Annotated in this window: 220 protein-coding genes, 1 tRNA gene and 1 riboswitch (1 of these 222 running past the window's edge); of the genes, 107 read left to right on the top strand and 114 right to left on the bottom strand. The window is 66.4% G+C overall.

Features of this window, described 5'->3' with window-relative positions:
* Positions 1 to 232: 232 nt before the first annotated feature.
* A complete protein-coding gene (gene abc-f, locus CBY09_RS13965) occupies positions 233 to 2,143 on the top strand; it encodes a ribosomal protection-like ABC-F family protein (RefSeq protein ID WP_094290237.1) in 1,911 nt (636 codons plus the stop codon).
* Positions 2,144 to 2,224: 81 nt separating this feature from the next.
* Here the strand turns inward: abc-f and CBY09_RS13970 are convergent, their stop codons facing one another.
* The 7 genes from CBY09_RS13970 to CBY09_RS14000 all read right to left on the bottom strand — a co-directional run bounded on the left by CBY09_RS13970 (position 2,225) and on the right by CBY09_RS14000 (position 8,705).
* On the bottom strand, positions 2,225 to 3,319 hold the full coding sequence (locus CBY09_RS13970) for a protein-glutamate methylesterase/protein-glutamine glutaminase (RefSeq protein WP_094290238.1): 1,095 nt from the start codon (positions 3,317 to 3,319) through the stop codon (positions 2,225 to 2,227).
* A gap of 15 nt (positions 3,320 to 3,334) precedes the next feature.
* Positions 3,335 to 4,078, bottom strand: a complete 744-nt coding sequence (cheD, locus tag CBY09_RS13975) for a chemoreceptor glutamine deamidase CheD (RefSeq protein WP_205734145.1) — start codon at positions 4,076 to 4,078, stop codon at positions 3,335 to 3,337.
* A 30-nt stretch (positions 4,079 to 4,108) separates the two neighbouring features.
* On the bottom strand, positions 4,109 to 5,014 hold the full coding sequence (locus CBY09_RS13980) for a CheR family methyltransferase (RefSeq protein WP_094290239.1): 906 nt from the start codon (positions 5,012 to 5,014) through the stop codon (positions 4,109 to 4,111).
* Positions 5,015 to 5,120: 106 nt separating this feature from the next.
* Complete coding sequence (locus tag CBY09_RS13985) at positions 5,121 to 5,609, bottom strand: chemotaxis protein CheW (RefSeq protein WP_063461688.1); 489 nt, start codon at positions 5,607 to 5,609, stop codon at positions 5,121 to 5,123.
* Between the two features lie 58 nt (positions 5,610 to 5,667).
* Positions 5,668 to 7,806 carry a chemotaxis protein CheA gene (locus CBY09_RS13990; protein ID WP_094290240.1) on the bottom strand — a complete coding sequence of 713 codons (2,139 nt, stop codon included), beginning with the start codon at positions 7,804 to 7,806 and terminating at the stop codon, positions 5,668 to 5,670.
* A gap of 40 nt (positions 7,807 to 7,846) precedes the next feature.
* Positions 7,847 to 8,209, bottom strand: a complete 363-nt coding sequence (locus CBY09_RS13995; protein ID WP_015015796.1) for a response regulator — start codon at positions 8,207 to 8,209, stop codon at positions 7,847 to 7,849.
* A gap of 49 nt (positions 8,210 to 8,258) precedes the next feature.
* Entirely contained in the window at positions 8,259 to 8,705 is a 447-nt protein-coding gene (locus tag CBY09_RS14000; RefSeq protein WP_094290241.1) for a hypothetical protein, read from the bottom strand.
* Positions 8,706 to 8,890: 185 nt separating this feature from the next.
* Here CBY09_RS14000 and CBY09_RS14005 point away from each other — a divergent pair, with 185 nt between their 5' ends.
* The gene (locus CBY09_RS14005) at positions 8,891 to 10,000 is read left to right on the top strand and encodes a hybrid sensor histidine kinase/response regulator (RefSeq protein WP_094290242.1); all 1,110 of its coding nucleotides are present in this window, start codon (positions 8,891 to 8,893) and stop codon (positions 9,998 to 10,000) included.
* A complete protein-coding gene (locus CBY09_RS14010; RefSeq protein ID WP_063461670.1) occupies positions 9,997 to 10,626 on the top strand; it encodes a response regulator in 630 nt (209 codons plus the stop codon). The genes CBY09_RS14005 and CBY09_RS14010 overlap by 4 nt, the downstream gene beginning before the upstream one ends.
* Positions 10,627 to 10,653: 27 nt before the next feature.
* Here CBY09_RS14010 and fliR read toward each other — a convergent pair whose 3' ends face one another.
* The 13 genes from fliR to fliF all read right to left on the bottom strand — a co-directional run bounded on the left by fliR (position 10,654) and on the right by fliF (position 21,943).
* Positions 10,654 to 11,424, bottom strand: coding sequence for a flagellar biosynthetic protein FliR (gene fliR / locus CBY09_RS14015; protein ID WP_094290243.1), 771 nt, complete (start codon positions 11,422 to 11,424; stop codon positions 10,654 to 10,656).
* 77 nt (positions 11,425 to 11,501) lie between these two features.
* Positions 11,502 to 11,771: a flagellar biosynthesis protein FliQ gene (gene fliQ / locus CBY09_RS14020; RefSeq protein ID WP_063461668.1), complete on the bottom strand. Its 270-nt coding sequence runs from the start codon at positions 11,769 to 11,771 to the stop codon at positions 11,502 to 11,504.
* A gap of 14 nt (positions 11,772 to 11,785) precedes the next feature.
* The gene (gene fliP / locus CBY09_RS14025) at positions 11,786 to 12,508 is read right to left on the bottom strand and encodes a flagellar type III secretion system pore protein FliP (protein WP_094290244.1); all 723 of its coding nucleotides are present in this window, start codon (positions 12,506 to 12,508) and stop codon (positions 11,786 to 11,788) included.
* A 67-nt stretch (positions 12,509 to 12,575) separates the two neighbouring features.
* Positions 12,576 to 12,944, bottom strand: a complete 369-nt coding sequence (locus CBY09_RS14030) for a FliO/MopB family protein (protein ID WP_094290245.1) — start codon at positions 12,942 to 12,944, stop codon at positions 12,576 to 12,578.
* A 7-nt stretch (positions 12,945 to 12,951) separates the two neighbouring features.
* Complete coding sequence (gene fliN / locus CBY09_RS14035) at positions 12,952 to 13,395, bottom strand: flagellar motor switch protein FliN (RefSeq protein WP_094290246.1); 444 nt, start codon at positions 13,393 to 13,395, stop codon at positions 12,952 to 12,954.
* Positions 13,385 to 14,389, bottom strand: coding sequence for a flagellar motor switch protein FliM (fliM, locus tag CBY09_RS14040; RefSeq protein WP_094290247.1), 1,005 nt, complete (start codon positions 14,387 to 14,389; stop codon positions 13,385 to 13,387). The genes fliN and fliM overlap by 11 nt, the downstream gene beginning before the upstream one ends.
* Positions 14,390 to 14,408: 19 nt before the next feature.
* A complete protein-coding gene (locus tag CBY09_RS14045; protein ID WP_240515733.1) occupies positions 14,409 to 14,990 on the bottom strand; it encodes a flagellar basal body-associated FliL family protein in 582 nt (193 codons plus the stop codon).
* Positions 14,991 to 15,308: 318 nt separating this feature from the next.
* Positions 15,309 to 16,637: a flagellar hook-length control protein FliK gene (locus CBY09_RS24100; RefSeq protein ID WP_240515734.1), complete on the bottom strand. Its 1,329-nt coding sequence runs from the start codon at positions 16,635 to 16,637 to the stop codon at positions 15,309 to 15,311.
* A 2-nt stretch (positions 16,638 to 16,639) separates the two neighbouring features.
* Positions 16,640 to 17,104 (bottom strand): flagellar export protein FliJ, encoded by a 465-nt coding sequence (gene fliJ, locus CBY09_RS14055; protein ID WP_094290249.1) that lies wholly within the window; start codon positions 17,102 to 17,104, stop codon positions 16,640 to 16,642.
* A gap of 19 nt (positions 17,105 to 17,123) precedes the next feature.
* The gene (gene fliI, locus CBY09_RS14060; RefSeq protein WP_094290250.1) at positions 17,124 to 18,518 is read right to left on the bottom strand and encodes a flagellar protein export ATPase FliI; all 1,395 of its coding nucleotides are present in this window, start codon (positions 18,516 to 18,518) and stop codon (positions 17,124 to 17,126) included.
* A complete protein-coding gene (locus tag CBY09_RS14065) occupies positions 18,508 to 19,245 on the bottom strand; it encodes a FliH/SctL family protein (protein WP_094290435.1) in 738 nt (245 codons plus the stop codon). The genes fliI and CBY09_RS14065 overlap by 11 nt, the downstream gene beginning before the upstream one ends.
* Positions 19,229 to 20,224: a flagellar motor switch protein FliG gene (gene fliG / locus CBY09_RS14070; protein WP_094290251.1), complete on the bottom strand. Its 996-nt coding sequence runs from the start codon at positions 20,222 to 20,224 to the stop codon at positions 19,229 to 19,231. The genes CBY09_RS14065 and fliG overlap by 17 nt, the downstream gene beginning before the upstream one ends.
* 24 nt (positions 20,225 to 20,248) lie before the next feature.
* Positions 20,249 to 21,943, bottom strand: a complete 1,695-nt coding sequence (gene fliF / locus CBY09_RS14075) for a flagellar basal-body MS-ring/collar protein FliF (RefSeq protein WP_094290252.1) — start codon at positions 21,941 to 21,943, stop codon at positions 20,249 to 20,251.
* Between the two features lie 175 nt (positions 21,944 to 22,118).
* Between fliF and fliE the strand changes: the two genes are divergently transcribed.
* The gene (fliE, locus tag CBY09_RS14080; RefSeq protein WP_063461659.1) at positions 22,119 to 22,430 is read left to right on the top strand and encodes a flagellar hook-basal body complex protein FliE; all 312 of its coding nucleotides are present in this window, start codon (positions 22,119 to 22,121) and stop codon (positions 22,428 to 22,430) included.
* A 275-nt stretch (positions 22,431 to 22,705) separates the two neighbouring features.
* On the opposite strand, the gene CBY09_RS14085 is transcribed toward fliE, so the two are convergent.
* The 4 genes from CBY09_RS14085 to CBY09_RS14100 form a co-directional block, all read right to left on the bottom strand.
* The gene (locus CBY09_RS14085; RefSeq protein ID WP_063461658.1) at positions 22,706 to 23,005 is read right to left on the bottom strand and encodes a flagellar protein FliT; all 300 of its coding nucleotides are present in this window, start codon (positions 23,003 to 23,005) and stop codon (positions 22,706 to 22,708) included.
* Between the two features lie 3 nt (positions 23,006 to 23,008).
* The gene (gene fliS, locus CBY09_RS14090) at positions 23,009 to 23,467 is read right to left on the bottom strand and encodes a flagellar export chaperone FliS (protein WP_094290253.1); all 459 of its coding nucleotides are present in this window, start codon (positions 23,465 to 23,467) and stop codon (positions 23,009 to 23,011) included.
* A gap of 69 nt (positions 23,468 to 23,536) precedes the next feature.
* Complete coding sequence (fliD, locus tag CBY09_RS14095; protein ID WP_094290254.1) at positions 23,537 to 24,970, bottom strand: flagellar filament capping protein FliD; 1,434 nt, start codon at positions 24,968 to 24,970, stop codon at positions 23,537 to 23,539.
* 201 nt (positions 24,971 to 25,171) lie between these two features.
* Complete coding sequence (locus tag CBY09_RS14100; RefSeq protein ID WP_094290255.1) at positions 25,172 to 26,659, bottom strand: flagellin N-terminal helical domain-containing protein; 1,488 nt, start codon at positions 26,657 to 26,659, stop codon at positions 25,172 to 25,174.
* A 321-nt stretch (positions 26,660 to 26,980) separates the two neighbouring features.
* On the opposite strand from CBY09_RS14100, the gene CBY09_RS14105 reads away from it, so the two are divergent.
* Both CBY09_RS14105 and CBY09_RS14110 read left to right on the top strand, forming a co-directional pair.
* Complete coding sequence (locus tag CBY09_RS14105) at positions 26,981 to 28,465, top strand: flagellin N-terminal helical domain-containing protein (RefSeq protein WP_094290256.1); 1,485 nt, start codon at positions 26,981 to 26,983, stop codon at positions 28,463 to 28,465.
* Between the two features lie 121 nt (positions 28,466 to 28,586).
* Positions 28,587 to 30,806, top strand: a complete 2,220-nt coding sequence (locus tag CBY09_RS14110) for an O-linked N-acetylglucosamine transferase, SPINDLY family protein (RefSeq protein WP_094290257.1) — start codon at positions 28,587 to 28,589, stop codon at positions 30,804 to 30,806.
* 114 nt (positions 30,807 to 30,920) lie between these two features.
* Here CBY09_RS14110 and CBY09_RS14115 read toward each other — a convergent pair whose 3' ends face one another.
* Genes CBY09_RS14115 through rfbF form a run of 7 tightly spaced genes read right to left on the bottom strand, consistent with a single transcriptional unit; the run spans position 30,921 to position 36,666 of the window.
* Positions 30,921 to 31,700 (bottom strand): cephalosporin hydroxylase family protein, encoded by a 780-nt coding sequence (locus CBY09_RS14115; protein WP_094290258.1) that lies wholly within the window; start codon positions 31,698 to 31,700, stop codon positions 30,921 to 30,923.
* A gap of 26 nt (positions 31,701 to 31,726) precedes the next feature.
* Positions 31,727 to 32,542, bottom strand: coding sequence for an NAD-dependent epimerase/dehydratase family protein (locus tag CBY09_RS14120; RefSeq protein ID WP_094290259.1), 816 nt, complete (start codon positions 32,540 to 32,542; stop codon positions 31,727 to 31,729).
* Positions 32,539 to 33,027, bottom strand: a complete 489-nt coding sequence (locus tag CBY09_RS14125) for an acyltransferase (protein ID WP_094290260.1) — start codon at positions 33,025 to 33,027, stop codon at positions 32,539 to 32,541. The genes CBY09_RS14120 and CBY09_RS14125 overlap by 4 nt, the downstream gene beginning before the upstream one ends.
* Positions 33,028 to 34,269 (bottom strand): class I SAM-dependent methyltransferase, encoded by a 1,242-nt coding sequence (locus CBY09_RS14130; protein WP_094290261.1) that lies wholly within the window; start codon positions 34,267 to 34,269, stop codon positions 33,028 to 33,030.
* Entirely contained in the window at positions 34,266 to 34,826 is a 561-nt protein-coding gene (locus tag CBY09_RS14135; RefSeq protein ID WP_094290262.1) for a dTDP-4-dehydrorhamnose 3,5-epimerase family protein, read from the bottom strand. The genes CBY09_RS14130 and CBY09_RS14135 overlap by 4 nt, the downstream gene beginning before the upstream one ends.
* On the bottom strand, positions 34,823 to 35,890 hold the full coding sequence (gene rfbG, locus CBY09_RS14140; protein WP_205734147.1) for a CDP-glucose 4,6-dehydratase: 1,068 nt from the start codon (positions 35,888 to 35,890) through the stop codon (positions 34,823 to 34,825). Before rfbG ends, CBY09_RS14135 begins: the two co-directional genes overlap by 4 nt.
* Before the next feature lie 5 nt (positions 35,891 to 35,895).
* The gene (gene rfbF, locus CBY09_RS14145) at positions 35,896 to 36,666 is read right to left on the bottom strand and encodes a glucose-1-phosphate cytidylyltransferase (RefSeq protein ID WP_094290263.1); all 771 of its coding nucleotides are present in this window, start codon (positions 36,664 to 36,666) and stop codon (positions 35,896 to 35,898) included.
* A 386-nt stretch (positions 36,667 to 37,052) separates the two neighbouring features.
* Here rfbF and motA point away from each other — a divergent pair, with 386 nt between their 5' ends.
* From motA to CBY09_RS14190, 9 genes are all read left to right on the top strand, one after another.
* Positions 37,053 to 37,913: a flagellar motor stator protein MotA gene (gene motA, locus CBY09_RS14150; protein WP_094290264.1), complete on the top strand. Its 861-nt coding sequence runs from the start codon at positions 37,053 to 37,055 to the stop codon at positions 37,911 to 37,913.
* Between the two features lie 30 nt (positions 37,914 to 37,943).
* Positions 37,944 to 38,876, top strand: coding sequence for a flagellar motor protein MotB (gene motB, locus CBY09_RS14155; protein WP_094290437.1), 933 nt, complete (start codon positions 37,944 to 37,946; stop codon positions 38,874 to 38,876).
* Between the two features lie 72 nt (positions 38,877 to 38,948).
* Positions 38,949 to 39,335: a chemotaxis response regulator CheY gene (gene cheY / locus CBY09_RS14160; RefSeq protein ID WP_015015821.1), complete on the top strand. Its 387-nt coding sequence runs from the start codon at positions 38,949 to 38,951 to the stop codon at positions 39,333 to 39,335.
* Between the two features lie 4 nt (positions 39,336 to 39,339).
* Entirely contained in the window at positions 39,340 to 39,957 is a 618-nt protein-coding gene (locus tag CBY09_RS14165) for a protein phosphatase CheZ (RefSeq protein ID WP_094290265.1), read from the top strand.
* A gap of 243 nt (positions 39,958 to 40,200) precedes the next feature.
* Positions 40,201 to 41,355, top strand: coding sequence for an EscU/YscU/HrcU family type III secretion system export apparatus switch protein (locus CBY09_RS14170; protein ID WP_094290266.1), 1,155 nt, complete (start codon positions 40,201 to 40,203; stop codon positions 41,353 to 41,355).
* Entirely contained in the window at positions 41,352 to 43,433 is a 2,082-nt protein-coding gene (gene flhA / locus CBY09_RS14175) for a flagellar biosynthesis protein FlhA (RefSeq protein WP_094290267.1), read from the top strand. The genes CBY09_RS14170 and flhA overlap by 4 nt, the downstream gene beginning before the upstream one ends.
* Entirely contained in the window at positions 43,430 to 44,947 is a 1,518-nt protein-coding gene (flhF, locus tag CBY09_RS14180) for a flagellar biosynthesis GTPase FlhF (protein WP_094290268.1), read from the top strand. The genes flhA and flhF overlap by 4 nt, the downstream gene beginning before the upstream one ends.
* On the top strand, positions 44,940 to 45,737 hold the full coding sequence (locus CBY09_RS14185) for a hypothetical protein (protein WP_094290269.1): 798 nt from the start codon (positions 44,940 to 44,942) through the stop codon (positions 45,735 to 45,737). Before flhF ends, CBY09_RS14185 begins: the two co-directional genes overlap by 8 nt.
* Before the next feature lie 27 nt (positions 45,738 to 45,764).
* On the top strand, positions 45,765 to 46,481 hold the full coding sequence (locus CBY09_RS14190; protein WP_094290270.1) for an RNA polymerase sigma factor FliA: 717 nt from the start codon (positions 45,765 to 45,767) through the stop codon (positions 46,479 to 46,481).
* A gap of 64 nt (positions 46,482 to 46,545) precedes the next feature.
* Here the strand turns inward: CBY09_RS14190 and CBY09_RS14195 are convergent, their stop codons facing one another.
* From CBY09_RS14195 to flgA, 3 genes are all read right to left on the bottom strand, one after another.
* The gene (locus tag CBY09_RS14195; RefSeq protein WP_094290271.1) at positions 46,546 to 46,920 is read right to left on the bottom strand and encodes a hypothetical protein; all 375 of its coding nucleotides are present in this window, start codon (positions 46,918 to 46,920) and stop codon (positions 46,546 to 46,548) included.
* A gap of 41 nt (positions 46,921 to 46,961) precedes the next feature.
* Positions 46,962 to 47,285: a flagellar biosynthesis anti-sigma factor FlgM gene (flgM, locus tag CBY09_RS14200; RefSeq protein WP_063461638.1), complete on the bottom strand. Its 324-nt coding sequence runs from the start codon at positions 47,283 to 47,285 to the stop codon at positions 46,962 to 46,964.
* Positions 47,286 to 47,378: 93 nt separating this feature from the next.
* Positions 47,379 to 48,176 carry a flagellar basal body P-ring formation chaperone FlgA gene (gene flgA, locus CBY09_RS14205; protein WP_094290272.1) on the bottom strand — a complete coding sequence of 266 codons (798 nt, stop codon included), beginning with the start codon at positions 48,174 to 48,176 and terminating at the stop codon, positions 47,379 to 47,381.
* 212 nt (positions 48,177 to 48,388) lie between these two features.
* On the opposite strand from flgA, the gene flgB reads away from it, so the two are divergent.
* The 12 genes from flgB to CBY09_RS14265 all read left to right on the top strand — a co-directional run bounded on the left by flgB (position 48,389) and on the right by CBY09_RS14265 (position 60,634).
* Positions 48,389 to 48,850 (top strand): flagellar basal body rod protein FlgB, encoded by a 462-nt coding sequence (gene flgB / locus CBY09_RS14210; RefSeq protein WP_094290273.1) that lies wholly within the window; start codon positions 48,389 to 48,391, stop codon positions 48,848 to 48,850.
* A gap of 33 nt (positions 48,851 to 48,883) precedes the next feature.
* Positions 48,884 to 49,288, top strand: a complete 405-nt coding sequence (flgC, locus tag CBY09_RS14215) for a flagellar basal body rod protein FlgC (RefSeq protein ID WP_094290274.1) — start codon at positions 48,884 to 48,886, stop codon at positions 49,286 to 49,288.
* A gap of 19 nt (positions 49,289 to 49,307) precedes the next feature.
* Complete coding sequence (locus CBY09_RS14220; protein WP_094290275.1) at positions 49,308 to 49,964, top strand: flagellar hook assembly protein FlgD; 657 nt, start codon at positions 49,308 to 49,310, stop codon at positions 49,962 to 49,964.
* 40 nt (positions 49,965 to 50,004) lie between these two features.
* Positions 50,005 to 51,285, top strand: coding sequence for a flagellar hook protein FlgE (gene flgE, locus CBY09_RS14225; protein ID WP_094290276.1), 1,281 nt, complete (start codon positions 50,005 to 50,007; stop codon positions 51,283 to 51,285).
* A 49-nt stretch (positions 51,286 to 51,334) separates the two neighbouring features.
* Complete coding sequence (gene flgF, locus CBY09_RS14230) at positions 51,335 to 52,075, top strand: flagellar basal-body rod protein FlgF (RefSeq protein WP_094290277.1); 741 nt, start codon at positions 51,335 to 51,337, stop codon at positions 52,073 to 52,075.
* Between the two features lie 37 nt (positions 52,076 to 52,112).
* Entirely contained in the window at positions 52,113 to 52,895 is a 783-nt protein-coding gene (flgG, locus tag CBY09_RS14235; RefSeq protein WP_063461631.1) for a flagellar basal-body rod protein FlgG, read from the top strand.
* Positions 52,896 to 52,915: 20 nt separating this feature from the next.
* Positions 52,916 to 53,593, top strand: a complete 678-nt coding sequence (locus CBY09_RS14240; protein WP_094290438.1) for a flagellar basal body L-ring protein FlgH — start codon at positions 52,916 to 52,918, stop codon at positions 53,591 to 53,593.
* A gap of 367 nt (positions 53,594 to 53,960) precedes the next feature.
* A complete protein-coding gene (locus CBY09_RS14245) occupies positions 53,961 to 55,103 on the top strand; it encodes a flagellar basal body P-ring protein FlgI (protein ID WP_094290278.1) in 1,143 nt (380 codons plus the stop codon).
* A 15-nt stretch (positions 55,104 to 55,118) separates the two neighbouring features.
* Positions 55,119 to 56,045, top strand: coding sequence for a flagellar assembly peptidoglycan hydrolase FlgJ (gene flgJ / locus CBY09_RS14250; protein WP_094290279.1), 927 nt, complete (start codon positions 55,119 to 55,121; stop codon positions 56,043 to 56,045).
* Positions 56,046 to 56,061: 16 nt separating this feature from the next.
* Positions 56,062 to 58,038 (top strand): flagellar hook-associated protein FlgK, encoded by a 1,977-nt coding sequence (gene flgK / locus CBY09_RS14255; RefSeq protein ID WP_094290280.1) that lies wholly within the window; start codon positions 56,062 to 56,064, stop codon positions 58,036 to 58,038.
* Positions 58,039 to 58,065: 27 nt separating this feature from the next.
* Positions 58,066 to 59,319 carry a flagellar hook-associated protein FlgL gene (flgL, locus tag CBY09_RS14260; RefSeq protein ID WP_094290281.1) on the top strand — a complete coding sequence of 418 codons (1,254 nt, stop codon included), beginning with the start codon at positions 58,066 to 58,068 and terminating at the stop codon, positions 59,317 to 59,319.
* Positions 59,320 to 59,389: 70 nt separating this feature from the next.
* On the top strand, positions 59,390 to 60,634 hold the full coding sequence (locus CBY09_RS14265) for an HDOD domain-containing protein (protein WP_094290282.1): 1,245 nt from the start codon (positions 59,390 to 59,392) through the stop codon (positions 60,632 to 60,634).
* A 22-nt stretch (positions 60,635 to 60,656) separates the two neighbouring features.
* On the opposite strand, the gene CBY09_RS14270 is transcribed toward CBY09_RS14265, so the two are convergent.
* Entirely contained in the window at positions 60,657 to 62,138 is a 1,482-nt protein-coding gene (locus CBY09_RS14270; protein WP_094290283.1) for an aminotransferase-like domain-containing protein, read from the bottom strand.
* A 138-nt stretch (positions 62,139 to 62,276) separates the two neighbouring features.
* Here CBY09_RS14270 and CBY09_RS14275 point away from each other — a divergent pair, with 138 nt between their 5' ends.
* The 15 genes from CBY09_RS14275 (at position 62,277) to CBY09_RS23720 (ending at position 74,416) form a co-directional block, all read left to right on the top strand.
* The gene (locus CBY09_RS14275; RefSeq protein ID WP_094290284.1) at positions 62,277 to 62,891 is read left to right on the top strand and encodes a LysE family translocator; all 615 of its coding nucleotides are present in this window, start codon (positions 62,277 to 62,279) and stop codon (positions 62,889 to 62,891) included.
* A complete protein-coding gene (locus tag CBY09_RS14280) occupies positions 62,888 to 63,802 on the top strand; it encodes a DMT family transporter (protein ID WP_094290285.1) in 915 nt (304 codons plus the stop codon). The genes CBY09_RS14275 and CBY09_RS14280 overlap by 4 nt, the downstream gene beginning before the upstream one ends.
* The gene (locus CBY09_RS14285) at positions 63,799 to 64,269 is read left to right on the top strand and encodes a RidA family protein (protein ID WP_094290286.1); all 471 of its coding nucleotides are present in this window, start codon (positions 63,799 to 63,801) and stop codon (positions 64,267 to 64,269) included. Before CBY09_RS14280 ends, CBY09_RS14285 begins: the two co-directional genes overlap by 4 nt.
* A gap of 5 nt (positions 64,270 to 64,274) precedes the next feature.
* Positions 64,275 to 64,604 (top strand): DHCW motif cupin fold protein, encoded by a 330-nt coding sequence (locus tag CBY09_RS14290; RefSeq protein ID WP_094290287.1) that lies wholly within the window; start codon positions 64,275 to 64,277, stop codon positions 64,602 to 64,604.
* A gap of 9 nt (positions 64,605 to 64,613) precedes the next feature.
* The gene (locus tag CBY09_RS14295; protein ID WP_094290288.1) at positions 64,614 to 64,937 is read left to right on the top strand and encodes a cupin domain-containing protein; all 324 of its coding nucleotides are present in this window, start codon (positions 64,614 to 64,616) and stop codon (positions 64,935 to 64,937) included.
* Positions 64,934 to 66,139 carry an aminotransferase-like domain-containing protein gene (locus tag CBY09_RS14300; RefSeq protein WP_094290289.1) on the top strand — a complete coding sequence of 402 codons (1,206 nt, stop codon included), beginning with the start codon at positions 64,934 to 64,936 and terminating at the stop codon, positions 66,137 to 66,139. Before CBY09_RS14295 ends, CBY09_RS14300 begins: the two co-directional genes overlap by 4 nt.
* Before the next feature lie 6 nt (positions 66,140 to 66,145).
* Positions 66,146 to 66,775, top strand: coding sequence for a glutathione S-transferase (locus tag CBY09_RS14305; protein WP_094290290.1), 630 nt, complete (start codon positions 66,146 to 66,148; stop codon positions 66,773 to 66,775).
* 8 nt (positions 66,776 to 66,783) lie between these two features.
* Positions 66,784 to 67,647 (top strand): PhzF family phenazine biosynthesis protein, encoded by an 864-nt coding sequence (locus CBY09_RS14310; protein ID WP_094290439.1) that lies wholly within the window; start codon positions 66,784 to 66,786, stop codon positions 67,645 to 67,647.
* A 170-nt stretch (positions 67,648 to 67,817) separates the two neighbouring features.
* Entirely contained in the window at positions 67,818 to 68,693 is an 876-nt protein-coding gene (locus CBY09_RS14315) for a PhzF family phenazine biosynthesis protein (protein WP_094290291.1), read from the top strand.
* The gene (locus tag CBY09_RS14320) at positions 68,690 to 69,400 is read left to right on the top strand and encodes a VOC family protein (protein WP_165773916.1); all 711 of its coding nucleotides are present in this window, start codon (positions 68,690 to 68,692) and stop codon (positions 69,398 to 69,400) included. Before CBY09_RS14315 ends, CBY09_RS14320 begins: the two co-directional genes overlap by 4 nt.
* Before the next feature lie 5 nt (positions 69,401 to 69,405).
* A complete protein-coding gene (locus tag CBY09_RS14325) occupies positions 69,406 to 70,047 on the top strand; it encodes a LysE family translocator (protein ID WP_094290292.1) in 642 nt (213 codons plus the stop codon).
* On the top strand, positions 70,044 to 71,030 hold the full coding sequence (locus CBY09_RS14330; protein WP_094290293.1) for a threonine dehydratase: 987 nt from the start codon (positions 70,044 to 70,046) through the stop codon (positions 71,028 to 71,030). Before CBY09_RS14325 ends, CBY09_RS14330 begins: the two co-directional genes overlap by 4 nt.
* A 77-nt stretch (positions 71,031 to 71,107) precedes the next feature.
* Positions 71,108 to 72,928: a hypothetical protein gene (locus CBY09_RS14335; RefSeq protein WP_094290294.1), complete on the top strand. Its 1,821-nt coding sequence runs from the start codon at positions 71,108 to 71,110 to the stop codon at positions 72,926 to 72,928.
* A gap of 108 nt (positions 72,929 to 73,036) precedes the next feature.
* The gene (locus CBY09_RS14340) at positions 73,037 to 73,708 is read left to right on the top strand and encodes a histidine phosphatase family protein (RefSeq protein WP_094290295.1); all 672 of its coding nucleotides are present in this window, start codon (positions 73,037 to 73,039) and stop codon (positions 73,706 to 73,708) included.
* 393 nt (positions 73,709 to 74,101) lie between these two features.
* Positions 74,102 to 74,416, top strand: coding sequence for a hypothetical protein (locus CBY09_RS23720; protein ID WP_133066293.1), 315 nt, complete (start codon positions 74,102 to 74,104; stop codon positions 74,414 to 74,416).
* A 61-nt stretch (positions 74,417 to 74,477) separates the two neighbouring features.
* Here CBY09_RS23720 and CBY09_RS14350 read toward each other — a convergent pair whose 3' ends face one another.
* Both CBY09_RS14350 and CBY09_RS14355 read right to left on the bottom strand, forming a co-directional pair.
* Positions 74,478 to 75,341, bottom strand: a complete 864-nt coding sequence (locus CBY09_RS14350; RefSeq protein WP_094290441.1) for a creatininase family protein — start codon at positions 75,339 to 75,341, stop codon at positions 74,478 to 74,480.
* Between the two features lie 42 nt (positions 75,342 to 75,383).
* Positions 75,384 to 75,743 (bottom strand): hypothetical protein, encoded by a 360-nt coding sequence (locus tag CBY09_RS14355; RefSeq protein WP_094290297.1) that lies wholly within the window; start codon positions 75,741 to 75,743, stop codon positions 75,384 to 75,386.
* 109 nt (positions 75,744 to 75,852) lie between these two features.
* Here CBY09_RS14355 and CBY09_RS14360 point away from each other — a divergent pair, with 109 nt between their 5' ends.
* The 6 genes from CBY09_RS14360 to CBY09_RS14385 all read left to right on the top strand — a co-directional run bounded on the left by CBY09_RS14360 (position 75,853) and on the right by CBY09_RS14385 (position 85,606).
* The gene (locus CBY09_RS14360; protein WP_094290298.1) at positions 75,853 to 76,605 is read left to right on the top strand and encodes an alanyl-tRNA editing protein; all 753 of its coding nucleotides are present in this window, start codon (positions 75,853 to 75,855) and stop codon (positions 76,603 to 76,605) included.
* A 174-nt stretch (positions 76,606 to 76,779) separates the two neighbouring features.
* Positions 76,780 to 80,637: a DUF748 domain-containing protein gene (locus CBY09_RS14365; RefSeq protein ID WP_094290442.1), complete on the top strand. Its 3,858-nt coding sequence runs from the start codon at positions 76,780 to 76,782 to the stop codon at positions 80,635 to 80,637.
* Positions 80,638 to 80,752: 115 nt separating this feature from the next.
* Positions 80,753 to 83,005: a protein-disulfide reductase DsbD family protein gene (locus tag CBY09_RS14370; RefSeq protein ID WP_165773917.1), complete on the top strand. Its 2,253-nt coding sequence runs from the start codon at positions 80,753 to 80,755 to the stop codon at positions 83,003 to 83,005.
* A 46-nt stretch (positions 83,006 to 83,051) separates the two neighbouring features.
* Positions 83,052 to 83,666, top strand: coding sequence for a thioredoxin family protein (locus CBY09_RS14375; RefSeq protein ID WP_094290300.1), 615 nt, complete (start codon positions 83,052 to 83,054; stop codon positions 83,664 to 83,666).
* A 40-nt stretch (positions 83,667 to 83,706) separates the two neighbouring features.
* Positions 83,707 to 84,222, top strand: a complete 516-nt coding sequence (locus CBY09_RS14380) for a CoA-binding protein (RefSeq protein ID WP_094290301.1) — start codon at positions 83,707 to 83,709, stop codon at positions 84,220 to 84,222.
* Positions 84,223 to 84,283: 61 nt separating this feature from the next.
* Positions 84,284 to 85,606, top strand: coding sequence for an O-acetylhomoserine aminocarboxypropyltransferase/cysteine synthase family protein (locus tag CBY09_RS14385; protein WP_094290302.1), 1,323 nt, complete (start codon positions 84,284 to 84,286; stop codon positions 85,604 to 85,606).
* A gap of 12 nt (positions 85,607 to 85,618) precedes the next feature.
* On the opposite strand, the gene CBY09_RS14390 is transcribed toward CBY09_RS14385, so the two are convergent.
* On the bottom strand, positions 85,619 to 86,428 hold the full coding sequence (locus tag CBY09_RS14390) for an IclR family transcriptional regulator (RefSeq protein WP_094290443.1): 810 nt from the start codon (positions 86,426 to 86,428) through the stop codon (positions 85,619 to 85,621).
* 142 nt (positions 86,429 to 86,570) lie between these two features.
* Here CBY09_RS14390 and CBY09_RS14395 point away from each other — a divergent pair, with 142 nt between their 5' ends.
* From CBY09_RS14395 to CBY09_RS14410, 4 genes are all read left to right on the top strand, one after another.
* Positions 86,571 to 87,530: an MBL fold metallo-hydrolase gene (locus CBY09_RS14395; protein ID WP_094290303.1), complete on the top strand. Its 960-nt coding sequence runs from the start codon at positions 86,571 to 86,573 to the stop codon at positions 87,528 to 87,530.
* 28 nt (positions 87,531 to 87,558) lie between these two features.
* The gene (locus tag CBY09_RS14400; protein WP_094290304.1) at positions 87,559 to 89,211 is read left to right on the top strand and encodes an FAD-dependent oxidoreductase; all 1,653 of its coding nucleotides are present in this window, start codon (positions 87,559 to 87,561) and stop codon (positions 89,209 to 89,211) included.
* Between the two features lie 26 nt (positions 89,212 to 89,237).
* Entirely contained in the window at positions 89,238 to 89,495 is a 258-nt protein-coding gene (locus tag CBY09_RS14405) for a DUF2783 domain-containing protein (RefSeq protein ID WP_015015947.1), read from the top strand.
* Between the two features lie 93 nt (positions 89,496 to 89,588).
* On the top strand, positions 89,589 to 90,557 hold the full coding sequence (locus CBY09_RS14410; protein WP_094290305.1) for a Bug family tripartite tricarboxylate transporter substrate binding protein: 969 nt from the start codon (positions 89,589 to 89,591) through the stop codon (positions 90,555 to 90,557).
* Positions 90,558 to 90,683: 126 nt separating this feature from the next.
* Here the strand turns inward: CBY09_RS14410 and CBY09_RS14415 are convergent, their stop codons facing one another.
* Genes CBY09_RS14415 through CBY09_RS14420 form a run of 3 tightly spaced genes read right to left on the bottom strand, consistent with a single transcriptional unit; the run spans position 90,684 to position 92,393 of the window.
* Positions 90,684 to 91,226, bottom strand: a complete 543-nt coding sequence (locus CBY09_RS14415; protein ID WP_094290444.1) for a DUF2062 domain-containing protein — start codon at positions 91,224 to 91,226, stop codon at positions 90,684 to 90,686.
* Between the two features lie 8 nt (positions 91,227 to 91,234).
* Positions 91,235 to 91,396, bottom strand: coding sequence for a hypothetical protein (locus CBY09_RS23885; RefSeq protein ID WP_165773919.1), 162 nt, complete (start codon positions 91,394 to 91,396; stop codon positions 91,235 to 91,237).
* A 16-nt stretch (positions 91,397 to 91,412) separates the two neighbouring features.
* On the bottom strand, positions 91,413 to 92,393 hold the full coding sequence (locus tag CBY09_RS14420) for a TerC family protein (protein WP_094290306.1): 981 nt from the start codon (positions 92,391 to 92,393) through the stop codon (positions 91,413 to 91,415).
* A gap of 152 nt (positions 92,394 to 92,545) precedes the next feature.
* Here CBY09_RS14420 and CBY09_RS14425 point away from each other — a divergent pair, with 152 nt between their 5' ends.
* Positions 92,546 to 93,451 carry a LysR family transcriptional regulator gene (locus tag CBY09_RS14425; RefSeq protein ID WP_094290307.1) on the top strand — a complete coding sequence of 302 codons (906 nt, stop codon included), beginning with the start codon at positions 92,546 to 92,548 and terminating at the stop codon, positions 93,449 to 93,451.
* Positions 93,452 to 93,539: 88 nt separating this feature from the next.
* On the opposite strand, the gene CBY09_RS14430 is transcribed toward CBY09_RS14425, so the two are convergent.
* Positions 93,540 to 94,868: a sulfatase family protein gene (locus CBY09_RS14430; protein WP_094290308.1), complete on the bottom strand. Its 1,329-nt coding sequence runs from the start codon at positions 94,866 to 94,868 to the stop codon at positions 93,540 to 93,542.
* Entirely contained in the window at positions 94,865 to 95,818 is a 954-nt protein-coding gene (locus tag CBY09_RS14435) for a Bug family tripartite tricarboxylate transporter substrate binding protein (RefSeq protein WP_094290309.1), read from the bottom strand. The genes CBY09_RS14430 and CBY09_RS14435 overlap by 4 nt, the downstream gene beginning before the upstream one ends.
* Positions 95,819 to 95,936: 118 nt before the next feature.
* Between CBY09_RS14435 and CBY09_RS14440 the strand changes: the two genes are divergently transcribed.
* From CBY09_RS14440 to CBY09_RS14465, 6 genes are all read left to right on the top strand, one after another.
* A complete protein-coding gene (locus CBY09_RS14440; protein ID WP_094290310.1) occupies positions 95,937 to 96,497 on the top strand; it encodes a MarR family winged helix-turn-helix transcriptional regulator in 561 nt (186 codons plus the stop codon).
* A 128-nt stretch (positions 96,498 to 96,625) separates the two neighbouring features.
* On the top strand, positions 96,626 to 98,206 hold the full coding sequence (locus tag CBY09_RS14445) for an MFS transporter (RefSeq protein ID WP_094290445.1): 1,581 nt from the start codon (positions 96,626 to 96,628) through the stop codon (positions 98,204 to 98,206).
* 100 nt (positions 98,207 to 98,306) lie between these two features.
* Positions 98,307 to 99,422 carry a uroporphyrinogen decarboxylase gene (gene hemE / locus CBY09_RS14450; protein ID WP_094290311.1) on the top strand — a complete coding sequence of 372 codons (1,116 nt, stop codon included), beginning with the start codon at positions 98,307 to 98,309 and terminating at the stop codon, positions 99,420 to 99,422.
* Between the two features lie 753 nt (positions 99,423 to 100,175).
* On the top strand, positions 100,176 to 102,299 hold the full coding sequence (gene priA, locus CBY09_RS14455) for a replication restart helicase PriA (RefSeq protein WP_420807454.1): 2,124 nt from the start codon (positions 100,176 to 100,178) through the stop codon (positions 102,297 to 102,299).
* Between the two features lie 367 nt (positions 102,300 to 102,666).
* A complete protein-coding gene (locus CBY09_RS14460) occupies positions 102,667 to 102,876 on the top strand; it encodes a hypothetical protein (protein WP_063462430.1) in 210 nt (69 codons plus the stop codon).
* 118 nt (positions 102,877 to 102,994) lie between these two features.
* Positions 102,995 to 103,330 carry an RNA recognition motif domain-containing protein gene (locus tag CBY09_RS14465; RefSeq protein ID WP_094290313.1) on the top strand — a complete coding sequence of 112 codons (336 nt, stop codon included), beginning with the start codon at positions 102,995 to 102,997 and terminating at the stop codon, positions 103,328 to 103,330.
* Between the two features lie 130 nt (positions 103,331 to 103,460).
* Here CBY09_RS14465 and CBY09_RS14470 read toward each other — a convergent pair whose 3' ends face one another.
* On the bottom strand, positions 103,461 to 104,414 hold the full coding sequence (locus CBY09_RS14470; protein ID WP_094290314.1) for an AEC family transporter: 954 nt from the start codon (positions 104,412 to 104,414) through the stop codon (positions 103,461 to 103,463).
* A gap of 112 nt (positions 104,415 to 104,526) precedes the next feature.
* The gene (locus CBY09_RS14475; protein WP_240515735.1) at positions 104,527 to 105,807 is read right to left on the bottom strand and encodes an ABC transporter substrate-binding protein; all 1,281 of its coding nucleotides are present in this window, start codon (positions 105,805 to 105,807) and stop codon (positions 104,527 to 104,529) included.
* Positions 105,808 to 106,130: 323 nt separating this feature from the next.
* On the opposite strand from CBY09_RS14475, the gene CBY09_RS14480 reads away from it, so the two are divergent.
* From CBY09_RS14480 to CBY09_RS14495, 4 genes are all read left to right on the top strand, one after another.
* Positions 106,131 to 108,206, top strand: coding sequence for an ATP-dependent helicase (locus CBY09_RS14480; protein WP_094290315.1), 2,076 nt, complete (start codon positions 106,131 to 106,133; stop codon positions 108,204 to 108,206).
* Between the two features lie 6 nt (positions 108,207 to 108,212).
* Positions 108,213 to 108,737 carry a hypothetical protein gene (locus tag CBY09_RS14485; protein WP_240515736.1) on the top strand — a complete coding sequence of 175 codons (525 nt, stop codon included), beginning with the start codon at positions 108,213 to 108,215 and terminating at the stop codon, positions 108,735 to 108,737.
* Complete coding sequence (locus CBY09_RS14490) at positions 108,737 to 109,942, top strand: phospholipase A (RefSeq protein ID WP_094290316.1); 1,206 nt, start codon at positions 108,737 to 108,739, stop codon at positions 109,940 to 109,942. The genes CBY09_RS14485 and CBY09_RS14490 overlap by 1 nt, the downstream gene beginning before the upstream one ends.
* Before the next feature lie 368 nt (positions 109,943 to 110,310).
* On the top strand, positions 110,311 to 110,700 hold the full coding sequence (locus CBY09_RS14495; protein ID WP_094290317.1) for a hypothetical protein: 390 nt from the start codon (positions 110,311 to 110,313) through the stop codon (positions 110,698 to 110,700).
* Positions 110,701 to 110,775: 75 nt separating this feature from the next.
* Here CBY09_RS14495 and CBY09_RS14500 read toward each other — a convergent pair whose 3' ends face one another.
* A complete protein-coding gene (locus tag CBY09_RS14500) occupies positions 110,776 to 111,255 on the bottom strand; it encodes a universal stress protein (protein ID WP_094290448.1) in 480 nt (159 codons plus the stop codon).
* Between the two features lie 113 nt (positions 111,256 to 111,368).
* Here CBY09_RS14500 and tgt point away from each other — a divergent pair, with 113 nt between their 5' ends.
* The 4 genes from tgt (at position 111,369) to CBY09_RS14520 (ending at position 116,062) form a co-directional block, all read left to right on the top strand.
* On the top strand, positions 111,369 to 112,541 hold the full coding sequence (gene tgt, locus CBY09_RS14505) for a tRNA guanosine(34) transglycosylase Tgt (RefSeq protein ID WP_094290449.1): 1,173 nt from the start codon (positions 111,369 to 111,371) through the stop codon (positions 112,539 to 112,541).
* 119 nt (positions 112,542 to 112,660) lie between these two features.
* Positions 112,661 to 113,128, top strand: a complete 468-nt coding sequence (locus tag CBY09_RS14510) for a hypothetical protein (protein WP_240515737.1) — start codon at positions 112,661 to 112,663, stop codon at positions 113,126 to 113,128.
* A gap of 131 nt (positions 113,129 to 113,259) precedes the next feature.
* A complete protein-coding gene (locus CBY09_RS14515; RefSeq protein WP_094290318.1) occupies positions 113,260 to 114,402 on the top strand; it encodes a GGDEF domain-containing protein in 1,143 nt (380 codons plus the stop codon).
* 241 nt (positions 114,403 to 114,643) lie between these two features.
* Entirely contained in the window at positions 114,644 to 116,062 is a 1,419-nt protein-coding gene (locus CBY09_RS14520) for a GGDEF domain-containing protein (RefSeq protein WP_094290319.1), read from the top strand.
* Between the two features lie 37 nt (positions 116,063 to 116,099).
* Here CBY09_RS14520 and CBY09_RS14525 read toward each other — a convergent pair whose 3' ends face one another.
* The 5 genes from CBY09_RS14525 to CBY09_RS14545 form a co-directional block, all read right to left on the bottom strand.
* On the bottom strand, positions 116,100 to 117,527 hold the full coding sequence (locus CBY09_RS14525; protein WP_094290451.1) for an FAD-binding oxidoreductase: 1,428 nt from the start codon (positions 117,525 to 117,527) through the stop codon (positions 116,100 to 116,102).
* A gap of 7 nt (positions 117,528 to 117,534) precedes the next feature.
* The gene (locus CBY09_RS14530) at positions 117,535 to 118,590 is read right to left on the bottom strand and encodes a zinc ribbon domain-containing protein (protein ID WP_094290320.1); all 1,056 of its coding nucleotides are present in this window, start codon (positions 118,588 to 118,590) and stop codon (positions 117,535 to 117,537) included.
* Between the two features lie 77 nt (positions 118,591 to 118,667).
* The gene (locus CBY09_RS14535; RefSeq protein WP_420807453.1) at positions 118,668 to 119,522 is read right to left on the bottom strand and encodes a DUF2145 domain-containing protein; all 855 of its coding nucleotides are present in this window, start codon (positions 119,520 to 119,522) and stop codon (positions 118,668 to 118,670) included.
* Positions 119,523 to 119,533: 11 nt separating this feature from the next.
* Complete coding sequence (locus tag CBY09_RS14540) at positions 119,534 to 120,019, bottom strand: hypothetical protein (RefSeq protein ID WP_094290321.1); 486 nt, start codon at positions 120,017 to 120,019, stop codon at positions 119,534 to 119,536.
* A 119-nt stretch (positions 120,020 to 120,138) separates the two neighbouring features.
* Positions 120,139 to 120,627 carry a YiaA/YiaB family inner membrane protein gene (locus CBY09_RS14545; RefSeq protein WP_094290322.1) on the bottom strand — a complete coding sequence of 163 codons (489 nt, stop codon included), beginning with the start codon at positions 120,625 to 120,627 and terminating at the stop codon, positions 120,139 to 120,141.
* A gap of 293 nt (positions 120,628 to 120,920) precedes the next feature.
* Here CBY09_RS14545 and CBY09_RS14550 point away from each other — a divergent pair, with 293 nt between their 5' ends.
* Entirely contained in the window at positions 120,921 to 122,102 is a 1,182-nt protein-coding gene (locus tag CBY09_RS14550; protein WP_094290323.1) for a saccharopine dehydrogenase family protein, read from the top strand.
* A gap of 103 nt (positions 122,103 to 122,205) precedes the next feature.
* Positions 122,206 to 123,108, top strand: a complete 903-nt coding sequence (locus tag CBY09_RS14555; protein ID WP_165773925.1) for an EamA family transporter — start codon at positions 122,206 to 122,208, stop codon at positions 123,106 to 123,108.
* 27 nt (positions 123,109 to 123,135) lie between these two features.
* Here the strand turns inward: CBY09_RS14555 and CBY09_RS14560 are convergent, their stop codons facing one another.
* Entirely contained in the window at positions 123,136 to 123,651 is a 516-nt protein-coding gene (locus CBY09_RS14560; protein WP_094290324.1) for an Lrp/AsnC family transcriptional regulator, read from the bottom strand.
* A 161-nt stretch (positions 123,652 to 123,812) separates the two neighbouring features.
* On the opposite strand from CBY09_RS14560, the gene CBY09_RS14565 reads away from it, so the two are divergent.
* On the top strand, positions 123,813 to 124,829 hold the full coding sequence (locus CBY09_RS14565; protein ID WP_094290454.1) for a 1-aminocyclopropane-1-carboxylate deaminase: 1,017 nt from the start codon (positions 123,813 to 123,815) through the stop codon (positions 124,827 to 124,829).
* A gap of 95 nt (positions 124,830 to 124,924) precedes the next feature.
* Here CBY09_RS14565 and CBY09_RS14570 read toward each other — a convergent pair whose 3' ends face one another.
* Positions 124,925 to 126,865, bottom strand: coding sequence for an MFS transporter (locus CBY09_RS14570; RefSeq protein WP_094290325.1), 1,941 nt, complete (start codon positions 126,863 to 126,865; stop codon positions 124,925 to 124,927).
* 55 nt (positions 126,866 to 126,920) lie between these two features.
* Positions 126,921 to 127,763 carry a hypothetical protein gene (locus CBY09_RS14575; protein ID WP_094290326.1) on the bottom strand — a complete coding sequence of 281 codons (843 nt, stop codon included), beginning with the start codon at positions 127,761 to 127,763 and terminating at the stop codon, positions 126,921 to 126,923.
* 152 nt (positions 127,764 to 127,915) lie between these two features.
* On the opposite strand from CBY09_RS14575, the gene CBY09_RS14580 reads away from it, so the two are divergent.
* From CBY09_RS14580 to CBY09_RS14605, 6 genes are all read left to right on the top strand, one after another.
* Positions 127,916 to 128,647 (top strand): helix-turn-helix domain-containing protein, encoded by a 732-nt coding sequence (locus tag CBY09_RS14580; RefSeq protein ID WP_094290327.1) that lies wholly within the window; start codon positions 127,916 to 127,918, stop codon positions 128,645 to 128,647.
* A 180-nt stretch (positions 128,648 to 128,827) separates the two neighbouring features.
* Positions 128,828 to 129,670, top strand: coding sequence for a TetR/AcrR family transcriptional regulator (locus CBY09_RS14585; RefSeq protein ID WP_094290328.1), 843 nt, complete (start codon positions 128,828 to 128,830; stop codon positions 129,668 to 129,670).
* Positions 129,667 to 130,242, top strand: coding sequence for a DUF2867 domain-containing protein (locus CBY09_RS14590; RefSeq protein WP_094290329.1), 576 nt, complete (start codon positions 129,667 to 129,669; stop codon positions 130,240 to 130,242). Before CBY09_RS14585 ends, CBY09_RS14590 begins: the two co-directional genes overlap by 4 nt.
* On the top strand, positions 130,229 to 131,569 hold the full coding sequence (locus tag CBY09_RS14595; protein ID WP_094290330.1) for an ABC1 kinase family protein: 1,341 nt from the start codon (positions 130,229 to 130,231) through the stop codon (positions 131,567 to 131,569). Before CBY09_RS14590 ends, CBY09_RS14595 begins: the two co-directional genes overlap by 14 nt.
* 43 nt (positions 131,570 to 131,612) lie before the next feature.
* Positions 131,613 to 131,993, top strand: a complete 381-nt coding sequence (locus CBY09_RS14600) for a hypothetical protein (RefSeq protein WP_094290331.1) — start codon at positions 131,613 to 131,615, stop codon at positions 131,991 to 131,993.
* A gap of 159 nt (positions 131,994 to 132,152) precedes the next feature.
* Entirely contained in the window at positions 132,153 to 132,608 is a 456-nt protein-coding gene (locus CBY09_RS14605) for a YXWGXW repeat-containing protein (RefSeq protein WP_094290455.1), read from the top strand.
* Positions 132,609 to 132,662: 54 nt separating this feature from the next.
* On the opposite strand, the gene CBY09_RS14610 is transcribed toward CBY09_RS14605, so the two are convergent.
* Positions 132,663 to 133,448, bottom strand: a complete 786-nt coding sequence (locus CBY09_RS14610; RefSeq protein ID WP_094290332.1) for a 2-keto-4-pentenoate hydratase — start codon at positions 133,446 to 133,448, stop codon at positions 132,663 to 132,665.
* A 223-nt stretch (positions 133,449 to 133,671) separates the two neighbouring features.
* A riboswitch (glycine riboswitch) is annotated at positions 133,672 to 133,783 on the top strand.
* 91 nt (positions 133,784 to 133,874) lie between these two features.
* Here CBY09_RS14610 and CBY09_RS14615 point away from each other — a divergent pair.
* The gene (locus CBY09_RS14615; RefSeq protein ID WP_094290333.1) at positions 133,875 to 135,194 is read left to right on the top strand and encodes a D-amino acid dehydrogenase; all 1,320 of its coding nucleotides are present in this window, start codon (positions 133,875 to 133,877) and stop codon (positions 135,192 to 135,194) included.
* A gap of 56 nt (positions 135,195 to 135,250) precedes the next feature.
* Here the strand turns inward: CBY09_RS14615 and sorU are convergent, their stop codons facing one another.
* Both sorU and sorT read right to left on the bottom strand, forming a co-directional pair.
* Positions 135,251 to 135,559, bottom strand: coding sequence for a SorU family sulfite dehydrogenase c-type cytochrome subunit (gene sorU / locus CBY09_RS14620; protein ID WP_094290334.1), 309 nt, complete (start codon positions 135,557 to 135,559; stop codon positions 135,251 to 135,253).
* 137 nt (positions 135,560 to 135,696) lie between these two features.
* On the bottom strand, positions 135,697 to 136,911 hold the full coding sequence (gene sorT / locus CBY09_RS14625) for a SorT family sulfite dehydrogenase catalytic subunit (RefSeq protein WP_094290335.1): 1,215 nt from the start codon (positions 136,909 to 136,911) through the stop codon (positions 135,697 to 135,699).
* A gap of 241 nt (positions 136,912 to 137,152) precedes the next feature.
* On the opposite strand from sorT, the gene CBY09_RS14630 reads away from it, so the two are divergent.
* Together CBY09_RS14630 and CBY09_RS14635 are read left to right on the top strand one after the other, a co-directional pair.
* Positions 137,153 to 138,340, top strand: a complete 1,188-nt coding sequence (locus tag CBY09_RS14630) for a rhodanese-like domain-containing protein (protein ID WP_094290336.1) — start codon at positions 137,153 to 137,155, stop codon at positions 138,338 to 138,340.
* A 90-nt stretch (positions 138,341 to 138,430) separates the two neighbouring features.
* Positions 138,431 to 139,753, top strand: a complete 1,323-nt coding sequence (locus CBY09_RS14635) for a hemolysin family protein (RefSeq protein ID WP_094290337.1) — start codon at positions 138,431 to 138,433, stop codon at positions 139,751 to 139,753.
* Positions 139,754 to 139,768: 15 nt separating this feature from the next.
* Here CBY09_RS14635 and CBY09_RS14640 read toward each other — a convergent pair whose 3' ends face one another.
* The 6 genes from CBY09_RS14640 to CBY09_RS14665 form a co-directional block, all read right to left on the bottom strand.
* Positions 139,769 to 141,100, bottom strand: a complete 1,332-nt coding sequence (locus CBY09_RS14640) for an FIST signal transduction protein (protein ID WP_094290338.1) — start codon at positions 141,098 to 141,100, stop codon at positions 139,769 to 139,771.
* Positions 141,101 to 141,159: 59 nt separating this feature from the next.
* On the bottom strand, positions 141,160 to 142,032 hold the full coding sequence (locus CBY09_RS14645; RefSeq protein WP_094290339.1) for a PhaM family polyhydroxyalkanoate granule multifunctional regulatory protein: 873 nt from the start codon (positions 142,030 to 142,032) through the stop codon (positions 141,160 to 141,162).
* A 100-nt stretch (positions 142,033 to 142,132) separates the two neighbouring features.
* Positions 142,133 to 142,630, bottom strand: a complete 498-nt coding sequence (locus CBY09_RS14650) for a copper chaperone PCu(A)C (RefSeq protein ID WP_094290340.1) — start codon at positions 142,628 to 142,630, stop codon at positions 142,133 to 142,135.
* A gap of 67 nt (positions 142,631 to 142,697) precedes the next feature.
* On the bottom strand, positions 142,698 to 143,258 hold the full coding sequence (locus CBY09_RS14655) for a YcnI family copper-binding membrane protein (protein ID WP_165773920.1): 561 nt from the start codon (positions 143,256 to 143,258) through the stop codon (positions 142,698 to 142,700).
* A 14-nt stretch (positions 143,259 to 143,272) separates the two neighbouring features.
* A complete protein-coding gene (locus CBY09_RS14660) occupies positions 143,273 to 145,591 on the bottom strand; it encodes a TonB-dependent receptor (RefSeq protein WP_094290342.1) in 2,319 nt (772 codons plus the stop codon).
* Positions 145,592 to 145,671: 80 nt separating this feature from the next.
* Positions 145,672 to 146,040, bottom strand: a complete 369-nt coding sequence (locus CBY09_RS14665; RefSeq protein ID WP_094290343.1) for a DUF2946 family protein — start codon at positions 146,038 to 146,040, stop codon at positions 145,672 to 145,674.
* 123 nt (positions 146,041 to 146,163) lie between these two features.
* On the opposite strand from CBY09_RS14665, the gene CBY09_RS14670 reads away from it, so the two are divergent.
* From CBY09_RS14670 to CBY09_RS14685, 4 genes are all read left to right on the top strand, one after another.
* The gene (locus CBY09_RS14670; RefSeq protein ID WP_094290344.1) at positions 146,164 to 146,811 is read left to right on the top strand and encodes a glutathione S-transferase; all 648 of its coding nucleotides are present in this window, start codon (positions 146,164 to 146,166) and stop codon (positions 146,809 to 146,811) included.
* A gap of 105 nt (positions 146,812 to 146,916) precedes the next feature.
* Positions 146,917 to 147,288, top strand: coding sequence for a TraR/DksA family transcriptional regulator (locus CBY09_RS14675; protein ID WP_094290345.1), 372 nt, complete (start codon positions 146,917 to 146,919; stop codon positions 147,286 to 147,288).
* A gap of 42 nt (positions 147,289 to 147,330) precedes the next feature.
* A complete protein-coding gene (locus tag CBY09_RS14680; RefSeq protein WP_094290346.1) occupies positions 147,331 to 147,744 on the top strand; it encodes a VOC family protein in 414 nt (137 codons plus the stop codon).
* Complete coding sequence (locus CBY09_RS14685) at positions 147,741 to 148,334, top strand: MarC family protein (protein ID WP_094290347.1); 594 nt, start codon at positions 147,741 to 147,743, stop codon at positions 148,332 to 148,334. The genes CBY09_RS14680 and CBY09_RS14685 overlap by 4 nt, the downstream gene beginning before the upstream one ends.
* A gap of 36 nt (positions 148,335 to 148,370) precedes the next feature.
* On the opposite strand, the gene CBY09_RS14690 is transcribed toward CBY09_RS14685, so the two are convergent.
* On the bottom strand, positions 148,371 to 148,919 hold the full coding sequence (locus CBY09_RS14690; protein ID WP_094290348.1) for an Rrf2 family transcriptional regulator: 549 nt from the start codon (positions 148,917 to 148,919) through the stop codon (positions 148,371 to 148,373).
* A 171-nt stretch (positions 148,920 to 149,090) separates the two neighbouring features.
* Here CBY09_RS14690 and nhaR point away from each other — a divergent pair, with 171 nt between their 5' ends.
* Positions 149,091 to 149,987, top strand: coding sequence for a transcriptional activator NhaR (gene nhaR, locus CBY09_RS14695; protein WP_063462386.1), 897 nt, complete (start codon positions 149,091 to 149,093; stop codon positions 149,985 to 149,987).
* A 289-nt stretch (positions 149,988 to 150,276) separates the two neighbouring features.
* Here the strand turns inward: nhaR and CBY09_RS14700 are convergent.
* From CBY09_RS14700 to CBY09_RS14820, 25 genes are all read right to left on the bottom strand, one after another.
* Positions 150,277 to 150,353 (bottom strand) — tRNA-Met (locus CBY09_RS14700).
* 22 nt (positions 150,354 to 150,375) lie between these two features.
* Positions 150,376 to 150,768 (bottom strand): 50S ribosomal protein L17, encoded by a 393-nt coding sequence (rplQ, locus tag CBY09_RS14705; protein WP_063462385.1) that lies wholly within the window; start codon positions 150,766 to 150,768, stop codon positions 150,376 to 150,378.
* A 176-nt stretch (positions 150,769 to 150,944) separates the two neighbouring features.
* Positions 150,945 to 151,937 carry a DNA-directed RNA polymerase subunit alpha gene (locus tag CBY09_RS14710; protein ID WP_005793666.1) on the bottom strand — a complete coding sequence of 331 codons (993 nt, stop codon included), beginning with the start codon at positions 151,935 to 151,937 and terminating at the stop codon, positions 150,945 to 150,947.
* A gap of 113 nt (positions 151,938 to 152,050) precedes the next feature.
* Positions 152,051 to 152,674 (bottom strand): 30S ribosomal protein S4, encoded by a 624-nt coding sequence (gene rpsD / locus CBY09_RS14715; RefSeq protein WP_026435318.1) that lies wholly within the window; start codon positions 152,672 to 152,674, stop codon positions 152,051 to 152,053.
* A gap of 91 nt (positions 152,675 to 152,765) precedes the next feature.
* Positions 152,766 to 153,170 carry a 30S ribosomal protein S11 gene (gene rpsK, locus CBY09_RS14720; RefSeq protein WP_005793662.1) on the bottom strand — a complete coding sequence of 135 codons (405 nt, stop codon included), beginning with the start codon at positions 153,168 to 153,170 and terminating at the stop codon, positions 152,766 to 152,768.
* Between the two features lie 16 nt (positions 153,171 to 153,186).
* Positions 153,187 to 153,552: a 30S ribosomal protein S13 gene (gene rpsM, locus CBY09_RS14725; protein ID WP_008906516.1), complete on the bottom strand. Its 366-nt coding sequence runs from the start codon at positions 153,550 to 153,552 to the stop codon at positions 153,187 to 153,189.
* 23 nt (positions 153,553 to 153,575) lie between these two features.
* On the bottom strand, positions 153,576 to 153,689 hold the full coding sequence (gene rpmJ, locus CBY09_RS14730; RefSeq protein WP_005793651.1) for a 50S ribosomal protein L36: 114 nt from the start codon (positions 153,687 to 153,689) through the stop codon (positions 153,576 to 153,578).
* A 146-nt stretch (positions 153,690 to 153,835) separates the two neighbouring features.
* On the bottom strand, positions 153,836 to 155,155 hold the full coding sequence (gene secY, locus CBY09_RS14735; protein ID WP_094290349.1) for a preprotein translocase subunit SecY: 1,320 nt from the start codon (positions 155,153 to 155,155) through the stop codon (positions 153,836 to 153,838).
* A 24-nt stretch (positions 155,156 to 155,179) separates the two neighbouring features.
* Entirely contained in the window at positions 155,180 to 155,611 is a 432-nt protein-coding gene (gene rplO / locus CBY09_RS14740; RefSeq protein ID WP_056420309.1) for a 50S ribosomal protein L15, read from the bottom strand.
* Positions 155,612 to 155,621: 10 nt separating this feature from the next.
* Positions 155,622 to 155,804, bottom strand: a complete 183-nt coding sequence (gene rpmD, locus CBY09_RS14745; protein WP_063462383.1) for a 50S ribosomal protein L30 — start codon at positions 155,802 to 155,804, stop codon at positions 155,622 to 155,624.
* Between the two features lie 14 nt (positions 155,805 to 155,818).
* Positions 155,819 to 156,337 carry a 30S ribosomal protein S5 gene (gene rpsE, locus CBY09_RS14750; RefSeq protein ID WP_034711783.1) on the bottom strand — a complete coding sequence of 173 codons (519 nt, stop codon included), beginning with the start codon at positions 156,335 to 156,337 and terminating at the stop codon, positions 155,819 to 155,821.
* Between the two features lie 17 nt (positions 156,338 to 156,354).
* Positions 156,355 to 156,720 carry a 50S ribosomal protein L18 gene (gene rplR, locus CBY09_RS14755; RefSeq protein ID WP_005793639.1) on the bottom strand — a complete coding sequence of 122 codons (366 nt, stop codon included), beginning with the start codon at positions 156,718 to 156,720 and terminating at the stop codon, positions 156,355 to 156,357.
* An 11-nt stretch (positions 156,721 to 156,731) separates the two neighbouring features.
* Entirely contained in the window at positions 156,732 to 157,265 is a 534-nt protein-coding gene (rplF, locus tag CBY09_RS14760) for a 50S ribosomal protein L6 (protein WP_063462382.1), read from the bottom strand.
* A gap of 25 nt (positions 157,266 to 157,290) precedes the next feature.
* Positions 157,291 to 157,686 carry a 30S ribosomal protein S8 gene (gene rpsH / locus CBY09_RS14765; RefSeq protein WP_005793636.1) on the bottom strand — a complete coding sequence of 132 codons (396 nt, stop codon included), beginning with the start codon at positions 157,684 to 157,686 and terminating at the stop codon, positions 157,291 to 157,293.
* 20 nt (positions 157,687 to 157,706) lie between these two features.
* A complete protein-coding gene (rpsN, locus tag CBY09_RS14770; protein ID WP_015016017.1) occupies positions 157,707 to 158,012 on the bottom strand; it encodes a 30S ribosomal protein S14 in 306 nt (101 codons plus the stop codon).
* A gap of 8 nt (positions 158,013 to 158,020) precedes the next feature.
* Positions 158,021 to 158,560, bottom strand: a complete 540-nt coding sequence (gene rplE / locus CBY09_RS14775) for a 50S ribosomal protein L5 (protein ID WP_015016018.1) — start codon at positions 158,558 to 158,560, stop codon at positions 158,021 to 158,023.
* Between the two features lie 9 nt (positions 158,561 to 158,569).
* Complete coding sequence (rplX, locus tag CBY09_RS14780) at positions 158,570 to 158,890, bottom strand: 50S ribosomal protein L24 (RefSeq protein ID WP_015016019.1); 321 nt, start codon at positions 158,888 to 158,890, stop codon at positions 158,570 to 158,572.
* 9 nt (positions 158,891 to 158,899) lie between these two features.
* Positions 158,900 to 159,268 carry a 50S ribosomal protein L14 gene (rplN, locus tag CBY09_RS14785; RefSeq protein ID WP_007861702.1) on the bottom strand — a complete coding sequence of 123 codons (369 nt, stop codon included), beginning with the start codon at positions 159,266 to 159,268 and terminating at the stop codon, positions 158,900 to 158,902.
* 195 nt (positions 159,269 to 159,463) lie between these two features.
* Positions 159,464 to 161,056 carry a glycerol-3-phosphate dehydrogenase/oxidase gene (locus tag CBY09_RS14790; protein ID WP_094290350.1) on the bottom strand — a complete coding sequence of 531 codons (1,593 nt, stop codon included), beginning with the start codon at positions 161,054 to 161,056 and terminating at the stop codon, positions 159,464 to 159,466.
* A gap of 183 nt (positions 161,057 to 161,239) precedes the next feature.
* Positions 161,240 to 162,973 carry an ABC transporter substrate-binding protein gene (locus CBY09_RS14795; protein ID WP_094290351.1) on the bottom strand — a complete coding sequence of 578 codons (1,734 nt, stop codon included), beginning with the start codon at positions 162,971 to 162,973 and terminating at the stop codon, positions 161,240 to 161,242.
* A 136-nt stretch (positions 162,974 to 163,109) separates the two neighbouring features.
* On the bottom strand, positions 163,110 to 163,418 hold the full coding sequence (locus CBY09_RS14800) for a DUF2160 domain-containing protein (protein WP_063462377.1): 309 nt from the start codon (positions 163,416 to 163,418) through the stop codon (positions 163,110 to 163,112).
* A 12-nt stretch (positions 163,419 to 163,430) separates the two neighbouring features.
* A complete protein-coding gene (locus tag CBY09_RS14805) occupies positions 163,431 to 164,243 on the bottom strand; it encodes a carbohydrate ABC transporter permease (protein ID WP_055395662.1) in 813 nt (270 codons plus the stop codon).
* Positions 164,236 to 165,132: a carbohydrate ABC transporter permease gene (locus tag CBY09_RS14810; protein ID WP_094290352.1), complete on the bottom strand. Its 897-nt coding sequence runs from the start codon at positions 165,130 to 165,132 to the stop codon at positions 164,236 to 164,238. Before CBY09_RS14810 ends, CBY09_RS14805 begins: the two co-directional genes overlap by 8 nt.
* A 148-nt stretch (positions 165,133 to 165,280) precedes the next feature.
* The gene (locus tag CBY09_RS14815; protein ID WP_094290456.1) at positions 165,281 to 166,357 is read right to left on the bottom strand and encodes an ABC transporter ATP-binding protein; all 1,077 of its coding nucleotides are present in this window, start codon (positions 166,355 to 166,357) and stop codon (positions 165,281 to 165,283) included.
* 1 nt (position 166,358) lies between these two features.
* Positions 166,359 to 167,450, bottom strand: a complete 1,092-nt coding sequence (locus CBY09_RS14820) for an ABC transporter ATP-binding protein (protein WP_094290353.1) — start codon at positions 167,448 to 167,450, stop codon at positions 166,359 to 166,361.
* Positions 167,451 to 167,685: 235 nt separating this feature from the next.
* Between CBY09_RS14820 and CBY09_RS14825 the strand changes: the two genes are divergently transcribed.
* Positions 167,686 to 168,450, top strand: a complete 765-nt coding sequence (locus tag CBY09_RS14825) for a DeoR/GlpR family DNA-binding transcription regulator (protein ID WP_094290457.1) — start codon at positions 167,686 to 167,688, stop codon at positions 168,448 to 168,450.
* A gap of 19 nt (positions 168,451 to 168,469) precedes the next feature.
* On the top strand, positions 168,470 to 169,963 hold the full coding sequence (gene glpK, locus CBY09_RS14830) for a glycerol kinase GlpK (RefSeq protein WP_094290354.1): 1,494 nt from the start codon (positions 168,470 to 168,472) through the stop codon (positions 169,961 to 169,963).
* Between the two features lie 152 nt (positions 169,964 to 170,115).
* Here the strand turns inward: glpK and CBY09_RS14835 are convergent, their stop codons facing one another.
* Positions 170,116 to 170,802, bottom strand: a complete 687-nt coding sequence (locus CBY09_RS14835; protein WP_094290355.1) for a GntR family transcriptional regulator — start codon at positions 170,800 to 170,802, stop codon at positions 170,116 to 170,118.
* A 182-nt stretch (positions 170,803 to 170,984) separates the two neighbouring features.
* Here CBY09_RS14835 and CBY09_RS14840 point away from each other — a divergent pair, with 182 nt between their 5' ends.
* From CBY09_RS14840 to proC, 7 genes are all read left to right on the top strand, one after another.
* Complete coding sequence (locus CBY09_RS14840; protein ID WP_094290356.1) at positions 170,985 to 172,109, top strand: ABC transporter substrate-binding protein; 1,125 nt, start codon at positions 170,985 to 170,987, stop codon at positions 172,107 to 172,109.
* Between the two features lie 217 nt (positions 172,110 to 172,326).
* Positions 172,327 to 173,220 carry a branched-chain amino acid ABC transporter permease gene (locus CBY09_RS14845; protein ID WP_094290357.1) on the top strand — a complete coding sequence of 298 codons (894 nt, stop codon included), beginning with the start codon at positions 172,327 to 172,329 and terminating at the stop codon, positions 173,218 to 173,220.
* Positions 173,213 to 174,100, top strand: coding sequence for a branched-chain amino acid ABC transporter permease (locus CBY09_RS14850; RefSeq protein ID WP_094290358.1), 888 nt, complete (start codon positions 173,213 to 173,215; stop codon positions 174,098 to 174,100). Before CBY09_RS14845 ends, CBY09_RS14850 begins: the two co-directional genes overlap by 8 nt.
* Before the next feature lie 11 nt (positions 174,101 to 174,111).
* Complete coding sequence (locus CBY09_RS14855) at positions 174,112 to 174,894, top strand: ABC transporter ATP-binding protein (protein ID WP_094290458.1); 783 nt, start codon at positions 174,112 to 174,114, stop codon at positions 174,892 to 174,894.
* Positions 174,894 to 175,613 carry an ABC transporter ATP-binding protein gene (locus CBY09_RS14860; RefSeq protein WP_094290359.1) on the top strand — a complete coding sequence of 240 codons (720 nt, stop codon included), beginning with the start codon at positions 174,894 to 174,896 and terminating at the stop codon, positions 175,611 to 175,613. Before CBY09_RS14855 ends, CBY09_RS14860 begins: the two co-directional genes overlap by 1 nt.
* 45 nt (positions 175,614 to 175,658) lie before the next feature.
* Entirely contained in the window at positions 175,659 to 176,840 is a 1,182-nt protein-coding gene (locus CBY09_RS14865; RefSeq protein ID WP_094290360.1) for an ABC transporter substrate-binding protein, read from the top strand.
* A 186-nt stretch (positions 176,841 to 177,026) separates the two neighbouring features.
* On the top strand, positions 177,027 to 177,884 hold the full coding sequence (gene proC, locus CBY09_RS14870; RefSeq protein WP_094290361.1) for a pyrroline-5-carboxylate reductase: 858 nt from the start codon (positions 177,027 to 177,029) through the stop codon (positions 177,882 to 177,884).
* 95 nt (positions 177,885 to 177,979) lie between these two features.
* On the opposite strand, the gene ubiA is transcribed toward proC, so the two are convergent.
* The 5 genes from ubiA to recG form a co-directional block, all read right to left on the bottom strand.
* Positions 177,980 to 178,873, bottom strand: coding sequence for a 4-hydroxybenzoate octaprenyltransferase (ubiA, locus tag CBY09_RS14875; protein ID WP_094290362.1), 894 nt, complete (start codon positions 178,871 to 178,873; stop codon positions 177,980 to 177,982).
* Positions 178,874 to 179,089: 216 nt separating this feature from the next.
* Positions 179,090 to 179,593 (bottom strand): Dps family protein, encoded by a 504-nt coding sequence (locus CBY09_RS14880; protein ID WP_063462452.1) that lies wholly within the window; start codon positions 179,591 to 179,593, stop codon positions 179,090 to 179,092.
* A 118-nt stretch (positions 179,594 to 179,711) separates the two neighbouring features.
* Complete coding sequence (locus tag CBY09_RS14885; RefSeq protein ID WP_094290363.1) at positions 179,712 to 181,457, bottom strand: dipeptidase; 1,746 nt, start codon at positions 181,455 to 181,457, stop codon at positions 179,712 to 179,714.
* 156 nt (positions 181,458 to 181,613) lie between these two features.
* Positions 181,614 to 182,579, bottom strand: a complete 966-nt coding sequence (locus tag CBY09_RS14890) for a LysR substrate-binding domain-containing protein (RefSeq protein WP_094290364.1) — start codon at positions 182,577 to 182,579, stop codon at positions 181,614 to 181,616.
* Between the two features lie 41 nt (positions 182,580 to 182,620).
* Entirely contained in the window at positions 182,621 to 184,777 is a 2,157-nt protein-coding gene (gene recG, locus CBY09_RS14895; RefSeq protein ID WP_094290365.1) for an ATP-dependent DNA helicase RecG, read from the bottom strand.
* Positions 184,778 to 184,877: 100 nt separating this feature from the next.
* Here recG and CBY09_RS14900 point away from each other — a divergent pair, with 100 nt between their 5' ends.
* The 4 genes from CBY09_RS14900 (at position 184,878) to CBY09_RS14915 (ending at position 189,308) form a co-directional block, all read left to right on the top strand.
* Positions 184,878 to 186,155, top strand: coding sequence for a cyclic di-GMP phosphodiesterase (locus CBY09_RS14900; protein ID WP_094290366.1), 1,278 nt, complete (start codon positions 184,878 to 184,880; stop codon positions 186,153 to 186,155).
* Between the two features lie 57 nt (positions 186,156 to 186,212).
* A complete protein-coding gene (locus tag CBY09_RS14905; protein ID WP_094290367.1) occupies positions 186,213 to 187,169 on the top strand; it encodes a 1-phosphofructokinase family hexose kinase in 957 nt (318 codons plus the stop codon).
* Positions 187,170 to 187,260: 91 nt separating this feature from the next.
* Positions 187,261 to 188,406, top strand: coding sequence for a tRNA preQ1(34) S-adenosylmethionine ribosyltransferase-isomerase QueA (gene queA, locus CBY09_RS14910; RefSeq protein WP_094290368.1), 1,146 nt, complete (start codon positions 187,261 to 187,263; stop codon positions 188,404 to 188,406).
* 17 nt (positions 188,407 to 188,423) lie between these two features.
* The gene (locus CBY09_RS14915; protein ID WP_094290369.1) at positions 188,424 to 189,308 is read left to right on the top strand and encodes a DMT family transporter; all 885 of its coding nucleotides are present in this window, start codon (positions 188,424 to 188,426) and stop codon (positions 189,306 to 189,308) included.
* 79 nt (positions 189,309 to 189,387) lie between these two features.
* Here CBY09_RS14915 and CBY09_RS14920 read toward each other — a convergent pair whose 3' ends face one another.
* Together CBY09_RS14920 and CBY09_RS14925 are read right to left on the bottom strand one after the other, a co-directional pair.
* Positions 189,388 to 191,001, bottom strand: a complete 1,614-nt coding sequence (locus CBY09_RS14920; RefSeq protein WP_094290370.1) for a gamma-glutamyltransferase family protein — start codon at positions 190,999 to 191,001, stop codon at positions 189,388 to 189,390.
* Between the two features lie 143 nt (positions 191,002 to 191,144).
* Complete coding sequence (locus tag CBY09_RS14925) at positions 191,145 to 192,128, bottom strand: Bug family tripartite tricarboxylate transporter substrate binding protein (RefSeq protein WP_094290459.1); 984 nt, start codon at positions 192,126 to 192,128, stop codon at positions 191,145 to 191,147.
* Between the two features lie 159 nt (positions 192,129 to 192,287).
* Here CBY09_RS14925 and CBY09_RS14930 point away from each other — a divergent pair, with 159 nt between their 5' ends.
* Complete coding sequence (locus CBY09_RS14930; protein WP_094290371.1) at positions 192,288 to 193,238, top strand: LysR family transcriptional regulator; 951 nt, start codon at positions 192,288 to 192,290, stop codon at positions 193,236 to 193,238.
* Here the strand turns inward: CBY09_RS14930 and CBY09_RS24105 are convergent.
* From CBY09_RS24105 to CBY09_RS24245, 3 genes are all read right to left on the bottom strand, one after another.
* Positions 193,204 to 193,566, bottom strand: a complete 363-nt coding sequence (locus CBY09_RS24105) for a hypothetical protein (protein WP_240515738.1) — start codon at positions 193,564 to 193,566, stop codon at positions 193,204 to 193,206. The genes CBY09_RS14930 and CBY09_RS24105 overlap by 35 nt on opposite strands.
* A 4-nt stretch (positions 193,567 to 193,570) precedes the next feature.
* Positions 193,571 to 194,374, bottom strand: coding sequence for an HD-GYP domain-containing protein (locus CBY09_RS14935; protein WP_240515739.1), 804 nt, complete (start codon positions 194,372 to 194,374; stop codon positions 193,571 to 193,573).
* A 115-nt stretch (positions 194,375 to 194,489) separates the two neighbouring features.
* The gene (locus CBY09_RS24245) at positions 194,490 to 196,187 is read right to left on the bottom strand and encodes a methyl-accepting chemotaxis protein (protein WP_094290372.1); all 1,698 of its coding nucleotides are present in this window, start codon (positions 196,185 to 196,187) and stop codon (positions 194,490 to 194,492) included.
* 355 nt (positions 196,188 to 196,542) lie between these two features.
* Between CBY09_RS24245 and CBY09_RS14945 the strand changes: the two genes are divergently transcribed.
* The gene (locus tag CBY09_RS14945; protein ID WP_094290373.1) at positions 196,543 to 197,517 is read left to right on the top strand and encodes an AraC family transcriptional regulator; all 975 of its coding nucleotides are present in this window, start codon (positions 196,543 to 196,545) and stop codon (positions 197,515 to 197,517) included.
* Positions 197,518 to 197,559: 42 nt separating this feature from the next.
* Here CBY09_RS14945 and CBY09_RS14950 read toward each other — a convergent pair whose 3' ends face one another.
* The 8 genes from CBY09_RS14950 to trpE form a co-directional block, all read right to left on the bottom strand.
* Positions 197,560 to 198,276 carry a uracil-DNA glycosylase gene (locus CBY09_RS14950; RefSeq protein WP_094290374.1) on the bottom strand — a complete coding sequence of 239 codons (717 nt, stop codon included), beginning with the start codon at positions 198,274 to 198,276 and terminating at the stop codon, positions 197,560 to 197,562.
* 69 nt (positions 198,277 to 198,345) lie between these two features.
* A complete protein-coding gene (gene trpC / locus CBY09_RS14955) occupies positions 198,346 to 199,146 on the bottom strand; it encodes an indole-3-glycerol phosphate synthase TrpC (RefSeq protein ID WP_094290375.1) in 801 nt (266 codons plus the stop codon).
* Positions 199,147 to 199,171: 25 nt separating this feature from the next.
* On the bottom strand, positions 199,172 to 200,212 hold the full coding sequence (gene trpD, locus CBY09_RS14960) for an anthranilate phosphoribosyltransferase (RefSeq protein WP_094290376.1): 1,041 nt from the start codon (positions 200,210 to 200,212) through the stop codon (positions 199,172 to 199,174).
* Positions 200,213 to 200,235: 23 nt separating this feature from the next.
* Positions 200,236 to 200,901, bottom strand: coding sequence for a LysE family translocator (locus CBY09_RS14965; RefSeq protein WP_094290377.1), 666 nt, complete (start codon positions 200,899 to 200,901; stop codon positions 200,236 to 200,238).
* 8 nt (positions 200,902 to 200,909) lie between these two features.
* A complete protein-coding gene (locus CBY09_RS14970; protein WP_094290378.1) occupies positions 200,910 to 201,416 on the bottom strand; it encodes a DinB family protein in 507 nt (168 codons plus the stop codon).
* On the bottom strand, positions 201,413 to 202,000 hold the full coding sequence (locus CBY09_RS14975) for an aminodeoxychorismate/anthranilate synthase component II (protein WP_094290379.1): 588 nt from the start codon (positions 201,998 to 202,000) through the stop codon (positions 201,413 to 201,415). The genes CBY09_RS14970 and CBY09_RS14975 overlap by 4 nt, the downstream gene beginning before the upstream one ends.
* The gene (locus tag CBY09_RS14980; RefSeq protein WP_094290380.1) at positions 201,997 to 202,344 is read right to left on the bottom strand and encodes a chorismate mutase; all 348 of its coding nucleotides are present in this window, start codon (positions 202,342 to 202,344) and stop codon (positions 201,997 to 201,999) included. Before CBY09_RS14980 ends, CBY09_RS14975 begins: the two co-directional genes overlap by 4 nt.
* Positions 202,341 to 203,840, bottom strand: a complete 1,500-nt coding sequence (gene trpE, locus CBY09_RS14985) for an anthranilate synthase component I (protein WP_094290381.1) — start codon at positions 203,838 to 203,840, stop codon at positions 202,341 to 202,343. The genes CBY09_RS14980 and trpE overlap by 4 nt, the downstream gene beginning before the upstream one ends.
* Positions 203,841 to 204,205: 365 nt before the next feature.
* Between trpE and CBY09_RS14990 the strand changes: the two genes are divergently transcribed.
* On the top strand, positions 204,206 to 204,793 hold the full coding sequence (locus CBY09_RS14990) for a chalcone isomerase family protein (protein WP_094290382.1): 588 nt from the start codon (positions 204,206 to 204,208) through the stop codon (positions 204,791 to 204,793).
* A gap of 262 nt (positions 204,794 to 205,055) precedes the next feature.
* Positions 205,056 to 206,705, top strand: a complete 1,650-nt coding sequence (locus CBY09_RS14995; protein ID WP_094290460.1) for a methyl-accepting chemotaxis protein — start codon at positions 205,056 to 205,058, stop codon at positions 206,703 to 206,705.
* Between the two features lie 28 nt (positions 206,706 to 206,733).
* Here the strand turns inward: CBY09_RS14995 and gph are convergent, their stop codons facing one another.
* From gph to CBY09_RS15015, 4 genes are read right to left on the bottom strand one after another with little or no spacing between them, the layout of a single operon-like run.
* Positions 206,734 to 207,462 carry a phosphoglycolate phosphatase gene (gene gph, locus CBY09_RS15000; RefSeq protein WP_094290383.1) on the bottom strand — a complete coding sequence of 243 codons (729 nt, stop codon included), beginning with the start codon at positions 207,460 to 207,462 and terminating at the stop codon, positions 206,734 to 206,736.
* A 57-nt stretch (positions 207,463 to 207,519) separates the two neighbouring features.
* On the bottom strand, positions 207,520 to 207,819 hold the full coding sequence (locus CBY09_RS15005; protein WP_094290384.1) for a putative quinol monooxygenase: 300 nt from the start codon (positions 207,817 to 207,819) through the stop codon (positions 207,520 to 207,522).
* Positions 207,820 to 207,870: 51 nt separating this feature from the next.
* Entirely contained in the window at positions 207,871 to 209,391 is a 1,521-nt protein-coding gene (locus CBY09_RS15010) for a hypothetical protein (protein WP_240515740.1), read from the bottom strand.
* 2 nt (positions 209,392 to 209,393) lie between these two features.
* Positions 209,394 to 210,728 (bottom strand): SPFH domain-containing protein, encoded by a 1,335-nt coding sequence (locus tag CBY09_RS15015; protein WP_094290385.1) that lies wholly within the window; start codon positions 210,726 to 210,728, stop codon positions 209,394 to 209,396.
* 230 nt (positions 210,729 to 210,958) lie between these two features.
* On the opposite strand from CBY09_RS15015, the gene CBY09_RS15020 reads away from it, so the two are divergent.
* Together CBY09_RS15020 and CBY09_RS15025 are read left to right on the top strand one after the other, a co-directional pair.
* Entirely contained in the window at positions 210,959 to 211,657 is a 699-nt protein-coding gene (locus tag CBY09_RS15020; RefSeq protein ID WP_094290386.1) for a response regulator transcription factor, read from the top strand.
* A gap of 166 nt (positions 211,658 to 211,823) precedes the next feature.
* Positions 211,824 to 214,010 (top strand): sensor histidine kinase, encoded by a 2,187-nt coding sequence (locus CBY09_RS15025; RefSeq protein WP_094290387.1) that lies wholly within the window; start codon positions 211,824 to 211,826, stop codon positions 214,008 to 214,010.
* 45 nt (positions 214,011 to 214,055) lie between these two features.
* Here the strand turns inward: CBY09_RS15025 and rpe are convergent, their stop codons facing one another.
* Positions 214,056 to 214,739: a ribulose-phosphate 3-epimerase gene (rpe, locus tag CBY09_RS15030; RefSeq protein ID WP_094290388.1), complete on the bottom strand. Its 684-nt coding sequence runs from the start codon at positions 214,737 to 214,739 to the stop codon at positions 214,056 to 214,058.
* 89 nt (positions 214,740 to 214,828) lie between these two features.
* On the opposite strand from rpe, the gene apaG reads away from it, so the two are divergent.
* The 4 genes from apaG (at position 214,829) to CBY09_RS15050 (ending at position 219,874) form a co-directional block, all read left to right on the top strand.
* Entirely contained in the window at positions 214,829 to 215,236 is a 408-nt protein-coding gene (apaG, locus tag CBY09_RS15035; RefSeq protein WP_094290389.1) for a Co2+/Mg2+ efflux protein ApaG, read from the top strand.
* A gap of 82 nt (positions 215,237 to 215,318) precedes the next feature.
* Positions 215,319 to 217,328 carry a site-specific recombinase gene (locus CBY09_RS15040; protein ID WP_094290390.1) on the top strand — a complete coding sequence of 670 codons (2,010 nt, stop codon included), beginning with the start codon at positions 215,319 to 215,321 and terminating at the stop codon, positions 217,326 to 217,328.
* Between the two features lie 172 nt (positions 217,329 to 217,500).
* Positions 217,501 to 218,760, top strand: a complete 1,260-nt coding sequence (locus CBY09_RS15045; protein ID WP_094290391.1) for a cation:proton antiporter — start codon at positions 217,501 to 217,503, stop codon at positions 218,758 to 218,760.
* On the top strand, positions 218,750 to 219,874 hold the full coding sequence (locus tag CBY09_RS15050; protein ID WP_094290392.1) for a YbdK family carboxylate-amine ligase: 1,125 nt from the start codon (positions 218,750 to 218,752) through the stop codon (positions 219,872 to 219,874). Before CBY09_RS15045 ends, CBY09_RS15050 begins: the two co-directional genes overlap by 11 nt.
* Positions 219,875 to 220,163: 289 nt before the next feature.
* Here the strand turns inward: CBY09_RS15050 and CBY09_RS23890 are convergent, their stop codons facing one another.
* A protein-coding gene (locus CBY09_RS23890) for a tautomerase family protein (protein WP_165773921.1) crosses the window boundary here: on the bottom strand, positions 220,164 to 220,508 show its 3' portion. 54 nt of this gene lie beyond the right edge of the window; 345 of the gene's 399 nt are visible here — the last part of the coding sequence; its start codon lies beyond the right edge, outside the window; the stop codon is at positions 220,164 to 220,166.

Genomic DNA, 220,508 nt, shown 5'->3' on the forward strand with positions numbered 1-220,508 from the left:
TTCGGGCAAGTGCTTCAGAAGCGAAGCCCTCGACTATAGCACGGTTTAAAGGGGGCTGGAGTGAGCCCCGCCACTTTTCCCGTCTATGCCATCTGGCGTCATGCCAACGCCCCAGTCGGCCTCAAGCGATCCACGGTCAACAGCCCCCCCCCCCTCTCATTGAGGTCAAGCAGGTGGCGACAAAGGGGGCTGAACGTCCCTCTTTGCACTCGCCACCGATAATCCAGCCCCTATGGCACTTATCACCCTACTGGACGCCCAACTCGCATTTGGGCATGTTGCACTGCTGGACCACGCCGGCTTTTCTTTGGAGACTGCGGAGCGTGTTGGCCTGATTGGCCGCAATGGCGCGGGCAAGTCTTCGCTTCTCAAGATCCTGGGAGGCCTGGCCAAGCCTGACGATGGGGCACTGCAAGTACAGCAAGGGGTGCGAATTGCCTTTGTCGCGCAGGAGCCCACCCTGGACCCCGCAGCCACGATCTTCAAGGCAGCATCCGAAGGTCTGCAACGGGTGATCGGCATCCGCGATCAGTATCTCTCTGGGGCCGAGGGACTGGATCTGGACGCCTTGCAATCCGAGATCGAAGCTTATGACGCGTGGAACTGGGAGCAACGCGTCGAGGAAACACTGCAACGTTTGCACCTGGACCCGGAAGCTGTGGTCGGCACCTTGTCTGGGGGAACCAAGAAGCGGGTCGCCTTGGCCCAGGCACTGGTTGCCCGGCCTGATGTTCTGCTGCTGGATGAGCCCACCAACCACCTGGACCTGGATTCCATCGAATGGCTGGAAGACCTGCTGCTGGATTTTCCGGGCAGCGTTGTCACGATCACCCATGACCGCTCATTTCTGGACCGTGTCGCCACCCGGATCGTTGAACTGGACCGTGGCCAATTGCGTTCGTACCCAGGCAACTTTGCGCAGTACCAGATTCAGAAGGAAGAGCAACTGGCCCAGGAGGCAGTGATCGCCGCCAAGGCCGACAAGCTGTTGGCACAGGAAGAGGTCTGGATACGCAAGGGGGTGGAGGCTCGCCGCACGCGCAGCCAGAGCCGCATCAGCCGGCTGGAACAGCTGCGAGCCCGCCGCGAGGCCCGCCGCGATGTGGTGGGGAGCGTGCGCATGGATGTCGCCACCGGCGGCGCGAACGGCTACCAGGGCAAGATCGTGGCGGAATTGACGGGGGTGAGCAAAGCCTTCGGCGAGAAGACGATTGTTCGCAACTTCACGGGCACCATCCTGCGGGGCGACAAGGTGGGCTTGATTGGCCCCAATGGCGCAGGCAAAACGACCTTGCTCAAGATGATCCTGGGAGAGCTGCCCGCCGACAAGGGCACGATCCGCCAGGGGGCGAACCTGCAGGTCGCCTATTTCGACCAGATGCGCCATGCCGTGAACCTCGATGCCACGCTGGAGGATTTCATCAGCCCCGGCAGCGAGTGGATTGAAATCGGCAACCAGCGCAAGCACGTCAAGAGCTACCTGAGCGACTTTCTTTTCTCACCGGCCCGTGCGCACTCGCCCGTGCGCTCCCTGTCGGGCGGCGAGCGCAACCGGCTGCTGCTGGCTCGTTTGTTCGCACGCCCTGCCAATGTGCTGGTGCTGGACGAGCCAACCAACGACCTGGACATCGACACCCTGGATTTGCTGGAAGAGCTGCTGGAAAACTACGAAGGCACCGTGTTCCTGGTCAGCCACGACCGGACCTTCCTAGATAACGTGGTGACCAGCACCATCGCCTTTGAAGGTGACGGCCTGTGGCGCGAATATGAAGGGGGCGTGCAGGACTGGCTGGAGCAATCCAAGCGCAGCAAGGCCATTCAGGCCTCGGCAGCCGCTGCGGCAACCACGCCCAAAGCATCCGCTGCTGAAAATTCAAGCAAAAATAGCCCTTTGCGCGCACCAGACAAGCCTGAGCAGCTATCAAAAAAGAAGCTTTCTTACAAAGAACAGCGCGAACTGGAACAGCTCCCCGCCCAGATCACCGCCCTGGAGACGGAACAACAGGTGCTGCAAGAGGCGCTGGCCGATGGGAGCCTGTACAGCAAAGACCCAGCGCGCGCCGCCGAGATGGCGACCCGTGCTGCCACCATTGACGACGAACTGATGGCTGCTTTGGAGCGCTGGACAGAACTGTCTGCCTGAAGGTGGCGCGCCCCGACCGGGGGGCCACATGCAAGCCGCTGATGGCTCCCGGTGACAGCCCGCGCCGGGGCTGAACATCCGTCAGATGCGGTGGTGCAGACGGTCTGTTGCGCCGCGCAAGCGCGTGATCAATGCCGGAGCGATCTGGCCGAGGGGCAGAACTTCATCGGCAGCGCCATGGGCAATGGCCTCGCGCGGCATGCCGAACACGATGCAGGTGGCTTCATCCTGTACGTAGTTGTAGCTGCCTGCATCCTTCATCTCGCGCATGGCGGCGGCACCATCGTTGCCCATGCCCGTCAGCATGATGCCGAAGGCATTGCGCCCCACCACCGCAGCGGCAGACTTGAACAGCACCTCGACCGATGGCTTGTGGCGGTTGACCGGGGGGCCGTCATCGACCACCGCCACATAGTTGGCGCCACTGCGTGCCACATGGAACTGGGTGCCACCCGGCGCAATGTAGGCATGGCCCGGCAAGATGCGCTCGCCATTGACGGCTTCTTTCACCGTGATCTGGCACAGCCCATTCAAGCGCGCGGCAAAGCTGGTGGTGAAACCAGGCGGCATGTGCTGGGTGATCACGATGGCGGGCGAGTCGGCCGGCATCTGGACCAGCACTTCCTTGATGGCCTCGGTCCCACCGGTAGAGGCGCCAATGCAGATCAGTTTTTCGGTTGACAGGCGGCCCAACAGGGCAGAGGCAGGTGCAGGCGCATGTGCGCCCCCCCCCCCGGCAGGCGCCGCATCCCGCACCGGAGCACGGCGAACCTGCGCCACCGCCGCCACGCGGATCTTGTCCACGATCTGGGCGGCCAGATCGTTGAGCCCGCTGGCCAGGCCCACACGCGGCTTGGCGACAAAATCGATGGCGCCAAGCTCCAGCGCCTTCATCGTGACTTCAGCCCCACGCTCGGTCAGCGTGGAGATCATCACCACCGGCATGGGGCGCAGCCGCATGAGGCGGCCGAGAAAATCGATGCCATCCATGCGGGGCATCTCGACGTCCAGCGTGATGACATCCGGATTCAGCTCACGGATCATCTCGCGCGCTACCAAAGGGTCATTGGCCGTGCCAATGCACTCCATGTCGCGCTGCCGGTTGATGATCTCGGACAGCAGACTGCGGACCAACGCCGAATCGTCCACCACGATCACCCGGATTTTCCTGCTCATTAACGCGAACCTTCCTCAAAACAGATCAACAGAACCACCGGCAGTGGACTTGACCACCGTAACAGCGTTGCCACGCGCTTCCTGGGCCAAGGCATCGGGATGGGCATGCGCCAGCCGCTTGACCATGGCCTTTCCCGTCACCGGGAAGAAGACCACCTTGCGCGGGTAGATATCGAGCACATCCTCGGAGACGATGGGAATGCGCTCGGTGTGCAGGTAGTTGAGCACAAAATTGGTGTTCCTCTCACCGACATTCATCGTGGTGAAGTTGTGCATCACCTGCGCACCGCCAAAAATCTTGGCCTGCATGGTTTCACGGCGGGCGCCCAGTTTCAGCATCTCGTTGATGAGCAACTCCATGGCGTAGGAGCCATACCGCCCCGACGCGTCGGCCAGGTCGCCATCGGGCAGCATGAAGTGGTTCATGCCCCCCACACGCGCGCGGCTGTCCCACAGGCAGGCCGCAATGCACGAGCCCAGCACGGTCATGATGACCAGGCTCTCGTCCGCCACGAAATACTCCCCGGGCAGCACTTTCACGGCGTTGTGCTGGAAATGGTGGTCCAGGTAGAAGAAGGACGCCTCACCCGGCTTGCGGCTTTGCGCCTTGAGTTCCTGCAAAGAAGACTCGCGCGCAGGCGCCGCACCCGCTGCATAGATATCAGCACTCAGAGGCGCAATACGCGGTGCGCGGCGCCGTTCGGGTGAGCCTGGGGTGGTGGCCATGGAGGAAGAGGTGCCTGCTTGGATGTTGGTCATGGGTGCTTTTTGCAAGACAACATGGACAGGTCAACGGCGCTCGTACACCGTCTTGCCACGCAGGGTAAACAGATCGCGGGATTCACTGAAATTCTCGGCATGGCCGACAAACAACATGCCCCCCGGCTTGAGTACCCGGTGGATACGCTCCAACACCTTCCGCTGCGTGGGCGCATCGAAGTAGATCATCACGTTGCGGCAGAAGACCACATCGAAGGGCTCCTTGAAAGGCCAATCATCGCGGATGAGGTTCACGCTCATGAAGTCAATGACGCGGCGCAGCTCAGGCTTCGCGCGCACCATTCCCGCATTGCCGCCTTTGCCCCGCAAAAAGAATTTTTGCAGGCGCTCAGGGCTCACCCCTTTCAGGCCATCGAGCCGGTAAACACCTTGCGCGGCCGTGGCCAGCACCCGCGAGTCGATGTCGCTGGCCGTGAGCTTGAACGAGGCGTTGGCCCCTAGCGCTTCGAACGCCGTCATCACAATCGAGTACGGCTCTTCGCCTGTGGACGCGGCATTGCACCAGACCTTCCAGTTGGCCGAAGGTTTGGAGCGCAGGTGCGAAGCAAAAATCTCGAAGTGGTGCTGTTCGCGGAAAAAGGCCGTCAGGTTGGTGGTGAGTGCATTGACGAACTCCTGCCACTCTGGCCCGTCGTGGTTTTCGAGCCAGCTGAGGTAGTCGTGAAAACTGGTGTGCCCGGTATCGCGCAGCCGCCGCGACAGTCGGCTGTACACCATCGCGTGTTTGCCGTCATGCAGGCTGATGCCGGCGCGCTGGTAGATCAGCGCCTGGACCCGGGCAAAATCTGCGTTGGTCCAGACAAATTCACGCCCCTGGGCCAAGGGCCCCGAGGGAGCCTCCGCCGCAGCATAGGCCGGATCCACCCGTGGCGGGGCAGACCGGGCTGAAACGGAGGCACTGGTGGTGTGGGCCATATTGATCGTCCGAAGGGAAATCCTGTTCGCTCCAACAGGCCCGCAAGCCCTGCTTGCGGCCTGACATGTGCCTGGGCCACCAATGGTTGTTGACCGTCGTTGCGCCCTATTCGTTGGCAGTAACCAATCCCATATCCACGCTCGACATGAGTTTCTCGATGTCGAGCAGGATCAGCATGCGCTCACCCACCGAGCCCAGCCCCAGGATGCAGCTGTTGTCGATGGCACTTTCGATGTCGGGGGCCGAGCGGATGCTCTCGGGCGTCAGCTCCATCACATCGCTGACAGAGTCCACCACGATCCCGACCACCCGGTTGCGCAGGTTGAGGATGATGACCACCGTAAAGCTGTTGTAGTCGGCCTGCGCGCAGTTGAACTTCAGGCGCATGTCCACAATGGGAACAATCGTCCCGCGCAGGTTGGTCACGCCCTTGATGAACTCGGGCGCATTGGCAATGCGGGTCGGAGGTTCGTAGCCCCGGATCTCCTGCACCTTCAGGATGTCGATGCCGTACTCTTCCTGATCCAGGCGGAATGTCAGATATTCACGTGCACCCGTCGGCGCAGCGTCTGCCGTCTTACCAATCACACTCATGGTGCATTCTCCTTTCATGACAGCGCCCAGCCCCTGACGGACCGGGGCGCTTGAATCCTCAGTGGCGCGCCCGGCGCACCAGACCGCCCGTGTCCAGAATCAGGGCCACCGTGCCGTCGCCCAGGATGGTGGCGCCCGACACATTGGGCACCTTGCGGTAGTTCGACTCCAGGTTCTTGACCACCACTTGGTGCTGCCCGAGCAGTTCATCGACTAGCAGCGCCACACGGCTGCCGTCCGCCTCGACCACCACCATGATGTTGCTGGACTTGTTGAGGTCGAAACGGGGCACCTGGAAAATTTTCTCCAGCGCGATCACGGGCATGTATTCGTCGCGCACCTTTACCAGCTGCGAGCCCTGCGCCACCGTGCTCACGTCGTCGGCATTGACCTGGAACGACTCGACCACGGAAGACAGGGGCAGGATGTACACCTCGTCGCCGACTCCCACCGACATGCCGTCCATGATGGCCAGTGTGAGCGGCAGGCGCACAGACACCTTCATGCCATAGCCTTCGGCCGAGTCGATTTCCACCGACCCGTTGAGTGCCGCGATGTTGCGCTTGACCACGTCCATGCCCACACCGCGCCCGGACACATCCGTGACCTCGTCCGCCGTGGAGAAGCCCGGGGCAAAGATCAGCTGCCACACTTCGGCGTCGCTCATCTGCTCGGACACTTCGATGCCCCGCTCCTGGGCCTTGCTCAGGATCTTTTCGCGCGACAGGCCTCGGCCATCGTCGCGCACCTCGATCACGATCGAGCCGCCTTGGTGAGAGGCCGACAGCGTGATGGTGCCGTGCTCAGACTTGCCTTTGGCCAAACGGTCTGCGGGCATCTCAATGCCATGGTCGCAGCTGTTGCGCACGAGGTGGGTCAAGGGGTCGGTGATCTTCTCGACCAGGCCCTTGTCCAGCTCGGTGGCTTCGCCCAGGGTGACCAGCTCCACCTTCTTGCCCAGCTTGTTGGCCAAGTCCCGCAGCATGCGCGGAAAGCGGCTGAAGACGATGGACATCGGGATCATGCGAATCGACATCACCGACTCTTGCAGGTCCCGGGTGTTGCGGTCGAGATCGGCCAGACCCGCGAGCAGCTGCTGGTAGGCACCAGCATCCAGTCCACGGCTGTTTTGGGCCAGCATGGCCTGCGTGATCACCAACTCGCCCACCAGGTTGATGAGCTGATCGACCTTCTTGACGTCCACCCGGATGGTCGTGGACTCCATCTGCGCTTGCGCAGCGGCCTTGGGCTCCGCTTTGGGAGCGGTCGCCTTGGGGGCCTGGGCAGGGGCTTGTGAGGCGGCCTGCGCGGCCTCGGTAGGAGCCCCTGGTGCCCCGTTGAAGAAGCCATAAGGCGTCTCGCCACCGGATGTATCCACTGCCATCGTGGCTTCGTCGTCCACCGGTTCTGCACCAGGCTCGGCCGCGGCAGCTCCAGCGTCCCGAATGAGCACCTGCTCCTTGGACACGTGGAAGGCAAACAGGTCCAGCAGATCGTCGTTGGTGGAATTGGTCTCCACCCCAAAGAGGCGCGTATTGGGCTCGGTCGCGGTCAGGTCGCGGATGGCACCGAGGCCAGGAATGTCGCGGAACAGCTCCTTGATAGCGTCCGCCTGTTCCGGCCGCTCAAGGGGGCCGATCTGGATTTCGAGCTGCCGCGCTTGTCCGGCCACCGACGGGGCGGCGGCCTTGGGAGCGGGCGCGGGCGCAGCGGCTGCAGGTGGGGGCGGCGGTGGCGGTGGGGCGGCGACAGCAGGCGCATCGCTGGGCACCAGGCCCGCAGCCAGGTCGCTGATGCGGCGAACCAGGGAGGTGGTGGACACCGCCTCGCCCTGGCCACCCGCCTGGTGCCGGGCCAGGAGGCTGCGCGACGCATCGGCGGACTCCAGCAGCACATCCACCATCTGCGGAATCGGCTGCAGCTCATGGCGGCGCAGACGGTCCAGCAACGACTCCATCTGGTGGGTCAGCTCGGCGACGTCAGAGAACCCAAAGGTGGCAGAGCCGCCCTTGATCGAATGCGCGCAGCGGAAGATGCCATTGAGTTCTTCATCATTGGCACTGCTCAGATCCAAGTCCAGGAGCATCTGCTCCATCTGGTCGAGGTTCTCGCCCGCTTCCTCGAAAAATATCTGATAGAACTGGCTCAGGTCGAAGTCAGCGCCTGCACCCGATCCTTCTTGGTAGCTTTCCGCCATGGTGGGCTCCTGTGTACTTGATGGTCTCAGTCAACCCGGCTCAGCGGATCACCTTCTGGATGACTTCGATCAAACGATTGGGATCGAAAGGCTTCACCAGCCAGCCCGTCGCACCGGCGGTGCGCCCGGCCTGCTTCATCTGGTCACTCGACTCCGTCGTCAGGATCAGGATGGGGATGGTCTTGAACTTGGGGTGCTCGCGCAGCTTGCGGGTCAGGCCAATGCCGTCGAGCCGGGGCATGTTCTGGTCTGCCAGCACCAGATCGATGTTGTGCGTCTCGGCTTTTTCAAGGGCGTCTTGCCCATCCACTGCCTCCACGACGTGATAGCCGGCGCCCGTGAGGGTGAACGACACCATTTTCCGCATGGAAGGTGAATCATCTACGGCAAGGATCGATTGCATGTATGGCTCCAACTGACTTGAATATATAGGCTAACCAATGATGTGAAGGTCAAAACAGGTCCACGGAACCTGCATCCATCTCGCTCTGCGTAACAGGGTTCGGCCTGTCGGGCGCCATCTCTGCAAAGGGCGCGGCGTCCTCGCCTTCTTCATGGCCCATGGCTTCCGATGCCAGGCGGAAGGCACACCCCTGCAGCACCTTGGTGGTGTGCCAGATCAGTTGGGAGGCCATATCCTGAAACTGCAACTCGGTCACGGCACTGCGCAGCGCAGCGCGTGCGGCCACCAGTTCGGGAGAATCCGAGACCACCGCGTCCGTCAGCATCGCATTGGCCTCGCCAAAGCGCTCGAGCAGGTTGTCCGTCGCGTGGTTCAACAGCCCCTCCAGGCGGTGCAGGTCGTGCATCACCACCAGCAAGGAGTCCTGCAGTTCCGCCGCCACCATGACGGGAACCTGGACTGCAGGCCCTCCAGGCGTTGTTAGCGTAGATTGCATCGTTTCTCCATCGCAGCACGTAGCAGCAAAGCACGCAAAAACACGGGACTACGATACATGCCTCAAAGACTTCCGGGCTTTGTGCACACCGTAGCATCCGCGCCCATTGGACGCCGACGCCGGAACCACCCCAACGGGACAAACACCCTTGTTTGTTCCAATTTGTATCCTATGATAGCGCTCCTATGGTCACTGCAACACCAGACCAGACCCTTGAAATCCTGCATCTTGAAGATTCACAGGCTGACCATGAACTTGCAGCGAGAACGCTGCGGCGGTCAGGGCTCCAGTGCCAGTTGCACCAGGTAGACACCCTCTCTGAATTCCAGCGCCTCACCGACTCCGGGGCATTCGACATCATCCTGGCAGATTACCGCCTGCCCGGCTTCACGGCACTGGATGCGTGGGCGCATGTGGCGCAAAAGCCTCAGCATCCGCCGTTTGTCCTGCTCTCAGGCGCCATTGGCGAGGCGGCAGCAGTAGACGCCATGCGCCTGGGCGTGGCCGACTACCTGCTCAAGGACGATATCCAGCGCCTGCCCCACGTGATCGCGCGCGCGCTGGAGGTGCACGAAGCCCGGCGCATGCGCGAACACGCCATGGCCGAGCTGGCCAGCTCCGAGCGCAGGCTCGCAGAGCTGGCAGAACACCTGCAAACCTCCATCGAGCAGGAGCGCGCCTCGATCGCGCGCGAGATCCACGACGACATTGGCGGCGCACTGACGGCCGTGCGTTTTGATGTGGCCTGGATCGGCCGCCACAGCACCGACCCGGCCATGCAGGAACATGCCAACTCTGCCGCCGACATGCTGCAGCACGCCATCGGCGCCAGCCAGCGCATCATGATGAACCTGCGCCCCCCCATCCTGGAACAAGGCCTGGTGGCAGCCGTGCAGTGGCTCGCGGCGGGTTTTGAGCGGCGCACGGGGGTCCCCACCCGCGTTCAGAGCAGTAGCGACAGCATCGACACGCCTGCAGACATCCAGCTCGTGGCCTACCGCACCGCCCAGGAAGCCCTGACCAACATCTCCAAACACGCCCAGCCCAGCAAGGTGGACATCGAGCTCTCTGACAAGGAAGGGGTGCTGACCCTCGAAGTGGCAGACAACGGCCGGGGCATTGCGCCGGAGATGCGGGACAAACCCAAGGCCTTCGGCCTCAAGGGCCTGCAGGAAAGGGCGCGCACCGTGGGGGGCTGGCTGGACATCAGCAGTCGGCCGGGCCAGGGCACATCGGTCATCCTGTCCATCCCGCTACCATCGGCCCCACCAACAGCCCCAGGAGATGCGACGTGATTCATGTGGTCCTGTGCGACGACCACGCCGTTTTGCGGCGCGGGATACGCGACACCCTCACCGAAGCGACCGATATCCAGGTCACCGGCGAAGCGGGGGGCTACTCCGAGCTGCGCGAGGTTCTGCGCACCGCCGCCTGCGATGTGCTGCTGCTGGACCTGAACATGCCGGGCCGCAGTGGGCTGGAAGTGCTCACCAGCCTGCGGGAGACCCATTCCGCCATCAAGGTGCTGGTGGTGTCCATGTACCCCGAGGACCAGTATGCGCTGCGCTGCCTCAAAGCGGGTGCGCAGGGCTATGCCAACAAGGCGGGGGACCCGGTCGAGCTGATTGCCGCCGTGCGCACGGTGATGCAGGGCCGCAAATACCTCACCGCAGAAGTGGCGCAGATGCTGGCGGACAGCCTGGCCCAGCCGACCCCTGAAGCCCTGCACACCACGTTGTCGGAGCGGGAGCTGCAGACGCTGATCAAGATCGCCTCCGGGCGGCGGCTGTCGGACATTGCCGAAGAACTGATGCTGAGCCCCAAGACCGTGAGCGTGTACCGATCGCGCGTGCTGGAAAAGCTCAAGCTGTCCAACAACGCCGAACTCACCGTCTACGCCATCCGCAACCAGCTGGTCTGAGCCTGCAGGGGCAGCCGCTGCACCGCCCTACCGCTGCGCGGCAAACAGGTCCACGGCCTGCTGCATCAGTGCCAGCACGGGCTGCTCCAGCATGGGCAGGGTGGCGGCAATGCCCAGCATGCCCACCGTGAGCGTGACGGGGAAGCCCACCGCGTAAATGTTCATCTGCGGCGCCACGCGGGAGATGATGCCCATCGTGAGGTTGACGAACAGCAGCAGCGCAATCATGGGCAAGGCAATCCAGAGTGCGCTGGAGAAAAGCGACGCGCCCAGCTCGTGCAGCCGCATCTGCGCCAGCGACTGCAGGAAGTTGCCGTTGACCGGGAAACGGTCAAAGCTCTTGACCACCGCCATCAGGATCAGCAGGTGGCCGTTGATGACCACAAACAGCAACATGGCCATATGGCCAAAAAAGCGCGCCACGGCGCTGATCTGCGCATTGGACGAGGGGTCGAAAAAAGAGGCAAAGTTCAGCCCCATCTGCAACCCAATGATTTCCCCGGCCAGCTCCACTGCCGCGAACACCAGCCGCACCGAGAACCCGATGGCCAGCCCCACCGCCACCTGCTGCGCCACGGCGCCCAGGGCCTCGCGGCCATTGACGCTGATGACCGGCTGCTCTCCCAGCACCCCCTGGGCACACAGCGCCACCAGGAAGGCCAGCCCGATCTTCACGCGCATGGGGATCACCCGCATCGAGAACACCGGTGCCACCGAGAACAGGGCCAGGACCCGCAGAAAGGGCCACAGGATGGGCGAGAGCCAGGCCATGATCTGCGCTTCGCTGAAAGTGATCATGGCATCAGATTGCTATATAAAACATAGCACATAGCGCTTGATGGAAGCGCGCAGAAGGCCTTTTTTATAAACAAACCCTAGCCAATCATCGACGGAATCGACTCGATGGTTCGGCGGATGAAGTCCACCAGCGTGCTGAGCATCCACGGCCCGGCAATGGCAAACACCACCATCGCAGCGATCAACTTGGGCACAAAGGCCAGCGTGGCTTCGTGGATCTGCGTGACCGCCTGGAAGATGCTCACGATCAGCCCCACCGCCATGACCACCCCGAGCACCGGCATGGAGATCATCAGCAGCAGGGTCAGGGCGTCGCGCCCGATGGTCAATACCACTTGTGGAGTCATCGCATGCTCCTCCCTCAGGTTACAAAGCTGGCGGCCAGGGAGCCGATCAGCAGGTTCCAGCCGTCGGCCAGCACAAACAGCATGAGCTTGAACGGCAAGGCCACCAGCACCGGCGACAGCATCATCATGCCCAGGGACATCAGGATGCTCGACACCACCATGTCGATCACCAGGAAGGGAATGAAGATCATGAAACCGATCTGGAACGCCGACTTCAGCTCGCTGGTCACAAACGCCGGGACCAGCACCCGCATCGGCGCGGTTTCTGCCGTCACATTCGGGTCCAGGCGGGCCAACCGCGAGAACAGCGCAAAGTCGGACTGCCGGGTCTGCTTGAGCATGAAACCGCGCATGGGCGCCTCGGCCTTGTCCAGCGCCTGCTCGAATGTGATGGTGTTGTTGGTGTAGGGCACATACGCCTCCTGGTACACACGGTCCAGGGTGGGGCCCATCACAAAAAAGGTCAGGAACAGCGACAAACCGATGATGACCTGGTTGGGCGGTGCGGACTGCGTTCCCAACGCCTGGCGCAGCAGGGACAACACAATCACGATACGGGTGAAGCCCGTCATCATGAGCAGCACGGCAGGCAAAAAGGACAGCGCCGTGAAGAACAGCAGTGTCTGGATCGGCACCGAGTAGCTGGTGCCCGAGGGGCCGCTGCCCACCACCAGGGGCAGGCTGCCAGCCGCCTGCGCAAAGGCGGGGCCTTGCACGGCCAGCACCGCCAGGCCCATCAAAACAGCCAGCAGCCACCGGTGACCAGCGCTCCGTCCCTTGACTGGGGCGGGCAAGGGCAGTCTGTCAGCCATGGCTTGCCTTTTCCGGCACCCCGGCCACGGCAGCCATCTGCTGCGCAAACGAAGGCCCCTCAACCACCGTGGCCACACCCGCGCTGGCCGGCGATGGCGCGGGTGACACCGGCAGCACATGCAGGCAACTCACCTGCTGGGCCGTCACGCCCAGCACCAGCCAGGTGCGCGCATGCTCGGGGCCGACCTCGACCGTGACCACCCGCTGCTGCGGCCCCACCGCTACCGCGGACACCACGCGTGACGCGCCCCCCGCAGCCGAGGTGCCGCCCGCATGGCGTTGCTGCAGGCGCCGCACCAGCCAGGGCAGCGCCGCCATGGCCCCCACAAAGAGCACCACGATAAGCAAGGTCTGGGTCATGCTCCCACTATCCACGGCTGACCCGGCGCAGGCGTTCGGACGGGGTCACCACGTCGGTGAGACGGATACCAAACTTGTCGTTCACCACCACCACCTCGCCCTGGGCGATGAGGTAGCCATTGACCAGCACGTCCATGGGCTCGCCCGCGAGCGCATCCAGCTCCACCACCGAGCCTTGCGCCAGCTGGAGGATGTACTTGATGGGCACCTTGGTGCGCCCCAGCTCCACCGACAGCTGGACAGGGATGTCCAGCACCATGTTGATGTCGTTGACAGTTCCATCCGCACCTGCAGAGCTGGAAAACGGCCGCACGGGCTCGCCGGACAGCGGGCCGCCCTGCTCTGCATCCGCCGGCTTGTCGTCGGTGCGTTTTTGCTCTTCCAGCGCCTCCGCCCAACCCGCAAACGGGTCGTCCGCGCCTGCGTCCTTGTTGTCTTCTTCAGTTGCCATTTTTCTCTCCCAGCCAGCTCATGTCCGAATTACGCAGGCATTCTTCAATGCGGATGGCGTACTTGGAGTTGTGGGTTCCATACTGGCATTCAAAAATAGGAACCCCTCCGATCGATGCCCGGATGCGGGGCTCTCGGTCCAGCTCGATGAAGTCGCCTGGCTTCATGGCCAGCAACTGCTCCACCGTGGCGTCGGCCTTGGCCAGCTCTGCCACCAGCGTGACTTCTGCAGACTGGATTTCGCGCTTGAGCACGTTCACCCAGCGGCGGTCCACCTCGATGGAATCCCCCTGCGTGGACGAATACAGCACATCGCGGATCGGCTCCAGCGTGGCATACGGCATGCAGACATGGATGGCACCGGAGAGATCTCCGATTTCCAGCTGGAAGGCCGTGGACACCACAATTTCACTGGGCGTGGCGATGTTGGCAAACTGGGGCTGCATTTCCGAGCGCTGGTATTCCAGCTCCAGCGGGTAGATGCCCTGCCAGGCCTTCTTGTATTCGGCACAGATCACATCCACCAGGCGGTTGATGACACGCTGCTCGGTGGGCGAAAAATCGCGCCCTTCGATCCGGGTCTGGAACTTGCCGACCCCGCCATACAGCGTGTCGATGATGCCGAACACCAGCGAAGGCTCGCACACGATGAGCCCGCTGCCACGCAGGGGACGGATCGCCACGATGTTGAAGTTGGTCGGCACTGCCAGCTCGCGCAGAAAAGCGCTGTAGCGCTGCACGGACACCGTGCCGACCGAAATTTCGGGACTGCGCCGGATGAAGTTGAACAGCCCGATGCGGAAGTTGCGCGCAAACCGCTCGTTGACGATTTCCATCGTCGGCATGCGGCCACGGACGATGCGTTCCTGGCTGGAGATGTCGTAGTTGCGTACGGACCCCGCCTCGGCCACTTCCTCGACCGACTTCTGGCTCTCGCCAGTGACCCCTTCGAGAAGGGCATCAACCTCTTCCTGCGAAAGAAATGAATCACTCATGGCTGGTCCTTGCCCCGGTTCACTGAATGATGAAGTTGGAGAAGAGCACGCGCAGCACGGGGTTGCGTTCAGTGCGCTTGCGCGCTGGGCGGTCTTCGGCGTCTCCGTCCTGCTCGGCCTCTGCCACGCGTGCACGCTCACGTTCCGTTGGCACCGAATATCCCAGGGGGCGGGAAACTTCGCGGCGGATGTCGGCGGCCAGCTTCTCCTTGCCTTCGCGCACCAGCAGTTCAGCAGACGTGCGCTGGGACACCAGCATCAGGATGCCACTGCGGATGGTGGGCAGGTACAGCTTGACCTGCTCGGCGGTTTTGGCGTCTTCCAGCTCCAGGGTGATGCCAATCTGGGCAAAGCGGTCGCCGCCGGGGTCGGCCAGGTTGACCACCATGTTTTCCATGGGCAGAAAGGTCGGGGCCACCTTGGGCGCCTCTTTGCGGGCGGCCGGTGCACCGCCGCCTTCCTCCTCGTCCCCGTGCGAACGGGTCAGGAACCAGGCCGCCGCCCCGCCCCCGATCACCAGCACCGCCACAACGACGCCAATGATGATGATGAGCATCTTCTTGCTTTTCGCCGGAGCAGCTGCGGGTGGTGGGGCTGACACGATGGATGTTCCTTGCGGTAGGGAGCAGGCCGCGCCTGCGCTATCAAAGTGCAAGCAAAGCCGGATGGCCCATTATTGGACGGAGGTGTAACCAATAATAGCCAGAATAAAAGCCCAAAACCATGGCATTCACCGCGCTCTCCCCCTTGCCATTGGGATCCTCTGCGCGCATCGAGCGGCAAGGGGGCGCCGCAGATCGGGGTGGGTTGATTGCGCATATCGGCAACAACGCAGGCCCCCCGAGGCCGCAGCCTTCTTGAAAGGGCACACAGCTGATACCCGTCAGTGTCAGCGCCCAGTCCACCGGGCGCTAGCCGGTCACACGAAGATGTCCACGGTGCGGTCGGGCCCGCTGCCGTCCCGCGCCAGCGATGCGGTGCCCACCGGTGCACTGGACAGCACCTGCGCCTGGCGGGCGCCATCGGGGCCACGGGGCTGCCCCGCGTCACCGCCCTGCGCACCTGCGCCATCCCGCGCAGAAGTCCCCACCGACATGCCGGACAGCACCAGGCCCTCGCTGCGCAGCAAATCCCTGAGCTGGGCCATGCTCTGGTCGAGCAGTTCGCGGGTCTGCGCCTGGTCACTGCGGAACGTGACATGCGCCTCATTGCCCGACAAGGACACGGAAACCTCGACGGGCTGGCCATCGCGATTGAGCGTCAACTCCGCGTTCTGCGTTTTCTGGTTCACCCAGTACGCCACCTGGTCGGCCACCTGCTCTTCTGCTCCGGCAGCACCGGGGTCCACAAACACGGCAGGGCTGTCGGTGTTGCCGGGCTCCACAGGGGACAGGCCCGCACTGCCATCGGACCAAGCGCCCCCGCCAGCATGCCCCTCGCCAGAGCGGCCTCCCGCTGAGGGCTCGGCCCCCCGCGCCATCGCAGCCCCCGTGAACAACCCGTCGGCCAGCGCAGCAAAACCGCCCTCAGTCGCAGCGGGCGCACCGACGCCGCGCTCCACCGTGGCGCCACTGGCCATCACTCCTAAGGCCGGACGCTCATTGCCGGCGGCCTGGGTGAGTGCTGCTGCCGCCCCCTGGGCCACCGACAGGCGCTGCGTTGCGTCCCCAGCGGGGCTCGCCGTGGACAGCTCCGCGCCCCCCGCACCTCCTGCCCGCTGGGCCTGGGTGTTCTGCAGGCGCGCGAAGCTGCGGCCGAACCCGGCCACCGTGCTCTGAATGGCCCCGTCTTTGGTGTCCTTGAAATCTGCTGCGGTATCGAGTTTTGCGGTTTCCGCCACCAGCCCCTGGGGCAGCCCTCCGTTGGCCATCGTGCCATTCAGCGCCATGTCACCCAACGCTCCCGTGGCCATGGAGGCTGCGCGCAATGTTCCATCGGCCTGCCGCACCAGTCCGGTGGCATCGCTCTGGGCAGAGGCAAACAAACCCTGCCAGGCCGCCAGGGCCGCAGCATCCGCTTCGCCCTTCACGGCATCCGCCGAGATGTCGGCAGGGCTTGCCTCAGCCCCTGTCAGTTCCAGCGATCCGGTGTCCACAGACACCTCATCCAGCGCAGCCAGCAGAGCCAGAAACCCCCCTGCCGCTGCTGCGTCACTGGCATCCGCCCCTTGCTGCGCAGGCGCTTTGGCCCGTGTGGCGTGGGCCGCATGAGTGCCGCCTTGCGAGGAGGAAATTTTTCCCTGTTCCATGGTCAATACTCCTGGCCCTGGGGCCCTTGGCTCGCGGTGCGGTACTGCAGCGCGGCCCGTTCATCGGTCTGTTTTTGGTCTCTGCGCATTTGCTGCAGCTCCAGGTCGTGGCGCCGCTTGTCCACCACCTTGCGCAGGCTGGTGAGGCGCAATTCGGCCTCCAGCAACGCGCGCTGTGCGTTCTCCACACGCCCCGCCTGATCGCTGACCACCCCCGTCTGGATGCTGGCCGCATGCCCCAGGCGGTTCATGAACTGGTAGTGGTGGTACATCACCTCGGGCTGCATTGCGGTGTCGGCCTTCATCCCCCAGCGCGACTCGGTTTCACGGGCGTAGTCCTCCAGCTGGTCAAGCTGCGCACGCGCCGCTTGCTGTGCGGCCAGCGCGTCCTGCAGCACCTTGCGCGCGGCGTCCCGTTTGCGGGAGGCCACATCCACGGCAACGGTGAGGGAGTTCAGGCTGGACATGATGGGCTACCGGCAGGTATCAACGGTCCAGCACCGAGGCCATGGCGGTCACGCTCTGGTCCATGGAGGCGGCCTCGAACATGTCCTGCTGCAAAAAGCCCGCCATCTGCGGCTGCAGACGGATCGCTTCGTCGAGCGCGGGGTCCGAGCCGCTCATGTACGCGCCCACCTGCACCAGGTCGCGGCTCTTCTGGTAGCGCGAATACACGGCGCGGAAGTTGCGCGCCAGATCAAAATGCCCGCGCGACACCACGTTGTGCATCACCCGCGAGGCCGACTGCTCGATGTCGATGGCCGGGAAATGCCCCGTCTCGGCCAGCGCCCGCGACAACACGATGTGCCCGTCCAAAATGGCGCGTGCCGCGTCGGCAATCGGGTCCTGCTGGTCGTCCCCCTCGGACAACACCGTGTAGAACGCGGTGATGGAGCCCACCCCGTGCAGGCCATTGCCGCTGCGCTCCACCAAGGCGGGCAGCTTGGCAAAACATGAGGGTGGGTAGCCCTTGGTGGCAGGCGGCTCGCCAATGGCCAGGGCGATTTCGCGCTGGGCCATGGCATAGCGCGTGAGCGAATCCATGAGCAGCAGCACATGCTGCCCCTTGTCGCGGAAATGTTCCGCCACGGCCGTGGCATACGCAGCGCCTTGCATGCGCAACAGCGGCGGCGCATCGGCCGGTGCCGCCACCACCACGGAGCGCGCGCGGCCCTCAGCGCCCAGGATGTCTTCCACGAACTCCTTGACCTCGCGGCCCCGTTCGCCGATGAGACCGACCACGATCACGTCGGCCTGGGTGTAGCGGGCCATCATGCCCAGCAGCACACTCTTGCCCACCCCCGAGCCCGCAAACAGCCCCAGGCGCTGGCCGCGCCCCACGGTCAACAGGGCATTGATGGCACGCACGCCCGTGTCGAGCGGCTCGCGGACCGGGTCGCGGTCCATGGCATTGATCTGCCGGCGGCCCATGGGCTCAGCCACCACGTCTTGCACCGGGCCACCATGGTCCAGCGGCAGGCCCTGGGCATCCACCACACGCCCCAGCAGCCCATCGCCCATGGGCAGGCGCAGCACACCGGCGCGCTGCACAGGCCGTGGCGGCTCACCCAGACGGGGGACGGGGATGTAGGGCGCAGCAGGAAACACCCTAGCGCCACTCGACAGGCCATGGATGTCGCCCGCAGGCATCAAGAACGCGCGGTCGGCAGAGAAGCCCACCACCTCGGCCAGCACCGGTTCACGGCCCGGCATCTGCACCATGCACTGCGAGCCCACCGGCACCTTGATGCCCACGGCCTCCAGCACCAGGCCCGTCAGCCGGGTGAGCGTGCCCCGGGTTTCCAGCGGCACTCCTTCGGCCACGCGCTCGCGCGCGTCGTCCATGAAGCGCGTCCAGGCCGAGGGCGCCTCAACGCTCATCGCCTTCTCCTTCGCTCCAGGGCGACTGCAGGCCCAGGGCCGCAATGGCGCGCTGCCAGCGTTTGTCCAGGCTGCCATCCACCACCGTTCCGGCAGACTCCACCAGGCAGCCGCCGGCAGGCACGGCGGCATCCGCCATCCACTGCACGCCGGGTCCATCCAGTTCCTCGCGCAGGGGCTGCGCCATCGCTTCCATGTCGATCGGATTCAGGCGCACCGTGGCGGGCCGCCCCTCGGTCACCAGCATGCCCACGGCCTCGCGCACCACCGGCTGCAAGGCATTGGGGTTGACCGACAGCTCCTGGCGCACCACCTGGCGGGCGATGTCGCACGCCAGCTCCAGCAGTTGCTGGGCCATCTGCTGCTGCATGTCGATCAGGCTTGCGTCCAGCGTCTGAAGCACCGCTTGCAGGCGCTGCGCGGCCTCTTGCCCCTGCTGGGCGATGTAGTCGTCCATGCGGCGCTGCCACTCCAGGGCAGTCTGCGCCTGCCCCTGGGCAAAGCCCTCGGCATAGGCGTCGTCGCAGGCCTGCTGCTGCAGCAGCGCCTGCTGGGCCTGCAGCTCGGCTTCATCGACCTCGACAGGGATCTCTGCCACCGGCTCCGGCGTGGGCTCGACCAGGTCCGAGCCATCCACCGCGCTGAACTTCCACTGCTTGAAGTCGCCCACTTCCTCGCTGGGGATGAAGCGCGAGTACGACCGCTGGTTGTTAGACGAAGGCATCATCACCACCGCCTCCGATCACGATCTGGCCTTCGTCGGACAGGCGCCGGATCGTCTTGAGAATTTCCTTCTGCTGCGCTTCCACTTCGGACAGCCGCATCGGGCCACGGGATTCGAGGTCTTCGCGCAGCGCCTCGGCAGCACGCGAGGACATGTTGGACAGGAATTTCTCCCGCAACTCGGGCACGGCACCCTTGAGCGCCACGATGAGGGTCTCGGACGCCACTTCCTTGAGCACGGACTGGATGGCGGCGTTGTCGAGCTTGAGAACATCCTCGAACACGAACATCTTGTCCATGATCTTCTGGGCCAGGTCCGGGTCGTAGCCCCGGATGGATTCGAGCACCACTGCGTCCATGTTGCCACCCAGCAGGTTGATGATTTCTGCGGCCGCCTTGACACCTCCGAGCGAACTCTTGCGGATCTTGTCGCCACCCGCCAGCACCTTGAAGAGCACCTCGTTGAGGTCCTTGAGCGCCGTGGGCTGAATGCCTTCGAGCGTGGCCACACGCAGCAAGATTTCGCTGCGCTGGCGGTCTGTCAGGTGCATCAGGATGCCCGAGGCCTGGTCGCTGTCCAGATGCACCAGGATCGCCGCGACGATCTGCGGGTGCTCGTTGCGCAACAGTTCGGCCACCGACAGCGGGTCCATCCACTTGAGGCTTTCGATGCCCGAAACATCGCCGCCCTGCAAGATGCGGTCGATCAGCAGACCGGCCTTGTCATCGCCCAGGGCGCGCTTGAGCACGGCACGCACATAGTTGCCCGTGTCGGACACCAAGAGGCTTTGGGCCGCTGCCGCGTTGGAGAACTTGTTGATGACCTCGTCCACCTTCTCGCGCGACACCGAGCGCATGCGCGCGATGGTTTCGCCCAGCTTCTGCACCTCCTTGGGCGAGAAGTGCTTGAAAACTTCGGCCGCCTCCTCTTCGCCGAGGGACATCAGCATGATGGCGGCATCGTGAAGGCCTTGGTCGTCCATGGTGGGTGTCCGTGCAATCGGTGGCTAGGCGGCGGAGTCGCCGTTGAGCCAGGTCTTGAGAATGTTCGCCACGGCCACCGGGTTCTCCTTGGCGAGCACGCGGGCGTCTTCCAGGCGCAGCTGCTCGGGCGTCGCGGGCAACGCTTCGTCCTTCTTGGACGGCGCAGGCAGCGCGGGGCGCTCGGGCGTGTCGGCCTCCAGGGCGTCGAGCTGGCCACCGGGTACCGGTGCGGCGCTGGCCTTGGCCGGGGCAGGAGCCTTGAGGGCGGGCCGCACCAAGCCCAGCAGCACCAGCGCAGCAAACAGCACCGCCCCCACAGGCCACGCAAAGGTCTTGGCCAGGTCGATCACTTCGGGCTGCTTCCACAGCGGAACGTCGGTCGATGGCGCTGCCGTCACCTGGAACGGCGTGTTCATGAGGTTGACCGAGTCACCGCGGTCCTTGTTGAAGCCAATGGTCTCGCGCACCAGGGCCGTCATCTGCTCGATCTGCTCGGGCGTGAGCGCCTTGGTGATGGGCTTGCCCTTGTCTTCGCCAGACTGGTAGTTCACCACCACGGCCGCGCTCAGGCGCTTGACGGCACCGGTGCTGCCCCGCGTCACGCGCACGGTCTTGTCCACTTCGTAGTTGGTGGTGGACTCGCGCTTGTTGGTCTGCTCCTCGGTGCCCTGCTGGCCACCGGCATTGGGCGCAGGGTTGGCGCCATTGATGGGTGCGGTCGATGGTGCAGGCGGCTGGTTGGCCACGGCGCCGGGCACGCCCGTTGCGGTTTTGCTGGAGCTTCCCCGGCTCTCCAGCACCTGCTGGCTGCGCACCGCGCTGGAGTCGGGCGTCTGGTTGGGGCGGAACTGCTCGGACGTGGATTCCGTCTGCGTGAAATCCACTTCGGCCGTGACCTGGGCCTTGACGTTGTCGCGGCCCACCACCGGCTCCAGGATGTCCATGATGCGGCGGGTGTACTGCTGCTCGATCTGCTGCACATACAGCAGCTGCTGGGCGTTCACCTCGGCCCCGGCAGTGCTGTCGGTGGTCTGCGACAGCAGCTTGCCGGTGTCGTCCAGCACGCTCACGGCCGACGGGGCCAGCTCGGGCACGCTGGACGCCACCAGGTGCACGATGCCCGCCAGCTGGGCGCGGTCCAGGATGCGACCGGGATGCAGGCTCACCAGCACCGAGGCCGATGGTTTTTGCTGCTCGCGGAAGAACCCGTTCTGGTTGGGAAGCGCCAGGTGCACGCGCGCACCCTGCACCGACGACAGCGCCTGGATGGAGCGGGTCAGTTCGCCCTCCAGGCCACGCTGGAAGTTCAGGCGCTCCTGGAACTGCGTCATCCCGAACTTGCTGGACTCCATCAATTCAAAACCGGCCACTGAGCCCTTGGGCAGGCCCTGGGTGGCCAGACGCAGGCGCACATCGTGCACGCGGTCCGCCGGGATCAGGATGGCGCCACCGCCTTCGGCATGCTTGTAGGGCACATTCATCTGCGACAGCTGGGCCACGATGGCGCCGCCGTCCTTGTCGTTCAGATTGGCGAACAGCACCCGGTAGTCTGGCTGGCGCCCCATGACGATGGCCGCCACGGCAGCGGCCACCAGCAGCGCCACGCCCACGCCCAGCCGCATGCGCTGCGCCCGGTCGAGGGCAGACAGCCGCTGCAACCAGTTGGGGCTGGCGGGCGGCGGGAGCGGATTGAGAGGGACTTCAGCAACAGCAGACATCTTGCTTTTCCAGTAAAGCAGGTCCGGCAACAGACCTGGCGTGGTGTCGATTATTCGGTCACGCCTCCACCATGTTCGCTGGATAAGCCGCCCGTTTGACCATCATTTCAGGGGGATGGGCGCCTGGGCGGTGGCTAGGATACGCAGCATACCGCCATTCCCTACGGATACAGCCATGGACCTTCGCATCTCAAGCTCTACCGCCCCCCTCACGGGCGCAGGCGTGGCGCGCCGTGCTGCAGCGCCCCAGGAAACCGGTAACGAAGTAGGATTCTCCAGCGCCCTCAAAGGCGCCCTGCAGTCGGTGAGTGCGGCGCAAAACCGTTCGTCCGAACTGCAAAGAGAGGTTCAGCTGGAAAACCCCTCGGTGAGCCTGGAAGAAACCATGGTGGCCATCCAGAAGGCCCAGATCGGCTTTCAGGCCACGCTGCACGTGCGCAACCGCATGGTGCAGGCCTACACCGACATCATGAACATGCAGGTATAGGCAGTGTCACCCCCCTGAGGCGCTGCGCGCTTTCCCCCCCCGCTCTCGCAACGCTGCGCGCTGCGGGCAAGGGGACGCAGCCCTCGCTGCGGGGCGGCCCTTGCTTGGCTGCCCTGGCACTGGTAAGCGCCCGCATCTAGCGCCTGCCCCTGCGCCTGCGCAATACTCCCGATTTGATAGCAAAAAGCGCTTATTGGGCGCGCGGAGAAGCCCATTTTTTCCACAAAAAAGCCGACCTCACAGGGTCGGCTTTGTCTTGAGGCTTGTTGCGCGCCTCAGTGCATCATCTGCGGCTGCCCTTCGAACAGATGTTCGAACTGTGCCAGCCAGGGTTCGGCCAGGCAGCGGATCTGTGCGTCGTTGCGCAGGATGCGCTGCATGATGCGGGTCTTTTCGCGGCGGTGCTCGGGCAGCAACTCGTGTTCCTGCGACTTGAAACGCAACTGCTCGATCAGCACCGCACAGGCGCCTTCGTAGCGCACCACGCCGTCCCAGTCCTTGAGCCGGGCAGCCTCCAGCATCTTGGCGCTGCTGTCTTCAATCGCCTTGTAATAGTCAATCAGCATGTGGGACATGGTTCAGGCCTCCACCAGCACAGGCTGGCCAGTGGCGGCAGGCGCGTCGGCAGAAGCCGCTGCAGCGCCGGATTTCTTGATGTCATTCCAGCCCTGGGCCACGGGCTCGATCAGGCGCATGACTTCCTGCATCATCGCGTCGTCGTTGCGGGCATTGGCCAGGATCAGGCGGCGCATGCAGTAGTCGTAGAGCGCGCCCAGGTTCTCGGCCAGCTCACCGCCGTCCACCTTGTCCAGCGAAGTGCTCAGGCCTTCTTCAAGAATGCGCACCGCCTTGGAGATGGCATTGACCTTGCCCAGCACGTCACCCCGTGCCATGGCGCCACGCGCCGTGGCGATGGAGTTCAGAACGCCTTCATACAACAGGCTGACCAGTTGGTGCTGGTCGATCGTGTGCATGCTGGTCTCTACATTGATGCGCTGGTACGCGTTGGCTGCACGGGGGCTGTAGGCGCTGAACATGCTGACAATCCTTCCGAGGTATTACCTAAGTTATCGGCTCGCGCCAGAAAAACTGAAGCCTCTGTTTATTTAGCCCGTCGATTTGTTCCAGGCCGCCACCTGCTGCGAGATATAGGCGTTCAGGCCGTTCAGGCTGCTCAACTGGGTGTCCAGCGCGTTATAGCGCCGCGTGATGCGTTTTTCAAATGCGTCAACCTTTTCGTTCACGCGGGTTTGGTCCTGGGCATTGCGCTTGAGGCTTAGCTGCAGGGTGTCGTCCTTGGATTTGAAGAAACCATCGTTGGCCAGCAAGTTGGTGGTCAGCGCCTTCAGCTGTACCGCAATGCCGTCGGCCGATCCGCCTCCGGTGTTGCGGAACAGGTTCTTCACGTCGTCGGGGTTTTCCGTCAGGGCCTTGTTCAGCTTGGTGGAGTCCACAGCCAGGTTCCCGCCCAGCTGCTGCGTGATGCCGACATCTGCCAGACGCTGGAAGGCCCCGCCGCCCGTCGAGATCGACTGGATCGCGTTGCGCAGAGAGTTCTGCAGCGCCACAGCGGTCGAATCCCCTTGCAAAAGCCCCGCCGAACCGGTCTTTGCGTCGTATTTCGTCGCCTCTTGCAGCAGCTCGTTGACGGCGTTGTAGGCCTTCACGAACCCGTCGATGTTGGACTTGATGGCCGACTCGTCCTTGCCCACGGTGATATCGATCGGCGCCGTGGTGATTTGCTCCGCCTTGAAAGTCACACCCGAAATCGTGGAAGCAAAGGTGTTGGTGGCAGAAGACACCGCAATACCGTTGACCGTGGCCTTGGCATTGGCTGCCGCCTGCGTGACCGTGGCGCCATTGACCAAACGCGACAGGCCGGTCGCATCGGTGTTGCCTGCGCTCTGGGGATCGGTGTCCCCATCTTCCATCACGCTCAGCCGGAAGCCGAACTCCTCACCGGTGCTCTTGCTGCGCAGCAACAAACGCTCGCCGGAGGCATCCGAGAGGATCGAGGCCGTCACCCCAGCATTGGAGCCATTGATCTTGCTGGCCACGTCCGAGAGCTTGTCGCTTGCGCTGATCGCGATATCCACCGGCTGGCCGCTGCCCGGCGTGAAGGACGAGGGCGCCACACTCCACTTGCCCAGTTCCAGCCGCAGCGTCCCGGAGCCCAGCGCGCCGCCTACAGGCAAGAGCGCCGCCGACGCGGTGGCCTGCGCCTTGGCCAGGCCCTGCACCTCCACACTGAAGGTAGTTGGCAGGGTTCCTCCCACAGCAGTGGCGGAGACAAACTTGGAATCAGAGGAGGTGGTGGTCACACCATTCCAGCCGGTCACGCTGGTCAGCTTGCTGGCGGCGTCCTGTAGCGTGGAGACCAGCGACTTGATCTGCCCAAAGGCAGATATCTTGGTTTTGACCGTCGCGGCCTGCACCGTGAGCTTGTTCAGCGGCTCTTTTTCCAGTTCGACCAACTTGGCAATGATGTTTTTGACATCAAGCCCGTTTGTGCCGACACCTACGGATGAAATCGTGGCCATACCAACCTCCTGAACTGGTTCAACGGAAATTATCGCGCCGAACGGCGATCAAGAACGTCCGTAAACACGCCAGGAAACCCGTCTTATCCAGCGGTCCTGGCACCCGCTGCTCCAAAAAGCCAAAGGGCGGCGACAGAAACCTGCCGCCGCCTGGGCCACTTCAGGGCGCTGCAACACCCTGACTGCCTTGCCCGCTGCTTGTTAACGCAGCAGGGCCAACACACCTTGCGGCAGCTGATTGGCCTGGGCCACCATCGCCGTGCCGGCCTGTTGCAGGATCTGCGAGCGCGACAGGTTGGCCGTTTCTGCGGCGAAGTCGGCGTCCAGGATGCGTGAACGCGAGGAAGACAGGTTTTCCGACGTCACTTGCAGGTTGCTGATCGAGGTTTCAAAGCGCGATTGCAGAGCACCGAGCTTGGCGCGCTCACCGTTGATGAAGGCCAGGGCCGAGTCCACGGTCTTGAGCGCGTTGGTCGCGTTGCTGAACGTGGTCACATCCAGGTTGGCCACCGTTTGCAGGGCCGAGCCACCGTTGTCCAGCTGGTTGCTGGTGGAGGTCAGGGCGAAGGACTTTTCCGAGTCCAGCGTGATGTAGCCGCCCGTGTTGACGAACTCCACCGAGGCAGCGGCAGAACTCAGCGTGGTCGTGGCACCGTTGGCTGCGCCAGCTGCGTCGTAGCCCGTCACGGTCACGTTGGCCGCGTTGGCATTGGCAGTGTCGCCCACCACGATGTTGTTGCCGGTGGCGTTGGTCAGGATGATCTGGCTACCGTCGGAGCTGAGCGAGGCATTGATACCGGTCTTGGCGGACTGGTCATTGATCGCGGACACGGCAGCCGACAGGCGGTCCGTACCCGTGGCAGAGGTCAGCGTGAAGGACACGGTGCGGGCGGCGCCCACGTTGTCGCCTTCCAGCGTCAGCGAGTACGAACCCGCCGCCGCCATGCCGCCCAGACGCACTTCGGTGCGGGCCGTGGCGGTCACGCCAGTGTCGGCCTTCAGTGCGTTGATCTGGTCTGCCGTGGCCTTGGCAGAGGCGCTCACAGCCACCGTCAGGGTGCCGGTGCCCAGGTAGCCAGCGATGGCCACGGAGCCCGTGGTCACACCGTTGGTGCCCGCCGTGGCCTGGGTGGCCGATGCACCGATGCCCGAACCGTTGGAGGCGACGTTCTGGTTGTTGCCATACACGCTGGTGCGCAGGTTGGCCGTGGCCGCCACGATGGTCTGGTTGGCGTTGGCGCCCACCTGGAACTGTTGCGTACCGAACGTGCCGTCCAGCAGCTTGGAGCCGTTGAATTCCGTGGTCTGCGAGATGCGGTCCAGTTCGGACACCAGCTGACCCACTTCCTGTTGCAGGGCCTGGCGGTCGCCAGCGCTGTTGGAGGCGTTGGCCGACTGCACCGCCAGTTCACGCACACGCTGCAGGATGTCGCCGGAAGCCTTCAAGGCGCCTTCTGCGGTTTGCGCCAGGGAGATACCGTCATTGGCATTGCGAACCGCCTGGTTCAGACCCCGGATCTGGCTGGTGAAACGCTCAGAAATGGCCAAGCCAGCAGCATCGTCCTTGGCGCTGTTGATGCGCAGACCCGACGACAGGCGCTGGATGGAGGTGTTCAGCGAAGTCTGGCTCATGCCCAGGTTGCGCTGGGCGGTAAGCGAGCTGATGTTGGTATTGATGGTGGAAGCCATTGCAAATCTCCAGAAAAGAACTGACTGAATATGGCGTTGCCGCCAGCCGGGGCGCCAGCACCACGCTGGCCTCCTGGGTTCCCAGCGCTGCAGGCCATCTGGTGAACGGCGGGCCACTCACGGTCCGTTGAGAGTGTTTTCGGGTGGCCGCCGGAAAACTTGAGGGGCAAACGCACAAGTTGTAGGACTTTTTGGCCGCTTATCCACCTAACACCAAAAAACGGCATCTCCACAATTCATCCATCGTTCCCCCATTGACAGCCGGACGGGTGCGCTTGAACCGGCAAACAGATCCGTCTCGCGACGTTAAGGAGTTTCGCCATGGCAGCAACCATCAACACCAACATCAGCTCGCTGACCGCGCAGCGCAATCTGGGCACCAGCCAGATGTCGCTCAACACCGCCATCCAGCGCCTGTCGTCGGGCCTGCGCATCAACAGCGCCAAGGACGATGCCGCCGGCCTGGCGATCTCCGAGCGCTTCACCAGCCAGATCCGGGGCCTGAACCAAGCTGTTCGCAATGCGAACGACGGGATTTCGCTGGCCCAGGTGGCGGAAGGTGCGATGGGGTCGGCGGGCAACATCCTGCAACGGGTGCGGGAGCTGGCCGTGCAGTCGGCCAACGCCTCCAACAGCGCCGGCGACCGCCAGGCCCTGCAGCAGGAAGTCGGCCAATTGGTGGCAGAACTGGACCGGATTTCACAAACCACCGAGTTCAACGGCCAGAAACTGCTGGACGGCACCTTTGGTACGCAGCAGTTCCAAGTGGGCGCCAACGCCAACCAGACCATTGTGGCCGCCACAGCCAACCTGCGCACCAATGTCTATGGTAACAACCAGAACATTGCGTCCAACGGCTCGGGCATCGGCGCATCGGCCACCCAGGCCACGGCAGGCACCAACGGCGTGACCACCGGCACGGTGGCCATCAGCGGCTACCTGGGCACCGGCACCATGACGGTGGCCGCCAGCGCCACGGCCAAGGCCACAGCCGACCAGATCAACGCCTTGCAGTCCACCACCGGCGTCACGGCCACGGCCCGCACCGAAGTGCGTCTGGGCGGCATGGCCGCGGCGGGTTCGTACTCGCTGACACTGGAAGGCGACAACGTCGCCAGCCCCCGCACCATTTCCTTCACGCTGGTGGCTGGCACCGGTACCGACCGCCTCTCCCCCGCCGTGTCGGCCATCAATGAACAAGCGGCCAAGACGGGCATCAATGCCTCGCTCAACTCCGACGGCACGCAGATCATCCTGACCAACGCCACCGGCAACAACATTGTGATCGGCGACACCGTGAACGCCAATGCGGGTGCGGTCACCGTCACCGGCTACGACGCGGCAGGTGCCAGCAACGGCGCGACCCAGACGCTGGCGGCCGATGCGAACGTGGAATTCATCAACACCGGCGGCTACATCACGCTGGACTCCGAAAAGTCCTTCGCCGTGACCTCGGCCAGCAACCAGCTGGACAACGGAGGCTCCTCGCTGCACACCGTGGCCAACCTGGATGTGACCACCTTCACCAACGCCACCGACGCGCTCAAGACCGTGGACTCGGCCCTGGCCTTCATCAACGGCGAACGTGCCAAGCTGGGCGCCCTGCAATCGCGCTTCGAGACCAGCATCTCCAGCCTGCAGATCACCTCCGAGAACCTGTCCGCATCGCGCTCGCGGATCCAGGACGCAGACTTCGCGGCCGAAACCGCCAACCTGTCGCGCGCCCAGATCCTGCAGCAGGCCGGCACGGCCATGGTGGCCCAGGCCAACCAGATCCCGCAGGGCGTGCTGTCGCTGCTCAAGTAAATCTGCCCGGCCCACCGCTGCGCAGTGGAACAGCAAGACAAAGGGGCCCATCGGGCCCCTTTGCACATGGCACACTGCCACCACACCCTGCCCCTCTTTTTGCTCGTAGATCGGCGCCAACGTGCAATCCAAACACACTGAACAGGACACGCCCCGCCTGCAGGCAGCGCTGGCCGCTGCCGACTGGCCCCTTCTCACCCGCCTGTGCCGCCAGGTGCTGCGCAAGAACGGCCGCCACCTCAGCGCCCACCGGCTGCTGGGCTTCTCCCTGAACAAACAGCGCGAGTTCGATGCAGCGCTCCAGGCCTACCGGCAGGCCTATGTGTACTGGCCGGGCGACGCCGAGCTGCTGGTCAACTACGCCAACGTGCTGATCGAGCAGGCGCGCAACATCGACGCCCTGCCCCTGCTCGAAAAAGTGTGCGAGCTGCGCCCCCAGCAGGCCATTGGCTGGATCAAGCTGGCCGAGTGCTGCTACCTCCTGAGCCTGCACGACAAGGGGTTTGAGGCCAGCCAGAAGGCCGCCGCCCTGGCCGAGACCCTGCACGACCGCGTGGCCGCGCTCATGCAAAGCTCCATCCACCGGCGCGAGCTGGGCCAGGTGCGCGAGGCCGTCAAGGACTGCGAAACCGCCATCGGGCTGCGCCCCAACGACCCGGGCAACTACACCAACAAGCTGCTGTTCATGCTGGCCGACCCCGAGGTGGACGCCGCCCAGCTGTCAGCAGCGGCGCGGCAGTACGGCGCCACCTTCGAGCCCCCGCTGCAGCCCGAGTGGCCGAGTTTTGCCGAGCACCGGGGATCGCCCTGGAAGCGCCTGAAGATCGGTTTCCTCTCGCCCGACTTCCGCGTGCATTCGGTCATGTACTTTGTGGAGGGGCTGCTGGCGCAGCTGGACCGGCGGCAATTCGAGGTGTTTGCGTTCTACCTCTTCCCCCGCGACGACCATGTGACCGAGCGTGTGCAGCGCCACGCCGACCACTTTGTGCCCCTGGCGGGTTTCAGCCCCCAGCACCAGGCCGAGGCCATCCGCGCCGAAGGCATTGACATCCTGATCGACCTGGCAGGCCACACCGGCAACAACGGCCTGCTGGCCCTCGCGCACAAGGCGGCGCCCGTGCAGGTGTCATGGCTGGGGTTCCCGGCCACCACCGGGCTCACGGCCGTGGACTACAAGTTCACCGACGAGATCACCGACCCGCCCGGCGCCGAAGCGCAGTACACCGAACAGCTCTACCGCCTGCCCACGCTGTTTGCCTGCTACCGCCCCATGAGCCGCAACCCGCTGTGGCGCTACCAGCCGCGCTACCAGGTGCGCCCGGCGCCCGCGCTCGCCAACGGTTTCATCACCTTCGGCTCCTGCAACAACCTGGGCAAACTCACCGACGAGGTGCTGGCCCTGTGGGGCCAAGTGCTGGCCGCCGTGCCGGGGTCGCGCCTGCTGATCGAAGGCAAGAACTTCGACCGCCCCGATTTTGCGCAAGCCTACCGAGAGCGCTGCGAGCGCCTGGGCCTGCCCCCGGCACAGCTGGACCTGGTGGCGCAGCGCACCGACAACCAGTACCTCACCTACCACCGCATCGACATTGCGCTGGACCCCTTCCCGCTCACGGGCGGCACCACCACCTTCGACGTGCTGTGGATGGGCCTGCCCATCGTGTCGATGGTGGGCGAAAGCTTCAAGAGCCGCATGGGCGTGGGCCTGCTGGCCTACCTGGGCCGCACCGAATGGCTGGCCGAGACGCCCGAGGACTATGTGCGCATCGCCACCAGCCTGGCGGCCGACGCACAGGCGCTGAACACCCTGCGGCAGGGGCTGCGCGCCGAGGTGGAGGCCTCCGCCCTGATGCGCGAGGACATCTTCAACCACCACTTTGCCGAAGGCCTGCGGGTGATGTGGCTGCAATGGCTGGCCCGCGCCGAACACCCGGACGACCCCGCCGCCCAGGCCCAGGCGATCCAGGACTGGCTGCCCCAGCTGCCCGAGGCCTGGACCCAGCCGCCCGTGCCCGGCGTGGGCCTGAAACCCGGCCAGCGCGTCAGCCTGCACGAGGCCCACCAGCGCCTGCAGGAGCTGGTGGACAAGGCCAAGGCCGCCCCGCCGCCCACACCCGCCACTGACTCAGACACCAGCGCGGGCCCGGCCCTCAAGGACCGCCACTGGATCGCCGTGACCGAACTGGCCGAAACCGTGCTCAGCGCCATGCCCAACGACCCGGTGGCCCTGGCCTGCCTGGCCGAGGTGGAACATGCCCACGGCCACACCGAGTTTGCCGTGACCTACCTGCGGCACGCCACGCAGGCGATGGGCCTGGACATGGGGGCGAGCCCCGCTGCGTGATGCCTTGGTGTGCAGCCATCGGGCTGCACCGCGTCATCTGCTACTAAAAATATAGCAATAAATGCAAGCCTACCGCGCGAAAGGCAGCATTTTTATCCATATTTTCTGTACCCATCACCCCTTGCGGCGCAGAAACCCGTGTGGCGCCACAGTGACCTGCAGGCGCTGCTCCATCTCGGTATCGATCTCGAACTCGGCGTGCCCGGCCAGCCACTGGTGCACTGCCGTCTTGGGGTTGTTGCCCACGTCCCAGGGGCGGTCGGCAAAGAACTTGGGCGGCATGTCTTCCACGAAGGTGTCAAACACCACGCAGTAGCTGCCGGGCGTGACCAGCGGCGCGTAGGCATTGAGTTCGCCCAGCACATGGTCGTGGGTGTGCATGGAATCCAGGCACACCAGCACACGCTGGTAGCCCTGGGCAAAGTCGCGCACCTGCTGCACCACCTCGGGTGCAATGGCCGATCCCTGGATCATCGCAATGCGGCTGGCCATGGGGTGGGCTTCGATGGCGGCGCGGTTGTGGGCGCGGATGTCGATGTCCACCCCCAGCACCTTGCGGCGCGAGGCGCGCGGATCGAGCGTAGTGCCGGCTTCGATCGCGTCGCTCATGTCCAGCAAGGCCAGCAGCGAGGCGCTGAGCACCAGCGAGCCACCGTGGGCGATGCCGGTCTCGATGATCAGGTCCGGGCGCACGCGCCACACCAGCTCCTGCATGGCCACCATGTCCTGCGGGTACTGGATGATGGGCCGGCCCATCCAGTCGAAGTTGTAGACGTACTGCCGCTGCATTGAGGCCTGCAGCCAGTCGCGCGACAGGGTCTGGAAGGCGGTGTCCTGGGCATAGCCCGCGAGGCGGTCGCGGCGTTCCTGGGCGAATTGGTCAACGGGGTTCATGGCAGGTACTCCAACGGGGTCGTCATTCATTCAATAGCAGCCAGCAAGCTGTCGTCCCAGAGGGGGCGGGGCACAACGCCCCACTCGCCCTGCAGGCGCGACACGGCAATCGGGGGAAACGGCTGCAGCGGCCCGCCGGGCAACACCTCTACCGCGCAGCCGGTGCGGGCCTGCAGCCAGTCCAGCCACTGTGCATGGGAGGTCTGGCAGCCACTGGCCAGGTTGTAGACCGTGGCCCGGCCTTGCAGCGCAATGCGCGGCAACCAGTCCAGAATATCGGCCACCTGCACGTAGTCCTTGGCAGACTGCGGATCGGAACGCAGCACCACCCGGCCCTGCCGCGCCTGGTGCAGCAGGTCGGCCACCAGATTGCCCGATGCAGCGTCCAACCCCGGCCCCACCACGTTCGACAGCCGCGCCACACGCACGCCGGTGCGGCCGCTGGCGTGGCACAGGGATTCGCCGGTGAGCTTGGTGAGGTTGTAGAGGTACGAGGGGTCGCCCGGCAGCACGGACAGGGGCGCGTCTTCGTCGGTGCGGGTGGCGCCCATGTAGACCCGGGTGGACGACAGGTACAGCAGCGAGTCGAACTGCGCGCGCCGCAGCACCTCGGCCAGCAGGCCCACATGGGCGTCCACCGTGTCGAACGGGCGCGTGCGGAAGTCGGCGGTGAGCCCCACGCAATGGATCACATGACCCAGCGGGCGGGCGAACACCTCGGCATCGCCGCGCGCAGGCGCCCACACGGTGTGGCCCTGGGCCCGCAGGTGCACCACCAGGCGGCTGCCGATGTAGCCCGAGGCGCCCAGTACCGTAAACGTCGAAGGGGGCAGGCCCGTCACCGGCGCTCCCCCACAGCGGCCAGCGGTTGCCCGGCATACACGGTGTACGCCAGCAACTCGCCGCGCACGATGGAGCCCGCGCCCACCACGCAGCCGCGCCGCAGCACGGCGCCGTCGAGCAGCACGCAGTTGGCACCGATCCACACGTCGTCCTCGATCACGATGCCGCCCTTGCTGGGCAGAAAGCCCTGCTCGCGGATCAGGCGGCTGCGGTCGGCATAGGCATGGTTGACGGGCGCGAAGGTGCAGTTGGCGGCAATCGCCACGTAATTGCCGATGTGGATGCCGTTGCCCGTGTAGAGCACGCAGCCCGCGTTGATGACCACATGTTCGCCCACCACCAGGTCGCCGCTCCCACCCGCAGGCTTGACCTTGACGAAGCTGTCGATCACCGAATGCGCGCCCACCACGATGCGGGAGCCGCGCACCGAGTCTTCGATGTCGGCCAGGTGCGAGAGCTTCGCGGTGGGATGGATCTCGATCACCTAGAACACCTCCAGCCGGGGCACGGCCACCACCATCTGCGCGCCCCAGCTGCGCGTGTAGTCCAGCTGGTCGGCCACCTCGCTGCGCAGGTTCCAGGGCAGGATCAGGATGCGCTGCGGTTTGTGGGCGCGCAGGTGCGCCTCGCTCACCACGGGGATGTGGCTGCCGGGCAGGTACTGGCCCTGCTTGGCCGGGTTCTTGTCCACCACATAGGGCAGCAGGTCGGGCCGCACGCCCGCAAAGTTGAGCAGGGTGTTGCCCTTGGCGGCCGCGCCGTAGGCACCCACGGTGACACCCTCGGCCTGGCATTGCAACAAAAATGTGAGCAGCTCGCGCTTGACCCGTATGGCCTGGGCCTGGAAATCGCTGTAAAAACTGGCGCCCAGCATGCCCGCCGCTGCCTCGGTGGCCAGCAGTCGCTGCACGCGGGCGGCGCCTTCAGCCGTTGCCTGGGGATGGTCCATGGCATCAGTGCGGGCGGCAAACACGCGCAGGCTGCCGCCATGCGTGGGCAGCTCTTGCACGTCAATCACCACGAGGCCATTGGCCGCAAAGATGCGCTGCACCGCCGTGAGAGACAGATAGGAGTAGTGCTCGTGGTAGGCCGTGTCGAACTGGCAGCCCTCCACCATGCGCAGCAGGTGCGGAAACTCGAAAGTGGCCACACCATGGGGCTTGAGCAGCCGGGCAAAGCCGCCCACGAAATCATTGATGTCGGGCACATGGGCCAGCACGTTGTTGGCGGCGATCAGGTCGGCCTGGCGGTCGGCGGCTGCCAGCTCGTCGGCCAGCGCCACGCCAAAGAACCGATCCACCACCTCAATGCCCTTGGCGCGGGCTGCGGCTGCCGTGCTGGCGGTGGGCTCCACGCCGTAGCAAGGAATGCCCGCAGCTTGCACGTACTGCAGCAGGTAACCATCGTTGGACGCGACCTCGACCACGCGGCTGGCGGCAGTCAGGCCCAGGCGTTCACGCATTGCCTCGACATAGGCCTTGGCGTGGGCCAGCCAAGACGATGAGAACGAGCTGAAATACGCGTAGTCGTCGGTGAACAGCGCCTCGCGCCCGGCGTGGTCTTCGGTCTGCACCAGCCAGCAGGTTTCGCAGACCAAGAGGCGCAGCGGGAACCAGGTCTCGGGCGCGCGCAGCGCGGCCTCGCTCAGGTAGGCGTTGGACGGGGGCGCGCTGCCCAGGTCCAGGAACGAGCGTTGCAGCGGGCTGCCGCAGTGTCGGCACTTCACAGGCGCACTCCTTCGAATTCTTCGGTCATCCAGGGCTGGCCTGCGTCGCGGGGCGACATTTGCCCCACCGGCAGCGGCCAAGCAATGGCCAGGCGCTGGTCTGCCGGGTGCAGCCCCGCTTCGGCGGCGGGCGCATAGGCCGCAGAGTGGCAATACAGCAGCTCGGCATGGTCGGTCAGCGCCTGGAAGCCGTGCGCAAAACCGGGGGGGATGAGCAACGCGCTGCCGTTATCGGCCGAGAGGTGCTCGGCGTGCCAGTGCAAAAAGGTGGGCGAGCCCTGGCGCAAGTCCACGGCCACATCCCAGACCTCGCCGCGCAGGCAGCTCACGAGTTTCATCTCGGCGTGTGGCGGCTTTTGGTAGTGCATGCCGCGCACGGTGCCGGTGAGCGCTGTGTAGCTCTGGTTGATCTGGGCGATGGGGCCCGTCCAGCCCGCACCCGCCAGTTCGTCGGCGCAGAACAGGCGCGAAAAAAAGCCGCGCTCGTCCACCAGCGGCTGGCGTTGCACGCGGAACAGCCCCGCCAGTGGCAGCGGCGCCAGGGCGAGGCGGCTCATGGCCGCGCCTCCCAGGCGTCAATGTCGGCCAGGCACAGCGCGCGAGCGTCGGCGCCGCCATGTTGCTGGCGGTACCAGTTCATGGTGCGGGCCACGGCGGTGTTCAGCGACCAGTGCGGGGCCACGCCCAGCACCTGGCGGGCATGGGCGGTTTCGAGCGCGAGCCAGCCGGCTTCGTGCGGGCCTTCGCTCTCGTTTTCATAGCTGATAGCGCTTGCTGGATAGGCAGCGGAGGCCAATTCAATGACATTTTTGACCGTGGCGGCCTCGTGCGGCAGAGGGCCGAAGTTGTAGGCACCGGCCAAGGCGGCCGAATCCCACAGGCGCTGGGCCAGGCGCAAGTAGGCGGCCAGCGGCTCCAGCACATGCTGCCAGGGGCGCGTGGCCTGGGGGCGGCGGATGTGCAGGGTGGCGCCCTTCTCCCAGGCGCGCACGGCGTCGGGCAGCAGGCGGTCTTGCGCCCAGTCGCCGCCGCCAATCACGTTGCCCGCCCGGGCGGTGGCCACGGCCACGCCTTGGGCGGCCAGAAAGGAATCGCGGTAGCTGGCCGTGACCAGCTCGGTGGCGGCCTTGCTGGCGCTGTAGGGGTCGTGCCCGCCCAGCGGGTCGTCTTCGCGGTAGGGGTAGGCCCATTCGCGGTTGCGGTAGACCTTGTCGGTGGTCACCACCAGGGCCACGCGCACTTCGGGCAGGCCGCGCAGCGCATCCAGCACATGGGCCGTGCCCATGATGTTGGTGGCAAAGGTGTCCAGCGGCGCGGCGTAGGCGGGGCGCACCAGCGCCTGCGCAGCCAGGTGCAGTACCACCTCGGGCCGGGCGGCGCGCACGCGCATGGCCAGGGCCTGGGTATTGCGGATGTCGCAGAAATGGCTTTCCATGCCCGGGCCGCCTTGCCCCAGCTGGGCCAGGGTGAACAGGTTGGGCTCGGTGGCGGGCGGCAGCGCCACGCCGGTGACCTGGGCGCCCAGGCGTTGCAGCCACAGGGCCAGCCAGGCGCCCTTGAAGCCGGTGTGGCCGGTGAGCAACACGCGCTTGCCGCGCCAGAAGTCGGGATCAGGGCGCATCGTGCTTACCAGCATTTCCAGGGCGCGCGGCCCGATTGCCACAGGTCTTCGAGCAGGTTTTTCTCGCGCAGTGTGTCCATGGGCTGCCAGAAGCCGGTGTGCTCAAAGGCGCGCAGCTGGTCGCTGCTGGCCAGGCGGGCCATGGGTTCCAGCTCCCAGCTGGTGGCGTCGCTGTCGATGTAGTCAATGACCTCGGGCTGCAGCACAAAAAAACCGCCGTTGATCCACCCGCCATCGCCACGCGGTTTTTCCACAAAACCGTCCACCCGGTCGCCGTCGCGCATCAGGGCGCCATAGCGGCCTGGGGGCAACACGGCCGTTACCGTGGCCTGACGGCCGTGGGCGCGGTGGAAGGCAAACTGCGCGGTCATGTCCAGGTCGGCCACACCGTCGCCATAGGTAAAGCAGAAGGGCTCGCCTTCGGGCAGGTACTCCTGCACACGGCGCAAGCGCCCGCCGGTCATGGTGCTTTCGCCGGTGTCCACCAGCGTCACGCGCCAGGGCTCGGCGTGGCGGTGGTGCACTTCCATGCGGTTGTTGGCCATGTCAAAGGTCACGTCCGACATGTGCAGGAAGTAGTTGGCGAAGTATTCCTTGATGACGTAGCCCTTGTAGCCCAGGCAGATGATGAAGTCGTTGACGCCATGGGCGGCATACATCTTCATGATGTGCCACAGGATGGGCCGCCCCCCGATCTCGATCATGGGCTTGGGACGCAGGTGCGACTCTTCCGAGATGCGGGTGCCCAGGCCCCCCGCGAGCAGTACGGCTTTCATGCCCGCAGCATAGTCCAGCCCCCGTGCCGCCAAAAGGCCCTGTGGCTGCGGAAAAACGGGCCAAATGCAGCGATTGCCCCGACGGCGCGGCGCTGTGCGCGATGCGTGCAGACACCAGATTGCTACACATTAAATAGCAACAAATCCTTTTCCATCAGGCGCATATGGCCGATTTGATGCCGAAATTGATGACATGACACACCCTCCACCCAGCGAGTGCAGCGCCAAAGCCATTCCTCCAAGAAGCCCTGGTTTGGCCGCTCTCTTGTGGCATTTCTCGCTCAGCAATCCGATACATTTGCAGTAACCTTCGGTAAACCCGCGACTGCGGTCCTGGAACAAGCGCTGCCGTTCTTGCTCCGGTTACCGCCCAACACGTCTAAAGCATGTTCGTCATCATCGGTTACGTCGTCTGCCTGGGCTGCATCTTCGGTGTGTACATCATGCACGGCGGGAATATCAGCGTGATCCTCAAGGCCCTGCCCTTCGAGATCGTCACCATTCTGGGTGGCGCGCTGGGCGCCTTTGTGGTGAACAACCAGCCCAAGGTCATCAAGGCCACCCTGGCTGCGTTGCCCATGGCGCTCAAGGGGTCCAAGTACACCAAGGCCCGCTACATGGAGCTGATGGCCATGCTCTACGACATCCTGCAGAAGGCCCGCAAGGAAGGGCTGATGGCGATCGAAAAGGATGTCGAGGCGCCCCACGAGTCCGAGATCTTCAAGAAGTACCCCACGGTGGGCAACGACCACCATGTGATCGAGTTCACCACCGACTACCTGCGCATGATGGTGTCGGGCAACCTCAACTCGCACGAGATCGAAGCGCTGATGGACAGCGAGATCGACACCCACCACCAGGAGGCCCACGCCCCCGTGGCAGCGCTGGCCCGGCTGGCGGGTGCCCTGCCCGCTTTTGGCATTGTGGCCGCGGTGCTGGGCGTGGTGAACACCATGGGCTCGGTGGGCCAGCCGCCCTCGGTGCTGGGCGGCATGATCGGCTCGGCGCTGGTGGGCACGTTCCTCGGGATCTTGCTGGCCTACGGTGTGGTCGAACCCCTGGGCGGTCTGGTCGAGCAAAAGACCGAAGACGCAGCCAAGGAATTGCAGTGCATCAAGTCCACCCTGCTGGCCAGCATGCAGGGCTACAACCCGGCCACCGCCATCGAATTTGGCCGCAAAGTGCTTTTCTCAGACGTCCGCCCCAGCTTCACCGAGCTGGAGGGGCATGTGAAAGGCAAGAAGTAGCGCCGCCAGCGCCCCTTGGCCCGCAACACCATGGCAGAAAAGAAACTCCAGCCCATCATCATCAAGCGCATCAAGAAAGGCGGTCATGCCGTGCACGGTGGCGCCTGGAAGATTGCCTATGCCGACTTCGTGACGGCCATGATGGCGTTCTTCCTGCTGATGTGGCTGCTGGGCTCCACGGCCAAGGGCGAGTTGCAGGGGATTGCGGCGTATTTCGCGTCGCCGCTCAAAGTGGCGATGACCGGCGGCGACGGGGCGGGCAACAGCTCCAGCGTGATCCCGGGCGGCGGCAACGATCTGTCGAAGGTGCACGGGCAAGTGCGGCGTTCTGACGTGGAAGAGGCCAAGCAGCGCCGCATGAGCATCGACGCCCAGCGCGCCGAGCGCGCCAAGCAGGACCTGGACCGCATCAAGGCACTCGAAGCCAAGATCGATGCGCTCATCACCGAAAACCCGCGCCTGAACGAATACAAGTCGCAGATCCGCATCGACATCACGCCCGACGGCCTGCAGATCCAGATCATTGACGACCAGAACCGCCCCATGTTCGACAGTGGCAGCGCGTTGGTAAAACCCTACATGCGCGACATCCTGCGCGAAATCGGCTCCGCGCTCGGTGGCGTGGAAAACCGCATCAGCCTGGCAGGCCACACCGACGCCGTGCCCTATGGCAACAGCGAGCGTGGCTACAGCAACTGGGAGCTGTCGGCCGACCGCGCCAACGCCACGCGGCGCGAGCTGGTCTCGGCCGGCATGCCAGACGCTAAACTGGGCCGCGTGGTGGGCCTGGCGGCCAGCGACCTGCTGGAGCCAAACAACCCGCGCGCACCCGCCAACCGGCGCATCACCATCACGGTGCTGACCCGCGAGGCCGAAGAACGACTCATGGGCAAAGGGATCCCCGAAATCACTTCCACAGAACTGCTGAATGAAAAGCGGGAAAATCCCCCCCCAAGCAGGTAACAGTTACGACTTGTCACCTAACCTGCCACCCATGACAATGCCTACAGTAATTCTCGACCGAAAGGGTCCCAAGTGACCACAGCCCTTCGTTTTCTGATCGTTGACGACTTCTCCACCATGCGACGCATCGTGCGCAACCTGCTCAAGGAAAGCGGGTTCTCCGATGCCGACGAGGCGGAAGATGGCGTGGCAGCCCTCAACAAGCTGCGCAACAGCAAGTTCGACTTCGTGGTGACCGACATCAACATGCCCAACATGAACGGGTTCCAGTTGCTGGCCGAGATCAAGAAGGACGACAAGCTCAAACACCTGCCGGTGCTGATGGTGACCGCCGAGGCCCGCAAGGAAGACATCGTTGCCGCCGCCCAGGGCGGCGCTGCAGGCTACATCGTCAAACCCTTCACCAAGGCAACTCTCGAAGAGAAGGTGACCTTGATTCTGAAGAAGATGGGGTTATGAGACCATGGACGCCACACCGGACAACAGCCAGCCGGCCGACGTACACCACAAGATCGGCCAACTGACCCGCCAGCTGCACGACTCGCTGAACGAACTGGGCTACGCCGACAAGTTGCGGGGATCGATGGGCGAGCTGCCCGACGCCCAGAGCCGCCTGTCCTACATCGCCCGCCTGACCGGCGAAGCGGCCGAGAAGGTGCTGGGCCGTGTGGAACAGGCCAAGGCGCAGCACGACTACATTGCGGCCGAGACGCGCCGGGTGGTCAGTTCGCTGGTGGCCGACCCGGTGGCCGCCGTGGCCAAGGGCGAGATCTTCAACTTCCTGACCGATGTGGAGCGCGTGACCAAGGAGGCCGACGCGCACCTCACCGAGATCATGATGGCGCAGGACTTCCACGACCTCACCGGCCAGGTGATTGCGCGGGTGGTAAACCTCGCGGCCACCATCGAAGAGCAACTGGTGCAGCTGCTCATCCAGACCGCACCACCCAACGCCCATGTACCAGCGGTTGAAGCCAAGCCCGCCCACCTGCAAGGCCCGGTGGTGGACCCCGAGAACACGCCCGACGTGGTCACCGACCAGTCCCAGGTGGACGACCTGCTGGCCAGCCTAGGGTTCTGACCGCCTGCGGGCTTTTGGCCCAGCCTTCACGGTCAAAATGGCTGCTTGCGCGCACCCACCAAGCGCTTTCAGCTATCATTTTTGAGAAAACCCTCCCTGCTTGAGCACCCCGCTGCGGGTGTCCGTGCGCCGCTGAAAACGCTGGTGGCAGCAGGGAAAAGAGGGGGCCGCAGCCCCCTTATCCAGCTTTAGATTTCCGGGTCGCTCACGACAATGGCATGACACCAGCGCCGTCATGCCACCATGGAATCCAGCCAAGAAAAAAGCCTCCCCGCGTCAGAGCGCAAGCTGCAGAAAGCGCGCGAAGACGGCCAAGGGGCACGCTCGCGCGACCTGTCGCACCTGGCCATCCTGGGGGCGGGTGCGGCCTGCATGCTCCTGCTGACACCCCAGCTCATGGACCACCTGCAAAAGGCCATGAGCCAGCAACTGGCCTTTGACTCCGCCACCGTCATGGCGCCGGGCACCATGCTCCAACGCCTGCAGAGCATGGTGGTGGTGGGCGCGGCGGCCAGCGTGGCGTTTGCACTGCTCACCAGTGCTGCCGCACTCCTCAGCGCCATTGGCGCGGGCGGCTGGATCCTCAGCACCAAACCCATCGCCCCCCAGTTCAACCGACTGAACCCCATCTCGGGCCTGGCCAACCTGTTCTCCAAGCAGCAGATGGCCAACGTGGCCAAGATGGTGCTCATGAGCGCGATCCTGACCTGGGTGGCCTGGAGGTTCATCGGCAACAGCATCGAGGCCGTGGCCATGCTGGTGTTGCAACCCTCGCCCCTGGCCCTGCGGCAGGTGGCCGACTGGCTGACCTCGGGCATGAGCCTCCTGCTGCTGGTCGTGTTCCTGGCCGCGCTGGTGGACGTGCCCCTGCAGGCGTTCTTCTTCAAGGACCGCCTGAAGATGTCGCACGAAGAGGTCAAGCAGGAACACAAGGAATCGGATGGCAACCCCCACACCAAGGGCCGCATCCGCCAGAAGCAGCGCGAGATTGCCGACCGCGCCAGCGTGGCCGCCGTGCCCAAGGCCGACTTCGTGGTCATGAACCCCACCCACTATGCGGTGGCGCTCAAGTACGACGACAAGACCATGAGCGCCCCCCAGGTCATCTCGCGCGGCACCGACCTCATCGCCATGAAGATCCGCGACGTGGCCCGGGAGCACAACGTGCCCGTGCTGCAGTCACCCATGCTGGCCCGCGCGCTCTATGCCCACGCCGAGCTGGACCAGGCCATCCCCGCCACGCTCTACACCGCCGTGGCACAGGTGCTGGCCTATGTGTACCGCCTCAAGGCCGCGCTGCGCGGCGAAGGCCGCATGCCCGACAGCCTGGTGGAGCCCTATGTGCCGCCTGAGCTCGATCCGCTGAACCGCACTTCCGTGCAAGGTGCTGCCGTATGAACACCTCCGTAAAGTCTTTGCAGCAATGGGCGGGCTCCAATGCCGGCGCCCTCCAGGGGCTGTCGGCCCCGTTGCTGGTGGTGGCCATCCTGGCGCTCATGGTGCTGCCCATCCCGCCCTGGATGCTGGACGCGTTCTTCACGCTCAACATCGCGGTGGCGCTGATGGTGATGATGGTCGCGGCCTACATGCTGCGCCCGCTGGATTTCGCCGCGTTTCCTTCGGTGCTGCTGCTCACCACGCTGATGCGCCTGTCGCTGAACGTGGCTTCGACCCGTGTGGTGCTGCTGGAGGGCCACACCGGCCCGGGCGCCGCCGGTGCAGTGATCGAGGCCTTCGGCCACTTCCTGATCGGCGGCAACTTTGCCGTGGGCCTGATCGTGTTCGCCATCCTGGTGGTGATCAACTTTGTGGTGATCACCAAGGGCGCCGAGCGCATTGCCGAGGTGTCGGCGCGCTTCACCCTGGACGCCATGCCCGGCAAGCAGATGGCCGTGGACGCCGACCTGAACGCAGGCCTGATCGATGAAAAAGAAGCCAAACGCCGCCGCGCCGAGGTGGCGGAAGAAGCCAACTTCTTCGGCTCAATGGACGGTGCCTCCAAGTTCGTGCGCGGCGATGCCATCGCGGGCATCCTGATCCTGCTGATCAACATCGTGGGTGGCTTTGCCATCGGCATGCTGCAGCACGGCCTGTCGGCGGGCAAGGCGGCCGACAGCTACATCCTGCTGGCCGTGGGCGATGCGCTGGTGGCACAGATTCCCGGCCTGCTGATCTCGGTGGCGGCAGCCATGGTGATCTCGCGCGTGGGCAAGGACCACGACATGGGCCGCCAGATCGTGCAGCAGCTGTTCATGTCGCCCCGCGTGCTGGGCGTCACGGCGGGCATCCTGGTGCTGCTGGGCCTGATCCCCGGCATGCCTCACGTGGTGTTCCTGACCATGGGCGGCCTGCTGGGCTACGGCGCCTGGCTGCTGCACGAACGCCAGAAGGTACCGCCGGAAGTCGAAGCGCCCCCGGCCCCCGTGGGCGACGGCGAAGCCACCTGGGATGACCTGCAGCCCGTGGACCTGCTGGGCCTGGAGCTGGGCTACCGCCTCATCAGCCTGGTGGACAAGAGCCGCCAGGGCGACCTGCTGACCCGCATCAAGGGCGTGCGCCGCAAATTTGCACAGGAGGTGGGCTTCCTGCCCCCCGCCGTGCATGTGCGCGACAACCTCGAACTCAAGCCCAGCGGCTACCGCATCACGCTGCGCGGTGTGGTGGTGGGCGAAGGCGAGGCCTTCCCCGGCATGTTCCTGGCCATCAACCCCGGCGGCATCACCACGCCGCTGATCGGCACACCCACCACCGACCCTGCATTTGGCCTGCCAGCACACTGGATCGACGACCGGCAGAAGGAAGCCGCACAAATGGCGGGTTTTACGGTCGTTGATTCCGAAACCGTGATGGCCACCCATTTGTCACACTTGATGCAAGTGCAGGCCGCCAAGCTCCTCAGTCGCACGGAAACGCAGCAACTGGTGGAACACGTGGCCAAGCTGGCTCCCAAGCTCATCGAAGAAGTGGTCCCGAAAATGGTCTCCATCGCAACGTTCCAGAAGGTCCTCCAGCTGCTGCTGGAAGAGTCTGTGCACATCCGAGATATCCGCACCATCATCGAGACGCTGGCCGAGCATGCCGGTGCGGTCTCCGACCCGGTCGAGCTGGCCCGCCGCGTGCGCATTGCGCTCTCGCCCGCCATCGTTCAGCAGATCTACGGCCCCACGCGCGAACTCAACGTCATTGCCATCGAACCCGGCCTGGAGCGCCTTCTGGTGCAGGCCCTGGGCAACACGGCAGGCCCTGCGCTCGACCCCGGTGTGGCCGACATCCTCACGCAGAAGGCCGCCGAGGTGGCCCTCAAGCAGGAAGAGATGGGCTTGCCCGCCTGTCTGCTGGTTCCCGACCAGATCCGCAACGCCATCTCCCGCCTGGTGCGCCGCGTCGCACCCCGCCTGCAGGTGCTTGCGCACAGTGAAATCCCAGAGACCCACACCATCCGTATTGGGCCGATCCTTAAAGGTGCATCAGCATGAACATCAAACGCTTTACCGCCCCCACCTCCCGGGAGGCTCTGGCCAAGGCGCGCATGGCCTTTGGCGACGGCACACTGATCCTGTCCAACCGCCCGACCGCCAACGGCGTCGAAGTGGTGGCGACGGCCGAAGACACGCTGTCGGCGCTGGACGGCGGTGGTGCAGGCAACACCTCCAGCGCACCGCTGCTGGCACCCAGCGCCCCACGCAGCAGCACGCAGCCCGCCCGCTCCAGCCTGGCGAGCCAGGCGGCGGCAGGCCTGGGCCGCAACCCGGTGGAGGAAGACACCGAACAGCTGGCGATGAGCACGCTGTCCTTCCAGGACTATGTGCGCGAGCGCATGCTGCGCCGCCGCCACGAGGCCCTGCACGGCGCGGCGGAAGCCCCGACGCTGTCGGAGCGCAGCCGCGACCAGGAACCTGAACGGGAGCGCGAACGCATGCCCGCCCCGGCCGTGGCCGTGGCGCGCCACAACCCGCTGCGCACCATCCCCATGGACATCCCGCCCGAGCCCCCGCGCCGTCGGCAGGAAGCGGCCAGCGCCCACCTGATTCAGTCGAACAACCAGCAAAGCCTGATGAACGAGCTGCACTCCATGAAGGAGCTGATCGAGGACCGCTTCAACACGTTGGCCTGGCTGGGCCAGGCGCGCCAGAACCCGATCCAGTCCAACCTGATGCTCAAGATGATCCGCGCGGGCTACTCGCCCTCGCTGGCCCGTGCTGTACTCGAACGCATGCCCGAGGATCTGTCGGCGGGCGAATCGGTGCGCTGGTTGATGGAAGTGCTGGAACGCAACCTCAAGACCGACCAGGCCGAGCCCCCGCTGTACGAACAAGGCGGCATCTTTGCCATGGTGGGCTCCACCGGCGTCGGCAAGACCACCACCACGGCCAAGCTGGCCGCCATGTGCGCGCGCATCCACGGCCCCGGCAGCGTGGGCCTGATCACACTCGACACCTACCGCGTAGGTGCCCATGAACAGCTGCGCACCTACGGCCGCATGCTGGGCATCGTGGCCCACCTGGCGCACGACCGCGCCGCACTGCAGGACCTGCTGGGCCTGCTCAGCGGCAAGAAAATGGTCCTGATCGACACCACCGGCGTGGCCCCCCGCGACCCGCGCAAGCGCGACATGCTGGACGTGCTGGACCTGCCCCACGTGAACCGCCTCTTGGTGCTCAACGCGGGCTGCCATGGCGACACGCTGGACGACGTGCTCACCGCGTTCAAGACCGACGGCTCGCAGCAGGCCATCCTGTCCAAGGTGGACGAGGCCGTGAAGCTCGGCCCCGCGATCGATGCGCTGATCCGCCACCAGATGGTGCTGCGCGGCGTGACCAACGGCCAGCGTGTGCCCGAGGACTGGGAGCGTGCCAATGCGCACCAGCTCATCAGCACGTCGATGCGCGCCCCTGCCAAGTCGGCGTTCGACCCCAAGGCCACCGACCTGAATTTCTTCTTCTCGCACTCCCCCGACACCATCACCGAAGGGGGGCTGGTCGATGCTTGATCTGGGTTTTCACCAAGCCGCTGGCCTGCACAGTTTCACGCCACAGGCCGAGTTGCGCATGCTGGCGGTGGTGAGCCAGGGCAACGCCGGCAGCGGGCTGGAAACACTCTGGCAGATCTGTGCCAGCCTGCAGCGGCTGGGCTACCCCGTGGTGGTGCTGGACGGCACGGCCCAGGAGACAGACAACAGCCCGGGCCTGTTGCACCTGCTGCAGCACGCCTCGTGGAACGACGGTGCGCAGCTGAACTTGGGAGCCACCGCGTCCTCGCTGGCCGTGATCCCAGCCGCCAAGGGCCTGCAGCACCTCAGCCGCAAGGCGGGCGACACCACGCGCTCCCCCATGGAGAACCTGCTGCCCTACTTCAGGACCTACGGCCTGATGGTGATCCACGCGCCCGCTTCCACACTCGGGCCCTTGCTGACCCATACGGCCACAGTGCCCCTGGTGGTCATGGGTGGCGGTTCCGCGGGCGTGATGACCAGCTACAAGAGCCTCAAGCAGATTGCCCTGCACACCGGGCTGCCCTGCATGGTGGCCGCTTTGCTGCACAGCAACACGGCAACCGAGCGCCACAAGGCCCAGTCGCAGTTGATGGCGCTGCAGGCCTGTGCCGAGCGCCATTTGGGGGGGCCGGTGCGGACCACCACCATCGCCACGCAGAACCCGCAGGAGCTTCAACGCCTGGCCTTGCAACTGCTGGAAAATGCGGGCACCATGAACGGATCGCTGAGTGCGCTGCCATCCAGCACCTTGGCAGACATGCCTGCGCATTTTGTCCGGAGCCATTGAGTTGATTTTTCCGGAGAAGTTGATCTGATGTACACCGCCAAAGGCCAGCTCGATCGTGACGCGATGATCCGCCAGCATGTGCCGCTGGTCCGGAGAATTGCGCACCACATGATCGCCAAGCTGCCGCCCAATGTGGAGCTGGACGACTTGATCCAGGTCGGGATGATGGGCCTGGCCGATGCGCTCTCGCGCTATGAAGTGGCCCAGGGTGTGCAGTTCGAGACCTTTGCCACCCAGCGCATCCGGGGCGCCATGCTCGACGAGCTGCGCGAGGGCGACTGGATGAGCCGCAGCTCGCGCAAGAGCCAGAAAGACATCGAGCATGCCGTGCACCGGCTGGAGCAGAAGCTGGGCCGCAGCCCGCTCGAATCAGAAATCGCCAGCGAAATGGGCATGAGCCTGCCCGACTACCAGAACCTGCTGGGGAAGGTGCGGGGCACCCAGCTGGTGTACCTGGAGGACATGACCCACGGCAACGACGACGAGGACGGGTTTCTGGACCGCCATGTTGCCGACGCCGACGCTGATCCGGTCGAACTGCTGCGCGACCAGCGCCTCAAGACCTCACTGGTCAATGCCATCAAGAGCCTGCCCGAACGCGAGCAGCACATCATGGGCATGTACTACGAGCACGACATGAATCTCAAAGAGATCGCGGCCGTGCTGGGCGTGACGGAGTCACGGGTGTGCCAGCTGCACAGCCAATCCATCGCCCGCCTGCGCGCCAAGATGCGCGCGCATTGACCTTGCATTGACCTTGTTTTCCCGCCGCCCTACAAGGCGCGCCGGGCCAAGGTCTCCCCCCAAGTCAGCCTGCAGAACGGTAGATGCGCGCCACGCCCGGCTTGGCCGCGCGCGTCGAGAGCCCGTCGCCGTAGGTCGATGCGGCATTGGAGGGCGGCAGCAGGCCCGCAGCCTGGCGGTCAGTCACGGCCGACAGGCGAGCAAGGTTGTCGCGCTGCACCGCCAGCATGCCGCTGATGGTTTCCACCCGCTTTTGCACCGCAGCAGGCAAAGGCGTCCCGTGCGCCGTGGATTGCTCCAGCGCGCGCGCAAACAGGGCCGCTGCGTCACGCAGGGCCACACTGTGTTGTTCCAGGGATTGGGGATCTGCCGCGAGAAGGGCGGCGGTGACTTTATCGATCAGCTGCTCGACAGCCGAGAGGGATTCTTCCAGCGACATGGCGCATTGTGCGATGGATCGCGCCAGTCTGCAAAGCGGGTTCAACCCCGCGAGCGGGTCAGGATCTCCTGGGCGTTGGACAGCATCTTGTCGGCGATGGCTTCGGCATCGACAGAAAACTCACCCTTTTCGATGGCAGCGCGGACTGCCTTGACCTTGCCGGCATCAAAATCACCAGCCACACGGGAGGCAGGGTTCAGGCTTTGGGCGGCGATCGAGACCGTGACGGGCACACCGGCGGTTGACGCTGCAGCCAGGGCGTCCTTGGTGGCTCCTTCAGCAGCGCTGGCAGGCGTCTTGGCTTGCTTGGCAAGCCCCGTCTGCGGCAATGCGCCCGGGAGTTCCGGTTTTTGACCTATCTTCATCGCTCTCTCCACCACCCCGCATGATGTGGGGCACAGTAGCAATGTTTTCGACCCGTTTGGCCCGGACTTTAGCCATTTATCACCTGGGCGTCATCAAAGAGTGACGTCTACTGTTCCGCTTTCGTTCACTATTCCACTGACGATGCGACCATTGTCCATGCGGATACGCACAGTTTGCCCCACAGCCCCGGCCGACAGCGCCTGCCCTGCCGACGTGACCGCGTAGCCGGGCCCCTGGGCCACCACCTTCACCTGGGCCCCTGCGCGGAACAGCTGCGGGGCCCGCACCATGCTCTGGCGCAATGCCTGGCCCGCCACCAGCTGGCGTGCGGCTACCTGCCCGACCCACAGGTCTGGGTTCGCCATGACAGGAGCGGTCTCGGCGGCCCAGTCCACCTCGGCCTCGGTGGCATCGCTGGCGGTCAGGACAGCGCCGGGCGCCACATTGCCGGTCAGCACCCAGGCCGGGCCAAACGCCTTGACGGTGACTGGCAGGAACACATTCCAGGCGGTGGGCCCCTCAACACAACGCAGCCCGAGGCGGGTACGGCCCCACAGACGGGAGCCCACCGGCAAATAAGGCTCCACGCGCGCGCAAGGCGCCAGCCGCAATCGCGAATCCAGTGAGCCAACACTCACTTCCATGCGCAGGGGGAGTCCGGTGGGGGCGCTGCGCGCCAGGGTGTCGTCCAGCCAGCGCTGCGTCAGCGGCCCCAGGTCCACCGAGGGATCGCCCGCCGCCTGGGCCCGGGCCGTGCCACTGGCGCCCACAGCCAGCGCGCCCAGCACCACCAGGCACAGGGCCTGCCAAGCGGCACCTGCGGGGCGCTGCGCGGGGGAGCGGCCGGACACAACCGGGAGGGAAAACAAGAAACGGGGGGAAGTGGACATGGGACCTCCTGGGCATCGGGTGGCTGGCCCGCAGGGGGCAAGGGCCATTTCACACCAATAACTATAGGCAGGCAGCGCCCGCCCAAAACCCGGAACTGCCCATCCATTTCCACGCTCTTCGCGCTTTAGAAAAAAGCGGCGGTTTCCATAATCAGGCAACGCCAAAAAGCCCCTGGGGCTGGCGACTTTGCAAACAACGGTGTGAGGCAAACATGCTTGACAAGATGACCAACCAGCTGAGTTTTCACAGCAACGCCTTGGTGCTGCGTGCGGAACGTCAGCGCGCCATCGCCAGCAACATTGCCAATGCCGACACCCCCGGCTATGTGGCGCGCGACTTCAAGTTTGGCGATGCGCTGCGGGAAGCCACAGGCATAGGCTCCTCGGGCACGGGTTCGGGTGTCACCCGCCTGGCCACCGGCGGGTCGCATGGCACGGCAGGCACCACCGATCCACGCCACATTCCCTTGCCCACAGTGCCCACCACCGCCAGCATCGACCGGCAGGGCGCCCTGGGCTACACGGTGCAGACGCAGCCCAGCCTGGACAACAACTCGGTGGACCTGGACCGCGAACGCGCGAACTTCGTGGACAACTCCGTGCGGTATGAGGCCACGCTGCGCTTCATCAACGGCGGCGCCAAAACCATGCTCAGCGCCATCCAGGGGCAGTAAGCCAGCAGCGCAGCATAGAAAGCGAGCCACACCATGTCCATGTTCTCCATCTTCAACGTCTCCGGCAGCGCCATCAGCGCGCAGTCGCAGCGGCTCAACGTGGTGGCCAGCAACCTGGCCAACGTCGATGCGGTGGCAGGCCCCGATGGCAAGGCCTACAAAGCCCGCCAGGTGATTTTCCAGACGGCCGAGATGGGGGCAGAAAGCGCTGCCGGCGTGCGCGTGAGCGGGATGAGCGAGAGCAACGTGCCCGGCCGCCGTGTGCACGACCCCGCCCACCCCTCGGCCGACGAGCAGGGCTATGTCACGCATTCGAACGTCAACGCGGTCGAGGAGATGGTCAACATGATCTCGGCCTCACGCTCGTACCAGAACAACGTCGAGGTCATGAACACGGCCAAGTCGCTGCTCCTCAAGACCCTGCAGATGGGCCAATAACTTCAGGACGGACTCCGCCATGATTCTCAACTCCGCCACCAGCGCCCCCACGGTCACGGACGCGACCGGCACAAAAGCCAACGCTGCCACCGACCCCGCTGCCGCGCAAGACCGGTTCCTGAAGCTGCTCGTTGCGCAGCTCAACAACCAGGACCCGATGAACCCGCTGGACAACGCCCAGATGACCTCGCAAATTGCGCAGATCAACACGGTGACCGGCATCCAGCAGCTCAACCAGACCATGCAGAGCATGGCCGAGCAGTTCAACTCGCTGCAGGTCATGCAGGGCACGGCACTCATCGGGCGCAATGTGATGACCGAAGGCTCCAGCCTGGCCGTGGCCGACAAGGCGGGCAAGGGCGGCTTCGAGTTGCCGTCTGCCGCCACCAACGTGAAGATCGAGGTCACGACCGCAGGCGGCCAGGTGGTGGACACCATCGACCTGGGCGCCAAGGCCGCAGGCCGCCACACCTTCGAGTGGGACGCCAGCAAGTACACCGGCACCACCGATGCACTGCAGTTCCGCGTCACAGCCGTCAACGGCTCCACCAAGCTGTCGAGCACGCCGCTGGCCCTGTCCAAGGTCACAGCCGCAGGCGCCGAAGACGGCCAGCTCAAGCTGACGCTGGCCAACGGCAAAACCATCAACTACAGCCAGATCAAGGCCCTGGTCTAAACCGGCCGAACCCTTTCCTCGCCCCCATCAGGAGAACACCATGAGTTTTCAGCAAGGCCTGTCGGGCTTGAACGCCGCCAGCAAGAACCTCGACGTCATCGGGCACAACATTGCCAACTCCAACACCGTGGGGTTCAAGGCCTCGCGGGCCGAGTTTGCGGAGATGGTGGCCTCGGCCATTGGCTCCTCCGGCGGCACCAACGCCGGCATCGGCGTGGAAGTGGCTGCGGTGGCGCAGCAGTTCACCCAGGGCAACCTCACGATCACGGGCAACAGCCTGGACGTGGCCATCAACGGCAACGGCTTCTTCACGCTCACGCTGCCCGATGGCACGCCTGCCTACACCCGCTCCGGCAACTTCAAGCTGGACAAGGAAGGCAACATGATCACCAACGACAACGCCTCGGTGATGGGCTACCCGGTGGACCCCGTCACGGGCCTGCGCACGGGCACCGACCCCATCCCCATGGTGTTCCCGACGGCCGAGCCCATCCCCGCCAAGCAGACCACCACCATCACGGCGGCGTTCAACCTGGATGCGCGCGCCACCGATGCAGCGGGCGACCCCACGGCCACGCCCCCCATCCCGGCCACCCCCCGTGCCACCTATGGCACCTCGATCAATGTGTTCGACAGCCAGGGCGTGGCCAAGCCTGTGAGTCTTTACTTCCAGAAGACCGCCACCGCCAACACCTGGGACGTGTACGACCAGCTGGACGACCCCACGGCCGTGCCGCCCGTGGTGGCCACGCCCATCGGCCAGATCACGTTTGACAACAACGGCGCCATCACCGGCCCGGTGGCCACGCCACCTGCCACCGGCTTTTCGCTGCCACTCACCGTCAACCCCACGCCGCCCAACCCCAACAACCTGCCCACCTACACCGTGGACGTGAACCTGGACAAGGTGACGCAGTTCGGCACCAAATTTGCCGTCTCCAACCTGAGCCAGGACGGCTACACCTCGGGCGAACTCACGGGCATCAACATCGAGAACAACGGGATGATCATGACCCGTTACTCCAATGGCGTGACCCGTGCCGAAGGCCAGCTGGCGCTGTCGAGCTTCCGCAACACGCAAGGCCTGGCCTCGGTGGGCAGCAACAACTGGGTGGCCACGTTCGAATCGGGCCAGCCCGTGGCGGGCACCGCCACCGACGGCAACTTCGGCTCGCTGCGCTCGGGGGCGCTGGAGGACTCCAACGTGGACCTCACCGCCGAGCTGGTCAACATGATGACCGCCCAGCGCGCCTACCAGGCCAACGCCCAGACCATCAAGACGCAAGACCAGGTGATGTCCACCCTGGTGAACCTGCGCTGATGTGCGCCTGAATCTTCACTGACCCCACCCAGGACCCCGGAGAGCCCCCATGGACCGCATCATCTACACCGCGATGACGGGCGCAAACGCTGCTGCCCATCGGCAGGCCGTGCTGTCCAACAACCTGGCCAACGCGTCCACGGGCGGGTTCCGTGCCGAGATGTCCACCTTCCGGTCCGTGCCGCTGCAGGGCGACGGCGCCAAGACCCGCGTGTTCGCGCTGGAAGCCACCTCCGGCTACGTCAACACCCCCGGCCCCGTGCAGCGCACCGGCCGCAACCTCGATGCGATGGCTGCGGGCAACGCCTGGTTTGCCGTGCAGGGCCTGGACGGCACCGAGGCCTACACCCGCGCGGGGAGCTTCGAGGTGTCGGCGGGCGGCCAGCTGCTCACGCCCACCGGCCTGCCGGTGCTGTCCGATGGCGGGGCCCCCATCGATGTGCCCCCCGGGGCCGATGTCTCGCTGGGCTCCGATGGCACCATCACCGCCAAGACTGCAGGCCAGCCTGCGCAGGCAATTGGCCGCCTGAAACTCGCCACCCCCACCGCCGAAGACCCGCTCAAGCGCGGCGACGACGGCCTGTTCCGCACCGCGTCGGGCGACCCCATGCCCAACGACGCCAACGCCCGCATGCTGTCGGGCGCGCTGGAGGGCTCCAACGTGAACCCGGTGGAAAGCATGGTGGGGATGATTGCCGCAGCGCGGCAGTTCGAGCAGCAGATGCGCCTGCTGCAGAACGCCGAGACCAATGACAAGACCGCCAGCCAGTTGCTGAGCATGAACGGCTGAGGCCGCGCCCCACGCTGCCACGCCAAAAGGAAGCACCATGATCAACTCCCTCTGGATCGCCAAGACCGGCATGTCTGCGCAGCAGACCCAGCTCGACGTCATCTCGCACAACCTGGCCAACGTCTCCACCACCGGCTACAAGCGCAACAACGCGGTGTTCGAAGACCTGATCTACCAGAACCTGCGCCAGGTGGGCGCCAACACCACCGAGCAAAACCAGCTGCCCACCGGCCTGCACCTGGGCCTGGGCGTGCGCACCGTGGCCACCAGCCGCAACTTCGTGCAGGGCAGCCTGCAGGAATCCAAGAACAACCTGGACGTGGCCATCAACGGCAATGGCTTCCTGGAAGTGACCATGCCCGACGGCACCATCGGCTACACGCGCGACGGCTCGTTCCAGGTCGATGCCCAGGGCCGCCTGGTCAACTCCAGCGGCCTGCCCGTGGCCAACGGCATCACCGTGCCCGCCAACGCCACCAGCGTGAGCATCAGCGCCGACGGCGTGGTGTCAGCCACCGTGCCGGGAAACACCCAGCCCCAGCCGCTGGGCAACCTGGCCATGTCCTCCTTCATCAACCCGGCGGGCCTGGAGCCCATCGGCCAGAACCTGTTCAAGGAATCGGCCGCCTCGGGCCAGCCCCAGCAGGGCACGCCCGGCACCAACGGCCTGGGCATCCTCAAGCAGGGTTTTCTGGAAGCCTCGAACGTGAACGTGGTGGAAGAGCTGGTCACCATGATCCAGACCCAGCGCGCCTACGAGATGAATTCCAAGGCCATCCAAACCTCGGACCAGATGCTGGCCAAGCTGTCGCAGCTGTGATGGCCAGGAAGGACACCGCCATGAAGCACCTGATCGCATCCACCGCCCTGGCCTTGCTGGCCACGGGCTGCGCCACCCTGTCGCCGCCGCCGCCCGTGGACATCCTGCCCACCACGCCGCCGCCCATTGCGACCACGACGCCGCGCACACCACCGCCGGTCACCGGCAGCCTGTTCCACAACGCCAGCTACCGCCCCGCATTCGAGGACCGCCGCGCGCGCATGGTGGGCGACAACGTGACCATCAATATCGTGGAGAACGTCACGGCCAGCCAGAAGTCTTCGTCCACGGTGGACCGCACCTCCGAAGCCTCGGGCGGCATCACCAGCCTGCCGTTTGTGAAACGCTCGCTGGCCGACCGCACCACCCTCGCGGCGGGCTCGGAAAGCACCTTCTCGGGCAAGGGTGGCACCGAAAGTACCAACACTTTCACCGGCTCGATCACCACCACCGTGGTGGACGTGCTGCCCAACGGCCATCTGGTCGTGACCGGCGAGAAGCAGATCGGCGTGAACCAGAACGTGGACGTGCTGCGCTTCTCGGGCACCGTCGATCCGCGCGTGATGCAGCCCGGCAGCATCGTCAACTCCACCCAGGTCGCCAATGTGCGGGTCGAGTCGCGGGGCCGGGGCGCCCAGAACGAGGCCCAGGCCATGGGCTGGATGAACCGGTTCTTCAACACCATCACGCCGTTCTAGACTCCCCCCTGAGGCGCTGCGCGCCTTCCCCCTTAGGGGGGACGCCGCCAGCGCGGCGGGGCAGCCCTTGCGCGGCGGCCCGCGCCGGGGCCGCGCCAGTTTTGACGGACACCGGGCTCTGGGACGGTTGTGGCTGCAGTAGCAGTCTGAGTCAATTGCTATATTGTTTATAGCAATAAACACTTACCGATAGCGCGGTAACGGCCATTTTTTCTTATATTTTCCGCAGCAGAACAGCCTTGGCGCCTGTCCGGCGCGCTGCAGGCTGCCGGCCGCTTTCCCTCTGCCCCGAAACCCACGCAATAAGCTGGTGAACCGGCTGCTTTTCGGGTTTTAGTTTCTGGCGGGGCCGCCCACAATCGGTGCCATGAAAGCCTTGTCCCACCTCCCCCTGCAGCGCATGGCGCGCGCGCTGTGGCTGCTGCTGGCCCTGGGGGCCGCCTGCCTGGCCGGGCCCGCACAGGCCCTGCGTATCAAGGAAGTGGCGGCCGTGCAGGGTGTGCGCTCCAACCAGCTGACGGGCTATGGTCTGATCGTGGGCCTGGACGGCACGGGCGACCAGACGACGCAGATGCCCTACACCACGCAGGCGATGTCGAACTACCTGCAGCAGATGGGCATCAGCCTGCCGCCGGGCTCGGCGAACCAGCTGCAACTCAAGAACGTGGCGGCGGTGATCGTCACCGCCCAGCTCCCCGCATTTGCCCAGCCCGGGCAACTGATCGATGTGAACGTGTCCTCCATGGGCAACGCCAAGTCGCTCAAGGGCGGCACGCTCATCGTCACCCCGCTGCGCGGCGCCGATGGCGAGATCTATGCGCTGGCCCAGGGCAATGTGGTGGTGGGCGGCGCAGGCGCGTCGTCCGGCGGCAGCAAGGTGCAGATCAACCACCTGAGCGCAGGCCGCGTTCCGCAAGGCGCGCAGGTCGAGCGCGCCGTGCCCACGCCGCTCAACGAAGGCGACACCATCAGCCTGGGCCTGAACGCCTCCGACTTCCAGACCGCGCGGCGCGTGGTGCAGGCCATCAACACCAAGCTGGGCAATGGCGTGGCCACCGCGCTGGACGGCCGCACCGTGCAGGTGCGTGCCCCCACCGACCCCGGTGCCCGCGTGGGCTTTATCGCCGACCTGGAGGAGCTGCAGCTGGACGCCATGACCCCTGCGGCCAAGGTGGTCATCAATGCCCGCACCGGCTCGGTGGTGCTGAACCAGGCCGTCACGCTGGGGCCGTGCGCCATTGCGCACGGCAACCTGTCCATCACCATCAGCAGCACGCCCGTCATCAGCCAGCCCGCGCCGTTCTCGCAAGGGCAGACGGTGGTGGCGCAGCAAAGCGACATCCGCATCAACCAGGAGCCGGGCAACATCATCCAGGTGCCGGCCTCGCCCCAGCTGGCCGACGTGGTCAAGGCGCTCAACGCGCTGGGGGCCACGCCGGGCGACCTGCTGGCCATCCTGCAGGCCATCAAGGCCGCCGGCGCGCTCAACGCCGAGCTGGAAGTGATCTAACCCGGAGGCGCAACCATGGCCCTCACCCTGCCTTCATCCAGCACCACCAGCAGCACCTCGAATGCGCTGGCGGTGGACATCCGCTCGCTAAATGCGCTTAAGTACGACGCGGGCACGGCCAACAACGCGCAGACCACGCGCGAGGTGGCCAAGCAGTTCGAATCGCTGTTCATGCGCGAGCTGATCAAGAGCATGCGTGACGCCACGATGAAATCCGGCCTCATGGAAGGCGAGCAGGCCAACCTGGGCCAGGACCTGCTCGACCAGCAGCTGTCGGTGAACATGGCGGGCCAGCAGGGCGGGCTGTCTGAAGCCATTGCACGCCAGCTCTCGCGCCAGATGGGCGGTGCGGACACCACGTTCTCGGTGCCCTCGACCCTGAGCCTGCAGTCCGCCCTGCCCCGCGCCACGGCACCAGCGGCCAGCGGCAGCGCGCTCCCCGAAGCCACCCAGCAAGCCCCCAAGGGCCGCGACGGCTTTGTGCAGCACCTCTCTGGCACCGCCGAACGGGTGGCGCAGGAAAGCGGCATCCCCGCCAGCTTCATGCTGGGCCAGGCGGGCCACGAAACCGGCTGGGGCAAGAGCGAGATCAAGCACAAGGACGGATCCAACTCGTTCAACCTGTTCGGCATCAAGGCGGGCAAGGGCTGGACGGGCAAGGTGGCCGAGATCACCACCACCGAGTACATCAACGGCAAGGCCCAGAAGGTGACGGCGAAGTTCCGCGCCTACGACTCGTACGAGGATTCGTTCCGCGACTACGCAAAGCTCATCAAGGAAAGCCCGCGCTACGAGCAGGCCGAATCCGTCGCCCAGTCCGGCTCGGCCATGGCCTACGCCTCTGCGCTGCAAAAGGCGGGCTACGCCACCGACCCCGAATACGCCAAGAAGCTCAGTGGCGCCATCAACAGCGTGCTGCGCACCCAGCGTGCGCAGGCATGAGAACGCGAGGTAAGCCATGAGTCTTCTCAACGTCGGCGCCCGCGCCCTGCTGGCCAACCAGGTGGCCCTGCAGACGGCAGGCCACAACATTGCCAATGTCAACACACCCGGCTATTCGCGCCAGACGGTGGTGCTGCAGACCGTGCAGGGCCAGTTCACCGGTGGCGGCTACATCGGCCAGGGTGTGGATGTGCAGACCATTCTGCGCAACCAGAGCGAGCTGCTCACGCGCCAGTCGGCCGCAGCAGGTTCGACCCAGGCCGCAGACATCGTGCGGTCCGAGCGCCTGCGGCAACTGCAGGAGGTCTTCAGCGGCGGCACGGCCGGGCTGGGTGCGGCCATCAACGACATGATGAACGCGTTCTCCGACGTGGTGAGCTCGCCCACCGACATCACGGCACGCACGGTGGTGCTCACCCGGCTGGACGAAACCGCCGCCCGCATGCGCACGGCCGGGGAGCGCCTGAACGAGCTGCAGTACACCGTCACCGAGCAGCTGGAAAGCAGCGTCACGGCCATCAACAGCCTGGCCAAGCAGATGGCGAACATCAACGAGCAGATCGCGCGCGCCAACGGCAATGGCCAGAGCCCCAATGATCTGCTGGACCAGCGCGACCAGATCATCCGCGAGATCAACCAGTATGTGCAGACCACGCAGATCCCGGCCGACGATGGCACGGTGGGCCTGTTCGTGGCAGGCAGCCAGCCGCTGGTGCTGGGTACGACAGCCTCCAGCCTGTCCATCGACGATGCCACCCAGTTCCCTGCCAGCGGCCAGATCAAGCTGTTCTTCAACCGCCCGGGCGCGCCTCCGGTGGAGATGGACGAGAACGTGCTGGGTGGCGGCTCGGTCTCGGGCCTGCTGCGCTTCAACAACAACGACCTGACGGAAGGGCGCAACCTGCTCGGCCGCATGGCCATGGCCATTGGCATGACCATGAACGACCAGCAGAACCTGGGCCTGACGCTCGATGGCGTCCCGGGCAAGGACCTGTTTGCGCTGCCCACCAGCATGCCGGGCTACACCAATGGCGCGGGCGTTGGCACCGTCTCGTTCACGGGTCCCACGCAGTTTGCAGCCTCGGACTACGAGATCCGCTTCACCACCGGCACGGCAGGCCAGGTCGTGCGCCTATCCGATGGCAAGGCCACCCCGTTCACCGATGCCGCCAACCTGGCCACGCTGCAGATCGACGGGCTCAACTTCAACCTGACCACGCCCGGCAACCCGGGCGAGCGCATGCTGTTCAAGCCGTTCAGCACAGCGGCCAACAATATCCAGGCGCTGGTGTATTCGCCGCGCGACCTGGCCGTGGCCAACCCCATCAACGCGGCCATGGGCACCGCCAACGGCGGCACCATGCAGCTGGCGGGGCTCAAGGCCACGGGCCTGCCCAACCCGCCCGGCCTGGTGCTGCCCGCCAATGCCAACCCCGCTGCCCTTCCGCCCATCCTGGGGGGCGTGCAGCTGCAGTTCACCGCCGGCCCACCCACCACCTACGACGTGCTCGACCGGGGCACGGCACCGCCCACGGTGCTGGCCGCCGCGCAGCCCTATACCTCGGGCGCGCCGATTTCCATCAACGGGTGGGAGATCAAGCTGCAGGGCAGCCCCAAGACGGGCGACACCGTGGTCATCGGCAATGCGCTGGACCCGCAGTACGGTGACGCCTTCACCCGCAACGCGGGCAATGCCAGCGCGCTGATGAGCCTGCGCGACGTGAAGATGTTCGACGAGTCCACGCTCTCCGACGGCTATGCCAGCGCAATTGCCCAGGTGGGCACACGCACGCAGAGTGCGCTGTTTGCGGCCGAAATGTCCACCACCATCGCCGCCAACCTGGAGCGCGACCGCACGGCCGTGTCGGGCGTGAACCTGGACGAAGAGGCCGCCCGGCTGATCCAGTACCAGCAGGCCTACCAGGCATCGTCCAAAATGATCCAGATTGCGCAGAATATCTTTGACTCGCTGCTGCAGGGCATGGGCCGCTGACCGCCGTTCAGGAGCTAGGAGTTCGACATGAGCAACAGCATCTACCGCCTTGGCACTGCCAATATGTACGACAACGCCCTGCGCAACCTGGGCGCGCGGCAGACCAACCTGTCCAACCTGCAGGAGAACCTCACCTCGGGCAAACGGGTGGTGCGGGCCAGCGACGACCCCGTGTCGGCCGCGCAGGCCGAGCGGGCGCTCAACCGCCTGGCGCGCATCCAGACCGAGCAGCGCGCGCTGGAGACCCAGCGCAACGCCATCGTCCAGGGCGAATCCTCGCTGGGCGATGCGGTGGACCTGGTCCAGCGATTCCGCGAGCTGGTGGTGAGCGCTGGTGACGCGGCCATGACGCCCAACGACCGCGTCACGGTGGCCAACCAGCTGCAGGGCCTGCGCGAGCAACTGCTGGAGGTGGCCAACCGCAAGGACACCAATGGCATTCCGTTGCTGAGTGCCCTGGGCAGTGCGCTGGCCCCCTTCCTGGGCCCGCTCAGCGGCTCGCCCGACTACAGCTTCCAGGGCCTGCCCGGCCAGACGGCCAGCACCGGCGTGACCGTGCCCGGCGCGCTGGATGGCGATTCGGCCTTCATGTTCGACCCCAACCGCGATGGCGTCTACACCGCCGGTGTGAGCGCCATTCCGGTGGGCCGCCAGCTCACCACCACCGCCATCACCCCGGCCAACCTGGCCCTGGTGACGGGCGACAACTACAGCATCGCCTTCAGCGCCGTGGGCCCGGGCGCCACACCCGGCACCAGCACGGCCACCTACACCATCACCAACACCACCACCGGCGCCGTGTCCGCCCCTGTGGTGGTGCCTGACTACCCCAGCGACAAGCCGGTGACCATCTCCGTCGCGGGCATTCCGGGGCTGACCTTCGACATCAAGGGCAACCCCGCCAACGGCGACACCATCACCCTGCAACCCAGCGCCAGCATGTTCAGCACGCTGGACAGCGCGATCAACGGCATCCGCAATGCCCCCAACAACAACGCAGCCATCCAGGCTGTTGGGCAGGCGCTGGCCAATATCGATATCGGGCTGGAGCGCGTGCACAACATGCGCAGCTATGCCGGTGAGCTGCTCAACCGTGCCGACCGCATCACGGGCGACCAGGAAAAGCGCTCCATCCAGCTCGAAGGCGACCGCTCGCGCGCCGAGGATCTCGATATGATCAAGGGCATTTCGGACTTCCAGAACCAGCAGGTGGGCTACGAGGCAGCACTCAAGTCCTATGCCCAGGTTCAGAAGTTGTCGCTGTTCAATTTCATCAGTTAAAGCGGGTCTTCCCACGCCGCGCAGCCCAGGCGGGGCAGGCCCCAACGACGAGACAACCGCCTGAGAGCACATGGTCCAATCTGTCCTTGGCAGCCTGATTCTGGGCTACCGCCCTTTGTGGAACCGGGCCCGCAAGCTCGCGGGCGTCCAGCTGTATGCGCACAACGAGGCCACAGCGGTGGTCGATGCCGGTCACCTGCTGCGCACCCTGCAGGAGCTGTGGTCTGCCAGCTCCCCGCCCCTGCTGATCTCGGCCCAGACGCGCCAGCTGCTGTGCGACCTGCTCGAACACGCACCACGTGGCGCGCCCTGGATCGAGGTGCGTGGCGACTGGCTTTCGGATTCGGCCATCTATGCACGCGTCAAGGCCGCGCACCAGCGCGGCCTCAAGCTGGTGTGGCGCGGCGATGCCAGCAAGCTCCCAGAGCCCGAGATTGCGCGCTGTTTTGACAACAGCCTGCTGACCCTGCGCCCCGAAGACGCGGTGGCGGCCCTGCAGACAGCGCCCGCGCGCCCCGGCGCCCCGGCCGCGCCTGCGCCCCGGGCCACCAGCCCCGTGCTGGCCGGGCAGATGTACGAAAACGTGGCCAGCCGCGCGCTCATGGAACATTGCCTGGACCAGGGCAACGCCATGGCCCTTGCGGGCTGGCCGTCGGAAGACGTGCTTTACAGCCTGCGCCACCATCCACAGCAGCCCTCGCACGCCGTGATCTTCAAGCTCATGAAGGCCATCGATGCGGAGCAGTCGCTGGAGACCTTCGAAGACATCATGGGCGAAGACCCGCTGCTCGCGTACCGCTTCATGGTGTACACCAACTCGGCCGCCCTGGGCCTGCGCACCGGCATCGACTCGCTGCGCCGGGGACTGGTGATGATGGGCTACAGCTCCATCAAGCGCTGGCTGTCCGACCAGTTGCCGCACGCCAGCACCGACCCCAACATGCTGCCCGTGCGCGCCGCCATGCTGATCCGCGCGCAGCTCACTGCCCACCTGCTGGACGCAGGCATCGAGAACGACTTGCGCCGCGAGATCTACCTGTGTGGCCTGTTCTCGCAGCTCGATGACCTGCTGGGCGAGCCCCTGGGCACCATCCTGCGCCGCCTGCCGCTGTCCGAGCGCATTTACGACGCCACGGTGCTGCGCACCGGCCCTTACACCAGCGGCCTGCAGATGGCCTGTGCGCTGGAAACCGACGACGCCAGCGCGATCCGCCAGCTCTGCGAGACCTATGAGATGGACCTGGAGGAGGTCAACCGTGCGCTGCTGCGGGTGTTGGCCGACCTGGAAGTGGAACGCCCCGCTGCCGGGCGCTGAGCCCCCTAGTCGCCGCGCCTGCTCACCGCTCCTGCTCAGCCCGCACGCGCTCAAAGATGCGCCAGAACGCTGCGTCCTGCGTGGTCGCAAAGTTGATGCGCATGAGCGTGCTGGGCTTGCGCTCGGCATGGAACAAGGCGCCGGGCGCGAGCAGGTAGCCCTCGTCCAGCATGCGCTGCGACAGCGCATCGGTGTCCACCCCCGTCTCCACCCAGCCAAACAGGCCCACGGGCTCGGCCGCGAAGCTGCAGCCCGCAGCCAGCGCCAGCTTGACGCTGCGCGCGCGCGCCGCATCCAGCCGGGTGCGGATGCGCTCGGAATGGCGGCGCAGCTGGCCCTGCTCAATGCACAGGGCCAGGGCCTTTTCGAGCAGCGCGGGGGTGGTGAGCGTGGCCAGCAGCTTGGTGTCCAGCAACTGCTCCACCAGCGTGGGCGGCGCGGCCAGGTAGCCAATGCGCCAGTTGGGCGCGAGGATCTTGGCAAATCCGCTCACGTAGATGGTGCGCTGCAGGCCATCAAGCGCGGTGAGGCGCGTGGCATGCTCGGGCGCGATGTGGCTGTAGGTGTCGTCTTCCACCACATGGAAGTTGTGCTGGTTGGCCAGTTGCAGGATGCGGTGGGCGCTGCCCGGCGTGAGGCAGTAGCCCGTGGGGTTGTGGAACACGCTCACGCTCACATAGAGCTTGGGCTTGTGCACCTCGCAATACCGGGCCATCACCTCCAGATCCGGCCCGTCCGCGCGGCGCGGCACGGGCAGGATGTGCATGCCCAGGGCGGCCAGGCGCGCAAACTCCACGGCCCAGCCGGGCTCTTCCACCATCACCGGGTCGCCCGGGCGTAGCAGGGTGCGGCTCACGATATCGAGCGCATGCGTGGCGCCCACGGTGGTGATGATGTGCTCGGGCGCAGTGTGCACATTGAGCGTGGCCAGCTTCTTGGCCAGCAAGCGGCGCAGGCCTGCGTCGCCCAGGGGTTCGCCGTACTGCAGTGAAAAATCCTGCAGGCTGCGCGAGCTGGTCACCTTGCGCACGGCTGCGGGCATGAACGTGGACTCCAGCCAGTCCGGCGGAAACACGCCCATGCCGGGCTGGGGCTTGTCGCTGACCTTGTGGAACATGCCGCGTATGAGCGCCGTGGCATTGACGGGCGACACCCCTCTGCGCCCAGCGGCCCGCGCGGCGAACCAGTGGGCCGTGCTCCAGTTGGCGGCGGCGCTCTCCAGCCCGGGGTCCACGGGGTGGGCGTCCTCTTCGTCTGCAGCAGCGGCCGAGCGGCCACTTTCGCGCACGAAGAAGCCCCGGTTCTTGCGCGCCTCCACCAGGCCCTGGGCCAGCAGCTGGTCATAGGCCGCCACCACGGTGGACGGGCTCACCCCGTTTTGCTGCGCGCACTGGCGCACCGACGGCAGGCGCGCTCCCGGCGCCAGCAGGCGGTTGCGGATGCGCTCGGAGATCCGGGCCGACAACTGCTCGGTGAGCGACTGGGTAGAAGATTTCATCAGCATGGCAAGGCCCCGGGCGGTGTACTGTCTTCACAACCAATACAGTTTCAACACTGCGCTGACTGACTGTACTGGTGATGTACTGGTTTGCAAGATTACATTGAACCCACACAACCGACAAGAACCCCCCTGCAAATCCCCATGAGCGCTGCCGAACTCACTGCCCTGCTGCTGTTTTGCACCGCCATGAGCTTTTCGCCGGGGCCCAACACCACCTTGTCGACCGCGCTGGCCGCCAACCTGGGCCTCAAGCGCGCGCTGCACTTTTGCCTGGCCGTGCCAGCGGGCTGGACGCTGCTCATGCTGGGCAGCGGCCTGGGCCTGGGCGCCCTCATCACCGGCGTGCCCGCCCTGCGCTGGGCCGTGACCTTGCTGGGCGTGATCTACATGCTCTGGCTGGCTTTCAAGCTCAGCCGCGCCGGGCAGCTGACCGAAGTGGACAGCAACCGCCTGAACGTGACCTTCTGGCAGGGCGTGGGCCTGCAGTTCGTGAACATCAAGGCCTGGATGCTGGCGCTCACGCTCAGCGCAGGCTGGGTGGTGAATGCCGCTGGGCAGCCCGCCGCCAACCCGGGCGAGCGCCTGGCCATCATCTGCGGCGTGATGATGGTGTTTGCCTTCACCAGCAACTTTGTCTATGCGCTGGTGGGCTCGCTGCTGCGCCAGTGGCTGGCTCAAGGCGCACGCCTGCTGTGGTTCAACCGCGCGCTGGCGCTCGTGCTGGTGCTCACTGCGTATTGGATGCTCACCCTATGAACCGCTCACAGGAAAAAGAAGCCCTGCTCTGGGGCCTGGTCGGCGTCACGCTGTTTGCCGCCACCCTGCCCATGACACGGCTGGCGGTGGGCTCCACTGACGCGCCCCAGCTGTCCCCCTGGTTCGTCACCTTCGGGCGCGCCGCCGTGGCGGGCTTGCTGTCCATCGGCTACCTGTGGTGGCAGCGCGCGCAAGGGCGCCTGAACTTGCCCACCCGCGCCGAATGGCCCCTGCTGGGCATCACGGCCTTTGGCGTGATCGTGGGCTTCCCGCTGTTCCTGGCGCTGGCACTGCGCCATGTGCCCAGCACCCACGGCGCCGTGGTCACCGCCCTGCTGCCGCTGTCCACCGCCCTGCTTGGCGCGCTGTGGTACCGGCAGCGGCCCTCGGCAGGCTTCTGGGCCTGCGCCGTGCTGGGCAGCGGGCTGGTGCTGGGGTTCATGGTGTGGCGCGCGGGTGGCCTGTACCTGGGCGCGGCCAACATCTACCTGCTGATCGCCATGACCACGGGCGCCCTGGGCTACATCGGCGGCGCCCGCCTCACGCCCCGCCTGGGGGCTGAGCAGGTCATCTGCTGGGTGCTGGTGTGCAGCCTGCCGCTGACTTTGCCCGTGGCTTGGTGGTTTGCCCCGGCAGAGCCGTCCCGCATTGGCGCGATGAGCTGGGTCGGCTTCCTGTACGTAGCCCTGTTCTCGATGTGGATCGGCTTTTTTGCGTGGTACCGCGCCTTGGCGCTGGGGGCCGTGCGGGTCAGCCAGATCCAGCTCATCCAGCCTTTTTTGAGCCTGCTGTTTGCCGTGCCGCTGCTGGGTGAACACCTGGATGCGGTCACCCTGGTGTTTGCTGTGGCCGTGATTGCCACGGTGTTCGTTGGCAAGCGCATGCCCATTCAACAAGGAGCCCCCGCATGAATGCCACCACCCCGGAGCAGCGACTGCAACAGCTGGGCCTGGTACTGCCCGCCGTGGTTGCCCCGCGCGGCAACTTCGATGCCTATGTGCTGGACGGGAATACCCTGTACATCTCGGGCAAGGGGTCTCCCCTGCGCAACGACATGGCGGTGGTGCCCAAGGTGGGCCGCGAGATCAGCGCCGACGAGGCACGCCAGCATGCGCGCGACGTGGGCCTGCACCTGATTGCCACCATGCAGGCAGCACTGGGCGACCTGTCGCGCGTGCGCCGCGTGGTCAAGGTGCTGGGCATGGTGAACGCGGTGCCCGACTTCATGCAGCACACCGAGGTCATCAACGGCTGCTCCGACCTGTTGGTGGAAGTGTTTGGCGACGCGGGGCGGCATGCGCGCTCGGCCGTCGGCGTCGGCTCCTTGCCGCGCGGCTTCGCGGTCGAGATCGAGGCCGTGGTGTCGATCAAGGACTGAAAACCATGCATTTGCAGAACATCCCCTTTGCCACCACCGACTGGGCCAGCATTCCGCGCGAAGAAAAAACCGCCGAAGCGGGCCAGGCTTTCTGGCGCACCCAGACATTTGGTGACGTGCGCGTGCGCATGGTCGAGTACACGCCCGGTTACGTGTCAGACCACTGGTGCGTCAAAGGCCATGTGCTGCTGTGCCTGAGTGGCGAGCTGCACACCGAGCTGCAGGATGGCCGCCAGTTCACCCTGACGCCCGGCATGAGCTACCAGGTGTCGGACAATGCGGAACCCCATCGATCCACCTCCCCACAGGGTGCCACCCTGTTTGTGGTGGACTGAAGGAACCCCATGCACACCTCTGTGGAACGAGGACTGCGGCAACTGCCCGGCCCGGACGGCGAACGCTTTGCAGCGCTGATGGCGCATGGCAGCATGCGCACCGAGCTGTATGCGCCGCGCGGCCACGACCCGCAGCAGCCCCATGCGCAGGATGAGCTGTATTTCATCCAGTGCGGCCAGGGCGAGTTTGTGCAAGGCGACACACGCCGCCGCTTTCAGGCGGGGGATGCGTTTTTTGTGCCTGCGGGGCAAGTGCACCGCTTTGAGCATTTTTCGGACGATTTTGTAACGTGGGTGGTCTTTTGGGGACCATCCGGAGGAGAACGAGAGTGAAACTGAACGACCTTCCACAGACCAGCACCTGGACCCTGGCACGCCGTGCCGAGCGCATGAACCCCTCGGTCATCCGCGAAATCCTGAAGGTCACGGAGAAGCCCGGCATCATCAGCCTAGCAGGGGGCCTGCCCTCGCCCAAGACTTTCCCGGTGTCGGCCTTTGCCGCCGCTTCGGCCGCCGTGCTGGCCCAGGACGGCCCCGGCGCCCTGCAATACGCCGCCAGCGAAGGCTACGGCCCGCTGCGCCAGGCGATTGCCGACTTCCTGCCCTGGGATGTGAACCCCGACCAGATCCTGATCACCACCGGCTCGCAGCAGGCGCTGGACCTGATTGCCAAGGTGCTCATCGACGAAAACAGCCGCGTGCTGGTCGAAACCCCCACCTACCTGGGCGCGCTGCAGGCCTTCACCCCCATGGAACCCAGCGTGGTGGCCGTGGCCAGTGACGACGAAGGCGTGCTCATCGACGACCTGCGCGCCAAGGTGGGCACGGGCGCCGACAAGGCGCGCTTCCTGTACGTGCTGCCCAACTTCCAGAACCCCACGGGCCGCACCATGAGCGAAGCCCGCCGCGCCGCGCTGGTCAAGGCTGCTGCCGAGCTGAACCTGCCGCTGGTGGAAGACAACCCCTACGGCGACCTGTGGTTTGACAACCCACCGCCCCCACCGCTCACGGCCCGCAACCCCGAAGGCTGCATCTACATGGGCTCGTTCTCCAAGGTGCTGGCCCCCGGCCTGCGCCTGGGCTTTGTGGTGGCCCCCAAGGCCGTGTACCCCAAGCTGCTGCAGGCCAAGCAGGCTGCCGACCTGCACACCCCCGGCTACAACCAGCGCCTGGTGGCTGAGGTGATGAAGGGCAACTTCCTGGACCGCCATGTGCCCACCATTCGCGCGCTGTACAAGCAGCAGTGCGAAGCCATGCTGGCCGCGTTGACCAAGGAAATGGCGGGCCTGGGCGTCGAATGGAACCGCCCCGACGGCGGCATGTTCCTGTGGGTGCGCCTGCCCGAAGGCATGAGTGCCATCGAGCTGCTGCCCCAGGCGGTGGAACGCAACGTGGCCTTTGTGCCCGGCGCGGCGTTCTACGCCGACAACGCCGACCCGCGCACGCTGCGCCTGTCGTTCGTCACCTCCACGGTGGAACAGATCGCCACAGGCATCGCCGCGCTGGCGGATGCAATCCGTAGCCACAAGGCCTGATCCGGCATGCTGAGGCTATGGGGTCGCCTGTCGTCCATCAACGTGCGCAAGGTCGTGTGGGCCGTGCAGGAGCTGGGCCTGCCTTCTGTGCAGCGTACCGACGCGGGCGGCCAGTACGGCATCGTGCGCGAGGCGCGCTTTCTGGGCCTCAACCCCAACGGCCTGGTGCCGCTGATCGAGGACGGGGACACAGGCGTGACGCTGTGGGAGTCCAACGCCATCGTGCGCTACTTGTGCGCCCGGCATTCGCTGGGCAACCTGTACCCCGAAGACCTGCCCACGCGTTTTACCGCCGAGCAGTGGATGGACTGGCAGCAGACCACGCTGAACCCCGCCGGGCGCGATGCGTTCCTGCAGTGGGTCCGCACGCCTGCCATGCAGCGCAATGAGGCGCTCATCGCCGCATCGGTCGCCCTGACCGAGCCGCTGATGGCGATGCTGGACGCGCACCTGGCGCGCCAGCCCTTCATGGCGGGCGAGCGCTTCACCATGGCCGACATCCCGGTGGGCTGCGAAATCCACCGCTGGTGGGGCCTGCCCCAGGCGCGCCCGGCACGGCCGCACCTGGAGCGGTGGTACAACACGGTCAGCACCCGTCCCGGCGCCCGGGGCGTGTTGGACCAGCCCCTTGCGTGAGCCTCACCATGCACCAGCGCCCCTTCAAGCAGATCGACGTTTTCAGCGACCGCCCCGGCTACGGCAACCCTGTGGCCGTGGTGCTGGATGCCGATGGCCTGAGCGACAGCGACATGCGCCGCTTTGCGGCGTGGACCAACCTGTCGGAAACCACCTTTCTGATGCCGCCCACCGACGCCGGGCGCGCTGCCGGAGCCGACTACCGCCTGCGCATCTTCAGCCCCAATGGAGAGCTGCCTTTTGCGGGCCACCCCACCCTGGGCACCTGCCATGCCTGGCTGCAGGCGGGCAATGCCCCCCGCCAAGGTGGCATGGTGATACAGGAATGTGCACTGGGCTTGGTACGCATTGCACATGCCAACGGCACCCTGGCCTTTGCCGCGCCGCCGCTCAAGCGCAGCGCCCCCAGCCCTGCGCTGGTGCCGCTGATCGCGAGCGCCCTGGGCCTGCGCCCGCAGCAGATTCTGGGCGCGCAGCTGCTCGACAACGGCCCCGTGTGGCTGGGCCTGCTGCTCGACAGCGCCGACACCGTGCTGGGCCTGCACCCCGACCACGCACGCCTGAAGGACCTGGGCCAGGACGTGGGCGTGATCCACGTCAGCCCCACGGCCAGCAACACCAGCCAGCCCGGGGCCGTGGTGCGCGCGTTTGCCGCGCCCATGGGCAACCCCGAAGACCCGGTGACGGGCACCCTCAACGCCAGCTTGGCCGAATGGCTGATTGCCGACGGTCTGGCCCCCCGCAGCTACCTGGTGGCCCAGGGCGAATGCCTGGGCCGCGCGGGCCGCGTGCACATCCGCCAGGACGACGACCACCAGCTGTGGGTGGGCGGGCACGCAGTGACCTGCATCGAAGGCACGGTGTTGCTATGAACCTGCGCTGCCCTGCCCCGCGCCCCAGCGGCTGATTTCCCCCTCGGCCTCGCCAGAGCGCCGTGCCGCAACAACCCATTTACCCACCGGTCCATACCCCGGTGAGCCCCCGGCGTGCCCAACCGCCGCCACCTTCGCCACCATTTTTGACCTCAAGGACTCTGACCACCATGCACCAGCGCCCCTTCCAGCAAGTCGATGTTTTCACCGCCACCCCCTACCGGGGCAACCCGCTGGCCGTGGTGCTGGACGGCTCCGGCCTCAGCACCGAAGCCATGCAGGACTTCACCAACTGGACCAACCTGTCCGAAGCCACCTTCCTGCTGCCCCCCACACCCGAAGGCCGCGCCGCCGGGGCCGACTACCGCGTGCGCATCTTCTGCCCCGGGCGCGAGCTGCCCTTTGCAGGCCACCCCACGCTGGGCAGCTGCCACGCCTGGCTGAAGGCCGGCGGCCAGCCCCAGGTGGCGGGCAAGGTCGTGCAGGAATGTGGCGTGGGCCTGGTCACGCTGCGGCAGGACGGCGAGCGCCTGGCCTTTGCCGCGCCGCCCCTGATCAAGAGCGGCCCCCTCGCGGAAGAGGACGTCGTGCTGATCGCCAAGGGCCTGGGGGTGGCACGCAGCGACATCCTGCACCACGCCTGGTGCGACAACGGCCCCAACTGGCGCGGCGTGATGCTGGCGAACAGCGAGCAGGTGCTGGCGCTCCAACCCGACGCCAGCATCCTCGGCCAGCTGGACGTGGGCGTGGTGGGCCCGCGTGGCAAGGTGGGCGTCATCGGCAGCACCGATGCCGACGGCATTGCGTTTGAAGTGCGCGCCTTTTTCCCCGGCAACAACGGCCTGGCCGAAGACCCCGTGACCGGCAGCCTGAACGCCGCGCTGGCCCAGTGGCTCATCGGCGCCGGGCTGGCCCCCAAGCAGTACGTGGCCAGCCAGGGCACCCGCCTGGGCCGCGCGGGGCGCGTGTTTGTGGAGCAGGACGGCGACACCATCTGGGTGGGCGGCAGCAGCGTGACCTGCATGGCGGGCGAGGTGCTGCTGTGACCAGCGCCCCCCACGCGCCCTGCGTGGACCACCTGGTGGTGCTGGCGACCGACCTGGCCAGCGGCGTGGCCTGGTGCGAACGCACGCTGGGCGTGGCCCCCACCGCAGGCGGCGAACACCCGCTGATGGGCACGCACAACCGCATCTTCAACATCTCCGGTCCCGTGCACCCCCGCGCCTACCTGGAGATCATTGCTATCAACTCAATAGCTGCCACCGCAATACCAGCAGGCGCAAGGCGCTGGTTTGACATGGATGATGCCGCCCTGCAGCAGCAAGTGGCGCAGCACGGGCCCCAGCTCATCCACTGGGTGGCCAGCGTGCCCGATGTGGCCGAGCGCTGCGCCGCCCTGGCGGCGCTGGACGTAGAGCGCGGCGCCGTGATCACCGCCAGCCGCCCCACGCCGAACGGCCTGCTGCAGTGGCAGATCACGGTGCGCAGCGACGGCCTGCGCCTGATGGACGGCTGCCTGCCCACCCTCATCCAGTGGGGCCCCGTGCACCCCTGCGACAGCCTGCCCGCCAGCGGCGTGCAGCTGCAGCGGCTCGCGCTGCAGCACCCCCAGGCCGCCACGTTGCTAACGGTCTGCGAGGCCATCGGCGTAGCGGACAAGGTGGCCATTGCGGCGGGCGACGCCCCCAACCTCACCGCACAGCTCATCACCCCCCGCGGCCCTGTCGCCCTGTCGTCACGCACCCCGGAGTAAACACCATGCTGTTTTCACCGCAAGAACTGGCCCTCTTTGCCATCGCCGCTCTGGTGCTGGTGCTCACACCCGGGCCCAACATGGTGTACTGCGTCTCGCGCAGCCTCACCCAGGGACCACGCGCCGGACTGATTTCGCTTTCAGGCGTGGTGTTGGGTTTTGTCGTGCACCTGCTGGCGGCAGCCCTCGGCCTCACCGCATTGCTGGCTGCCGTTCCGCTCGCGTTTGACGCCATCCGCTACGCCGGCGCCGCCTACCTGCTGTGGATGGCCTGGCAAGCCGTCAAGCCCGGGGGCGCCGCGCCGTTTGAAGCGCGCAACCTGCCGCACGACAGCCCGCGCACGCTGTTCCTCATGGGCTTCATGACCAACCTCCTGAATCCCAAGGTGGCCATGTTCTACCTGTCGTTCTTCCCGCAGTTCCTGCACCCCGAGCGCGGCCAGCTGCTGCAACAAAGCCTGACGCTGGGCGCCGTGCAGATCAGCACCAGCGCCGCCGTGAACGCCCTGCTAGTGCTGGGCGCCGCACGTGTGGCGCTGCTCCTCAACCGCAATGCCGCATGGATGCGCGCCCAGCGCTACTTCATGGGCACCGTCCTCGGTCTGCTCGCCCTCAAACTGTTGACTGAAAAGAAAGCCGCCGCATGAACACCCGCCTCGACCCCACCGCCCTGCTGCCCACCCTGGCCGACATCGAAACCGCTGCCGAGGTGGTGTACCGCGACTTCGCCGCCACGCCCCAGTACCGCTGGGGCCTGCTCAGCCAGCGGCTGGGCACCGACTGCTGGCTCAAGCACGAGAACCACACGCCCGTGGGCGCATTCAAGATTCGCGGCGGCCTGACCTACTTCGACCAGCTCGCCCAGCGCGGTGCCCTGCCCATGGAAGTGATCAGCGCCACACGCGGCAACCACGGCCAGAGCATGGGCTGGGCCGCGCGCCGCCACGGCGTGGCCTGCACCATCGTCGTGCCGCGTGGCAACTCGCTGGAGAAGAACGCGGCCATGCGCGCTTTAGGCGTCACGCTCATCGAACACGGCGACGACTTCCAGGAAGCGCGCGAACACGCCATCCAGCTCGCGGCCCAGCGCGGCGCCCACATGGTGCCCAGCTTTCACCCCGACCTGCTGCGCGGCGTGAGCACGTATTGGTGGGAGTTTTTGCGCGCTGTGCCGCAGCTCGACGTGGTGTATGTGCCCATCGGCCAAGGCTCGGGCGCGTGCTCGGCCATTGCGGCCAAACTGGCGCTGCAGCACCCCGTGCGCGTGGTGGGCGTGGTGAGCAGCCATGCCACCACCTACGCCGATTCGCTGGCCGCAGGCCATGTGGTCGAGGCGCCCGTCACCACCCAGCTCGCCGACGGCATGGCCTGCCGCGTGGCCGACGCCGAGGCGCTGGCCGTGATGGCCCCGCACATCGACCACATCGTGCAGGTGAGCGACGCCGAGGTGGCCGACGCCATGCGCGCCCTGTTCACCGACACGCACAACGTGGCCGAAGGCGCGGGCGCTGCGGCCCTGGCGGCAGCGCTGCAGGAGCGCGACGCCCTGCAGGGCCAGAACGTGGGCCTGGCGTTGACGGGTGGCAACGTGGACGCGCCCATGTTTGCAAATACCCTCGCCAAGCACTGACAGTCTGCTGGACAATGCCCCTCGCACAGCCGCCGCCACGGCGGCCGTGACATAACAAATCCGTTGAGGGAGTGTCCATGGCAAGCCAAGCACCGTCCGGCTACCGCTGGGGCCTGCGCGCGGTCATCGCGTTGCAGTGTCTGCTGATTCTCGCGTTCGTCTACCGGGGCGTGTCCGCCCCCGGCCCCTTCGGCCCCCGGCTGCCCGCCGTGCAGGGCGAGACACTGTGGCTCGAAAGCCACGGCTCGTTCCACCAGTTCGATGCGGCGGGCAAGCGGCTGCAGCAGATCCCCCTGGCCGCGCTGAAGCTGTCCGACAGCCCGACCAGCCTGCAGTTCACGCAGGAGCAGGTGGCCTGGGTGCACGATGACAGCCGCGTGCACCGCTGCGACCTGCGGCAACGCCTGTGCCTGCCCGTGGAGCTGGCCGAGCTGGACAGCCGCCGGGGCTACCGCTGGGTGCGGGTGAGTGACGACGAATCGGAAATCGTCGTCTCCGACGCCTCCCACCACCGGGTGCTGGTGTACCGGCGCGATGCGATCACGGACCGCTACGCCCTCGCGCGCACCGAGGCCCAGGGCATGCGCTTTCCCAACCAGACCCTGCAGGTCAAAGACGCGATGTGGGTGGCCAACACCAACCGCCACGAAATCCTGCAGCTGCGCACCGGCCCGGACGGCAAGACGGTGCGGCAGCAGCACCCCATCGCCCACCCCGACCTGCGGCCCGGGCGCACGTTCCCGTTTGCCATGGCGCAGGACCCGCGCGGGCAGCTGTGGGTGCTGGTGGCGGGCACCAGCATGCAGAACGCCGACCTGCTGCTCATGAACCCGCAGCTCCAGCCCGACCGCGTGATTCCTCTCGCCGCCAAACAGGACCCCAACGCCATCACCCTGTTCCAGCAGCACATGCTGCTCACCGACATGAGCAACTTCCTGGTGCGCAGGCTGGACCTGCATGGCCGCGTGCTGGGGCCCTTTGGTGACGCGGCCTTCCAGGCAGAGCTGGCGACGGCGCGCAACCAAGCCACCTGGTCGCGGCGCATGCCCGCGCTGCTGCTGGGCAGCGTTGCCGTGCTGATGCTGGTGGCCCTGTGGCTGGCCTGGAAGGCGGGCGAGCTGCGGCAGCTGCGCGGCGCCGCATGGCGGGCCGAGCCCGAGGACAGCCCGCAGGACGAGACGGCCCCTGCGCCGGTGTTCGCGACCACCACCACTGCCGCCAAGGATGCAGCGGCCGCCGCTTTCGCAGGCGCCACCCTCCCCATCCCGCCCGGCCGGGTGACCATGGTCAAGGCGCTGCCCGGCAGCACCCGCACGCGGCGGCGCCTGCTGCTGGCCACCAGCGCCCTGGCGCTGTTGGTCATGAGCGCCCTGCTGTACTGGATATGGCCCATGTTCTACCAGCACGACTGCGCCCCGGGCGCCGCCTGCCCAGCGTGGCTGCCGTATGGCCTGGCAGTGCTGGCCCTGGTGCCGATGATCCTGCCCATGGTTCTGTGGCGCAGGCTGAAGGCGCTGGAAAACATCCGCATCGGCACCGATGGTCAGCAGGTGCAGGCCCGGGTGGGCAACAGGCGCTACCAGGCCCCTGCGCACCAGGTCACCTGCACGCGCCAGCAGCTGCTGATCGGCCTGGGGGTGGTGCCACTGCGCCTCAACGGCGAAGCCCTGTTTGACGAAGCACTGCTGCGCCGCGACTTCATCCACCGCTTGCCCCAGATGCAAATGCACAACAGCCCCTGGAGCGCCGGGCTGCTGGGCCACTGGTGGAAAAACGGCGGCTGGCAGGGACGCGCCATCGTGATCGGGTTCGGCGCTCTGTTTGCGCTGCTGGCGTGGTTGCTGGTAGGGCTGCTGGTGCTGCGCGGGCTGTTCTTCTGGCTGACAACGCTGGTCTGAGCCAAACACCGCCCCGCTGCTGCAACGCAGCATCACCAACTCTCAAATTGATAGCACCGGTCGCACTAGCGACAAGCGCGCTGCGCCGGGTTGATCACAATCCGGCGCATGGGAACCCTCTACCTCGTGCGCCATGGCCAGGCCTCGTTTGGCGCAGAAAACTACGACCAGCTCAGCCCCGTCGGCCACCAGCAGGCGGTGCGGCTGGGCCAGTTCTGGCGCGAACGCGGCCAGCGCTTTGACGCCGTGATCACCGGCACGCTGCAGCGCCATGTGCAGACGTTGGACGGCATCGTGGAAGGCCTGGGCGCGGCCCCCGAGGCGCTGCGCCTGCCCGGCCTCAACGAGTACGACAGCCACGCGCTGATTGCCGCCATCCACCCCCAGCCGCTGGGCCCCGCCGACACACCCGAGCGCTACCGCGCGCACTTCCGCATCCTGTGCGACGCGCTGGCGCAGTGGATGGCCGGTGTCATCAGCCCCCAGGGCATGCCCAGCTGGAACGATTTTTCCGCCGGTGTGCGCAGCGCGCTCGACCATGTGCGCCACCACCACGCAGGCCAGAACGTGTTGCTGGTGAGCAGCGGCGGCCCCATCTCCACGGCAGTAGGCGAGGTGCTGGGCACCGCGCCCGAGGTGACGATTGCGCTGAACATGCGCATTCGCAACAGCGCGGTGACGGAGTTCTCGATTTCGCCCAAGCGCCTGATGCTGCAGACCTTCAACACGCTGCCGCACCTGAACGAGGTGGAGCATGCGGACTGGGTGACACACGCCTGAAAATTTGAGATTTTTTGGCCGTTACCGCACTATGGACAAGCCTTTATAGCTATATTTTTTTATAGCAAATCAGTCATTCACTGTGCAGCCGCCGCCCGAACGCGCGGCCGCCGATGCCGTGGCGGCGGTGGCATCACACCATCGTGCGCTATGGTGGGTGTTTTAGCCGCTCGCTGCCACCCCATGCGCTTCACCACCCCACCCGTTCTCGCCCTGCTGGCAGTCCTCTGGATGCCCATTCCCGCACTCGCGCAGGACGAGCCTCCGTCCAAGGCTGGGCAGAACCTCCTCTGGAAAGGCATGGACGCAGTGCTGGCAGGGTGCGTCGGCGCCCGCCCCGCCCCGCAGCAGTGCCCGGCCGGGCGCGTTGCCAAGGCATCCAGGCCCCAGACAATGGAGCGCTCCGATGGCAGCGGCAAGATCACCCTGCAGGCGGTGGAGTACCCGGGCCTGTCCATGTCGCTGCGCAACCGGCAGGTGGTGGGGCTGGAGATCACCCAGGCGTCGTGGCCCGTGCCCCACGATTTGCGCGTGGGCACGGCCGCATCCAGGGTGCGCCAGGTGTTGGGCGCCCCCACGATGGAGGGCCCGGGGCCGGACGGGGTCCAGGGGCTGTCGTACTGCGAGAAGGAAAATTGCGTGCAGTTTCTGGTGCACGTCCCTACCGGGACAATCCGCCGGGTCCGGTGGAGCTTCTACTACGACTGACAGCAGCTGACCGCCACTGACAGGACGGTGGCCACCGGCACCGCTGCCAAGCGCGAACGGCTCAGCGCAGCGGATGCTCGTGCAAGGTGCTGAGCGGCAGCGCCTGCAACTCGTGCAGCAGCGCCACCAGTTGCTGCGCTGCGGCCTGCACTACCGCCTGACCTTTCTCTGCCGTGGCGGCGGCGGCATCGCCCACGGCACCAGCCGGGTGGTAGTCCTGCATCTGCCAGCCCAGCTTGGCGGTCTTGCCGTTGCCCAGGATGGCGTAGCGCTCGGCGCGGTCCTGCGAGGCGGAGCGGAAGTTCTGCGCATGCGCCATGTGCACCGTGGCGGGCGCGAGGTGCAGCATCATGGATGTCTCGATCTCGCCCGCGTGGATGCCAAAGCGGTGCTCCTGCGCGCTGAACTGCCCCGCCACCGCGTCGGGCAGCGGCAGGCTGAACCAGCTGGCGCTGTAGACGATAAGGTCGCAGCGCGTGCGCAGCTCGCGCGCCACGATGTCCATCACGCTCACCTGGCCACCGTGGCCGTTGAACAGCAGCAGCTTCTTGACGCCTGCACGGGCCACAGATTCGCCGATCTCGGTCCACAGCGCGATCACCGTGGCGGGCGACAGCGTGAGCGTGCCGGGGAAACGGATGTGCTCCGGGCTCAGACCCACGTTCTGCGGGGGCAGGAACAACACAGGCAAATCGGCGGGCAGCTGCGGCAGCGCGGCGTCGATCACGCCCTGCAGCAGCGTCGCATCCACCGACAACGGCAGGTGCGGGCCATGCTGCTCAACGGCCGCCACGGGCAGCACGGCCACCACCTGTTCGGCCTGGCCCGCGCCTTGCAGCGCGGCAAAGTCGCGGGTGGAGAGGTCGGCCCAGAAGCGCGATGGCAAGGTGGGGCAGGCGGGTGGGGGCGCAATGGCAGCGGTCATGGCGTGATGGTAGTCGCAGCAGGCCGCACCACCCAGGGGCACCTAACGCAGGACTGTATTGACCAGCCAATAAAACACATGCCCGGCGCCCATCAGCGACATCAGTGCGAAAGCCAGATCGCTGGCACGGGTCCCGAGGCCACGGCGGCGCTGCCACACGCGCACCACCAGCGCCACCAACCAGCCCACGGTGGCAAACACGGCCCACAGCATCCACATCAGCCCCACGCCGATGCAGCCGAAGCTCTCGCAATGCAGCGTGAAGCTGTAGTACGACAGTGCCACCAGCAGCGCGCACAGGCCCAGCAGCAACACGTTGAACAGGCGCGATGCCCAGACCGCCGCGCGCGAGATCGGTGCCGGAGATGGCAACAACGAAGATGAAGGCAAAGGCGTATCCATGGCAAGCCGTGGGCAGAGTGGTGCGGGATGGGGCGGCAGGCCCCCTGCAGTCCAGCATAGCGTCCGCCGCTGCCCCACGTGCTGCCGTCCATCCCGCTACCATCACCGCATGACCCACGACCTCTTCCGCCAAGACGCCTACCTGCGCGAATGCAGCGCCCACATCACTGCCACCGCCGATGCCGGCATCGTGCTGGACCAGACCGTGTTCTACCCCCTGGGCGGCGGCCAGGCGGGCGACAGCGGCGTGCTGGTGCTGGCTGACGGCACGCAGATCACCATTGCCGACACCCGCAAGGGCAAGGACGCCGACGGCAACCCCACCAGCGATATCGTGCACATCCCAGCCCCCGGGCAAGAAGACCGCGTGGCGCAGCTCACGCCCGGCACCACCGTCACGGCCTGCATCGACTGGGAGCGCCGCCACCGCATGATGCGCCTGCACACCACCAGCCACCTGCTGTGCCACGTGGTGCCTCAGCTGGTCAACGGCTGCTCCATCACGCCCGACTACGCGCGGCTGGACTTTGCCATGACCGACCCGCTGGACAAGGAGCAACTGACCGCCGCCATCGCCACCCTGGTGGCCGCCGCGCACCCGCTCACCGTGGCCTCGATCAGCGACGAAGAACTGGACGCGAACCCCGCGCTGGTCAAAAGCATGAGCGTGCAGCCCCCGCGCGGCACCGGGCGCATCCGCACCATCCGCATCGGCGGTGACGGCGACGCGCCACTGATCGACCTGCAGCCCTGTGGTGGCACGCATGTGGCCAATACGTCGGAGATTGGCGGTATCGTCGTCACAAAGATCGAGAAAAAAAGCGCCACCACCCGCAGGGTGGTGCTCGGCTTCGCCCCGTGAGCGCAGCGCAAAGCGCCGCACCTCACTGTCAACAATCTTGAACCACCGTCCCCCACCTGTTGCAATGGCTTACCTCGACTGACGCACAACGGGGACAATAGCGGCTCGCGCGCGACCCCTCTGGTTTTTCGCCAGCCCTCCCGGGGCCGCAGCGCCCACCCCTTGCCTGCCGCCATGCCGATCTCCCTGCGCTCCGTCTCTTTCGCCTCCCTGCGCCAGCACCGCTGGTTCCGTCCTGCTGCCCGCGCCCTGGCAGGCTTGATCGGTTTGTGGCTGCTCACCTGGCTCGCTCTCCCGCCGCTGCTCAAGGGCCCGCTGGAGCGCATCGCGTCCGAGCAACTGGGCCGCACCGTGACCGTGGGCGGCATCGACTTCCAGCCCTGGAGCCTGGAATTTGCCCTGCGCGACGTGGCCGTGGCGAGTGCCAACGGCTCCCCCCCGCAGCTCACCATTGGTCGCATCTACGCCGATGGCGAGCTGCAGTCGCTGCTGCGCCTGGCGCCCGTGGTGGACGCCTTCACCATCGACAACCCCGTGCTGCGCATCACCCACCTGGGCGACGGCCGCTACGACGTGGACGACATCATCGCCAAGGTCACCGCGCCCAAGAGTGAACCCGAGCCCGACCAAGGCCCTGCACGCCTGGCGCTGTACAACCTGGCGCTCACGGGCGGCAGCATCGACTTCATCGACAACACCGTCAGCGAGACCCACGAGGTGCGCGCGCTGGCGCTGAAAGTGCCGTTCATCAGCACCCTGCCTTCGCAGCGCGAGGTGAAGGTCGAGCCCCACCTGGCGTTCACGCTCGACGGCAGCCGGTTTGATTCCTCGGCCGAGGGCACACCGTTCGCGCAGACCGGCAAAACCGACGCGCAGATCCGGCTGGATGGCCTGAACCTTGCGCCCTACCTGGGCTACCTGCCCGCCAATTTGCCTGTCAAGGTGTTGGGCGCCACGCTGGATGCAGATGTGAAAGTCGCCTTTGAGCAGCACCCGCGCATGGCCGTGAAGCTGACCGGCACCGTGCAGGCCAGCGGGGTGCACATTGCCGACCGCCAGGGCGCCGACCTGCTGAGCTACGAGCGCCTGAAGATCGATATGGCCGATGTGCGCCCGCTGGAGCAGATCGTGCGCCTGCAGCATGTGGAGCTGACAGCGCCGGTGGTCACGGCAACACGCGATGCGGCAGGCCAGATCAACTTGGCGCAACTGGCGGCGCCTGCGCAGCCTTCAACGCCCGCTAAGGGCAAGACCACCGCACCTGCAGCGCCAGCATCTGCCGACGCGGCATCTTCGCCACTGGCCAGCGCCAGCACAGCCTCCGCCCCTGCGTCCTCCGCCTCCACAGGCAAGGCCAAGGCAACCGCCCCTGCCTGGGCGGTCGAAGTCGCCACCGCCGCCGTGCGCGGCGGCACCCTGCGCTGGGCCGACGCCACCACGCGCCCCGCTGCTGCCCTGCAGGCCACCGAATTTGCACTGGAGGCCGCCGACATCGCCCTGCCCTTTGCCAAAGACAACGCCAAGCCGTTCACCTTCAAGGGCGGGCTCCAACTGCAGGGCAGCACGCTCAGCTTCACCGGCGAAGCCACGGACCAGAAAGCCCAGGTCAACACCACCCTGAACGCCCTGGCCCTGCAACTGGCGGCGCCCTACCTGGCCCAGACGCTGGAGCCCACGGTGACCGGCCAGCTCAGTGGCGATGTGGGCGTGCTGTGGCAAGCCCCCACCGCAGCGGCCGCCCAGGCAGGCGCCACGGGCGTCACCCTCAAGGCAGGCCCCCTGGCGCTGGAGCAGCTCGCCGTCAAGCAGGGCAAGACCACCTTGGCCAGCCTGGGCAAGCTGGAGATTGCAGGTGCCGAAGTGCCCCTGGACGCGCGCAGCGCCACGCTGGAGCGCCTGGCCATCAGCCAGCCGCAACTGGCGGTGGAGCGCGGCGCGGATGGCCGCTGGATGTTTGAACGCTGGCTGAAGGTGCCCCCCGCTGCGCAAGGCGGCACAACGGCAACGGGGGCAACAGCGGATGCAGCCCCCGCCAGCAACGCCGCACCCTGGAAGCTGCGCGTGGCCGATTTCTCGGTGCAGGGCGGCACGGTCTCGCTGGCCGACAACGCCCAGCCGCGCCCCGTGGCGCTGGACGTGACAGCCCTGGGCATCACCGCCCGCAACCTGGCCAGCGACGGCAGCAAGCCCGAGGCCTTGACGCTCACCGCCCGCGCCGCTGCACCGGGCAAGGGCGGCAACAAAGCTACGCCCGGCAAGATCGACTACCAGGGCACGCTGGCCCTGCAACCGCTGGCCGCCCAGGGCCAGCTGGAGGCCACGCGCCTGCCACTGCACGCGCTGGACGGCTACCTGGCAAGCCAGCTGTCGGTGGAGCTGCTGCGCGCCAACGTGGGCTACCGGGGCCAGGTGGCACTGGCGCAGTCCGACAAGGGCGTCAGCCTGCGCCTGGCGGGCGATGCCGTGGTCGAAGACCTGCAGGCCAACAGCACGGCCGCCTTCACGCCCAAGACCGAGGCGCAGGTGGGCGAGGAACTGCTGGCCTGGAAGAGCCTGAACCTGCGCGGCCTGGCCGTGGCCACCGCCCCCGGCACCGCGCCGCGCGTGGAGGTGAAGGAAACCAGCCTGGTGGACTTTTTTGCGCGCGTCACCGTGAACGAGGTGGGCCGCATCAACCTGAGCGACATCGCTAAAACGCCTGAAGAAGCACGCGCCGCCAATGCGGCCAGTGCGTCGGCCAATACCAGCAGCGCCGCCGCCGCTGCATCCCCCCAGGCAGCGGCAAGCGCTGCGCCTGCAGCGCCAGCCGCCACTGCCCCGGCCTCCGCCGCCATCGCCCAGGCCAACCCGCTCGCCCCCGTGGTGCAGTTCGGCCCTGTGAGCCTGGTCAATGGCCGGGTGGCGTTTTCGGACTTTTTCATCAAGCCCAATTACGCAGCCAACCTCTCGGAGCTGACCGGCAAGCTCAGCGCGTTCTCGTCGCAGGCGCCCGGTGGCGATCCCGTGCTGGCCGACCTGGAACTGCGCGGTCGCGCCGAAGGCTCGGCCTCGCTCGAAATCACCGGCAAGCTCAACCCCCTGGCACAGCCCCTGGCGCTCGATATCACCGGCAAGGTGCGCGACCTGGAGCTGCCCCCGCTCACGCCCTATGCCGTCAAGTACGCCGGGCATGGCATCGAACGCGGCAAGCTCAGCGTGGATGTGAACTACAAGGTGCTGCCGAACGGCCAGCTCACCGCCAGCAACCGGCTGGTGCTCAACCAGCTGACCTTTGGCGAGCCTGTGGAGGGCGCCCCCAACAGCCTGCCCGTGAAGCTGGCCGTGGCCCTGCTGGCCGACCGCCAGGGCGTGATCGACCTGGACCTGCCCATCAGCGGCTCGCTCAACGACCCGCAGTTCCGCATCGGCCCGGTGATCTTCAAGATCATCGTCAACCTCATCGGCAAGGCGCTGACCTCACCCTTCAGCCTGCTGGCCAGCGCCTTTGGCGGTGGCGACGAGATGAGCCATGTGCCCTTTGCCCCCGGCAGCGCCACCCTCACGCCCGAGGCGCAGCAGAACCTGGACAAGGTGGCCAAGGCGCTGGCTGATCGCCCCGCGCTCAAGATCACCGTGACCGGAACGGCCAACCTGCAGGAAGAGCGCGAAGGCCTGCAACGCGAGAGCCTGCAGCAGCGGGTGCTGGCCGAAAAACGCCGTGCCAACCCGGCGGACACCAGCCCCGTATCGGCCGCCGAATACCCCGCCCTGCTCAAGGAGGTGTACCGCCGTGCCGACATGCCCAAGCCGCGCAACCTGGTCGGCCTGGCCAAGGAGCTCACCGTGCCCGAGATGGAAGCCCTGCTGCTGGCCAACCAGGCCGCCACCGAGGCCATGGCCGCCGAGCTGGCCACGCAGCGCGGCCAGGCGATCCGCGCCTATCTGGTGGCGCAAAAGCTGCCAGTAGAGCGGTTGTTTGTAGCGGCCCCCAAGGCTGGCAAACAGCCCGAAAAGTGGACCCCGCGTGCGGATTTGAGCCTGGCGACACAATAGGCGGCTGGCTGGCGGAAGGTTCCGGGGAATCCCCCTCCCGCCAGTCCGATCGCCCCGCAGGCAGAGCACAGGGGCGCTGGAACCAAACCCGCCCTGCCCGCTCCCACACTGCACCATGCCTTCACGCCCGCTTTACCGCCTCGCAGTTACTCTGTTTTTGATAGCTGCAAGCGCTTTATGGACGGGCGCAAACGCCCAATTTAGCCCAAAAACCACCGGCCAGGGCACCAGCGTGGTCACCACGCCCTATGTGCGGGCCGAGCTGCTGGCCCATGCGCCCCAGGGCGTGGCGCCCGGCCAGCCGCTGTGGCTGGGCCTGCAGATCACCCACCAGCCCGAGTGGCACACCTACTGGAAAAACCCCGGCGACTCGGGCCTGCCCACCGACCTGGCCTGGACCTTGCCCGCCGGGCTGGACGCGGGCGAAATCGCCTGGCCCCTGCCCAAGAAGATCCCTATCGGCACGCTGGCCAACTACGGCTACGAAGGCACGGTGCTGCTGCCCGTGCCCGTGACGGTGGCCAGTACCTACGCCCCCGGCCCGCTGGCCAAGGACGCGACGATCAAATTGCGCGCCTCCTGGCTGGTATGCCGCAAGGAGTGCATTCCCGAAGAAGGCGAATTCACGCTGCAGTTGCCCATCCAGAGCACCACCGCGCTGAACGGCGCTGCATTCGACGCCGCCGCAAAGGCCCACCCCGGGCCCGTGCTGGCGGGTACCAACGGCATCGTGCCTGACAGCCAGGCGCAGCTCGCCGCCGAGGGCAACACCTTGGACGTCAGCGTGCAGGGCCTGCCCGTGGCGCTGCGTGGCAAGACGCTGGACCTGTTCCCCGAGACCGCCGAGGTCATCGACAACGCGGCCAGCTGGAAGCAGAGCTGGAACGGCAGCGTGTGGACCGCGCAGATTCCCCTGTCCACCCAGCGCAGCGCCAGCCCCAGCCTGATGCCCGTGGTGCTGGCCGAGCAGTCGCCCGCACATGCCAACGGCCCCGACACCCGCACCGGCTACCGCGCCGAGTTGAAGGTGCTGGGCACCTGGCCGCCGGTTGCGTCAATGACGGCGGTATCGCCCGCACTGGAGGCTGCGCTCAAGGCCAATGCGGCGCAAGCAGGCGGCGCGGCAACCTCGGCTGCGGGCTCGGGTGCCTCCGCCCTCACCCTCACCGCCGCGCTGCTGGGCGCCTTGCTCGGCGGGCTCATCCTCAACCTCATGCCCTGCGTGTTCCCGGTGCTGGCGATCAAGGTGGTGGGCTTCACCCAGCATGCGCAAGACCGGCGCGCGCACCGCATCAGCGGCATCGCCTACACGGCGGGGGTGGTGCTGTCGTTCATGCTGCTGGGCGCGCTCATGCTGGGCCTGCGCGCGGCGGGCGAGGCGGTGGGCTGGGGCTTTCAGCTGCAGTCCCCCGCCGTGGTGGCCTCGCTGGCGGCGCTGTTCACGCTGATCGCGCTCAACCTCGCGGGCGTGTTCGAGTTCGGGCATTTCCTGCCGTCCTCGGTCGCCAGCCTGCAGGCGCGCCACCCGGTGGCCGACAGCTTTCTCACCGGCGTGCTGGCCGTGGCCGTGGCATCACCCTGCACCGCGCCGTTCATGGGCGCATCCCTGGGCCTCACGGCCACGCTGCCCGCGCCCCAGGCGCTGGCCGTGTTTGCGGCGCTGGGGCTGGGGCTGGCGCTGCCGTATCTGGTGGCCAGTTTTGTGCCCGCCGTGGCGCGCGCCCTGCCCCGCCCCGGCGCGTGGATGGACACCTTCCGCAAGCTGATGGCCTTCCCCATGCTGGCCACCGTGGTCTGGCTGGTGTGGGTGCTGGGCCAGCAAAGCGGCATCGACGGCGCGGGGGCGCTGCTGATCCTGCTGGTGGGCCTGTCGCTGGTGGTGTGGGCCCTGTCGCTGGCAGGCCGCGCGCGGGTGTGGATGGCCACGGTGTCCATCGCGGCCATGGCCTTGCTGGTCTGGGCCTTTGCGCCGCACATCACCCACATTCCCACCGCGCAGGCCGCCACGCCCTCCACGCAGGCCTCGGCCACTGGCTGGCAACCCTGGGCACCCGGCGCGGCCGAGCAGATCGTGGCCGGGGGCCGCCCCGTGTTTGTGGACTTCACCGCCGCCTGGTGCGTAACCTGCCAGTACAACAAGAAGACCACGCTGGCCGACGCCGACGTGCTGGCCGACCTGCAAGCCAAGAACGTCGCCCTGCTGCGCGCCGACTGGACGCGCCGCGACCCCGCCATCACGGCCGCCCTGGCATCACTGGGCCGCAGCGGCGTGCCCGTGTACGTGTTCTACCGCCCCGGCAAACCGCCGGTGGTGCTGACCGAAGTGCTCAGCGTGGACGAGGTGCGCGCCACCATCGCCCAGCTGTAGCCCGCCCTGCTTTCGACCACCCGCCAACCCTTCAGGAGGCCCCGCCATGAAGCTGCTTCGCCGTACGTTGATCGCCACCGCTGCCCTCGTCGCCCTGAGCGCCCAGGCCGCCGCCACCGTGGGCCAGCCCGCGCCCGACTTCACGCTCAAGGACACATCGGGCAAAACCGTGCGCCTGTCGGACTTCAAGGGCAAGCATGTGGTGCTGGAATGGACCAACCCCGGCTGCCCCTTTGTGCGCAAACACTACGACAGCGGCAACATGCCCGCCACGCAAAAGGACGCCACGAGTAAGGGCGTGGTCTGGCTGTCCATCAACTCCACCGAAAAAGCCAGCAGCGACTACCTGGAGCCCGCCAAGCTCATGGCCTGGAAGCAGGAGCGCAAATCCGCCCCCACCGCCGTGCTGATGGACGAGGAAGGCACCGTGGGCAAGAGCTACGGCGCGCGCACCACACCGCACATGTACATCGTCAACCCACAGGGCATGCTGGTGTACGCAGGCGGCATCGACAGCATCCCCTCGGCCCGCCCGGCCGACATCGAAAAGGCCACCAACTATGTGAAGGTGGGGCTGGCCGAGGCACTGGCGGGCAAGCCGATTTCGGCGGCGACGACGGCGCCGTATGGGTGCAGCATCAAGTACAAATCGCCGGCCTGACCCTCCGCTGTGAACCCGGGGGCATGCGTACACTGTTTGCATGCTCCACACCCCCGACACCATCAGCACTCTGCGCCATCTGCTCACCGCGTGCCGCACCATTGCGGTGGTGGGCCTCTCGCCGCAGTGGCACCGCCCTAGCTACTTTGCCGCCAAGTACATGCAGGCCCATGGCTACCGCATCGTGCCGGTCAACCCGCTGGTGGCACGCGAGGGCGGGCAGATTTTGGGCGAGACGGCCTACGCCAGCGTGACCGAGGCGGCGGCGGCGCTGGCAGCGCAGGGGCTGAAGATCGACATGGTGGACTGCTTTCGCAAGAGCGAGGACATCCCGCCACTGGCCGAGGAGGCCATCGCCATCGGCGCCCAATGCCTGTGGCTGCAACTGGGCGTGTTCAACGAAGCGGCAGGCCAGCGCGCCGAGGCCGCCGGGCTGCAGGTGATCCAGAACCGCTGCGTGAAGATCGAACACGCGCGGCTGTTTGGCGGCCTGGGCTGGATGGGCGTGAACACGCGCGTGATCAGCGCCAAGCGCTTGCGGCAGCTTCCTTACTAGCAAATTGATAGCTGCAACCGCTTACCCATCGAGCGCAAACGGCCTTTTTTATTCATAAACCATGTCTTCCAACCCACCCTCCGGCGCCGACCGCGCCTTTGGCTTTGGCACCCGCGCCATCCACGCCGGTGCCCAGCCCGACCCGGTGACCGGCGCGCGCGCCACGCCCATCCACCAGACGACCAGCTTTGTGTTCGATAACGCAAAGCACGCCAGCAGCCTGTTCAACTTGCAGACCTTTGGCAACGTCTACAGCCGCATCAGCAACCCTACGGTGGCGGTGTTCGAGGAGCGCATCGCGAGCCTCGAAAACGGCCGCGCGGCCCTGGCCTGCGCCAGCGGCATGGCCGCGCAGATGGCGGCGCTGCTGGCCATCCTGAAGACCGGCGACCACATCGTGGCGGCCAGCACGCTCTACGGTGGTACGGTGGGGCAGCTGGGCGTGGGCTTCTCTCGCCTGGGCATTGGGACCACATTCGTGGACCCGGCCGACCCCGCAAACTTTGCGCGCGCCATGCGCCCCAACACCCGCGCCGTGTATGGCGAGACCATCGGCAACCCGCTGGTCAACGTGCTCGACATCGCGGCCGTGGCCGAGGTGGCGCATGCGCATGGCTTGCCGCTCATCATCGACAACACGGTGGCCAGCCCTTATCTGTGCAACCCGCTGGACCTAGGCGCTGACATCGTGGTGCACAGCGCCACCAAGTACATCGGCGGGCATGGCACGACCATGGGCGGCGTGGTGGTGGAGGGCGGCAAGTTTCCGTGGGACAACGGCAAATTCCCCGAGATGGTGGAGCCCAGCCGCGCCTACCACGGCGTGAAGTTCTACGAGACCTTTGGCGACTTCGGCTACACCATGAAGGCGCGCATGGAGGTCAACCGCACCTTCGGCGGCGTGCTCTCGCCCATGAACGCGTGGCAGCTGCTGCAGGGCGCCGAAACCCTGCACCTGCGCATGCGCGAGCACTGCCGCAATGCACTGGCCGTGGCGAAGTTTCTGCAAAGCCACCCGCAGGTGGCGTGGGTCAACTACCCGGGTCTGGCGGATTCGCCGTACTACAACCTGGCACAAAAGCAGTTCCGCGCGGTGGATGGCGCGCCGGGCGCCTCGGGCATCCTCACGTTTGGCGTGAAGGGCGGTGCAGCGGCGGGCGAGAAGTTCATCGACGCCTGCGAATTCTTAAGCCACCTGGCCAACATCGGCGACGCGAAGACGCTGGTGATTCACCCTGCATCGACCACGCACCGCCAGCTGAACGAAGAGGAGCTGGCCCGCGCGGGCGTGAGCGCGGACATGGTGCGGCTGTCGGTGGGGATTGAAGACCTGGACGACATCCTGTGGGACATCGACCAGGCGCTGGGGCGCGCAGCGGGCTGATCGCCCAACCGCCTACACAGGGCCGACCGGCGCCCCCAGGCGCTGCGACAAACTCCGCGCCGCCTCCCGCAGATGCTGCGCCGCCGGGCTGGCGGGCCCGGTCTGCAGCGTGGCGCTGGGGCCGATCACGGCGATGCACAGCACCAGCTGCCCGAACCCGTCGAACACCGGCGTTGCCAGCGCGCTGATCCCGGGCAGCAGCTGGTCAGTCACTTCGCTGATCTGGTGCTGGCGCACAGCCTCCAGCTCGGCCGCAAATGCGGGCTCATCCAGCGCGCCCGCAAACCCTTCGGACGCCAGCGCAGCCGCAGCGCGCTCGCGCGGGCCGAAGGCCGCAAACACCTTGCCCGTGGCCGTGTGCCGCACCGAGGCCGTGGTGCCGTGGCGCATGGCCACGTACACCGGCGTGGGGCCTTCTTCCACACGGATGATGGTGGGGCCGTTGTCGCCCCAGACCGAGGCCGACACGGTGTAGCCAATGCGCTGCGCCAGCGCGGGCAGCTCGGCAATGGCCAGGCGCACCGGGTCCACCTGCTGCAGGCTGATCAGGCCCAGCTGCATGGCCAAGGGGCCCAGGCCGTAATGGCCGCTCACGGCGTCCTGCTCGATGAGGCCCAGCTTGCCAAAGCTCACCAGGTAGGGATGCGCCTTGGCGGCCGTCATGTCTGCCGCGCGGGCCAGGTCCTTGAGCGCCATGCGGCGGCCGGTGCGCGCCAGCACTTTCAGCAGCTGGCCGCCCACCTCCACGCTCTGGATGCCGCGCGGGCCGCGGGGCGTGTCTTCGTCGTCGGCGGGGGGCAGGTCGGGGGTCATGGTGGCCATGTAGCGATTGTCCATGCAGCGCGACACCGCCCAGCCCTTCGGGTTTACACCTAAACAAATGCGTTAGACATTAACGAATTTCTTGCCTAACATCAACACATTCCGTTTAGATAAACGCATTCACCATTAACAAATCACCACCATGAGCACCGTCAAAACCTTTGCCTCCGCCGCCGACCTCGAAGTGAAGAAGGTGAGCTTCGACAAGCTCTCCGACCACGCCTATGCCTACACGGCCGAGGGGGACCCCAACACCGGCATCATCATTGGCGACGACGCGGTGATGGTGATCGACACCCAGGCCACGCCCGTCATGGCGCAGGACGTGATCCGCCGCATCCGCGAAGTGACGGACAAGCCCATCAAGTACGTGCTGCTGAGCCACTACCACGCCGTGCGCGTGCTGGGGGCCAGCGCCTACGGTGCCGAGCACATCATTGCCAGCGAGGACACGCGCGACCTGATCGTGGAGCGTGGCCAGTTCGACAAGGACAGCGAGATCGGGCGCTTTCCGCGCCTGTTCCAGAACGTGGAGAGCGTGCCCGACGGCCTGACCTGGCCGACCATGACCTTCAACCAAAAGATGACCCTGTGGCTGGGCAAGCTGGAAGTGCAGATCCTGCAACTGGGCCGGGGCCACACCAAGGGCGACACGGTGGCCTGGCTGCCGCAGGAAAAGATCCTGTTCAGCGGCGACCTGGTGGAGTTCGACGCCACGCCGTATGCGGGCGACGCGTACTTCCAGGACTGGCCGCAGACCCTGGACAACATCGCTGCGCTGAAGCCCGAGAAGCTGGTGCCCGGCCGGGGCGCCGCGCTGCAGACGCCCGATCAGGTGCAGGCGGGCCTGGCGGGCACACGCGCCTTCATCAGCGACCTGTACGAGAGCGTGAAGGCCAGTGCGGCCAAGGGCGAAGACCTGCGCAAGGTCTACGAAGCCACGTTTGCCAAGCTGCAGCCCAAGTACGGCCACTGGGTCATCTTCAACCACTGCATGCCGTTTGACGTGACCCGTGCGTACGACGAGGCCACGCAATACCCCGACCCACGCATCTGGACCGCCGAGCGCGACATCCAAATGTGGAAGGCTTTGGAAGGCTGAGCCGCCGAGGCTGGAGGAGACAAAAGATATGAACCCCAGAGACATTCCCACCGAAGCATTCCACGCCAGTGGCGCCGAGGTGCAGGCCATCGACTTCGGCTACGTGCGCTCGCCCGACCAGGACCGGGCGACGCTCGCACAACACCCCATCGTGGTCATCGGCGCGGGCCCCGTGGGCCTGTCGCTGGCCATCGACCTGGCCCAGCGCGGCCAGCGCGTGGTGGTGCTGGACAACGACCACAAGCTCTCCATCGGCTCGCGCGCCATCTGTTTCGCCAAGCGCACGCTGGAGATCTGGGACCGCCTGGGCGTGGGCCAGCGCATGGTGGACAAGGGCGTGTCGTGGAACCTGGGCAAGGTGTTCCTCAAAGACGAGCAGTTGTACGAGTTCAATCTGCTGCCCGAAGAGGGCCACGAGCGCCCCGCCTTCATCAACCTGCAGCAGTACTACGCCGAGGCCTACCTGGTGGAGCGTGCGCTGCAGTTGCCAGGCATCGACATCCGCTGGCACAACAAGGTGACGGCGGTGCAAAGCCGCGCGGACGGCGCGCTGCTGAGCATCGACACCCCCGAGGGCGCCTACCAGATCGACGCGCAATGGCTGGTGGCCTGCGACGGCGCACGCTCGCCCACGCGGCAGATGCTGGGGCTGGAGAGCAAGGGGCGCATCTTTCAGGACCGCTTCCTGATCGCAGACGTGAAGCTGGCGGATGAGGCGAACTTCCCCACCGAGCGCTGGTTCTGGTTCGACCCACCCTTTCATCCCAACCAGAGCGTGCTGCTGCACCGCCAGCCCGACAACGTGTGGCGCATCGACTTCCAGCTGGGCTGGGACGCCGACCCTGAAGAAGAGAAAAAGCCCGAGAACATCATCCCGCGCGTGAAGGCGCTGCTGGGTGCGGATGCACAGTTTGAGCTGGACTGGGCCAGCGTCTACACCTTTGCCTGCCTGCGCATGGACCAGTTCGTGCACGACCGCGTCGTCTTTGCGGGCGACAGCGCCCATGGCGTCTCGCCCTTTGGCGCACGGGGCGCCAACAGCGGCGTGCAGGACGCGGAGAACCTGGCCTGGAAGCTCGATTGGGTGCTCCAGGGCCGCGCCAGCCCCGCGCTGGTGAGCACCTATGGCCCCGAGCGTGAATACGCGGCGGACGAGAACCTGTGCAACTCCACCCGCGCCACCGACTTCATCACGCCCAAGAGCGAGGTGAGCCGTCTGTTCCGCGACGCGGCGCTGCATCTGGCGCGCGAACATGCGTTTGCAAGGCGCATCGTCAACAGCGGCCGCCTGTCGGTGCCCGCCACGCTGCACCAGTCGCCGCTGAACACGCCGGATACCGATCACTTCGCAGGCACCCAGGTGCCCGGTGCCGTGCTGCTGGATGCACCGTTGACGAAACAGGGCCAGCCCACCTGGCTGCTGCGCGAGCTGGGGCCGGACTTCACGCTGCTGGTGTTTGGCCCAGCCCCCACCTGGACGCGCGACCTGCCCGGTGTGAAGGTGCTGCAGATCGGCATCGACGTGATCGACCACCAGGCGCTGGCCGCCCAGCGGCTGGATGCGCTGCCGCGCACCGTGTACCTGGTGCGGCCCGACCAGCATGTGTGCGCGCGCTGGCGCACGCCTACCGAAGCAGCGGTGCGCAGCGCCCTGGCGCGTGCAACGGTCGCAGCGGCCTGACCAGGAAGACGACAAGGAACATGCCCATGCTGAACACCCAACCCAACCTGCAGGCCTGCGACGACTTTTATGAAGCGCTGATTGCGGCGCACCAGGGCCTGTCCACGCCCGAGAGCCACGCCATGAACGCACGCCTGGTGCTGCTGCTGGCCAACCACATCGGCGACCAGGCCACGCTGCAGCACGCGCTGCAGCTGGCGCGCGGCAGTGCCGTGCCCACGGCCGACCGGCGTACCACCCCGGCGATCACGCCGGTGGTGCCCACCCACGCGGTGGCGGCCTAGCCCGTCCCTTCTGCAATCACCACGACAGCACCGCGCAGACGGTGCGGGGTCCGACTCGACTTGAACTTTCACAACCACGGAGACAACACCACCATGCAGCGCAAACATTTCCTCACCACCCTTGCGGGCCTGGCACTGGCCACCACACTGCCCCTGGCCCATGCCCAGGACACCAAACCGCTCGAATGGGTGGTGGGCTACGCCGCTGGCGGCGGCTCGGACATCGTGGCGCGCACGATTGCCGAATCGATGTCGGCCACGCTGGGCCGCCCCATCGTCATCAACAACAAGCCCGGCGCGGGCACCAACATCGCCGCCGAGTACAGCGCGCGCAACAAGGACTACGGCAACCTCATTTTCTCGGCCGACTTCGCCACGCTGGCGGCCAACCCGTTTTTGTTCAGCAAGCTGAGCTACAACGCCGAGAAGGACTTCCAGCCCGTGGGCCTGCTGGTGCGCTTTCCCATGTTCCTGGTGGTGTCCAACAATGTGCCCGCCAAGAACTTGAAGGAGTTCATGGCCTGGGCCAAAGGGATGCCCGATGGGGTGAACTGGGCGTCCGCCGGGCCGGGCAGCCCGCACCACCTGGTGGGCGAGCTGTTCCACGAGCAGAGCGGACTCAAGCTCACGCATGTGCCGTATCGCGGCGCAGCACCGGCCATCCAGGATGTGATCGGTGGCCAGGTGCCCGCGATGTGGATCGACAGCGCCACGGTGTACCCGTTCCTCAACACCGGCAAAGTGAAGGCCATTGGCGTGGCCAGCCCGCAGCGCGTGGGCACCATGCCGGAGGTGGCCACGATTTCCGAGCAAGGGCTGCAAGGGTTTGAGGGGTTCGCGTGGCAGGGCATCGTCACCCCCACAGGCACACCGGCCGATGTGGCAGCGAACTTCAGCAAGGCCCTGCAGACCGCGCTGGCCGACACCCGCACCAAGGCCCGGCTGCAGGCCCTGGGGGTGGAGCCCATGCCCGGCACGGCGGCGCAGATGGGCAGCTTTGCGCGCGCCGAGCGCGAGAAATGGGGGCGGGTCATCACCAAGGTGGGCGTCAAGCTGGACTAACCCCCTGAGCGGCTGCGCCGCGTCCCCCCTGAAGGGGGACGCCACCCGTGGCCTGGCAAAGCCAGTTCCACGGTGGCACTGGCGGGCGCTGCGCCTGCACTGCGCGGCCCTGCCGCTGAACGGCACTCAGCGGCTGCGTGCCAGGCGCCGCTTGCGCTGCAGGGCAGGCGCCAGCCACAGCAGTTGCACCGTGGCATAGCCCAGCACCGCCATCACCAGGCCCAGCGTGGGCAGGCCCACCAGCAGCGGTGCGCCCAGGGCCTGCATCCAGGTGCCCAGCGCCTGCACCGAGAAGTCTCCGCCCGGCACCACGCTGCCCCATGCAGGCAGGGTGTGGGTGCCAGGCATGACCAGCGCGCCCAGGTAGAACGCCAGCACATACAGCGGCACGGTGGTGAGCGGGTTGGTATAGAACGTGGCCACCCCACCCGCCACGATGTTGCCGCGCAGCCAGGCGCAGACCAGCAGCGTGCCCGGGATCTGCAGCGGCCCGGGGATCAGCCCGCAGAACATGCCCGCCGCCACCCCGCGCGCCAGTGGCTGGCGCTGAAAGCGGAACAGCGCACGCTGCTCCAGCCAGGGCTGGTAGCGCGCCAACCAGCCGCGCTCCAGGTGGGCGCGCGCCCGGGGTTCCAGCCCGCGCAGCCAGCGGCGCAAAGTGCAGAGCATCTGCATCGTCAGCCCCAGGCCAGCGCAGCGGCGGCACCGGCGCCGCACAGGGCCGACAGCCCCATCAGCAGCCGCACGTCGCGCCGTTCGTTGCCCGCCCGGTGGGCGATGACGGTGGCCGCGACCAGGCCCGCCAGCAGGAAAAGCAAAACAGAGTCGAAGAGTTCCATGGCGGGTGGCCTTGCGTCAGTCTTTGCGTGGCAGGGCCGGGGCGCCGTGGGCGCTTTCGCCCGAGCTGCGCAGCGACAGGAAGATGGAGCCTGCGATCAACGACGCCGTCACCAGCAGCGCATAGCCGATCGGGATCTTCACAAAGTCGATGAGCAGCATCTTGCCGCCGATGAACACCAGCACCAGCGCCAGGCCATAGGCCAGCAGGTGGAAGCGGTTGGCCAGGTCGGCCAGCAGGAAGTACAGCGCACGCAGGCCCAGGATGGCAAAGATGTTGGCCGTGAGCACGATGAACGGGTCGCTGGTGATCGCGAAGATGGCCGGGATGCTGTCCACCGCAAAGATGATGTCGGTGGTGCCGATGAGCACCAGCACCACAAACAGCGGCGTGAAATGCTTGACGCCGTTGATCATGGTCGAGAGCTTTTCGCCATCGAACTGGTCGGTGATGCGGATGCGCTTCTTCAGGAACTTGAGCACCGGGTTGGTGGCGATGTCGGGCTCCTGGCCCGCAGCAAACCACATCTTCACGCCCGTGATGACCAGGAACGCACCGAACACATACAGCAGCCAGTGGAAGGTGGCCAGCAGCCAGGCACCGGCCAGGATCAGCAGCGTGCGCAGCACGATGGCGCCGATGATGCCGATGATGAGCGCACGCTTCTGGTACTGCGGCGGCACCGCGAAGTAGCTGAACAGCATCAGGAAGACGAAGATGTTGTCCACCGACAGGCTCTTCTCGACCAGGTAGCCGGTGATGAACTGCATCGACACCGTGTTGGCCACCTCGCGGCCCTGGCTGCCGTCCAGGTACCACCACAGGATGGCGACGAACACAAAGGCCAGCGAGAACCACAGCAGGCTCCAGCGCAGAGCTTCTTTCATCGTGACCTTGTGTGCGCCCTGGCGCTCCATCACCAAGAGGTCGATGGCAATGGCCACCACCACAAAGACGGCAAAACCCGTCCACATCCACCAGGTGCCTATTGTTTCCATGATCTTTCTCCAAAGGGGAATGCGTGGCCGGGCGCCCCACCCGGCAACAGACCCGCACTGTAGGGATGCAGTGGATTCTTAAAAACCTGTCATATTGGTAGCATTGGTTCGGTTTTTACGAACCAAACCTGTTTCTCCCCCGAAAGGCGCCCATGAGCCAGAGCTTCAACTACCGCCACCTTTTCTACTTCTGGGTGGTGGCCAAGGAGGGCGGCATTGCCCGCGCCGCCGAGCGGCTGGACATGGCCGTGCAGACCATCAGTGCCCAGGTGCGCGAACTGGAGAAGGCCCTGGGCGTGAGCCTGCTGCGCACCGAGGGCCGCAACCTGGTGCTGACCGACGCGGGCGTGGCTGCGCTGCACGAGGCCGACCACATCTTCGCTTTAGGCGAGCTGCTGCCCGTGCGCGTGCGCGAGGCCGCCAGCGGCCAGACGCTGCGCCTGAACCTGGGCATCTCCGACGGCATCGCCAAGCTGGCCGTGCACCGGCTGCTGACTCCCGTGCTGGACGAGCCGCACCTGCGCCTGCTGTGCCACGAGGGCGAGTTTCAGCCCCTCTTGGGCGAGCTGGCGCTGCACAAATTGGACGCCGTGCTGGCCGACCGCGCCGCGCCCCCCAACCCCGCCCTGCGCACCACCAGCCAGTTGCTGGGCAGCAGCGCCATCGCCTGGTACGCGCCACCGCTGTGGGCCGAGGCGGCGGCCAACAACTTCCCGCACAGCCTGGCCGTGGTGCCCGTGCTGCTGCCCACCGACCACGCCGCCATGCGCGCGCGCATCGACCACTGGCTGGAGCGCGAACGCATCCGCCCGCGCATCGCTGGCGAGTTTGAAGACAGCGCGCTGCTGAGCACCTTTGCCGCCACCGGCATGGGCGTGATGCCCGCGCCCGTGTCGCTGGGCGAGCACCTAGCCACCACACACGGCCTGGTGCAGGTGGGCACCACGCCCGACGTGCAGGAGCAGTTTCACCTGATCTACAGCGCCCGCAAGGTGATGCACCCGCTGCTCACGCGGCTGCTGGAGGCAGGGAAAAGTGGAATGCTATTAAATTTATAGCATAAAAGGCATAGCCATCAGGCGGTGAAGGCCAAAAATTGCCACAACACTGGCCCCTGCGGACGAACATGCACAGCGGCCCGGGGACTCACCGGCCCGGCATGTCCTTGACCGAGTAGCCCAGGCTCACGGTCGCATCGTCCGGGATGGCGGGCATGGATGCATTCCACGCCTCCCACGCGGCGCGCATGGCCTGCAGGCGCTCGGGCTCCACGGGCGCACGGTTGGCGCGCTCGCGTTCGTCGTCGGCCAGGTTGAACAGGTAGTCGTTGCCATCCACGCGCAGGTACTTCCAGTCGCCCTGGCGCATGGCGCGCTGGCCCCGGTGGTTCATGCGCCAGAACAGCGGGGGCTCATCCTGCACGCTGACATCGCGCAGCAGCGGCATCAGCGAGCGGCCGTCCAGCGGGTAGTCCGCATGCGCGGCGGCCCCGCCGGCGTCGAGCATGGTGGCCGACCAGTCCATGGTCATGCAGGTCTGCGCACTCACGCCGCCGGGGGCGATCACGGCGGGCCAGTGCGCGATCCAGGGCACGCGGATGCCGCCTTCGGTCAGGTCCATCTTGCCGCCCACCAGGGGCCAGTTGTCCGAGAAGCGCTCGCCGCCGTTATCGCTGGTGAACACGACCAGCGTGTCGCGCGCCAGGCCCTGCTTTTCCAGCAGCGCCATGATGCGGCCGATGCCTTCGTCCATGTGGTGGATCATGCGGCGGTAGGTCTCGATGTTGCCGCCGTGCAGATGGAACAGGTTGCCCTTGACCTCCTGCGCCAGCGCCTCGTCGTCGCGGGTCTCCCACGGCCAGTGGGGCGCGGTGTAGTGCAGGCTCAGAAAGAACGGCGTGCCGTCCTTGGCGCCCTCCGCCATGCGCTGCACATAGTCGAGCGCATGGTCGGTGATGAGGTCGGTGAGGTAGCCGTCCTGCTGCTTTTCTTCTTCGCCCAGGTACAGGTCGTGCGTGCCGTTGGAACTGCAGTGGGTGAAGTAATCCACCCCGCCCGACATGGGGCCGAAGAACTCCTCGTAGCCCGAGCGCAGCGGCCCGAACGCGGGTGGGTAGCCCAGGTGCCACTTGCCCATCAGCGCCGTGCGGTAGCCCGCTGCACGCAGCAGCGAGGGTAGCGTGGGGTGCTCGGGCGGCAGGCCCAGCGTGGTGCTGCCCCGGCTCTTGCTGTTGATGGGCTCCTCTGCTGCGCCACGCAGGCGGTACTGGTAGCGCGCCGTCATCAGCGCAAAACGCGTGGGCGAGCAGACGGGGGAATTGGAGTAGCCCTGCGTGAGCTTGAGGCCGTTGGCCGCCAGCTGATCGAGCACCGGCGACACCGGGCCAAACGCCGCGTCGCGCCCGCCGTAGCAGCCCAGGTCGGCATAGCCAAGGTCGTCGGCAACGATGAAGATGATGTTCGGGCGGGTGGTCATGGTTTGAAGCCCGAGCGCTGCACCACCGGCGCCCATTGCGCGCGGTAGGCCTTGAGCATGGCTTCGGTCTGCGCCATGGTCGCCACCACGGGCTCCATCTTGGCGGTCACAAACTTGCGCTGGGTGTCGGGGTCCTTCATCACTTCATGGATCAGACCCGCCAGGCGCTCGGCCTGCGCCTTGGGCATGCCCATGGGCGCAAAGAACGTGTTCCAACCGGTGGCGGCCAGGTCCAGGCCGCTTTCCTTGAAGGTGGGGATCTTTCCATCCAGCGCGCTGCGCTTGGCACCCGACACCGCCAGGATGCGGATCTTGCCCGCCTCGTGCTGCGGCAGCAGGGTGTCAAACGTGTCAAACGCCACAGGCACCTGGCCGCCCAGCAGGTCGTTGAGCAGCGGCGCGGAGCCCCGGTAGCCCACCACCTCCGCGCGCACCTTGGCGGCGTCGCCCACCATCAGGCCAAAAAAGTGCGGCAGGCTGCCGGTGGCGGGCACGCCGAAGTTGGCCTTGTCGGGGTTGGCGCGCAGCCAGGCCATGAGGTGTGGCAGTTCCTTGACGGGCACGGCGCTGGCCACGGCCACGCCGAACTCGTAGCTGTTGACATGGCTCACGGGGCGGAAGTCGCGCTCAGGGTCATAGCCCGCGTCGGGGAACACCAGGGGTGCCACCAGCATCACGGCGGGGTTGGCCAGCAGCAGCGTGGGCTGGTTGGCAGGCGCGGCTTTGACGGCCTGGGCCGAGAGGCGGCCGCCCGCGCCGGTCTTGTTCTCCACGATCACGGGCGTGCCAAGCTTGCTGCCCAGCTTGTCGGCCACGATGCGGGCCACGCGGTCGGTGGAGCCGCCGGGGGCGTAGCCCACCACGATGCGCAGCGGGGCTTCCTGTGCCTGGGCCAGTGTGGCGCACAGGGCGAGTGTGGCGGTCAGCACAAAAGCAAGGGGTTTGCGCATGGTCGAAATCTCCAGGGGCGATGGCAGGGCCCGCGCAGCCGCGCAGGGGGATGGATGGCCGGACTGTATTGGCCACACAATCAATTGATCTAATCAATTGATGCCCGGAAATACCCTGATGCCCGCGCCTGCTCCGGCCCCCTCACCCCCCACCCCATCCACTCCGCCCGGCCACCGGTTGGCCCACCCGCAGGCGGCCAACGACCTGCTCATGTACCGCCTCAACCGCCTGCTGGCTGTGGCAGGCAGCCTGGTGGTGCGGCTGTGCGAGGGCGGCTACGGCATCACCCGGCGCGAGTGGGGGTTGCTCATGATGCTGGCGCAACACCCCGGCATGCCCCCGGCCGAACTGGCCCAGCGCCTGGGCCTGGACCGCGCCCGCACCTCGCGTGCCATTACCTCGCTGCTGGCCAAGAAGCTCATCACCCGCAATGCCATGCCCGGCGACCGGCGCCAGGCCGTGCTGAGCCTCACGCCCGCAGGCCAGACGGTGCACGACGGCCTGTTCCCGCAGGTCAAGGCGCTCAACCAGGATCTGCTGGCCGGGCTCAGCGCCGAGGCGGTGGCGGGCCTGGACCAGGCCCTGGCCGACATGCAGCAGCGCGCCGAGGCGCTGGTCGCCACCCGCACCGATGTGCCGCGCACCTACCGGCTGCGCGGCGGCCGGCATGTGGATTGAGGGGCATCTCCCACAGGCCGCCCCAAAACGGGGAACCGGCGATATCCTCCAACACGCCCTGCAACACCCCTGCAGGGTTGCCCCCGCGCTTCCCGTCCGACCACGACCCACGCCCTACCGCCCGCCCCATGTCCCAGCACTCGACCTCTTTGTGGAGCCCCCTGCGCCAACCCGCGTTCCGGGGCCTGTGGATTTGTGGCGGCATCTTTTTTGTGGGCAGCGGCATGCAGACCATGGCAGCCGCCTGGCTCATGGTGGAGCTGACGGGCTCGTCCTTTCTGGCCGCGCTGGTGCAGACGGCCGTGTTCATGCCCATGTTCCTGCTCGCATTGCCCGCCGGGGTGCTGGCCGATACCACCGACCGGCGGCGCCTGGTCTCGGGCGCGCTGCTGGCGCAGGCGGGGGCCAGTGCGCTGCTCACGCTGCTGGTGCTCGGCGGCTGGGGCGGGTCGGCCTCGGTGCTGTTTTTGGTGTTTGTGTGCGGCTGCTGCACGGCGGTGCTCACGCCCGCGTGGAATTCCTCGGTCATTGACCCCGTGCCACGTGACGAGTGGCCCCAGGCCATCACCGCCGTGAGCATTGCCTACAACGCAGCGCGTGCCGTGGGCCCCACGCTGGCGGGTCTGGTGTTTGCACAGCTGGGCGCGGGCTGGGTGTTTGCCATCACCGTGACCACTACGCTGGTGATGTGGGACTCCATCCGCCGCTGGCCGCCCAAGGCGCACCCGCCCTCCAAGCTGCCCGCCGAGCGCCTGTGGGGCGGCACCCTGAGCGGGCTGCGCTTTGCCTGGCACTCCCGCATGATCCTGGCGCAACTGGTGCGCGTGATGGCCTTCAGCGCCGCAGGCTCGGCCCTTTGGGCGCTGCTGCCGGTGATTGCGCAGCGCCTGGGCACGGGGGCGCCGGGCTTTGGGCTGCTGATGGGCTGCCTGGGCACGGGGGCCGTGGCCGTGGGCCTGGTGCTGGGGCGGCTGCGCGCGCGTTTTGGCATGGAAGCCATCGTGGGCGCAGGCGGCATCGTGTTTGGCGCGGCCATGCTGGTGGCGGCACTCACCAAGATCACGGCGGTGGTCTATATCGCCATGCTGTTTGCGGGCGCGGCCTGGATGTCGGCCATGTCCACCTTCAACACCGCCACCCAGGCCAGCGCGCCGCAGTGGGTGCGCTCGCGCGCCGTGGCCATGCACATGGTGGCGGCGCTGGGTGCATTTGCGATGGGCTCGGCGTTCTGGGGCGCGGCGTCGGACATCCTGGGCCTCACGCCCACGCTGTGTGTGGCCGCCGCGCTCATGGGCGTGGGCCTGCTGCTGGCGCGCCCCATGCCGCTGCGCATGGGGGCCCTGCACGAGGTGACCCAGGCCACGCCCTGGGATGAACTCTTCATCGAGGCCGAACCCCTGCCCGAAGCAGGCCCCGTGGCCGTGGAGGTGGGCTACCGCATCGCGCCCGGCACCGACGCCGCCTTCCTCGACACCATCAGCCGCATGAAGGCCCCGCGCCGCCGCGACGGCGCCACCTTCTGGCGTGTGTACAAGGACCTGGGCGAGCCCTCGCGCTATGTGGAGCGCTTCATCGTCGAGTCCTGGGCCGACTACCTGCACCAGCGCGCCCGCGCCACCATGGCCGACCAGGCGCTGGAGACGGAAGTGCGGGCGTTTTTGGCACCGGGCGAAGTGGTGCGGATGTCGCACTACATCGCAGAACGTTAAAAGCCCTGAGCCGATCCACCGTGGTTCCGGCTTGATGCGCGTCAATTTCTGCCGCTAGGCCGGCTACCGAAGCCCGCGGTCGGCCTGCGACAATCGCCAGATGACCTTCGCCCCCCTTGCCAACGACACCTTCCTGCGTGCCTGCCGCCGCCAGGCCACCGACTACACGCCCCTGTGGCTCATGCGCCAGGCGGGGCGCTATCTGCCGGAGTACAAGGCCACGCGTGCCCAGGCGGGCAGCTTCATGGGGCTGGCTACCAATGTTCAGTACGCCACCGAAGTGACCCTGCAGCCGCTGGAGCGTTTTCCGCTCGACGCGGCCATCCTGTTCAGCGACATCCTCACCGTGCCCGACGCCATGGGCCTGGGCCTGTCGTTTGCCGAGGGCGAAGGCCCGCGCTTTGCAAAACAAGTGCGTGACGAAGCCGCCGTGGCCGAACTCGCCGTGCCCGACATGGACAAGCTGCGCTACGTGTTCGATGCGGTCACCAGCATCCGCAAGGCGCTCAATGGCCGCGTGCCGCTCATCGGCTTCTCGGGCAGCCCCTGGACCCTGGCCTGCTACATGGTCGAAGGCAAGGGATCGGACGACTACCGCCTGGTCAAGACGCTGATGTACAGCCGCCCCGACCTGATGCACCGCATCCTGGCCGTGAATGCCGACAGCGTGGCCGCGTACCTCAACGCCCAGATCGACGCGGGCGCCCAGGCCGTGATGATCTTTGACAGCTGGGGCGGCGTGCTGGCCGACGGCGCCTTCCAGGAATTCAGCCTGGCCTATACCAAGCGGGTGCTGGCGCAACTGAAGCGCACGGGCGTGGATGGCACGGACGTGCCGCGCATCGTGTTCACCAAGGGCGGCGGCATCTGGCTGCCGGACATGAAGGACCTGGACTGCGAGGTGCTGGGCCTGGACTGGACGGCCAACCTGGGCCAGGCGCGCGCCATCGTCGGCGGCCAGGTCGGCGGCCCCGGCAAGGCGCTGCAGGGCAACATCGACCCCAATGTGCTGTTTGCACCGCCTGCGCAGATTGCACAACAGGTGCGCCATGTGCTCGACAGCTTTGGCACACCCCACACCGATCGCAGCACCACCGGCCCCACGCACATCTTCAACCTGGGCCACGGCATCAGCCAGTTCACCCCACCCGAGCATGTGGCGGCGTTGGTGGAGGCGGTGCACAGCCACTCGCGGGCGCAGCGCCAGCCGCGCTAAAGGCAGGCTGGGGCCTGCGCAGCCGCCGCAGCTGCGTGCCATTCTCTGCAAGCAAAAGGCGAGCAGGCCCCATGCACCAAAACCCCACAGCCCCGCACCCGAAGGGCTGACTTATGCACAAAACTGGAGCAGCACCGCCACCCGATGGCGCACCATGCATGGCACCATGGCGGCACCGGAAAGATTCGCAACAAACGCGTAAGTGATTGATTTCAAAGGATCTGCATCCCCTGCTTTTTTGATGGGCATTCCAGCCAAACCGCCGTCTTTCAAGGACTTGCGTGACAAACGCAGGGGATATCAACAAAGTTATCCACAGAAATTCTGAATTTCTTGCAAATCCCTTGTCAAATCAAGCACTTGCAGGCCAAACCGCAAAAATACCTGAACACGCAGGGCACCGGCTAGCACAAATTTGGGGCTGATCCGGGTCTTGACGCCAAAGTGATGTTCGACTTATGCACACAAATCTTGATGCGGCGCAACATTTCCCCGCCACCTGGCCCTAGCACAGAAAATGCACACAAATTTCTTCAGATGATTGATTCATAAGGATTTTTTCACGCTGCCAGTTTTGTGGGCATTCTGTTCGGCGCCAGTATTCATGCGGGTTGGCGGGGTGTGCAGACAGGATGTCAACAAAGTTATCCACAGAAAGACGGGATTACTCACAGCACACGCCAAATCAAGCACTTAGCCACCAAACCTCTACAGCACCTCCACAAGCCCCCGTAACTGCCATAGCCAGTGCCTATCCACACCGCCATCGTCCACGTTGCATTGCATACCCCGTCGCACAGCGGCGTGGGGGACCTGCTCAGCTACGCCAGCGCGCAGCCCCTGCCGCCGGGCACGCTGGTGCGGGTGCCGCTGGGCAAACGCGAGGTGCTGGGCGTGGTGTGGGATGCCGCCGAGGCCACGGGCGAGTTGCCCGAAGGCGCGGCCATGCGGCCGGTGGCAGGCGTGCTGGAGGGGGTGGCGCCGCTCGCGCTGCCCTGGCGCCGCCTGGTGGCCTTTGCCGCACGCTACTACCAGCGCGCCCTGGGCGAGGTGGCGCTGGCCGCCCTGCCCCCCCAGCTGCGCGACCTGCAGCCCGACCAGCTGGCGCGGCGGCTCAAGCGCCCCGCCAAGGCACTGGACCAGGATGGCAGCGAAAACGCTATTCAAACAATAGCACTCACCGCAGAACAGGAGCGCGCAAGGGCCCGAATTTCCTCTGAATCCGGCCCCTTCCTGCTGTTTGGCAGCACCGGCAGCGGCAAGACCGAGGTCTACCTGCGCTGCGTGCAGGAGGCGCTGGAGGCCGACCCCACCGCGCAGGCGCTGGTGATGGTGCCTGAGATCAACCTCACGCCGCAGCTTGAAGAGCGCTTCACCACCCGCTTCGCGCCGCGCTTTGGCAGCCAGGCCGTGGTCTCGCTGCACAGCGGCATGACCAACCCCCAGCGCCTCAAAAGCTGGCTGGCCGCCCACAGCGGCGCGGCGCGCATCGTGCTGGGCACGCGCATGGCGGTGTTTGCCAGCCTGCCGGGCCTGAAGATCATCGTGGTGGACGAGGAGCACGACCCGAGCTACAAGCAGCAGGAGGGCGCGCGGTATTCGGCGCGCGACCTGGCCATCTGGCGCGGGCGCGAGCAAGGCGCCAAGGTGCTGCTGGGTTCGGCCACGCCCTCGCTGGAGACCTGGCACGCCAGCCGCCCGCCCACGCCCGAAGACCCCGAAGGCGGGCGCTACGTGCGGCTGGCCATGCCCAGCCGCATCGGCGCGGGCGCCCTGGCCCGCGTGCGCCGTGTGGACATGAACCAGCAGCCGCGCCGCGCCATCTTCAGCGCGCCGCTGCTGGCCGCCATCTCCGAGCGCGTGGCGCGCGGCGAGCAGAGCATGGTGCTGCTCAACCGCCGGGGCTATGCCCCCGTGCTGCACTGCGCCGACTGCGGCTGGAAAAGCGACTGCCCGCACTGCAGCGCGCACCAGGTGTTCCACAAGACCGACCGCACCCTGCGCTGCCACCACTGCGGCTACACCGTGCGCGTGCCACGCGCCTGCCCCACCTGCGGCAGCCCCGACATCCACTCCATGGGCCGGGGTACCGAGCAGCTCGAAGAACAGCTCGGCGATTTGTTGTCCGAGGTGCTGCGACCTGACCGCACGCCCGCGCGTATCGCCCGCATCGACGCCGACACCACCAAGGCCAAGGGCGCGCTGGAGGCGCAGCTGGCCCAGGTGCATGCGGGCGAGGTGGATGTGCTCGTGGGCACGCAGATGATTGCCAAGGGCCACGACTTCCGGCGCATCACGCTGGTGGCCGCCGTGCAGCCCGACGGGGCGTTGTTCAGCAGCGACTTCCGCGCGCCCGAGCGGCTGTTTGCGCTGCTCATGCAGGCGGCAGGCCGCGCCGGGCGCGACGCCGCGTACATGGCTGCCCAGGGTACGCAGTGCGAGATGTGGGTGCAGACCTTCCACCCCCAGCACACCGTGTACGAGGCGCTGCGCAAACACGACTACGAGGCTTTCGCCGCCCAGCAGCTCAAGGAGCGCGAAGAGGCCGCCATGCCCCCGTTCGCCTACCAGGCCCTGGTACGCGCCGACGCACGCACGCAGGAGGTGGCCCAGGGCTTCCTCACCGCCGCCACGGCCGCTGCACACGCGGCAGGCCTGCCGGGTCTGGACGCGGTGACCCTGTTCCCCCCCGTGCCGCTGACCATCCAGCGCGTGGCCAACGTGGAGCGCGCCCAGATGCTGATGGAGAGCGGGAGCCGCACCGCCCTGCAGCGTTTTCTGGCCGCCTGGCAGCCCGTGCTGCAGGCCACACGCAGTGCGCCCGAGCACAAGGGGCTGGTGCGCTGGCTGGTGGATGTGGATCCGCTCGTGATTTGAGGCTTTTTGGCGCCCTGCCGCGCATTACACAAGCGCAATCAGCTATCAAATGGAGAGCACTCAGTCCCTGGAGCGAAGGGCTTGCAGAGCCCCGAACACCCAATTTTTAAAACCAAAAATAATATTAATTTGAATTTAAATATAAATTCGAATATGCTTCAGACTGTTGCAGTCATGGGCCTTGCTTCGGCCAGTCACCGCAACGTCTGCCCCGGGTGCATTCCGCCCCTTGCAGGCGCTTCCTTGGCGACCTTCGTCGCCCCGTGGGTCTGTAGAGCTGCAGCCCACCGCGTTCCTTGCTGCTCACGCAGGCCACCGTTGCGGCCCGCGATCCTGATTGATCCAGATTTCACAGCCTGCCATTTCCATGGGCGCCTACGTCGTTTCGCCCACGACACACCCTACCGACTGCGGCCGCTTTCGCGCCTCCTTCTCGGTCCATCGCTCCCAGGGCAACGGCAGTTATTGCCGCGTGTTCCGTTTTGACAAAGCCTTCGCCTCGCGCGAAGCCGCACGGCTTTTTGCCGTCACGCAGGGCTGGCTGCAAACCAGCATGCAGCACCCACCCCAATGCTGATGGCCTGCGGCCTGACGCACCTGCCATCCCCCATGCCTCCGCTGCGGATTTCCCTTCCGCAGCGCAGAACCCCAACGGTGCGCGAATCGTTGCGCGCCATTTTCAGAAAGGCTCTTCCATGAGCAGCAAAATCTATGTGGGCAACCTGCCCTATTCCGTGACCGATGCCAGCCTGAACAGCAACTTTGCCGAGTTCGGCGGCGTGTCGTCTGCCAAGGTCATGATGGACCGTGACACGGGTCGCTCCAAAGGCTTCGGCTTTGTGGAGATGGCCAATGCCGACGTGGCCCAGGCCGCCATCAAGGCGCTGCACGGCATGTCCGTGGACGGCCGCTCGATCGTGGTGAACCTGGCCCGCCCCCGCGAAGAGCGCGGTGACACCGGTGGCTACACCGCCAGCAAGCGCGCAGATGTGGGCTACGGCACGGGTGGCCACGGTGGCGGCCGCTACTGAACCCGGCAGCCCCAACAAAAAAACCGGCTCACCTGAGCCGGTTTTTTTTTCGCCCCAGCGCAAGATATCAGGCTTTTTCAGGCCTCTGCGCGCATGGGGTGGGCGCGAGCAGCTACAAAATCAGTAGCAATCAGGTCAGCAACGCCACCGCTGCCGAAAAGCTCAAGAACGCCAGCGCCGTGCTCACCAGGATGATGCGCGCCACGCGCCCGTTGTTGGCGCCGAACTTCTCGGCCAGCAGCGACACATTGCTGGCACTGGGCAATGCGGCCAGCAGCACCAGCACCGTGAGCGCAAACGGAGTGAGCGGCACACCCACCGCGATGGCAGCCGTGCCCACGGCCCACACCAGCAGCGGGTGCACCAAGAGCTTGGCCAGCGCCACGGGCACGTAATCGCGCGCGGGCACCTGCTCGTGCTGGTTCATCTGTGAACGCGCCAGCACGGCGCCAATGGTGAACAGCGCCACGGGCGATGCCGCGTCGGCCAGCATGGCAATGGTCTTGTCCACCGGGCCAGGCAACTGGAACTGCAGGGCCGAGGCCAGCGCCCCCAGGGCAATCGACCAGGGCATGGGATTGGTCGCCATGCCCTTGAAGGCATTCTTCAGCGCCACCCCCACGCCATGCGTGCCTGCGCCATCCAGGCGCGAGAGCGCAATGCACAGCGAGCTGGTGATGACCATGTCCACCACGATGGTGACGATGGCCGGGCCCGCACTCTGCGCGCCCAGCAGCGCCACCAAGAGCGGCACGCCCATGAAGCCGGTGTTGGGGAAGGCAGCGACGAGTGCGCCAAAAGCCGCGTCGTTCCAGCCGATGTGCGCCTTGCGCGTGAGCGCCACCGTGGCCCCCACCATCACCAGCGCACACAGCACATAGACGCCCGCCACGGCCGGGTCGAGCAGCTGGGCGATGGGTGTGCTCGCGCCGAAGCGGTACAGCATGCAGGGCAGCGCAAAGTACAGCACGAAGGCATTGAGCCCCGGGATGGCCGGTTGCGGCAGCACGCCGCGCCGTGCGGCGAGATAGCCGCAGAGCACGAGCGCGAAGAAGGGGAAGGTGATGAGGAGGACGGAGAGCACGGCACGATTGTCCTGGCTGCGACTGCAGCCAGGGCCTGCGGCGCCCGGCGTGGTCAGCGCAAAGTCAGGTGGGTGGGCTCGCGGGTCGCGAGCGCAGGCACCCGTTTTTTTGTTATTGCTTGCGCTGGATGATCAGGTTGCGCTTGGCATCCTCGGGGTAGGCAAAGGTGATGGCACCGTTCTTGACCATGCCCATGACCAGCATGTTGCGCGTGATCGCGTCCTTGTCCTGCGCGCTGAAGGGCTTGTCGTAGGTGGTGACCACGCCGTAGTAGGTCTTCATCTTGCCCTCCAGCGATTCCTTGATGGCCTTGCCGTTCAGGTTGCCGTCGCGGATGCCGAGGAAGGAGTACATCAGCAGGTAGGTGGCGTCGTAGGCATTGGCCGCCGCCATGGGCACGGCCACCTTGCCCTGGAACTTGCGGGTGTAGCCCGACAGGAAAGACGCACGGCGCTCGTTGCTGGGCTCGGCGATGAAGGTCTGCACCATGAGCGCGCCCTCGGCCGCATCCTTGGCGCCTTCGAGGAAGAACGGGAAGGACAGCGGCCACGGCCCGACCTGCGGCACCTTCCAGCCCAGCGCCTTCTTGCCGTTGGCGATGGTGGCGTTCTCCGGCCCCACGGTGTAGCTGTAGACCACGTTGGCGCCCGCGTTGCGCGCCGCCGTGAGCTCGGCCGTGAGGTCCTTCACCCCCAGGTCAAAACGCGCCACATGCACGGGCTTGAGGTTCTTGGCCGCCAGCGCGGCCACCACGTCGTTGTAGCCGCCTTCGCCATAGCCAGTCTTGTCGGCAAAGATGGCGACCTTGTCCCAACCGCGTTTGACGATGTCGTCCACCAGGAAAGGTGCCTGGATCGCGTCGCGCGCCTGCACGCGGAAGATGTAGCTGTCGGGCGCGGGGTACTTGGCCGTCACGGCCGTGCCCGTGGAGCAAGGCACGATGAGCGGGCTCTTGGCGTCCTGGAACAGGTCGATGGCCTTGAGCGCCACGCCGGTGTTGCAAAAGCCGATGGTGGCGACCACCTTCTCGGCCAGCAGCTCCTGCGAGACCTTGCGGCCCTGGTCGGGATTGGCCGTGTCGTCCTTGACGACCAGCTCCAGCGGGCGGCCCAGGTAGCCGCCCACGGCGTTGATCTCGTCCACCGCCAGCTTGATGCCGTTGAGCATGGGCACGCCAAAGTCGGCCGACGGCCCGGTGAACGGCCCCACCACGCCGATGCGCACGGGCGCGGTGCTGCCGATCTGGGCCTGCGCCGGGGCCAGGGCCCCACCGGCCAGCAGGACTGTGGCCACCACCGCCGCAACCGCCACCGGCCGCCAGGCGCGGGCGGGCGGGCGGCCGGGGCCCGATGGCGCAAACGGAATGGCGGCGGAAAAAGCGAAAGAGATCATGGGCGTGCGACCGGGGGCATGGAGTGGGGGAAACACCGCCCGGGGAGCGGGCGGGGGGTCGCAGCCAGTATCAAATTGCAAAAACAAAGCCCCTAGCGGGGTTTCCCGGAGCGTCGGGGCCCCGTGCCCTGCGGCGCCCCCGGCCCGTCAGCGCCTTGTCAGCCCGGCACAGAGCCCCCGGGCCGGTGGCTGGCAAGGGAATGGGTACGGGCGCGCCGGTATCATTGCGCGCTTCGCCGCCGGGCCCGCCCCTGTGGCCGCCGTCCCGGCCCGCCCCCCGACTCCCCTCTTTCCTTTTTCTGCGTCCCGCGCCCCCTGCCCCCATGTCTGCCGGTCTCAATCTCGCCCAGCTCCAGGCTGTCCACTACACCGACGGGGCCTGCCTGGTGCTGGCGGGCGCGGGCTCGGGCAAGACGCGGGTGATCACCATGAAGATAGCCCACATGATCGAAAAAGGCATGGACCCCAAGCGCATTGCGGCCATCACCTTCACGAACAAGGCGGCGTCGGAAATGCGCGAGCGCGCCGGGCACTTGATCGGCAAGCGCGCCAAGGATGTGCTGATTTGCACTTTCCACGCGCTGGGCGTGCGCATGGTGCGCGAAGACGGCCATGTGCTGGGCCTCAAGCCGCAGTTCAGCATCCTGGATGCCGACGACGTGACGGGCATCCTGAAAGAGGCCTCAGGCGGCACCACCGACATGGCCACCGCGCGCCAGTGGCAGTGGGTGATCAGCAAGTGGAAGAACATGGGCCTGACCTCGGCCGAGGCGCTGGCCCAGGCAGCGGACGACAACGAGCGCATCATCGCCACGCTGATGGCGCGCTATGAAGAGCGCCTGGCGGCCTACCAGAGCGTGGACTTTGACGACCTGATCGGCATGCCGCTGCGCCTGCTGCGCGACTTCCCCGAAGTGCGCGCCAAGTGGCAGGCGGCGCTCTCGCATGTGCTGGTGGACGAATACCAGGACACCAACGCCACGCAGTACGAGCTGCTCAAGCTGCTGGTGGGCCCCAACGGCCACTTCACCGCCGTGGGCGACGATGACCAGTCCATCTACGGCTGGCGCGGTGCGACGCTGGACAACCTCAAGAAGCTGCCGGTCGATTACCCGCACCTCAAGGTCATCAAGCTGGAGCAGAACTACCGCTCCACCAGCGCCATCCTGCGCGCGGCCAACAACGTGATCGGGCCCAACCCCAAGCTCTTCCCCAAGACGCTGTTCAGCGAGCTGGGCGAGGGCGAGCCGGTGCGCGTGATCGACGCCGACAACGAGGAGCACGAGGCCGAGCGCGCCGTGGCCCGCATCCAGAGCCTGCGCGCGGCCAGCAACCCGCCGCCGGACTGGAAGAACTTCGCCATCCTGTACCGCGCCAACCACCAGGCCAAGCCGTTTGAAAAAGCGCTGCGCAAGGCCAACATCCCCTACAAGGTCTCGGGCGGCACGAGCTTTTTCGACCGCGCGGAAATCAAGGACCTGTGCGCATGGTTCCGGCTGTGGATCAACAACGACGACGACCCGGCGTTTCTGCGCGCCATCACCACACCCAAGCGTGGCATCGGCCACACCACGCTGGCGGCGCTGGGCGCATTTGCCACGCAGCACAAGCAGAGCATGTTCGGCGCGCTGTTCAACGGCATGCTGCCCGCCGCTGTCCCGAAGCGCGCGATGGACGGCCTGCACGAGTTCGGCCGCTACATCAACTACCTGGAATACAGCGCGCGCCGCGTGCATGGCGCCGAGGAGTCGCGCACCTTTTTGAACGACTGGCTCAAGGAGATCGGCTACGAGCAGCACCTCTATGACAACGAGGACAGCGAGAAGGTGGCCGCAGCCCGCTGGAGCAACGTGATGGAGTTCTGCGACTGGATGGCCCAGCGCGCGGGCGGGCAGATCGACGACACGGCTGGCGCCGTGGTCGCCAAGGAGACCAAGAGCCTGCTGGAGGTGTCGCAGACCATCGCCCTGCTCTCCACCATCAGCGAGCGCGAGAAGGAGCAGGACATGGTCGTGCTCTCGACCCTGCACGCCAGCAAGGGGCTGGAGTGGCCCCATGTGGTGCTGGTGGGCGTGACCGAGGGCATGCTGCCCTTCAAGCTCGACGACGACGAAGGCCGCCAGCAGAAGGTGAGCGACGACACGCTGCAGCGCCTGCAGGAAGAGCGCCGCCTGATGTACGTGGGCATCACCCGCGCCCAGCGTACCCTGGCCGTGAGCTGGACCAAGAAGCGCAAGAAGGGCCGTGAGATGGTGTCTGCCCAGCCCAGCCGCTTCATTGCCGAAATGGGCCTGGACAAGACCACCGCGCGCGAAGACCCGCGCGAAAAACTCAAGGCCCTGCGCGCCGAGTTTGCCGCCAAGAAGGCGCTGGCCGCTGGCGCGCCCCCTGCTGCCTGAGAAGGTATGAACGAACCCGCCATGCCCCGCACACGCCCCTCCCTCAAACCGCAGCTTGCCCTGCCAATAGCTATTATTTTGATAGCTATCAGCGCTTATCCAGCGCGCGCAGATGGCAAAAAAGACTCAAAGACCAGCACCGCCTGCCCGGCCGCCGCCGACATGGACCACCAGCACCTGCAAGGCCGCTGGCTGGCCGAGCTGCGGGCCCCGGCCGCAGAGGGCGCCACCCCGCCACCACCCACCACCGCCGTGCTGCAGCTGGGCCCCCATCCCGAGCTGGCACAGAGTGTGCGGGGCACCACGCAGCGCGGCAGCACCACGGCCCAGGTCAGCGGCGACGTGGACGATGGCGACCTGACTCTGGAAGAATCGATCAACGGCACGAACATCAGCGCCACCTGGACAGGCCGGGTGGTGGATGGAAGTTGCGGCAAGGAAATACGCGGAACATGGAACAACGCCCACCCCACGCCCCCGGCTCCCGCAGCCATTCCGTTTGTGATGCGCCGGCAGGCGGGGTGGCAGTGATGTCCACCATCCACACGCCCAGCCGGGCAGCCACCGCCTTGGGCCCCCTGCACCACACGGCAGCCCTGGTGCTTTCGGCCTTGGCCGCCCTGGCCCCTGCGGGCGCCGTGTGGGCGCAGGCTGCGCCCGCCCCGGGTGCCGACAGCGCCTGGCGCCGCTGCACCGCGCTGCCCGGCGACAACCAGGCGCGCCTGGCCTGTTTTGACCAGTGGGCCGCCGAGCAGACCTGGAAAGCGCCCGGCGCCTCGGCAGCCGACGCCGCCGCCACCACAACCGCCGTGCCCACCCCCGTGGACACCACGCTGCCCGCCACCCGCATCATCGAAGTGGCGCGCACCGAAGGCTGCCGCGACCCGCAGTACAGCGACCTCTCGCGCTTCTGGGAGCTGGAGTCGGGCAGCGACTGCGGCACCTTCAGCTTCCGGGGTTACCGCCCGATCACGGTGTCGGTGGTGGCATCCAGCAATGTGAACCGCCAGCCCACGTCGGACGCGCCCGACCATTCGGCCCTGACCTCCACGCCCTACCGCCGCACCGAGAACCGCATCCAGCTGTCGGTGCGCACCAAGATTGCCCAGGGCCTGCTCACGCAGGGGCATCCCACGCTCAAGGATTCGGTGTGGTTTGGCTATTCGCAGCAGTCGTACTGGCAGCTGTTCACGCCCCAGATCTCACGCCCCTTCCGCACCACCGACCACGAGCCCGAGGTGATGTATGTCTACCCCACCACGGCGCAGCTGCCGCTGGGCTGGAAGTGGCGCTACAGCGGCGTTGGCCTGGTGCACCAGTCCAACGGCCAGAGCAACCCGCTGTCGCGCAGCTGGAACCGCGTCTACCTGATGACCGGCATGGAGCTGGACAACCGCTGGAGCGTGAACGCCAAGGTCTGGAAGCGTTTGTCTGAAAGCGCCGACAGCGACGACAACCCCGGCATCAGCGACTACGTCGGCCGGGGCGAGCTGGCGGTGTTCTGGAACGCCAACAAGGACAACACCCTGGGCGCCACCGTGCGCCACACCCTCGCGCGCAGCGACCGGGGCTCGGTGCGGCTGGAATGGATGCAGACCCTGGGCAGTGGCCTGTGGGGCGGCAAGAGCAACCTGCGCCTGCACACCGCGCTGTTCAGCGGCTATGGCGACAGCATGATCGACTACAACCGCAAGCGCACGGTGTTCAGTGTGGGGTTGAGTCTGGTGGATTTCTAGAGGTCATCCCCCTGAGGCGCTGCGCGCCTTCCCCCTTCTCTCGAATGGCTGCGCCATTCGGGAAGGGGGACGCAGCCCTCGCTGCGGGGCGGCCCTTGCTTGGCTGCCCTCGCTTGGTGCGTGCCGGTTTCGGAGACTGCGTGCACTGCCGAGAGCGGCAGAACAGCCTTCGGGCGCCGCTCACAACTCGTTACGACATCATCCTCAAGTTTTTCAAAACGGCGCCGACGCGCCGCCACAATGGCACGCGCAACGACACCGGCAGGGCGCAGCCGCCACACACCCGATAAGCGCGGCTTTTTGGCCGCAATACCGGCCATTGCCTTGTGCGTGCACCCTCGAAAATGCGCCCAGAGAGGAACACACCCATGGACATGCAATACCAGCTCAAGGCAGGCAGCTACTACCTGTATGACATGCGCGAGGCGCCCAGCGCCGTCACGGGTGAACGCCGCTTCAAGCTCAAGACCGACACTGTGGCGATTGCGTTCGACAAGCACACGGGCGAGGTGCACCAGCATGGCAGCCCCACGCGCATCCAGTCGTGGGCCAACAACACGCGCCGCCGCCTGCGCGCCGCCGGGGCGCAGGACGTGGCCAACGACATCGTGGTGGTGTCGGGCCCGCTGCCCGTGGACGAACTCAACAAATGCCTGTGGGTGCGTGGCTATGTGCGCCGCATGTTCTCGCGCCTGGCCACCCTGCCCCATGGCAAGCTGCAGCGGCCGGCGACCGAGCCGTTCCGCAAGGCGGCCTGAGCCTCCCGCTTTTTATCCGTTCCCCCTCAGGGCCGCACACAGCGGCCCTCGTCGTTTTGGAGGCACCGAAGCGCCTCAGGCCTCGGCGTCCTCGGCCACGTCGCTGTCCACGGCCTCCAGCACCTCGGCATGTTTGACGATGGTCACGGGCACCGGGCTGGCGTGGGCCACCTCCTGCGACACCGACCCCAGCAGCGCGCTGGTGATGGCACCCTGGCCCTTGGCACCAATGACCACCATGTCGCAGCCCGAGCGCTCGATCATGTCCACCAGCGTGTGCGCCACATCGCCCACCCCCACATCGGTTTCGTAGGGCACGCCCGCCGCCTCCAGCAGCGCGCGCGCCGGGGCCATCAGGTGTTCGCCCGCCTCCAGGCTGGCGGCGGCGATCAGATCGGGGTCGCGCGTGGTGACCAGCTCGTACAGCGTGGCAGGCTCCTGCACGTTGGCCAGCACCATGGTGGCCTGCAGGCCCTGGCGCACCAGGGTCAGTGCGTGGTGCACGCCGTCCAGGGAGAGTTCAGAGCCATCCACTGCGATGAGGATCTTGAGCATGGTGTTCTCCTTGAGTGAGTCAGTGCAGACCAGTGTAGCGACGGCCTGCGCAAACGCCAGTCCATACCCTTGAAGCAGACCAGGCAAGCCCGTCTGGGACAATGCGCCCCATCATGCTGCAGTTCGAACTCCTCAAAACCGACCCCTCCAGCCACGCACGCCGTGGCCAGCTCACGCTCAACCACGGCGTGGTGCAGACCCCCATCTTCATGCCCGTGGGCACCTATGGCACCGTCAAGGGCGTGATGCCGCGCAGCCTGCACGACATGGGCGCGCAGATCATTTTGGGCAACACCTTCCACCTGTGGATGCGCCCGGGCCTGGACGTGATGCAGAGCTTTGGCGGCCTGCACGGCTTTGAAAAATGGGACAAGCCCATCCTCACCGACTCGGGCGGTTTCCAGGTCTGGAGCCTGGGCGCCATGCGCAAGATCACCGAAGAAGGCGTGACCTTTGCCAGCCCCGTCAACGGCGACAAGCTCTTCATGTCGCCCGAGGTGAGCATGCAGATCCAGACCACGCTCAACTCCGACATCGTGATGCAGCTCGACGAGTGCACGCCTTACGAAACCAAGGGCCACAAGACCACCGAAGCCGAGGCGCGCAAGAGCATGGAAATGAGCCTGCGCTGGGCCAAGCGCAGCCAGGACGAGTTCCACCGCCTGAACAACCCCAACGCGCTCTTCGGCATCGTGCAGGGCGGCATGTACAAGAACCTGCGCCAGGAGTCGCTGGAGCGCCTGGTCGAGATGGATTTCCCCGGCTATGCCGTGGGCGGCGTGAGCGTGGGCGAGCCCAAGGACGAGATGCTGGACATCATGGCCCACACGCCGCACCGCCTGCCTGCGCACAAGCCCCGCTACCTGATGGGCGTAGGCACGCCCGAAGACCTGGTCCAGGGCGTGGCCGACGGCGTGGACATGTTCGACTGCGTGATGCCCACCCGCAACGCGCGCAACGGCACCATGTTCACGCGCTTTGGCGACCTGAAGATCCGCAACGCCCGCCACAAGGCCGACCACAAGCCCATGGACACCAGCTGCACCTGCTACGCCTGCGCGGGCAGCTCGGGCGTGTCGTGGGACAACGGCGGGCGCGAAGGCTTCAGTCGTGCCTACCTGCACCACCTGGACCGCTGCGGCGAGATGCTGGGTCCCATGCTCACCACCGTGCACAACCTGCACTACTACCTGAACCTGATGCGCGAGGTGCGCGAGTCACTGGAGGCGGGCACTTTTGCCCAGTTCCGCGCGCAGTTCAAGGCCGACCGGGCGCGTGGCGTGTAAGGGCGCAGCCTGGGATGCAATAGCTATATATTTGATAGCTTAAAAGGCAATCCCAACAGGCGCATAAGGCCAAAATCATTCAGAAAATACTGCACTCCCTGCTGCGCTGGCCCGGTCGCGTGGCGGCGGGCCTGGCCAGTGGCGTGCTGGCGCTTCTCATCCTGTTCGAAGAATGGGGCTGGGTCCCGCTGCAGCAGCTGCTGGCGCGCATCGGCCGCTGGCCGGGTCTGCGCTGGATCGAGGGCCGCGTGCGCGCCCTGCCGCCCTGGGCGGCCGTGGCGCTGTTTGTGCTGCCCACCTTGCTGCTATTGCCCGTCAAGCTGCTCGCGCTGTGGGCCATCGGGCGCGGGCATGTGGTGCTGGGCATGCTCGTGATCGTGCTGGCCAAGGTGGTCGGCACGGCGGTGGTGGCGCGGCTGTTCACCCTCACCCAGCCCGCGCTGATGCAGCTGCGCTGGTTCGCCTGGGCCTATGCGCAGGGGATGCGCGCCAAGCACGCGGTGCTGGCCCGCGCCCGCGCCACCTGGGCCTGGCGCATGGCGCGGGTGGTCCAGCGGCAGTGGAAGAAGCGGTGGCGCCTGCGCTGAGGCCCCGCCCCCGGAACCCGCACTGCGCGGCGCTGGCGCCTGTCACCTCCTTCGGTCACCATACGGGAGACCGGGCCCGCACGGCCTGATCCGCCCCTACCACTGCCACCACACCACCGCCACGCAGCGCCATGGGTTTACAGCTTGACCTCCCCACCGTCCTCCTGCTCTACAAGACCGCCCTGGTGGCAGGGGCGCTGAGCATTTTTCACGTCAGCCGCCATTCGTGCCGCCCCCGGGGGTTCAGGCCCCTGGCGGCGGCCTATCTGCTGCTGGCCATTGGCGCCGAGCTGGCGGGCCAGGGCGAGTACCAGATGCTGCCCCTGTGGCTGTGGACACACACCAGCCTGCTGCTGGGCACGCTGGGCTATGCACTCTTCTGGGCCGGTGTGCGGGCTTTGAGCGGGCGCCGGCGGATCCCGCTGCCGGTGCTGGCCGCCGTCCCCGGCGGCTGGCTGGCGCTGGGCATCAGCACGCAGTTTCCGCTCGACAACCTGCTGCGCGCAGGCGCATTCCACCTGACTGCGGCCGTGGCCCTGCTCGCATCCGCCCATGAGGTATGGCGCGACCGCCACACCGAGCCGCTGCCCTCGCGGGGGCTGCTGGCCGGGCTGTTGCTGGCCAGCGCGGGCATCTTTGCGCTGCAGCTGTTCCTGATTGCCACGCAGGCCACCAGCCCGCTGGGGTTTGCCCGCGCGTTCTATGCGCTGATGTTCTGCCACTTCGGGGTGGCGCTTGTGGTGTCATCCCTGTCCAACGAGCGCGCCGAGGTGCGGCTGCAGAAGGTGGCGCAGACCGACACGCTCACCGGCATCGGCAATCGCCGCTGGGCCATGTCCATGCTGCCCGCGCAGTTGCCGGTGGGCAGCGCCATTGCGCAGCTCGACCTGGACCACTTCAAGCACATCAACGACCACTTCGGCCATGCGGCGGGCGACCGCGTGCTGCAGGCGGCGGCCGAGGCGCTGGGCAACCAGTTGCGCGGGTCGGACCTGCTGGCCCGCTGGGGCGGCGAAGAGTTCCTGGTCTACCTGCCAGACGCCCCCACCGAGCACGCCACCGCCGTGGCCCAGCGCCTGTGCTCCGCCGTGGCGCAGATCGAGCTGTCAGAGCGGGGCGAGAGGATCCCCGTCACCGTGAGCATCGGCCTGGCCTGCGTGACCCGCAGCGGCGGCCCCTGGGCCGACTGGCTGGGCGCGGCCGACCAGGCGCTGTACGACGCCAAACGCGCAGGCCGCAACCGGGTGGTGGTGGCGCCAGAGCGCCGCGCCTGAACCCGGCTGCAGCCGTGCGCCGGGCTGCGATTGATCTAATTTTGATAGCAACACAACCAATACCATCGGGCGCAAGCGGCCGAAAAATCGCCACAAACACACGACAAAACCACAAGGCAAGGCCCGCAGGCTGTTGGCAATTGTCAACAAATGTTTCAACATACCAAGGCGCCCAGCAGCCCGCCCACCGGCTGCGGAGACAATCCACCACCGCTCAGCGCCCGCCCCTCCCCCTGCCACCATGCTCCGCACCCTTGCTCCCTCCCGGCCCATAGCGCCCGCGCTGGCCTGGCTGGCCCTGGGGCTGCTGATTTTTGGCGCCTGCCTGGTGGGCATCTTTGCGCGGCCCATCGGGTTCCTGTCAGCGTTCTGGCCCGCCAATGCGCTGCTGCTGGGCCTGCTGGTGCGCTACCCCCACCTGGCCCGGCCACCCGCCTGGGCGGCGGCGGCGGTGGGCTACGTGGCCGCCGACCTGGTGACCGGCAGCGCCTGGGGCATGGCCCTGTGGCTCAATGCTGCCAACCTGCTGGGCGCCACGGCGGGCTGGCTGGTGCTGCGGGGGCTGGACGAACGCATCCGGCGCCTGCAGCGCACGGTGTCGGCGCTGTACCTGCTGCTGGCAGCGCTGGTGGCCAGCACCGTGGGGGCACTGGCGGGCTGCGGCGCCGCGCCGGTGTATTTCAACGCGCCCTGGACGGACCTGCTCTCCCTGTGGTTCAGCACCGAGCTGATGAACTACATGCTCATCGTGCCCGTGGTGCTGGCCGCACCGCGCGCCGACGACCCTCCCCAAGCCACGCAGGGCGGCCTGCAGGGCATGTCGCTGCTCTGGCGCGCGGCGCCCATCAGCTCGCTGCTGCTGGCCGAAGGCATCCGCACCGTGATCGGCGGGCCGGGCATGCTGGCCTTTGTGGTGCCGGGGCTGCTCTGGTGCGCGCTCAGCTACAGCGCCTTCACCGCCAGCCTCTTGTCGCTGGTGGTGTGCCTGTGGACCATGGCGGGCGTGGCCACGGGTGTGCTCAACTTCACGCCCGCCCATGCGGGCGATGTGTTCTCGCTGCGCGTGGGCGTCACCCTGCTGGCGCTGGGGCCGCTGGCCGTGGCCTGCGCCAGCGCTGCGCGCGCCGAGGCCCTGCGCCGCCTGGACCACGCGGTGCGCCACGACGACCTGACCGGCGTGCTCGCGCGCCGTGCGCTGCTCAAGCAGGGCGCGCGCCTGCTGGCCAGCCACCAGCACGAGTCCGCCGGGGCGGCGGTGCTGATGCTGGACGTGGACCATTTCAAGCAGGTGAACGACCAGCACGGGCATGGCGCGGGCGACCAGTTGCTCATCGGCATTGCCCAGGCCATGGCGCGCGAGCTGCGCCCGCAAGACCTGCTGGGCCGCCTGGGCGGCGAGGAGTTTGCGGCAGTGCTGCCCGAGGTGTCGCCCGCCGAAGCCCACGCCATGGCCGAGCGCCTGCGCAGCGCGGTGGAGCAGCAGCCTTTTGCCACCGCCCCCGGCGGCCAGGGCCCCACCCAGCGCGCCACGGTGAGCATTGGCCTGGTGCACAGCGCCACCATGGGCGGCAACGCCGACATGGACACGCTGCTGCTGGCCGCCGACGCCGCGCTCTACCGCGCCAAGGCCGAGGGGCGCAACCGGGTGGCGCTGGCCTGAACGCCTGCATCGCCACCCACAACCACCGTCCGCCGCCCTAAAGGTACTGCGCCCAGAGCATGTTGCGCATACGCCCCTGTGGGTCCCACACCGCCTTGGTGGCGCGAAACCGGTCGGCCTGCGGGTAGGCCGCTGCAAACTGCGCCGGTGTGGCATGGCGCTGGTACGGCAGGTAGTAGGTGCCGCCGTGCTGCAGGGCCAGGTCGATCAGCGCACGCGTCCACAGGCCCACGCCCTCCTGCGCCTCGGCGCTGGTGCCCTGCTTGAAATACAGCACCCACGAAAACACCTCCTCACGCGCCCAGGCCATCACGGCATCCGGGTCGGGCGGCGCGTGGCGCACCGAGATGTTGAGCACCTGCGCCCCATGCTGCTGCAGGATGCGGGCCAGGCCCCGCGTGAAGGCCGCGAAGCGGGCCACCGGCACAAAATACTCCTGCAGCACATAGGTGGACTGCGCGCGGCTGGCGGGCTCCAGCGAGGCGGCGTCCAGGCTGGCCTCGCGGTTGCGCCACACCACCGGCTGGCCGCGCAGCAGCGCCGGGCGCACCACCTTGTGCTGCAGCTGGTCACCACCCGGCAGCTCGGTCAGGGCCCAGATCACGGTTCTGTCCAGGTCATAGCGCTGGCCACGCGGCACCAAGCGTTCGGGCACCGTCACGGGCTTGTCGGTGGTCGCCCAGGTCACGGCGGTGGCGCGGTCGAAGTGCGGGGGCAGCAGGTCGGCGTTGTGCATCACGGCGCGGGCGTTGGCGCGCACCTTGGCGGCGAAGAAGCCGGGGTAGTCGTCCAGCGCCACCTGGGCCACGCTGCGCTCCATCGCGGTGTTGGGGTCCAGGTCCAGCTCCACCTCGGTGATCACACCCAGCCCGCCATAGCCGCCCAGGGCCGCGCGGAACAGGTCGGGGTGCTGCTGGCGGCTGGCTTCGCGCACCTCGCCGCTGGCCAGCACGATCTGCAGCGCCCGCACCGATGCGCCGATGGGGCCATGCCCCACGTAGCGCCCATGCACATTGACCGACACCGACCCGCCCACGGTGAAGTTCGAATAACTTTGCATGGTCCGCACCGCGAGGTCGTGCGGGTCCAGGTGGTCCTGCAGATCGCGCCAGCGCATGCCCGCCTGCACGCGCACCGTGCGGGCAGGGGCGTCCAGCCACACCAGGGCGTTCATGCGGCGCATGTCGATGTGCAGGCCACCCTCCACTCCAATCTGCCCGCCCATGCTGTAGCGCCCGCCCCCCACGGCCACGGCACCGGGCCAGTGCTGCACGGCCTGCACCACCTCCTGCACCTGGGTGGGCACCACCACCCGCGCCACCCGCACGGGGTACAGGCGGGTCACGTTCTCGATGAGTGTGCCGGGGGCGCCGTGGGCGGACCAGGGCACAGCACCCAGCAGGCCTGCAGCGGCCAATGCGCCCAGCAGTTCACGGCGGCGCAGCCCCTGGGGCACGGTGCCCACCACCGCCTCAGTCTTCGCGCGCCAGCTTGACGCCGGCACCTGTGCCACAAGCGTGGCAAAACCGTGCGAACGCGCTCTTGCGGGTGCTGCAATGGCCGCAGTGGTCAAACAGGCCGATGCCGCAGTGCGGGCAGAAGTCGATCTTCTCGTTCTTCAAATCCACGGGCCGCTCGCAGCCCGGGCAGACGTTCTTCGCCAGGCGGGCCAGGGCCACGTCATAGCTCAGCTCCTTGCGGCGCTCCTGGTCGGGCAAGGCCTCGGCCAGCTTCTGGCGCTCCAGGTAGCGGTTGAGCGCCTGGATGGCATAGCGCCCCACCACGGCCGTCACCGCAATGCCCACCACGTAGCGCACGTAGCCGCCATAGCTGGGCAGGTAGGGCACCAGTTCGACGAAGAAGGCAAACAGCGCAAAGAAGATGAAGCCCCACACAAATGGCCAGTAGGTGCTTTTGCGCTGCTTGGCAAACAGCCAGCCCGCAATCGCCAGCAGCGGCAGCGTGAGCGCCAGCCGGTAGAGGAACACGCGCAGCTCGACCTTGCGGCGCTCGGCGTTGAGCTTGACGTAGCCATCGGACTCCATGCGGCTCAGCTGCTCCTGCCGGGCGGCGGCGGCCTGGCGGGCATCGAGCGCTGCCTGCTGCTGGGCCTCGACCGCCTGCTGGGTCTTGCGTTCGGCGAGCTTGAGCACGTCCAGCGCCTGGGTGCGCGCCAGCACCTCAGGATCCTGGTCAGCGCGCTGCGTGGCACTGCGCGTGGACAGCCAGTTGTTGAAGCTGTCCCTCTCGGCCTGCACCTCGCTGCGCACCTTGCTGCGCTGCAGCTGGGCCTGCTCCAGCGCGGTCTGCGCGTCCTGCTCGGCCTGGCGCGCGGCCTTGACCTCGGCGCGCAGCTTGTCGGCAGCGGTTTTGTCGAGGAAGTCATCCACCCGCAGCGGGGTTTCGACCTTGGGCAGATCGCCCACGATGGTGCCGCCCAGGCCGATGAGAAAGCTGGCAAACACCAGCGCCACCAGCCACAGGCCCCGGCGGAACCATTTTTCGGACAAACGCAGTGATTTGCTCATGGCAACTGCTCTCCTCAAATACTACTGATTTGATAGCCAAAACCGCTTACCAGGCAGGCGCAGACGCCGGTTTTTACTCAGTTTTTCTGCACCAGCACCACCGCAGGCGCTGCCAGCTGGGTGCGCTGCAGCCAGGCCAGCACCGAGTCCACAGTGACGGTCTCGATGCGGTCCGAGAAGCGCTTCTCGCCCGGATGGTCGTCAAATGCAATGTTGGCCGACCCGACCCGCCCGCCCATGCGCGTGAGCGGCCCGAGCTTGAGCGCCGTGGGCTCATAGCCCTTGAACTGCAGCCAGGCCTGTGCCTGGTCGCGCGCACGCACGGTGGTGGGCTCCATGGCCATCGCCAGTGTCTCCAGCGCCCACTGGTTGGACTGCTGGTACTTGCGGCCCCAGGCATAGCTGACCATGCTGTAGGGCTGGTGCTGCAGCGCCTTGGTGCGGCCCTTGTCCTGCAGCACGGCCAGCAGGCGCTGCTGCACCTCGGGCGTGGGCACGGCGTACACGGCCTCGTAGCGCCACAGGTCGTCCAGGAAGAACTCGCCCAGGCCCTGGCGGTACAGATAGCCCACCGCCGTGCCACATTCGTTGAGCTTGTGCGCCACGCGCCAAGGGCCTTCGGCCGTCTTGTAGGCCCAGCCCATGTGCGAGTAGCGCAGGCCATATTTGGAGAGGTCCTGCCCCGCACGGGCCAGCGCCACCACCTGCGCGCCCGACCTGGCATGCTCGGCATCGAGCGCGGCCGAGGTCTGCTCGGCCAGCTTCATGCCACGCTCGATCACCTGCGGGGGCACGGGCTTGCGGGATTCGCACGAGCGGCCCGCATGGGCCGGGGTGGCGGCCAGCAGCGCGACCCCAGCGAGGAACACCATGCCCACCACGGCAGGGATGCGCTGCGCTGGACTGCGGCCAAAGGTCAAGGTTTTCACCATCGTGCCACTCCTCAAAGACGTTCGTTGTGCAGCAACGCACGGCCGATGGCGTTGGGCACAAAGGCAATCGCCTCGCCCGCTGCCGACAGGATCACACCCGTGCCGATCACGCTGCAGGTGACCACCGTGCCCACAGCGTAGGCCGAGCCCGCCACGCCACGGCCGACCACTTCCACGCTCACCTGGGCGCCGTCCGAGGCGCGCTCCAGCAGGTACACCGTGCCCACGGCCGAGGCCTCCAGCGCCCGCACCGTCAGCACCGCGCCGCCCACCGACAGCGCCGCCGGCACTGTCACCACCGCACCGGCGGCGGCCGAAGCCACCGACGCCGTGCCCACCACCGAGGCCACCGGCAGCATCGACAGCGCGGCAGAAGCCTCGCTCTGGGCCCGGGCCGGAGCGGCCACCACCAGCGTCGCACACACCACACCGGCCACCAGCAGGGCGCGGGACAGTCGGGCGGCGCCCCACGAAGAAAACACCGTGTTCATCATCATTCACTCCTCAAAATGCGGCCCCACCACGCACCCAGGATGCGGGAGAAACCGGGTCGAAAACCAGAAAGAAAATTTGCCGGTACAGGCAGCGATGCGCCGCCTGCGTACATCCGATGCGATCAGTTCGCGCTGTTGCCGTTGGCGGCTGCCTGGGCCGCTTCTCGGCGGCCCTGCAGACGGGCTTCCATCAGGTCCGCCTCGTGGCGGTCGCGCAGCATCTTGGCCAGCGTGAAGGCAGTGGTGATCAGGTAGAGCCAGCTCACGCCCAGAAACGCCTTGTAGGTCACGTTGATGTCCATGCTCAGCAGGCCCCAGCCCGTGAGGCCCATGGCCACCGCAAAGCCACCCCACACCACCAGCTTCCACAGGGGGGTGTCGCCACCGCCCCGGCGCGAAGCGCCTGCGTTGTCCCGCACAAACTTGGCCAGCACAAACGCGGCCGAGAGGCAGAACACATACCCCATCACCATGAACGCCTGCTCCAGCTGTTCGCCGGGCAGCCATGCCAGGCCCACGGCGCACAGAAAAACCGCGATGCCAAACGAGACCCACACCTGCAGCTGCCAGGCCTTGGTGTCACGCTGAACAACGATGGGAGAAGAAGACATTGCTGTGGTGCCCCGGGGGGGCGTTGGTTGAACACGGGGCGAATGGTGCCCAGACGTAACTTGCGTGTCTGCATTGAACCGTAACAGTGGCTACCCGCAGCCTGACCGGTATCGTTTAGCGGTACTTTTTCTCAGTTTGGCCGCAAAAATCCGTTGTTTACGCCCTACGGATGAGCAACCCCGCACCTGCGCGACACGGGCCGCCGCCCCTGCCCAAGACAATGGCAGCACCCTGCGTGGCAGCCCTGAATGCCATGCGCGCCTGCTTGTTTTGATGGACGGAGACCCACCCCATGACCAAACCCTTTGACCTCGTCGTGCACGGCGCCACCGGCTTCACCGGCCGCCTGGTGATCGAATACCTGCTGCAACGCTACCCCGCAGGCAGTGGCCTGCGCTGGGCCATGGGCGGGCGCAATGCCGACAAGCTGGCCGCCGTGCGTGATGAAGTGGGCGCGCCGGCCGACACCCCGCTGGTCGTGACCGACACCAGCAACCCCGCCAGCCTGCAGGCACTGATGGACACCACGCGCCTGGTGCTGACCACCGTGGGCCCGTACCAGTTGTATGGCAACGAACTCGTGGCCGCCTGCGCGAAGGCCGGTGTGGACTATGTGGACCTGTGTGGCGAGCCCGCCTGGATGCGCCAGATGATCGACGCGCACGAAGCCACCGCCAAGGCCAGTGGCGCACGCATCGTGTTCTCGTGCGGGTTCGACTCCATTCCGTTCGACCTGGGCGTGTTCCTGCTGCAAAAGGAGTTTGCCCAGCGCTTCGGCCACCCCGCCCCGCGCGTGCGCGGCCGGGTGCGCAAGATGAAGGGCACCTTCTCTGGGGGCACGGCCGCCAGCCTCAAGGCCACCATGGCCGCAGCCGCCACCAACCCCGCAGTGCTGGATTTGCTGAAGAACCCGTTCTCTCTCACGCCCGGGTTTGAAGGGCCGCGCCAGCCCACCGGCCACAAGCCCATGGTGGACGAGGCGCTCGGCGATGGCGTCTGGGTGGCGCCGTTCGTGATGGCCGCCATCAACACGCGCAATGTGCACCGCTCCAACTTCCTGCTGCGGCACGCCTACGGCACCGACTTTGTCTACGACGAAATGCTCATCACCGGCCCCGGCGAAAAGGGCGAGGCCATCGCCAACGCGGTGGCGGGCGACAAGTCGCTGGGCTCGGACAAAGGTCCCAAGCCCGGCGAAGGCCCATCGCGCGAAGAGCGTGAGAACGGCTTTTACGACGTACTGTTCCTGGGCACCGACGCCGCAGGCAACACCCTGCGCGTGGGCGTGAAGGGCGACCGCGACCCGGGCTATGGCTCCACATCCAAGATGATCACCGAGGCCGCCGTATGCCTGCTGCAGGATGCCACGGCGACACCGGGTGGCATCTGGACCACGGCGCCTGCGCTGGGTGACAAGCTGATCGCGCGGCTGCAGGCCAACGCGGGGCTGGGCTTCGCGGTCGAATCGGCATAACGCCCCAGACGCCGCCGGTTTGTCTTTTTTTGCATCAGGGCGGTCCTGAAACGCACGGCTGCCCGCCCTGCAGTCCCGCAAAATGCAGGGCATGAACACCGCCCTGCGCCCCCGCGACCTTACCCTGGCCCTGCTCGTCATCGTGGTCTGGGGCCTCAACTTCGCCGTCATCAAAGTCGGAGTGGCCGATGTGCCGCCCATGCTGCTGGGTGCTCTGCGCTACCTGCTCGCGGCCTTCCCGGCGCTGCTGTTCGTCAAGCCGCCCAAGGTGCCGCTCCGGCTGTACCTGCTGTACGGCATGACCATGGCCGTGGGCCAGTTTGCGCTGCTGTTCACGGCCATCCACATCGGCATGCCTTCGGGCCTTGCCTCGCTGGTGCTGCAAGCGCAGTCGTTTTTCACGCTGCTGCTGGCCGCTTGGTGGCTGCGCGAGAAATGGCAGGGCAACCAGGTGGCAGGCCTGGCGTTGGCGGGTGTGGGGCTGGTGTTGATCGGCAGCGCGCATGGCGCCTCGATGCCGCTGGCGGGTTTTGCGCTGACCGTGGCGGCCGCTGCGCTGTGGGGCTGCGGCAATATCGTCACGCGCGCCGTGGGGCGCTATGGGCCGATGAACCAGTTTGCCTTCATCGTCTGGTCCAGCGTGGTGGCTCCGCTGCCGTTTGTGGCCCTGGCGCTGGTGATGGACGGCCCCGGCGCCGTGCTGGCAGCGGTGCAGCACCTGTCGCTCACATCGATGGCTGCCGTGGCCTACATCGCCTGGATCTCCACGTTGCTGGGCTTTGGCCTGTGGACCTCTCTCATGTCGCGCTACCCCGTGAACCGCGTGGCGCCCTTCACGCTGCTGGTGCCGGTGGTGGGGCTGACCACGGGCTGGGTGGTGTTTGGCGAGCAGCTGCTGCCCGTGCACTTTGCGGGCGCCGGGCTCTTGATGGCAGGGCTGGTGGTCAACGTGTTTGGCGGCCCGGCCTGGGCGGCCGTGATGGGGCGGCTGCGCGGGGCGCAGTAAGACCGGCTCAAGAAAAGTGGCATTGCGCTACACCGCCAGCGGCAGCTCGGTGGTCGAAAGGACATTGCGCAACACCATGAACGAGCGCACCTGCCGCACCCCCGGCAGGTAGAGCAACTGCTCGGCATGCAGACGGTTGAAGCTGTCGTTGTCGCGCGTGCGCACCAGCATGAAGTAGTCGAACTCACCGGTGACCACATGGCATTCCATGCAGCCGGACACCTTGGCCGCCGCCTTTTCAAACTCGGCAAATGAATCGGGCGTGGAGCGGTCCAGCACCACGCCAATCATCACCAGCATGCCCGCGCCCACGGCCTGGGGGTTGAGCAACGCCACCACCTTGTCGATGAGCCCCAGGCGCCTGAGGCGTTCCACGCGGCGCAGGCAGGCAGGGGGGCTCAGGTGCACCTTCTCGGCCAGTGCCACATTGGACAGCGACGCGTCGCGCTGCAACTGGCGCAGGATGGCTTTGTCGGTGCGGTCCAGCTCGGCCGAGACATCGGCCTGCGGCACATTCTTGGGACAAACTTTTGTTGTGCACATTTTGTGTTTCAAGAAATATTGATCGCCATCATTTTGGTCTATAAACAAATATCTCCGAAATTTGACCAAACTTTGCAACCACGAGATGCGCGTGTTTTTCTACGATGAAGGCACTGCAAGCCCTGTGCTTGCACCCCTTCTTCATCGACCGGAACACCGCCATGAACCTGCAGAAATTTGCCTGCCACCCACTGACCTTTGGTCCCTCCCCCATCACGCCCCTCAACCGCCTGTCGGCCCACCTGGGCGGCAAGGTGCACCTGTATGCCAAGCGCGAGGACTGCAACTCCGGCCTGGCCTTTGGCGGCAACAAGACGCGCAAGCTCGAATACCTGATCCCTGAAGCCATCGCGGGCGGCTACGACACGCTGGTGTCCATCGGCGGCATCCAGTCCAACCAGACGCGCCAGGTGGCCGCCGTGGCCGCGCACTTGGGGCTCAAGTGCGTGCTGGTGCAGGAGAACTGGGTCAACTACTCTGACGCCGTGTACGACCGCGTGGGCAACATCGAGATGAGCCGCATCATGGGCGCCGATGTGCGCCTGGACGCTGCGGGCTTCGACATCGGCATCCGCCCCAGCTGGGAGCAGGCCATGGAGGACGTGAAGAAGGCCGGTGGCAAGCCCTTCCCCATCCCCGCAGGCTGCTCCGAGCACCCGTACGGCGGCCTGGGCTTCGTAGGCTTTGCCGAAGAAGTGCGCCAGCAAGAGAAGGAGCTGGGCTTCCAGTTCGACTACATCGTCGTGTGCTCGGTCACGGGCAGCACGCAGGCGGGCATGGTGGTGGGCTTTGCGGCCGACGGCCGGGCGCGCAAGGTGATCGGCATCGACGCGTCGGCCAAGCCCGCGCAGACCCATGCGCAGATCCTGCGCATCGCCCAGAACACCGCCAAGCTCGTGGAGCTGGGCCAGGAACTCACCGCCGAGGACGTAGTGCTGGACACGCGCTACGGCGGCCCCGAGTACGGCCTGCCGAGCGAAGGCACGCTCGAAGCCATCCGCCTGTGCGCACGCCAGGAAGGCATGCTCACCGACCCGGTGTACGAAGGCAAGTCCATGCACGGCATGATCGACATGGTGCGCAACGGCGAATTCCCTGACGGCTCCCGCGTGCTGTACGCGCACCTGGGAGGGGTGCCGGCGCTCAACGCCTACAGCTTTCTTTTTCGCAACGGCTGATCACCCCCACACCACGGCGGGTGAAGAGCAGGAGCGCCTGGCTCGGCTGGCCGGGCTCTCGCTGATCTGAAACGCCCCGCACTGGGGCTGGCGTCTCAGGCCGTGAGCAGCTTCTGCACCCGCTCGCGCAGCAGCGTGGGCTGCACCTCGGTTGGGGCCACGGCAGAGCCCACATTCAGGCCCACCCGGCTGTAAAAGCCCCGGCGGAACGGTCGCACCATCGCGCCGCCTTGTTCAATGCGACTGAAGTAGGAGCCCCACAGGTTGGTCAGCGCCATGGGGATCACCGGGGCCTCGACCCCCTCGGCCTTCGCCCGCTCGATGATCTTCATGATGCCGCCCTTGAACTCCTGCAGCTGCCCGTCCTTGGTGATGCCGCCTTCGGGGAAGATGGCGAGCAGGTCGCCCTCGCGCAGCACCTGGGCGGCCCGGTCAAAGGCGGCTTCGTAGGTCTTCGGGTCTTCCTTGTAGGGCGCAATCGGGATCGCCTTGGCCAGGCGGAACAGCCAGCCCAGCACCGGCACGCGGAAGATGCGGTGGTCCATCACGAAGTAGATGGGGCGGGGGCTGGCCGCCATGAGCAGCACGGCATCGACAAAACTCACGTGGTTGCAGGCCAGGATGGCCGCGCCCGCCGAAGGCAGGTTCTCGTCGCCCTGCACCTTGAAGCGGTACACAAACCGCGACGACACCCAGGCGATGAAGCGCAGCAGGTACTCGGGCACCAGCATGAAGATGTAGAACGCCACCACCGCGTTGGCGATGCCGGTGAACAGGAAGATCTGCGGCACCGTGAAGCCCGCGCCCAGCAAGGCGCCCGCGATGAGCGAGCTGGCGATCATGAACAGCGCGTTAAGGATGTTGTTGGCCGCGATGATGCGCGCGCGGTGTGTGGGCTGGCTGCGCATCTGGATCAGTGCGTACATTGGCACGCTGTACAGGCCCGCAAACAGGCTGAGCAGCAGCAGGTCCATCATCACGCGCCAGTGGGCGCCCTGCGCCATGAAGGCGGCCAGGCCCATGATGTCAGACGGAGGCAGGCTGCGCGACGCAAAGTACAGGTCAATGGAAAACACGCTCATGCCGATGGCGCCCAGCGGCACCAGGCCGATCTCCACATGGCGGCGCGACAACACCTCGCACAGCAGCGAGCCGATGCCGATGCCAATCGAGAACACCACCAGCAGCAGGGACGCCACTTGCTCGTTGCCATGCAGCACGTTCTTGGCCAGGCTCGGGAACTGGCTCAGGAACACCGCGCCAAAGAACCACATCCAGCTGATGCCCAGCAGCGAGCGGAACACCACGATGTTGCCGTGCGCGAGCTTGAGGTTGCGCCAGGTTTCGGTGAAGGGGTTCCAGTTGATGGTGAGGCCCGGATCGGTGGCGGGCACCGAGGGGATGAAATGCGCCACCGCCCGCCCGGCCAGCGCCGCCAGCACGCAGGCCACCGCCACCGTGGTGTGGCCGATGCCGGGGATGGCCACCAGCAGGCCGCCCGCCACATTGCCCAGCAGGATGGCCACAAAGGTGCCCATCTCGACCATGCCGTTGCCCCCCGTAAGTTCGCGCTCGCTGAGCACCTGGGGCATGTAGGCGAACTTGACGGGGCCAAACAACGTGGAATGCACGCCCATGAGAAAGGTGCACAGCAGCAGCACAGGCACATTGTTCGCAATGAAGCCCACGGCCGCCACCAGCATGATGGCGATCTCCATGTTCTTCACGAAGCGGATCATCTTCGTCTTGTCGTATTTGTCGGTGAGCTGGCCCGAGGTGGCCGAGAACAGCAAGAACGGCAGGATAAACAGCGCACCGATCACCAGCCCGGCCATGGCGGGTGGCAGCCAGTCCACGCTGAGCTGGTAGGTCACCATCACGGTGAACGCAAACTTGAACAGGTTGTCGTTGGCCGCGCCGGAGAATTGTGTCCAGAAGAACGGGGCGAACCGCCGCTGGCGCAGCAGGGCAAACTGGTTCGGGTCCTCATGCGTGGACGCTGGCGCCAGGCTGGTGGACGGGGTTTCGGGGTGCATGCGTTTCTCCTCGTTTCCGATGGGTTGGCTTGTTGGAATTTTCCGCGCCCGCGCTTCACACCCGTGAACTGCGGGCGACACCCACGGCGTGGGCGCCATTCTGCACAAACAACGTGACCTGCGGCCCGCCCGGTGCCCGGCGCGGGTGCCACGCCGCGAGGGCCGTCAGCACGGGCCAGGCCGCGCCTGCGGCAAACAGGTGCTTGAGGCTGTGCCCCGACACCGCCTGGTAGGTAGCGTCAAACACAGCGTGGTCTGCCGCCTCGAACAGCTTGGCCACGGCATACAGGCCGATGACCGCGCCCAGGTGCATCGCCAGCGCGCCATCGCGCCGGGGCCTACACGCCAGGGCCAGCACCACCAGCATGCCGCCCAGCTGCACCACAGCCCAGGGCAGCAGGTTGCCGGTGTGCGCCCACCAGGCCACGGCCAGCGGCCCGGCCAGCAGCACCACACCGGCAGCGGCCCACCCGGCGCGCGCACTCACGCGGCCTGTGGCCGCCAGCCCCAGCAGGCCCGCAAACGGCAGCACCATGCCCAGCCGGTCCCACAGCAGGCCCGCGTCGTGCGGCTGCCCGTGGTACAGCATGGAGCCTGCTGCAGTGCACAGCAGTCCCGCAAAAAACAGCCCGGCCAGCCACCGCGACGCCACATCCACGCCCACCGCCCGGCGCAGCATCACCAGCCCCCACACACCCGCCAGGGCAAAGGGCAGATTGCTCAGCACATCAAGCGCGCAAGGGATGCCCAGCCACGCACGCTGGTCTGCAAACGCGTGCTGATGTTCGCTGGCGGGCAGCACCGGCCCCCAGACGGCCAGGGCGAACAAGGCAGCGGCGCCCAGTAACAGGCCAGTCTCGGCCCGGTTGAGAGGAGTTGCGGAAGAAAACAACGGCATGGCGGAATTCCTGCGGAGTTGGAATGCCGCGCAGTGTGGGCAGGCCATCGCGTCCGGGCCCGTCAAAAGTCGCACAAAGGGCTACCCACGCCACTTTGGGTATTGATAATTGATACCCAACACCCACCCATACCCGCCAACCGCCCCCAGCCATGAGCACCACCGCCGACCTCGTCACCGCCCTGAAAAAAGAACTCAAGACCGCGCAGATGACCTACGCCGACCTGGCCCAGGCGCTGGGCATGGCCGAGTCCAGCGTCAAGCGCATGCTGGCCAAGGGCGACATGCCGCTGTCACGCATCGACGCCATCTGTCGCGCGCTGGCGCTGGACTTTGCCGACCTGGCGCGGCGCGTGGCCGATGCGCAGCCGCTGCTCAAGGAACTGAGCCAGGAGCAGGAAAAAGCCGTGGTGGGCGACAAGAAGCTGCTGCTGATGGCGATCTGCGTGCTCAGCCAGTGGACGCTGGAGCAGGTCGTGGCCACCTATCGCCTCACCGAGGCCGAGGGCATCAAATACCTCGCGCAGCTCGACCGCATCGGCATCATCGAGCTGCGGCCGCTCAACCGCTACCGCCTCAAGCTGGCCAAGACCTTCCGCTGGCGCCCGCATGGCCCGGTGATGAACTACTTCCGCGAGCACGCGCTGCTCGACTACTTTGCGGGCGGCTTTGACGGCACGGGCGAAGGCGTGCTGCTGGTGCACGGCAACATCAGCCGCAGCCTGGCCCCGGCTTTCATGGAGCGCATGCAGCGCGTAGCCCAGGACTTTGCCCAGCAGCACCTGGCCGACCAGAAGCTGCCCGAACGCGAGCGCGAGGGCTACACCCTGCTGCTGGCCATGCGCAGCTGGGAGTTCGAGGCGTTCTCCAGCATGCGCAGATAGCCAGATGCTCACTTATTGATAGCATAACCCGCTTTACCACCGCGCGGAGAAGGCCAAAAAAGGCAAGAAAAGGAGCCCACAGACTGTCTAAAGAAGCCACAGCGCTCCACAAGACTTGACGCCACAAAGAGAAAAAACTATTCTTTAAATAACAAATTTTGTTAATTTAAAGATAGTCAAATGAAAACTACCCGCCAGCAACAAGACGCCACGCGCCGCCAGATCGTGGCCAGCGCGGTGGATCTCATGACCCGCCAGGGCTTTGATGGCACGACGATGAAGGACATCGCGCGCGCCGCAGGCATTGGCGATGCGACCATCTACAAATACTTCCCCACCAAGGACCGCATCGTGGTCGGCTACCTGGACGACACCGTCCAGCAGGCGCTGGCCGACACACTGCAGACCCCGGGGTTTGACGGCTACGGCCTGCAGGAAAAGCTGCAGCGCCTGACCGACGCGGTGCTGGAGCGCCTGCTGGCCGACCGCGAGTTCGTGGCCCAGGTGCGCGGCCTGGCGCGGCGCTCGCCGCTGTCGATGCTGGCCGAGCCCCTGGCGGCGCGCCAGGGCCTGCGCGATGCGGTGAGCAGTTTTCTGGAAGCCGCCGAGGCCAGCGGCGAGATCGAGCCCTGCGACTTCAAGGGCCTGGCGGGCAGCCTCTACACCGACTACCTTGCGGGCGTGGTGAGCTACTGGCTGGCCGACACCTCCGACGAGTTCGCCGACACCACGCAGCTGGTGGACCTGTCGCTGGGTGTGCTGGTGCAGGCGCTGCGTGTGGGCCTGGTCAACCGCGTGGCGCAGCTGGGCGGCTTTGTGCTGCGCAGCCAGATGGCGCGCATGGCCCAGCACGGCAGCGGCCTGCTGGGCATGCTGCAACTGGCGCGGCAGACGCTGGGCAGCGCCCCAACCGCACGCAGCCCCGAGCCCCCGGCGCCGCCCCCACGCCGCGCCAAACGTGCACCCAGCGCCCCGACCGCAACGAAGCCCGCCACGCCCCGCAAGAAGAAGAGCGCCCCATGACCTCGCCCACCGCCCCCGCCGCCCCCACCACCGCGCGCGCCACCCAGGTGCCACCCGGCACGGCCATCCACGCCACCCTGCCCGGGGCCGATTTTTTTGATGCCTACGAGGTGGCCGACCGGCACCCCGCGCGCTCGGCCCTGCAGTCGTGGCTGGACGTGGCGGCCCGCACCCCGGCATGGACGCGCGCCCTCATGTTCGTGCGCAACAAGGCCGTGCGCCTGGTGGGCCTGAAGGACCTGGGTCAGTTGGACGACGGCTACCCGCCCGCCAGCGGCCGCCCTCTGCGCGACGCGCGCAGCTACCGCGTGGGCGACCGCGTGGGCATCTTCCGCATCCGGCACCTGAGCGACACCGAGGTGGTGATGGGCCAGGACGACAAGCACCTGGACGTGCAGGTGTCCATCTGCAAACAGCCCGCCACCCCCGGCGCTGCGCCCCGGGTGGTGCTGAGCACGGTGGTGCACATCCACAACACACTGGGCCATGCCTACATGGCGGTGATCACGCCCATCCACCGCGTCATTGCACGCGGCACGGCGCAGCGCCTGGCAGACCATGGCCAAAGCTAAAGCGGAGGCCCCGCGCACCGGCAAGCTGGCGCGCAGCGCCATCACCGGGCTGGCAGCGGCACGCATCGGCATGGCCGAGCTTTCGCACCGCACACGCAAGCGCTCGGCCCAGGCGCAGGCCGAGCACGAGGCCGCGCTGGGCCGCATCCTGTTTGGCGCGCTGGGGCAGTTGCGGGGCTCGGCGCTCAAGGTGTCGCAGTTGCTCAGCATGCACCCGCAGCTGCTGCCCGAGGGCGTGCGGCGCGAGCTGGCCCGCGCCCACCACCAGGCTCCGCCGCTCAACCGCGCGCTGGTCGGCCGCGTGTTCCGCCAGGCGTTCGGGCAAGAGCCCGAGGCGCTGTTCGAGCACTTCGAGCCCACCGCATTTGCCGCAGCCAGCCTGGGCCAGGTGCACCGCGCACAGCTGGCGGGCCACGGCACGGTGGCCGTGAAGGTGCAGTACCCCGGCATCGCCGCCACCATTGCCAGCGACATGCAGCTCATGCGCGCCGCGCTGCGCGCGCTGGCCTACACCGACCTGCCCCTGCCCACCGACACGGTGATGGACAGCGTGATGACCGAGATCGAGGCCACGCTGCTGCGCGAGGTGGACTACCTGCAGGAGGCCGAACAGCTGCAGTGGTTTGCCCAGCACGCCGCGCGGCCGGGGGTGATGATGGCGCAACCCATCCTCTCGCACACCCGCGCCCAAGTGCTCACACAGCAGTTTGTGCCCGGCCAGCCGCTGCAGGCCTGGCTGGCCACCCAGCCCACGCAGGCGCAGCGCGACCAGGCCGGGCAGCACCTGTGGGACTGGTTCATGCACTGCATTTTTGTACTGGGCCGGGTGCATGCAGACCCCCACCCGGGCAACTTTGTGTTTGCGCCTGATGGCACGGTGGGCGTGCTGGACTTTGGCTGCACACGCAGCCTGTCCGCAGGGTTTCGCGCGCAGGTCCGGCAGGCCTGGTCCGCCCTGCTGCGGCCCGCAGACGACCCGCAGCGCCATGCACGGGTGCTGCAGGCCTACCAGGCCCTGGGCCTGGCCGGGGCCGACATGAGCCTGCCCACCTACCGCACCGACCTGGCCCCCGTGCTGGCCGAGATGCAGGCCTGGCAGATCGAGCCTTTCACAGAGGCCGTGTTCGACTTTGGCACCAAAACCCCACCGCCGCTGACGCCCCCCGCCGACCAGCGCATGCTGGGCCGCCACCTGCAACAGGTGCCCAGCGAAATGCCCGCGTTCGAGCGCATGTGGATGGGCCTGATGCACCTGCTCACGCAACTGGGCGCGCGGGTGCACACCCGAAGGGCGCACTGGCTCGCCCCCGCCGGCGCCAACCCCTGACCGCCCCTTCACGAACAAACCAGACACCGGGAGGAGAAGAAACATGAATACATCGCTGGTCCTTGCCGCCGTGGGCCTGGCCCTGGTGGGCGCCGTCCATTCCGTGCTCGGAGAAATCCTCGTGTTCCGCTCGCTGCGCCTGCGCGGCGTGGTGCCCACCGGCGGCCAGCCCGTGCTGCGCGAGCAGCATGTGCGCATCCTCTGGGGCAGCTGGCACCTGGTGACGGTGCTGGGCTGGGCCTTCAGCGCCCTGCTGTGGCGCCTGGGGACGGTGCCTGTGGACGCGGGCCTGGGCGCCTGGGTAGCCGATGTGGCGGCGGGCGCCACGCTGGCCTGCGGGCTGCTGGTGTTTTTTGCCACCGAGGGGCGGCACCCCGCCTGGGTGGCGCTGATGCTGCTGGCGGTGGTGATCTGGTGGCGCTGAGCCCCAGCGCGAGCGTGACAAAAATCACACGCCTCCCAGGTGCCGCCGCCCCAGGAAACACAACTTCACAAGACTTCGCAATCCAACTACACCGGCTTGACGCAGGGCCCGCAGCATGAAGGCTCCGGTTCCGACAGGGACCATTTTGAGGAGTTCACCATGGCCCGCAATGCACTCGCCGCTGTATCCATCGCCCTGCTGACGCTGGCTGCCGCCACGGCAGCGCACGCGCAGCACACCAGCGCCACCGTTGTCATCGGTGCGGACGCACCCCGCTACCACGGCCCTGCGCCGGTGGTGGTGCAGTACCAGGCGCCCCCGCCTCCCCGCTACGAAGCCGTGCCGCATCCGCGCCGGGGCATGGTCTGGGTGCCCGGCCACTGGGAGTGGCGCGGCCACCGCCATGTCTGGCAACACGGCCACTGGGTGAAGGCCCGCCCGGGCTACCACTACCGCGAACCGCGCTGGGTGGAACATGGCGGCCGCTGGAACATGCAGCCCGGCGGCTGGGACCGCGACGGTGACGGTGTGCCCAACCGGCACGACCGGGACCGCGATGGCGATGGCGTGTCCAACCGCTATGACCGCAGCCCCGACAACCCGTACCGCCGCTGACGGGCAGGCACCGGGCACACGCCGGGCCGAGGGCTGCGCGGACCGGCAGGCAGGTCAGTCGAACACCAGCTCCGCCCGGCCCAGACCCGGGAAATCCGCCACCACCCGCGTGCCCGGCGCCACCAGCACGGTGCCGGTGCACGAGCCCGTCGTCACCCACTGGCCCGCGCGCAGCCCACCCAGGCTGTGCGCGCCTTCGTTGGCCAGCCAGGCAAGCAGCCGCAGCGGGTCGCCCGCCGGGTTGCCCCAGGTGGCGTGCTGCACGGCCACCGATTCGTTCACCCACAGGTCCACTCCCTGCGCCAGCGGCTGCACTGCCGCCACATCGGCCGTCCCGGTGCCCACCACCAGCGCGCCATGGCAGGCCTGATCGGCCAGGCGGCACCATTCGTCCTGCCGGGCCCAGGCGGCAAAACGCGTGTCGCACACCTCGATGGCAGCACGCACCGACACCAGGGCCGCGCGCACCTCAGCAGGGCTGTAGGGCGTTTCGCGCGGAGGCAGGTCGGCGCCCAGTTCGTAGACCAGTTCCGCCTCCACCCCGAGCACCGCAAAACCGGCAGCGGGCAGGTGCACCGCAGCGTGCGCGGCCTGCGCCACCCACACCGAATCGCGCGTGAGCGCCGCGCGCGCAGGCAATGCCTCGGGCGATGCAGCGCCCACCTTCCAGCCAGCGACCTCGCCACGCTCGCGCACCACGGCGTCCTGCACGGCATAGGCCTGGGCCGCGTTCTGCGGGCGCAAGCCAGCAGGAAGGTCCAGCGGGCGGGGCCTGCGCCCCTGGCGGGCCATGGTGAGCACGGCGGCGCTGGTCTGTGGGTCAAAGGCGGTATCGGGCATGGGCGGGTCCAGGGGCAGGGAGATCGGCAAATTATGGCCACCAGCCACCGGGGCCCAAGGCTCCAGCATCAGCAACGATTGCGCCCCATTAGCGCCCAGAAGGCGTTTTCTATACGCCGGTCGCTCCTAGAATGGCCCCCGCAGGAGAGCGCAGTGGCACCGCCCGCTGTGCACCGAAGGCGCAAACTCCCATACACGCTCAGGTTCCGTACTGCACCATTTTTCAAAGCCGTCTGGAGAGCCGCTTCGCGCAACGCGAAGCGCACCGAAGGAGCAAGCCGCAGCCCGGGTGGGTGGCGGTGAATCTCTCAGGTACCAAGGACAGGGGGAGCGGCAGCCTGGCGGACATGCGCCAGCTGCTTGCTATTAATTTAGTAGCTGCAACCGCATACCCATCAGGCGCGAACCCCTTAGAAGGCTTCAAAAATGCGCGTGATCGTTCTCGGCGCCGGCTTGCTCGGCGTGACTTCGGCTTATTTCCTCTCGCAACTGGGTCACGAAGTGACCGTCATCGACCGCCAGGGCACGCCCGGCGCCGAGACCAGCTTTGCCAACGGCGGCCAGATCTCGGTGAGCCACGCCGAGCCCTGGGCCAACCCCAGTGCGCCGCTCAAGGTGCTGCAGTGGCTGGGCAAGGAAGATGCGCCTCTGCTGTTCCGCCTGCGCGCCGACATGCGGCAGTGGCTGTGGGGCCTGTCCTTCTTGCGCAACTGCACACCCGCGCGCACGCGCCACAACATCGAGCAGATCGTGCGCCTGGGCACCTACAGCCGCGACACGCTGCAGCAGCTGCGCGCGGCCACCGGCATCCAGTACGACCAGCGCACGCAGGGCATCCTGCACTTCTATACCAACCAAAAGGAATTCGACGGCGCGCTGGCCCCGGCCGAGCAGATGCGCGCGTTGGGCTGTGAGCGCCAGGTGATCAGCGCCGACGAGGCCGTGCGCATCGAGCCCGCGCTGGCCCATATCCGCCCGCAGCTGGCAGGCGCCACCTACACGGCCGAGGACGAATCCGGCGACGCCAACCAGTTCACGTGCGAGCTGGCCAAGCTGTGCGAGGCGGCGGGCGTGCAGTTCCGCATGGGCCACCACATCACCGCACTGCGCGAGGTGGGCGGCCGCATCGACCATGTGGAAGTGACCAATGCCGAAGGCCGCTTCGAACGCGTGCGCGGCGACGCGTTTGTGCTGGCCATGGGCTCGTTCAGCCCGCTGCTGGCGCAACCGCTGGGCATCCAGTTGCCCATCTACCCGGCCAAGGGCTACTCGGTGACCATGCCGGTGAAGGATGCAGCCAAGGCCCACCAGGTGAGCCTGACGGACGACGAGTTCAAGCTCGTGTTCTCGCGCTACACCAGCGAACGGGGTGGTGATCGCCTGCGCATTGCGGGCACCGCCGAGCTGAACGGCTACGACCGCCACCTGAACCAGGTGCGTTGCGAGGCCATCGTGCGGCGCGTGGAGCAGCTCTTCCCCGGCGCGGGCGACACCACCCAGGCGCAGTTCTGGAGCGGCCTGCGCCCCGCCACGCCCAGCAACGTGCCGCTGATCGGCAAGACCAAAGTGGGCAACCTGTTCCTCAACACCGGCCACGGCACGCTGGGCTGGACGCATGCCTGCGGCTCGGGCAAGGCCCTGGCCGACATCGTGAGCGGCCGTGTGCCCGAGGTGGACTTTGCGTTCCAGGGTTTGCAGGGGCGCGCAGCTGGGGCGGCGCTGGTGCCATCGCGCACGGCGGCCTGAAGCAGCGCGCGGTTGCAGCGAGGCAAGGCTGCTGCAACCGCTGCGAAAGTCTGCGCCTACTTGGCGGCGCCTGTGGCGTGCGCCACAAACTGCGCCACGGCCAGCATGTCCTTCTCGCTCATGCGCTCGGCATACGAAGGCATCACGCCGATACCCGCCTTGAGCGCGCGCAACACGCGGCCAGCGTCAGGTTTCAGCTCATCCAGCACCGGGCCCACCTGGCCCTCGGCACCGGCGGCCTGCAGCGTATGGCACACCGCGCAGGCGGGCTGGATCTTGGTGAACAGCTCCTTGCCGCGCGCCAGTTCGGCCGGGTCGGCAGCCCAGCTGGCGCCCGCCCACAGTAACGCCAGCCCTACCAGCAAACTGCCTTGCGGCACCCGATACCGTCCGATAGCGGCGCGCACCCACGCCAGTGCCACCGTGGAACTGGCTCTGCCAGGCCACGGGTGGCGCCCCCCCACCGGGGGGAAGGCGCAAAGCGCCTCAGGGGGGAGCGAGGTCATGCCACGGTCACGGTGACGGCGTGGTCACGCCAGCTGGCGTTGTTGTAGCCGCCCAGGTTTTCCTCGCGCTGCTCGGCCTGCACATTGCCTGCCGTGTCGGTGGCGCGGCTAGCCAGCACATGGGTGCCCGCCTCCAGGCGCACGGGCAGCGCAAACTGCCGCCACGCGAACGGGCCCAGGTCCGGGCCGATGAGCTTGGCCGCCTGCCAGGTCTTGCCGCCATCGACCGACACCTCCACACCCTTGATGCCGCGCGTGCCGCCAAAGGCCACGCCATGCACCTGCACCTGGCCGGGCTTGAGCGCGCCCTTGTCGGCCAAGGGGCCGTTGATCCACGACTTCACGCCCATCTCCCACACCGAGGGCTGGTCGGGGCTGGCCTTGCTGCCGGGCGGCGACATGCGGTAGCCGTGCGACATGATGCGCGCCTGCGACTGCGCGGCGGTGAAGGCCACGCGCTTGACGTACTTGATGTTGTTCACGCCCTGGTAGCCGGGCACCACCAGGCGCAATGGCCCACCGTGCGCCAGCGACAGCGGCTCGCCATTCATCTCCCAGGCCAGCAGCGCGTCATCGAGCGCCTTCACGGGCACCGAGCGCTCCACCAGCACGGTGAGCGGATCCACGCCCTCGGGCAGCTTCTCGCCGCCCGTGCCGGTCAGGTAGGCCGCGCCGTCGGCCAGCCCACCCAGGGCCGCCACCACATTGCGCAGCGGCACGCCGCTCCAGACCACGCAACCTGCAGCACCCACCTGCCAGGGCGTGCCGCTCGGTTTGCTGGGGAAGAAGCCCCGGCCGTTGCCCGAGCACTGCAGCACGGTGGCCACGGTTTCCACGCCCAGGGTGCGGAGTTCGGCCAGCGTCAGGCTGCGCGGGTTTTTCACTCCTTCGATGGACACGCTCCAGGCATCGCGGTTGTCCAGGATGGCCGCGTCGGGGGCAGGCAGGTTGTTGCGCACATAGAGCTGGTTCGACGGCGTGATGACGCTGGTGCCAAACGCGGAACGGCGCGTCTCCAGCGTGCTGGTGCTGTGCACGATCAGGGCTTCGGGCGTCTTCCAGCCTGCATAGGCGGGCAGCGGCTTGGCGGCCGGGGCAGCGGCCGCCTGGGCCCGGGCGTTGCCCGTCCACCCGGCCAAGCCCAGCGCACCCAGGGCGGCGGCGCTTCCGGCCAGCAGGTGGCGGCGCGGCAAGGTCGTGGAATGTGTCATGGGAAGGTCTCCAAATGGGGGGGAATGGGCAGGCAGGGTGGTCCCGGCCCGGCGACAGCCCCCTTTTGTCCGATGGGAGGCAGCCCGCATTCTGTCGGGCCGCTCCGGCCCGCTGCACGCAACATTGCGTTAACAGAAGTAACAGATACAAAACACCCGAAACATCTGCACGCATGTCAGGCGGTGTGGGCATATTCGCCGCTTCCGAGAGAGAGACCGAAAGCAGAAAGGGCGACACACCATGAACATCCCCCCAAGACCCTCAGCACGCCGCGCCACCACCCGGCTGGCCGTGCTGCTGTGCTGGAGCCTCGGCTGCAGCGCGGCGCTGGCCCAGCTCACTGCCATGGTGGCGGTGGAGCCCACCGCGCGCAAGGCCGCCCATTCCATCCTGCGCACGGCGGCGGAGTCGGGCCTGGCCAAGGCCTCGGGCCAGCCCGTGGCCCTGGCCACCAGCGACGACCTGGCCGACGTGATGCGCGCCACCCGCAGCGCGGGCTACGACATCTTCATCGGCCCGGCGCAGGTGGCGGCCTCGGCCCTGCAGCGGGGCTACGAGCTGGTGGGCGCCACGCACAAGTCCGACAAGTATCTGCTGGTGGGGCTGGTGCAGATCGACGCCGTGCCCGCCATGAAGGGCCGCCGCCTCTACCTGCCGCAGCAGGACTCGATCTACACCTACATGGCGCGCGGCATGCTCAACGAGGCCGGGCTGTCGTTCCAGGACCTGCGCGCCGTGCAGTATGAAAAGTTTCCCCAGGCCGGGCTCACGGCCCTGACCCTGGGCTCCACCGACGCCACCGTGGTGCGCGAGGACGACTGGGCCGAGTGGGCGGCCGCGCACCCCGGCACTGCGCGTGTGCTGGCCACGTCGCAGCCCGTGCCCGGGGGGTTCTCGGTGGTCGTCAAGAAGGACCTGCCCGCCGATGCGCGCAACCGGCTGGCCCAGTGGTTTGGCGCCACGCCAGCGTCCACCGGCCTGCCGCCTGTCACCCTGCGCCCCGAAGCCACCGAATACCGCCGCGTGGCCGAGCTGGGCCTGTTCACCCCCACCAGCCTGCCGGGCGTGAGCCGCATCACCGCCCGCGAGGCCCAGACCCTGCTGGCGCAGGGCGCCACGCTGGTGGACACACGCACCGAGAAGGAATTCAAGGCCAAGCGCATCCGGGGTGCGGTGTTTGCGGCCTATGTGGAGAAAAGCCTCAAGGACGTGGCCTTCAATGCGGCGCAGGATGACTTCCAGGCGCTGGACAAGTTGCCGGGCCTGGACAAGGCCAAGCCGGTGATCTTTGCCTGCAATGGCGCCGAATGCTGGAAGTCCTACAAGGCAGCCAAGGTGGCGGCCGCCAAGGGCTACAAGTCGGTGTACTGGCTGCGCGGCGGCCTGCCCGAATGGGATGCCATCGGCCTGCCCACCGAGGGCGGTTGAGCGCTCCGCAGTGGAACCACCGGGGCTTTTGCCCCGTTCCGTACAATCGCTTGCAACTCAACACCCAAGGGCGCGCAAGGCGCCCTTTGTATGGAAATAGCAATACTGTTCGCCCTCATCTTCCTCAACGGCCTGTTTGCCATGTCAGAGATCGCTCTGGTCACTGCGCGCAAAGCCCGGCTGCAAAAGCTGATTGATGAGGGCGATAGCGGCGCCGCCGCTGCCGTGAAGCTGGGCGAAGACCCCACGCGTTTTCTCTCCACCATCCAGATCGGCATCACGTCGATTGGTGTCCTGAACGGTATCGTGGGTGAAGCCGCGCTGGCCGCGCCACTGGCGGCCTGGCTGGAGCGCCTGGGTGTGCCACTGCCTTACGGGGGCTATGCGGCCACCGGCCTGGTGGTGGTGCTGATCACCTATTTCTCCATCGTGGTGGGCGAACTGGTGCCCAAGCGCATCGGCCAGTCCTACCCCGAGACCTTTGCCCGCCTGGTGGCGCGCCCCATCAACCTGCTGGCGCTGGCGACCAAGCCCTTTGTGCTGCTGCTGTCCACCTCCACACGCACGCTGCTGCGCCTGTTGGGCGTGAAGGAAACCAGCGGCAGCCCGGTGACCGAGGAAGAAATCCACGCCATGCTGGTGGAAGGCACCACGGCCGGTGTGATCGAGTCGCACGAGCACACCATGGTGCGCAATGTGTTCCGCCTGGACGACCGCCAGATCGGCTCGCTGATGGTGCCGCGCGGCGACGTGGTGTGCCTGGACATCGATGCGCCGTTTGAAGACACGCTGCAGCGCATCGAAGAGTCGGACCACGCCCGCTTTCCGGTGGTGCGGGGCGGCATGGACAACATCCTGGGCGTGATCAACGCCCGCCAGTGGATGGCCAAGGCCCTGCGCGACCGCAGCCAGGGCCTGAACCAGCAGACGCTGCAGACCGCGCTGTATGTGCCCGAGACCATCACCGGCATGGAGCTGCTGGACAACTTCCGCCTGTCGGACGTGCACATGGCGTTTGTCATCGACGAATACGGCGAGGTGCAGGGCATCGTCACGCTGCAGGACCTGATCGAGGCGATCACGGGCGAGTTCCAGCCGCGCGACCCGGAGACCTCGTGGGCGCTGCAGCGCGAAGACGGCAGCTGGCTGCTGGACGGCCACATCCCCGTGCCAGAGCTGAAGGACCGCCTGAACCTGGACGCCGTGCCCGAAGAAGAGCGCGGCCGCTACCACACCCTGAGCGGCATGATCATGCTGCTGACGGGCCGCCTGCCCAAGGTGACCGACACGGTGCAGTGGGAAGACTGGAAGCTGGAGGTGGTGGACATGGATGGCAAGACCATCGACAAGATCCTGGCCACGCGGCTCACGCCCGAAGAAAAGGCCGAGGCCGAGGACAGCCCGGCCCTCTGACCCCAGCCCCTGCGCTCAGGCCTGCAGCCCGCTGTCCACAAACACGGTGAGCACCCCGGTGTAGCCGTAGAGGTGGTGGTGGGCGATCTCGCCGCCCGCAAAAAAACCGGCCAGCGGCACATCGCCCAGTGCATGGCGCACGATCTGCAGCTCGGCGCTGGGTCCGCCAAAATGCGGCCCGCCCCGGCCCGAGCAACTCACGTAGATGGCGCCACAGATGCGCCGCCCGGTCTGGGGCAGCACCCCGGCGCCGGGCGTTCCGGGCGCCGGGGCGGGGCCGCCCCGCGCCTCGGACGACGATTCCAGCGGCGCGGGCTCCAGCTCTTCGGGCGACAGCTCCTCGCGGATTTCGGCGCAGATGCGCATCAGGTCGGCGCGTGCCGCCGCCACATTGCGCTGGCAGAACGCCAGGTGCATGCCCGCTTCCACCTGGTCGGCCAGGGCCACGCCCCGGCGGCTGCCGTCCAGCCCCACGATGTGGCGCACGCGCGTGTCGGTACCGAAGTGGCCCGTGCGGCGCTGGCCCTGGGGTTGTTCACCGGCACTCACCAGCCCGGCCAACGTGGCGCGCACCTTGCGCAGCGCGGGCTGCGGGTCGCCGCCATCGAGCGATACCTGCAGCGTGTCGAGCAGCACATCCAGCGCGGGCTCGCCATCGAGCGTGAGCACCACGTTGTCCTGCGCAGCGGTGATGGTGTGCAGCGCACCCACGGGCTGACAGCCCTGCGTGACACGCGACACCAGGGCCACCCCGGCATCAAAGGCCACACCCGAGAGCCCCCCATCGAACACCCCGCTGGCACCGCCCTGCCCGGCCATGTTGCCGTCGCCGCCCACCGCAAACTGCACGCTGGCCGTGCGGCTGGCGCTGAGGCCGCCAAACAGGTAGCCGGACTCGGTACGCGCCGCCATTTCGGCCAGCAGCCCGGCCAGCTCGGGCGTGTGGCCGTCGGCATGCACCAGGGCCGTGTGCGCTACAAAACCGCTGCCCGGGCGGGGCGCATGCGTGGGCAGCGGCGCCACGCCCGAGAACACGCGGTACTGGTCGGCGGGCACATCCAGCAGCATCACCGACAGTGCGGGTTCGTCAAAATATTCGGCGTTGTTGGCCGACACCCCCACGCCCACGGTGCCGCTCCAGTCGGTCACCTCGGGCAGCTCGGCGCTCAGGTGGTCGAGCAGCGCCTGGGCATCGTTGCCGTAGTGGTCGGTGATGTAGAGCAGGCCCAGCGTGGGCGCTGTCGCGTATTCGGGCAGCGCCATCTGGGCGCGCAGCTGCGCCAGCACCAGCGCCGCCGCCATGCGCCACTGGGGGTGGGTGGCGTGGCCGGTTGGAAAGAGTTTCATGGTGAGGGTCTCCGTGCCGGGGCGCGCGCCCGGATGGCGCTCCGCCTGCGGGCGCTGGCTCAGCCTGCTCGCTTGCGGGCAGCCGGGCTGCGGGTGCTGCTGGCCTTCTTGGCCGCAGGCTTGGTGCTGGTCGTGCGCGCTGCAGGTTTCTTGGTGGCGGCGGTCTTTTTGGCGGCGCCCGATGTGGCAGACCGCTTGGCACCACCTTGCATGGTCTGCATGCCCTTGGCCGCAAACTGGCTGGCCATGCCGGTGGCCGTCTTGAGGGCCTCCTTGGCCAGGCCCGTGGCCATGTTCTTGGTGGTGTCGATGGCGGTCTGCTTGGCCGCGTCCTTCATGGCGTTGGCGGCGATCTGCTGGAACTGGCTGGTGAGCGCGCCCCACCACTGCATCGGGTCCACCACGGCGGGCTCGGGCGTGTCAGCGGCCTTGCCCTTGGCTTTGGGCTTCGCTTTCGCAGCGGGTGCGGGCTCGGCATCGGCCTCTGTTTCTTCAGGGGACTCTTCTTCGGCAGCGGCACGGCCCGTCACGCGGGCGGCGGCGCTGGTCACGGCCTCTGCGGCGCCGGTCACGGTGTCGGCGGCTTTCTGCACGCCGCTCATCACGGTGTCGGCGGTCTTGAGCTTGAAGGCGTTGGCCACGTCGCCCATGCTGAAGTTCATGCCCTTGAGCGTGGCCAGGGTCATCTTCTGCACCTCCAGCGCCTGAATGGTGGCGGCCAGCGCGCGCGAGTTCTGCTCCAGCCAGAACTGCACAGCCTTGAGCTCTTCGATGCGCTTTTCCAGCTCTTCCACACTGATGGTGGGGGCCACCCAGTTGGAGAGGTTGGGCAACTGCGGAATGCTGCTGGACGCCCCCTTGGCCAGGCTTTGCAGAAAGTCAAAACCGGGGACGAATTTGCCGAAACCGAAGTTGTTGGATGTGTCGCTCATGGCCGCTCCGCAAGAGGTGGGTCTGTGATGGGGTCACAGCTTACTCCAATGTGTTGCGGCCGGGAGGGGCAGATTCCCGCCCCTGCACGCTCAGTCGCGCTCAGTGCTTGTGGCCGTGCCCGTGGCCTGCCGGTGCAGCGCCGCCCGGGGGCATAGTGGCCACAGGCACGCTGATGTTGAGCTTGCTCTCGGCGCCCTTGGCATCCTGGAACACCAGGGTCAGGGGCACGGCGGTGTCCTTGGCCAGGGGGGCCTTGAGGTCCAGCAGCATGACGTGGTAGCCGCCGGGCTTGAGTTCCACCGTCTTGCCTGCGGGCAGGTCCAGGGCGGGGACGGCGCGCATCTTCATCACGTCGCCTTCCATCTTCATCTCGTGCACTTCGGTCACGCCAGCGGCGGGCGATTCGGCGCGCACCAGGCGTGCGCCGTCGGGGGCCGTGAGGCGCATGAACGCGCCCGTCCCCTTCTGGCCCTGCACGCTGGCGCGGGCCCAGGCGCCCTCGACCTTGACGGCGGCGGTCTGCGCCCAGGCGGGGGCACTGGCAAAGGCGGCCATCAGCATGGCGGCCAGGGCGGAGGTGTGGAGCAGTCTTTTCATGGTGAAGATTCCTTGTTCAGCGGAAATGGGGAGGCGGCAGGAAGACTGCCTCTTTATCTGGGGTCAATCAGTGATTGTGGGCACCGGCGCCCGCGCCGGGCAGGATTTCCAGCGCGGCGGCTGGGGACTTCAGGTCCGACAGCTTTTGCCCGGCCTTGGGCACCTCCACCCAGTCGTTGCGGCCTTCGGCGCAGGCCTGGCGCACGGGCCAGTACACGGTGCCCGCCTGTTCAGGCGCGGTGGCGACCAGCACGAACTCGTCGTAGTGGGCACTCTGCAGCATGTCGTCTGCGGTCTTGGCCGTCCAGGTCACGCGCACCACGTCTTCGGTGATGCTGCGGCCGTGGCTCGTGATGGGCTGGGCGAGTTTTTCGCGCTGCACCTCCAGCGCCCAGCCCGGCTTGGGCATGGGGCGCGCGCCGCGCATGCCCGCCGGGATGTCCACCGCGATCTGCCGCGTGGGCGACGCACCGCAGCCGTGGCCCACCTTGAATGTGGCCTTGTAGCTGGCGCCCGCCGGGGCGACCTGGTATTCGAGCACCACATGGGCGGACGCAGAGCCAAAAAGGCCTCCTGCGCCTGACAGCAAAGCGATTACAGCTATCTTTTTCATAGTATTGAGAGACATGGGATGTATTCCTTTCAGAGGCTGACCTTGAGCTCAGCGAGGTAGGTGCGCTGCGGGTAGGGATGGAAGTTCCAGAACTGGTAGTTGTTGAGGTTGTCGATGCCCACGGCAGCGCTCACCTGCTTGGTGATCTGGTAGCGCACACGCACGTCGGTGGTGAAGTAGCGGCTGGCGCCCTGGTAGGCAAAACCGTTCACGTCGGTGTTGTCGAGCGTGCTGTACTGCCTGCCGCTATAGCGCGCGCCCAGGGTGTACGACCATTTGTCATCCGGCCGGTAGGTGGCCACGGTGCTGGCGCGCCACTCAGGGATGCGCGGTTGCCACTTGCCCACGCTGGCGGGGAACTTGTCGTTGCGCGTGATCTTGGAATCCGTCCAGGTCAGGCTGCTGCCCAGCTCCAGCCCGCGCACAAAGACGTTGGCGGCCTGGTACGACAGCTCAATGCCACGGGTAGCGATGGCGTCCACGTTCTGCACATTGGTCACGTTGGGTGTGACGAGCACATTGGTTTGCGAGTACAGCGCGTCCTTGGTGCGCTCAAAAAAAGCGGTCAGGCGCAGCAGTCCATTGCCCATGTCCCGCTCGGCCGTGAGCTCGGTGGTCCAGCTCTTTTCGGGTTTCAGGTTCGGATCGTTGTTGATGAGCGTGCCGCTGCCGCTGATGCCGCCCTGGTACAGCTCGGCCACGGTGGGCATGCGCACGGCGCGGCCGGTGGAGGCCTTGAGCACCCACAGATCATTGGCTTGGTAGGCCACGGCAGCCTTGGGCGACACATAGGTCTCGTTGCGCTCGGGGTGGCTTAGCGTGGTGGTGGCGTTGCCGGTCTGGCCGTTGCTGGCGCTCCAGCGTTCGGCGCGTGCGCCGAGCACGGCCTTCCACTTCGGCGCAATCTTCCAGGTGTCTTGCGCCCACAGACCAATGAGCCGGGTGTCGCCGTTGAAGGCCTGGTTGCGGGCGCCTGCATCACCGCTGATCCAGTTCGTCGTGGCGTTCTCCACGGTGCGCAGCTGGTAGCTGTCGCGCTGCAGGCCAAAGTCCATGATGTGCGCGCCCTGCACCCCATCGGGCCGCCAGGTGCCTTTGGCGGCCAGCGTGTTCCAGCCTGTGCCCTTGCTGTTGACGATGCGGCCGGCGCCACCGTTCAGCGCGGCGGGCAGCGCCACGGTGGCGGCGCGCAGGGTGTCGGTCTGGTAGTCGTACAGGCTGGCGGCTACTTCCCAGTCGAACACGCCTTTGGTGTTGCTCTTGACCGAGAGCCCGTGCATGAAATGCGTGAGGTCTTCATTGGACACATTGAAGTCCGTGGGTGCCAGCGTGTACGAGCGGCCATTGATGTTGACCGTGCCGCCGTACACCGCATTGCCATTGGCGTCGCGCAGGTAGCTGGTGGGGCGGCCTTCGGATTCGTTGTGCCACCAGCCCAGGGTATAGGCCGCCCGCACAGTCGGCGAAAAGTCGTAGGCGATCTTGGCCTTGATGTGGTCTTGCTGCGTGTGGTACTGCGTGGCCGTGCCCAGCAGGTACCAGGGCTGGTTGCTGCGGTTGAGCCCAGGCACCGCGCCCGTCACCGGTGTGCCCGCATTGCCCACGGTACCAGCGGACACGAGGCGCGTGGGGAAGGTGAGCGGCTGGCCTTCGCTGTCCGTCTTGTTGAAGTTGAGGAACCAGGACCAGTCACCGTTCTTGTTTCCCACGGATGCGCTGACCTGCTTGCCCGCATAGGTGGCACTGGTGCCGTACAGGTCGAAAGGCTGGTGCTGGACGCTGACCTGCCCGTGCGCCTCGAACTTTGTCGGCATGCGCGTGACGTAGTCCACCACCGCACCCACCGAGTTGCCTGCGTACGCGGCGGAGAAGGGGCCGTAGAGCACGTCCACGCGCTCGATCTCCTCGGGCGTGACCAACATCCAGCGCGGCGCGTTGGTGGGGCCGTTGCCCAGGTAGTTGCTGAGCAAAATGCCGTCGGCAAACACCATGGACCGCGCCGGGTTGCCCGTGCCCGAGGCGCGGGTGGACAGTACGGCATGGTTGTAGTCGCCGATGTAGCGCTTGCGCACCAGCAGGCTGGGCAGGTACTTGAGGGCGTCTTCGCTGTCGGTGGCGTTGATCGAATGCTCGATCTGCTCGCGCGTCACGCCCTCGATGGTGGTGGGGATCTGCGTGGGCAGCGAGGTGGGCTGGCCGCCGGTGATGGTGACCACGCCCAGCTCCTTGACGGGGGCATTGCTGGGCTCAACGGGTTGGGCAAACGCCGGGGCAGCCCCGGTGAACGTGCAGCCCAGGACGATGGGAAAGGCACTGGCCACGGCCAGCGCCATGCGGCTTTTGCGCATGGGAACTCCTGAATTTCAAGCCAAATAGACCGTCTGCGCGCGATGGATAAGCGCAAACAGCTATCAAATAAATAGCAAAATCAGGAGAATGCCGGGGGCCCGCGCGGCGGCAGCGGCGCAGCAGTGCGCGCAGCAATGTGCGCGGCGGGGATGGGGCGCAGTGCATGCGCCAGCGGGTGGACCACCGGCAGCAGGGCCTGCGAGGCGGGGGGAGGTGCGCTCACCTGCGCGCACAGGGGGCAGTCCAGCGTGTGGCTCTGCATCTCCTGGGCGCCATCGTCGGTCTTGACCAGCAGCTTGATCGCGCCCGAACCCGAGCAGATCAGTTCCATGGCCTGCGGGTTGACCAGCGGCGACGCCACGGCCACGCCCATGGACACCACAAACCACGCCAGCACCAGGCGGGCGAGCCAGTGAAGGCTGCGGAGGGTTTGCAGGGAGGACCACATGAGGGCCCGATTGTAGGTGGCTGCACCCACGAGGCCTTGACCAGGGTCATCTGCGCGACGGACGGCGCCCCCGCCCACACCTAGGATGTACGCTGCACTCACCACTACAACGGAGACCCCACCATGCTCACACTCTGCGGCTTTTCGGCCAGCAACTACTACAACAAGGTCAAGCTCGCCCTGCTCGAAAAGGGCCTGCCGTTCACCGAGGAACTGGCCTGGGTGGGCGAAACCGACCGCAGCGCCAGCCCGCTGGGCAAAGTGCCCTACCTGCGCACGCCCCAGGGCCCGCTGTGCGAATCGGCGGTGATCGCCGACTACATCGAGGCCGCCCACCCCGCGCACCCACTGATCCCCGCCGACCCCTACCGGGCCGCCAAGGTGCGCGAGCTGATCACCTTTCTGGAGCTGCACCTGGAGCTGGTGGCGCGCAACCTGTACCCGCAGGCCTTTTTTGGCGGCACGGTGAGCGATACCGCCAAAGAAAAGGTGGGCGCGCAGCTCACGAAGAACATTGCCGCCTTCGCCCAGCTGGCCAAGTTCAGCCCCTATGTAGGCGGCGACAGCTTCACGTTGGCCGACTGCGCGGCCATCGTGCACCTGCCGCTGGTGGCCTCGGCCACCAAGATCGTCTATGGCCGCGACTACCTGGCCGACCTGCCCGTGCGCGAGTACCTGACCCGCATGGGCGAACGGCCCCATGTGCAGCGCGTGAACGCAGACCGCAAGACCAACACGGCGGAGATGCTGGCGCGGCCGCCCAAGCGCTGAACCCGCCCCCCAGCGCAGGGTCTTCATCCCTTGACCTTGGTCAACCGAGGTTGTCGCGCACAGGCGCACCATGCAGGCATCCGATCACCCTTGAGGAGACACCGCATGGACAAGACCCAGGCCGCCCCATTCCTCCAACAATTGCGGGCCCAGCAATCCGAGTTGTTGGCCCAGCTGGCCGCACAGCGCGGCGGCACCATCGGCCGGGCCGAGGCCGCTGCAGCGCATTTTGGCCAGCCCGAAGACCCGCGCGCCCAGCTGGCCACCGAACGTGAACTGGCGTTCGCGCTGGACGAGCACGAAACCGCCCACCTGGCCGCCGTGGAGGCGGCCCTGGCCCGCATCGAGGCGGGCACCTACGGCGAGTGCACGGACTGCGGCGCCCACATCACCGCAGCCCGACTGCACGCCACCCCCGAGGCGGCACGCTGCGTGCACTGCCAGGAGAAGGCCGAGCAGCACCGGCGGACAGCCTGAGGGCGAGCCTGAAACCGGACACCGGCTGCTATCCTTTGCGGGATGCGCAGCCTCTTTCACCTCGCTTTCCACGTCACCGACCTCGATGCCGCCCGCCGCTTCTATGGCGGCGTGCTGGGTTGCCAGGAGGGGCGGAGCACCGACACCTGGGTGGACTTCGACTTCTTCGGCCACCAGATCTCGCTGCACCTGGGCACCCCGTTTGCCAGTGCCCGCACCGGCCATGTGGGCGACCACCTGGTGCCCATGCCCCATTTCGGCGCCATTCTGGAGCTGCCCGACTGGCATGCACTGGCCGCGCGCCTGAAGGCGGCGGGCACGGTCTTTGTGCTGGAACCGCAGGTGCGTTTTGAAGGCCAGCCAGGCGAGCAGTGGACGATGTTCTTCCACGACCCCAGCGGCAACCCGATCGAGATCAAGGGCTTCCGATCGCTGGACGCGGTGTACGCGACATGAGCTACACCTTCGCGTCGGCCACCATATTGCTGCTGCTGATCACCGATCCGCTGGGCAACATCCCCATTTTTGCCAACGCGCTGCGCGGCGTGGCGCCCGAGCGGCGGGCGCGGGTGATCCTGCGCGAGGTGCTGATCGCGTTTGCGCTGCTGCTGGTGTTTCTGTTCTTCGGGGCGGAGTTTCTGCGGGTGATGAACCTGAGCGACCTGTCGCTGCAGATTGCGGGCGCGGTGGTGCTGTTCCTGATCGCGCTGCGCATGATCTTTCCGTCGGCAGACGGTCCGCAGGCGGAGCTGCCGGGCGAGCCGTTGATCGTGCCGCTGGCCATCCCTGCGCTGGCAGGCCCGTCGGCCCTGGCCACGGTGATGCTGCTGGTCGCCCAGGCACCAGAGCGCAAGCTCGAATGGGTCGGCGCTCTGTGCGTGACCATGGCGGTGTGCGCCATCGTGTTGCTGATGGCCGAACGCATCCAGCGTCTGGTGGGCGAACGCGTGGTGATGGCGTTTGAACGCCTGATGGGGCTGATCCTGGTCGCTATCTCGGTGGAGATGCTGATACGCGGCATCAAGCAACTCGCACACCAGCTCTAGCCCACAGTCAGCGGGGCGCACCGCCCCGCGCCCGGTTCAGCGCCGCTGCAGCAGGGGCATGGAGCCCAGCGCGAACACCGAGTTCGGCACCCCCACCCGGGCCATCAGGGGGCGCGGCTTGGGCGGGAGTTTGGGCTTGGCAGCCACGGCGGGCGCGGCGTCTTCCAGTGCGCCCCCTTTTTCGAGCTGCTGGGCCACCAGGTCCTGCAAGGTGACCGACTGCAGGTACTCCATCACGCGCAGGTTGAAGGTGGACCACAGTTCGCCGGTCATGGACTTCACCTGCGCCGCTTGGCCCGCGCCCAGGTTCTGCAGGTCGTCGGCCTTGAGGTTCTCGACCGCCAGGATGATCTCGGCCACCGACACCTGATCAGCGCGGCGGGCCAGCGTGTAGCCACCACCGGGCCCGCGCGTGCTGTCCACCAGCCCGGCACGGCGCAGGGCGCTGAACAGCTGCTCCAGGTACGAAAGGGATGTGCCCTGGCGTGCACTGATGGTGGACAGGGCCACCGGCCGCATTTTCTGGCGCAGGGCAAGGTCGGTCATGGCCGACACGGCAAGTTGTCCTCTGGTAGTGATACGCATGGTTGCTACTCCTCAGAACAGGTTCTCATGAACGCTGACAGTTCCTTCCCGGGCGGAGCGCGCCACGGACAAGGGCCAAGCCTGCAATGTAGAGATTTTTATACTTCGCGTATATTCGTTTTATTGAGCTTTATTGCTCGCTTTTTTCGAAGTGTTTCACTGAATCGCACCATGAACTTCAAGCACCTGCGCTATTTCTGGACCGTGGCCAAAGCAGGCGGCGTGATGCGCGCTGGCGAGCAGCTGCACACCACCCCCCAGACGCTGTCCGGGCAGATCAAGCAGCTGGAGGAGTGGCTGGGCCACGACCTGTTCAGAAAGCGAGGCCGGGGCCTGGAGCTGACCAGCGAAGGCCGGGTAGCCCTGGGCTATGCCGAGCAGATCTTTGCGCTGGGGGATGAGCTGGAGAAGTCCATCCGCCTGTCGCGCGGCCAGGAGAAACCGCTGGAGTTCCGCGTGGGGGTGGCCGACTCGATTGCCAAGTCGGTGGCCTACCATCTGCTGGAGCCCGCGTTGGGCATGCCACAACGGGTGCACATGACCTGCCACGAAGGGAAGTTTCCCGAGCTGATCGCGCAGCTGAGCCTGCACAAGCTCGACCTGGTGCTGGCAGACGAGCCGGTATCCAAGAAGATTGGTGTAAAAGCCTTCAACCACCCGCTGGGCACCAGCGGTATGAGTTTTTTGTGCGCACCCAGCCTGCGTGCCCAGCTGGAGGGGCCGTTTCCACAATGTCTGCATGGTGCACCCATGCTGATCCAGGGGCCCATGTCGTCAGTGCGGCAGCAACTGGACCATTGGCTCAACAAACACCACCTGCAGCCCCGCCTTGTCGGCGAGTTCGACGACAGTGCGCTCATGAACGCGTTTGGCCGCCAAGGCCGGGGCATTTTTACGTCCCCCACGGTACTGGACGAGGAGACCACCGCCCAGTTCGGCGTGGAGGTGATCGGCCGGTCCACCGAGCTGGTGGAAGAATTTTTCGCGATTTCCGTCGAGCGGCGGATCACGCACCCCTGCGTCGTTGCGATCACCAAGGCAGCCAAGGCCGATCTTTTTGCCCGCTGAAGAAGTCGTTTCACTCCTGCCCACTGAACGGAAGATCAAGACGTTTCCTTCCGGATTCTGCGCCCGAAAGAACGTTGCATGGAGGGGCGGACTATGGACTTCCAGGCCCCGCTTCCGCTCCTGCCGCCCTTGGAGTCAGCGCAAAACAGATGGGGGCGCGCTGGTACTGCAACGAACCCACAGCGGTGAGCACAAGGCTCCAAGAGAAACGGCCCGATCCAAGATCGCAACGGCAAAAAAAAACGCCCACTGAGGAGTGGGCGTTTTGCAAAGCGGAGACCGCTGTATTTGGTTGCGCGAGAAGGATTTGAACCTCCGACCTTTGGGTTATGAGCCCAACGAGCTACCAGACTGCTCCATCGCGCGGTAAGAAATAAATTATACCCTATTATTCGGCAGCTGCCGAATTATTTTCGGTTTCTGCAGCGCGATCGACCAGTTCGACCAGTGCCATGGGCGCGTTGTCACCCACGCGGAAACCCATCTTCAGAATGCGGGTGTAACCACCGGGACGCACCTTGAAACGGGGGCCCAGGTCGTTGAACAGCTTGGTCACGCTGTCGCGGTCGCGCAGGCGGTTGAAGGCCAGGCGGCGGTTGGCAACGGAGTCTTCCTTGGCCAGGGTGATCATGGGTTCGATCACGCGGCGCAGTTCCTTGGCCTTGGGGACGGTGGTCTTGATGGCCTCGTGCTCGATGAGCGAGTTCATCATGTTCTGCAGCATCGCGAGGCGGTGCGAACTGGTGCGGTTGAGTTTGCGGAGGCCGTGTCCGTGGCGCATGGTGCTTTCCTTCTACTGTCTATGTAATTAAATCGGGCAGCCGTGTCAGGTACTGTCCGAGGCACTGTTCCCCTTTCGGAAGCATCCATCCGGGGAACGAAAAGTCCCCCTTGCGGAGGACTTGGAAACCGCGCCCCCCGTTTTTTTTGGGGAGCCTACGATTATAAGGCGGCAGCTTAGCGCTTGTCCAGGCCCGCTGGTGGCCAGTTCTCGAGCTTCATGCCCAGCGTGAGGCCACGCGAGGCAAGCACTTCCTTGATTTCGTTGAGCGACTTGCGGCCCAGGTTAGGCGTCTTGAGCAGCTCGTTCTCGGTACGCTGGATCAGGTCACCGATGTAGTAGATGTTCTCGGCCTTCAGGCAGTTGGCAGAACGCACGGTCAGTTCCAGCTCGTCCACAGGGCGCAGCAGGATCGGGTCGAACGTGGCATTGCCACGAGGGCCTGCAGGTGCGTCGAACGCAGCCAGCTCGCCACCCTCCAGCTGCGCGAACACAGCCAGCTGTTCCACCAGGATCTTGGCCGAAGCACGCACGGCGTCTTCGGCGGTGATGGCACCGTTGGTTTCGATCTCGACAACCAGCTTGTCCAGGTCAGTACGTTGTTCCACACGGGCGCTTTCCACGGTGTAGCTCACGCGCTTCACGGGGGAGAACGAAGCGTCCAGCACGATGCGGCCAATCGACTTGGTCGATTCGTCGGCATAGCGGCGCAGGTTGCCCGGCACGTAGCCGCGACCCTTCTCTACCTTGATCTGCATGTCCAGCTTCCCGCCAGCAGACAGGTTGGCGATCACGTGATCAGGGTTCACGATTTCGACATCGTGAGGGGTCTGGATATCACGGGCCGTCACCACGCCTTCGCCGTCCTTGCGCAGGCTCAGCGTGACCTCGTCGCGGTTGTGCAGCTTGAACACCACACCCTTGAGGTTCAGAAGGATGTTGACCACATCTTCCTGGACACCGTCGATCGACGAGTACTCATGCAGAACGCCTGCAATGGTGACTTCCGTCGCTGCGTAACCCACCATGGACGAGAGCAGGACGCGCCGGATGGCGTTGCCCAGCGTGTGGCCGTAACCACGCTCGAACGGCTCCAGCGCGACCTTGGCACGGTTGTGGCCAAGCTGCTCGACATTGATCGCCTTGGGTTTCAGCAAATTGGTTTGCATTCAGACTTCCTCTCAATACCCCCAGCTCGTTACACCGGTAAGGCTGGTGAAGCGCCTAAACCGCGATGCCTCGCGGTTCAGGGACGGTTTTCTTGATTGACTGACTCGCCCGATTAGCGCGAGTACAACTCAACGATCAGCGATTCGTTGATGTCGGCACCGAATTCATCACGGTCAGGCGTCTTCTTGAAGATGCCTTCTGCCTTGTCGGCGTTCACTTCCACCCACGCAGGCATGCCAACTTGGGCTGCCAGTTGCAGGGCTTCCACAACGCGGGCTTGCTTCTTGGACTTTTCACGCACAGCCACCACATCACCGGCCTTGACCAGGTAAGAAGCGATGTTCACGGACTTTCCGTTCACGGTGATCGCTTTGTGGGACACCAGCTGGCGTGCTTCGGCGCGGGTCGAACCGAAACCCATGCGGTACACGACGTTGTCCAGACGCGATTCCAGCAGGAACAGCAGGTTGGCGCCGGTGTTGCCCTTCTTGCCATCTGCGGCTTCGAAGTAGCGGCGGAACTGCTTTTCCAGCACGCCGTACATGCGCTTGACCTTCTGCTTTTCGCGCAGTTGCAGGCCGTAGTCGGAGGTACGTGCACCCGAAGTGCGGCCATGTTGGCCGGGCTTGGAGTCGAACTTGGACTTGTCAGCGATCGAGCGCCGAGCGCTCTTCAGGAACAGGTCCGTGCCTTCACGGCGGGAGAGTTTGGCCTTGGGGCCGAGGTAACGTGCCACTTGAGCTTCCTTTGTGTCATCTACCGCAAACCATTGCGGGAGCCGCCTGAGGCGCTTGCGCGTTCACAGGCGGCGGTGGGCTTTGAGAAAATTAGATACGACGGCGCTTTTGAGGGCGGCAGCCGTTGTGGGGCACAGGCGTCACGTCGGAGATCGACGTGATGCGAATGCCCAGCGCGCCCAGAGCGCGCACCGAGGATTCACGGCCAGGACCAGGACCCTTGATTTCAACGTCAAGGTTCTTGATGCCTTGGTCGATGGCAGCGCGACCTGCGACTTCCGAAGCCACCTGGGCTGCGAAAGGAGTGGACTTGCGCGAGCCCTTGAAACCTTGGCCACCGGACGAAGCCCACGACAGAGCGTTGCCCTGGCGATCGGTGATCGTGATGATGGTGTTGTTGAACGAGGCGTGCACGTGGGCAATGCCGTCCGAAACGTTTTTCCGGACCTTCTTGCGGACGCGCTGAGCTGCGTTATTGGCAGGAGACTTAGCCATGATGATCTTTCAATCTTTATTTCTTCAGTGCAGCAGCACCCTTGCGCGGACCCTTGCGGGTGCGTGCATTGGTACGGGTGCGCTGGCCACGCATTGGCAGACCGCGGCGATGGCGGAAGCCACGATAGCAGCCGATGTCCATCAAACGCTTGATGTTCATCGTGGTTTCGCGGCGCAGGTCACCTTCAATGGTGAACTGCTCGATTTGCTCGCGAATTTTTTCCAGATCGCCGTCCGTCAGATCCTTGATCTTCTTGGAGTAAGCGATACCAGTTGCTTCGCAGATCTTGCGAGCGCGGGTGCGACCAATGCCAAAAATGGCGGTCAAACCGATTTCCGCGTGCTTGTGCGGCGGAATGTTAATGCCAGCGATACGTGCCATATGCGTCCTCTAATACTTTCCAATCAACCTTGGCGCTGCTTGTGACGCAGATCCGTGCAGATCACACGCACCACACCCTTGCGGCGGATGATCTTGCAGTTGCGGCAGATTTTTTTGACCGAAGCCGAAACTCTCATTGCATTCTCCTAAAACTTTTCCATCCGTCCCGGCTGCTTCGCACGGAACACAATTTGTGCCCGCGAAAAATCGTGGGGCGCCAACTTAATCGACATTCAGTCGTTTGCAAGCGGCACCGCCATGCGGCTACCGCTTTCCGTCATCCTCAACCGCCGGGATTGCCCTTGAAATTGGCTTTCTTGAGCAGCGACTCGTACTGTTGCGACATCATGTAGTTCTGGACCTGGGCCATGAAGTCCATGGTCACGACCACAATGATCAGCAGTGATGTTCCGCCGAAGTAAAACGGAACGTTGTACTTCAGGATCAGAAACTCTGGCAGCAGGCACACAAAGGTGATGTACATGGCACCGGCCAAAGTCAGGCGGACCAGGATTTTATCGATGTAGCGTGCGGTCTGCTCACCTGGGCGAATGCCCGGGATGAACGCACCACTCTTCTTCAGGTTGTCTGCAGTTTCACGGCTGTTGAAAACCAGCGCCGTATAGAAGAAACAGAAGAAGATGATCGCTGCGGCATAGAACATCACATAGATGGGCTGACCAGGAGTCAGAGCACCCGAAATGTCCTTCAACCAACGCATCGACTCACCAGCACTGAACCAGTTCACCACCGTTGCAGGCAGCAGGATGATCGACGAGGCAAAGATCGGAGGAATCACACCCGCCATGTTCAGCTTGAGGGGCAAGTGCGACGATTGACCACCGTACACCTTGTTCCCCACCTGACGACGGGCATAGTTCACCAAAATCTTGCGTTGGCCACGCTCAACAAACACCACGAAGTAAGTCACCAGACCGACCACGAGGACGATGAAGATGGCCGCCAGGATGCTCATCGCACCAGTACGCACCAGTTCCAGCAGTCCACCGATCGAACTCGGCAAACCCGCAGCGATGCCAGCGAAGATGAGGATGGAAATACCATTCCCCAGGCCCCGCTCAGTGATTTGCTCACCCAGCCACATCAAGAACATCGTACCGGCGGTCAAACTCACCACAGCCGTCAGACGGAAACCAAAGCCAGGGCTCAACACCAAGCCAGCCGAGCTTTCCAGCGCCACAGCAATGCCCAGCGACTGGAACAGGGCCAAGCCCAGTGTGCCGTAACGGGTGTACTGCGTGATCTTCCGACGACCGGCTTCACCTTCTTTTTTCAGCTGCTCAAACGCGGGCAACACGTAGGTCATCAGCTGCATGATGATCGACGCCGAGATGTACGGCATGATCCCCAAGGCGAAGACCGTGAAGCGCGACAGTGCACCACCCGAGAACATGTTGAACAGGTTCAGGATGCCGCCTTGCTGGCCGCTGAAAAGCTGCTGAAGTTGGGCTGGATCGATACCGGGCACAGGGATATGAGCCCCGATGCGATACACGACCAGCGCAAGCAACAGAAAAACCAGACGACGACGCAGGTCGCCGAACTTGCCGGTCTTTGCAATTTGAGCCGCGCTAGTAGCCACAGGTGCCTTCCTTCAGTGCCGAACTCAGGCGACGCTGCCGCCAGCAGCCTCGATGGCTGCCTTGGCACCTGCCGTGGCGCCCACACCGTTCAGCTTGACCGCCTTGGTGAGGGAACCGCTCTTGATCACCTTGACCACCTTGGCCAGCTCGCCGATCAGGCCGGCTTGCTTGAGTGCCAGGACATCCACTTCGGCCAAGCCGAGTTGGTCCAGAGCCGTCAGCGTCACTTCTGCATTGAACTTGAGCAGGTGCGACTTGAAGCCGCGCTTGGGCAAGCGACGTTGCAGAGGCATTTGGCCGCCTTCGAAGCCCACCTTGTGGTAACCACCGGAGCGGGACTTCTGGCCCTTGTGACCACGGCCAGCGGTCTTGCCCAGGCCGGAGCCGATACCACGGCCTACACGGCGCTTGGCATGCTTGGCGCCGTCTGCGGGCTTGATGCTATTGAGTTCCATGATCTATCTCTCAGACGATTTTGACCAGGTAGCTGATCTTGTTAATCATGCCGCGCACTTCGGGCGTGTCCTGCAGCTCGCTCACGCTGTTGAGCTTGCGCAGGCCCAGGCCGCGAACGGTGGCGCGGTGCGATTCCTTGGTGCCAATCGGGCTGCGCACCAGTTGAATCTTGACGGTTTGTTGCGTAGTCATATTCAAACTCCGGTTCAGGCGAAGATGTCTTCGACCGTCTTGCCGCGCTTGGCAGCAACATTCGACGGAGTCGTCGAATTGACGAGCGCATCGAACGTGGCGCGAACCATGTTGTACGGGTTGGACGAGCCATGGCTCTTGGCCACGATATCGGTCACACCCAGCACTTCGAAGACTGCGCGCATAGGACCGCCAGCGATGATACCGGTACCCTTGGGGGCGGGCGCCATCATCACAACAGCGGCGCCATGGTGGCCCGTCACATTGTGGTGAATGGTGCCGTTCTTCAGTGACACCTTGACCATGTTGCGGCGGGCTTCTTCCATCGCCTTTTGCACAGCAGCAGGCACTTCCTTGGACTTGCCCTTGCCCATGCCAACGCGGCCGTCACCGTCGCCAACCACCGTCAGTGCGGCGAAACCGAGAATACGGCCACCCTTCACGACTTTGGTCACGCGGTTGACCGCGATCATTTTTTCGCGCAGACCGTCGTCTTGACCTTCGCTCTGCACTTTGGGTTGAAATTTAGCCATTTTGTATTCCGCTCCGCTTAGAACTGCAGGCCGGCTTCACGGGCTGCGTCGGCCAGGGCCTTGACGCGACCGTGGTAGGCAAAGCCTGCGCGATCAAATGCAACCTTCTCGACGCCTGCTGCCTTCGCCTTTTCAGCGATGCGCTTGCCGATGATCTGGGCTGCAGCGGCATTGCCACCCTTGCCCGAACCGCCGAGCGACTTGCGCACATCGGCTTCGGCCGTGGAAGCGCTGGCCAGCACCTTGCTGCCGTCGCCAGAAATCACACTGGCGTAGATATGGAGGTTCGTACGGTTCACGGTGAGACGCGCCACGCCTTGCTGTGCAATGCGGATGCGTGTCTGACGCGAACGACGAAGACGCTGCTCTTTCTTGGTCAACATGTTGCAGCTCCTTATTTCTTCTTGGTCTCTTTGATCGTGATCTTTTCGTCCGCATAACGGATGCCCTTGCCCTTGTAAGGCTCGGGAGGACGAACAGCACGGATCTCGGCAGCGATTTGACCGACGCGTTGACGGTCAGCGCCCTTGATCACCACTTCCGTGGGGGTAGGGGTAGCCACCGTGATGCCAGCGGGCATTTCGATGTTGACCGGATGCGAGTAACCGACAGCCAGGTTCAGCTTGGAACCCGAAGCGGCGGCCTTGTAGCCCACGCCCACCAGGCTCAGCTTCTTCTCAAAGCCCTTGCTGACACCGACCACCATGTTGTTGACCAACTGGCGAATCGTGCCGCTCATGGCGTTGGCTTCGCGGGAGTCGTTGACGGGCTCAAAGCTGAGCTTGCCGTCATTGCTCGACACCTTCACCAGCACGTTTTGTGCAAGCGACAGGGCGCCGCCAGAACCCTTCACGGAGATCTGGTCATCTTTCACGGACACATCCACACCTGCGGGGATGGTCACGGGCATTTTTCCTACTCGGGACATTTCAGTTTCTCCTCAATGCCGCGGGTTAGGCCACGTAGCACAGCACTTCGCCACCAACACCGGTAGCGCGCGCCTTGCGGTCGGTCATCACGCCCTTGGGCGTCGTGACAATTGCCACACCCAGACCGTTCATGACTTGTGGAATGGAATCACGGCCTTTGTAGACACGCAGACCAGGGCGGCTGACGCGCTCGATGCGCTCAATCACGGGGCGGCCTGCGTAGTACTTCAGGGCAATTTCGAGTTCCGACTTGCCAGCTTCGGTTTTCACCTGGAAGCCGTCGATATAACCTTCGTCCTTCAGCACCTGGGCGATGGCGATCTTCACTTTGGAAGAAGGCACCAGAACCGTGGCCTTGGAGACCATCTGTGCATTACGGATGCGGGTCAGCAAGTCAGCGATGGGATCACTCATGCTCATGTTTAATCTCTCCTGCCTGCTTACCAGCTGGCCTTGGTGACACCAGGGATGTCGCCATTGAAAGCCAGTTCGCGGATCTTGGCGCGGGCCAGACCGAATTGACGGAAGGTGCCGCGTGGACGACCGGTGATTTCGCAACGGTTGCGCTGACGCGTGGGGTTGGCATTGCGTGGGAGCTTCTGCAGGCCCAGACGGGCTGCATCACGCTCTTCGTCACTGCGCTTGGCATCGCCAGCGATTGCCTTCAGTTCCGCATACTTGGTTGCGTACTTGGCTGCCAGTTTTTCGCGCTTCAGTTCGCGCTGGATCAAAGCTACTTTAGCCATGCTTCGCCTCAGTTCTTGAACGGGAAACGGAAACCAGCGAGAAGCGCCTTGGCTTCTTCGTCGGACTTGGCCGTCGTGGTGATGCTGATATTGAGACCGCGCAAAGCGTCAACCTTGTCGTACTCAATTTCAGGGAAGATGATCTGTTCTTTGACGCCGATGTTGTAGTTGCCACGGCCGTCAAAGGCGCGACCGGAGATACCACGGAAGTCACGGACGCGGGGCAGAGCCACGGTCACGAAACGGTCCAGGAACTCATACATCTGCACGCCACGCAGCGTGACCATGCAACCGATGGCCTGGCCTTCGCGGATCTTGAAACCGGCGATAGCCTTCTTGGCCTTGGTCACCACAGGCTTCTGACCAGCAATCTTGGTCAGGTCGGCCACGGCGTTGTCCATCACCTTCTTGTCCGAGACTGCCTCGCTCACGCCCATGTTCAGGGTGATCTTGGTCAGACGGGGAACCTGCATCGGCGAGGTGTAACCGAACTGCTTGGTCAGCTCGGGAGCGATCTTGTCGCGGTAAATGTCTTGGAGTCGTGCCATGTTTACCCCTTAGGCCGCCTTGATTTCAGCGCCGCTGGACTTGAACACGCGAACGCGCGAACCGTCAGCCTGCACCTTGATGCCCACGCGATCAGCCTTGCCAGTAGCGGCATTGAAGATGGCCACGTTGGACTGGTGAATCGGCATGGCCTTTTCGATGATGCCGCCGGTCGTGCCCTTCATGGGGTTCGGCTTGGCGTGCTTCTTGACCAGGTTGATACCGTCGATGACGAGATGGGAGTCATCCTTGCGCAGCGTGACGGTGCCACGCTTGCCCTTGTCACGGCCGGTCAGCACGATGACTTCGTCGCCCTTGCGAATCTTGTTCATGGCGCGTCCTTAGAGAACTTCAGGAGCCAGGGACACGATCTTCATGAACTTCTCGGTACGCAGTTCACGCGTCACGGGTCCAAAGATGCGGGTGCCGATGGGCTCCAACTTTGCATTCAGCAACACTGCAGCGTTGCCGTCGAATTTGACGAGCGAACCGTCGCCACGACGAATACCCTTCGCCGTGCGAACCACCACTGCGCTGTAAACCTCGCCTTTTTTGACGCGGCCACGTGGAGCGGCTTCTTTGATGCTCACCTTGATGATGTCGCCCACGCTTGCATAGCGACGCTTCGAGCCACCCAGCACCTTAATGCAAAGGACGGACTTGGCGCCGGTATTGTCGGCAACCTCTAACCGAGATTCTGTCTGGATCATTTCAATATTCCCAACTTGCACCAGAAGACAACAGCCCCAGAGAACCTCTCAAGGGCTGCAGATCAGCCAGTCAGTCTTGGGCCCGTCGTCCGCACCGCAAACCATTTGCAGCACTTCCCGCTGGGCAGAAACTTCACGCTTTGAACGCGAAGCCCTCGATTATGGCAAAGGACTTTTATGAAGTCAAGCGCTCTATCACAAAGGAACGTGCAGGTACTGCTGGGCCAAGGCCTGGAAGGCCTCCAGTTGGGGGTCGCCCCCCAATTCCTCGCGCAGGATGCCTGCCACCGCAGGCGCGAGCTGGATGGCCTGGCGCGCATCCAGGAACAGCAGCCGGGAGCGGCGCGCCAGCACATCTTCCACCGTGCAGGCGTACTCGTGCCGCGCGGCAAAACGCACCATCGCCTCGGTCAGGCCACCGCCCAGCACCGTCTGCGCCCCGGGGATCGCCTGTACGGCGGCCGCCTCGCTGCCATAGGAATGCAACCCCTGCGCATCGCTGATGTGGTGCTGCACAGGCGCCTGGGGGGTGCCCACCAGGGGCAGCTGATTGGTCACACCAGCGGGTTTTGCAGGGAGCAGGCCCGTGGCGAAGCATTTTTGCAACACATCCTCGGCCATGGCGCGGTAGGTGGTCCATTTGCCCCCCGTCACGGTGATCAGCCCGCTGCGGCTGGCCAGCACCGTGTGCTCGCGGCTGATCTTCTTGGTGTTGTCGCCGTCGTCGTCCTGCGGCTTCACCAGGGGGCGCAGCCCCACCCAGATGCTGCGGATGTCCTCGGCCTTGGGCGCGCGGGTGAGGTAGCGGGCAGATTCCTCCAGGATGAACCGCACCTCCTCCCGGAAGGGCTCAGGCTCACGCACCACGTCCTGGCGCGGGCTGTCGGTGGTGCCCAGAATGAGCTTGCCCAGCCAGGGCACGGCAAACAGCACGCGGCCATCGGCCGTCTTGGGCACCATCAAGGCGTGGTCTGACGGCAAGAACTCGCGGTCCACCACGATGTGCACGCCCTGGCTGGGCGCCACCATGGGCTTGACGGGCCGCCCGATGGCTTCGCCGTCCATCTGGCGCAGGGTGTCCACCCACACGCCCGTGGCGTTGACCACCGACCGGGCGCGCACAGTGAACTGTTGGCCGCTGTCCGCGTCCTCGCAGACAAAACCCACGACCTTGCCGGCCTCATGGACCAGCGACTTGGCTGAACAGTAATTGACCACCAGCGCGCCCAGGCTGGCCGCCGTGCGCGCCAGAGCCAGGGCCAGGCGGGCATCGTCAAACTGTCCGTCCCAGTACTTGACGCCGCCTTTCAGGCCTTCGGTACGGGCGGTGGGAAGGCACCGCAAGGTGCTCTCGCGCCCCAGGAACTGGGTGGCACCCAGGCCGGCCTTGCCCGCCAGCGCGTCATACATCATCAGCCCGACGCCGTAGAAGGGGGTTTCCCAGAAACGGTACGACGGCATCACGAAAGGCAGTGGCTGCGCAAGGTGGGGGGCGTTGTGCAGCAAGGTGGTGCGCTCATGCAGCGCCTCGCGCACCAGGGCGATGTTGCCCTGCGCTAGGTAACGGACTCCACCATGCACCAGCTTCGTGGCGCGGGACGAGGTCCCTTTGGCAAAGTCGTGCGAATCCACCAGGACCACGCTGAAACCGCGCGCCGCCGCATCCAACGCAACCCCCAGCCCCGTCGCCCCCCCGCCGATCACGGCGAGGTCATAGTGGTGCGGCTGGGCCAGGCGGGCCAGCAGGTCGGCGCGTTGCGTAGGAAGGGGGGCGGAGGCAGTGGTCATGGGGGTGATTGTCCATGGATGAAGCAAGAATTAAGGGTTTACCCTTGAATTCTTGACACTTCCGGGGAGGAAACCGCCCTCGACGCGCTGGTCATCGGGGGCGGTATGGAGTGAAAAAGGCAGCCAGAGACCTTATGAGCCCTGGCTGCCTGTGGAGGTTGTCAAAACGCGGAGGTCACAGACTCAACGCGTTTTGCCGTCCTTCCAGGCCTGCAGCAACTTGTCGTAGGCAATGGTTTCGCCCTTCGGCTTTTCGTTGGCCAGCTTCTTCCAGGGAGCCTGCTTGTCGCTCAGCCACTTGTTGGGATCACTCTTGGCATTGAGCTTGGGCGCGCAGTGGGCCATGCCAGCGCGCTCCAGGCGGGCCATCACCTGGTCCATTTCGTCGGCCAGGGTGTCCATGGCACCTTGCGGGGTCTTTTCACCCGTCACGGCCTGGGCCACGTTCTTCCACCAGAGCTGGGCCAGCTTGGGGTAGTCGGGCACGTTGGTACCGGTGGGCGACCATGCCACGCGGGCGGGGCTGCGGTAGAACTCGACCAGGCCGCCCAGCTTGGGCGCCATGTCGGTCATGGCCTTGGACTGGATGTCGGACTCGCGGATAGGCGTCAGGCCCACCATGGTCTTCTTCAGCGACGTGGTCTTGGCCGTCACGAACTGGGCGTAGAGCCAGGCGGCAGCCGTCTTGTTGGCGTCGTGGTCCTTGAAGAAAGTCCAGCTGCCCACGTCCTGGTAGCCGTTCTGCATGCCTTGCTTCCAGTACGGGCCGTTCGGGCCGGGGGCCATGCGCCACTTGGGCGTGCCGTCGGCGTTCACCACGGGCAGGCCGGGCTTGGTCATGTCGGCCGTGAAGGCGGTGTACCAGAAGATCTGCTGCGCGATCTGGCCCTGGGCGGGCACGGGGCCGGCTTCGCCGAAGGTCATGCCCGTGGCTTCCTTGGGCGCGTACTTCTTCATCCAGTCCACGTACTTGGTCAGGGCGTAAACGGCGGCCGGCGAGTTGGTCGCACCGCCGCGGGCCACCGAGGCACCCACCGGTGTGCACTTGTCGTCGGCCACGCGGATGCCCCATTCGTCGATCGGCAGGCCATTGGGCGCGCCAATGTCGGCGGTACCGGCCATGGACAGCCAGGCATCGGTGAAGCGCCAGCCCAGCGAAGGGTCCTTCTTGCCGTAGTCCATGTGGCCATAGATCGGCTTGCCGTCGATGTTCTTCACATCGTTGGTGAAGAACTCGGCGATGTCTTCGTAGGCGCTCCAGTTCAGCGGCACGCCCAGGTCGTAGCCGTACTTGGCCTTGAACTTGTCCTTGATGTCCTTGCGGTCGAACAGGTCGGCACGGAACCAGTACAGGTTGGCGAACTGCTGGTCAGGCAGCTGGTACAGCTTGCCATCGGGGCCGGTGGTGAACTTGGTGCCGATGTAGTCCTTGAGGTCAATGCCGGGGTTGGTCCATTCCTTGCCTGCACCGCCCATGTAGTCGGTCAGGTTCATGATCTTGCCGTAACGGTAGTGCGTACCGATCAGGTCCGAGTCCGAGATCCAGCCGTCATAGATGGACTTGCCCGACTGCATGGAGGTCTGCAGCTTCTCGACCACGTCGCCTTCCTGGATCAGGTCGTGCTTGACCTTGATGCCCGTGATTTCCTCGAACGCCTTGGCGAGCGTCTTGGATTCGTATTCGTGGGTGGTGATGGTTTCGGACACGACCGAAATTTCCTTCACGCCCTTGGCCTGGAGTTTTTTGGCTGCGTCGATGAACCACTTCATCTCGGCCATCTGCTGGTCTTTGCTCAGCGTGGATGGCTGGAATTCGCTGTCGATCCACTTCTTGGCCTCGGCCTCGCCGGCCCAGGCAGCCTGCCCCATCGCCAGGGCCGCGGCGGCGAAAGCGATCGCCTTGAACTGCATCTTCATTGCTGTCTCCTCTCAGATTGAGACCCCCATTGGTAGACCGGCACCAACCCGGGGGGGAACCAGGCCAGGCCTTCGACACTACAAAAACAATAGCTACAGACGCTTACCCATCAGGCGCAAGCGGCCATTTTTCTCCTTAACCCTTGCGCATGATCAGCGCCAGCAGCGCCATCGACACCACAAAGCTGATCCAGATCGACGGATCGCCCTGCAGGCTGAACCACTGGGCCAGCTTGCCGCTGATGCCCACAAAGATCAGGTTCACGTAGGCGGCCGACAGCAGCCCGATAAAGAGCCGGTCGCCGCGCGTGGTCTCCAGGGGCAGGAAACCCTTGCGCATGGTTGTGGGCGACTTGATCTCCCACACCGCCATGCCCACCAGCATCAGCACGATGCACGTAAAGAACACCGCCACCGGCAGCGTCCAGGCCATCCAGTCAAACATATCGCTGCCTCCTCAAACCCGGCCCATCGCGAAACCCTTCGCGATGTAGTGCCGCACAAACCAGATCACGATGGCGCCGGGCACGATGGTCAGCACCCCGGCGGCCGCCAGCGTCGCCCAGTCCATGCCCGAGGCACTCACAGTGCGCGTCATGGTGGCCACGATGGGCTTGGCGTTCACGCTGGTCAGCGTGCGGGCCAGCAGCAGCTCCACCCAGCTGAACATGAAGCAGAAGAACGCCGCCACGCCCACACCGGCCTTGATCAGCGGCAGGAAGATGGTCATGAAAAAGCGCGGGAAGCTGTAGCCATCGATGTAGGCCGTCTCGTCGATCTCGCGCGGGATGCCGCTCATGAAGCCTTCCAGGATCCACACCGCCAGTGGCACGTTGAACAGCAGGTGGGCCAGCGCCACGGCAATGTGCGTGTCCATCAGCCCCACGGTGGTGTAAAGCTGGAAGAACGGCAGCAAGAACACGGCGGGCGGCGTCATGCGGTTGGTCAACAGCCAGAAGAACACATGCTTGTCGCCCATGAACTGGTAGCGGCTGAAGGCATAGGCTGCGGGCAGCGCCACGGTGAGCGAGATCACCGTGTTGATCGCCACATAGATCAGGCTGTTGATGTAGCCCGAGTACCACGACGCATCGGTGAAGATGGTCTTGTAGTTGGCCCAGGTGAAGTTCTGCGGGAAGAACGAGAAGCTCGACAGGATCTCCTCATTCGTTTTGAAGCTCATGTTGACCATCCAGTAGATGGGCAACAGCGCAAACAGCAGGTACGCAATCAGGAACAGCGTGCGCTTCTGGAAACGTTTTTCATTCATGGCCGGCTCCTTCGTCGCTGACGGTGCCCACGCGCTGCATCCAGTTGTAGAGGATGAAACACAGCAGCAGGATGATGAAGAAATAGATCAGCGAGAACGCTGCGGCAGGGCCCAGGTCGAACTGGCCGACCGCCTTGGTCGTGAGGTACTGGCTGAGGAACGTGGTGGCATTGCCCGGCCCGCCCCCCGTGAGCACGAAGGGCTCGGTGTAGATCATGAAACTGTCCATGAAGCGCAGCAGCACGGCAATCATCAGCACGCCGCGCATCTTGGGCAGCTGGATGTAACGGAACACCGCCAACTTGCTGGCGCCGTCAATGCGGGCCGCCTGGTAGTACGCGTCGGGGATGGAGCGCAGCCCGGCAAACGCCAGCAGCGCCACCAGCGGCGTCCAGTGCCACACGTCCATCAGCAGCACCGTGAGCCAGGCCTGCGTGGCGTTGCCGGTGTAGCTGTATTCGATGCCCATTTCCTGCAGCATGCGGCCCATCAGGCCGATGTCGGCGCGGCCATAGATCTGCCAGATGGTGCCCACCACGTTCCACGGAATCAGCAGCGACAGCGCCACCACCACCAGCACGGCGGACGACTTCCAGCCCTGCGCAGGCATGGACAGCGCCAGCAGGATGCCCAGCGGGATCTCCACCGCCAGCACCGCCAGCGAGAAGGTCAGCTGGCGCCACAGCGCCGCGTGCAGTTCCTCATCGCGCATCACGGCGGCAAACCATTCGGTGCCGACGAACACGCGCCGCTCGGGCGAGATGATGTCCTGCACCGAGTAGTTCACCACGGTCATCAGCGGCAGGATGGCCGAGAAGGCCACGCACAGAATCACGGGCAGGATCAGGAACCAGGCTTTCTGGTTGACGGGTTTAGTAGTCGCGCTCATGCCAGAGACTCCAAAAGACTGATGCCAGCCACAGCGCATGGCACGGGCGCAGCGCCATCAGCGGGACGCCCAGCAAGGGCCGCCCCGCAGCAAAGGGCGTCGTCCCCCTCGCAGGGGGAAGCCGCGCAGCGGCTCAGGGGGTAGGCCGTCATGCCAGCAACTCCTCATTCTTGTAAAAACAGGTGTGCTCACCCAGCACCTGAAGCCAGGCCGTGTCACCGGCCGATGGCAGACGCGTCTCGGGCGCAAAACGCGCCTTGACGGTGTGCTCGCCCACCTTGGCGGTCAGCATCAGGTAGGTGCCGATGTCCTGCACCTGCACCACCGTACCGGGCAGCGCACCGGCCTGCTGCGGCTGGGCGAGGGCCAGGTATTCGGGCCGGATGCCGACTTGCAGGGCGCCATCGGGCAGCGCGCGGCCCACGGGGCTTGCCAGGCGGTGGCCGGCCACTGAGAGGTTCTCGCCATCGCGGTGCGCGGGCAGAAAGTTCATGCCCGGCGAGCCAATGAAGTGCCCCACGAAGGTGTGCGCGGGCCGTTCGAACAGCGCATCGGCCGAGCCGACCTGCACCGCCTTGCCACGCGTCATCACCACCACCTGGTCGGCAAAGGTCAGCGCCTCGACCTGGTCATGCGTCACATAGATCAGCGTGAGCTTGAGTTCGTGGTGGATCTGCTTGAGCTTGCGCCGCAGCTGCCACTTGAGGTGCGGGTCGATCACCGTGAGCGGTTCGTCGAACAACACCGCCGCCACATCGGCACGCACCAGGCCCCGGCCCAGCGAGATCTTCTGCTTGGCGTCGGCCGCGAGACCTGCGGCGCGCTGGTTGAGCTGGCCGCTCATTTCCAGCATCTCGGCGATCACGCCCACACGCTGCTTGATCTGGTCCTCGGGCACCTTGCGGTTGCGCAGCGGGAAGGCAAGGTTCTCGGCCACCGTCATGGTGTCGTAGATCACCGGGAACTGGAACACCTGGGCGATGTTGCGCTCCTGCGGGCTGGCACGCGTCACGTCGCGGCCATCGAACAGCACCTTGCCATGCGAGGGCACAAGCAACCCCGACATGATGTTGAGCATGGTGGTCTTGCCGCAGCCCGAAGGACCGAGCAGCGCGTAGGCGCCGCCGTCCTCGAACTCCATCTTCAAAGGCAGCAGCGCGTAGTCGCTGTCCTGCTGCGGGTTGGGCTTGTACGAATGCGCCAGGTCCAGACTGATGCGGGCCATGTCAGCGCCCTCCTTGTGCGGTAACGGGCCGGGCGGGCGCCCGGGCCAGGCGGCCATCGGCACCAAACACATAGGCCTGGGCCGGGTCCAGGTGCAGCGTGATGGCCGTCCCCAGTTCAAAGTAATGCACGCCGGTGAGCTGCGCCACCAGATCGCCCCAGGGCGTGGATGCATGCACAAAGGTGTCGGAGCCCGAAATTTCGGCCAGCTCCACCACCCCGGCCACGCTCACATCGCCCTGGCGCGCATGCACACGCAGCGCACTGGCGCGCACGCCCACCGTCAACCCGGCCGCCGTGGCCGCGCCTTGCGGCAAGGGCAGCGTCAGCTCAGCCCCGCCCTGCAGGCGCACCCCCTGCGCGGTGGCCGAGGCCGCCATCAGGTTCATCGGCGGGTCGCTGAAAGCGCGCGCCACGCGCAGCGAGTTGGGCGCATGGAACACCTCGGCCGTGGGGCCGTACTGCAGCAGCTGGCCTTCGTCCAGCACCGCCGTGTAGCCGCCCAGCAGCAGGGCCTCGCCCGGCTCGGTGGTGGCATAGACCACAGTGGACTGGCCAGCGGCAAACAGCTGGGTCAGTTCCTCGCGCAGTTCTTCACGCAGCTTGTAGTCCAGGTTGACCAGGGGTTCGTCCAGCAACATCAGCGGCGCGCCCTTGGCCAGGGCGCGGGCCAGTGCCACGCGCTGCTGCTGGCCGCCCGACAGCTCGGCCGGGTACCGGTCCAGAAACATATCGATGTGCAGGCGGCTGGCGATTTCACGCACGCGGGCGTCGATGTTCTTTTCGCCGCGCAGCTTCAGGGGCGATGCGATGTTGGCCGCCACCTTCATCGAGGGGTAGTTGATGAACTGCTGATACACCATGGCCACATTGCGATCGCGCACAGGGGTGCCCGTCACGTCCTTGCCATCCACCAACACGCGCCCGTGGGTGGGCACATCCAGCCCCGCCATGATGCGCATCAGGCTGGTCTTGCCCGCCTGGGTCGCCCCCAGCAACACCGTCACGGCATTGGGCTGCAGCGACAGGTTCATGTCGTACAACCAGGTCTGCGCCGCGACTTTTTTGCTGATGCTGTCCAACGCCAGCTGCATGAAGCATCCTCTTCCGGCCCTGCGGCCTGTGTGAAAGGGCTGCGCACACGCACGGCAGCCCTCAAATTTCGATCTTTTTCATTTTTGTTCCTTTTTGTTCGAATCGAATCAAGGTTTACCCTTAATGAATTCGTTTTTGTTCGATTTACAGTCTTTAGCGTGTCACCGGGCACCCAAGCGGATGTTTCAAATTCGTTGCGATTCGGTGACAAACCACCGCGCACCACACCCCACCGTGAACACCAATCCCCGCCAACTCCAACTCCTCGAAGAAGTGCGCGCGCGCAAGTCCGCCACGGTGGAACAACTTGCCGACACCCTGGGGGTCACGCTGCAGACCGTGCGCCGCGACGTGCAGCGCCTGGCGGAGTCGGGACTGCTCACGCGCTTTCATGGCGGCGTGCGCGTGCCCAGCTCCACCGTGGAGAACCTGGCACACACCCAGCGTGAAAACCTGCATGCCGAAGGCAAGGCACGCATTGCGCGCGCCGTGGCCGAGCAGGTGCCCAACGACTGCTCGCTGATCCTGAACATCGGCACCACCACCGAGGCCATTGCCAAGGCGCTGCTGCACCACCGGGGCCTGCGCGTCATCACCAACAACCTGAACGTGGCCGCCATCCTGAGCAGCAACCCCGAGTGCGAGGTCATCGTCGCTGGCGGCGTGGTGCGCGCGCGCGACCGGGGCATCGTGGGCGAGGCGGCGGTGGATTTCATCCGCCAGTTCAAGGTGGACATCGCGCTCATCGGCATCTCGGGCATCGAGCCCGACGGCTCGCTGCGCGACTTTGACTACCGCGAGGTGAAGGTGGCGCAGACCATCATCGAACAGGCCCGCGAGGTCTGGCTGGCGGCCGACCACAGCAAATTCAACCGCCCGGCCATGGTGCAATTGGCGACGCTCAATCAGATCGGCCGGCTGTTTACGGATGCACCACCGCCTGAACCTTTTCCCGCTTTATTGCAAGACGCCGGTGTCATCTGCACCGTAGCTGCTTGAACCCTGAATTCTTTTCACCATGACCTACCTGCTCGCACTCGACCAAGGCACCTCCAGCTCCCGCAGCATCGTGTTCGATGAACGCGGCCACATCGTGGCGCAGGCGCAGCTCGAGTTACCCCAGATCTACCCCCAGCCCGGCTGGGTGGAGCACGACCCGCTGGAAATCTGGCGCACCCAGATCGCCACCGCGCGCGACGCGCTGGCCAAGGCGGGCATTGCGGCCCGCGACATACGCGCCGTCGGCATCACCAACCAGCGCGAAACCACGGTGCTGTGGAACCGCCAAACCGGCCTGCCCGTGCACCACGCCATCGTGTGGCAGGACCGCCGCGCCGAGCCTGCCTGCGCGCAACTGCGCGAACAAGGCCATGCCGCCGCCATCCAGACCAAGACGGGCCTGCTGGTGGATGCCTACTTCTCGGGCACCAAGCTGCAGTGGCTGCTGGACCACGTGCCCGGCGCACGCGAAGCCGCCGAGCGCGGCGAACTGGCCTTTGGCACGGTGGACAGCTGGCTGATGTGGAAACTCACCCACGGCAAAGTGCATGTGACGGACGTGAGCAACGCCTCGCGCACCATGCTGTTCAATGTGCACACCAACCAGTGGGACGACGAGCTGCTGGCGCTGCTGCGCATTCCCAAGGCGCTGATGCCCGAGGTGTTGCCATCAAGCGCCCACTTTGGCGACACCGCGGCCGACCTGCTGGGCCACGCCATTCGCATCGGTGGCGTGGCGGGCGACCAGCAAAGCGCGCTCTTCGGCCAGGCCTGCTTCACGGCCGGCATGGCCAAGAACACCTATGGCACGGGCTGCTTCATGCTTATGCATACGGGGGGCAGCTTCCAGACCAGCCAGAACGGCCTGCTCACCACCAGCGCAGCGCAGGCGACGGCGCAGCCTGAATTTGCGATGGAAGGCAGCGTCTTTGTGGGCGGCGCCGTGGTGCAGTGGCTGCGCGATGGCCTGCGCGCCATCTCCACCAGCGGCGAGGTCGAGTCGCTGGCCCAAAGCGTGCCCGACTCGGGCGGCGTGATGATGGTGCCCGCCTTCACCGGCCTGGGCGCCCCGTACTGGAAACCCGACGCCCGCGGCACCATCACCGGCCTCACACGCGGCACCACGCTGGGCCACATTGCGCGCGCGGCGCTCGAAAGCATCGCCTACCAAAGCGCCGCCCTGCTGCTGGCCATGAGCCGCGACGCCGTGGCCGCCGGTGGCGCGCCGGTGAGCGAGCTGCGCGTGGACGGTGGTGCCTGCATCAACGATTTGCTGATGCAGTTCCAGGCCGACCTGCTCGGCATCCCGGTGGTGCGGCCGGCTGTGATCGAGACCACTGCGCTGGGCGCCGCCTACCTCGCGGGGCTGTCGAGCGGCGTATACCGCAGCACGGATGAACTCTCGCAGCTGTGGCGCGCCGACCGCCGCTTTGTGCCCACGCTCAGCAGCGCACGCGCGCAGGAGCTGATGGCGAACTGGGAACACGCCGTGCGGCAGACCACGGCCGCCTGAATTACCCCAACTACCCCCTGAGTCGCTTCGCGGCTTGGGCGGCCCTTGCGCGAGGGCACTGGCCCTGGCCGCGCCAGCTTCATGCACGAGGGTGGCGCGCAGCGCAATCAATCACTGATACGGAACCACCGGCGCCGGGTGGCGCCCCCCGGTCAAACAAAGGGGGTTTCGGCGGCTTCGCCCATTGCGCGCTCGCGCGCCGTGGCCAGCAGTTCCCGGCGCGTGTGGTCGATGTGCTCTTCGAGCAGTGCCACCACCCGGGCCACATCGCGCGCGCGGCAGGCGGCCAGCAGCGCATAGTGGTCTTCCATCGGCTTGTCGCGCCCCGTGGCTTCGGACATGGCCACGTGGGTGTAGCGGTCGGTGTTGAGGCAATACTCCTCGATCAGCCGGCGCAGGCGCCCATTGTTGGCCGGCGCCGACAGCGCCAGGTGGAACTGCCGGTTGTACTCGGCCCAGTCGGCCACCACATCCGACGCCGCATAGGCCTCCAGGATGCGCTCCATCGCCTCGAAGTCGCGCTCCACCATGTTGGGCACGGCCAGCCGCGCGGCATGGCATTCCAGCGCCACGCGGATGTCCAGCAGCTCGCAGATCTGCTGCACGTTCATGCCCGCCACCACCGCCCCCCGGTTCAGGTGGTGCACCACCAGACCTTCTGACTCCAGCTGGCGCAGCGCCTCGCGCACCGGGATGCGGCTCGCCTGAAAGCGCTCGGCCAGCGCGTCCTGGCGCAACTGGTGGCCCGCCTGGAGCTTGCCACTGAGGATTTCATTGCGCAGCACCTCGCGGATGGTCTGGTGCAGCGCCTGGGGCGCGGACGGCGAACGGGCTCTCATGCCGGTATTGGAGCAGATTTTTTTCGAGGGTTTTTGGGGGCGGTTGCCAAATTGGATCCAATTACATAAACTTGGATCCAATCTGACATCAAACGGATACAAACCATCGATGCGCAGCCCTGGCACCCCGTGCAACCGCCCGCGCCGCAAGGCGCCCCCTCCCCTTCCTTCCTGGAGTTCCCATGTTCCTCACCCGCCGCCACCTGCCCGCCGCTGCCGCAGCAGCCCTTGCGCTTGGTCTTGCCGCCACCCCGCTGCCCGCCCTGGCGCAGGAGACCATCCACATGGGCGCCGTGCTGTCGCTCACCGGTGCCAACGCCACCGTGGGCGAAGACGTACGCCGTGCCGTGGCGCTGGCGGTGGACAAGGTCAACGCCGACGGCGGCGTGCTGGGCAAGAAGTTCGGCGTGATCGTGGAAGACTCGGGCGGCAACGCCACCACGGCCCTGAACGCAGCACGCAAGCTGGTCAGCGTGGACAAGGTGCCGGTGGTGATCGGCGAATACTCCTCGGGCATCACCCTGCCCATGGCGCAGTACCTGGTGAAGGAGGGCGTGGCCCACCTCAACATCGCCAGCACCAGCATCAAGATCCGCGACCTGGGCGCCAGCTCGTTCAACCTGATCGGGCTGGAGGACAAGGGCAACCAGTTCTCCTCCAAGGACGTGTGGGACCTCGGCTACCGCAACGTGGCCATGGTGGCGCCCAACAATGCCTACGGCCAGGGCGTGGTGCACGGCTTCAAGCAGGAGTTCGAGAAGCTGGGCGGCAAGGTCGTGACCGAGGTGCTCTACACCGCCGGGCAGTCCACCTACCGCCGCGAGCTGCAGCAGATGGCGCGCAGCAACCCCGACGCCTACATCTACACCGCCTACGGCCAGGAGTCGGCCGTGATCAACCGCGAGGCCATGGAGCTGGGCCTGCGCGCCAAGCCGTTCTACGCCATCCTGATCTCCATGAGCCTGTCAGACACGGCCCCCGAGATTGCCAAGGGCCAGCTCGGCATGGAGGTGGGCAGCGTCTACGGCGCAGCCGGCAAGGCCTACGCCGACGCGTTTGCCGCCAAGTACAAGGAGGGCATGAAGACCTCGTACACCGGCTATGCCTACGACGCGGTGCTGATGACCGCCGCCGCCATGAACAAGGCGAAATCCACCGACACCGCCGCCGTGCAGGCCGCGCTCAAGGAGATCGGCAAGGGCGGCTATGTGGGCGTGACCGGGCCCATCGTGTTCGACGCCGACCGCCAGCGCATCGATCCCCCTTACGCCAAGCTCAAGTTCGACGGCAAGGTCGTTCCTCGGTGACATCCCCCTGAGCCTCAAAGATGCAAGGCGCTGACGTGCCTTCCCCCTTCTCTGGAATCGCTGGCGCGATTCAGTAAGGGGGACGCAGCCCTCGCTGCGCGTGGCCCTTGCGTGGCTGCCCAGCCTGGGCCGCAAATTCTCCAAGCCAAATTGGCCTTTCGCGCGCGACCATAAAGCGCCGATCGCTCTCGTTTTCATAGCAATCTAGTTCCCCTCCATGCTCCAACTGCTCTTTGACACGCTGCTGCGTGCCTCAGACCTCGCGCTCATTGCGCTGGGCCTGAGCACCGTCTACGGCCTCGTCAAGTTTCCCAACATCGCGCATGTGCAATACGCCATGCTGGGTGCCTACGCCACCTATGCTTTTTTTGCCATGGGCGTACCGCTGCCCCTGGCCATCCTCATCGCTAGCGTGCTCACCGGCTTGCTCACGCTGGTGCTGCACCTGCTGGTGTTCCGCCGCCTGCTGCGCTCCGGGCCCGCCATCACCATGATCGGCTCCCTGGCCGTGGCCATGCTAGTCGTGGCCGTTGCGCAGGGCGTGGCCGGATCCTTCCCGCGCATGTTCAACTTGGCCCTGACCGCCCCGGTGCTGGTGGGCGATGTGCGCCTGTCGCACACCCAGATCTACGCCATGGCCACCACGGCGCTGCTGCTGGGGCTGTTCACGCTGCTGCTGTTCTTCACCCGCACGGGCCGCGCGATGCGGGCCCTGTCCACCAACCCCGCGCTGGCGGCCGCCTCGGGCCTGAACGCCGAGGGCATCACGCGCCTGGTCAACTTTGCCAGCGGCGCCATCGCCGGGCTGGGTGGCAGCCTGCTGGCGCTGTCCACCGGCGCGCACATCAACCTGGGGCACGACCTGCTGCTGCCGGTGTTCGCCGCCGCCATCCTGGGTGGCCTGGGCAACCCGCTGGGCGCGGTGGTGGGCGCGCTGCTCATCGCGCTGACCGAGACGCTGGTCACCAACCTCAACTTCGGGCCGCTGCTGGGCAAGAGCATGGCCTTCCTGCCGGTGTCGTACATCAGCGCCGGTTCTTTCCTGATCCTGCTGCTGGCGCTGCTTTTCAAGCCCTACGGCCTGTTCGACCGCGAGGTGCGCCGTGTTTGATTTTTTCATTTCCACCCTCACCGTGGCGGGCATCTACGGCCTCATGGCGCTGGGCCTGAACCTGCAGGCCGGTGTGTCGGGCCTGCTCAACTTCGGCCACATTGCCTTCGCGGGCATCGGCGCCTATGCCACGGGCATTGCCGTGCAGGCGGGCTGGCACCCGGTGGCGGGCGCCGCCTGCGGCGTGCTCGTCGCCATGGTCCTGGGCTGGTGCGTGGCGCGCCTGGGCCGACAGCTCGGCTCGGACTACTGGGGCATCGCCACCCTGGCCATCGCCGAGATCCTGCGCACCGTGGCCACCAACGAGGACTGGCTGACCGGCGGCGCCAATGGCATCGCCGGCATCCCCTCGCTGTTTGACGGCCTGGGCCGTCCCTGGAGTGCGCTGGCCTTTCTGGCCCTGGTGTTGCTCGCACTCGGCGCTTTCGCACTGCTGGCGTCGCGCCTGGCCAGCGGCCGCTTTGGCCGCGCGCTGCGGCTGATGCGCGAAGAGCCCCAGCTGGCCATCTGCATGGGCTACGACCTGCGCCAGCTCAAGTCGCACGCCATCATGGCCGGTGCGGCCGTGACGGCGCTGGGCGGCTCGCTCTACGCACACTACATGAGCTTTGCCGGGCCCGACTACATGGTGGCTGCGGAGACCTTCCTGCTCTGGACCATGCTGATGATCGGTGGCCTGGGCAACACGGCCGGTGTGCTTACTGGTGTCGTGCTGGTGCAGGCGGCCTACGCGCTCGTGCCGTTCGCCAAGGACCACTTCCATTTCAGCTCCGACCTGGCGGGCGCCCTGCGCCTGGGCCTGATCGGCGCCATCCTCCTGGCCTGCCTGCTGTGGCGCAGCCAGGGCCTCATCCCCGAAAAGCTGCGCAGGATCCCATGAGCACCGCCCCCATGAACGCATTCCTCGACATCCGCCAGATCGCCAAGGCCTTTGGCGGCAACCAGGTGCTGGAGGCCGTTGATGTCCAGATCACCCGGGGCGAGATCGTGGGCCTGCTGGGCCCCAACGGCTCGGGCAAAAGCACGCTGCTCAACGTCATCACCGGCTTCACACCCGCTGACGCAGGCACCGTGTTTTTCGACGGCCAGCGCATCGACCGCCTGGCTGCGCACCGCATCGTGCAGACCGGCATGGCGCGCACCTTCCAGCTGCCCTCCATGCCCACCCGGATGTCGGTGATGGAAGTGGCCATGGCCGCTGCGACGGCGCACCACGGCGTGTTCGGCACCTTGCTGGGCACGGCTGCGGCGCGCACCACGGAGCGCGCAGCGCGCGACAAGGCGGCGCACTTGCTCAACGAGCTGCTGCTCACCCCCGTGCGGGATCTGCCCGCCTCGGCCCTGTCGGGCGGGCAGAAGAAGCTGCTGGGCATCGTCTGCGCCCTGATGGCCGAGCCCCGCATGCTGCTGCTGGACGAACCGACTGCGGGCGTGCACCCCAACCTGCGCCGCGACATCGTGGCCGCCCTGCAGCGCCTCAACGCCCAGGGCATGACGCTGGTGATCGTGGAGCACGACATGCACTTCATCCGCGAGGTGTGCACGCGCTGCGTGGTGCTGGACCGTGGCCACATCGTGGCCAGCTGCCGCCCCGACCAACTGGCAAGCAATGAACGCGTGCTGCAGGCCTACCTGGGCTCCGCAGGCGCCCACCCCCTGGAAGCGAGTGCCTGATGATTGAGATCGACAACGTGGTGGCCGGATACACGGCCGACATCGACATCCTGCGCGGCATGACGCTGGCCGTGCAGCCCGCCGAGATCGTGACCCTGCTGGGCCCCAACGGCTGCGGCAAGAGCACGCTGCTCAAGACCATTGCGGGCTACCTGCTGCCGCGCAGCGGCAGCGTCACGCTGCAGGGCAAAAACGTGTCGCAGATCCCCGTGCACCAGAAGATCCGCCACTGCAGCCTGGGCTTTGTGCCGCAGACCGAGAACGTGTTCAGCGCCCTCACGATCCGCGAGAACCTGCAGGTGGGTGGCCACTACATGGCCCCGGCCGACTGCAGGGCGCGCATGGATGAGCTGTGCGTGCTCTACCCCATCCTGGGCAAGAAGTTCAACGCGCCAGCGGCCTCCATGTCGGGCGGCGAGCGGCAGATCCTGGCGCTGGCGCGCGCGCTCATGCCACGCCCCGAGATCCTGCTGCTGGACGAACCCTCGGCGGGCCTGTCGCCCAAGGTGCTGCACGAGGTGTTCGATGCCATCGTGCAGGTGCGCAACCAGGAGCGCGTGACCGTGCTCATGGTGGAGCAGAACGCCATGGAGGCGCTGCGCATCTCCGACCGCGCCTACGTGCTCTCCATGGGCGCGGTGGCGCTCACCGGCCGCGCAGACGCACTCATGCGCGACGAGCAGGTGCGCGAGCTGTACCTGGGCGGCCGCGCGCACTGAGCCGCTGACACGCCCTTCCTTGACGCCTCACCGGAGCCCCTCTCCATGCCGCTTGACCGCTTGTCCCCCCAGGCCCTGGCCTCGCTCCTGCTCTGCGCTCTGGCGGGGGCCATGGCATTGCACCCGGCGCAGGCCCAGCCTGCCAAGGGGGCGCTGGCCCCGATCCAGCTGGGCACCACCGCCCCGTTCAGCGGAGCCTTTGCCGAATACGGGCAGGAGTACCGCAAGGGTGCGGACGCCTGCCTGGCCGCCGCCAACGCCGCCGGGGGGGTGCGCGGGCGCGCGGTGCAGATCACCTACCTGGACGACGGCTACGACCCCGCCCGCGCGGTGGCCAACGCGCGCACCCTGGCGGGCCAGGGCATTGCGGCCTTCGTGAACCTGGTGGGCACCGGCACGCTGCAGGCGCTGCAACCGGTGCTGGCCGACCTCCAGGTGCCGGTGATCGGTGCCTCCAGCGGTGCGCAGCAACTGCGCCAGGCGGGCACGGCCAGCCGCTGGGTGTTCCACACCAAGGCCAGCAACAGCGAGGAGTTCGAGGGCTTCGCCCGCATGCTGCCCACCATCGGCATGGAGAAGGTCGCCCTGGTCTACCAGGACAACCCCTTTGGCAGGGCCGGCCTCGACAGCGCGCTCAAAGCCTTTGCCACGGGCACGGGGCGCCCGCCACCGACGGCAATTGCGCTGGGTGAACCCGCTGCGCAGGGGGATGCCCATCCGTTTGCCACCACCATCGCCCAGGTGCGCAGCGCCCAGCCGCAGGTGGTGGTGCTGATCGCCGCCGGGCAGGCCGCCCCCGCATTCATCGCCGCCTACCAGCAGGCCGCAGGGCCTGCAGCACGCGTGGCGGTGCTCAACGTGGTGGGTGGGCGGGTGCTGACCGACCAGCTCCAGGCCCGGGTGGCAGGCATCATGACCTCCATGCTTTACCCCAGCCCCTGGAGCACCTCGCGCCGCGTGGTGCGCGACTACCAGGCCAGCCTGGCCCGTACCGAGGCCAGCCCCTCCCTGCTGAGCCTGGAAGGCTGCATCAACCTGCGCTTTGCACTCGAAGCCCTGAAAGCGGCGGGCGACGATGCCTCGCCCGCCGGGGTGCGCCGCGCGCTGGAACGTGGTCTCACCGTGGACCTGGGCGACTTCACGCTCAGCCTGCCCGCAGGCAAGCAGGTGGCCTCCCGCTACACCTCGCTGGGCATTTACCGCAGCAATGGGCGCATCGCCGAATAAGCGCCTATTCAAAGCAACCCCCTCCGGCTCCGCCCCATGGCGGGGCCTTCTGCAGAAGCCACCGCCAGCGCCCGCCTGCGGGCGCGCTGGCCGGTATGCTCGCGCCACCAGGCACAGCGGCCTGTTGCATGCAGCGCCCAGGCGCTACGATGCTCACCGTTTCGGCCCCCGCATTTTTCCGTTCGCATGACAACCACCCACACCCCCGACACCCCCCAGGCGGCGCATGCCAGCCTCCCCACCATCGCCTTCATCGGCGGCGGCAACATGGCCAGCGCCATCATTGGCGGGCTGATCCGCCAGGGCCACCCGGCCAGCCAGATCGAGGTGGTCGAGCCCTACGCCCCCACGCGCGAGGCGCTGCTCAAGAACTTCGGCCTCACGGCGCAGCCCGAGGCAGGCCCGGCGCTGCAGCGCGCCAGCATCGTGGTCTGGGCCGTCAAGCCCCAGACCTTCAAGGACGCCGCCGCGCAGGCCCAGGCGCACACCCAGCAGGCCCTGCACCTGAGCGTGGCCGCGGGCATCCGCTCGGACAGCATCGCGCAATGGCTGGGCACCGAGCGCATCGTGCGCACCATGCCCAACACGCCCGCGCTGGTGGGCAAGGGCATGAGCGCGATCTACGCGCGCCCCGCCGTGACCCCGGCCGAGCGCCAGAGCGTGGAAGCCATCATGGACTCCACCGGCGAGTTCCTGTGGGTGGAGAGCGAGACCCAGCTCGACGCCGTCACCGCACTGTCGGGTTCGGGCCCGGCCTATGTGTTCTATTTCCTCGAAGCCATGACGCGTGCGGGGGTGGGCATGGGCCTGTCCGACGCGCAGGCGCACAAGCTGGCCGTGGGCACCTTTGTGGGCGCCTCGGAGCTGGCCCGCCGCTCGGACGAACCCCCGGCCGTGCTGCGCGAACGTGTCACTTCCAAGGGCGGCACGACCTATGCAGCCCTGCAGTCGATGGAGGCCAGCGGCGTGTCGCAGGCGTTCGAGGCCGCCATGCGCGCCGCCGAAAAACGCGCCAACGAACTCGGCAACGAGTTCGGGGCCTGACCACTGGCACCCTGTTCACGGCGCCGTGGGGAATCGTGAACAGTTTTTAAGGCTTTTTTGGCCTTCTCCGCTCGTCCATCAAGCGCTGACAGCTATCAATTTGTGAGTATTGACCGCACCAGGTAGCTGCCTGCAATGCCCGCAAACACCGTGGCGCCCAGCCAGTGGTTGATGCGGAAGGCCTTGAAGCAGCCCTCGCGGGTGCGCGTGCGGATCAGCGTGAAATGCCACACCGCCTGGGCCAGCGCCGCCCCGATCGCTATATAAAAAATAGCACCCAGCGCATAAGGGGCCAGCGCTACCGCCCAAATGCCGATAAAAAGCAGGTAGAACAGCACAATGCCCGCCACGTCAAAGCGCCCGAGGGTAATGGCCGAGGTCTTGATGCCGATCTTGAGGTCATCGTCCCGGTCCACCATGGCGTATTCGGTGTCGTAGGCCAGCACCCAGAACAGGTTGCCCAGCCACATCCACCAGGCCACGACGGGCACGCTGCCCTGCACGGCGGCAAAGGCAATCACGATGCCAAAGTTGAATGCAATGCCCAGCACGGCCTGCGGCATGGCAATGATGCGTTTGGTGAACGGGTAGGCAATGGCCACCAGCACGGCGGGCACGGACCACAGGATGGCGGCGGTGTTGGTGGTGAGCACCAGGCCAAACGACACGATAGCCAGCGCGGCGCCCAGGCCCAGCGCCTCCTTGACCGACACGGCGCCCGTGGTCACGGGCCGCTGCGCGGTGCGCTTGACATGTTTGTCGAAGTCGCGGTCGGCCACATCGTTCACACAGCAGCCCGCGCTGCGCATGAGGATGGTGCCCAGCACAAACACCACCAGCAGGTGCCAGCCCGGAAAGCCGTCGGCCGCGATCCACAGCGCACTCAGCGTGGGCCACAGGCACACCAGCCAGCCCGCAGGCCGGTCCCAGCGGATCAGGTCAAGGTAGAGCGAGAAGCGGCTGCGGGAGGCGGTGGTAGCGGCGGTCATGGCGCGGGATTTTCCCAGATGCAGACCCGGCACCGGCCCGGCAGCAGAAACGCCCGGGGCCTTGCGGCCGCCGGGCGTTCGGTTCACAGCGCAGCAGCTGGCTTAGAGCGGATAACAAAACCCAGCGCAGCGGTTCTGGCTAGGCGCCGCGTCCCAGGCAGTACGGGTAGTACGACAAGACGCGGCAAGGACGCCAGAAGGGTTTGCTAGCCGCTCTTACTCTTCCAGCAGCGAGCGCAGCATCCACGCCGTCTGCTCATGCACCGTCAGGCGCTGCGTCAGCAGGTCGGCCGTGGGCTCGTCGCTGGCCTTGTCGGCCAGGGGGAACAGGCTGCGCGCAGTGCGGGCCACGGCTTCGTGGCCTTCGACCAGCACACGCACCATCTCCAGTGCCTTGGGCGGCTTGGCGGGCGCATCGGGCACCGTGGCCAGCTTGCCGAACTCGGCATACGAGCCGGGGGCCACATGGCCCAGCGAACGGATGCGCTCGGCGATCGGGTCCACGGCATTCCACAGTTCGGTGTACTGCGCCATGAACATGGTGTGCAGCGTGTTGAACATGGGGCCCGTCACGTTCCAGTGGAAGTTGTGGGTGGTCAGGTACAGCGTGTAGGTGTCGGCCAGCAGGCGCGACAGGCCCTGGGCGATGGCAGCACGGTCCTTGTCGCTGATGCCGATGTTGATGCTGGGGGCGGCGGTGGTCTTGGCGGCTTTGGCCATGGAGGCTCCTTCGTTGAAATGCAATCGATGGATCTGCCGCGCCACAGAGCCCCCGGCAGGCGTGCCCGGGGCCGCAGCGCGGCGGTTCCAGGTCACTTTAGCGCAAGCCCCAAGCCCTTCACTGCATCTGGCTCAAATTCCCGATGCGCACCAGCATCTCGGTGAACATCTGCATGTCGGCGTCCAGGTCCACCACTTCCTTGAACTCCTTGGCGTTGTGCGCCGTGTACTTCTTGCCCGGCATGGCGGGGCCGAAGTTGATGGCGTTGGGCATGAGCTTGGCCGTGGTGCTGCCGGCTGTGGGCACGGGCTTGGCTTCGAGGCCCGTGGTGTCGCCAAAGGTGTTGAGCAGCGTGGCCAGCCAGGCGCCCTTGGGGTCGCGCGCCATCCAGTTGCCCTGCTGGTGGTCCACCTCCACCGCCACACCGGCCTGGGCGCCCCAGGCCTTGACCTTGGCCGAGGTGGCCTGCGTGAGTGCCTCGGGCGTGCTGCCCCGGGGCATGCGCACGTTCACCAGCACATCGACCTGGCCATCCTTCTCGCGGATGAGGTTGGGCGACATCGTGAGCGGGCCCATGAAGTCGTCGCTGTAGGCCAGGCCCAGGGTGCGGCCCAGGTAGTCCACGCCGTACAGGTCGGTGAGGTAACGCACGGCCTGCGCGTAGCCATTGGGGGCCAGCGCCACACCCGACTCCTTCAAGAACAGCGCCAGGCGCGGCAGCGGGTTCACGCCCTCTTCAGGGCGCGAGCCGTGGGCCGATGCGCCCGTGACCTTCACCACCACGGCGCCGCCATCCTGCGCCACGTCGATGCGGAAGGCACCGCCCTGCGGCTGGTACTTCTCGACAAACGCCGCCTTCGCAGCGTTCAGGCGCGCCGCCACGTCGGCGGTGTTGCCGCCCTGCAGGCGGGCCGTGGCGGTCTGCGGCACGGCGTTGGTTGAAGCAGCCCCGGCCATGGCGGTGATCGCCGTCGCGCCGGTCGTGGCAGCAGGCTGCAGCGGGAACGAGGCGCGCAGCGCGCCCGAGCCCTTTTCGGCCACCACGGCGGGGTACTTGCTGTCGAGCACGATGTTGTACTCGGGCAGCGCGGTCTTGGCGCGGTAGTACTTCATCGCGTCGCCACCGGTTTCCTCGGTGGTTTCGATCATGAGGCGGATGGTGCGTGCCAGCGGCAGGCCGCTGTCCTTCACTGCCTTCATCGCGAACAGCACGGTGGCGATGGAGCCCTTGTCGTCGATGGAGCCCCGGCCATACAGGTTGCCGCCCACGCGGGTCAGCTTGAAGGGGTCGAGCTTGGTGCCGTCGTCCAGCACCCATTCGTCGGCCACCACGGGCACCACGTCGGCATGGGTGAGGATGCCGAACTCTTCGGGGCCGCTGCCGGGCAGCTTCACTTCAAAGATGCGGTTGTCCACGTTGCGGTACTGCAGGCCGAAGTCGCGCGCCATGCCTTCCACCAGGGTGCCGAAGGCAATGATGGCCGGGTCTTCGTGGGGAGGCACCTTGGCAGACCGCACGGTGGGGATGGCCACCATCTTCGCGGTGGCCTCGATCACGGCCGCCTGGTTGCGCAGGCGGTTGTGCAGACCGAGCAGTCGGCTGATGTTGACCAGGTCATCGCCCGCCAGGGGCTTGTTCGCTGCATAGGCAGCCACGGCGGGTTGCAGCTCGGGCTGCATCTGCGCCGCAAGCTGCAGGAACTGGCGGAAGTCCGCCGCTGCCGCTGCACTGGGCGTGGCCGCGATGCGGTCGAGCGCGGGCTTCTTCAGCGTGGCGGCCGTGGGCGCCGTGGTGGAAGTGGGGATGGACGAACACGCCGTCAACACGGCGGCCAGGGTGGCGATCAGCCAGAGCTTCTTCATGGGAACCTTCTGTAGAAAGCGGAGCGCAGCCGGACGATGGTCCACGGGCGCTGCGCAACATGCATGCCCCAACGATGCTGACCGGGTCGGCCAGCGCAGGGGCGGCGCGAGTGTAGCGCCGATTCCCCGTGGCAAAAACGCGGCCGCAGGACCGGTTCAGGACAGGCGGTTCACGCCCGGCAGCTCGCAGGCGTAAATGGCATTGCGCAGGGCGGCGATGGCCTCATACCGGGTGAAGCTGCGGCGCCAGGCCAGCACCACGCGGCGCATGGGCGGCGGGCTGCCGTCCTCCTCGCGGATGGGCAGGTAGCGGATGTAGGTCTCGTCGCTCTTGCGGCGGCGCGACACGGTGAGCAGCGCATCGCGCGGCACCGACAGGCGCGGCACCAGCGTCACGCCCATGCCGGCGGCCACCATGTGCTTGATGGTCTCCAGCGACGAGCCCTCGAACGACTTGCGGATGCCCTCGGCATTGCTGGCAAAGCGTGCGAACTCGGGGCAGACCTCCAGCACATGGTCGCGGAAACAATGGCCCGCGCCCAGCAGCAGCATGGTCTCGCTTTTCAGCTCAGCCGCCGTGACCGAGCGCTGCGCCGCCAGCGCATGCGTGCTGGGCACCGCCGCCATGAAGGGTTCGTCGTACAGCGGCGCCATGGCCAGGCCGGTGTCTGGGAAGGGCTCGGCCAGGATGGCGCAGTCGATCTCGCCCGTGCGCAGCATCTCCAGCAGCTTAACGGTGAAGTTCTCCTGCAGCATCAGCGGCATCTGCGGCGTGCGCGTGATGGACTGGCGCACCAGCTCGGGCAGCAGATAGGGCCCGATGGTGTAGATCACGCCCAGCGTGAGCGGCCCGGCCAGCGGGTCCTTGCCACGCTTGGCGATTTCCTTGATGGCCGCCGCCTGCTCCAGCACGCTTTGCGCCTGGCGCACGATGTCTTCGCCCAGCGGCGTCACCGTGACCTCGCCCGCGCTGCGCTCGAACAGCTTCACATCCAGCTCTTCTTCCAGCTTCTTGATGGCCACCGAGAGCGTGGGCTGCGACACATAGCAGGCATCGGCCGCATGGCCAAAGTGCTTCTCGCGGGCCACCGCAACGATGTACTTGAGTTCGGTGAGGGTCATGGTGTGTTCCTGCGGGGCACGTCAGCGTGGGTCTGAGCGTCTCATGCCTTGAGATAGTCCGATTTTCCACCCAACCAGCGCGCCACGTGTTTTGCGGCAAGCTCAGGATACCGGTCCAGCATCTGCGGCGCCAGCTCGCGCGCCCATTCCAGCAGGTGGGTGTCGATGGCCAGGTCGGCAAAGCGCAGCAGTGCATCGCCCGACTGGCGGGCGCCCAGAAACTCACCCGGGCCGCGAATCTCCAGGTCGCGCCGGGCGATCTCGAAGCCGTCGTTGGTCTCGGCCATGGCGCGCAGGCGCTCCTTGGCGGTTTCGCCCACGCGGCCGCTGTCGTTGGTGGCGTACAGCAGCACGCAGGCCGAGGCCGCCGCGCCGCGCCCCACCCGGCCGCGCAGCTGGTGCAGCTGGCTCAGCCCAAAACGTTCGGCATGTTCGATGACCATGAGCGAGGCGTTGGGCACGTCCACGCCCACCTCGATCACGGTAGTGCTGACCAGCACGCCCATCTGGCCGCTGGTGAAGAGCGCCATCACGGCCTTTTTTTCGGCGGTGGGCATGCGCGAATGCAGCAGGCCGACCATCACGCCGGGCAAGGCCTCGCTCAGGTCGGCGTGCGTGGCGGTGGCGTTGGAGAGGTCCAGCGCCTCGCTCTCTTCAATCAGCGGGCACACCCAGTACACCTGCCGCCCGGCCTCCACCTGCGCGCCGATGCGCTCGATCACCTCGTCCTTGCGGCTGTCGGCAATGAGTTTGGTGACGATGGGCGTGCGGCCGGGTGGCAGCTCGTCGATGACCGACACGTCGAGATCGGCGTAGTAGCTCATGGCCAGCGTGCGCGGGATGGGCGTGGCGCTCATCATCAGCATGTGCGGCTCCATGCCGTGGGCCGCGAGTTTCTGCCGCAGCGCCAGCCGCTGCGCTACGCCAAAACGGTGCTGCTCATCGATGATGGCCAGCGCCAGGTTCTTGAATTGCACCTGCTCCTGGATCACGGCGTGCGTGCCCACCACCAGCGCCGCCTCGCCGCTCTCGACCATCGCCAGCATGGCGGTGCGGTCCTTCTTCTTTTGCCCGCCCACCAGCCAGGCCACCCTGCGGCCGCGCGCGGCCAGCAGCGGCTCCAGCCAGCCGATCATCTTGGCGAAATGCTGCTCGGCCAAGATTTCGGTGGGCGCCATCAGCGCGCACTGCCAGCCCGCGTCCATGGCCAAGCAGGCGGCCAAGGCAGAGACCACTGTTTTGCCCGAGCCCACATCGCCCTGCAGCAGCCGGTGCATGGGCACCTGGCGGGCCAGGTCGGCGGCAATTTCTTCGCCCACGCGGCGCTGGGCGGTGGTGAGGCTGAAGGGCAGCACGGCCAGCAGTTGCTCGTGCAGGGGCAACATGCCCGCCTTGGCCTTGGCGGGGCGCAGCACCGGGGCGCGCAGGCGATCACGCTCGCGCCGCGACTGGTACTGCGACAGCTGCTGGGCCAGCAGTTCCTCGGCCTTCAGGCGCTGCCAGGCGGGGTGGCTGTGGTCCTCCAGCGTGGACAGCGCCACGTCGGGCGTGGGGTGATGCAAAAATGTGAGCGCCTCACGCAAGCTGAACGCGCGGTGGAGGCCATTTGGGCCATGAAACCTCGCCCAGGGCGGCTCAGCGCCGGGGGGCAGTGTGTCCGACAGGTCCACCCGCGCCAGCGCACTGACCACGGCGCGGCGCAGATAGGGCTGGGGCAGCCCGGCCGTGGTGGGGTAGACGGGCGTGAGCGCGGCGGGCAGCTCGCCGCCCGCCACACGGAAGGCCGGGTGCAGCATCTGCCGCCCCCAGAAGCCACCCTTGACCTCGCCCCGGATGCGCAGGCGCGCGCCCACCGCCATGGTCTTCTGGTGCGAGGGGTAGAAGCTGAAAAAGCGTAGCTCGCAGCTGCCGCTGCCGTCCTCCACCTGCACCACCAGCTGGCGGCGCGGGCGCAGCTGCACCTCACTCGCCACCACGGTGGCTTCGATCTGGGCGATCTGCCCGTCGCGGGCGCTGGCCAGTGGAATGATGCGCGTTTCGTCTTCGTAGCGCAGGGGCAGGTGCAGGGCCAGGTCGATGTCGCGCCGCAGACCGATTTTTTGCAGCGCCTTCTGCGCCACCGAGGCCCCACCTTTGGCCGCAGCAGGGGCCGCCGGGGCCTTGGCACTAGGGGAAACTCTGGGGGTGGCAGGCGGCATGTAGCGGGTTTTACGAACGACAGGAGCAGGGCAAAAAGGCTACCATGGTTACCGTTGATAACGTCTGACAACGGGCGTTTATTCAGAGTCCCGGCCCACCATGCTCAAGCGCATCCAAATCCAACACCTCACCCTGGGCATGTACCTGCATGAGTTCTGCGGATCCTGGATGGAGCACCCGTTCTGGCGTGCCAAATTCCTGCTCAAAGACCCCAAGGACCTCGAACGCATCAAGGCCACCGCCATCCACGAGTGCTGGATCGACACCTCCAAGGGCCTGGACGTGGCCACTGGCACCACCTCGGTCTCACGCGAAGAGGTGGATGCCAAGATAGAGACCGACTTCAGCCGCCTGGAAGACCTGCCCCCCATCCAAGTGAGCCTGCCCGTGCCACCCCCACCGGTGCGCAACCGCACCCCCACCGACATGCAGGGCGAACTCAAGATGGCGGCCGCCATCTGCGTGAAGTCCAAGAAGGCCGTGGTGTCGATGTTCAGCGAGGCCCGCATGGGCCGCGCGGTGGACTCCGTGGGTGCGCAGAGCCTGGTGGAGGAAATCTCCGATTCCGTCACCCGCAACCCGGGCGCGCTGATCAGCCTGGCGCGCCTGAAAACGGCCGACGACTACACCTACATGCACTCAGTGGCGGTGTGCGCGCTCATGGTGGCGCTGGCGCGCCAGCTCAAGCTCAATGACGAGCAGACGCGTCTGGCGGGCATGGCGGGCCTGCTGCACGATCTGGGCAAGGCGGCGATCCCGATGTCGGTGCTCAACAAGCCGGGCAAGCTCACCGACAAGGAATTCACCGTGGTGCGCAGCCACCCGGTGGAGGGCTTCCACATGCTCAAGGAGGGCGGCAATGTGCCCGACGCCGTGCTCGACGCCTGCCTGCACCACCACGAAAAAATCGACGGGTCGGGCTACCCCGACAAGCTGCAGGGCGAAGGCATCAGCGTGATCGCACGCATGACGGCCATCTGCGATGTGTACGACGCCATCACCTCCGACCGCCCCTACAAAAGCGGCTGGGACCCGTCCGAGTCACTGCGCCGCATGGCCGAGTGGACCAGCGACCATTTCGACGCGCGGCTGTTCCAGGCCTTCGTCAAAAGCATCGGCATCTACCCCGTGGGTTCGCTGGTGCGGCTGACCTCGGGGCGCATCGGGGTGGTGACCGAACAGGCCCCCACGGCCCTCACCACGCCCATCGTCAAGGTCTTCTTCTCGACCAAGTCCGACCTGCGCATTCCGCCCGAGCTGGTGGACCTGGCCGCCCCGGGCTGCAACGAGAAGATCGTGGCCCGCGAAGACCCCGAGAAATGGCGCTTTCCGGACATCAATGAACTCTGGTCGGGGTTTGCCGAAAAGGCCTGGTAGCCCTGCCCGTCTGCTCTGGCCACCACTCCCGCCCCTGCCCTGCCCCGCGCTTCCTCCGTGCCCGCCCTGATCACCCTGACCCTGAACCCCGCGCTCGACCTGGCGACCACCACCGACCACGTGGCCCCCACGCACAAGCTGCGCTGTGGCCCGGTGCAGCGTTTTGCGGGCGGTGGCGGCATCAACGTGGCCCGCGTGCTGCACCGGCTGGGCGCCGATGTGCTGGCCTGGGCCCTGGCGGGTGGTGCTGCGGGCACACAAGTCCAGCAACTGTTGGCCGACGAAGGGGTGCCCACGGCGCTGCAAGCCATTGCGGGCGATACGCGCGAGAACTTCTCGGTGGTCGAGACCACCACCGGCCAGGAGTTTCGGTTTGTGCTGCCCGGCCCCACGCTGCAGACAGCCGAATGGCAGGCCTGCCTGGATGCGCTGGCCGCCTTGCCCACGCCGCCGCGCTGGCTCATTGCCAGCGGCAGCCTGCCACCCGGCACGCCCGACGATTTCTATGCCCGGCTGGCCCAGGCTCTGTCTGGCCGGGGCGTGCGGGTGGTCGTCGATACCTCGGGCCCGCCACTGGCCGCTGCGCTGCAGGCGGGCGTGGCCCTGGTCAAACCCAGCCTGCGGGAGCTGCGCGAGCTGGTGCAGCAGCCGCTGGAGCAGGCCGCCGACTGGTGCGCCGCCGCCCAATCGCTGGTGCACAGTGGCGCGGCCGAGACCGTGGCCCTGTCGCTGGGCGAACAGGGCGCCGTGCTGGCGACCCGCGCGGGCGTGTGGCAGGCCCCGGCGCTGAACGTGCCGGCCACCACCGGCACCACGGGCGCGGGCGACTGTTTTCTGGCGGCGCTGGTCTGGGCACTGGACCGGGGCGACGCCCCTGCCGAAGCACTGCGCTGGGGCGTGGCCGCAGGCGCTGCCGCGCTGCTGCACCCGGGCACCACCCTGGCCCAGGCGGGCGACCTGCACCGGCTGGTGCTCAGCGTGCCCGCACCAGTGGCCGTCGCCACACAGCCATAACCCTGGCCCCGGCGGGCGGCGCGGGCGCGTGGGACAATCGCGCCCTTCGCAATTTTTACCTTGGCACGGGCCCGTTCGGCCCTCAAGCACGATGACTGATTTCTCCCCCGGCGCAGCCAGCGCGCCCCACGCTTCCCGCGTGTTCACCCTCAGCGACTTCGACTTCTCGCTGCCCCCCGAACTCATTGCCCAGCACCCCGCACCCGAACGCAGCGCCTCGCGCCTGCTCGATGGCCGCGCCATGCAGCCCGTAGACCGCATCTTTCGTGAGCTGCCCGGACTGCTGCGCGAGGGCGACCTGCTCGTCTTCAACGACACGCGCGTGGTCAAGGCGCGCATCTTTGGCGAGAAGGCCAGCGGCGGCAAGCTGGAGCTGCTGATCGAACGCGTGCTGCCCGCCGAGGCTGGCAACCCGGGTAACGAAGTCGTGGCCCACATGAAGGTCAGCAAAAAGCCCCTGCCCGGCAGCGTGGTGCACATGGCCGGAGGCCGCAAGGCGGGCGGCTTTGACGCGCAGCTGCTGGGCCGCTGGCCCACCGAGGACGGCCCGCTGTTCCGCTTTGCGCTGCACGGCCCGGCGGGCGAATCGCCCTGGGAGCTGATGGACCGCCACGGCCACCTACCGCTGCCGCCCTACATCGAGCGCCAGCAAAACGCCGACCACGACCCCGACGAGGCCGAAGACAGCCAGCGCTACCAGACGGTGTTTGCCCGCAACCCCGGCGCCGTGGCCGCGCCCACCGCCGCGCTGCACTTTGACGAAGGCGTGCTGGCCGACCTGGCGGCGCGCGGCATCGAACGCGCCAGCGTCACGCTGCATGTGGGCGCAGGCACCTTCCAGCCCTGCAAGACCGAAAACCTGGCCGAGCACCAGATGCACAGCGAGTGGTACGAGATCCCGCTGGCCACGCTGGCCGCGCTGGAGCGCTGCCGCCAACGCGGCGGCCGCGTGGTGGCCGTGGGCACCACCACCGTGCGCACGCTGGAGTCGTGGGCAAAGACCGGTCAGGCCTCGGGCGACACCAACATTTTCATCACGCCGGGCTTTGCGTTCCAGGTGGTGGACGTGCTGGTCACCAACTTTCACCTGCCCAAGAGCACGCTGATGATGCTGGTGAGCGCGTTTGCAGGCTACGCCCACATCATGGGCCTGTACCGGCACTCGATTGCGCAGCAGTACCGCTTCTTCAGCTACGGCGATGCGATGCTGCTGGAGCGTGCGCGCAGCTCGCCGTGACTCCCCCAGGCCCTGCGTTGTCCACCAGCCCTGCAGCCCGCCGGCGTGCGGCGCTGGCAGGCATCGCGCTGGCCGTGGTGGCCTGCGCTTTCTTTGCCTTGCTGGACACCGCAAGCAAGCTGGTCAGCGTGGGCGTGCCCATCGTCATGGCGCTGTGGATGCGCTACGTGTTCCAGTCGCTGCTGACCACGGCCTTTGTGCTGCAGCGCGCGGGGCGCTCGGCGCTGCGCACCACACAACCCCGCTTCCAGGCCCTGCGCGGCGCACTGTTCGCCATGACCAGCCTGTTCGGCTTCATCAGCCTCACCGCCCTGCCGCTGGCAGAGTTCACGGCCATCGTGGCCACAGTGCCCCTGTGCGTGACGGTGGTGGCGGCCCTGTGGCTGCACCAGCCCGTGAGCCCTTTGCGCTGGTTGCTGGTAGTGGCCGGGCTGGCGGGCACGCTCGCCATCATCCGGCCCGGGGGCGAGGCCTTCACCTGGGCGCTGCTGTGGCCGCTGTGCATGCTGGCCGCAGGCACGGGCTACCAGGTGCTCAGCAGCAAGATGGCGGGCCAGGAGAGCCCGGCCACTACCCAGCTCTACACCAGCTGGATCGCCACCGCGCTGGTGTCGCTGGGTGTGCCGTTTTTCTGGCAGCCGGTGAGCGACCCGTGGATGTGGGCGGGCATGTTCACCATGGGCTTGTCGAGCGCGGTGGGGCACATGCTGCTGCTCAACGCCTATGCGCGCACCACGCCCGTTGTCATTGCGCCGTTCTTGTATTCACAGATTGGCTTTGCGATGCTGGCGGGCTGGCTGGTGTACCGCCATGTGCCCGATGCCTGGTCGATGGCGGGCATTGCGGCCATCGTGCTCAGCGGCGCGGCCAGCGCGTGGCTGACCGTTCGCGAGACACGGTAGGCGCCACTTTTCCAAACAAAAACAGGGCTCTGCGCGCGACCACAAAGCGCTAATAGCCCCTGTTTTTATAGCATCTAGCTCAATACGCCACGGCGTGCCCGTCCTTGCGCGGGTCGGAGCCTGCGATGTAGCTGTTGCCGTTCTTCAGCACCAGCTGCGCGCCGCCAAAGGCGAACACGCCATTGCCCTCTTCCACCGTCACCTCGTGCCCGCGCGCGCGCAGCGCGGCGACCACGGCGGGGTCAAAGCCTGGCTCCACGGCCACGCCCTTGCCGCCCGTCACGCGCCAACGGGGTGCGTCGGCCGCCGCCTGCGGGTTCTGGCCGTAGCGCAGCACGCGCAGCGCCATCTGCGTGTGGCCCTGGCTTTGCATGGGGCCGCCCATCACGCCAAACGCCATCTGCGGCGTGCCGTCGGCATGCATGGCAAAGGCCGGGATGATGGTGTGCGAGGGGCGCTTGCGCGGTGCCACCTGGTTGGCGTGGCCCGGGATCAGGTTGAAGCCATGGCCCCGGTTCTGCAGGCTGATGCCGGTGCCCGGCACCACCACGCCCGAGCCAAAGCCCATGTAGTTGGACTGGATGAACGAAACCATCATGCCGGACGCGTCGGCCGCCGCCAGGTACACCGTGCCGCCGGGGCGCGGCGCGCCGTGGCCGGGGTCGCCTGCGCGCTCGGGGTCGATGAGCTGGGCGCGGCCTGCGAGGTAGGTCGCGTCCAGCAGGTGCTGGGGCGCCACGGCCTGCATGGCGTCGATGTCGGCGTTGTACTGGTGCAGGTCGGCCAGCGCGAGCTTCATGGCCTCGATGCTGGCGTGCACGGTCTCCACGCTGTCGAGCGGATGCTTGCCAATGCCATGTGCGTCCAGCATGCCCAGCGCCATCAGCGCGGCAATGCCCTGGCCGTTGGGCGGGATCTCGTGGATCACCGAATCGCCAAACCGCTGGTGGATGGTGCCCACCCAGTCCGCCTGGTGCGCGGCCAGGTCGGCCAGCGTCATCGCGCCACCATTGGCTTGGGAATGGGCTGCAATGCGCTCGGCAATCACACCCCGGTAGAAGGCCTCGCCCTCGGTCTCGGCAATCAGCTCCAGCGTGCGCGCGTGGGCTTCGCTGCGGAAGACCTCGCCCGCCCGGGGCACGCGGCCGCCCAGGTACTCGGGCATGAAGCACTCGGCAAAACCCGGTTGCGTGCCCAGCTTGGTCGCGCCCAGCGCCCACAGGTGGGCGATGGTGGGCGACACCGGAAAGCCGTTGCGCGCATAGTCGATGGCGGGCTGCGCCAGCTGCGCAAACGGCAGCTTGCCCAGGCGCTTGGACAGCGCCACCCAGGCCGACACGGCACCCGGCACGGTGACGGCGTTCCAGCCCGTCTCGGGGATGCCACCCAATTTTTCGAAGTATTCAGGCGTCCACGCCGCAGGCGAGCGGCCGGAGGCGTTCAGGCCGTGCAGTTCCTTGCCGTCCCAAACGATGGCAAACCCGTCGCTGCCCAGGCCACAGCCCGTGGGCTCCACCACCGTGAGCGCCATGGCGGCGGCAATGGCGGCGTCCACCGCGTTGCCACCCGCTAGCAGCATGCGCAGGCCCGCCTGCGCCGCCAGCGGCTGCGAGGTGGAGACCACGTTGCGCCCCATGACCGCGCTGCGGTGGGAGGCGTAAGGAAGGGACCAGTCGAGGGATGGGGTGTTCATAGCGTTCTGACTCTGTTGCTAGCAAGGTGTCGCGGTGCGTGAAACTGGCGCGGCGCAAGGCGAGAGGCGCCAAGGAAGGGCCGCCCCGCACCGAGGGCGTCGTCCCCCTCGGGGGAAGGCGCCAAAGGCAACACAGGGGGCAATCAATCCACCGAAATCTTGTGCTGCCGGATCACGGTGGCCCAGCGGTTGCTGTCCGCCTGCACCATGGCGCCAAACTGCGCGGGCGTGCGCGGCGCGGCGGGCTCCACGCCCAGCTTGGCCAGGCTCTCGGCCACTTCAGGCGCCTGCACGGCCTTGGCAAAGGCCTTGTGCACTTTCTCGACCAGCGCAGGCGGAGCGCCTGCAGGCAGGTACACACCAAACCAGGTCACCGACGAATAACCGGGCAGGCCGGATTCGGCCAGCGTGGGCAGCTCGGGCGCCAGGGTGCTGCGCTTTTCGCTGGTCACGGCCAGCGCGCGCAGGCGCCCGGCTTTGGCGTGGGGCATGCCCGTAGGCAGCGAGTCAAACAGCACATGCGTCTGCCCGGCAATCAGGTCGGGGATGGCCAGCGCCGTGCCCTTGTAGGGGATGTGGGTCATGTCCACACCCGCCTGGGCGCTGAAGGCCGCAGTGTTCAGGTGCACGATGGTGCCGTTGCCACTGGTGGCGTAGTTGAGCTTGCCGGGGTGGGCCTTGGCATACGCAATCAGCTCGCCCACGGTCTTGGCGGGCAGCGAGTTGGTGACCAGCAGCACGCTGGGCGCGTCGGCCACATGGGCCACGGGCACAAAGTCCTTGCGCGGGTCGTAGGCCAGCTTGGGCATGAGATGGGGCGAGATGGCGTGGGTGCTGCTCGTGGTCAGCAGCAGGGTGTAGCCATCGGGTGCGGCCTTGGCCGCCTCGGCGGTGCCCAGGGTGCCGCCCGCGCCGGGCTTGTTGTCCACCACCAGCTGCTGGCCCAGGTCGGCCGCCACACGCTGGGTGACGGTGCGGGCCACCAGGTCGGTCGCGCCGCTGGCCGGGAAGGGCACGATCACCCGCACGGGTCGATCCGGCCAATTGGCTTGCGCATGCGCCGCCGCCGACACCACCAACAGGCCGGCCAGGCCCCAGACACCACGGCCCCAGGAAAGTAGACGCATACGCAGCACTCCAGCCAAGAAGTTGAACAAGACACACACACAAAGAGTGGGCCATCTTAGGAAGCTGTGCCTTGCTTGACCACCAGCATTTCGGCAAACTGCTTTGCCACGGCGGCAAACCGGCGCATACTGCGGCCTCGTTTGAAGAACCCGCCCCCGATGCGCGCCCACCTGCTGCAAGACACCACGCTGCGCTACTTTCTGGAAGTGGCGCAGAGCGGATCGCTCACCGAAGCGTCGGCTCGCCTGCATGTGGCCGCCTCGGCGCTGAGCCGCCAGATTGCGGGGCTGGAGGCGCAGCTGGGCACGCCGCTGTTCGAGCGCCACCCGCGCGGCATGGTGCTCACGGCGGCGGGCGAGATCCTGGCCGTGCATGCGCGCCGCACGGTGCTGGACGCCGAGCGCGCCCTGGGCGAGATCGGCGCACTGCAGGGCCTGCGCGCCGGGCAGGTGCGGCTGGCCACCTCCGATGCGTTCGCCAACGAACTGGTGCCGCGTCTGTGTGTGGAGTTTCAGCGCACCCACACCGGCATTCAGTTCAGCGTGATCGCGCTGCCCACCGCCCAGGTGCCCGACGCGGTGCGCAGCGGCGCGGCCGACATCGGCCTGTGCTTCAGCCGGTCGCCCCACAAGGACATCGAGGTGGCCTACCGCCAGACCGCGCCCGTGCTGGCCCTGCTCCCGCCCGGCCACCCGCTGGCGGGCGCTGGCAGCGTCACGCTGGCGCAAATGGCCGAATACCCGCTGGCGCTTCCCCCGGCCGAAACCACGGTGCGCCAGATGATCGACATCGTCTGCAGCCGCCAGGGCCTGCAGCTCTCGGCGGTGCTCATCAGCAACCACGCCAAGACGGTGGTCAACTTTGTACAGCTGGGCGGCGGGCTGTCCGTGGCCAGCGAGATCGCCGTGCGCCACCTGGTGGCCGAAGGCGCCATCGTGGCCCTGCCCATCAGCGACCCAGGCATGGACCTGCGCGACATCGAGATCCAGACCCTGGCCGGGCGCAGCCTGCCGGTGGCGGCGCAGGCGTTTCTGGAACTGCTCAAGGAACAGCTGCCTGGCTCAGCCACGCCCGTCACTGAGGCTGCCAGAGGTGGGCCAGCCGCGTGAATCCGTGGGTGTGCGGGTCCTCCCGCGCGACGATGTGGTCCGCCTCGCCGGGGCGGGACAGGTCCAGCACCCGCTGCTCGATGTGCGAGCCGGAGCGCAGTGAAAAGAACACGCGCACCTGGGGCGCGGTCAGTGCCTCGGGGTTGTGCTCCACCACCACGGCGAGCCGGCCCGACGCCAGGCGCACCAGCGACCCCACCGGGTAGATACCCACCACCCGCACGAAGGCATGCAGGATCGACGGGTCGAAATGCCCCTCCCACTGTGCCATCCGCGCCAAGGCCATGGCCGGGTCCCAGGCGCTCTTGTAGGCCCGCTCGGAAGTCACCGCGTCATATAGCCAGCAGGCTGATCTGTCCCTGTGGCAAGCCATGCGGATAGCCGCTGCCGTCCATCTTTTCGTGGTGATGAAGACAGACGTCGATCACGGAGTCCGGCACCTGGCCGCCACGGCTCAGGATCTCAACACCATGCTGCGGGTGCATTCGCATCACCCCGAACTCCTCGGGCGTGAGCTTGCCTGGCTTGTGCAGGATGTGGCCCGGCACCCGCAGCTTGCCCACGTCGTGCAGCAACCCGCACATGCCCGCATCCCGCACCTGGTAGGGCGCCAAACCCAGTTGGCGCGCCAGCGCAATCATCAAGGTGCACACCGCCACAGAATGCGCGAAGGTGTAGTTATCCTTGCTTTTGAGTCGCACCAGCCCGATCAGCGCTCCGGGCTGCGTCGCCACCGCAGCCGTCAGCTCATCCACGATGGCCAGGCTGTCGTCCAAGGATATCGCCTGCCCCGCGCGGGCCTGGCAGAACAGTGCCCGGACCACCTCGCGCGCCTTCACTGCCAGCCGTTCGGCGCGGTGGAGCGGGGCCACAGAATCGCCCAGGGCCGGGATGCGGGGCTGCCGCGATGAAGACTCCGTGGCAGGGGCGGCTGGCGGGTCCGCCGGGGTGTCCGCACCGCCCTCACGCAAAGATGCAGACCCGGCAGCCACATCCGCGCCGCGCGAGGTGTCAATCCAGCAATGCGCCACGCCACTGCTGCGCAGGGCCAGCACGTCGCCTTCGCCCTGCAGCGCAAACCGGCTGCGCCAGAACGGGTGGGCCATCCACGACGCATCCAGCGCGTGGACAAACATGCCCGGTATCGCCTGATCGACCGGAATCCTTTTCAACACATCGGCACTGTCCATTGCTACCTACCTGGCATGGGGAACCCGGTGGGGTTCAGCACATGCCACTGCACAGGGTTGATCAGAACCGCTTCCAGGGGCCATCAGCGCCCGGTGCCGCCCTCTGCGCCGCGCGGGGCAGTGCCGGGGCCAGCCGCTGCGACGCCCCGGGCACAGCATGACCGGTGGCAGGGGCGGGGGCGGGTTGCTGTGCATCCGGCCCCAGGCGAAACACGGCCACGGCCTGCACCAGTTGCTGGGCCTGGTGGTTCAGGCTGTCGGCGGCGGCCGCCGCCTCTTCCACCAGGGCGGCGTTCTGCTGGGTCACCGTGTCCAGCTGGGTCACGGCTTCGTTGATCTGGCTGATGCCTGCGGTCTGCTCCTGCGTGGCGGTGGTGATGTCGCCAATTAGGTCCGCCACGCTGCGCACCTGGGCCACCAGGGTGTCCATGACCTGGCCGGCGTCGTTGACCAGCTCGCTGCCTTTTTCCACCCGGCCCACGCTGTCCTCGATCAGGCCCTTGATTTCTTTGGCCGCTGCGGCACTGCGCTGGGCCAGGCTGCGCACCTCGCTGGCCACCACGGCAAAACCACGGCCCTGTTCGCCCGCACGCGCCGCCTCCACCGCCGCGTTCAGCGCCAGGATGTTGGTCTGGAAGGCGATGCCATCGATCACGCCGATGATGTCGGAGATGCGCTGGGAGGATGTGTTGATCTCGGCCATCGTGGCCACCACCTGCCCCACCACGCGGCCGCCATCGTGGGCCGCCGCGCTAGCGCTGCGTGCCAGCTCAACCGCCTGGCGCGAGACGTCGGCACTGCTTTGCACGGTGCTGGTCAGCTCTTCCATCGAGGCCGCCGTCTCCTCCAGGTTGCTGGCCTGCTCCTCGGTGCGCTGGGACAGGTCGGCATTGCCCACTGATATCTGCCCGGCGCCCGTGGCAATGCTGTCGCTGGCCTCACGCACCGTGCCCACCACGCTGCGCAGCGCGCGCTGCATGTCATGCATTGCGGCCACCACACTGCCCGCCCGGGCGCGCGAGGTATCGATGGGCAGGGACAAATCCCCGGCAGCGATGGCGTTGGCGGCCTGCGCCACGGCGGCCGGCTCTCCGCCCAGCGCGCGTGTGAGGCTGCGGGTCAGGGCCACACCAATTGCGAGCCCCACCAGGGCACCACCGGCCGTCAGGGAAATCAGCAGCACGCGGATGCGGCTGTAGATAGTGTCCGTTTCGTCGTTGAGTGCCTTGGCATCGCCGCGCTTGCGCTCGACCAGCTTGCCCAGCAGGTCGTCCGCCTTGTCGGCCAAGGGGCGCACCGCGCGCATCTTGTCGGTGGAGGCACGGACATTGGCCAGTTCCTCCTCCTTGAGCAGCTCTGCGACCTGGTCAAGCCCGGCTGCGTAGTCGCGCAGCGCCGCAGCCGCATCGCGCGCCAGCGCCTTTCCGCCGTCGGAAACGAAGAACTGTGCCGAGCTATCCAGTTCTCCCGTCGCCTGCGACACGCTCTGGCTGGCGGCCTGCAGGTGGGTGGCCCTCTCTTGTTCCGACACAGACAGCAGCGCGCTGCGCATGGCCCTTCCGGCAGCCACAAGGTTGATGTTGGCTTCGGTGGCATGCAGCATGCCCGCGATCTCGCGCTCATACATCAGCTGGGCCAGATCGTTGATCTGGGACGATTTCTGGATACCGTTGATCCCGATCACCGCCCCTACGGCGGCAACGGCGAGAAACCCGCCAATCAGCTTGCTCCCCACCGGAAGCTTCTTGAACCATTCCACGATGCCGTTTCCTTTGCTGTGTTCTTGTCGATGGCAAGACACCGTGGATGCATCGCGCCACAGCCACCCGGCGGCAGCTTGCGCCGCCGGGCCCGCAGACCTCCCCCCGACTCGGCGGGATTGTCCGGATGGGGCCCGGCCGCCGTCTACACGATTCGCGCAGTTGTCTGCATGTTTAACGCAAAAGTAACCTTCAGGCGTTTTTTTGACAGCTATTGACAGCTTGAGCTGCTTGTACACTGCGCCACTCGGAAACTCCCTGCAGACCCCAGGGCTCACACCCGGCCATCTCCGGTTTCTCTCTTCCTGCCTTCAGCGGTATCACGCTCTGAACCCCACGTCCGCCCCGTCCCCTTTGCTGTTCGGCAACGACCGTTGCGCCACCTTCTCCGCCCCCGCAGCGTTCGGAGAATCGGTCCTGCCCCTGTGGCCCAAGCTCCAGGATTGCGATGCCCAGCCACGGGACAACGCCTTTGCGGGCCAATCGGCCTCTGTGGTGCTGCCCGGCATGTCTGCCATTGCCGCCTCGTTCACGTCGCTGCGTGTGGCGGTGGCAGACAACACGCGCGCCTCCGTGTCCTTCAAGCTGGAAGGCCACAACGAGTTGCGGGTGCAGAACCAGAAGCTGGATTTGACTGGCCCCCGCTGCGTGTTCATTCCGGCAGGCTCCGGCCCTCAGGAAGCCGTTGGCCAGGGCCAGAACGTGCTCATGCTGCAGCTGGACCCCCAGGGACTGCACATGGCAGCGCGCGCACTGCGGGGACTGGAAGCGGGGAGCCCGGTCAACCTGGACCACGGGCGCGTCCGCCTCCTGACCTCGCAGATGGGTCCTTCTCTGGAGGCCCTGGCGCGGCACATCGGGGCCACCATCCATCTCCATCTGGACCAGCCGGATTTGCTGCACCGGCTGGGTTTCCAGGATTTTGTCCACCGCCAGCTGGTACTGCTGTTCCGGCCCGACTGGCTGACCGCCGAGTCCCGCCCGCCCCGGCCCGGCAGCCTGCGGGAACGCCTGGCCGTGGACAAGGTGTGCGATGCGATGCTGGCCGAGCCTGGGGCGCGCTTCACCCTCAGCGAGCTGGCCCAGCTGGGCTGCCTGTCGGTCCGGGCGCTGCAGTATGCGTTTCAGCACCGGTTCGGGCAGTCCCCCATGCAGTGGCTGCGCGACCAGCGGCTGGCGACGGCGCGCCAGCGCCTGCTTCAGGACAGCGCGGACAGCATCGCGCAGATTGCCATGGATTGCGGGTTTGCCAGCGCGAGCAGCTTTTCGGCGTTCTACCGTGAGCGCTACGGCGAGTCACCCGCCCAAAACCGCGCCCGAAGGGTCTGAAACCGGCGGCCCATGCCCCTGGGGCAGCCGCCCAGCAACGGCTCAGTAGCCGTGCTGCTCGCGGAACGCGCGCGCCTTGCCAAAGTGCCCGTTACCGATGAAGGGCACGGGCGGGCGCAGTGCCGACAGGGGCGAAGGGTGGTTGGAGGTGAGCACCAGATGCCCCCGGTCCTGCGGGATGAAGGCGCGCTTGGACTGCGCGTGCGAGCCCCAGAGCATGAACACCACCGGGCGCGGGCCTTCGGCCACATGGCGGATCACGGCATCGGTCAGTGCCTCCCAGCCTTTGCCTGCGTGGCTGGCGGGTTGGCCCTCTTCCACCGTGAGGCCGGTGTTGAGCAGCAGCACGCCGTTCTGGGCCCACTTCACCAGGCTGCCGCCCGGCGTGGGAAAGGGCGGGAACGGAACGCCCAGGTCGCGCTGCATTTCCTTGAAGATGTTCTGCAGCGAGGGCGGCAGGCGCACGCCGGGCGCCACAGAAAACGCCAGCCCCTCGGCCTGGCCCCGGCCGTGGTACGGGTCCTGGCCCAGGATGACCACACGCACGGCGTCGGGCGGCGTCAGCTCCAGCGCACGCAGCGGCTGGGGCGGGAAAATCACCGCACCGGCGGCAAGCCGCGATTGCAGAAACGCCTGCAGCGCCTGGCCCCGCTCGCCCGCAAAGAAGGCGTCCACCAGGGGCTGCCAGCCGGGCGCCACGGGCCAGTGGGCCGGGTCCGCACTCTGGAGCTGGGTGGATGTCTGCACGGGTGAATTCATGGTCAAAATGGCCTTCTGCGCGCTACAGGAAAGCGCAAGCAGCTATCAAAACAATAGTATTCGACACACTCACGCAAACAGCTTGGCCAGGGCGAGGCCCGGATCATCAGCGCGCATGAAGGCCTCGCCCACCAGGAAGGCGTGCACGCCCGCATCGCGCATGGTCTTCACATCGGCAGGCTTGAGGATGCCCGACTCGGTCACCAGCAAGCGGTCCGCAGGCACATCCTTGAGCATGCCCAGGGTGGTGTCCAGCGTGACTTCAAACGTGCGCAGGTTGCGGTTGTTGATGCCCACCAGCGGGGTCTTGAGCTTGAGCGCGCGCTCCAGTTCGGCGCGGTCATGCACCTCCACCAGCACGGCCATGTCCAGGCTGCGGGCAATGGCCTCGAAGTCGGCCATCTGCGCGTCATCCAGGCAGGCGGCGATCAGCAGGATGGCATCGGCGCCCATGGCCCGCGATTCGTAGATCTGGTACGCATCGACCATGAAATCCTTGCGCAGCACCGGCAGCAAGGTGCTGGCGCGGGCCTGCTTGAGGTAGTCGGGCTGGCCCTGAAAGAACTGCCGGTCGGTCAGCACCGACAGGCAGGCTGCGCTGACCTTGCCGTCGCCTTCCATGTAGCTCTGGGCGATGTCTGCGGGCTCGAAGTTGGCACGCAGCACGCCCTTGCTGGGGCTGGCCTTCTTGACCTCGGCAATCACGGCCGCCTGGCCCTTGGCGATCTTGGCGCGCAGCGCGCCTTCAAAGTCGCGCGTGAGCACGCGGCTCTCGGCATCGGCGCGCATGGCGTCAAAAGGCAGGCGCTTTTTGGCGGCGGCCACTTCTTCGTGCTTGACGGCCACGATCTTGTTGAGGATGTCACTCATGGGAAAACCTGGTTGGTTGTTGGGGTCACGCGGCAGCGCCGGCCAGCGCGTGCGTGCGCGTGACCATCTGCTCCAGCTTGGCCAGCGCCGCGCCCGATGCGATGGCGGCACGCGCCTTGGCCAGCCCTGCGGGCACCGAATCGACCACATTGGCCGCATACAGCGCCACACCGGCGTTCAGGCAGACGATGTCTTGTGCGGCCCCGGGCTCGCCCTTGAGCACGCCGATCAGCATCTCGCGCGACTGCTCGGGCGTTTCGACCTTGAGCGCGCGGTTGCTGGCCATGGACAGGCCGAAGTCCTCGGGGTGGATTTCGTATTCGGTGATCTGGCCGTTTTTCAGCTCGCCCACCAGCGTGGCGGCACCCAGGCTCACTTCGTCCATGCCGTCGCGGCCATAGACCACCAGGGCGTGCTCGGCGCCCAGGCGCTGCAGCGCACGCACCTGGATGCCCACGAGGTCGGGGTGGAACACGCCCATCAGGATGTTGGGGGCGCCGGCCGGGTTGGTCAGCGGGCCCAGGATGTTGAAGATGGTGCGCACGCCCAGTTCCTTGCGCACCGGGGCCACGTTCTTCATGGCGGGGTGGTGGTTGGGCGCGAACATGAAGCCGATGCCGACTTCAGCAATGCACTGGGCGATCTGCTCGGGTTTGAGGTTGATATGGATGCCCAGGGCTTCCATCACGTCGGCGCTGCCGCTTTTGCTCGACACGCCGCGCCCGCCGTGTTTGCTGACCTTGGCGCCTGCGGCGGCGGCCACAAACATCGAGCAGGTGGAGATGTTGAAGGTGTTGGCACCATCCCCGCCCGTGCCCACGATGTCCACCAAGTGCGTGCTGTCGGGCACGTGGACCTTGGTGGAGAACTCGCGCATTACCTGGGCTGCGGCGGTGATTTCGCCGATGGTTTCCTTCTTTACGCGCAGGCCGGTGATGATGGCCGCTGTCATGAGGGGCGAGAGCTCGCCTTTCATGATGAGCCGCATCAGGTGCAGCATCTCATCGTGGAAGATTTCGCGGTGTTCGATGGTGCGCTGCAGCGCTTCCTGGGGGGTGATGGGCATGACGGTGTCTCCTGGGGTGGCGGTCAGGCCGCCGGTTGATCAGTAAAGGCCAGCTTGAGTCCGAAGCCGATGAACATGGCGCCCGCCACGCGGTCCAGCCAGTGCATGCCACGCTGGATGGCCGTGGCACGGCGCGCCATCCACGACGCAGCCAGCGCCCAGCCCATGTTGACAGGGATGGCATTGATGTTGAACAGCACGCCCAGCAGCACAAAGGCCAGCGCCTTGTTGTCGGTGCCCGGCGCGATGAACTGCGGCACAAAGGCCAGGAAGAAGATGGCGACCTTGGGGTTGAGCACATTGGTCCAGAAGCCGCCGAGGAACACTTTGCGAAGCGGCGTGTGCGGCGCAGGGGCCGCCTGCGCAGCCGCCAGCGCGGCCGTGTTGCCACCATCAGCACCAGGCTTGGACAGCAGCATGCGCATGCCCATCCACATCAGGTAGGCCGCGCCGATCCACTTGAGCACCGTGAACGCCGTGGCCGAGGTGGCCAGCAGCGCGCCCACGCCCACGGCGGCCGCAAAGATGTGCACAAAACACCCGGCCGTGATGCCCAGCCCCGCCACGATACCCGCGCGTGTGCCGGAGCGCAGCGCGTTGGTCACGATGTAGAGCACATCGGGCCCGGGCGTGAGATTGAGCAGCCAGCCGGCCGCGATGAACATGAGCAGTTGATGAAGTTCGGGCATGGGTGTGTCTACCAGCGTCGGTCAGGTTCCAGGCGGTGCAGGAAGGTCGTCAGCGAGTCGCGCGGGGGCTGCACCGCATGCGCGGCCAGGATGCGCCCCGCCGCCCCCCGGTGGTAGGTGCCATGCACGACGAGGTGGTTCAGGATCTCGCTGCGCGACATGCGCCCCGTGTCGCCGTCGGTGAAGCGGAACGCCACCGGTTCGGCCAGCTGCGCATCATCCAGCCCGCCCACGTACTGCACATACCAGTCGTCCGACGCGCGCACGGCATCGCTCAGGGTGGCCAGCTCCGGCGTTGCATCGGTGTTGGTGGCCCGGTAGGTGGTCTGGGGCAGGCCCTGCAGGTGGCTGGCAAAGATGCGGTCCACGACGTAGGTGTGGTTCAGGATGCGCACAAACAGCCGGTAGTCGTCGGCAGGCAATGCGCCCTGCGATGCCGCGCCCAGTGCCAGCAGTTCCTGGTTGGCCCACCGCTTGTACTGAAAGAGCTGGGCCAGGCCCTGAGAGGCCGTCATGCGCGCTGCTCCAGAAAGTTCTTGAGCATGGCGTGGCCGTGTTCGGTGAGGATGCTTTCGGGGTGGAACTGCACGCCTTCGATGGGCAGTGTCTTGTGGCGCACGCCCATGATCTCGCCGTCGTCGGTCCAGGCCGTCACCTCCAGCACCTCGGGGCAGGTGGCGCGCTCGATGGCCAGGGAGTGGTAGCGGTTGACAGTGAACTTCTCCGGCAACCCCGCGAACACGCCGTTTTGTGTGGTGGTGATGACGCTGGTCTTGCCGTGCATCAGCTCCTGCGCGCGGATGATGTTGCCGCCGAATGCTGCGCCAATGCTCTGATGCCCCAGGCACACACCCAGGATGGGCAGCTTGCCTGCAAAGTGCTGGATCGCGGCAACCGAGATGCCGGCCTCGGCGGGCGAGCACGGGCCGGGCGAGATGACCAGGCGGTCGAGTTGCCCGGCATTCAGGCGCGCCTCGATCTCGGCCACGGTGATCTCGTCGTTGCGGAACACCTCCACCTCGGCGCCCAATTCACCAAAGTACTGGACGATGTTGTAGGTGAAGCTGTCGTAGTTATCGACCATCAAGAGTTTTGTCATGCGGCGCTCCCGGCAGTGGCGGGCTCGCGCAGGCGGGCGAACTCGCGGTGTTCATAGGCAATGCAGGCCTCCATGAGGCTGCGGTAGATGGCTTCCATCACGTCGGCATCGCCGCCTTCGGCAGCTGCACGCTCGCGCACCCGGTCCACGATGGCCTGGATGCGCGCTTCATCGCGCACCTGCTCTGCGCCTTGCTTGATGCGCGCGGCCTGGGTCATGTAGCCCACGCGCTCGACCAGCAGGGGCACGAGCACATCGTCCAGAGCATTCACTTCGCGGCGCACGTCCTGCATGGTGGTGCAGTCCTTCACTCTGGCAATTGCCTTGGTTTCAGAGGATGTCATTCCAGCCCCTCCTCGACCAACTCGGCGGCGCGCAGCAGCGCGCGGGCCTTGTGTTCGGTTTCTTTCCACTCCAGTTCAGGCACCGAATCGGCCACCACACCCGCGGCGGCCTGCACATAGAGCGTGCCGTTCTTGATGATGCCGGTGCGGATGGCAATGGCCACGTCCATGTCCCCCGCGTAGCTCAGGTAGCCACAGGCGCCACCATACAGACCGCGCTTGGTGGGCTCCAGCTGGTCGATGAGCTCCATCGCGTGCACCTTGGGCGCGCCCGTCAGCGTGCCTGCGGGGAAGGTGGCCTTGAGCACGTCCATGCTGGTCATGCCATCGTTCAAGATGCCTTCCACGTTGCTCACGATGTGCATCACGTGGCTGTAGCGCTCCACCGCGAAGGCTTCGGTCACCTTCACGGTGCCGGTCTTGGCGATGCGGCCGATGTCGTTGCGCGCCAGGTCGATCAGCATCACGTGCTCGGCACGCTCCTTGGGGTCGTTGATGAGCTCGACCTCGGTGGCCTTGTCCTTCTCGGGCGTAGCACCGCGCGGGCGGGTGCCCGCCAGGGGGCGGATGGTGACCTTGGTACCTTCGTCGGTTTTCTCCTGGCGCACCAGGATCTCGGGGCTCGCGCCCACCACATGGAAGTCGCCGAAGTCGTAGAAGTACATGTACGGCGAGGGGTTCAGCGAACGCAGCGCGCGGTACAGCGACAGGGGCGACTCGGTGTAGCGCTTGTGGATGCGCTGGCCCACCTGCACCTGCATGAAGTCACCGGCGGCGATCAGCTCCTTGGCGCGGTGCACGGCAGCCAGATAGTCGGCCTTGGCAAAGTCGCGCTGGGCGGGGTGGCTTTCGGTGGCCTTCACAACGGGGGCGCTTACCGAATACTTGAGCTGCTCTTTCAGCTCGCGCAGGCGCTTCTTGGCGCGGGTGTAGGCCTCGGGCTGGGCCGGGTCGGCATACACGATGAGGTAGAGCTTGCCCGAGAGGTTGTCGATGACCGCCAGCTCCTCGCACTGCAGCAGCAGGATGTCGGGGCAGCCCAGGGTGTCTGGCGGGCAGGTGGTTTCGAGCTTTTTCTCGATGTAGCGCACCGCGTCATAGCCAAAGTAGCCCGCCAGGCCGCCGCAAAAACGCGGCAGGCCGGGGCGCAGGGCCACCTTGAAACGCTTTTGGTAATCGGCGATGAAGTCGAGCGGATTGCCCTGGGCGGTCTCGACCACCTGGCCGTCCGTCACGACCTCGGTTTTGGCCTGCGCCCCAAAGCCGCTGGCCCGCAGCAGCGTGCGCGCAGGCAGGCCAATGAAGCTGTAGCGCCCGAAGCGCTCGCCGCCCACCACGGATTCGAGCAGGAAGCTGTGCTTGCCGCCGTCCTTGGTGTGCGCCAGCTTGAGGTAGAGCGAGAGCGGGGTTTCCAGGTCCGCAAAGGCCTCGACCATGAGCGGGATGCGGTTGTAGCCTTCGCTGGCCAGGCTTTTGAATTCAAGTTCTGTGATCACGGGGAGAGCTCCCAGCTGTCGCAGCGCGTGTCCCTGTGCAGTAGAAAGGGGCGCTGCGGTCCATTCAATCGGCCTCACCGCGTCGGGGTGGAGGCCACGGGTGCACGCTGGGGCGACGTCGGCCCAGGTGCCATCAGGCGTTCAAAGCGACAGGCTGACGCCAGGGCCAGGCTCCCCGGTCGCTGCAACCTGTGATGAACACGTGGTGAATGAACATGGGCCAAAGTGTAGCAAAGCTTTTTTGGCGGCCCGATTTGACGGGCCGCAAGGCCGAGATCGCACAACCGCTCGAAAACCCTGTTGCGGGCGGCAGGGAGCGCTGCAACAATTAGAAACGAACGACCGTTCTTTTTTAGGAGCTGTGCATGAACTTTCTCCAGCGATGCGCTTTGGTGGCCGGAGCCTGCCTGCTGGCGGCCACCGCTGCCGCCCAGCCCATCACCGTGTCCGATGTGAAATACGAAGAGACCGCCAGCCTGAGTGGCAGCACCCTGCAGCTCAACGGCGCGGGCGTGCGCTACAAGGCCGTGTTCAAGGTCTACACGGCGGGGCTGTACCTGGAGAAGAAGGCGCACACGCCCCAGGACATCGCGGCCCTCAAGGGCCCCAAGCGCATGAGCATCACCATGCTGCGCGAGATCGACTCCACCGAGCTGGGCAAGCTGTTTTCGCGCGGCATGGAGGACAACATGGACCGCGCGGCATTTTCCAAGCTGATCCCCGGCGTGATGCGCATGAGCCAGATCTTCTCGGACCACAAGAAGCTCGTCGCAGGTGACCAGTTCCAGATCGACTGGATTCCCGGCACGGGCACGGTGATCACCGTCAAGGGCAAGCCACAGGGTGAGCCTTTCAAGGAGCCGGAGTTCTTCAACGCGCTGATGGGCATCTGGCTGGGCAACACGCCCGCCGACTGGAAGCTCAAGGACGCCCTGCTGGGCAAACCCGCATAAAGCACGCCCAGTACCCCCGCCAGGACACCCAGCTACGGACAAACCCCCAGGTCTGCGGCCTCCTGGCTGTCACCCGCCCGACACCAGCCAGCCGGGCCGGGGCGTACGCTGAGACCTGTCCGCAAACCTCTTTTTTCTCGCAGCCCGCCCTTCATTTCTCCTTTTCTGCCCACCGCAGCGCAGCCGCCAGCACCGGCTTGCAAAACGTGGGCTGAATCGCCCTCGCCCCTTGCCCCAAGCCCCTCCCGCGCCTGACATGACCATGAAACTCAGCAACCTCTCCGTCGGCCTGCGCCTGGGCGCATCCTTTGGCGCCATTCTGCTCATCACCACCCTCATCGCGGCCACCGGCATGTGGCGCATTGCCAGCCTGCAAAGCGCCAGCGAACGTGTGGCCACCCACGAGATCGAGCAGCAGACGCTGGTGGAAGACTGGGCCTCGGACATCCGCCTGAACTGGGTGCGCACCGAGGCCTTCCTCAAGGCCATCGACCGCGATTACATGGACAAGCTCACGGCCGACACCCAGGCCACCGCCATGGGCATGGAGGCCAAGGTCAAACGCATCGAGGCCCTGGTGCAGGGCGAGCAGGCGCGGGGCCTGCTGGCCGCGATTGCCACGGCCCGCCAGGCCTACAACGACAAGCTCACAGAAATCCGCGAACTGCACCGGGGCGGCGAACCCAATGTGCCCGCCATGGTGGACAAGGACCTGCGCCCGCTGGCCGACAAATACCTGAAGTCGCTGGATGACCTGCGCCGCGCCATGGGCACCCAGCTCGCCGAAAGCCAGGCCGACACCTCGGCATTGGCCAAGGCCAGCCAGGTGCTGCTGGGCGTGGGCACGCTGGTTGCCGTGGCGCTGGGTGCGCTGCTGGCCTTCACCGTCACGCGCTCCATCGTGCGCCCTGTGCAGCTGGGCAAAGAAGCCGCAGAAAACATCGCCGACGGCGACCTGACCCACCCCATCGAAACCAACGGCAACGATGAAACCGGGCAACTGCTGCAGGCGCTGGCCACCATGCAGTCGCGCCTGGCTTCCATCGTGGGCAACGTGCGCCACAACGCCGAAGGCGTGGCCACTGCCAGCACCGAGATCGCCTCGGGCAACAACGACCTCTCGGCCCGCACAGAGCAACAGGCCAGCGCGCTGCAGCAGACGGCCGCGTCGATGGAGCAACTGGGCTCCACCGTGCGCCAGAACGCCGACAACGCGCGCCAGGCCAACCAGCTGGCCATGAGCGCTTCGACCGTCGCCCAGCAGGGCGGCGATGTGGTGGCCGAAGTGGTGGACACCATGAAGGGTATCAACGACAGCAGCAAGAAGATTGCCGACATCATCAGCGTGATCGACGGCATTGCCTTCCAGACCAACATCCTGGCGCTGAATGCGGCCGTGGAAGCCGCCCGCGCGGGCGAACAGGGCCGGGGTTTTGCGGTGGTGGCGGGCGAGGTGCGCAGCCTGGCCCAGCGCAGCGCCGAGGCGGCGAAAGAGATCAAGGGCCTGATCGGCACCAGCGTGGAACGCGTGGAGCGCGGCACGGCCCTGGTGGACAAGGCGGGCGCCACGATGAGCGAAGTGGTCGCCTCCATCCGCCGCGTGACCGACATCATGGGCGAGATCAGCGCCGCCAGCAGCGAGCAGAGCCAGGGCGTCAGCCAGGTGGGCGAGGCCATCACACAGATGGACCAGGCCACGCAGCAGAACGCTGCCCTGGTGGAACAAAGCGCCGCTGCGGCCGACAGCCTCAAGACCCAGGCGGGGCAGCTGGTGGATGCGGTGGCGGTCTTCCGGCTGTCAGCCCACGCATCCCGCCAAGGCGATGCCATGGCCGCCCCCACGCGCAGTGGCGGCACCAGTGCATCGCGGCTGGACTACCGCGCCGTGGTGCCGCGCCAGTTGACGGCCTGACAGAAAAGAAGGAAAGAAAGAGGACAGCTCAGGCCAGCTGCGCCAGCGAATCCACAAACCCGTCGGCATCCACGGCCCGCACCGGCTGGCCGTGGTTGTAGCCGTAGGTGACCAGCACCACAGGGCAGCCTGCCGCCCGCGCGGCCTGCGCATCATTGCTGGAGTCGCCCACCATCAGCGTGCGCGCCGGGCTGACGCCCAAGGCCTCGCAGGTCTTGAGAAGCGGCAGCGGATCGGGCTTTTTGCGCTCGAACGCATCGCCGCCAAACACGTGTTCAAAGTACCCGGCAAGCCCCTTCAACTCAAGCAAAGGCAGCGCAAAACTGGTGGGTTTGTTGGTCAGGCAGGCCAGGCGCAGCCCCCGGGCGCGCAGCGCTTGCAATCCGGCCTCCACGCCGCTGTACACCCCGGCAAACTGGCCATTGATCGCAAGGTAGTGGCGCTGGTAGCTGGCCCAGGCCGAAGGATAGAGCTCTTCAATTTTGATAGCAACATCATCAGCACCATAGTGCGGAAGCACATGTTTTAGCACCGAACGCAGCAAATGTTCGGTGCCTTTGCCCACCATGGACTCGATGGAGCCCGCGTCGATGGGCGACAGGCCCAGGTCCTGCAGCATGCGGTTGAGCGCTTCGCTGAAGTCGCCCAGCGTGTCCACCATGGTGCCGTCCAGGTCGATGATCGCAGCGTCCACACAGGACGGGGGAAGCGGAATGAAGTTCACAACAGCCGAGGAAGAAGTTTGGAATGCCGTCATGGTAAGGGCGCCAACGCCCCCGGGGGCCGGTGGCGGCACGCACGGCCACCGTTCTCGTCAACCCGTGTGGAGGGCTTCGGCCTGGTAGATGGTCATCTGCGGGCTGGCTTCGCAGAGCTCCGTGATGGCGTGCGCAAACTTCCGCGAAGCCTCCACCCGGAAGTGGGCCTGCAGGGCCGCCATGTCGCTCCAGCGCTCTACAAACACGAAACGCAGCGGCTGCAACACATCGCGGCTCACTTCGTGGGACACACATCCCGGCTCCGCGCGGGAACGCAGCACATGCTCTACAGCGAGGCGCTCAACGGCGGCTTCGGTTTCCTTGCGGGCGATGGCATGGCCGGTAACGAGGATCATGGTGTGCCTTGTGGTGGATGGGGATGAGCAGATTATTCCGCGAGCCCGCATTCACCGCAGGCTCAGCGTCTGCCGCTTCCAGGCCGGGTCTTGCCAGCGCTGGAACAAAGGCAGCGCTGCCACATCGCCCGTCACGCGCTCGGTGGTCAGACCGTCCAGCCGCACCACCTCAAAACTTTTGCGGTAGCGGCCCTGGCCCCGGGCCTCGCGCGCCACCAGCATCTGCTGGCCACCGGGTACCCAGCCCGCCCACTCGGTCACGCCGGTCTCGGGCGTCGCGGCGCCGGGCGGCAGCACATCGGCCAGCCAGCCGCCTTCCGTTTGGCGCAGCACCCACAGCTCGCGCCAGCCTTCCATGGGCTGCACAGCCAGGGCCACGGCCGTGCCCTCGCGGTTGGTGCTGGCCGATGCGGCCCACACCACGCCGTAGGTGCAGCGGCGCAGCAGTGGGGCCTTGGCGCTGTGTTGCGCGTCCACCAGCAGCACGCAGGTTTCGCCAGGGGCGCCGGGCTCGGTCAGTAACGTGGGGCGGTTGCCCGCAGCCGCCACCGGGGCCGCAGCAGGCACCAAGGCCCAACGCACAGCACTCACACGCATGGCAGCGTCGTTGTAGGCGCTCTGGTCTTCGTCGGGCAGCTCGGCCTTGCTCACGCCGCTGAGTTCCGTCAGGGCACGCGCAGCGGCAGCGGCCACCGCTGGGTCGGCAGCGTTCTTGCGTGCCTGCTGAAAGGCGGCGGCGCCCCACACGCTGGCGCGGCGCATTTGCACGCGGTTGCGCAGGTAGCCGGGCAAATTGGCCACCTCCACGCGCTCCAGCACCTCGGCCTGCCAGGTGGTGACCTTGGCACGCTCGTGTGCAGGCAGGTCGGGGTTGATGCACTCAGGGCGGGTCAGCGCCAGGGCGGCGCGGGCGCGCTGCTCGGCATCGGCCACGGGCATGGCCAGCAGGCGGCGAAAGGCCTCGCCCTCATAGCAGACCTGCATGCGGCCTTCGACCTCGTAGGTGGCAAAGCGCACGCCGTAGCCGTTGGCCACATCCAGGTGGGCCGATAGCGTGACGCCCGAGGCCTTGCCCGGCACGGCCACCGAGGCGCGGCGCGCAAGGCGGTCGGCAAAGGTGCCCAGTGCATCGAAGGCCTGCGCACCCTCCATGCCAGCCAGCGCCTTGGCGGGTGCGGCCTGCAGGTAGGCGGCTGTGAGGCCAATGCCCAGCGCTTCGGCGCCCGGAGTGTCCTGCACAAAGCGCATCACAGCCAGCAGCGCGGGGCCTTCTGCCTCGGTCAGGGCCACGCGGCGCACATCGCTGGCGCGGATGAAACCACCGCGCTCGCGCTTGTGGTCCCACACCTGCAAATAGTCGAGGCGCTCGCCACGCACTTCCAGCACTTCGCCCTGCCACAGGCTGGCCTGCTGCTGGGCGCCGTCGCGCGGGGCGGCGCGCAGGCTGGCCTGGTCTTGCACCACGATGGCGCTGCCCTGGGCATTGGTTGCAGGTAGGGGGGCGGCCTCGGCCGCCACGGTCACTGCGGCGCTGGCGACGGCGGCCAGCAAGGTGGCGAGGGTGGCGTTCATGTTCATTGCTCCACGGCTTGGGTGGTGGTGGCATCGTCGGCCACAGCCGCAGCCGGGGCTGCACCAGCCTGGGCGTTGCGGTTGCCGCCCAGCAGCGCGGCACCGATGAAGTCGCCATTGGTGGGCGGGGGCGCGATGATGACCTGGATCTTGTCCGACAGCTTGTCGGCCAGCGTCTTCTGGATGAGCAGCGGGTGCTTGGTCACCAGTGCGCCTTCGCGGGCCATTTGCTCGGCATTGACCTTGCCCACGCGGTCCATGCGGTAGGCCTCAGCTTCGGCCAATTTCTGGCGGGCGTCGGCCTCGCCGTTGGCTTCGATGCGGCGGGCCTGGGCGGCGCCTTCGGCGGCCTTCACACGGGCCACGCGTTCGGCTTCGGCCTCCAGCTGGCGCTGCTCGATCTGGCGCTGCTTGAAGGGCAGCACATGCTTCATGGCCTCTTCCTGGGCCTTGGCGGCAATGACCTGCTCGCGGGCGGCAGCTTCGGCGGCCACTTCACGGCGCACCTTTTCAGCGTTGGCGTCCAGCTCGGTTTCCTTCACGCGCTTGTCCTTCAGCTCCAGCGTGTAGCGCATTTTTTCGGACGCCAGCTCTTCGGCCAGCAGACTGTCCATGCCCCGGCGGTACTCGGCGGGCAAATCCACCTTGCCGATCTGCAGACTGCGCAGCGTCACACCATCCGCAGCCAGGCGGGCGCGCAGTTCGGTTTCGATGATCTGAGCGATCTCGGCACGTTTGGACGAGAAAATTTCACGCACCGTGTAGCGGGCAAACACTTTGTAGACCAGGCCTTGCACAGCGGGCTCGACGATGTCAGCGCCCACGTTGTCGGGCAGGTTGCCTGCCTTGACGGCGGGCGAGTTGGGGTCCAGCGCATAGCGCACGCTCAGGTCCAGGCCCAGCGACAGGCCTTCCACCGATTGCAGCGGCGCGCTGCCCGTGGCCTGGCGCATGGCTTCGGGGCGGTAGCTCTGGTCGCGCAGCGTAAACACCCGCACCGTGTGCAGGCCGGGCACCACCCACACGCTGCCATCGCGCCACAGGCTCACGGCACCGGTGAACTGGTTCAGGCGCACCCCCAGGTCGCCTTGCGCCAGGTGTTGCACGGGCGGGTTGCGGACCACCATCAGGCCGGCTGCGGCCACCACGGTGCCAACGGCCAGCCAGCGCACGGTGCGGGCGGTGGGCAGCAGGTAGGCCCAGTTCAGGCGGGGGGCATCGGCATCCATCAGGCCTTGCGATTCCACGTCCAGCACGGGCTCAGTGCCAGCTTCAGGCAAGGAGGTAGAGCGACGGCCCTTCAGGGTCTGCACGATGCGGTTCCAGGTGGTTTTCATGGTGTTTCTCTCTCGGTGTGGTTCGGTGTTGTTGTCGGTGTCTGAGTCGCCGTCATGGCTGGCTCATTGAGGACCGATTGTTCGGATCCACCCCGGAAGCAACAATGCGGCGCAGCCCCCAATGCGCTCACACCGCCCGCACGAACCTTCCGGCCCCGGAAGAAAAACTCACACCGCCCGGAACGGGGCGCCGGGATAATCCGCCCACACCTCCACTGCCCGCCCTGCCCATGACCCGCATTGCCGTGATCGAAGACGACCTGCCCACCAGCAACCAGTTGGCCGGATGGATACGCAGCGCCAAGAGCGGCATCGTGATCGACCAGTGGTTCACCCGCGACGAGGCCGAGGCCGCGCTGGCCCGCGAGCACTACGACGCGGTGGTGCTCGACATCGAACTGGGCCGCGAGCGCCATGCGGGCGTGGCCCTCATCAACGCCATCAACAAACTGCGCCAGGGCACGCCGGTGCTGGTGGTGTCGGCCATGCCAGCGGCCATCTACCGCAGCATTATGAAGGCGCTGGATGCGTGGGACTATCTGCAGAAAACCACGTTTGAAGAGGCCGATTTCATCGAAACCTTCCTCGATATCCTGCGCACCACGCAGGCGCAGGCCCCGGTCGGCGCAGCCCCCGCCCCGGTGGGCGACGCGCTGGTGCTGGACCCGCTGTGGCAGCGCACCCCCACCTGGCGCGGCGAGCGCATCAACCTGCCGCTCACGGCCCAGCGCATCCTGGCCACGCTGCACCAGCGCAGCGGCGAAGTGGTGTCGTATGACGAACTGTTCGAGGTGGTGAAAAGCGGCCGCAACCGCGACAACGTGCGCAAGCATGTGAGCACCATCCGCGAGGCGCTGCGTGAAGTGGACCCCGGTTTTGAAGGCATTGAAAACGTGCCCATGCGCGGCTTCCGCTGGACGGGAAGGTGAACACCCCCCCGAGACCCTGCGGGCCTTCCCCCCGCTCTCGCATTGCTGCGCAATGCGGGCAGGGGGACGCCGCCAGCGCGGCGGGGCGGCCCTTGCGCGGCGGCCCTGGCCTGGGCTACGCCAGTTTTGACCGCCCTGCGCGGTATTTTCACGCGAGAGGAATGGAGTGAAACGCCTACTGCACCCCGCACTTGAAATATCGCGTCTGGAAATGCCCCGGCTGGGCCTGCCCGCGTTCCGCCTGCGCATCCTCGTGCGCGGGGTGTTTGTGCTGCTGGCCCTGGCCACGGTGGCGCTGAGCGTGGTGGTGCTCAAGGACGAGAAGGAGCGCGCCTGGCAGGCCTACCAGCACGGCTTTGTGCGCAGCCAGGCCGAGGTGATGGCGCGGCTGCGCCATCCTTCAGGCCAGCTGGCCTTGCTCAACGCCAGCCACCTGGGCCAGGGCGTGACGCCGCTGGCGCCGCTGCTGCTGCCCTACGCCGCCATCGACTTTGACGATCCGCAAAAATCACAGCAGGCCGTGGAGATGGCGGGCTGTTCGGTGCAGTACCCCCACGGCGCCTCGGTGTGCGCGGCGATTGGCAACAACCCCTATGCGGGCGGCTTCATCTACCTGGTGGGCAGCTTCTATGCGGGCGAGCTGACGCCCCGCGAGCGCGGCGCGCTGGTGCCCGCCGAGGCGCACCGTGCGCGCATCAGCCTCGACATGCGAGGCACCACCTACCGCTGGGTTGCGCCCTACGAGGCCATGCCCCCACAAGGCAGCGCAGCGGTGCGCGGGCGGCTCACCGGGTTTGTGGACAACGGCACGCCGCAGCTCGATGCCCGTGCGCGGCCGGTGCGCGACTTTCGCGGCTGGCTGTGGCAAAACGGCCAGTGCCGCGACCTGTCCCCCCCTTCGGCCAGCCCGCCAGCTGGCGATGCCACCACCCCAGACTGCCTGCGCCGCACCCACTACTCCATCCGCCTGCCGGTCGAACTGTTCCGCGAAGCGCTGTTCCGCAAGGAAGAGCGCCTGGTCTGGCCGCCGGAAGACCTGGGCCAAATGCGTGTGCGAGTGGAGATGCTGGCTCCGGGTGAAGACACCAAGCCTTTGTTCGACAGCGACGCACCCGGCGCGCAGTTAGCCGCCTCGTTGGGCGACCTCTCGCGCAGCCTGCTGCCCGGAGAGCGCGTGCAGATCCGCAAAATGGGCAGCGACGACGCCAGCGCCATCACCCTCAAGGGCATTGAGGTACAGGCCGAGCCGTCCGCGCCCTGGCTGTTGCGTTTGATCCGCTGGCTGCCGCTGGAGGCCGCAGGCGTGGGCCCGGCAGCGGCAACGCCCGCCGCCCCCACAGCACTGGACATTCTGGACACGCCCACCGGCAACTACGTGGTGAACTTCACCGGCCACCTGCGCGGCGTGGAGCAAGGCCTGGCCGCCGTGGCCACGCGCCTGTCGTGGTACCTGGGCGCCATGCTGGGCGCGATTGCGCTGGCCTGGTTGGTGGTGGAGGTGGGCCTGATCCGCCGCGTGACCGCCCTCACCCGCCGCGCCGCTGCGGTGTCATACAACGTGCAGCCCGGCCACACCGGGCCCCGGCTAGGCGACCTGGATGTGTCGGACCTGCGCGGCTCGGACGAGCTGGGCATTCTGGCAGGCGGCCTGGCCGACCTGTTGCAGCGCGTGAAGGACGACCTGCAGCGCGAGCAGCTGCGCGCCCAACAAGAGCGTGACATGTGGCACGCCGTGGGGCACGAGATCATGTCGCCCTTGCAGTCCCTGATGGCGCTGAACGGCCCGCAAGACCCCGGCCACCGCTACGTGCAGCGCATGCAGCAAGCCATCCATGTGCTCTACGGCACGGCATCGCCCGCCGAGGCGCTTCAGGCAGCCGATGTGCCCGAGGGGCGGCTGGACCTGGATGCCTTCTTGCGCAACGTGGCGGACAACGCCCACTTTGCGGGCATCCTGGATGTGCTGTATGCCCCGGGTTCGAGCAACGCGGGCCCGGTCATCGTGCGGGCCGACGAGTTTGCGCTCGAAGACGTGGTGACCCACATCCTGCGCAACGCCGACCGCTATCGCCCCACGGGCAGTCCCATCACGCTGACGCTCACCGCGTCGGAATCCACCGCCAGTGCCACGCTGCACAACCAAGGTTCGACCATTGCCGAAGACCTGCTGGAGCGGATTTTTGAACTGGGTGTGTCGGACCCCGAGAGCCCCACCCCGCTGGGCGAGGGCGAGCACCGGGGCCAGGGCCTGTTTGTGGCCAAGACTTACATGGCCAAGATGGGGGGCACCATCAATGCCCGCAACACCGAGGGGGGCGTGGCGTTTGTGCTCACGTTTCAACGGCTGGGGTAGCCCCACCAGCGGGGGTGGGGCTACCCGCCCGTCATCCAGCGGCCCTCAAGCCGCCAGCTGTACGCGCATGGCGTCGATCACGCCCTTGTAGTCGGGCTTGCCAAAGATCGCGCTGCCCGCCACAAAGGTGTCGGCGCCCGCGTCGGCCACGCGGCGGATGTTGTCGGCCTTGATGCCGCCATCCACCTCCAGGCGGATGTCCTTGCCCGAGGCATCAATGCGCTTGCGCACGGCCTCGATCTTGCGCAGGGCCGAGTCGATGAAGCTCTGGCCGCCAAAGCCAGGGTTCACGCTCATGATGAGGATGAGGTCGATGTCGTCGATCACCCAGTCCAGCACATCCAGCGGCGCAGCCGGGTTGAACACCAGGCCGGGCTTGACACCCTTGGAGCGGATGGCCTGGATGCTGCGGTGCACATGGCCCGAGGCGTCGGGGTGGAAGCTGATGTAGTCCGCACCCGCGTCGGCAAATGCGGCGGCCAGGGCGTCCACCGGCTGGATCATCAGGTGCACGTCGATCGGCACGGCCACGCCTGCTGGCGTTTTGGCATGCGGCTTGAGGGCCTGGCACACCATGGGGCCGAAGGTGAGATTGGGCACGTAATGGTTGTCCATCACGTCAAAGTGGATCCAGTCGGCGCCAGCGGCAATGACGTTGCGCACTTCTTCGCCCAGGCGGGCAAAGTCGGCAGAGAGGATCGAGGGGGCGATTTGGAAGGTGCGGCTCATCCCCCGATTGTCGCAAAGCGCAGAAAGCGTGGGGGTTTTGGCGGCTGCATACCCCCTGAAAATGGGCTTGCAGCGTTACCATTCGCCCCATGCCAAAGCACCAGTTTGACGTGGAAGTGCTGCCCGAATACCTGCCCGAGCAGTCCGCGCCGGACTCCGGGGTGTTCAGCTTCGCCTACACCATCACCATCACCAATTCCGGGGAAGAGCCTGCGCAGCTGATCTCCCGGCACTGGATCATCAGCGACGCCCGGGGGCACACCGAAGAGGTCAAGGGCCTGGGGGTGGTGGGGCAACAGCCCCTGCTCAAGCCGGGCGAGTCGTTCCAGTACACCAGCGGCTGCCGGCTGCGCACCGCCAGCGGCACCATGCATGGCACCTTCCACTGCGTGGCTGAAGATGGAGCGCCCTTCAACACCCCGGTGCCCCTGTTTGTGCTGGAAGCGCTGGGCCACGGCCCCTCAGGCAACCCCTTGAGCGGACGGGTGCTGCATTGAAGAACTATTGCCCCCACGCTCCCCACTTCGTGTGGTCGCTGCCCCCCGAGGGGGCCGCTTTTCATCTTGGGGCGGCCCGGCGATGAAAATAGGCGCAGCCCCCAAAGACCTGGCCAGCCTGCTCGCAGCGCTGGACCCTGCTGCCGACCTGGCGCACCGCCACCTGTGGCTCATCAACCTGCTGGATTGGGTGCGCGGAAAGCGCGACTCCGTGCCCGCATCGCTGGAGCGGGTGCAGCTTTTCCTGGACACCGTGGCTGCCCGCCCCGACACCCAGCAGCGGCTGCAGGCCTGGTGGTCCACGCTGGTGGACCAGGTGGACATCACCACCTTGTTGGCCGACTTTGGCTTTGCCCCCCGCACGGCCCTGGTCAGCGAGGTGGCCGAGCGGCTGCGCACCAAGCTGCTGCCGGGCAGCCCCGAGACCATCGATGCGTCCGAGCTGTTCATGCTGGCGCTGCCCAGCGCCTTTGATGCCCAGTGGCTCGCTGCGCTGGACGAAACCCAGCTCAACCGCCTGGTCGGGCTGCTGGCGCCCGCCGATGCCGAAGACACCACGGGCGGCGCAACGCTCTGGCACCGGGCCTTGCTCGATGCCATCACCTACTGCGCGGGCCAGATCCTTTCGACCGGTTTTGCCCCCGAGCTGCGGCTGCGCATGAGCGAGTCCGCGCGCGAGGGCCAGCCGTTCCACGCCCTCATCCGCGATGTGGAAAGCCTGCGCGTGGAAGTGCTGCACGCGCTGCGCACGCCCGACCGCCTCAACGAATGCGCCCAGCGCCTGCGCGAGCGGCTGGAGGCCTGCCGCGCGGCGGCGGCCACCGTGTACGCCCACTTTGAACAGAACGGCATCTCGGTGGGGCTGGTGTTCCGCCTGCGGCAGCTGCGCGAGCGCATCCTGCGTGTGCGTGAGCTGCTGGACTGCCTGCTGTCGCCCAAACCGGCGGTCACCGCCGCGCGCCTCATGGCGCACCTGGTGATGGTGGGACAGGAGCGGCGCAGCCTGCGCGCGCTGTTTGCCGCCAACTCTTCGTTGCTGGCGGCCAAGGTGGCCGAGCGCAGTGCCGAAACCGGCGAACACTACATCACCCGCACTGGCGCCGAGTACCGCTCCATGCTCAGAAAGGCGGCGGGCGGCGGTGCCCTGATGGCCTTCACCACCATGGCCAAGTTCGGTCTCTATGCCCTGGCGCTGTCGGCGTTCTGGGGCGGGTTCATGGCGGGCATCAACTACGCCGTGAGTTTTGTGCTGATCCAGCTGCTGCACTTCACGGTGGCCACCAAGCAGCCCGCCATGACCGCGCCTGCCATGGCGGCCAAGCTCAAGGAGCTGGGGACGGGCGATGCCGTGGAGTCCTTTGTGGACGAGATCACGCACCTGGTGCGCTCGCAAGTGGCCGCCGTGCTGGGCAATGTGCTGGTGGTGTTCCCGGCTGTGCTGGCATTGGCCACGGCGATTGCGCTGACCACCGGCGCCCCGGCCATCAGCGAGAAGCAGGCCGAGCATGTGTTCGAGTCCTTGCACCTGCTCGGGCCTTCGCTGTTCTTTGCGGCCTTCACCGGGGTGTTGCTGTTTGCGTCGAGCATCATCGCGGGCTGGACGGAAAACTGGTTCGTGTTGCACCGCCTGGACTCGGCCATGCACTACAACCCACGCATCACGCGGCTGCTGGGGGCCGAGCGCGCCACACGCTGGGCCCGCTTCCTGCGCGAAAACCTCTCGGGGTTTGCGGCCAATATCTCGCTCGGGTTCATGCTGGGCCTGGTGCCCGTCTTTGCCGCATTCTTCGGCCTGGGGCTGGACGTGCGCCACGTCACGCTGTCCACGGGCCAGGTGGCGGCTGCCAGCGCCACGCTGGGCCTGCAGGTGCTGCACATGCCCGCCTTCTGGTGGGCCGTGGCCTCGCTGCCGTTCCTCGGCGCCTTGAATGTGTCGGTGAGCTTCTACCTGGCCTTCCGTCTGGCGCTGCGCGCCCAGAATGTGAGCGGCGTGGACCGCTCGCGCATCTACGCGGCCATCCGCGCGCGCCTGCGCACAGCGCCACTGAGCTTCTTCAAACCCGAGCGCAGCACACCCACCGTCGCTGCATAGCGGCAGTCCGACCGCAGCAACCACCGCCCCTGTCCTACACGGGCGATGTGTTTCGGCCTGTAAATTCGGGGGCCTATCCCCAGCGCACCCCCTCCCATTGGCGGAGGGCCTGTGTGCCTGCCCTTCACACCACCGGGCACCCGTTGCCCGTCTGACGCAGAGGTCCCATGACATGAATGAAATCCTGAGCTTTTGGGCGCAGTGGCTGCGCCCCTCGGCCGGGCTGCCCACAGTGCAATGGTCGCTGCTGCTGGCCGTTGCCGCCATGGCCGGCTACCTGACGCAGCGCCACACTGGCCTGCCCAAGGTGGTCGGGTACTCGCTGGTGGGCACGGCAGCGGGCCTGGCCGGCTTCAGCGGCGCCGTGTGGCCGCTGCAGGGCATCGGCCTGTTCCTGCTGGAGCTGGGCGTGGCCATCGTGCTGTTTGAATGTGGTGGGCGCATACCGCTGCGCTGGTTCCGCCACAACCCCATGGTGCTGGTGCAGAGCATTGCCGAATCGGTGCTGACCTACTTTGCCGTGTACTGGGTGCTGGTATGGCTGCAACTGCCCACCCAGGTGGCCGGGCCGCTGGCGCTGGTGGCGCTGGCCGCATCGCCCGCTGTGCTCACCCGTGTGGTGGCTGACACCCGCGCTGCGGGCCCGGTGACGGAACGCGCCATCGTGCTCACCACCTTGTCCACGCTGTACGCGCTCACGCTGGGCAGCGCCAAGGCCGAACTCATCAACCGCCAGAGCCTCACCGTGCTCGAAACCGTCTCGCCCGTGGTGGTGGTGCTGGGCGTGTCCATCGTGGTGGCCGCTGTACTGTCGCTGGTGCTGCGCATGGCGCTGCGCTTCATGAGCCCCACGAGCGAAAACACCTCCATGCTGTTCCTGGCCCTGGTGGCGGCAGGCACGGCCGTGGCCGCGCACATGGGTGGCTCCGCACCCCTGGCAGCGCTGCTGGCGGGCATGTTGCTCAAGCAGCTCAACCCGCGCCCCTGGGCCTGGCCGCGCCAGCTGGGCAATGCGTCCTCGCTGCTCACCATGCTGATGTTTGTGCTGGTCTCCACCGTGGCCGCGCAGGCCGACTGGAGCGCCCCCGTGGCCGGTGTGGTGCTGGCCCTGATCGCCGTGCGCCTGGTGGCCAAGGCGACCGGTGTGGCGCTGGGCAACGTGGGCAGCGGCGCGAGCTGGAAGCAGGCACTGTGGGTGGGCTGTGCGATGACGCCCATGTCGTCCATCGCGCTGTTGATCGCCTCGCAGTTCGTTCTGGCCTCGCCCTCCACCGGCCATGTGATTGCCGGGGTGGCGCTGCCTGCGATTTTGCTGATGGAGGTGTTTGGCGCGGTCATCGCCACCGTGGCCATCTACCGTGCGGGCGAAAGCTCCAAACCCTGGGCGCCGCTGACCCGAGCCAACCATGGAGACAACCACCGTGAGTCTTGAAGCCTTCAACCATTCCGAACCGCTGACGCTGGGCGTGGAGCTGGAGCTGCAGCTCGTCAACACCAACGACTACGACCTCGCGCCCTACGCCGAGGACATGCTGCGCCTCATGAAGAAGACCCCGCTGCCTGGCAGCGTGGTGCCCGAGATGACGAACAGCATGATCGAAATCTCCACCGGCATCTGCCACTCGGCCAGCGAGGTGCTGGGCCAGCTCACGCCCATCCGCGATGCGCTGGTGAAAAGCGCGGACAAGCTCAACATCGCCGTGGTCGGTGGTGGCACACACCCCTTCCAGCAATGGCACGAGCGCCGCATCTACGACAAGCCGCGTTTTCGCGAGCTGTCGGAGCTGTACGGCTACCTCTCCAAGCAGTTCACCATCTTCGGCCAGCATGTGCACATCGGCTGCCCCGACGCGGATGCCGCGCTCTTGATGCTGCACCGCATGTCGCGCTACATCCCGCATTTCATCGCGCTGTCTGCCTCCAGCCCCTACGTGCAGGGGCAGGACACGGCGTTTGATTCGGCACGGCTGAACTCGGTGTTTGCGTTCCCGCTCTCGGGCCGCGCGCCCATGGCACTCACCTGGACGGATTTCGAGGCCTACTTCGACAAGATGACGCGCACCGGGGTGGTCAAGAGCATGAAGGACTTCTACTGGGACATCCGCCCCAAGCCCGAGTTCGGCACCATCGAGATCCGCGTGTTCGACACACCGCTCACCATCGAACGCGCCGCCGCCCTCGCAGGCTATGTGCAGTCGCTGGGCGCCTGGTTCCTGGCGGACCAGCCCTTCATGCCGGAAGAGGACGACTACCTCGTCTACACCTACAACCGTTTCCAGGCCTGCCGCTTTGGCATGGACGCGGTGTACGTGGACCCGGCCACGGGCGACCATATGCCGCTGCGCGAACACATCCTCAAGACAATGGACAAGATCGCCAGCCACGCCGCCATGCAAGGGGCATCCAGCGCCATGCACATGCTGCGCACCGAAGTCGAAGCCAGCCAGAACGACGCACGCTGGCTGCGCCAGCGCCAGAGCGAAGAGCAGTTGCTGGCCGAGGTGAGCCGCCAGGCAGCGCAGCGCTTTCGCGGCGCGCCCGCCTGAAGTGAAACACCCCCTGAGTCGCTCCGCGCCTTCCCCCTCTCTCGCCTTGCTGCGCAAGGCGGGAGGGGGACGCCCCCGGTGCGGCGGGACGGCCCTTGCACGGGGGCGCTGGCTCGGGCCGCGCCGGTTTCACCAGCTGCGGGTGGCGCGCAGCATCATGGATAACTGATACGGATTCGCGTTCGGCCCATCAGAACCGTTCGGACTGAGCCTGAAGAAGCCTCGCGCGGCGCTTCGACAAGCTCAGCGTAAGTGGATTGATATTTTTGAACGCGTACCGGTATGAGCGTCAAGCCGCCAGCGCCAGCTTGCGTGCCTGCTGCGTGCGCCCGCCGTAGCCCCAGTCGCTGGCGGGCAGCTCCCGCACCACCACGTAGCTGGCCGCAGCCAGCGTGCCGTCACCGGCCAGCTGGCGCTGCAGCTCGGCAAACGCGGCCTGGATGAAAGCGGCCTTCTCTTCTTGTGTGTTCGTGCCGTGGGTGATGCTGATCTCCAGCAGGGCCGTGGGCTGCTCGACCGGTGCGCCACCGATGTGCCAGCGCGCACTGGGCAGGTCGTCGATGACCACGGCCGTCACCTCGCGGCGTTTGCCCAACAGGTCTACCGTGAGGTCGGTGAGCGCGCTGGCGAGCTG

Source organism: Acidovorax kalamii (assembly GCF_002245625.1).
Lineage (GTDB): Bacteria > Pseudomonadota > Gammaproteobacteria > Burkholderiales > Burkholderiaceae_C > Acidovorax > Acidovorax kalamii.

What these genes read in the sequence shown, in the direction of transcription:
- CBY09_RS14405 (WP_015015947.1), top strand. Translation starts at nt 89,238, where the DNA reads ATGCTGAACACCCAACCCAACCTGCAGGCCTGCGACGACTTTTATGAA.
- CBY09_RS14690 (WP_094290348.1), bottom strand. Translation starts at nt 148,919, where the DNA reads ATGCGTATCACTACCAGAGGACAACTTGCCGTGTCGGCCATGACCGAC.
- CBY09_RS14975 (WP_094290379.1), bottom strand. Translation starts at nt 202,000, where the DNA reads ATGACAAAACTCTTGATGGTCGATAACTACGACAGCTTCACCTACAAC.
- CBY09_RS14385 (WP_094290302.1), top strand. Translation starts at nt 84,284, where the DNA reads ATGTCTTCCAACCCACCCTCCGGCGCCGACCGCGCCTTTGGCTTTGGC.
- CBY09_RS14305 (WP_094290290.1), top strand. Translation starts at nt 66,146, where the DNA reads ATGCTGAGGCTATGGGGTCGCCTGTCGTCCATCAACGTGCGCAAGGTC.
- CBY09_RS14935 (WP_240515739.1), bottom strand. Translation starts at nt 194,374, where the DNA reads ATGTTTGTCCACGCGCTGGATGCGTCGTGGATGGCCCACCCGTTCTGG.
- fliJ (WP_094290249.1), bottom strand. Translation starts at nt 17,104, where the DNA reads ATGTCCAGCCTGAACTCCCTCACCGTTGCCGTGGATGTGGCCTCCCGC.
- CBY09_RS14665 (WP_094290343.1), bottom strand. Translation starts at nt 146,040, where the DNA reads ATGTGGTCCTCCCTGCAAACCCTCCGCAGCCTTCACTGGCTCGCCCGC.
- CBY09_RS14605 (WP_094290455.1), top strand. Translation starts at nt 132,153, where the DNA reads ATGGCCCGCAATGCACTCGCCGCTGTATCCATCGCCCTGCTGACGCTG.
- CBY09_RS14100 (WP_094290255.1), bottom strand. Translation starts at nt 26,659, where the DNA reads ATGGCTTCCACCATCAATACCAACATCAGCTCGCTTACCGCCCAGCGC.
- rplR (WP_005793639.1), bottom strand. Translation starts at nt 156,720, where the DNA reads ATGTTGACCAAGAAAGAGCAGCGTCTTCGTCGTTCGCGTCAGACACGC.
- nhaR (WP_063462386.1), top strand. Translation starts at nt 149,091, where the DNA reads ATGAACTTCAAGCACCTGCGCTATTTCTGGACCGTGGCCAAAGCAGGC.
- CBY09_RS14275 (WP_094290284.1), top strand. Translation starts at nt 62,277, where the DNA reads ATGAGCGCTGCCGAACTCACTGCCCTGCTGCTGTTTTGCACCGCCATG.
- fliN (WP_094290246.1), bottom strand. Translation starts at nt 13,395, where the DNA reads ATGGCAACTGAAGAAGACAACAAGGACGCAGGCGCGGACGACCCGTTT.
- CBY09_RS14590 (WP_094290329.1), top strand. Translation starts at nt 129,667, where the DNA reads ATGACCTCGCCCACCGCCCCCGCCGCCCCCACCACCGCGCGCGCCACC.
- CBY09_RS15015 (WP_094290385.1), bottom strand. Translation starts at nt 210,728, where the DNA reads ATGAAAACCACCTGGAACCGCATCGTGCAGACCCTGAAGGGCCGTCGC.
- CBY09_RS14800 (WP_063462377.1), bottom strand. Translation starts at nt 163,418, where the DNA reads ATGTTTGACTGGATGGCCTGGACGCTGCCGGTGGCGGTGTTCTTTACG.
- CBY09_RS14085 (WP_063461658.1), bottom strand. Translation starts at nt 23,005, where the DNA reads ATGTCCCACATGCTGATTGACTATTACAAGGCGATTGAAGACAGCAGC.
- CBY09_RS14630 (WP_094290336.1), top strand. Translation starts at nt 137,153, where the DNA reads ATGAACATCCCCCCAAGACCCTCAGCACGCCGCGCCACCACCCGGCTG.
- CBY09_RS14675 (WP_094290345.1), top strand. Translation starts at nt 146,917, where the DNA reads ATGGACAAGACCCAGGCCGCCCCATTCCTCCAACAATTGCGGGCCCAG.
- CBY09_RS14065 (WP_094290435.1), bottom strand. Translation starts at nt 19,245, where the DNA reads ATGATGCCTTCGTCTAACAACCAGCGGTCGTACTCGCGCTTCATCCCC.
- CBY09_RS14335 (WP_094290294.1), top strand. Translation starts at nt 71,108, where the DNA reads ATGGCAAGCCAAGCACCGTCCGGCTACCGCTGGGGCCTGCGCGCGGTC.
- proC (WP_094290361.1), top strand. Translation starts at nt 177,027, where the DNA reads ATGACAACCACCCACACCCCCGACACCCCCCAGGCGGCGCATGCCAGC.
- CBY09_RS14560 (WP_094290324.1), bottom strand. Translation starts at nt 123,651, where the DNA reads ATGTGCACAACAAAAGTTTGTCCCAAGAATGTGCCGCAGGCCGATGTC.
- CBY09_RS14595 (WP_094290330.1), top strand. Translation starts at nt 130,229, where the DNA reads ATGGCCAAAGCTAAAGCGGAGGCCCCGCGCACCGGCAAGCTGGCGCGC.
- CBY09_RS14475 (WP_240515735.1), bottom strand. Translation starts at nt 105,807, where the DNA reads ATGATCTCTTTCGCTTTTTCCGCCGCCATTCCGTTTGCGCCATCGGGC.
- flgG (WP_063461631.1), top strand. Translation starts at nt 52,113, where the DNA reads ATGATCAACTCCCTCTGGATCGCCAAGACCGGCATGTCTGCGCAGCAG.
- recG (WP_094290365.1), bottom strand. Translation starts at nt 184,777, where the DNA reads ATGCCGCCTGCCACCCCCAGAGTTTCCCCTAGTGCCAAGGCCCCGGCG.
- CBY09_RS14030 (WP_094290245.1), bottom strand. Translation starts at nt 12,944, where the DNA reads ATGACCCAGACCTTGCTTATCGTGGTGCTCTTTGTGGGGGCCATGGCG.
- gph (WP_094290383.1), bottom strand. Translation starts at nt 207,462, where the DNA reads ATGACGGCATTCCAAACTTCTTCCTCGGCTGTTGTGAACTTCATTCCG.
- CBY09_RS14855 (WP_094290458.1), top strand. Translation starts at nt 174,112, where the DNA reads ATGAACGCATTCCTCGACATCCGCCAGATCGCCAAGGCCTTTGGCGGC.
- CBY09_RS13985 (WP_063461688.1), bottom strand. Translation starts at nt 5,609, where the DNA reads ATGAGTGTGATTGGTAAGACGGCAGACGCTGCGCCGACGGGTGCACGT.
- CBY09_RS14350 (WP_094290441.1), bottom strand. Translation starts at nt 75,341, where the DNA reads ATGACCGCTGCCATTGCGCCCCCACCCGCCTGCCCCACCTTGCCATCG.
- CBY09_RS14360 (WP_094290298.1), top strand. Translation starts at nt 75,853, where the DNA reads ATGACCCACGACCTCTTCCGCCAAGACGCCTACCTGCGCGAATGCAGC.
- CBY09_RS14440 (WP_094290310.1), top strand. Translation starts at nt 95,937, where the DNA reads ATGCCCGCGCCTGCTCCGGCCCCCTCACCCCCCACCCCATCCACTCCG.
- CBY09_RS14460 (WP_063462430.1), top strand. Translation starts at nt 102,667, where the DNA reads ATGGGCGCCTACGTCGTTTCGCCCACGACACACCCTACCGACTGCGGC.
- CBY09_RS14295 (WP_094290288.1), top strand. Translation starts at nt 64,614, where the DNA reads ATGCACACCTCTGTGGAACGAGGACTGCGGCAACTGCCCGGCCCGGAC.
- CBY09_RS14865 (WP_094290360.1), top strand. Translation starts at nt 175,659, where the DNA reads ATGCCGCTTGACCGCTTGTCCCCCCAGGCCCTGGCCTCGCTCCTGCTC.
- CBY09_RS15010 (WP_240515740.1), bottom strand. Translation starts at nt 209,391, where the DNA reads ATGAACGCCACCCTCGCCACCTTGCTGGCCGCCGTCGCCAGCGCCGCA.
- rfbF (WP_094290263.1), bottom strand. Translation starts at nt 36,666, where the DNA reads ATGAAAGCCGTACTGCTCGCGGGGGGCCTGGGCACCCGCATCTCGGAA.
- CBY09_RS14585 (WP_094290328.1), top strand. Translation starts at nt 128,828, where the DNA reads ATGAAAACTACCCGCCAGCAACAAGACGCCACGCGCCGCCAGATCGTG.
- CBY09_RS14925 (WP_094290459.1), bottom strand. Translation starts at nt 192,128, where the DNA reads ATGCGTCTACTTTCCTGGGGCCGTGGTGTCTGGGGCCTGGCCGGCCTG.
- CBY09_RS14485 (WP_240515736.1), top strand. Translation starts at nt 108,213, where the DNA reads ATGAACGAACCCGCCATGCCCCGCACACGCCCCTCCCTCAAACCGCAG.
- motA (WP_094290264.1), top strand. Translation starts at nt 37,053, where the DNA reads ATGTTCGTCATCATCGGTTACGTCGTCTGCCTGGGCTGCATCTTCGGT.
- CBY09_RS14840 (WP_094290356.1), top strand. Translation starts at nt 170,985, where the DNA reads ATGTTCCTCACCCGCCGCCACCTGCCCGCCGCTGCCGCAGCAGCCCTT.
- CBY09_RS14880 (WP_063462452.1), bottom strand. Translation starts at nt 179,593, where the DNA reads ATGGCCAAAGCCGCCAAGACCACCGCCGCCCCCAGCATCAACATCGGC.
- ubiA (WP_094290362.1), bottom strand. Translation starts at nt 178,873, where the DNA reads ATGACCGCCGCTACCACCGCCTCCCGCAGCCGCTTCTCGCTCTACCTT.
- queA (WP_094290368.1), top strand. Translation starts at nt 187,261, where the DNA reads ATGACTGATTTCTCCCCCGGCGCAGCCAGCGCGCCCCACGCTTCCCGC.
- CBY09_RS14530 (WP_094290320.1), bottom strand. Translation starts at nt 118,590, where the DNA reads ATGAGCAAATCACTGCGTTTGTCCGAAAAATGGTTCCGCCGGGGCCTG.
- CBY09_RS14220 (WP_094290275.1), top strand. Translation starts at nt 49,308, where the DNA reads ATGATTCTCAACTCCGCCACCAGCGCCCCCACGGTCACGGACGCGACC.
- CBY09_RS15020 (WP_094290386.1), top strand. Translation starts at nt 210,959, where the DNA reads ATGACCCGCATTGCCGTGATCGAAGACGACCTGCCCACCAGCAACCAG.
- CBY09_RS14810 (WP_094290352.1), bottom strand. Translation starts at nt 165,132, where the DNA reads ATGAGCGCGACTACTAAACCCGTCAACCAGAAAGCCTGGTTCCTGATC.
- tgt (WP_094290449.1), top strand. Translation starts at nt 111,369, where the DNA reads ATGCTGCAGTTCGAACTCCTCAAAACCGACCCCTCCAGCCACGCACGC.
- flgF (WP_094290277.1), top strand. Translation starts at nt 51,335, where the DNA reads ATGGACCGCATCATCTACACCGCGATGACGGGCGCAAACGCTGCTGCC.
- CBY09_RS14575 (WP_094290326.1), bottom strand. Translation starts at nt 127,763, where the DNA reads ATGCCGTTGTTTTCTTCCGCAACTCCTCTCAACCGGGCCGAGACTGGC.
- fliQ (WP_063461668.1), bottom strand. Translation starts at nt 11,771, where the DNA reads ATGACTCCACAAGTGGTATTGACCATCGGGCGCGACGCCCTGACCCTG.
- CBY09_RS14790 (WP_094290350.1), bottom strand. Translation starts at nt 161,056, where the DNA reads ATGACCACTGCCTCCGCCCCCCTTCCTACGCAACGCGCCGACCTGCTG.
- CBY09_RS23885 (WP_165773919.1), bottom strand. Translation starts at nt 91,396, where the DNA reads ATGGAACTCTTCGACTCTGTTTTGCTTTTCCTGCTGGCGGGCCTGGTC.
- CBY09_RS14185 (WP_094290269.1), top strand. Translation starts at nt 44,940, where the DNA reads ATGCTTGATCTGGGTTTTCACCAAGCCGCTGGCCTGCACAGTTTCACG.
- CBY09_RS14245 (WP_094290278.1), top strand. Translation starts at nt 53,961, where the DNA reads ATGAAAGCCTTGTCCCACCTCCCCCTGCAGCGCATGGCGCGCGCGCTG.
- CBY09_RS14520 (WP_094290319.1), top strand. Translation starts at nt 114,644, where the DNA reads ATGCTCCGCACCCTTGCTCCCTCCCGGCCCATAGCGCCCGCGCTGGCC.
- CBY09_RS14490 (WP_094290316.1), top strand. Translation starts at nt 108,737, where the DNA reads ATGTCCACCATCCACACGCCCAGCCGGGCAGCCACCGCCTTGGGCCCC.
- CBY09_RS14680 (WP_094290346.1), top strand. Translation starts at nt 147,331, where the DNA reads ATGCGCAGCCTCTTTCACCTCGCTTTCCACGTCACCGACCTCGATGCC.
- CBY09_RS14415 (WP_094290444.1), bottom strand. Translation starts at nt 91,226, where the DNA reads ATGCTCTGCACTTTGCGCCGCTGGCTGCGCGGGCTGGAACCCCGGGCG.
- CBY09_RS14280 (WP_094290285.1), top strand. Translation starts at nt 62,888, where the DNA reads ATGAACCGCTCACAGGAAAAAGAAGCCCTGCTCTGGGGCCTGGTCGGC.
- abc-f (WP_094290237.1), top strand. Translation starts at nt 233, where the DNA reads ATGGCACTTATCACCCTACTGGACGCCCAACTCGCATTTGGGCATGTT.
- flgM (WP_063461638.1), bottom strand. Translation starts at nt 47,285, where the DNA reads ATGAAGATAGGTCAAAAACCGGAACTCCCGGGCGCATTGCCGCAGACG.
- rfbG (WP_205734147.1), bottom strand. Translation starts at nt 35,890, where the DNA reads ATGCGCCCTGATCCCGACTTCTGGCGCGGCAAGCGCGTGTTGCTCACC.
- flhF (WP_094290268.1), top strand. Translation starts at nt 43,430, where the DNA reads ATGAACATCAAACGCTTTACCGCCCCCACCTCCCGGGAGGCTCTGGCC.
- CBY09_RS14390 (WP_094290443.1), bottom strand. Translation starts at nt 86,428, where the DNA reads ATGGCCACCATGACCCCCGACCTGCCCCCCGCCGACGACGAAGACACG.
- CBY09_RS14340 (WP_094290295.1), top strand. Translation starts at nt 73,037, where the DNA reads ATGGGAACCCTCTACCTCGTGCGCCATGGCCAGGCCTCGTTTGGCGCA.
- fliE (WP_063461659.1), top strand. Translation starts at nt 22,119, where the DNA reads ATGGACCTTCGCATCTCAAGCTCTACCGCCCCCCTCACGGGCGCAGGC.
- CBY09_RS14290 (WP_094290287.1), top strand. Translation starts at nt 64,275, where the DNA reads ATGCATTTGCAGAACATCCCCTTTGCCACCACCGACTGGGCCAGCATT.
- cheD (WP_205734145.1), bottom strand. Translation starts at nt 4,078, where the DNA reads ATGACCAACATCCAAGCAGGCACCTCTTCCTCCATGGCCACCACCCCA.
- CBY09_RS14835 (WP_094290355.1), bottom strand. Translation starts at nt 170,802, where the DNA reads ATGAGAGCCCGTTCGCCGTCCGCGCCCCAGGCGCTGCACCAGACCATC.
- fliM (WP_094290247.1), bottom strand. Translation starts at nt 14,389, where the DNA reads ATGAGTGATTCATTTCTTTCGCAGGAAGAGGTTGATGCCCTTCTCGAA.
- CBY09_RS14950 (WP_094290374.1), bottom strand. Translation starts at nt 198,276, where the DNA reads ATGAATTCACCCGTGCAGACATCCACCCAGCTCCAGAGTGCGGACCCG.
- rpsH (WP_005793636.1), bottom strand. Translation starts at nt 157,686, where the DNA reads ATGAGCATGAGTGATCCCATCGCTGACTTGCTGACCCGCATCCGTAAT.
- rpsN (WP_015016017.1), bottom strand. Translation starts at nt 158,012, where the DNA reads ATGGCTAAAGTAGCTTTGATCCAGCGCGAACTGAAGCGCGAAAAACTG.
- rplF (WP_063462382.1), bottom strand. Translation starts at nt 157,265, where the DNA reads ATGTCCCGAGTAGGAAAAATGCCCGTGACCATCCCCGCAGGTGTGGAT.
- CBY09_RS14655 (WP_165773920.1), bottom strand. Translation starts at nt 143,258, where the DNA reads ATGTCTCTCAATACTATGAAAAAGATAGCTGTAATCGCTTTGCTGTCA.
- glpK (WP_094290354.1), top strand. Translation starts at nt 168,470, where the DNA reads ATGACCTACCTGCTCGCACTCGACCAAGGCACCTCCAGCTCCCGCAGC.
- CBY09_RS14860 (WP_094290359.1), top strand. Translation starts at nt 174,894, where the DNA reads ATGATTGAGATCGACAACGTGGTGGCCGGATACACGGCCGACATCGAC.
- CBY09_RS14355 (WP_094290297.1), bottom strand. Translation starts at nt 75,743, where the DNA reads ATGGATACGCCTTTGCCTTCATCTTCGTTGTTGCCATCTCCGGCACCG.
- CBY09_RS14670 (WP_094290344.1), top strand. Translation starts at nt 146,164, where the DNA reads ATGCTCACACTCTGCGGCTTTTCGGCCAGCAACTACTACAACAAGGTC.
- CBY09_RS14430 (WP_094290308.1), bottom strand. Translation starts at nt 94,868, where the DNA reads ATGACCACCCGCCCGAACATCATCTTCATCGTTGCCGACGACCTTGGC.
- fliS (WP_094290253.1), bottom strand. Translation starts at nt 23,467, where the DNA reads ATGTTCAGCGCCTACAGCCCCCGTGCAGCCAACGCGTACCAGCGCATC.
- rpmJ (WP_005793651.1), bottom strand. Translation starts at nt 153,689, where the DNA reads ATGAGAGTTTCGGCTTCGGTCAAAAAAATCTGCCGCAACTGCAAGATC.
- CBY09_RS13995 (WP_015015796.1), bottom strand. Translation starts at nt 8,209, where the DNA reads ATGCAATCGATCCTTGCCGTAGATGATTCACCTTCCATGCGGAAAATG.
- CBY09_RS14315 (WP_094290291.1), top strand. Translation starts at nt 67,818, where the DNA reads ATGCACCAGCGCCCCTTCCAGCAAGTCGATGTTTTCACCGCCACCCCC.
- flgK (WP_094290280.1), top strand. Translation starts at nt 56,062, where the DNA reads ATGAGTCTTCTCAACGTCGGCGCCCGCGCCCTGCTGGCCAACCAGGTG.
- CBY09_RS14650 (WP_094290340.1), bottom strand. Translation starts at nt 142,630, where the DNA reads ATGAAAAGACTGCTCCACACCTCCGCCCTGGCCGCCATGCTGATGGCC.
- CBY09_RS14465 (WP_094290313.1), top strand. Translation starts at nt 102,995, where the DNA reads ATGAGCAGCAAAATCTATGTGGGCAACCTGCCCTATTCCGTGACCGAT.
- CBY09_RS24100 (WP_240515734.1), bottom strand. Translation starts at nt 16,637, where the DNA reads ATGGAACAGGGAAAAATTTCCTCCTCGCAAGGCGGCACTCATGCGGCC.
- CBY09_RS14930 (WP_094290371.1), top strand. Translation starts at nt 192,288, where the DNA reads ATGCGCGCCCACCTGCTGCAAGACACCACGCTGCGCTACTTTCTGGAA.
- flgJ (WP_094290279.1), top strand. Translation starts at nt 55,119, where the DNA reads ATGGCCCTCACCCTGCCTTCATCCAGCACCACCAGCAGCACCTCGAAT.
- CBY09_RS14805 (WP_055395662.1), bottom strand. Translation starts at nt 164,243, where the DNA reads ATGAATGAAAAACGTTTCCAGAAGCGCACGCTGTTCCTGATTGCGTAC.
- rpsE (WP_034711783.1), bottom strand. Translation starts at nt 156,337, where the DNA reads ATGGCTAAATTTCAACCCAAAGTGCAGAGCGAAGGTCAAGACGACGGT.
- fliF (WP_094290252.1), bottom strand. Translation starts at nt 21,943, where the DNA reads ATGTCTGCTGTTGCTGAAGTCCCTCTCAATCCGCTCCCGCCGCCCGCC.
- CBY09_RS14570 (WP_094290325.1), bottom strand. Translation starts at nt 126,865, where the DNA reads ATGCACCCCGAAACCCCGTCCACCAGCCTGGCGCCAGCGTCCACGCAT.
- CBY09_RS14545 (WP_094290322.1), bottom strand. Translation starts at nt 120,627, where the DNA reads ATGTCTTCTTCTCCCATCGTTGTTCAGCGTGACACCAAGGCCTGGCAG.
- CBY09_RS14265 (WP_094290282.1), top strand. Translation starts at nt 59,390, where the DNA reads ATGGTCCAATCTGTCCTTGGCAGCCTGATTCTGGGCTACCGCCCTTTG.
- fliR (WP_094290243.1), bottom strand. Translation starts at nt 11,424, where the DNA reads ATGATCACTTTCAGCGAAGCGCAGATCATGGCCTGGCTCTCGCCCATC.
- flgE (WP_094290276.1), top strand. Translation starts at nt 50,005, where the DNA reads ATGAGTTTTCAGCAAGGCCTGTCGGGCTTGAACGCCGCCAGCAAGAAC.
- hemE (WP_094290311.1), top strand. Translation starts at nt 98,307, where the DNA reads ATGACCTTCGCCCCCCTTGCCAACGACACCTTCCTGCGTGCCTGCCGC.
- CBY09_RS23720 (WP_133066293.1), top strand. Translation starts at nt 74,102, where the DNA reads ATGGAGCGCTCCGATGGCAGCGGCAAGATCACCCTGCAGGCGGTGGAG.
- rplE (WP_015016018.1), bottom strand. Translation starts at nt 158,560, where the DNA reads ATGGCACGACTCCAAGACATTTACCGCGACAAGATCGCTCCCGAGCTG.
- CBY09_RS14400 (WP_094290304.1), top strand. Translation starts at nt 87,559, where the DNA reads ATGAACCCCAGAGACATTCCCACCGAAGCATTCCACGCCAGTGGCGCC.
- CBY09_RS14685 (WP_094290347.1), top strand. Translation starts at nt 147,741, where the DNA reads ATGAGCTACACCTTCGCGTCGGCCACCATATTGCTGCTGCTGATCACC.
- CBY09_RS14535 (WP_420807453.1), bottom strand. Translation starts at nt 119,522, where the DNA reads ATGGTGAAAACCTTGACCTTTGGCCGCAGTCCAGCGCAGCGCATCCCT.
- trpC (WP_094290375.1), bottom strand. Translation starts at nt 199,146, where the DNA reads ATGAGTGACATCCTCAACAAGATCGTGGCCGTCAAGCACGAAGAAGTG.
- CBY09_RS14285 (WP_094290286.1), top strand. Translation starts at nt 63,799, where the DNA reads ATGAATGCCACCACCCCGGAGCAGCGACTGCAACAGCTGGGCCTGGTA.
- rpmD (WP_063462383.1), bottom strand. Translation starts at nt 155,804, where the DNA reads ATGACTACGCAACAAACCGTCAAGATTCAACTGGTGCGCAGCCCGATT.
- rplO (WP_056420309.1), bottom strand. Translation starts at nt 155,611, where the DNA reads ATGGAACTCAATAGCATCAAGCCCGCAGACGGCGCCAAGCATGCCAAG.
- fliI (WP_094290250.1), bottom strand. Translation starts at nt 18,518, where the DNA reads ATGAGCGTTGAGGCGCCCTCGGCCTGGACGCGCTTCATGGACGACGCG.
- CBY09_RS15045 (WP_094290391.1), top strand. Translation starts at nt 217,501, where the DNA reads ATGAATGAAATCCTGAGCTTTTGGGCGCAGTGGCTGCGCCCCTCGGCC.
- CBY09_RS14420 (WP_094290306.1), bottom strand. Translation starts at nt 92,393, where the DNA reads ATGGAAACAATAGGCACCTGGTGGATGTGGACGGGTTTTGCCGTCTTT.
- CBY09_RS14890 (WP_094290364.1), bottom strand. Translation starts at nt 182,579, where the DNA reads ATGACCCTCACCGAACTCAAGTACATCGTTGCGGTGGCCCGCGAGAAG.
- trpD (WP_094290376.1), bottom strand. Translation starts at nt 200,212, where the DNA reads ATGCCCATCACCCCCCAGGAAGCGCTGCAGCGCACCATCGAACACCGC.
- CBY09_RS14635 (WP_094290337.1), top strand. Translation starts at nt 138,431, where the DNA reads ATGGAAATAGCAATACTGTTCGCCCTCATCTTCCTCAACGGCCTGTTT.
- CBY09_RS14795 (WP_094290351.1), bottom strand. Translation starts at nt 162,973, where the DNA reads ATGAAGATGCAGTTCAAGGCGATCGCTTTCGCCGCCGCGGCCCTGGCG.
- CBY09_RS14515 (WP_094290318.1), top strand. Translation starts at nt 113,260, where the DNA reads ATGGGTTTACAGCTTGACCTCCCCACCGTCCTCCTGCTCTACAAGACC.
- flgB (WP_094290273.1), top strand. Translation starts at nt 48,389, where the DNA reads ATGCTTGACAAGATGACCAACCAGCTGAGTTTTCACAGCAACGCCTTG.
- CBY09_RS14330 (WP_094290293.1), top strand. Translation starts at nt 70,044, where the DNA reads ATGAACACCCGCCTCGACCCCACCGCCCTGCTGCCCACCCTGGCCGAC.
- CBY09_RS14820 (WP_094290353.1), bottom strand. Translation starts at nt 167,450, where the DNA reads ATGCAGCTGGCGTTGGACAGCATCAGCAAAAAAGTCGCGGCGCAGACC.
- CBY09_RS14435 (WP_094290309.1), bottom strand. Translation starts at nt 95,818, where the DNA reads ATGCGCAAACCCCTTGCTTTTGTGCTGACCGCCACACTCGCCCTGTGC.
- CBY09_RS14240 (WP_094290438.1), top strand. Translation starts at nt 52,916, where the DNA reads ATGAAGCACCTGATCGCATCCACCGCCCTGGCCTTGCTGGCCACGGGC.
- CBY09_RS14615 (WP_094290333.1), top strand. Translation starts at nt 133,875, where the DNA reads ATGCGCGTGATCGTTCTCGGCGCCGGCTTGCTCGGCGTGACTTCGGCT.
- rplQ (WP_063462385.1), bottom strand. Translation starts at nt 150,768, where the DNA reads ATGCGCCACGGACACGGCCTCCGCAAACTCAACCGCACCAGTTCGCAC.
- CBY09_RS14565 (WP_094290454.1), top strand. Translation starts at nt 123,813, where the DNA reads ATGAACCTGCAGAAATTTGCCTGCCACCCACTGACCTTTGGTCCCTCC.
- motB (WP_094290437.1), top strand. Translation starts at nt 37,944, where the DNA reads ATGGCAGAAAAGAAACTCCAGCCCATCATCATCAAGCGCATCAAGAAA.
- CBY09_RS14500 (WP_094290448.1), bottom strand. Translation starts at nt 111,255, where the DNA reads ATGCTCAAGATCCTCATCGCAGTGGATGGCTCTGAACTCTCCCTGGAC.
- CBY09_RS13990 (WP_094290240.1), bottom strand. Translation starts at nt 7,806, where the DNA reads ATGGCGGAAAGCTACCAAGAAGGATCGGGTGCAGGCGCTGACTTCGAC.
- CBY09_RS14645 (WP_094290339.1), bottom strand. Translation starts at nt 142,032, where the DNA reads ATGAGCGACACATCCAACAACTTCGGTTTCGGCAAATTCGTCCCCGGT.
- CBY09_RS14310 (WP_094290439.1), top strand. Translation starts at nt 66,784, where the DNA reads ATGCACCAGCGCCCCTTCAAGCAGATCGACGTTTTCAGCGACCGCCCC.
- CBY09_RS14165 (WP_094290265.1), top strand. Translation starts at nt 39,340, where the DNA reads ATGGACGCCACACCGGACAACAGCCAGCCGGCCGACGTACACCACAAG.
- CBY09_RS14600 (WP_094290331.1), top strand. Translation starts at nt 131,613, where the DNA reads ATGAATACATCGCTGGTCCTTGCCGCCGTGGGCCTGGCCCTGGTGGGC.
- rpsM (WP_008906516.1), bottom strand. Translation starts at nt 153,552, where the DNA reads ATGGCACGTATCGCTGGCATTAACATTCCGCCGCACAAGCACGCGGAA.
- CBY09_RS14325 (WP_094290292.1), top strand. Translation starts at nt 69,406, where the DNA reads ATGCTGTTTTCACCGCAAGAACTGGCCCTCTTTGCCATCGCCGCTCTG.
- CBY09_RS14000 (WP_094290241.1), bottom strand. Translation starts at nt 8,705, where the DNA reads ATGCAATCTACGCTAACAACGCCTGGAGGGCCTGCAGTCCAGGTTCCC.
- sorT (WP_094290335.1), bottom strand. Translation starts at nt 136,911, where the DNA reads ATGACACATTCCACGACCTTGCCGCGCCGCCACCTGCTGGCCGGAAGC.
- CBY09_RS14190 (WP_094290270.1), top strand. Translation starts at nt 45,765, where the DNA reads ATGTACACCGCCAAAGGCCAGCTCGATCGTGACGCGATGATCCGCCAG.
- rplN (WP_007861702.1), bottom strand. Translation starts at nt 159,268, where the DNA reads ATGATCCAGACAGAATCTCGGTTAGAGGTTGCCGACAATACCGGCGCC.
- CBY09_RS14900 (WP_094290366.1), top strand. Translation starts at nt 184,878, where the DNA reads ATGCTCAAGCGCATCCAAATCCAACACCTCACCCTGGGCATGTACCTG.
- CBY09_RS14495 (WP_094290317.1), top strand. Translation starts at nt 110,311, where the DNA reads ATGGACATGCAATACCAGCTCAAGGCAGGCAGCTACTACCTGTATGAC.
- CBY09_RS14170 (WP_094290266.1), top strand. Translation starts at nt 40,201, where the DNA reads ATGGAATCCAGCCAAGAAAAAAGCCTCCCCGCGTCAGAGCGCAAGCTG.
- CBY09_RS14540 (WP_094290321.1), bottom strand. Translation starts at nt 120,019, where the DNA reads ATGATGATGAACACGGTGTTTTCTTCGTGGGGCGCCGCCCGACTGTCC.
- CBY09_RS14375 (WP_094290300.1), top strand. Translation starts at nt 83,052, where the DNA reads ATGAAGCTGCTTCGCCGTACGTTGATCGCCACCGCTGCCCTCGTCGCC.
- CBY09_RS13970 (WP_094290238.1), bottom strand. Translation starts at nt 3,319, where the DNA reads ATGAGCAGGAAAATCCGGGTGATCGTGGTGGACGATTCGGCGTTGGTC.
- CBY09_RS14640 (WP_094290338.1), bottom strand. Translation starts at nt 141,100, where the DNA reads ATGAAACTCTTTCCAACCGGCCACGCCACCCACCCCCAGTGGCGCATG.
- flgA (WP_094290272.1), bottom strand. Translation starts at nt 48,176, where the DNA reads ATGTCCACTTCCCCCCGTTTCTTGTTTTCCCTCCCGGTTGTGTCCGGC.
- CBY09_RS14710 (WP_005793666.1), bottom strand. Translation starts at nt 151,937, where the DNA reads ATGCAAACCAATTTGCTGAAACCCAAGGCGATCAATGTCGAGCAGCTT.
- CBY09_RS14965 (WP_094290377.1), bottom strand. Translation starts at nt 200,901, where the DNA reads ATGCCCGAACTTCATCAACTGCTCATGTTCATCGCGGCCGGCTGGCTG.
- CBY09_RS14370 (WP_165773917.1), top strand. Translation starts at nt 80,753, where the DNA reads ATGCCTTCACGCCCGCTTTACCGCCTCGCAGTTACTCTGTTTTTGATA.
- flhA (WP_094290267.1), top strand. Translation starts at nt 41,352, where the DNA reads ATGAACACCTCCGTAAAGTCTTTGCAGCAATGGGCGGGCTCCAATGCC.
- CBY09_RS14105 (WP_094290256.1), top strand. Translation starts at nt 26,981, where the DNA reads ATGGCAGCAACCATCAACACCAACATCAGCTCGCTGACCGCGCAGCGC.
- CBY09_RS14885 (WP_094290363.1), bottom strand. Translation starts at nt 181,457, where the DNA reads ATGAAGAAGCTCTGGCTGATCGCCACCCTGGCCGCCGTGTTGACGGCG.
- CBY09_RS14550 (WP_094290323.1), top strand. Translation starts at nt 120,921, where the DNA reads ATGACCAAACCCTTTGACCTCGTCGTGCACGGCGCCACCGGCTTCACC.
- CBY09_RS14580 (WP_094290327.1), top strand. Translation starts at nt 127,916, where the DNA reads ATGAGCACCACCGCCGACCTCGTCACCGCCCTGAAAAAAGAACTCAAG.
- CBY09_RS15005 (WP_094290384.1), bottom strand. Translation starts at nt 207,819, where the DNA reads ATGATCCTCGTTACCGGCCATGCCATCGCCCGCAAGGAAACCGAAGCC.
- flgL (WP_094290281.1), top strand. Translation starts at nt 58,066, where the DNA reads ATGAGCAACAGCATCTACCGCCTTGGCACTGCCAATATGTACGACAAC.
- CBY09_RS14365 (WP_094290442.1), top strand. Translation starts at nt 76,780, where the DNA reads ATGCCGATCTCCCTGCGCTCCGTCTCTTTCGCCTCCCTGCGCCAGCAC.
- fliP (WP_094290244.1), bottom strand. Translation starts at nt 12,508, where the DNA reads ATGGGCCTGGCGGTGCTGGCCGTGCAAGGCCCCGCCTTTGCGCAGGCG.
- CBY09_RS14660 (WP_094290342.1), bottom strand. Translation starts at nt 145,591, where the DNA reads ATGCGCAAAAGCCGCATGGCGCTGGCCGTGGCCAGTGCCTTTCCCATC.
- rplX (WP_015016019.1), bottom strand. Translation starts at nt 158,890, where the DNA reads ATGAACAAGATTCGCAAGGGCGACGAAGTCATCGTGCTGACCGGCCGT.
- CBY09_RS14425 (WP_094290307.1), top strand. Translation starts at nt 92,546, where the DNA reads ATGAGCCAGAGCTTCAACTACCGCCACCTTTTCTACTTCTGGGTGGTG.
- CBY09_RS14195 (WP_094290271.1), bottom strand. Translation starts at nt 46,920, where the DNA reads ATGTCGCTGGAAGAATCCCTCTCGGCTGTCGAGCAGCTGATCGATAAA.
- CBY09_RS14480 (WP_094290315.1), top strand. Translation starts at nt 106,131, where the DNA reads ATGTCTGCCGGTCTCAATCTCGCCCAGCTCCAGGCTGTCCACTACACC.
- rpe (WP_094290388.1), bottom strand. Translation starts at nt 214,739, where the DNA reads ATGAGCCGCACCTTCCAAATCGCCCCCTCGATCCTCTCTGCCGACTTT.
- CBY09_RS14610 (WP_094290332.1), bottom strand. Translation starts at nt 133,448, where the DNA reads ATGCCCGATACCGCCTTTGACCCACAGACCAGCGCCGCCGTGCTCACC.
- CBY09_RS14980 (WP_094290380.1), bottom strand. Translation starts at nt 202,344, where the DNA reads ATGACATCCTCTGAAACCAAGGCAATTGCCAGAGTGAAGGACTGCACC.
- CBY09_RS14445 (WP_094290445.1), top strand. Translation starts at nt 96,626, where the DNA reads ATGTCCCAGCACTCGACCTCTTTGTGGAGCCCCCTGCGCCAACCCGCG.
- CBY09_RS14410 (WP_094290305.1), top strand. Translation starts at nt 89,589, where the DNA reads ATGCAGCGCAAACATTTCCTCACCACCCTTGCGGGCCTGGCACTGGCC.
- CBY09_RS14005 (WP_094290242.1), top strand. Translation starts at nt 8,891, where the DNA reads ATGGTCACTGCAACACCAGACCAGACCCTTGAAATCCTGCATCTTGAA.
- rpsK (WP_005793662.1), bottom strand. Translation starts at nt 153,170, where the DNA reads ATGGCTAAGTCTCCTGCCAATAACGCAGCTCAGCGCGTCCGCAAGAAG.
- CBY09_RS14115 (WP_094290258.1), bottom strand. Translation starts at nt 31,700, where the DNA reads ATGAACCCCGTTGACCAATTCGCCCAGGAACGCCGCGACCGCCTCGCG.
- CBY09_RS14270 (WP_094290283.1), bottom strand. Translation starts at nt 62,138, where the DNA reads ATGCTGATGAAATCTTCTACCCAGTCGCTCACCGAGCAGTTGTCGGCC.
- CBY09_RS14970 (WP_094290378.1), bottom strand. Translation starts at nt 201,416, where the DNA reads ATGACGGCCTCTCAGGGCCTGGCCCAGCTCTTTCAGTACAAGCGGTGG.
- flgC (WP_094290274.1), top strand. Translation starts at nt 48,884, where the DNA reads ATGTCCATGTTCTCCATCTTCAACGTCTCCGGCAGCGCCATCAGCGCG.
- CBY09_RS13980 (WP_094290239.1), bottom strand. Translation starts at nt 5,014, where the DNA reads ATGGCCCACACCACCAGTGCCTCCGTTTCAGCCCGGTCTGCCCCGCCA.
- apaG (WP_094290389.1), top strand. Translation starts at nt 214,829, where the DNA reads ATGCCAAAGCACCAGTTTGACGTGGAAGTGCTGCCCGAATACCTGCCC.
- CBY09_RS14380 (WP_094290301.1), top strand. Translation starts at nt 83,707, where the DNA reads ATGCTCCACACCCCCGACACCATCAGCACTCTGCGCCATCTGCTCACC.
- fliD (WP_094290254.1), bottom strand. Translation starts at nt 24,970, where the DNA reads ATGGCCACGATTTCATCCGTAGGTGTCGGCACAAACGGGCTTGATGTC.
- CBY09_RS14395 (WP_094290303.1), top strand. Translation starts at nt 86,571, where the DNA reads ATGAGCACCGTCAAAACCTTTGCCTCCGCCGCCGACCTCGAAGTGAAG.
- CBY09_RS14845 (WP_094290357.1), top strand. Translation starts at nt 172,327, where the DNA reads ATGCTCCAACTGCTCTTTGACACGCTGCTGCGTGCCTCAGACCTCGCG.
- CBY09_RS14135 (WP_094290262.1), bottom strand. Translation starts at nt 34,826, where the DNA reads ATGAGCCGCCTCGCCCTGGCGCCGCTGCCACTGGCGGGGCTGTTCCGC.
- CBY09_RS14990 (WP_094290382.1), top strand. Translation starts at nt 204,206, where the DNA reads ATGAACTTTCTCCAGCGATGCGCTTTGGTGGCCGGAGCCTGCCTGCTG.
- CBY09_RS14815 (WP_094290456.1), bottom strand. Translation starts at nt 166,357, where the DNA reads ATGGCCCGCATCAGTCTGGACCTGGCGCATTCGTACAAGCCCAACCCG.
- CBY09_RS14995 (WP_094290460.1), top strand. Translation starts at nt 205,056, where the DNA reads ATGAAACTCAGCAACCTCTCCGTCGGCCTGCGCCTGGGCGCATCCTTT.
- CBY09_RS14920 (WP_094290370.1), bottom strand. Translation starts at nt 191,001, where the DNA reads ATGAACACCCCATCCCTCGACTGGTCCCTTCCTTACGCCTCCCACCGC.
- CBY09_RS15040 (WP_094290390.1), top strand. Translation starts at nt 215,319, where the DNA reads ATGAAAATAGGCGCAGCCCCCAAAGACCTGGCCAGCCTGCTCGCAGCG.
- fliG (WP_094290251.1), bottom strand. Translation starts at nt 20,224, where the DNA reads ATGGACGACCAAGGCCTTCACGATGCCGCCATCATGCTGATGTCCCTC.